Genomic DNA, 225,660 nt, shown 5'->3' on the forward strand with positions numbered 1-225,660 from the left:
CGGTTGGGGGAGCTGCTGCGCCGGGCGCAGGAGAGCGGTGCCGTCCGCGCCGACATCGCTGCGGAGGACCTGCCCGCGTTGCTGGCGGGGCACCTCGCCATTCGGCGCCAGACTTCGCGGGGCGCGGTGGCCCGTATTCTCGTGGACGGTCTTCGCCCCTAAACTCCTCCACCATGACCCGAATTCGGCTCGGCTGGGAAACGAGATCCGATCAGATCGCGGTACTGGTGGACTTCCTGATCGTCGGTCTCGGCCTGGTGCTCCTGGGTTCGCTGAGCGGCTGGACCGGCTGGATCACGGTGCCGATGATCATCGTTGGAGTGGTGTTCCTGCTGGGTATGGGGCTGCGGATGCTCGGCTGGGATTCGCTGCGGTGGCCACGCGATCTGGTGGTGAGCGGCGACTACGTCGGTTACGAGACCAAGACTTTCGACAGTGCGATGGGTAAGGCGTTCCGGATCTCCTGGGACAAATTGGGCGCTTTGGCCTATCACTCCGATTCGGACGCCCCTGAACGTTATGGGGCGGCCCTGGTGTTCTTCCCGAAATCGAAGGATTTTCCGGACCACGTGACGAGCCCCGTTCTGGTTCGCCTGCACCGGAATTCGGCGGTGAAGTTCCGCCTCCCCCGCGCCGCGGGTGTCGCGGAAGCGATCAGCGCGGAGGCTCCGCAGGACTGGCAGCGGATCCCGTCGGGTCACTGGGACGCGCTCGTGGCCGCGCCCGGGGTCTCACCGCAGGTGATCCCCGAGCCGGACCCCCGCCCGCCGGTGGTGGTGAACGTCAACCGCCGGGCCGTCGGGCAAGTTCTCGTCGGCGGCGTGATAGCCGGATGCGTGGGGGCGGCCATGATCGCGGCGGCCTTCACGTCGAAGCAGGTCGAGGTGGGCATGCAGGTCTTCCTGACCCTGTTCGGCGCGCCGTTCATCCTGCTGGCTGTGGTGTCGGTGCTGGGGTTGCCCATGGTCGGCCGGAAGCGGAACTTCGTGATCGACGCGGACAGCTTCACCTGGGACGACCCGAGCGGCGAGGGGTTCACCTACAGCTGGCACGACATCACCTCCGTGGCGGCGCACACCAGCATCAGCAGGAAAGCACCGGGCAGCTGGGCGGCTCGTCGGCGCATTGACGAGGTACTGGTGCACACCCGGGAACGGAACGAGACCGTGTCCCTGGGGACCCAACCCGCCACCGTCGCCCGGGTGGCCCAGGCGGTCCAGCAGTTCGCGCCCCAGCTCTGGGCCGGGGCGCGCACGGGTACCGCGGGTCCGTTCCAGCTCAGGTAGCCCGGCGAAACCTCACTCGCCCTCGCCGTCGGACTCCTCTTCGCCGTGCTCCTCCTCGTAGGACTCGGCGGCTTCGTTCGACCGGTCGGCCTGCTCGTTCTCCTGGCGGCGGGCTTCGGTGCCCACCGCGACGGCGTCGCCGTAGCTCGGCTTGGCGGGATGGCCTTCCTCGGTCCATTTGTCGAGGTCGAGGAAGCTCTTGTCGAGCGGGCTCGCCTCACCCTCGGTGGCTTCGCGGATCTCCTGCGCGGTCCGCTTCGCCTCGGTGGCTTCCTTCAGGTCCTTGCCGGCCTGCGTGAGACTGTTGGCAGCCGATTCGGCCTTGGTGGCTGCGTTGAGGCTCTTGTCAACGATCTTGTCTGCGGTCTTGCCGACCTTGGCCAGTGCGTTGGCCGCACCCTCGATGGCGGCCCTGGACTTGTTCGCGTTCTTGGCCAGCGCCTCCAGCTTGGCCACGATCTTCGCGATCCGGGTGCTGATCTTCTCGGCGAGGATTCCGCCCTCGACCACGGAATCCGCGATGAAGGCCGCGACGGTGCCACCGAACGTGAGCAGTGCCGACGCGGCTGCGGCGAGCCCCTTCACGACCAGATCGCCGATGAACTCGGAGATCATGTCGCGGATCAAGCCGCGTTCGGTGCCCACGATCGCCGCTGCCACCTGCATCGCCGTGGACGCACTCTGCGCGTGCCCGGCCGCGCCGCGCAGAGAGTCGGCATAACCCTGCGCAGTCTTCTGGTAGGCAGCCGGACCACCTTCGCCCTTGTAGGACTGAGCGGTCTTGGCGGCCGACTGTTCGTAGGTGTCGGCCGTCTCGTTGAGCGACTTGGAGATGTTCTGCCAGGTCTGCGCCTTCGCCGTGACGGCTTCCGGATTGCCCGCGAGCTTGTCCAGCCCCTCCTTGAGGAAGCTGATGTGTTCGATGAGCCAGCCGATTCCCGCGCTCGCTAACGCATCCATCGGGTTCATGGCCGCGCCGAGCAGATCCAGCCCGTCGGTTGCCACGTCCATCGCGGCGTTGGCCCAGTCGCCGTCGGAGAAGTCCTTGACCGTCGTTGCGACGTCGTTGAACAGGCCCGATCCGGCGGTCTGCGCGGGTGCGTTGTCGATGGCGCTCGCGCCGTCCTTGCCGAAGCCCGTCGTGAAGCCGGAGGGTGACTCGGAGGTCGCGACCAGCGGGTTCTCGCCGCTCTCGGTGGTCGTCTCGGTGGAGGTCATGCCTGGAGGTCCTTACCGATCGCGGTGAGCTTCGCCTTCGAGTTCTCTTCGTGGGTGGACAGGGCCTCGTGCGTGGTCTTGACCTTGTCGGCCACGTCGTGGCCCGCGTCGCCGAGGGCCTTGACGAAGCTGGTCGCGCTGGAGATCCAGTACTCCACCCCCAGCGCCACCACCTGCCCGACGATGCCGAACGCGTTCATGTCGCCGAGGCCCTGCGCCGCGCCGGTGGCGTCGATCGCCTGGTGCACCTTTTCCGCGACCTCGCGCACCTCCGGCTCGTGCGCCGCGAGCGCGTTCAGGTCCGCTTCGTATCCGCCTGCCATCACCAGCCCCTTTGCATGAACGAACCGAAGTCGTCGCCGTCGTCGTCCGGCCGGGGGCGCTGCGGTCGCGGCGGCTTCGGCGGCGCGGGCGGAGGCGGGGGCGCCGCCTGTTCCTCATTGAGGACGAGCCGGCGGTCCGGCTGCGGCGGTTGTTCCTCCGGCACTTCGGGCGCGGGGAACTGCTCTTCCAGGAAATGCATCGCGTCGCTGTCGGTGCCGATCACCGGCGCCATGATCGCGGTTATCTGCCGCGCCGCCTGCGCCTGTGCGCGTTGCGCGGTGGCGACGACGGTGGCCGCCAGCTGCTCCAGCGGCAGTTCGCGTGCTTTCGCCCCGAAGGCGAGTTTCTGCAGCGCACCACTGGCGTTGACGGTCACGGTCGCCGCGCCGTCCGAACTGGACAAAGTGGCCGACAATTCCTGCAGCCGAGCCTTGGCCACTTCGGCTTTGTGCTTGATGTCCGCTATACCGGCGTCCCCGGGCGAATTCATGCTCACTCTGATGGAGCTAAGCCGATCCCGGTTCCGCGAACAAGCGGAAACGTGGAATGTCTGTTTTGCTATTCTTTCAGCCCCAGTGCCAGGTATTTCACGTCCAGGTACTCCTCGATGCCCTCGTCGCCGCCCTCGCGGCCGAACCCGGACTGCTTCACCCCGCCGAAGGGTGCCGCCGCGTTCGACACCATGCCGGTGTTGATGCCGACCATCCCGGTCGACACCCGCTCGCCGACGCGGATGGCGCGGTCGAGGTCCCGGGTGAACAAGTACGCCACCAGGCCGAACTCCGTGTCGTCGGCGAGGCGCAGCGCCTCGTCCTCGGTATCGAACGTGGTCACGGGCGCGACCGGGCCGAACACCTCCTCGTGCAGGATCCGCGCGTCCGGCGGGACGTCGGTGAGCACGGTCGGCGCGTAGAAGAAGCCCTCGCCGTCCACCGGCTTTCCGCCGGTCGTGGCCCGCGCGCCGCGGGAAAGTGCGTCGTCGACCAGCTCCACCACCTTGTCGCGCTGGTCCGCGCTGATGAGCGGGCCGACCTTGACGCCGTCCTCCGTGCCGTGCCCGACCTTCAGCGCCGACATCTCGTCGGTCAACCGCCGCACGAACTCCTCGGCGATGGAGGAGTGCACGTGGAACCGGTTGGCGGCCACACACGACTCGCCGTTGTTGCGCATCTTCGCGGTGATGGCACCGGAGACGGCGTCGTCGAGCGAGGCGTCCTCGAACACCAGGAACGGCGCGTTGCCGCCCAGTTCCATCGACATCCGCTGCAGGTTCGGCGCACACTGCTCGACCAGCTTGCGGCCGACCTCGGTGGAGCCGGTGAACGACATCTTGCGGATGCGCGGGTCCTCCAGCGCCGGGCTGACGACCCGGCTGGCGGAGGTCGTCGGCAGCACGCTCAGCACGCCGTCGGGCAGCCCGGCCTCCTGTAGCAGGGCCGCGAGGTTGAGCATGGACAGCGGGGTGAGCTGCGCGGGCTTGACGATCATCGTGCAGCCGGCGGCGATGGCCGGGCCGAGCTTGCGGGTGCCCATGGCGAGTGGGAAGTTCCACGGCGTGATCAGCACGCACGGGCCGACGGGCCGTTTCGTGACGATCATGCGCCCGGTGCCGGCGGGGTTGCGGCCGTAGCGGCCTTCGACGCGCACGGCTTCCTCGGAGAACCAGCGGAAGAACTCGGCCGCGTACGTGACTTCGGCCTTGGACTCCTCGACGCTCTTGCCCATTTCGAGGGTCATGAGGCGGGCGATGTCGTCGGCGCGGTCGGTCATGAGCTGCCATGCGCGGCGCAGGATCTCGCCGCGTTCGCGCGGCGGGGTCGCGCCCCACTCCTCCTGCGCGGCAACGGCCGCCTCGATGGCCTCGCGGGCGTCGGCGTCCTGAGCGTCGGCGACCTCGCAGAGCTGCTGCTCGTTGCCGGGGTCCTGCACGGCGAACCGGCTGCCGTCCGCGGCGTCCCGCCAGCGGCCGGCCAGGAAGATCTGCTTGGGTACGCGGTCGATCAGCTCGCTGCTCATGCGGGCGGACTACCCGCGCCCTGGTCGGCGTAAGCGTGCCGTACGCGAAGAGCCCGGACCCCCGACCGGCCCGGGCTCCACTGCGAGGCGCAATCGATTACCCGATGTCCCGCCGCCTGAAACCCGCCAACCCCGCAACGAGCGCGATGAGGGCGATTCCGCTCAACCACACCAACGGCGTCACCGTCAGCGTCGCGGTCGGGAGTTTCGGCACGTGCGTGAACGGCGAGACGTCCAGCACCGCCTGCGGCAGCCGTAACGCCGGCCCGTACAGCGCGATCGCCAGCGAAAGCGACGCGACCGACCAGCCCGCCGTCGCGGCCTTGGGCACGATTCCGAACAACAGCACCGAAATCCCGGCGACCACCCAGACCGCGGGCAGCTGGGCGACCGTCGCGCCGAGCACGCGCGGCACCTGACCGCCGACGTCTCCCACGCGCAACCCGTGCAGCAGCCCGGCGGCCACGCCGGCGACGACAAGCAGCAGCGCGCTGCCCAGCAGCGAGAACACCAGGTGGCTCGCCGCCCACCGCAGTCGCCGGACGGGCGTGGCCAGCAGCGGTTCGAGCCGGAAACCCGTTTCCTCGCTTCGCATCCGCAGGTTCGCCTGCACCGCGAAGACCGCCGCGACCATCCCGAAGATGCCCGCGATCGCACCGAGGTAGGAGTCGACGAGCGCGGACGTGCCGCCCATCCGCTCGAACACCTGCCGTATCTGCGGGCTGTCCCCGACGAGACCGCCGATCCCGCTCGCGAGCGAACCGAGCACCGCGCCCATGACCGCGAATCCGACGAGCCAGCCCGTCAGCGTTCCGCGGTGCAGCCGCCACGCGAGCGCCAACGGTGACCGCAGACCGGGCGCGGCGGTGGCCGGGCCGGGCCGCGACGGGAAGATGCTCAACCCGACATCGCGCCGCGGCAGCAGCCCGTACGCCAGCCCGCACAGCACGACAGTCGCGGCGAGCGGCAGCAGCACGACTGCCCAGCGCTCCCCGGCGAACGCCCGCAACTGCGGAGCCCAGCCGAGCGGCGACAGCCACGACAGCCAGCTGACGTCCTTCGCGGAGTCGCCGACGCCGCGCACCAGGAACGCGAGCCCGAGCACCGCCGAGGCCAGCCCGTTCGCGGTGCGCGAGTACTCGACGAGCTGCGCGGTCACCGCCGCCACCGCGCTGAACACCCAGCCCGTCGAGGCGATGCCGAGTCCAAACGCGACAGACCCGGCCGCCGGCATTCCTGTCGCGACAAGCGTTATCACGGCGACCAATCCGGTGGTCAGTGCGGCCGCTCCGGCCACGAGCAGCGCCGCGGTGAGCGCGGCGAACCGCCCCAGTACGGCGGACGACAGCAGTTCCTGCCGCCCGGTGTCCTCCTCCTGGCGGGTGTGCCGGGTGACCGTGAAGACGCAGGCCAGGGCGGTGAACAGGGAGAGGAACGCGAGGATCCGCCACGCGGTGAAGCCGCCCGCCGTGGACAGGTCGAACGCGGGCCCGTAGAGCAGCGTGACCGAGGGGTTGGCCGCGGCGCCCGTCGTGAGGGAGCTGCGGCTGGCGGCGTCGGGGTAGAACTGCTCGTACGTCGCGGCGATCGCGGCCGGGAGCACCCCGAGGACCAGCACCCAGACCGGCACGACGACCCGGTCGCGCCGCAGGGCGAGGCGCACCAGCTGACCGGTGCCGGCGAGTGGGTTCATTTCGCCGCCGCCTCGGTCTGGTAGTGCCGCAGGAACAGCTCCTCGAGCGTCGGCGGCTGGCTGGTGAGGCTGCGCACGCCCACGTCGGTCAGCCGGCGCAGCACCTTGTCCAGCGAGGGCGTCTCGACGTCGAACCGCACCCGGCTGCCCTCGATCCGCAGGTCGTGCACGTCGGGCAGTGAGGACAGGCCGTCGGGGTGGCCGGCGAGCTCCGCGGTGATCGAGGTCCGGGTGAGGTGGCGCAGGTCGCCCAGCGTGCCCGACTCGACCGTGCGGCCGTCGCGGATGATGCTGACGCGGTCGCACAGGGCCTCGACCTCGGCGAGGATGTGGCTCGACAGCAGCACCGTGCGGCCCTGCTCGCGTTCCTCCTGGATGACCTCCTGGAAGGTGGCCTCCATGAGCGGGTCGAGGCCGGAGGTCGGTTCGTCGAGCACGAGCAGGTCCACGCGGGACGCGAGGGCGGCGACGATGGCGACCTTCTGCCGGTTGCCCTTCGAATAGGTGCGGCCCTTCTTCTTCGGGTCGAGGTCGAAGCGCTCGACCAGGTCCGCGCGGCGGCGTTCGTCGAGCCCGCCGCGCAGGCGGCCGAGCAGGTCGATCACCTCGCCGCCGGACAGGTTGGGCCAGAGGTTGACGTCCCCGGGCACGTAGGCGAGGCGGCGGTGGAGTGTCGCCGCGTCGCGCCAGGGGTCGCCGCCGAGCAGGCGGACGTGCCCGGCGTCGGCCCGCAGGAGGCCGAGCAGGATGCGGACGGTGGTCGACTTGCCCGAGCCGTTCGGGCCCAGGAAGCCGTGCACCTCACCGGTGGCGACCTCCAGGTCGAGGCCGTCGAGGGCCCGCGTCGCGCCGAACGACTTCCGCAGGCCCGAGATGGAGATGGCGTTGTCCATGGCGGCGAAGCTACGCTGAATTCACAAACTTGTGAAGTTAGGAAAACGTCAAGATCAAGTGAAAACTGGAGGGGATGAGAGAGGATGATCCGATGCCGACCGACCCCGCCGTGTCGCTGGACGACGCCGTGGTCCGGTTCGTCGAGAACTTCGCGCTCGCGCTGACGGAGGCCGGTATGCCGCGCATGCCGTCGCGGGTGTTCGCGGCGGTGCTTGCCAGTCCGGAGGGCAGCCTGACCTCGCAAGATCTGACGGAGATCCTGCGGATCAGCCCGGCGGCCGTGTCGGGGGCGGTGCGGTACCTGGGGCAGGTGGGCCTGGTGCGGCGGGAGCGCCGCCCGGGCGAGCGGCGCGACCGGTTCATGGTGCGCAGCGAGTACTGGTACGAGGTGATCACCAAGCAGGACAACCGGTACCAGGCGATGCTGGGCGACCTCGCCGAGGGCGTCGAGGCGTTGGGGGCGGACACCCCGGCGGGCCGGCGGGTGCGCGACACGCACGACTTCTTCGCCTTTTTGGCCGAGGAGATGCCGAGGATCGTGGAGCGGTGGCGAGCGGTTCGAGAGGCGGAGTGATCGGTGGTGGTTCGCCGCGGTCATGCAGGCTGCGGAAGCTCCTCCACATGACGAGCGGCCGTGGCTTTCCCCGTGACGGTGTCGCCTGGGTGGGAGGCGCTTGACCTGGGCGGTGCGACTGCGCCAGCCGGGCGTGTGGCGCTCGCTGGGCGGGACCGATGGGTCGTCGCAGCTCGTCGCACCGCTGCTCGGCCCCTGACGAGCACCGCACGCCAACCGGTCAAGCGCCGCCGATCTAGCCGCTCCTGCGCGTCCGACCAGCTTCACCCCCCGTTGCGCAGGAGGGGCTTGACCAGGCTCCGGGCGAGTGCGTCGAGGCGGCCGGGGAGCGGGAGTTCGCCTTCGTAGTGGTTCAGGAACGCCTGCTGGAAGCACGCGCCGAGCAGGAGGGCGGTCATCGCGACGGGGTCGGAGAACGGGGGCAGCCTGCCGAGCTTCTGCTCGCCCCGCAGGTACCGGACGAGCTCGGTGTGCGGCGTGCGTGGTCCGGCGCCGCGCTCGTGCACGGTTTTCCGGTGTGCGGCCAGCAGTTCGCGCGTCGAGAACACGGACGCGGCGATCGGGAAGCTCTCGGTGTAGAAGTCGAGCGCCGCCCGTGCGACGCGGGTCAGGTTCGCGTGCACCGTGCCCTTGCCCGGTTCCAGTTCGGCGAGCACCGTGCCGAGTCCGGGCAGCTGTTCGTTCAGCACCCCGAGGAAGATCTCCGCCTTGTCGGCGAAGTGCTTGTACAGCGCGGCTTCCGAGTACCCCGCCGCCCGGGCGATCTCCTTGGTCGTCGCCCGCGCGTACCCCCGCTCCCGCATGATGCGGCTCGCCGCCGCGAGGATCTCGTCCCGCGTGCCCAAGTCTCAGCCCCTTCTCGGTACCTGCTTGACGGGTTAGTGAGTGCTCACCAACTATAGCTGGTGAGCACTCACTAACCGAGGAGGTCAGGCATGAGACTCACGGTTTTCGGCGCGACCGGCGGAACAGGGCGCGAGATCATCCGGCAGGGGTTGGCGCGGGGGCACCACGTCGTCGCGGTGGTACGGCCGCGGGGCGGCGCTCCCGCGAGTGACGCGGCACAAGGTGATCGGGCGACGCAGGGAGGCAGTCCGGTGCAGGATGGCCGTGCGGTCCCGGAAGGTGGCGCGGCGCGGGACGGCAGTGCGGCCCCGGAAGGTGACGCGGCGCGGGACGGCAGTGCGGCCCCGGAAGGTGGCGCGGCGCGGGACGGCAGTGCGGCATCGGAAGGTGGCACAGCGCGGGATGACCGTGCGGTACTGGAAGGCAGCGCGGCGCAGGATGGCCGTGCGGTATCGGACGGTGGCACAGCGCAGGACGACCGCGTGACGTGGGAAAACCCTGCGGCACAGCACACCGGCCCGGCCGCGGGCGCTCAACTCACCGACCTCACCCAGCACCACGCACCCATCCACCCCCGACTGGACCTCCCCGCCCCCGAGCGGCTCGACGTGGTCACTGCGGACGTGTTCGACCCGGCAGCCATCGCCGACGCGATACGGGGGAGCGACGTCGTCCTCACCGCACTCGGGCCACGCGACCGCGGCCCGAGCCGGGTCTGTCGTGACGGCGCCGCTTCCATCATCGCCGCTATGAACGAGGCAGGCGTCCGGAGGTTGCTGGCCGTCAGCAACAGTGGCATGCACACGGAGGGAGATGGGCTGTTCACCCGCCTGGTCGTCAAGCCGATCCTCATCCGGGTGTTGCGTGAGGGTTTCGCCGACATGCTGGAAATGGAACGGCGCATCACCGCGAGCTCACTCGACTGGACCATCGTCCGCCCGCCGCGGCTGACCCGTGGGCCGCACACCGGACGGATCGCACACAGCGTCGGGCGGAACGTCCGCGGCAGGTTCACGATCTCCCGCGCCGACCTCGCCGACTACCTCCTGCGCCTGGCCGAGAACGGCCAGCACAACAGGCAAGCGGTCTCCGTCGCGAAGGGCTAACCCTCCAGAAGCGCCTTCAGCGTCCGGAGATCCTTCGTCACGGCCTCGGCGTCGGCGGCGTACTGCTCGTCGTCCATGTCCGGCAGGCGGAACAGCGTGAACTGCACCTCGGTCCCGTCACCGTTGCGGACGACGCGCATCGGCACGTGCACGTCCTGCCCCGGCAGGTGAACCGTGTGGTCGAGCACTCCGAACTCGTTCCGCGGCGCGGACGTGACCGGCGCGCTGCTGTCCATTCCGGAGGCCCATTTCGCAGAACTTCCCGGCTCCGTCAGAAAACCGTAGACCTCGTCGTAGGGGCGTTCGATGCGGACGCTCAGCACTCGTGAAGGCAGTGTCGTCATGTCGCGAAGTCTGCCCGCTCACCCGTCGCGTGGCTTGAACGAATCGGACACGGGGACCACGGCGAGTAGGCGCCTGCTACGCCGAACGGGTGAAAGTAGCCGCATCCGACCAGGCCCTTCCAAAAAAATTCTGCCGGTGTGTATCTGCGCCGCCCCCTGCTGCGTCATAGGAGCGTCGGTTGAGTTGGCCCCCTGTTGGAGGATGCAGTGAGCACCCACCATCCCTGCGAAGAGGAGATCGCGGCGATCCGCGAATCCCTTGCCGCGCTTGGGGAACCGTGGCAGGTCGGGGAAACCCGGCTGAGCAGGCTGGGGGCCGAGTCGCGTGCGGTGCGGCTGGGGGTGCCGGCCCCGAGCGTGGCCGAGGTCGAAGCCAGGGCGGAACTGCCGGGGCAGATGACCGAAGCCGCACTCGGGGCCGCCGGCCAGCAGTGCACGGCGCCGCACGCGCCGTCGGGGGAGCTGCCGCGGGCGTTCGACCTGCGGCGGACGTGCGGCGGCGACTACACCACGCCCGTCAAGGACCAGGGGGAACGCGGCACGTGCACCGCGTTCGGGGTGGTGGCCGTGCTCGAGGGGACGGCGGCCTACACCCGGCGGGCGGCGGGGCTGAACCTCGACCTGTCCGAGGCGCACCTGTTCTTCGGGCAGGGCACCCCGCGGCAGATCAACGGCCAGGACGGGGCCTGGCCGGACGACCTGCTGGGTGACTGCGTCTCCACCGGGGTCACGTTCGAGGACTACTGGCCCTACAGCGACACCGGTGGGGGCCGGCTGAACCCGGACTGGCCGCACCGCGTCGTGCACGCGGAGAAGATGGTCGACCTGACCCGTGACCCGGCAGGGATCAAGCACCACATCTACGGGTACGGGCCGGTCACCGCATGCATGGTGGTCTACGAGGACTTCTTCCACTACACGGGCGGCGTCTACCGGCACACCACCGAGGAGACCCGCGGCGGGCACTGCGTCGCCCTGATCGGCTGGGACGACGAGCAGGGTTGCTGGATCGGGAAGAACTCGTGGGGCACCGGCTGGGGCGAGGGGGGCTTCTTCCGGATCGCCTACGGGGAGGCGTTCGTCGAGGACTATCCGGAAGCCCGCCCCACCACGCTCGGCTGCACTGGCACGACCCTGCGCGCGTGGCTGCCCGCGCAACGCGCGCTCCGGCTGTTCGCGTCCGCTGAGGACGGACGCGGATGGGCGCTTCTGGAGAACCTGGGGTGGACCCGGCTCTCTGGGGGGACGAGTGGCGCGCACCAGCTGGCGCTGCTCGCGGACGCGCGGGCGGGCGGTTATCCCGTCAGTCCGTACGTCGAGAACTACGAGTTACGAATGGTCCAAACCACCTTCTGATCGTGCGAGCAGGGGAGCGATGCGATGACCACGAGTGAGACCGAGAACCCGGCGACCGGCTCCGGGGAGGAGCCCGAGCCGCAACCGGTGACCAAGCCCAACGGCGCCTGGGACCCGAACACCCCGCCCACCGGGGCCTGGGATCCGAACACTCCGCCGCCCACGGGTGCGTGGGATCCCAACACGCCGCCGCCCACCGGGGCGTGGGATCCGAACACTCCGCCTCCGACGGGCGCTTGGGATCCCAATACTCCGCCTCCGACGGGTGCATGGGACCCCAACACCCCGCCGCCCACCGGGGCATGGGATCCCAATACCCCGCCGCCGACCGGCGCCTGGGATCCGAACACTCCGCCGCCGACCGGCGCGTGGGATCCGAACACCCCGCCGCCCGCGCCGCAGCCCGGCAACGGGCAGTCGCTGCCGCAGAACGGCGGCACGTGGGTGCGCGACCGCGTCATCACGCACCTGATGTCCTCCAGCGGACGGCCGGGTGTGTGGGCGTTCGTCGCGGGGCTGGGCTGGAAGCGCCTCGCCTCGGTGGAGTCGGGCCGCAGCCCGCTCACCGGGCTGGCGGTGCTGGCCAAGGCCAACGGGCTGACGGTGTCCTTCCGCGAGAACGCGCAGGGGCAGATCGACCAGCTGCTGGTCTGACGAGCTGGTGGTGACCGGCAGCCGAGGGGGCCGCCGGACGCCACCGTCGAGCGGACCGCCGAAGGAGGTTCGGGGGAGGCTTCGGGTGCGGTCCGCGGTGGCCGTCGAAGGACGGTCGCTGGGTGCGATGGCCGAGGGGGAAGGCCATCGGGTGTAGGGGGGAGCCGGTCGGCGTCGCAGGGCGTCGGCCGGCGCTACGCCATTCGAGTGACATTTGTATCTGATGGCCGAAGCACTTCTCTCTATCGGCGAAGGCGGGATACTGCGTGCGTCGAAGCAACCGACGAGAGCGGGGGCGAACGGGGTGACGGGAGTCCACACCGCCGAGGCCGGCCCGCCGTGGGAAGGCCTGCGGGGACCCGAGCTGTTCGAGGCCTGCCTGCGAGCGGCACGAGAAGGAGACAAGCGGGGTCTCGACCGGCTGGTCGCCGAGCTGACACCACTCGTGTGGAACGTCGCGCGCGGCGCCGGGCTGGACAAGCACACCGCGGAGGACGTGGTGCAGACGGTCTGGCTGGCGCTGCTGAGCCACCTCGAACAGCTGCGCGAGCCCAAGGCGCTCGCGGGCTGGCTGGTGACCACCGCCCGGCACGAGGCGCAGCGGGCCAACGGCCGCAAGCAGCCGCCGGTGCCGTTGACCGACGAAATGGCCGAAGCCGTTCCCAGCACGCTGCCCGCCCCGGAGGCCGAGGCGCTGCGCACGGAACGGGACCGCCGGATCTGGCTGGCGTTCGGCAAGCTTCCGCAGCGGTGCCAGGAACTGCTGCGGCTCACGGTGCTCGCCGGCCGTGCCGAGTACCGGGTTGTCGCCGAGGCACTGCACATGCCGCGGGGCAGTATCGGGCCCAACCGAGGCCGCTGTCTGAAGACGATGCGCGAACTGCTGGACATCGAAGGGGGCAGCGCATGAACGAGATCACCGTGCCGGAGGGCGCGCATCCCGGCGACGAAGCACTGCTCGCCGACCTGGGGCGCGTGCTCCAGGCGTACGACCCACCGCCCGCCGGACTGGTGGAGCGGGTCCAGTTCGCACTGGAGCTGGAGAACCTCGACGTCGAGGTCGCGCGGTGGGAGCGGGCGGGCAGGCTGACGGGCGTCCGCAGCAGCGTCGACCAGGGGACCATCACGTTCACGGTCAGCGACCTGACGGTGATGATCAACCTGACGAAGACAGGGCGTTGTCACCGCATCGACGGCTGGCTGGTTCCCGCCGGGCGGCACGGGGTCGAGGTGCGGGTGGCCGAGCACGGGTCGTCGTCCACGGAATCGGACGAAGGCGGCCGGTTCGTACTGGACGAGGTGCCGCGCGGGACCACGCAGATCGTCATCTCCGTGGGCGGCACGGCGGGCAGGCGCACGGTCGTGACCCCCGCGGTGGTGCTCTGACCCTCACCGGCTGTATCCCGCTGCACACGCGTGTGCTCAGATAGCTGATGTGGCCGGACCTCCTGAACTGCACCGCGTTCTCGCGCGAGTCAGGGACCTGCACTCCCGTGCGGCCGACGCGTCCGGCAACCTCCACAACGCCGTCGCCCTGCGCCTGCTCAACCGGGCGCTGAAACTCCTCGACGCCGCGGGCTCACTCGACGAGCCGGAGCACGTCGAGCTGCGCGTCCGCCTGCTCATCAGCCTCTCCGTCGCCGAAGCCGAGATCGGGTCCACCGAGACCGGGCTGGCGCACCTGGACGACGCGGCCACGTTGCCGGTGGGTGACCTGCTCCGCGCGGTGATCGACGCGCAGCGCGCGCTCGTGCTGTGCCGGGTCGGCCGGTTCGCCGAGGCGCTGGAGCTGTTCGACGCGATGATCCCGGTGCTGGACCGCGACCCGGAGGCGAACGCGCTGCCGCTGGCGCGGAACCTGATGAACCGCGCGCTGGTCCACATGAGCCTGAACCAGCCCGCCGCCGCGCTTTCCGACCTGCGGCGCTGCATCGATCTCGCCACCCACCACGGATTCGACCGCATCGAAGCCAAGGCGCGGCACAACCTCGGCGACCAGTCGCAGCTCGTCGGCGACATCCCGGAGGCGCTGCGGCACTACGAGCAGGCGGCGCGCCTCTACGAGTCGGTGAGCCCCGGCTGGCTGCCGCGCCTGCGGCTGGACCAGGGCCGCGCGCTGCTGACCGCCGGTCTCGCCGAGGAGGCCGCGCGGCACCTGGACGAGGCGCTGCCGGAGCTGCGCCGCAGCCGGGCGATCCAGGACGTCGCCGAGGCGGAGGTGGCCCGCGCCGCCGCCGCGATACTGGAGCGCGACTTCTCGTTGGCCCGCAAGGTGGCCACCGAGGCGCGGCGCCGGTTCCTGCGCCGTGGCAACGAAAGGTGGGCCGAGGTCGCGGCGCTGGCGAGGCTGCGCGCGAACGCGACCGAGGCGCTGGAGGAGACCGGACGGCCGAACCGGGGGTTGGCGCGCGAGCTGGGGGAGCACGCGACGCGGCTGGCGGAGCTGGGGCTGCGGGACGAGGCGGCCGTGGCGCGGCTGCTCGCGGTGCGCGTGCACCTGCGCCGCGGGGCGGTCGACGTGGCGGAGGAACTGCTCGGGCAGGTGCCGAAACCCCGGCGCACCACACCGGTCGACCACGTCATGTTGCTGCGCCTGTGCCGCGCCGAACTCGCCGTGGCACGCGGCAATTCGCGGTCGGCGCTGGCGCAGGCGCGGGCCGGGTTCGCCGAGCTGAGCCAGGTGCGCGACCGGATGGGCGGGCTGGACCTGGTGTGCGGCACGGCCGTGCACGGGCAGGAGCTGGGGCGCGTCGCGGTGGGGCTGGTACTCGGTGGTGCGCGCGGCAACGCGGGCGCGCGGCGCGTGTTCGCCTGGCAGGAGCGGACGCGGGCGCAGGTGTACCGCTACGAGCCGCTGCCGGAGATCGCGGATCCCGTACTGGCGCGGCTGATCACGGAGATGCGGCACGTGCAGCGCATCGCGCAGCAGAACCGGCTGGAGGGCAAGCCGGCCGGGGCGCTGGAGCAGCGGTACGTGCGGTTGCAGCGGGAGGCGAGCAGGCTCGGCTGGTACACGAGCCCGTGGGGCAGGCCCCGGCCGGTCGCCACGCCCGAGGAGGTCGCCGAGGCGCTCGGCGAGCGCGCGCTGGTGAGCGTGATCGCGCACGAAGACCGGTTGTCCGCGGTCGTGGTGCGCGACGGACGGTTCCGGCTCGTCGAGCTGGGGCCGCTCGCGGAGACCGTCGAGATCACCAAGCAGTTGCACGCGGACCTCAACGTGCTCGCGCCCGACCATCTGCCCGCGCCGCTGGTGGAGGCCGTGACGCGGTCAGCGGAGAAGCGGGCCGGCATGCTCGACCGGCTACTGGTGGCGCCGCTGGCGGACGCGATCGGCGACCGGGAGCTGGTGATCGTGCCGCTCGGGCCGTTGTACGCGTTGCCGTGGGCGGCGTTGCCGTCGTTGCGGGGGAGGCCGTTGTCGATCGCCCCGTCGGCGACGGCGTGGCACAACGCGGTGGAGCGTGTCGAATCGGAGCCGGTGGTGCTGGTCGGTGGGCCGGGGGTGCCGGGCGCGATCGGTGAGGTGCGGGAGCTGCGGGCGGTGTACCCGAAGGCCCGGCTGGTCGACGGTCCGAGCGCGACGAGCGACGCGGTGCTGGCGGCGCTGGACGGTTCGGGTTTGGCGCACCTGGTGGCGCACGGGGCGCACGAGCCGGGGAACGCGTTGTTCTCGCGGCTCGACCTCGTCGACGGTCCGCTGTTCGCCCACGAGACGACGCGGTTGAAGCGCCCGCCGGAGCGCGTGGTGCTGGCGGCGTGTGAGTTGGCGATGAGCCACATCCGGCCGGGCGAGGAGGCGCTGGGCTTCGCGGGCGCCCTGCTGGCGGGCGGTTCACGGACGGTCGTGGGCGCGATCGCGAGGGTCGGCGACCACGCGGCGGCGGAGGCGATGACCGAGCTGCACCGCCGCCTCGCGGACGGCACGTCTCCGGCGCTGGCACTGGCGGAAGCCACGGCGGCCGACCCCTTGCGGCGGCCGTTCCTGTGTCTGGGGGCGGGTTGACGACGGAGTGGCTCGACGACATCCGCAAGTCGTACGACACGGTGGCAGCGCCTTACGCCGACCAGGTGGGGAAGCTCTTCGCCGCGGCGCCGCACCAGCACGCCGCGATGGCGGCGTTCGCGGACCTCGTCCGGACGGCAGGCGCCGGGCCGGTGGCGGACATCGGCTGCGGGCCTGGCCACGTGACCGCTCACCTGCGGGAACTGGGGCTCGACGCGTTCGGGCTCGACCTGTCCCCGGCGATGATCGACCTGGCGCGGCGGGATCACCCTGGCTCGCGGTTCCTGGTCGGCTCGATGACGGCCCTCCCCCTCGCCGACGATGCGGTCGCCGGCCTGCTCGCGTGGTGGTCGCTGATCCATCTGCCCGACGACGTGGTTCCGGCGGTGCTGGCGGGTTTCCGGCGGGTGCTGCGCGCAGGGGGCCCGCTGTTGCTGGGGTTCCACGTCGGCGACGAAGCCGTGCCGAAGACCAAGGGCTACGGCGGCCACCCGATGCACGTCCACGTCCACCGGCGGCGACCGGAGCGCATGGGTTCCTGGCTGCGCGAGGCCGGATTCACCGTGGAGGTTCAGACGATCGTCCGCCCCGAGGACGAGGTTCCGTCGGCGATCCTCTTCGCTCGCTGAGTCAGCCCAGGAAGTCCGCCAGCGGTACGGGAGTCAGACCGTCCACTTGGGACTGTCGGGTGAACGCCGCGAAGTCCTCCACGAAGGTCTTGCGGAAGTGCATCAGCACGATGTCCCCGGCCCGCAGGTGCTTGCCCTCCTGGAAGTCGACCCGGCCGTCGTTCAGCGATGCCGTCCACAGCACGCTCACGCGCATCCCGCAGTTCGCCGCGGCTTTCAGGGTGTTGCCGTCCCACGAGCCGAACGGCGGGCGGAAGAACACGGGCCGCACGCCGAGCGAACGCTGCAGGTCGTCGGCGTCGTCGCAGATCTCCTTCTGCTGGAACGCCAGGGACTTCCCGCGCAGGTCCGCGTGGTCCACCGTGTGGTCGCCCAGCGTCGCGCCCGCCGCGAGGATCTGCCGGAAGTAGTCCTCGTGCCCGCGCACGTAGATCTCGTTCAGGAACAGCACCGGGTGCACCCCGGACTCGCGCAGCAGCCGCGGCGCGTCCGGTTGCTGCACGGCGCCGTCGTCGATCGTGAGGAACACGTACGGCTTGTCGACCGCGATCCGGCTCACCTGCGGCACCTTGCCGCCGGTCACGGGCGCCGCGTGCTGTTGCACCTCGCCGAACGGGTAAGGCGTGCCCGGCGGCAGCGGCGCGGGGCTGTACGTCGGCACCGACGCCTCGATTCGGGCGGCACACCCGCTCACCAGCAAAACGACCGCGAGCACGACAGCTCGCCACGACACCGTCCGGTCCCCCTTCATGACAGAAAGGTCGCGCGAGGGGACGTTGACGTTGCACGTACTGGGACGTGATCTCAGTCGCGTTCGGCGGCGCGGACCAGCCGGGCGGACAGGAACGAGATCGCTCCGCGCAGCGCCTGCCGCGCCACCGGACCGGTCCCGGGCACCTTCTCGGTGAACGACCCCCGCCAGCGCAGCTCGGTGCCACCTCCCGGCCGCGGCGTGAAGGTGACCTCGGCGCGGTAGTCGTCCACCGGTGCCGAGCGGGCGAAGGTGTAGACGTGGCGCCGGTTCTCCTCGTACTCCAGGGTCTCCTCGTACATGAACACGGGGAACAGCCCGACGCGGCGCACCGCGCCCACGTCGCCGGGACGTTCGGCCCACCGCTCCCAGCCGGACTGGACGATGAGCGGTTTCGCCCACTCCGACCAGCGGGCGCCGTCGGTTTCCAGCCGGAAGAGCCGCTCGGGCGAGGCGTTGCTGGTGCGGAGGACCTCGAAGGAGAACGTGCGTGCCATGCCGGACATCATCGAACAGGTGATCGTGGGGCGCTACCCGTCAGTACGGTGTTCGATGGCCGGATGGGCATGAACTTCGACGACATCAGGAAGAAGGCCCAGGACGCACTGGGCCAGAACGCCGGGAAGATCGAGGAGGGCATCGACAAGGCGAGCGGTTTCGCCAAGTCGAAGCTCGGGCAGCACGCCGACAAGATCGACAACATGGCGGGGAAGGCGAAGGACCTGCTGCACCGCTCCCAGGGCGGGCCGGGTTCGCCGGACCAGGACTGACACGCTCCGCGACGGTGCGCTGGATCTGACGCGCCGCTCACGGTGCCGCGGCCCAGGGCCGGGGGTGGCAGTGGCGTCGCGTGAGCGCCGTGGATACGGCCGGGAGCCGCCGAGGGGCCTGGCCGTGCCGCCGGGCGTTCTCGGTGGATGGGCCTGTCGGGCGTGGAGGTGGCGGCTGGTGAACCGCCGTGTGCTTCGGCTACGCGGTCGGGGATCGCCGTGGATGGGGCTGTCGGGAGTGGCCGCATAGCCCGGCTTCGCCGGGTCCCGCCCGCTTGGGCGGGGTGCCGGGGGCGGTCGGCTGGTCTGGCTAGGGGCGTGGAGGTGGTGGCTGGCAAGTCGCCGTGCGGTTTGGCCGTGCCGTCGGGCGTTCGCGGTGGATGGGGCTGTCGGGAGTGGCCGGATAGCCCGGCTTCGCCGGGTCCCGCCCGCTTGGGCGGGGTGCCGAGACTGAGTGCGGGGTGGCGTGACCGTGTAGACGTGGCGGCTGGCGAGCCGCCGCGTTCGGGGATCGCCGTGGAGGTGGCTGTCGGGAGTGGCCGCGGGAAGCCCGGCGTCGCCGCACCCCCGCGCTTGAGCGGGGGTGTCGGCAGATCTGGCCGTGCTGCCGGGCGTAAAGGCGGCCCGGGAGAGGCGCCGCCTCAGAGCACTTCGCCGATGGCGACGTCCTCCGTGATGGCCGTGATCCGGCCGCCGCGGTCGCCCACCGCGCGCAGGCCCGCGCGGGCGTCCGGCGCGGTCAGGTCCAGCCGGATGCCGCTGGCCGTCTGGGCACGCCAGTGCGCAAGCGCTTGCGCGCCCTCGTGGCCGGACTTGATCGTCGCCGCCAGGCCGCCCGTCGAGGCGAGTGAACCGCGCATCGCGCCGAGCCTGCCGAGCGCCTCGTCGAGCACGGGCAGCAGCGCGTCCCGGTTGCCCTCGGTCATCGCCCGCACCAGTTCCGGCCGCGTGCCCGCGACGCGCGTGCCGTCCGTGAACGACCCCGCGGCCAGTGCCAGCGCGACCGGCCCGCCTTGCGCCCCGATCGTGGCGAGCACCTCCGCGAACAGGTGCGGCAGGTGGGAGATCCGCGCGACCGCCTCGTCGTGGGCCGCCGCGGTGAGCGGGACGACGTGCGCCCCCACGTCCAGCGCGAGCCGCGCCACTTCCGCCCACGCCCCGAGGTCCGTGTCGTCCTCGACACACGTCACCCACGCCGCTCCGCGGAACAGCGCCTCGTTCCCCGCCGCCCAGCCGGACTCGGCCGTGCCCGCCATCGGGTGGCCGCCGACGAACCGCGCGTCAGGCACGGCGGACCGCGCCGCCGCGAGCACTGGGGACTTCACACTCGTGACGTCGGTGACCAGGCAGTTCGGCGCGCAGCTGCCGACCTGGCGCAGCACGTCGCGCACCGCGGGCAGCGGCACCGCGAGCACCACGAGCGCGTCCTGTTCCGCAGCCCGCCGCAGCGCCGCCTCGACGTCTGTGGAAACGTCGAAACCGGCGGCGTCGACCGGGGAGGCACTGGCGCCCCAGGCCTCACGTCCCGCCGCGGAGGCCGCGCGCAGCAGCGAGCCGCCGATCAACCCGAGCCCGATCACGCATACGTCTCGCACGGAGCGTCATCCTGCCAGTGATCGCCGCCCAGACGCACGCAACGCGTCGAGCGCGTACGCCGCGTACATTGCCACGCCCGAGGGAAGCGCGCTCTCCTCGTGCAGCACGCGGTTCGAGTGGTTCGAGGCCGCCTCCTCGGGATCGACGCCGGGCGGGCACGTGCCGAGGAACGCGAAGGCGCCCGGAACCCGTTGCAGCACGTACGAGAAGTCCTCGCCGCCCATCATCGGCGCCGGCATCGGGACGGCGTTGTCGGCGCCCAGCACCTCGCGGCCCAGCGCGAGCACCCGCTCCGCCTCCACCGGGTCGTTCGCCGTGACCGGGTAGCCGGGTTCGAGGTCCACCTGGACCCGGCAGCTGTACGCCGATCCGACCGCTTCGCAGACCTTCGGCAGCTCCGCACGCACCAGCGCCCGGCTGTGCTCCGACAGCGTCCGGAAGGTGCCTTCGAGCTCGGCGACCTCGGGGATGATGTTGCTGGTCGTGCCACTGGAAATCCGCGTCACGGACAGCACCGCCGGGTCGAACACGCTGACTCGCCGGGTGATCATCGTCTGCAGCGCGCCGACCATCGCGGCCGCGGCGGGCACCGGGTCGATCGCGTGGTGCGGCGACGAGCCGTGCCCGCCCTTGCCGATCACGCGGACCAGGAAGTTGTCCGTCGACGCCATCATCGGTCCCGGCCGGGTCTGCAGCTGCCCGGCGGCGATGTTGGCCGACACGTGCACCCCGAACGCCCGCTCGACGCGCTCGCCCGCCGCGTCGAGCACGCCCTCGTGGATCATGTGCCGCGCCCCGTGGAAGCCCTCCTCGCCGGGCTGGAACATGAACACGACGGACCCGGTGAGCTCGTCGGCGTGCGCGGCGAGGAGCCGGGCCGCGGAGGCGAGCATGGCGACGTGCGTGTCGTGCCCGCACGCGTGCATCACGCCGTCCTCCGCCGACGCGAACTCCAGGCCGGTGTCCTCCTGCAGCGGCAGCGCGTCCATGTCGCCGCGCAGCAGCACCGACGGGCCCGGCCGGGCGCCGCGCAGGACCGCGGTGACGGAGGTGGTCGACTTGCCGAGCGTCACCTCCAGCGGCAGGTCTTCGAGCGCGCGCCGGACCGCGGCCTGCGTGCGCGGCAGGTCGAGGCCGCGTTCGGGGTGCCGGTGGAGGTCGCGGCGCAGCTCGACGGTGGTCGCCTGCAACGCTTGTGCCTCGGCCAGCAGACCGGCGAACCGGGCGTCGGGCAACGAAGGCAGGTCGGTGGGTCCGCTCATGTGTCGATACTGACCCATGTCCCTCCGCCCCAGGTATACGGTGTGCGCATGTCGGTGAAGGAGCCGGTCGCGGGGTTCGCCGTGGCTGTCGTCCGTGAGGACGGCAAGTGGCGGTGCAGCGCGTTGGATTCCGAGGCGCTGACGAATCTGGACGCGGCGATCACGGCACTGGGGAAGCTGCGCTCGACGGGCGCGGTGTTCGGCCTGCTGGCGGTCGACGACGAGTTCTTCGTGATCGTCCGGCCCAGTCCGCGTGGTCCGTCGCTGCTGCTGTCGGACGCCGCGGCCGCGCTGGACTACGACATCGCCGCGGACGTGCTGGACGTGCTGCGCGTCGACCCGCCGGACGAGGACGACGACTCGATCTGGCCCGAGGGCGACCTGGAGATCCTGGCGGACGTGGGGTTGCCGGGGCCGGAGCTCGAGGTCATCACGGGCGAGGTCGACCTGTACCCGGACGAGCAGCTGCAGATGATCGCCCAGCGCTGCGGGTTCGCCGACGAGTTCGCACAACTGCTCGACGAGATCTGATGGACGCCGCCTTGGTCCGCGTCGCGATCGAGGCCGCGCGCGAGGCCGGGCCGGACGTCCCGATCGGCGCGGCGGTCTTCGGCCCGGACGGGGCGTTGCTCGCGTCCGCGCACAACGCGCGCGAGGAGCGCGGCGACCCGACGGCGCACGCGGAGGTCCTGGCGCTGCGCGAAGCGGCGCGCGTGCACGGTGACGGCTGGAGGCTGGAGGGCTGCACGCTCGCGGTGACGGTCGAGCCGTGCACGATGTGCGCGGGCGCGCTGGTCCTCGCGCGGGTGGCGCGCGTGGTGTTCGGGGCGTGGGAGCCGCGCACGGGCGCGGTCGGGTCGCTGTGGGACGTGGTGCGCGACCGGCGGCTCAACCACCGGCCCGAGGTGGTGGGCGGCGTGCTGGAGGACGAGTGCGCTGAGTTGCTGGATTCCTTCTTCGCGGGTCACCGGGACGTGTGACGCCGGCTGGTCGCGGGTAACCGTCGGTCAGGTCGGAAGGAGGAGCGGATGAGCGTTCTGGAGCGTGCGAAGAGCAGGTCCCGCCAGCTGGTCGGGGCCGCGAAGCAGGAGTTCGGCCGCCGGACGGGCAACCAGCGTCTCGCGGCCTCCGGTCGGCGCGATCGTGTGGTGGGCAGTGTCCGCGAGACCACGAACGAGGTCCGCGACTGGGCGACGACCGCGGCGCGCGACGCCCGCCGCCGGTTCGGCAACCGCCCTCGGTGAAGCGCGCGGAGGGCGTGCAGTACCCTAGTCGGCGGTAGCGTGTCCGAGCGGCCGAAGGAGCACGACTCGAAATCGTGTGACGGTTAACCCCGTCCGTGGGTTCAAATCCCACCGCTACCGCTGGAGACAGACGAGACGCCGGGTCCATCGGGCCCGGCGTTTTGTCGTTTCGTCTCAGTTGGCGCCGGCTTGGCTGGGCGGAGCCACGGGGATGAGGTGCTCAATGGGCTACCTCTTCGTCGGTGGTCGTCGTCATGCGATTTCCTTCCACTGTGCGCTCTTCGGCCTGCGATGCTCTGTGTTGTGCTCTCGGTCCGGATGAATGACTCGGCTGTCGCCTTGCTCGGTGAGCGACCGCTTCCCGCGCTCGCTCCCGGCTTGCGTGAGATGGCGGTTCGGGGCATCGAACGTCGGGACGCAGTCCTGACGTGGGCCGGATCGCCATTCGCCGCGGTCAGGTCGGCGCCTTCCTCCGACCTGACCGGCTGGGAGTGCGACGAGACCTCGTTTCACCTGGAACGCTTCGTGCCGGTCGACAAGACGACCGACGAAGGTGTGCCGCACATTCCCGAGGAGGGACAGCGGATCCTGCTCAGCCAGGGACTCGCACTCGCATTGGCTCTGCGGGAGCAGGTCTACGCACTGACCCCAGTCGTGCCGGTCCGGTGCATCGTCGCTGCGAACGAGACCAACGGGACCTTCCGGTTCCACCAGATCCGCCCCGGGGAGGGCTGGAACGTGCCCGATCTCGACTTGTACCAGTCGGACAAGGTGCTCGTTGTCGACATTGAGCCGCCCGGCACAGCGGCGCGGCCGTAGAAGCGCAGTCGTCGTGTCGGTGCGCGTTTGACCTGAAAGACATTCGGGTAGTCCCGCCGGACCGTTCGTTGAACAGACAGCGAGAGGTGGGGCGATGGGGGCGTGTGGGGAGCGGGCGCATCCCGCGGTCGGGGGCGCCGGCCTCAGGGCGTGGGCCCGGTCGTTGCTCATCTCCGAGTGGGCCCCCGAAAGCGTGCTCGACGTGCTCGTCGTCCTCGAAGAGCTGGTCGCCCACGTCTGCGCGACCAGTGGCGCCACCAGCGTCCGGCTGACCTACCGCAGCGGGAACTGCCTGCGGATCGAGGTCGTCGCCGGGCAACCACCCGTGCCGCTCTCCCCGGACGTCGGCGGCCTCCTGGTCCGGAACATCGCGCGGGCCTGCGGCACCACCGGAACCACCTACTGGGCCGACGTCTCGCTCACTCCCCGCCGGGTGCCGGCCGCGTTGCCGGGCGGTCGGGCGCTGGCCAGCGGCGGCTTCGAACTGGCACGGCCCTCGGTCAACTAGCGTGCCGAACCGTTACCTGTTGTTACAGCTCAGTCTTCCCCTGTCTCACTAGTTCGAGGGAGGATGCCTCGACCGATCGAGAGTTGAGGGGAACTGAGGGTGATCTCTCGCAGAACGGGTTTCGTGGCCTTCATGGCAGCCGCCGGGCTCATCGCCGCCACTCCGGCCGCGCTCGCCGCGCCCAGCACGGACGTGCTCATCGGCGAGGTCTACGGCGGCGGTGGCAACTCCGGCGCCACGCTGACCAGCGACTTCATCGAACTGACCAACGCGGGCGGAGCGGCGGTGAGCCTCGCCGGGTGGAGCGTGCAGTACCTGCCCGCGAGCCCGAGCGCGTCCAGCAAGTGGCAGGTCACCCCGCTGACCGGCAGCGTCGCCCCGGGTGCGCGTTACCTCGTTGGTGAGTCCACCGGATCGGGTGGCACCGTCGCGCTGCCGACGCCTGACGCGTCGGGCTCCATCGCGATGGCCGCGGGAGCCGGCACCGTCGCGCTCGTGCACGGCACCACCGCCCTCACCTGCCTCACCGCGGCCGACTGCGCGGCAGACGCCTCGATCCACGACCTCGTCGGCTACGGCAGCGCGACCGTCCGGGAGACCAGCCCCGCGCCGGCCGCGAGCAACACCACCTCGGTCTCCCGCACGGGCGCCGACACGGACAACAACTCGACGGACTTCACCGCGGGCACGCCCACCCCGACCAACGGCAAGGGCGAGACCGCGGGCGGCAGCACGCCCGCCATGCCCGCGAAGATCCACGACATCCAGGGCACCACGCGGATCTCGCCGTTGAAGGGCCAGAAGGTCTCGGACGTGACCGGCGTCGTCACGGCGATTCGCTCGTTCGGCTCCTCGCGCGGCTTCTGGTTCACCGATCCGCAGCCCGACAGCGACCCGCGCACGAGCGAGGGCCTGTTCGTCTTCACCGGCTCGACCACCCCTGCGGTCGCGGTCGGCGACGCCGTCACCGTGAGCGGCACGGTGAGCGAGTACTACCCGGACAGCCCCACCGACTCGATCTACCAGTCCACCACCGAGCTGACTGGTCCACAGTGGACGATCCAGTCGAGCGGAAACCCGTTGCCCGCCCCGACGGTGCTCACCCCCACCACGGTGCCGGACGCGCTCGCCCCGCAGGTCGGCGGCAACATCGAGAGCCTGCCGCTGGAGCCCGCGAAGTACTCGCTGGACTTCTGGGAAGCGCACGAGGGCGAGGTCGTCAGCGTCAGCGACGCGCGTGTCGTCGGCCCGAGCAACTCCTACAACGAGCTGTACGTGACGACGAAGCCCCGCGAGAACCCGACGCGCCGCGGCGGCACTGTCTACACGGGATACGACGACCCGAACACCGGCGTGCTCAAGGTCGAGTCACTGCTTCCGTTCGCCGAGCGCCCGTTCCCGGTCGTCAACGTCGGCGACTCGCTCACCGGCGTCACCTCCGGCCCGGTCGAGTACGACTCCTACGGTGGCTACACGCTGGAGGCCACCGCGCTCGGCCAGGAGCGCAGCGGCGGCATCAAGCATGAGGTCACGCGCAAGCAGCTGCCCGACGAGCTGGCCGTGGCGACCTACAACGTCGAGAATCTGTCCGCTGTGGACACCCAGGACAAGTTCGACCAGCTGGCGCACGGCATCGTCGACAACCTGCGCTCTCCGGACGTCGTGACCCTGGAGGAAATCCAGGACAACAACGGCGCGGCGACCACCTCCGACACCGTGGTGGCAGCCGACCAGACGCTCAAGCGGTTCACCGACGCGATCGCCGCCGCCGGCGGCCCGCGTTACCAGTGGCGCGAGATCGACCCACAGGACGACACCGACGGCGGCGAGCCGGGCGGGAACATCCGCGTCGGCTTCCTGTTCAACCCGAGGCGTGTGTCCTTTGTGGATCATCCGGGCGGTGACGCGACCACCGCGGTGTCCGTGGTGAAGCAGCGCGGCCAGGTGCACCTGTCGGTGTCGCCCGGACGCGTCGACCCGACCAACCCGGCGTGGGAGGACAGCCGCAAGCCGCTGGCCGGCGAGTTCGTCTTCCAGGGCCGCACGGTGTTCGTGATCGCCAACCACTTCAACTCGAAGGGCGGCGACCAGCCGACGCATGGCCGCTACCAGCCGCCGACGCGCAGTTCGGAGGTGCAGCGCGGGCAGCAGGCGCAGGTGTTGCGCGGGTTCGTCGACCAGCTGCTGGCCGCGGACCGGCACGCGAACGTGATCGTCGCGGGCGACCTGAACGACTACCAGTTCTCCCCGGCGCTGCAGACGCTCACGGCGGGCGGCAAGCTGACCGATTTGATCGACACGCTCCCGCAGAGCGAGCGGTACAGCTACGTCTACGAGGGCAACTCGCAGGTGCTCGACCACATCCTCACCGCGCAGACCCCGTGGTGGGGTGTGGACTACGACGTGGTGCACATCAACGCGGAGTTCGCCACGCAGGCGTCCGACCACGACCCGCAGATCCTGCGGTACCGGCCGCTGTTCTGAACCGCTAGACCGCGTGCAAGCAGGTGGCCCGGTGCTGGGCAGCCCGGGCTGCCTGCAGCATCGCCTCGGCGAGGTCCGCCGGATCGACCTTGCCGAGCAACGCGGTGTTGATCGCGACCTCGACGACCTCGCCGGTCCTGGTCACCCCCACCTCGACCAGGCCCCAGTCGTCCTGCGCCACGGTGATCCGCTGCTCGCGCTGCCTGCGGCGGGCGAGTGGCTTCGGTTCACGCTCCATCGCGTCCCCCTTTCGCCGCCTACGACGGTGGGAAACCGCCGGTGGTTCCGGGAACCCCGCCGGTTTTCCACCCGTCGGACGATCATGAGCTGGACGAGGGCACGCGCCGAGCACCTGTCCCGCCGCCGGATCGCGCCCGCGGTCCCGGCCGCCGTCGGGGACGAAACGGGCTGGGTGCGGGCGTACGTCCTGCAGCCGGTCGAACCCGAGGACGAGAGCCTCGAACCGGAACGCTGGCTGCGCCCGGCGACCTGAGCCGGGTCAGCGCCGCGCCCGCCAGCCCAGTGACAGCACGGAATCCACCAGCTCCTGGTAGATCGGCTTCAGGTCGTTGAGGTATCGCTCCAGCCACGCGCCACGCGCGTTCGTCGCCGGCGTCGGGCCCTCCGCCAGCTCCAGCCACGGCAGACGCGACACGTTGTCCTCGGCCATCCGCCACCAGTGGTGCGCCACCTGCACCGTGCGCTGCTCGCGCTGCACGGCGTCGGCCACCGCCTGCTCGGCGGCCGCGATCTCCGAGTCCAGCTCCTGCGCGCGCCGCAGCTCCCAGGCCCGCAGCTCCTCGGCCGCCTTTCCGGCGAGCCCGACGATCTCCTTGTAGCGCAACGCGGCCGATGCCATCAGAACTCCGGGCGGTCGAACGGGATCATCACTTCGGGCGAGACGTGCGTGCTGCGGTCGAAGAACAGCGCCCGGCCCGGCCGCGGCGACCAGTGCACGACCTGCCCGGCGGCGAACTGGCTCAGCTCGCTGCCCTGCACGTCGAGCGCGGCCCACGCGCCGATGTCGTCGGTGCTGCCGAAGCCGAGGGTGTCCTTGAGCCGGGCTGTGCTGCGCCACCACCCGAGCGTGTGGACGTCGCGCGTCGGGCCCTGCTTGAGCACCGTGCGGAAGTGGTCGAGCCCGCTCTTGAGCTCGCCCGGCTTCTTCGCCTCCAGCACGGGCAGCGCCGCGTCCACGCCGTAGAGCAGCAGGATCCGCGGGTGGCCCGTCGGCCCCTCGACCAGCTGCTGCAGGCACGCGCCGAGCTCGTCCTCCTGCGGCTGGCTCACCAGGTGACCTTCGCCCTTGAGCCACTGCACCAGGTGTTCGACGGCCGGCATGCACCGGTCGACGAGGCACGACACGAGGAACTCGACCTCGTTCGGCCGGTACTGCCTGCCGAGCGACTTCGCGGCGGAGTCCAGAATGGACAGCGCCTCGGCCGCCGCTGTGCCGAGCACCGCGAGGTTGCGGCCCGGCGCGCCGAACAGATCCACCGCGCACGCCTTCTCCTCGACCTCGATCGCCTGGCCGAGCAACGCCTGCGGGCGGCCGCCGGGGGACAGCGCGGCGAACGCGGGCACGTGCTCCAGTATCGGCGAGTGCGCGCCGTCGAACAGCCGCGGGCGCTCGTGCTCGTTGGAGTACAACTCCCACAGCCTGCGTTGCAGCGACGAGAAGACGTCACGGCTGCTGGCGTCGGGCACGTGCGCGAGCTGGTTCCCGTGCGCCACCCCGGAATCGTGGTTGACCACCGCGTGCCACTTCGGCGCCGCCACCGCCGCGTTGTTCGTCTCAGCCAGCACCCGCCGGGCCTTGGGCATCGCGATCCGCAGCGTGCACTGCTCGAACACGGCGGGCTTGCCCCAGAACGCGTCGATCCCGGCGATGTCCTGGCTGGCGAGTATCAGGTGGATGCCCTGGGCACGGCCGCGGCGGGCGATGTCCTCCAGCAGCGCGGTGGCCTGGTTGGTCACCGTGTCACGACCGGCGAACAGGTACTGGAACTCGTCGATCACGGCGACGATGCGTGGCCAGTGCCCGTCCGGGTCCTGGCGGCGCAGCTCGGCGAGGTCGGTGACCTCGTGCTCCTTCGCCGCGGCCGAGCGGCGCCGCAGCTCGTCGGCGAGGAACCGCAGCAGCGCGAGCCCGAACTCACGGTCGGTGTTGACGTTGACGCCGATGAGCCGCGCGTGTGGCAGCCAGCTCGCGTCCCGGCGGCCGGGCGCCAGCCCCGCGAACGACACGCCTTCCTTGAAGTCCAGCAGGTACAGCGCCAGCTCACTGGGTGGGTACCGCGCGGCGAGGCTGCCGATGAGCGCGTAGAGGAAGTTCGTCTTGCCCGAACCGCTCGGGCCGCCGATGAGCGCGTGCGGGGTGGCGTCGCCGATCACGACCTCCACCGGGTCGCCCTCGTAGAACCCGACGGGCGCGCGCAGCTCGCGCGCGGAACTCTCCCGGCCCAGCTCGGCGGGCAGCAGGTCGGGGAACGAACGCGGGCCGCCCTGCTTGGCGATGAGGGCGTCGGCGAGCCTGCTCGCGGCGGCGCTGACCTCGACGGCCGGGATCGGCGGATCGAGGTCCACGACGATGTCCTGGCCGGTCATGCTGGTGACCGCGTGCTGCTCGTCGACGAGGCGGATGTTCTCCACCCCGCCGCCGAACATGGTCGGCAGGTCGACGCCGATCAGCGAGATGCCGGCGGCGAGCGCGCCGCCCGCGATGCGCCGCAGCTCGCGCAGCTGCTCGCGCGACCAGTCCTCGCCGTTGCCGAAGAACACCGCGATGCGCCACGGTTCCGTGCGCTGACCGAGGGCCTCGCGCATGCTGCGCACGGAGTGGTGCCCGGCCTGCATGGTCTGCGCGTGGGTGCGGCGGATGTAACCGGCGAGCTCGTCGAGCAGGTCGTCCAGCCGCGCCGGGTCGTACACCGTGACCGCGCTGGTGCGGCTGAGCGGGTACAGGTTCGGCAGGACGGCCGTGAGCTGCCCGATGTCCCACAGGTGCACGCGGACCGCGCCGGGTTCCATGCTGCTCAGCACCCGCAGCAGCAGGTTCTCGACCAGCGCCTCGGCGGCGGCGCGGGTCTTCGGCGCGGTGGTGATCGACAGGTGCGACTCGTCCAGCAGCGGCACGGCCACCGGGAACGGGCCGCTGGAGTCCACTGTGGACGAGCCGATGCGCCACAGCGGCGGCACGGACAGCTTTCCGGTGCCGACGCGGCCGAGCCAGTCGCTCGGCGGGGCGCTCGCCGCGCCCGGCGCGGACTCCGCGACGAGCTGCCGCAGCTTGCCCGGCACCGTCGAAGCTTCGGCGTAGAAGGCGGTGTGCACCGCGTTCAGCCTGTCCTGGACGCTCGACAGCGCGGGGTGGCGCAGGTCCTCAGGGTCGGCGTGCGCGATGCCCGCGCGGAGGATCCGCTGCTCCAGCCGCAGGCGCTCCAGCTCGGCCTCGGCCGTCTCGCGGGCCGCCTGTGCGGCGCCGAGCACCAGGCCGAGCTGCTGGCGCATCGCGCCCAGCGCGGTCAGCACGCGACCGCGCTGCTCACTGCTCTTGGCGAACTTCATTACAGGCGCGCCTGGTAGCCGCTCACCAGGTCGTCGGCGGCCGCCAGCCGTCCGGCGTCCTGGCGCAGCCGTTCCTCGGCGAGGGCGAGCTGGGGCGGCAGCCAGGGCTCCGCCTGCTCGAAGGCCGTGACGATCGTTTCGCGTGCCTCATCCAGCAGCTCCACCGCACGGTTGGTGTGTTCCGTTGCCTCCGCCAGTTTGGCACGGAAAGCGGCCAGCTGCGCATGGAGCTCGGCGAGCGAGTACATCTACAGCCGGGCGGAATAGGACTCGGCGGACGAAACGGCGGCCTGGATCGTGTTCTGCTGGCCCGTGATGCCCTGGACAGCTTCGGCGAGCAGGCCGTGCGCCTGGGTGACCTCCGGCTGGGTGCTGCCCGCCGTCACCTGGCCGAGGATCTGCTGGGCCTCCTCGAGCGCCTGGGCGGCCTGTTGCAGGGCGGCGACGCTGGCGTTGCACTTCTCGTTCGCCATCGCGATCCCAGCGCGGATCTCTTCCACTCCGGCCATCGGCGCGGGTTCTCCTCGGATGTGTCGTGCCACGGTGGTCGTCGTTGGTGACGACCCCCATAAAACTATCGGTATGCCAGCGAGGGGAACGCACTAGGCCGATCGTGTGACAAAGGCCCCGGGCGGTGTGACACACCCGGGGCCTTCGAAGAGAGCGGAGGATACGGGATTCGAACCCGTGAGGGCTGTTACACCCAACACGATTTCCAATCGTGCGCCTTAGGCCGCTCGGCCAATCCTCCGTGGAAGAGCGTACACGGGCCTCACGCGCGGTCGAGACGGGGGAAGGTCACCTCGCGCAGGAGCAGCAGCACAGCGGCCGCCAGCGGGATGGCCACCAGCGCGCCCACGACGCCGAGCAGCACCCCGCCGAGCAGCACCGCGACCACGGTGACGAGCGCGGGCACGCGCACCACCCGGCCGATGATCTTGGGCACCAGCACGTAGTCCTCGACGACCCGGTAGGCGACGGCGAAGCCCACGGTCGCGAGGCAGGCGGGGACGGACACGGTGAGAGCCATCAGGGCCAGCACCGCGCTGCCGACGGTCGAGCCGGCGACCGGAATGAGGTCGAGGACGCCGAACAGCAGCGCGAGCAGCACCGGGTAGGGCACGCCGAACGCCAGCAGCCAGACGAAGGCGGTGACGGACGCGATGAGCGAGACGGCGAGGTTGCCCAGCACGTACCAGCCGACCTTGGCGAGGATCTCGTCGCCGATGAGGATGGCGCGGGGCCGCCTGCTGTGCGGCACGAAGCGGTAGGCCGTGGTGCGCAGGCGCGGGAAGTTCGCGAGGAAGTACGCGGTGAGCACGAAGACGATGACGGTGTCGGCGAGCGTGCCGAGCAAGGCTTTCCCGCCGCCGATGAGGCCGGTGAGCAGCTCGGGGTTGCGCAGGGCGGCTTCGGCGCGTTGCCGCAGCTGGAAGCGTTCGCCGAGGCCGCCGGTGTGGGCGCCGAGCTGCTGGAGGAGCTGCGGCGCCTTGTCGGCGAACGTCGTCGCCTGCTCGACGAGCGGCGGGATGAGCGCGGCGAGCAACCCGGCGACGACGGCGAGCGCGAGGACGAGGACGCTCGCCACGGCGAGGGGGCGCGGGAGGCGCTTCCCGGCGAGCCACCCGACGACGGGCTCCAACCCGACGGCGAGGAACAGCGAGACGCCGATCAGCACGAGGGTCCCGCTGGTGACGTACAGGAGCCACACGCAGCCGGCGGTCACGGCCATCCCGGCGGCTAGCGCGATCCCGACGAAGAACGGCGACCGCCGGTCGAAGGGAGCCCCCAAGGGCCCGAGCGGCTTGGCCGGTTCACTGAGCTGCGCGGCCTCCGAGTCCGCATCCGCCACGGGATCACGGAGGTACCTGAAGGCGGCCATGCGGTTCGGTTGCCCGCAGGAGGGGCCGGAAAACCCGAAAGGGGTTCACACGGCTGGGTGCTGTTACGGAGGGCTGAGGTCGTAGCCAAAGGCCTTCGCGGTGGCGATCAGGTCTGGGTCGGCGAAGTGGGCCCACAACTCGGGCGTCATCCACTCCCGCCACTCACCCACCTTCCCGCGGCGAACCATCCTTCCGTTTTCGGCTGCGCGTCCCTCCTCGCGCAGCACTTCCTCTTCGTGCTTCCGCATGTGCTCGAAGGAGCTGAGTTCGGCAGCCTCGGTCAGCGCCGACTCGTCCACGTCGATGTCGAATGCGCGCAGGGCTTGGTCCATTGTTCCGACTGGGTCGCGCTTGAGGTCCTCGAACCGGGTGACCGCGGTGCGCCCGAACTCTGCAGCCTGCTCGAGCCAACCCCGGTAGGTGTAGTGCCAGACGTCGACAGGGCGTCCAGCGAGGAAATCGGAGGAAGCAAGCCAGTCGGCGAATGTCTGGCGTTCTGACGCCGGGAGTTGAGGGTAGAGGTGCTGGTAGTACGAGTAGACGTTGTCTCGCGGGTCGCGCACAAGTGCCCACGCGCCGTACAACGACCGCGAATTGAAGTACTGCGGCGGCAACGGAGTTTTGACGAAACGTGGCCAGATCAGTCGGGGTGGTGGACGGTGCAGCCCATCGGATGCGGGGTCCGTGTCCAACCGCTGCAGGTAATCAGCGTAGCGGGAAACGGGTTCGTTCGATCCGTCGGTAGACAGGCGCTCGGTTACAGCGTAAGCGTAATTCAGCCGCAACAGGCGCAACACATTGGCCAGAATCGTCTTGCCGGATCCTGGATAACCGACGACCACCACGTCCTGATGGCCGATCCTGGGCAGGTTCTCCTCGAGCACGGTGCCGAACAGGCGCACGAGATGCTGGTGCAGGCCATCATCAACTGAGACCTTCATGCAATTTCCTTCCGTGCTTAGATGCTGAGCAAGGCGTCCAGTTGACGAACGACTGAGTGTCCGGAAAGGAGGTCCTTGTTCGAGTCGAACTCATGCCAGAGACCTGGTGCTGCCACCGCTTCGATCGACGCGGCGCCAGTGGCCACGATTTCGGCGAGGAGCGCTGTCGTGTCCGTGCGACGCTCGTGAGCGGCCGCTGAATCAAGCGTTCCGGCAAGTACGCGCCATCCTTCAGGATCGAGCTTGAGCAATCCCATGTACTGCCCGTGGATCTCGGTCGCGGACTTGGCACTTCCTCCGATCTCCGCAAGCGTCCGGTCGGCATTCAACCGGAATGTTTCCGCGTCGCTCAGCGGATCCTCGAACCGCGAAGACCACTGCTCCAGCCAGTTCGGGTCGTACGCCACCACGATGGAACCCTGCCCGGCCAAAACTGCTCGCACGGCGTCCGGCGCGTAGACGATGTCCCCGTACGACACCACCACCGGCTCCGTCCGCAGCCATTCCTCCGCGCACGCCAACGAGTCCACCATGGACGAGTCCGCCCACCGTGCATTGTGGAACAGCCGGAACGGCAGGCCCGCGAAGCGCTCCGCCTGCCAGCCCGTCACCACGCCGATCTCGGTCACGCCCGCCGCGGTCAGTGCGGCGACCTGGCGGTCAAGCAGAGTCCTCCCGTCGATCTCCAGCAGGCACTTCGGCCGGTCCGACGTGAGGTCGCCCATGCGCGAACCACGCCCCGCGGCCAGGATGACGGCTTTCATCGCTACTCCTGAACAGCTCGGTGAACAGGGCCAGGTCCGCCGGGTCGAACGGGTCCGTGCGTTCCGGATGCCACATCGTTCCCACCACCGGCGCCACGCGGTGCCGGATCGCCTCGACGACGCCCTCGTGACGGGCGGTCACCGTGAACTCGCGTGGGGCTTCGACCGCGCCCCAGTTGTGGTAGCTGTTCACGACACGCCCGTCGGCCAGCCGGTGCTGCACGCCGACGTGCCCTTCGACCTTTTGCAACACCCCGCCGAAGGCCGACAGGATCAGCTGCATCCCCCGGCAGACGCCCAGAACCGGCAGCCGCCGCGCGAGTGCGGCGGCCAGCAGCGACAGCTCCAGCTCGTCCCGCTCCGGCACCTCGCCCAGGTCGTTGCCCCCGGTCAGCAGCAGGCCCGCGCACCCGGCGGCTCGCATGACCTGCCGCGCGAGCGCCGCTTCCAACGGCAACGGCACCGGGATCAGGCCGGCCGCGGCCAGGAACCGGGCCCACCGCACATCGAGCGCGAGCCGGATTTCGCCGGTCACGGGGTCCACGACGATTCGCTGTGTCACCGCGACAGGGATCATGGGCGGCCTTCGAGCAGCCGCGCGGTCCAGCCCACCGTCAGGTACGGCACGTCGAGCACCTCCTGGCCGAGACTCAGCGCGATCCGCTCGATCTCCGAAACGAGGTCGTCGAACAGCGGCCCGGCCTGCCGCTGCAGCGTTGCGTGCGAACGCCACGCCGCGAGCCAGTCCGTTGCCGCCACCTCGTGCAGGATCGGCTCCTCGATCACGGTCACCTCGCCGAAAAGCCCGCTCTTCTCGATGACCGGCCCCTGGTCCTCGCGGCGGAGCCCGTACGAGTAGCCCGGCACCCGCGACCGGATGAGCGACTCGATCTCGAACTGCAGCGGGTCGTCGAGCTGCCGGTGGTTCCACAGACACGCCAGGTGGCCTCGGTCGACCAGCAGCCGGGCGGACTCCCGCAAGGCGGCCGGACGGTCGGTGGTGTTGAACGACGAACCGAACGTGACGAGGTCGTAGGTGAATCCGGGCAGCCCGGACTCCTCCCCGGTGCCGGCGGACCAGCCCACCTGGTCGTGCTCGGCGGTGCGGCTGCGCCCGACCTCGGCCATCGCCGCGTTCGGCTCGACGGCGTCCACCCGGCACCCGCGTGCGAGCAGGTCGAGCGTGAGGTGGCCGGTACCCGCGCCGATGTCGGCCGCCCGGGGGTGGGCGGTGGCGGCCAGGCCCACGATCCGGTCGATCGCTCGCGGCGCGTACGGCGGCCGGAGCGAGTACGTGGCAGCCAGCGTCGTGTAGTCCCAGGTCGTCATAACACTCCTCGTGCTTGGCAGAACTCGTGTATCCGGGTGGCGGCCCGGTCCGGGGAGGTCGTCCCGTGGTTCGGGATGCGCAGGTGCGGGGCCAGCGGGAACTCCGCCGCCAGGTCGACGCCCACGATGTGGCCGTCCGCGGCGCGGTAGATCGCCTTCGGGTCGCGGCGGTGCAGCTCTTCAAGTGGCACGTCGAGCAGAACCTCGACGTAGCAAGGCAAATGACGCCGGTTCCAGTCGTGGACCCGGTGCTGTAACGAGATCGTCGCGCACACCACCACGTGTCCCTGCTCCGACAACAACCTGCACAGGCGTGCGTACGTGCAGGCCAGTTGCCGTCGCTGGGCCATGCCGAAGTCGGGCGCCGCGTCCAGTGCGCTGCGCAGCTCGTCGCCGTCGAGGTACACCGGGGCGTGGCCGTCCGCGCGCAGCCGCTCCACGAAAGCGCTTGCCACCGCGGACTTTCCCGCCCCGGACAGGCCCGTTATCCAGATCACCGCGCCCCTGGTCACGACCGGCCCGCTCCCGCCGCCCTGATCACCCGGTTCCCGGCGTCCAGCTCCAGCACCCCGGCCCGCCGACACTGCTCGAACCGCTCCTGGCCGACCCCGATCGCGGCGGGCACCCCAAGCTCCAGCGCCCGGATCGCCATGTGCGAGTTCGCCCCGCCGAACGCGGTCAGCAAACCCTTGACCCGCTTGGTGAAGATCCAGTCGTACCCCGGGTCCGCGGCGGCGATCACGGCGATCGCGTCCGTCGGGTCCTCCCCGGCGGCCACATCGGCGATCGGGGCGATGACGCGCGAGTGCGTGATGAAGTTCGCCGCACCCGAAGCGGCCACGAAACCGGTCAGCTGTTCGGGAGCGGCGAGCAAGGCGGGTGCGCACAACGCCTCTGTCAGCTCGTGCCGTTCCCGTCCCGTGCGGACGATTTCCGTCAGCCGTCGCCGATTCTCACCGTCGGTGCCGTGCAGTTCCAGCAGCGCCGGGAAAGTCGCGTACGACAGGTCGTCGGCGCTGAAACCGAGGTGCTCGCCCCCGCGGCGCACCTCCCACAGGATTTCGCTGAGAAAACGGGAGAACTGCAGCTTCCCGTACTCCCGCGCGGCGACCGCGTGCTGCACGAACGTGAGCAGGTTCTCCGGATTTCCCGGCAGGGAATGGGAAACGAGCAGTTCAGAGATCGCCCGCAACTGTTCGTTCGTGGGCTCGAACGGCGCGGTCGGCGGTGGCGCCGTCCTCGCCGCGGACCAGTCGAAGTAGACGTCCGGCGCCTCGTCGTACCGGGGCGACAGGATGTCGTAGCTGCCCGGCCGCAGGTGCCCGTACCGCTCCAGGAACTCGTGCCTGCTCAGCGAGGCGAAGTCGGTCAGCAGCTGCGCGCTGACCGTGTTCGCGCTGCCGAGGAGCGCGTCGGCGTCGTCCGAGGACAGGACGTCGAGGTCCACCAGGCTGCGCACGATGCTGGTGGCCACGAACGCGGCCCGCGCCAGGCCCGAGAACGGCAGGGTGCCGCGCCGTCGGCACGCGGCGGCGAGGTGACCGAGGTGCGCGGGTGAGTAGTCCGCCGGCCGCACGATCGGCGTCGCGGCGAGCAACCGGACCGCACGCAGGTCGGCCGCGAACGGGCCGTCGTCGGCCATGACGCCGGTGGTCAGCTCCCGCAGGCTCTTCTCCAGCAACGCCGAGTCGTTGGGCGTCAGGACATCGGCATCGACGAGCTTGCGCAGCTGGTCCTGCAGCGTGAAGTGGTAGCAGGTGAGGGCGATGGAGAACTCGACCTTGTCGTGCAGGTGCGGGTTCGCGCGCAGGGTGTCGACGTAATGCTCCACCAGCCGGCGCGCGAGGACGTCGTCCAGCGACGCGGGCACGAGCGAGGTGAAGCTCGCCCGCGTGTCGATGTACGGGAGGCCGCCGAGGTCGACGAGCAGCGGCACGTCGGTCAGGTCCCGGTAGCCGTACCGGGCGCGGGACTCTGCCCATACGCTGTCCGTGATCAGCGCCCGGTACAGCGAGGTCGCGAGCGGGCGCGGGCGCACGCCGATCATCTCGGCCGGGTTCCAGTCGGGCATGATCCCCAGCACGGTGCGGGCGCCGAGCGCGGGCGGGCGCACCTGGTTGAGCAGCTGCACCTGGTACTGGCACGCGCGGACGAGCTGCCCGTGCCGTTCGCCCTGCGGAATGGGCCGCGCACCGGCGAGCGGGCGCACCTGGAACAGCACCAGAGCGCCGGAAGCGGTGGCGGCGAATTCGAACTCGAACGGGTCCGGGCCGACGAGGTTCTCGAGTTCGGTGACGAGGCCGGGGATGCCGGAAAGGCAGTCGGCCGGGGCCTTTTCGGAATTGCCGTCGAGGTAGTACCAGGTGCTGACTTCGGTGCCGCCGGAAGTCACCTCCGTGGTGTCGGCACCACCGGTCCAGTTCACCACCCGATAAGGCGCGCCGCAGCTCGGTTCGTAGGACGAGACGACCCCGCTCGCGACGGCTTCCGCGAATTGCGGTTGGACCAGGACCTGGTTTCCGGGATTCCCGTCGTCGAACGAGTCGATGACCCGGATGATGGCCCGGACCAGTTCTTCACGACCGAGCACGTTGGGGCACGAAAGGTAGCGCCCCGCGTTGGAGGAACCGGTCCTGTCCTCGGACAACGCGCTGCTGCGGACGATCAGCGTGGCGTCGGACCAGGGCCGGGAGGCGATTTCCGCCAGAACCGCCTCGGGATTTACGCGCCATTCGTCGACGCTGAAGAATTCGAGCGGAAGCACGGTGGCCGACCGCACCAGTTCCGACATCCTGGTGAGGGTCTCGGCCTTCGTTCCGTACTCGAACCGCACTGCGGTGTTGCGGTAACCACGCATAGTCGGCTCACTTCCGGATTGCTGGCGCGTGAACGGGCAATGAGCGAGCAACGCCCAGACCACCAACATATGCTTAAAACGATCGTGATAACTGGGGTCGACTTCTGCTGTCGAAGCCGTTCCGCGCCCTTCAGCGAACCAGCGACAGGACTGTTCCGCTCGATGCCGCGGTGAGGGAATTGTCGAAGCAGTCGCGGGCGCGTTCGATCGCGGCGAGGCCGTCGGCGGGATCGGCGAGGTGCGACAGGAGAAGCGTTTCCGCGCCCGCCCGGTCGGCCATCAGCCCGGCCTGGCGCGCGCTCAGGTGCCCGGCGGTGTCGTGGACCGGATCGAGATGGGTCGCTTCGCAGACGAAGACCGTCGCGTCGGAGGCCGCGGCGATCACCGCATCGGTGACTCCGGTGTCCGACGAGAAGGCGACGGTGGCTTCCGGGAGCTGGAACCGCAACGCCGCCGAGGGCACGGAATGCCTTGCTGGATAAGAGAAGAGCGTGACTCCGGGCACGACGGCGAGCCCGGTCGTGCCGTCCATCGGCAGGGCGATCTGCTCGAAAGTCCGCCCCACGGCACCGCAGTAGAGCCGGTCGAGCTGGTCGAACAGGTCGAGCGCGTGCGCCGGCGCGAACAGCAGTGGCCGCCGCCGCGGCTGGTGACGCGCCGATGCGAGGGCGACCACGTCGAGACTGTGGCCGGCGTGCGCGTGCGTGATGACGACCGCCCGCACGTCCGGCAGCTGCCCCGACCGGTCCAGCGCGTCGACGACTCCCGGTCCACAGTCGACCAGCACGAGACCACCGGGCGTGTGCAGGAGGTAACCGGAACTGCGGTCCGCCACGGAATGCAGCACGGACAACCGCGGCGCCCGGCGGCGAACGCAGTCCGGCGCGGCGAGCAAAGCGGCGAGCGCGTCGAGATCGTCCACTGTGGCCGCTGGCCCCGCGGTCAGCAACGCGTCCGCCGGGCGGTAACCGCCGGTGTAGGCGACGGCCGTGGCGCAGGCCCTGGTGGCCGCCACGACGTCGTACTCGGTGTCACCGACATATGTCACGGGCCCGGTCTCGGCCAGTTCCCGCAACGCGGCGGCCTTGTCGGTGACGCCCGGGTGGACGAAGTCGATCAACCCATGCCAGCCGAGGTGGTTCAGATCCTGTTCCAGACAGCCGACGGCACTCACGACCGCCACCGCCCACCCGGCGTTGCGGGCCTGCCGCAGCAGCTGGACCGCGCCCGGCGCCGGGACCGGTCGCGACCGGCCCATCTCCGTGTGCCACAGCTCGACCGTCTCTTCGATCAGCGTCGGCGGCACGGCCAGTTCGGCGAAGAAGTCGGTCAGCGGTAGGCGGAACGTGTCCCGGAAGCTGCTCGTGTCCCAGTCTTCGCGCCCGTGCCTGCGCAACACCGCTGCCGTCGCCTGGGTGGCGCGCCGGATGTCGGCGACGAGCGTGCCGCACCAGTCGAAGGCCAGGACGGGCTTCACCCGAGCGTCTCCACCGCTATCTCGGCGAGCACGCCGTAGTGGTCGCTCACCGGTGGGTCCGTCAGCACGACCTCCGTGCGGAGGATCTTCGCGCTCACGTCGGGGTGCTGGTGCCGCGAGCCCACCAGCACGTAGTCGAGACGGCGGGCGTGCGGCTGCTGGCCGACCGCTTCGTCGACGACCGGTGCCGCGAGCGGGTTTTCGCTGGTCCAGGTGTAGCCGGGGCCGCCGTCGCCCGCCACTTCCCACGCGTCGTGGTAGTGCACGCTCGTGCCTTCGAGCGCCGTCCGGCCGACGAGGAAGCGCATGCAGTCGGCGTCCGGTGTCGCGTCGAAGTCGCCCGCGATGATGGTCGGGGTGGCGCGGCGCTGTTTGGCGTCGAACTCGGCGATGGCCTTCACCTGCGCCAACCGGTTCGCCTCGGCGTCCAGGCGCCACGTCGGTTTGACCGCCATGAAGACGAAGTCCTGCCCGATCGGCAGGCGGATGGTGGCGGCGATGGCGCATTCGGCGCCCAGCGCCTGCGGCAGGGGAATCGCCTCGACCTCGGTCGGCGCCCAGCGGGAGGCCAGCGCCGTTCCCGCGCGTGCGGCTGCGGGAACGGGGCCGAGGACGTCGAGCTGGTGGACGCCGTGCAGGCCCGTGCCGTCGAGCAGTTCGGCGAGCTGGTCCCGCCCGTCTTCGCGCGTGACCTCCTGCAGGGACACCAGGTCGGGCCGCAGGTCCCGGATCGCCTTGCGCAGCAACGGTTGCCGCGCCGGCTCGCCTTCGACGTTCCAGATGTTGAGGGTCAGGACTCGAAGCGTGAGGCGGTCGTCCACGGCGCCAACTCCTCGCAGGTCTGTCGTGTCACCGGCCTGTCGAGATTACCAGTTGGTGCAATAGGAGTTCCACTCAGTGAATCAGGCAGCTTCCAGCGGCTCGGCCTGCAGGACGTGCCGCCCGGCGTCGGTGAGCCGGACCGGCACCCGCTGCCCGAGCGCGCCCGGCCGCGCCGGGCGGATCAGCCCCGCGTGCGAGAGTAGCCGCGCCGTCACCTGGTCGCAGCACGCGAGACCGTCGATGAACAGGTCGGGCTCGCAACTGCAGGTCATTTCCGCGCGACCACTCGCCACCGCCCTGAGCATGGACAGAGCCCGCTGCGGTAGGTCCGGGAGTGTCGTACTCATCCGCGACCACCTTCCACTCACTCTCAGTGGCCAGAACGGGCAATGGTCGGGTCACTGACGCTCGACTGTGTTTCGTTTGCCGGTACGCCGTGTTCGTTCAGTGAAATACTAGCAGGCTGATCGCTGTTCCGGCACAGCTTCGACGGTATTCGCCGGGCCGAACAGGGAACAGATCTCGGTGATGACCTGGCGGTGCACCGCCAATGCGAGGTGCCCGGCGCCGGGCACCAGGACGTTGCGCGCGGGCAGGTCCGGGTGCTCGATGAGGCCGTTGCGGGTCGGCAGCACCACCTGGTCGCTGTCCCCGGCGAACGCGAGGAACCGCGTGGTGCAGCCGGGAGCGGGTTCGGCCAGCTCCCGGATCAGGTCGCTGCCCGGGCGCAGCTGCCTGACCAGCGGCAACGGCGAAGGCAGCCGCGCCGCCTTGGTACCGCCGTGCGGGGTTCCGATCGTCACGACAGTGCCGGTCCGCTTGTGTCCGCCCAGGCGCTGGACGTAGTAACGGGCGATGAGGCCGCCGAGGCTGTGCCCGACGAGGTCGACCTGGTCCTCGCCGCTGATCTCGCACAGCTGCTCGATCTGGCCCGCGAGCCGGTCGGCCGCCGTCCGCACGTTGCCCACGAGAGGGCTGTACGCGAACGAAACGACCGGCCCGGCTCCGCAGGCGTCCAGGGCGGCTTTGAGTCCGGTGAAGATGGAGGTGTTGTCCGCGAGACCGGGGAGCACGACCAGCGGTCGGCGGGCCTGTGGTGGCAGTGCCCAGCGGTGTCCGATTCCGGAGGGGTAACGCACCAGGTGGTTGACCACGCTGACCAGCTCCACAGCCATGTTCCGCAACATCCTTACCTCACGTCGACTCAGCTGAACAGTCCGAGCTTGGGCATGACCTCGGTGGCGGCGGCCAGCAGCGACCGCACGGTGCCGAGGTACGTCTTGGCCTCGGCGGGGATCACGTGGCTGTCGCGGCTGGTCGGCGCCTGCAGCTCACGTGCCCGCTGCCGCAGCGCCTCGACCTGCGAGAACTGGTGCCCGAACTGGGCGGTCACCGCGGTGCCGACGACGTGGTCCGGCGCCGACGCGGCCGCCCGCAGCCCCTGGTGTGCCAGCATGGCCGAGCCGATGAGCTGCGCGGCCTGGGCGAGCAGGACGAACGCCGAGTCCGGCGAGGCGTCGGTCAGGTGCTCGGCGGAGGCGATGTGCTTGCCCGCGAGCTGCAGGAACGGCTGGCTGTTCGCCGCGGGGCCGCTGGCCATCTCGAGCTGCCCGTTGCGCAGCAGCTGGGTGATGACCTCCTTGCCGTCCAGCTCCACGCCGGCGATCTGGGGCACGACGCGCGGCCGGATCGGGGTGACCTCGACCACCGGGTGGCCGGGGCGCTGGCGGGGGATCTGCAGCGTGTCGAGCTCGGGCTCGACGGTCGCGACGGCGACGTGCACGGGGCGCTTGAGGCGTTCCTCGGTGCGCTTCACCGCGGTGGTGAGGGCGCGCTCGTCCAGCCTGCGCCCGGGCGGGGTGGCGAGCAGCAGTTCGACGCTCTCGGGGGCGGGGCCGGGGATGCCGGCGAAGCGGTCGGCCCACACACCGCCGAGCACGATCCGCACGACGCCCGGCACGCAGCCGAACTCCTCGCCGATGACCTGCGGCACGCCGTAGGTGAGGCGCATGAGCTCGGTCAGCGGGCCGACGAGGGGGCCGCTGTCGCCGGCCGCGCGCATCAGGCGGATGGTGCCCTCGCGGCGGCTGGTGAGGATGCCGGCCTTCTCGAGGAGCTTGTTCTCCTTGTCGACGCTGGCCAGCGAGCTGCCCGCGTGCTCGGCGAGCTCGGTCAGGCTGAAGGAGCGGTCGGGGTTGAGCAGCGTCGCGGCGAGAATGCCGGCCTGGACGCGGGACCGGAAGACGGGCAGCAGGGCAGGAGTGCCCTGCGCGCGGCGGGCGGGCCCCGGCGTGGCGGGGGCGTTCTCCGTGACGACGGCGTGGCCGAGCCGGCTGCGCCGCCGAGCCGCCGCGGCCGCGATGTCGAGGCGTTCCTGCGGGACCTGCAGGACCACGGACAGCCACTGACGCGTGCCGAGCCGGGGGATCTGGTGCCCGCGCTCCCACCGGGCGACGAGGTCGCGGGTGATGGTGGGCCGGCCGGAGATGGTCGCGAGCTCCCTGGCCAGCGAGTACTGGCTGAGCTGACGCTGGCGCCGTGCGGCCCGGATGACGTGCGAGATCGGTTGGTTGAAGTCGACTTCCATGATCGCTCGTACTCCTTGTCGCGTCCTGTTCGCCCTGGAAGACCTCGACGCTAACTCCGCAGGTAGGCCCCGGTCTGTCCGCTTTGCGCACAGCTTTGGCGCATTCGCGCACGGGCGACGTGGAGCGGGGGCGGATGAAACACGACCCCTGGCTGGTCCAGCGGGGTGAGCGCAAGCCTGGAGCGCAGGCTCAGGATCTGTGGGAGAAAACAGTGGACGACCACGAAAACAGTTTCTCCGAACTATTCATCGACGAGCAGGATTCGATTCGTTCGGCCCTGTCACTGATAGATCGGCTCGGTATCGACCGGGCGTTCGTTGCCGACCGGCGGCGGATGCTGAAGGGTTGTGTGGCGAGGGAACACGTGCACCGCGCGTTGCTCGACGGGTGCGCTCTCTACGAATCGGTGACGTCGCTGGTGCAGCCAGTCGTCACGACGGCTCGGGCGACGGACGGGCGGGCCGAGGTGCTCGATCTCATGCGCGCGCTCAGGATCCGCGAGCTGCCGATCGTCGACGGGCACGGCAGGCTGGTCGGGATCCACGTCGAGGACCAGATCATCGGCCCGGTGAAGCGGGACAACTGGGCGGTCATCATGGCCGGCGGCAAGGGAACGAGGCTGGGGTCGCTGACCAGGGACACGCCGAAACCGATGCTGCCCATCGCGGGCAGGCCCATCCTCGAGCGACTGGTCCTGCACCTCGTCGGTTCGGGCATCACGAAGATCTTCCTCTCCGTGAACTACTTGGCCGAGAAGATCGAGAAGCACTTCGGTGACGGCGGGCGGTTCGGGTGCTCGATCGAATACCTGCGGGAGGAAACCGATCGGCCGCTGGGCACCGGCGGCTCACTGAGGTTGCTCAACGACCTCGGCTACCGGCCGCAAGCTCCGCTGCTGGTCATGAACGGCGATCTGGTCACGGCCTTTTCGGTGAGCCACCTGCTGCAGTTCCACCAGGCGCACAAGAACGTGGTGACGATCGCGGCAAGCGAATACCAGCACCAGGTTCCGTTCGGAGTCCTGCACACGGACGACGGGCGACTGTCCCGGATCGTCGAGAAGCCCACCCATTCCTGTCTGGTGAACGCGGGGATCTACGCCATCGACCCGGAACTGCTAACCGAAATACCCGCGAACGTGCTGTACCCGATCACCGAACTGTTCTCCGCCTGCCTGCGACGAGGCAAGCGGATCGGTGTGTGGCAGCTCGACGACGGGTGGCAGGACATCGGTCGTCCCGACGAGCTCGCCAAGGCCCGGGGCGAGCACTGACCGTGCGGCTCTCCAATCGCGAAAGGTGACCAGTGTGAACCAACTCCGGGGAAAGCGGGTCCTGGTGACCGGCGCCGACGGATTCATCGGCAGCCACCTTGTGGAGCGGCTGGCGAGAACGGGCGCGGACGTACGTGCGTTCTGCGTCTACAACTCCAACGGTTCCTACGGGTGGTTGGACGAGCTGGACGAAGCTCTCACTGAGAGTGTCGAGTTCCGGCTCGGGGACGTGCGGGACTACCGGTCGGTGCGGGATGCGGTGGAGGGTGTGGACGTCGTCTTCCACCTCGCGGCGCTCATCGCGATTCCGTACAGTTACCAGGCGCCGCGGTCCTTCGTCGACACCAACGTGAACGGCACGCTCAACATCCTGGAGGCCGCTCGCGAGGAAGGCCGCGTGCGGGTGATCAACACCTCGACCAGCGAGGTGTACGGAACTCCGGAAACCGTGCCGATCACCGAGCACCACCCGATCCGCGGGCAGTCCCCGTACGCGGCTTCGAAGATCGGGGCGGACCAACTGTGCGAGTCCTACGTCCGCTCCTTCGGCGTCAACGCAGTGACACTGCGGCCGTTCAACACGTTCGGCCCCAGGCAGTCGGCGCGAGCGATCATCCCCACCCTGCTCGGACAGTTGCTGGCAGGCAGCACCACGGTGCAGGTGGGCAACGCCGACCCGAAGCGGGACTTCACCTACGTAGAGGACACCGTCGAGGGATTCCTTCGGATGGCACTGGCCGACGTACCGGCGGGAACCGTGCTCCAGCTGGGGACCGGGCACTCCATCTCGATTGCGGACCTGTTCCGGGAGTGCTGCGAGGTACTCGGCGTGCGGGCAGAGCTGGTTTCGGACCCGGCTCGCGTGCGGCCACGCGCCGGCGAGGTCGAAATCCTGCTGTCCGATCCGCGGCAGGCGAAGGAGAAGCTCGGCTGGCAGGCCGAGTGGTCGCTGGGCGACGGGTTGAAGAGCACCGCTGACTGGCTGCGGAACCGTGTCGACCCGGCCCGCGCGATGCGCTACCAGCGTTGAGGGGGATAAAGGTGATTCCCCTGGTCGAACCGGTACTCGGTGAGCGTGAGCGGCGATACGTCATGGAGGCTTTCGACACCGGGTACGTGTCCTCGGTCGGTCCCTTCGTGGACCGCTTCGAGCGTGAGTTCGCCGACGCCGTCAGCGTGCCCCACGCGGTGGCCTGCAGCAGCGGCACCGCGGCCCTGCACGTCGCGATGCGGTTGGCGGGCGCGGGCCCCGGCTCCGTGGTCGCTGCTCCCACGTTCACCTTCATCGCCTCGGTGAACGCGATCCAGTACACGGGTGCGGACATCTGGCTGGTGGACAGTGAGCCGGGCACGTGGAACATGGACACACAGCTGATCCGGGATGAGGTCGTGCGGCGAGCCCGGCTGGGGCGCAGGATCCCGGACATCGTCGAGGTGGTGCACGTCCTCGGTCACCCCGCCGACATCGAGCCCGTACTGGAACTCAAGGAGCGGTTCGGGATCGCGGTGGTCGAAGACGCCGCGGAGGCGCTGGGAGCGACTTGGCGCACCGGTCCGTTGGGTGGCAGGCAGGTCGGCAGTGTCGGTGATTTCGGTTGCTTCTCCTTCAACGGCAACAAGACGATCACGACCGGTGGCGGCGGCATGATCGTCGGCGCCGATGCGCAGGCCGCCCGCCGGGCCAAGAGCCTGACCACGCAGGCCCGTGAGCCCGGAGTGGAGTACTGGCACGAAGAGGTGGGGTACAACTACCGCCTCACGAACCTCGCCGCTGCGCTCGGTACTGCGCAGCTGGAAGAGCTGCCCGGCATCCTGCGAGCGAAGCACGACATCGCCGGACGGTATGACGAATGGCTCGGCGGCACTGCTGTCTCGTGTTCGCCGCACGCACCGTGGGCCGACCCCAGTTACTGGATGTACTCCGTCCTGCTTCCCGCCGGCGGGCCGGCACCCCGGCAGGCCACCGAGGCACTGCTGGCCGAAGGCGTGCAGACCCGGCCGCTCTGGCCGCCGGTGCACGCGCAGAAACCGTACGTCGGCTGTCTACGGATCGGCGGGGACGTTGCCGAGTCGGTGTACGCGCGCGGCCTTTCCCTGCCGAGCTCGTCAAACCTGACGAGTGCGGACCAGAAGCACGTGGTCCGCGCGCTGACCGGGATGGCCGAGTCCTGGGCGGGCTGAACAACCACTTCTACCACGGAGGTTCCGGACTGATGCGTGTTCTGAATTCCGGTACTCCGCGATAGTGCTTTGGCTCTGAATTGACCAATGTTGTTGGAAGTTGGGCTCCTGAGTCAGGAGAGGAGTTCAGAGTCTCGCGTGTCTGGAGTTCAAAGACCTAGTCAGGTCAGAACCAGGGTTTGGCGGTGTTCTGGATCGGTACGGGGATCAGTATCAATGTGTGATTGAACTGTCGCCAGTACGACATTATTCCCAATCTACTCGGCCGACAAAAAAGACCGTTTAAGGTACACGGCCGGAGGGCTGGAGTAGCCCAAGGAACTCCCATGCAGAGCTTGCCCGCGACTCATCCCAGAGGGCGTCGACTGGGCCATCCACCCTGAGGCAGCAATTTTATCTCGGGTGATAAAGTGCACAATTTACCTGCAGCGCCACCACGACGAGGCCACCGACGATTTGAGGTACGGCAGGATCCCTGCGAATAACTTGAACCGTTGCCGGCATCGCATCAATACAACCGGCAGCAAGCAGTGACTGGCCGAAACAGCGAAACGCAAGTGCTACTACCTTCTATGCCGACGCCCGTTCAGTAGCCTGGTTTCACTTCATTTACGGTTCGTGGAGCTTCGTTCATTGCTTATTTTAGCAGTAATTCGTGCAGTGATCCGCGCCCGAAACTAATTTCGCTGGTTTGAGCACATGTAAAAATAGCTATCCGGAAGATCGAAAAATTTTTTACAGGACAGAGGCTTCAAGTTTACTGTCTTGAGGATATGCACTATGCGATCAGCGGCGTATCCGTCGCCGTAAGGAGTGTCGGAAAGTCCCGGTAGGTCATCTCGAGAGATCCGCAGCGCAGCGTCGATTGCCGCGGCTATCTCGGCCTCATCCTCGCCGCAGTCAATGACTGATTTGGCGCGAGGCCTGCCGTCTTGACGACTGCCGATGTTGACTGTTGGCGTACCGACGGCGGGTGCCTCGTAAATGCCGCTTGAAGAGTTGCCGACCACAGCTGAGGAAATCTTCAATAAGCTGAGGTAACCGGCCTGGCCGAGCGATGAAACAAGACGGGTCGAAGCTTCTCTTCTGCGGACGTATTCCTCAATATCCTTGGTGATCGACAACGAATGCTGGTCGATGTTGGTGCCGGTGAAAATTATAGTGACGTCTGGGAATCGATCGAGCGCGGCCAATAGACCTCTGAGTCCTCGGCCACTGCCTTGAGGGTCCGCCGTGGCGGGATGGTAAGTGACCGTTATCACCGGGGTTTTCAGGGTGACGCCCACTAACTTTGACGTATCATGCTGGCTGAGAAAGGCCATAGTCCGGATGTTATCCAACCCCGGTGCACCCACGTTGAAGACTCGTTCCGGATCCTCGCCAAGTTGGATCACGCGAGACCGGAACTCTTCGGTTGACGTGAAGTGCAGGGCCGCGAGTTTTGTGATCGCGTGGCGGACGGAATCGTCAGTTGCTCCATAGGTCAATTCCCCGCCGGAGATGTGCGCGATGGGCAGCAGGCGAAGCGCAGCTGTGATTGCGACACCGAGAGCCTCGTACCGGTCGCCGAGCACCAGCAGGAGATCGGGATCAATTCGATTGAGCGCCTCTGCGTACCCGGCGATCCCGAGAGCCAGCGACTTCGCGACGCCGACAGGCGTGTCGCTCGCTAGCACATTCTCTACTTGTTCATCGACTCTAAAACCGTCAAGGCTGATTCGCTCAGTTGTCATGCCCTGTTGCCCGACCAGGTGTCCCCCAGTGACCAGCAGTCGCAGTTCCAGCGCGACATCCTTCTGCACAGCCCGTAAGACTGGCAGCAAGGGACCGTAGTCCGCCCGGCCGCCGGTGAATACACAAATCCGTCGCATAACTTGTCCTCCCGGATGGGCGCTCACTATGTGTACAGTCTAGAAAAGATCAAGAAATAGCAGTGTCGTTTCCGGTGGGGGCTAGTTCAACTCGGTTGTCGGCATGTAAAAGGGGACAACCGAGGGACGGACCGATGTCTGCAGGCGCGCGTTGTGGGGAGTCCAGGCTCTGTCGTCGAACCTACCGCTTGGCTATAAACTGAAGTTGTGGTTTCATCAGTCGATACGCAGTCTGGGCAGCGGCACTGAGCGTCAGCGAAGGACTTGTTGCCGCTGAGACGACGGAGGCGAGCAGTGACGACGAGACGTTTCGGGCTGGAAAGATTTGCGAACCGGCTACCGTCCGTGAGTGAATTTGTCACTCTGGGTGAGGGCAACACTCCGGTCGTACCTTTGCCCCGGCTTGCCCGGGGCATTGGTTTAGGCGACTTGTCCGCCAAATTGGAAACTGCAAATCCCACCGGTTCATACAAGGATCGCGCTGCCGCGATGTCGATCTCGCTTGCATTGAGCAGGGGATGCCCTGGCTGGATTGCGACCTCTTCCGGAAACGCTGGAGCCGCCTTTGCTGCCTACGCCGCACGGGCTGGCCTGCCGGGGATGTTGTGTGTGGTGGCGGGAGCGCCGCCGGAGAAGTTGGCGGCTTTGCTGCCATATGGAACAAGCGTCATGGCCGTCGAAGGCATTGGTACCAGGGGATCCCGAAAAGCGCTAGACAGACTTCTACGTCAAGTTAGTGAATTTGCGAATGAACGCGGCTTGTTCCTTGGGGTTACGGCAAATGCTCTCAATCCCGACGGTATGCGTGGCGTGGACACTATCGGTTATGAACTAGCGGAGCAACTTCCAGACGCCACTCACGTCTACCTTCCAGTGGGCGGTGGCGGCCTCTTGGTTTCCGTTGCGCGAGGCCTGTCGGAGTATGCGATGGAACCCGTGATTGTCGCCTCCCAGCCGGCGGGTTGTGCGCCCGTGGCGCGGTACCTTTCTGGAGAGATAGCGGTGCCGCGTGTCGATCGTTGCAGTACGGTCGTATCGGGGCTTCAGCTTCCCAGTCCGCCTGACGGATGCGAGGCGGCGAAAGCTGTCGAGGAGAGTGGTGGTTGGGGTACGACTGTCACCGACGAGGAGGTAGTTGCGGCGCAGGAGCTCCTGGTGGTAACGGAAGGACTCTTCGTCGAACCTGCATCCGCTACTGTTGTTGCCGCGCTTATTCGCGATGTCCGGAACCGGCGAGTCAATGAGCGAGACCATCCAGTTCTACTCCTGACTGGGGCGGGTTGGAAAGATCTCTCTCGGTTTGCAGCACGAACCCGTGAGCTTCCACGAGAAAACGCAAGCCATATCTACCGTCATCTATGCGCCTGGTTTGAAAAACCTAAATATTGTGATGATAAAATTCTTTAAGCAGGCCCCGTCTGGTTTTCTTTACTCGCTGACGAACAGTGCCCTGTCTGCGTATGGAAATATGGTTGTAAATCGATTGTTGCGGCGGGGATTGGCTCAGGGTGCCGGTAGTGAGTTCCTTTGTGGGAAATGACGTAGAGGACGTTGCAGCATCGGCGTGCTGGAAAGATGAGAGCAGTTTTGTGCTTATTGCCGTCGGCTCCTTTGTGGTTGCCGGTACGACCGGTGTGTTCACCCTGGATGCTGGTGTCGGAGGCATGAGTCACCGGGGCAGTCCTGGCGTAAGCAGCCAGATGGGCGGAGGAGGCGATGGCCGTTACGGCGAGCGGCTGGGGGATTCCAGGCCTCGTTCTCGACCGCGAAGCGTCGCCCGTTGCTATCGCGAGCAGGGTGTTGTCGCATGGTCGACCTCCAGCAGTCCGCACCACAGTCTGGAGCGTACGCCCTCACGCGCCGAACGCCGTATTGTCAAGGTTCGCGTGCTGCGGCGGTGGGGACCGGTTCGGATCACGTCTTCTCTGCACCTGATGCCGTCCACGGTGCACCGAGTGTTGGCTAGCTACGGTGTGGCGCGTCTGGCCCATCTCGACCGGGCCACCAAACAGCCGGTATGCCCGCTAGGAATTTGCCTGCTCGGCGAGCTGGGGCACGTGGATATCAAGAAACTAGGCAATACCCCTGATGGCGGTAGCCAGTGGGTGCTTGATCGCGCTCAAGGTCGGCACAACGCCCGGGCTACCACGCCCGAACGCGGTAACATCGGACACCGATCAGCTACGGCTACCTACACAACGCGGCGGTGGACGATCATCCCCGGCTGCCTCACATCGAAACCCTGCCCAATGAAAAGAAGGAAACGGCGGTCGCGTTCTGGCAGCGTGCCCCACTCTTCTTTGCTGCCCACGGATTCACCGTCCCGCGGGTGCTCACCGACAACGGGCCACGCTCCAAATCGCGGCTTTGGCGAGATGCCCTCGCCGCGGCCGCGATCACCCACAAACGCACCCGGCCCTACCGGCCGCAGACCAACGGGAAGTGGAGCGGTCCAACCGAGCCCTACTCGACGAATGGACCTGCACCCGCCCTACCGGTCCGAAACCGAACGACGCGAAGCGCTACCGCCATGGCTACACGCCTAACATCACCACCGCGGCCACACCGCACTCGGCGGCCACACCCCCGCGAGCCGCGTTCCTAACCTCTCAGGCCAGTACACCTGATATGTAGTGGGTCTTTGTCGAGGGCAGGGTGAGACGCCGCCGGGGAACGACCCCGGCGGCGTTTCGTGCTTCGTGGTTGCGTGTGGTGGTGGGCGTGTCGTTGGCGACGCGTGGTCAGACTGATATGCGCGGGTTGGTTACCGTAGGACGGGCTTTCGGCAGGAGCTGCGCCGCGTGTCTAGGGGCGAGCGTGGCACAGTTGTCGATATGGGCGGCTGGCCGCTCATAGATGTTTCGCGAGTCGCTTCACGCGCTGCCACTACCGTGTCTGCGGCGACGAAGCTGCTTTGTGGGTGTTAGTCCATGACGGCCAGGGACCAGCACCAGCCGGCCAGCTCACGGGCGATGCCGACGTTGGCGATGGCCGGGCGTTTGCGGCGCGGGTTGAACGTGACCCAACGCTCGTGCAGGCGACGGTTTCTGGTGTCGGCGCGGTGCTGGGCAGCGGCCGGGGTCAGTTCCCAGCGAGCACGCAGACCGTTGCCGATCGTGTAGCGGGCGCGGTGGTGCCAGGCGGCCTCACCGAGCAGGCGGCGCAGGTGAGTGTTGCCGGTGTTGGTGATCGAGCCCTGCACTCGCGTCGTCCCAGAGGAGTATTCAGACGGTACGAGGCCGGCAAACGAGCCGATGCTGGCACCGGTGAACCGGTGCCAGTCGCCGATCTCGACCGCGAGCGCGAACCCGGTCAGCAGCGACACCCCGTGCAGACAACACAACCGGCGCACCACAGCAGTGAACTCGCTGTCGGTGGCCATCTCGGTGATGGCCTTGTCCAGACGATCCCGGCGAGCAGTGATCGCCAGGACCGCTTCGTAATCGGACTCGAACGCGGCCGGTGTGGCCGGCGAGTCGAAGTGTTGCCGGCGCAGCCAAGCATCGTGCGCTCCGGTCCAGGTACGGCCACCGGAGTAGACGATTCCGTGGCGCAGCAACAGTTTCGAGAGCCGGTGCCGAACCCGCATCAGATCGGCCCGGGCGTCCTCCCGAGCACGAACCAGATCCCGCGCGGCCTCCTGGCCGATGGACGGGACCGACACCGGTGTGACCTCTCCCAGCCGCAGCAGCCGCGCGGCGTCCCTCGCGTCGGTCTTGACCCGATCAGCGGACGGGCGCTGCGACTTCGAGGGCGCGGCAACCAGACACCGGATCCTCGCCGCCGTCAGCTCGCGGTACAACCCGAACCCCGTCGGACCAGCCTCATACGCCACCGCAACCGGACCTTCCTGCTCGATCCAGGACCGGATGTGATCGTGCGACGGCGTCAACCGCGCCCGCCGCAGCTCGCCTGTCACACCGTCGATCGCCGCGGCGGCGACCGATCGGGCATGGACATCGAGCCCCACACTTGTACGCTCAACAAGCACCGGGGCCTCCCACATATGTCGGATAGGCCGAGCAGGCGGCCCCTGCCCGGCAACCCACGAATCTGCGTGAGCGAGGCCCCGGCCCGCAACCACCTCACCGAACCGGTCGCCCCACACCGTCTAAGGGCTGTCACGTAACGGATCTTCTGGTTGGGGGGACTGTCCCGCGAGCGGTGTTTCTGGCCCGACACCAACGTAAGACGAGATTTGTCAAGTGGGGATCGGGGGCTCACCGGCTCCTCGGCTCTACGTAGCTGGCAATGGGGTTGTTGGCCCGACAGCGTGCAATCGAGTTCGGGGAGGAGATGATGGGCCTGCTCAGGGTGTCGGTCGAGGTTGGTCCTCCACGCCAGGTGGAGCTTGGCCCGTCCCTGGAATCCGGCGCGGCCTGGGTCAGACGGCGGCGGAAAGATCGGTGCGTCCGCAGGCGATGTGTTCGTTCCAAGGACTCGTTGGGTGATGATGACATGCAGCCAGCGCAGTAGCGCGGCAGCGAGCGCGGCGTGCACCTGGCCGGTGGTGAGCGGATTTTCCTGCCGGGTGGTGAGATGATGAAAGCGAGCGGTAAGTACCGGGTTGTTCGCTGGGGCGCCCCAGACCGCCCGCCATGCGGCAGCCCGGGGTGGCCACGACGGGCGATGCGGGCCTGGCCTTCCGTGGTGCCGCTGTTGTTCTCGCGGGGACATAGCCCGGCATGCTTGACCACCGCGCGTGGGCTGTCGAACCGGGCAGATCCCCGGTTTCGGCCAGGATCGCGGCCGCGCCGACGGTCGACAGCCCGGGGATGGAGCTGACCAGGTCGGTGAGTCGACTTGGTCGAGGACCTCGACCATGCGAGTCTCCACTGGGACAGTCGGCGCTTCGTCGCATGCCAGTCGGCGAGCACGACGCAGGCTCGTTCCAGCGCACCGGCGCGCTGTGCGATGACCCCGGCCCGATCGGTCAGCGCGATGAACACCGCGCTGACGATGCGCCGCCAGACCTGGCGCCCACCCCAGCGCGCCACTTCGCGGTTGACCGCCTGCAGAAACCGCGCAAGCCCCATCCTGGCCAGACGTTCCGGCCGGCCGTTGCAGCGCTCAAGCACCACCGTCAGCGCGGGGCACCAGCTGTTCGATTCGAACGGTTTGCCCGCGCAGCCCAGCACCGCCGACCAGGCGCATTCCAGCAGGTCGCGCAGTTGCTGCACGTTCGCGGTGGCCTCGGCGACCAGCCGTTCCCGCCGAGCGCCCAGGTGCCGCAGTCGCGCCCAGTTTTCCTCTGCCCGTTCCGGCACGTAGCAGCGCAGGTCACCGACCAGCCGGGCGATCAGCACGGCATCCTTGTCGTCGGTCTTGTCCCGGGTGTAGTCCTCGCTCTCGCGTGCCCGGCCGACCAGCAGCGGCTGCACACACCACCGGCATCCTCCACCCCGCCGCGAGTTGATCAAGAACGCGCCACCGGTGCCCGGTCGGCTCGCATCCCACCGTGACATCGACAAACCCGTGCCCGCGAGCCACGTTACGGGCCCATTCCAACACCGAACCCAGCCGCCATGCCTTCGCCCGGACCCGTTTCCGGGCCAGCACCCGCGAATCGTGATCGGTCACGACGATCGCTTGCTTCTCATCGGCCAGATCGATCCCCACGATCGCGTTCCAGGGCGGCGGCACCAGCGCCCGCAACCGGGCCAATCGCTCGTTTCGGCGCTTGTCACCGCGCGACAGACCACTATCGTGGGGCATGACGTCCTCCTCGATGTCCTGGGACTGCAAGCCCGCACACGACATCAGGAGGACGTCCTCGTGATCAACTCGCATCGGCATAGTTCCCTTACTACGCCGGGCTGAGGTCCGGCGGGATGGGCACTGTGAGTGATTCCCAATGATGTTGTCAAGCGGTAAGCGGCGCGGGTTGGGCGTGGTATTGCGTGTTGTTACGCAGCATGGCCCAGAGCACGTTGAGTCGTCGGCGCGCGAGCGCGATGACGGCTTGGGTGTGCCGTTTCCCTTCGGCTCTCTTGCGGTCGTAGTAGGCTTTCGACGCGGCGCACCAGCGGATGCTGGCCAGTGCCGAGAGGTAGAAGGCGCGCAGCAGACGCCGGTCGTAGCGTCGTGGTCGGCGCAGGTTGCCGCTGATGCGTCCAGAATCGTGGGGTGCGGGCGCGAGCCCGGCGACGCCCGCGAGACGGTTGGCGGTGCCGAACGGGGTCATGTCGCCGCCGGTTGAGGCAAGGAACTCGGCACCGAGCAATGGGCCGAATCCGGGCAGGCTCAAGATGATCTCGGCGTGTCGGTGCTGGCGGAACCGACTCTCGATCAGGGTGTCGATCTCGGCGATTTCCTCGTTGAGAGCGATCACCGCCTTCGCCAGCCTGATGACCATATCAGCAGCGAGCCGTTGGCCGGGCAACGTCGTGTGTTGTGCTGCCGCAGCCTCGATCGCGGTTGCCGCGACGGCCGCAGCGTTGCGGACTTTCCTGTTGCGTAGCCACGTTTCCAGTCGGGAGTGCCCGATCCGCCGCAGCGCTTCGGGCGTTTGATAGCCGGTCAGCAAAGTGAGCGCGGCTTTGCTGGCGCTGTAATCGAAAGCTCGCTCAAGAGCGGGGAAGTATTCGAGCAGTTGCGTTCGCAGCCGGTTGATCGTTCGGGTGCGGTCGCAGATCAGGTCGGTGCGGCGAGCGGTCAGGATCCGCAGGTCGACACTGATGTCATCGCCTGGCCTCAACGGTTGCAAGTCGCGGCGCATGCGGGCCTGGTCGGCGATGATCGCGGCGTCCTTGGCATCGGTCTTGCCGTCTCCGCGGTAACTGGCTGCCGCGTGGTAGACGGTGCGGCCGGGAATGTAGAGCAGGCGCTGATCGTGGTTGACCAGCAGTGCCAGCAGCAGCGCTGCGCCTCCGCTGTTGAGATCGATCGCCCAGGTTGTGGCGTCGTCGCCGGCGAGTTCGGCGACGTTGGCGATGAGTTCCAGCAGCGCCGTCTCGTCGTTGGCGACTCGCCGGGACAGCCGTCGTTTCCCGTCGGCGTCCAGCACGACGCAATGGTGATGTGATTTGCCTGCGTCGATTCCGGCCCACAGTTCGGGCACGGTCACCTCCAGCTCGAATGATGTCGCGGTCACGGCCCAACAGACGACCTCGCCGTCGCGTCCTTACACAGCGATCCACGTCGCGCATCCCAATGAGCGGTCGAGTCGTCGCGGGGTGCCGGGCGGCCAATCACTCAAGGCCATCGGCGGCGGTGACATCAAAGCCATACCCGGCACCCTGGGTGCCGGAGAGCATATGGGCTGCTCCGGGACACCTACCGATCACGGTAAGGATGACATCTGACCCTATGGATCCCGGTAAGAGTGGGAAGAAGCCGGCGCGGCAACGGTCGCCGGAGCAGGCCGCTGCGGCGGGGATGGTGGCCGAGGCGAAGGCCCGTGGCCTGGAGCTGACCGGACCCCGACGGGCTGTTGAAGCTGTTCACCAAGAAGGTGCTGGAAACGGCCCTGAACGAGGAGATGACCGAGCACCTCGGGCATGAGAAGAATCGTGCCGAGGCGGGCCGGGACTCGTCGAATGTGCGGAATGGTCAGCGGTCGAAGACTGTGGTGACAGACGCGGTGGGCGAGGTCGAGATCGAGGTTCCGCGAGATCGGGAATCGACGTTCGAGCCGCAGATCGTGAAGAAACGCCAGCGCAGGCTGACCGATGTGGGCGAGGTCGTGTTGTCGCTGTACGCCAAGGGAATGACGACCGGAGAGATTTCCGCGCATTTCAGTGAGATCCACGGGACGTCAGTGTCGAAGGAAACGATATCGCGGATCACCGACACCGTGGTGGCGGAGATGCAGGAATGGGTCGGCTGTGCACTCGACTCGGTGTACGCCGCCGTGTTCATCGACGCGATCGCCGTCAAGGTGCGTGACGGGCAGGTCGCCAACCGGCCCGTCTACGCGGCCATCGGAGTCACCGTGGACGGTCGCAAAGACGTGCTGGGGATGTGGATGAGGGGTACCGGTGGCGAGGGCGCGAAGTTCTGGATGAGCGTCCTGGTCGACCTGAAGAACCGCGGCGTCACGGACGTGTTCTTCCTTGTCTGCGACGGCCTGTATCGTACACCTTATCCGCAATACGTTCCGGCTCGTCGCGCGGCAGCACCGGGACTCTCTCAAGCGTGATGTGAAACCGATTTACACCGCACCCAGCCCCGATGCAGCCCTCGTGGCACTCGATGAACTCGAGGAGAAGTGGGGACGCAAATATCCGGCAATGATCAGGCTATGGCGGAACGCATGGGAAGTGTTATTCCTTTCCTTGACTACGACGTCGAGATCCGCGGAATGATCTGCTCCACCAATGCCATCGAGTCGTTGAATGCTCGCTACCGGCGAGCCGTGCGAGCACGCGAGCACTTCCCCCACCGAACAAGCAGTGTTGAAATGCCTGCATCTTGTGACCGCAGCCTGACCCCGCCGGGACAGGCCGCACCCGATGGACGATGCGCTGGAAGCCCGTGATCAACGCGTTCGCTATCACCTTCGGTGATCGCTGGCCCACCGCCGAAACCTACTGATCAACAACGCCGGAAACACCGTTCGTGCTACAGACCCGGTTGGGGCCGCTGGCGTTTCGGTTACCCAGTGAGTGCGATGTAGTGGAGATGAGCGATTCCGGACACTGTGTCGCTGAGTGTGCTGGCGGCGCGGCGGGTAGTCGCGGAGGATCTTCTAGCACTTCATGCGGGCCAGGGTGTTCGACCCGTGCGCGGACGGTGCGGTGGATCGAGTTGAGTTCTTCCTTCCAGCCGGGAAGATCGCTGCCGTCGCAGGGTTTGCGGAACGGCATGATCGCCTCGGCGTTGCCTTGGTAGCCACCGTCGGTCATGACCGGCTGATCGCCGAGTTGGTCTGTGACACCGGACGTCCGGTAGACGGTGCAGTCGTTGCGGTTGCCGGGTTGAGGGTCGCCGGTGGCGATGACCAGGCGAGTGTCGGCATCGATGGCGATCTGCACGTTTGTGGAGTACCGGTAGTTCTTGCTGGGGGCAGCCAGGCGGTGATCCCGGGTTGGCACGAGGGTGCCGTCGACGATCGCGACCGAGTCGATCCGGCGTTTACGTACCGGCGCCAGCGCGAGCAGCGGCCCGATCGTGTCGATCACCCGATGGGCCGCAGCATGTGAGACAGTGAACAACGGGCCGATCTGACCCATGGTCAGATTGGTTCGCCATAGGTCGCCACCAGCAGCACCCGGTCTGCCAGCGGCAACGCCCACGGCGGACCTGGCCGCCCGTCTGCGATCGCCCTTCCGCCCCGCTGGGCCACCAGCCGCACCAGCTTGCGGAACTGACCTGGTTCCAGCCCGGTGAACGGGGCGATCCACTCCGATCTCGACGCTGTGATCACCTACACCACACCGCGACGATCAACTACCCGCTGAGTAGACCGCCACCGGGATTACGTGACATCCCTTAGCGCGCGCAGGTCGTACGGTCGAGCTCAGCACTTGCGACGTACATAGTGAGCCCGACGAAGGCTGTTGGTGCTGTCCCCTTCTGCCCTGTCATCGTACCGAGGCGATCCGGCCCTTGACACAGTGACTCCTAACTAACTAACTTGGTTGAAACTTGCGATTCAGTCAGTGAGACAACTGTAGTCCTGGCTCGCGTCGCCAGATGCGACGGATCCCTGCTGGGCTCTCTTCGAGGTTACGTAGCCCGAGGACGGCTTCGAAAGGTCCGCGTCGGCCCGGTTCCATGGCTGTCCGTACCCCGATTGCGGAGGTGACTTCGTGCCTTGCTACAAGATCAACAAAAGAGTGGAACGCGGGTGGCGCGACTACTTACATCCCTTGAAGGTTCTGCTTATCGGCACACTCGTTGCCGCTTCGGCCGCGGCTTGCGGTAGCGGAGGAGGCAGTGGCACAGGATCTGAATCGGCGACCAAGTTGACCGTGGGGTTCACCCAGGAACCAGCGGATTGGAATTTCCTCCGCAACTCCTCGACAGCTGTGCGCTCTCTGCTCTTCTACAACGTTCTTGAGCCGTTAATAGAACAGAATGAAGACGGCAGCTTCAAGCCGCTTTTGGCTGAGTCGTATCAAGTCGATACGTCGGGTACCCAGTACACGTTCAAGACCCGAGATGCGCACTTTCATACCGGCGCACCGGTAACAGCTGCCGATGTTGTCTATTCTCTCAACGCAGCGAAAAGCTCCACATTGTCAACCATATCCGGCCCCCTATCTGTGGTTCGGCAGGTGGAAGAGCTTGATCCGCGAACTGTTCGGGTTACTCTGACTAAGCCCAGTCAGGCCTTTTTGACGAGCATATCCAAAGATGTGGCAATCATCCCCCAGGGCTCGGCAGAATCTCTGAGCAAGAATCCAGTTGGTACAGGGCCGTTTGTGTTTTCGGATTGGCAGCACGGTGTGCGAGTCAGTCTTACTTCGAACGAAAATTATTGGGGAGCAAAGCCGAAAATTCGTGAAGTAACATGGCGATTCTTCACGGATAAAAATGCTGCCCTCAACGCACTTCTTGCGCATGATGTCGACGTCATGCCCGCCGTACAAAGTAAGCAGCAGGTGCGAAAGGCAGAGGCTACCCCCGGTTTAGCAAGTGATCCCGTGAGCGGTTCCGAGATCGGCTACATCAGCCTTAATGCCAAAGACTCAAAGCTGCAAAATCCCGCCGTTCGACAAGCGATTGCCTACGCAGTTGATCGTAACACTTTTGTTCAGGGCATAGACGGTATCGCCACGCCAACATGTGCGATGGTTAACCCGCCCAACCAGCCTTGGAACACAAACCACTGCCCATATCCTTACGACCCTGCACGAGCACGGCAACTCCTCGCCTCGGTAGGAATTCAAAACTTAACGCTACAGTTTCCCTACATTGGGTCGAGTTACTCCACGTGGATGCAAATAGTATCGCAGCAACTAAAAGACGTCGGCGTGACTCTCGAGCCAATAAATCTTGATCTAGCCACTTACGTTGACCGCGTCCTCACCAAGACGGACTACGAGGCAACGGTGATCAGCGGCCCTCAGCAGATTGATAGTTGGAAATGCCCGGGGTTCTTCACCGGCGCCTGCTTGAAGCAGTTCGACGACCTGCTGGCCCGGGCTGATACCGCTAAGGATCGAACCCAGTGGGCAGACCTCCGTCGGCAAGCGGTTGAGTTGCACGCCGACCAAGCTTACCTGATACCCCTAGCGACAATCGGACAAAGCGTCCTTCACACCGATCAGGTAACCGGAATCAAGCGGTTCTCGGTTGCGAGCGAGTTCGATCTTCGTGCCATCCGATGGGTGGACGGTAAATAGGGGCCGCGGCAATGTTGCCGCAGGCTGTCGAGGCCAGTAGGAGCCAAGATGTATCGTCTCGTAGCCCGATCGACTGTGATGCTTATGGCATCCGCGTTAGCGGGCTCCATGGTAATCTTCTTGCTACTTCGAGTGCTCGGTGGCGACATTGCCGCGGTGATTCTTGGGAAAAGTGCGACGCCGGAATCGCTAGCTTCTCTGCGTGCACAGATGAAACTCGACCGTCCGTGGTTTATACAATATACAGACTGGCTATTTGGGATAATCAAAGGACAGCTAGGCCAATCTTTCGCTGCTCAATATGATATCGCCGATGAAATCGGTTCACGTCTCGGTGTAACTTTGAGTCTGGTCCTCATCTCGATTTTCGTATCGAGCATCCTGGCCCTGGTTATTGGGAGCTACTCGGCAACCAACGTCGGCAAACTTCGTAGCGGAGTGATCGACGTTCTGACCCAATTTGGAATTGCTGTTCCCGTCTTCTGGGGTGGACTCCTTCTAATCACCTTTCTATCGGTGCGGGCAGGTTGGTTCCCTGCTGGCGGATACACCCCGTGGATTCAGAACCCGGGAGAGAGCGTGAAGACGCTCGCACTGCCGGTGACAGCCCTCACTATTCCGATGACCGCGGTCTTCGCCAGATACGTGAGATCCGCGATGCTAGACATTCTAACCCAGGATTTCATGCGCACTGCGCGCGCAAAAGGACGGACACTGCGTGGTGCGATCCTAGTCCATGGTGTGCGAAACGCTTCCATTTCTCTATTGACAGTGGGAACACTGCAGCTCGGATCGCTACTTGCGGGCACCGTTGTTATAGAGAATGTCTTCGCGCTCCCGGGGCTTGGTAGTCTACTGATGAGCGCCATCGAAGGACGCGAAGTAATCGTTGTGCAGTCCACGGTCTTTGTCATTATGTTATTGATTCTCGGGATGAACTTTCTAATGGATATCTGTTACGGACTTTTGGACCCGAGGATACGGGACGCGGAGAGGAGTAGCCAGTGAACTGGAACGGGCGTGTATCGCTGTCATTCATGGTCGGCGCAGTACTGATGACTCTCTTCATTGGCACCGGCGTGGTCTCGTTATTTTGGCTTCCCTATGACGTGGACCGGATTGACATTGCGCACAAGTTCGCATCTCCTGGCACTGCAGCTCATCTTCTGGGAACGGACGCGTTGGGTAGAGACGTTCTCGCCCAGTTGATGTCGGGCGCGAAGGTTTCACTGTTGGTAAGCGTTGTATCTACCGTGGTTGCAGTGGTCCCCGGTGTCGTATTAGGCCTTGTCATAGCCGGGATTGAGGGACGTATACAGAGTGTGCTGATCCGTGTAACCGACGTGGGCCTCGCACTTCCGGGTATCCTGGTTGCACTGGTTCTTGCGACGGCGATAGGAGCTGGAAAAACCGCAGCGATCATCGCTATCGTATTTTCGTTTATTCCTATTGTCGTACGAGTTACTATCGGGCCGGCGAAACAGGTGCTTGCTCTCGAGTATATCGAAGCCGCCTACTCGTATGGGAGATCGCGTTTGTTCGTTCTGTTCAGACATGTCCTACCAAATGTGGCGTCTGTAATCATCGTACTGGCCTCGGTGATGTTCGCATCGGCGATCCTGGTGGAGGCTGCGCTGTCATATCTAGGCGTGGGGTCGCAGCGGCCGGAGGTGTCCTGGGGGCTTATGCTCAACGAATCTCAGGCTACCGTTGACACTGCTCCTTATCTGGTTGTCTTTCCTGGCCTGGCGATTGTCATAGCGGTTCTTGGGTTCAACTTGATGGGCGACGGATTGCGATCAGCCTTTGATCCGCACCAGACAAAGGCTGTGATCGCGTGATATTGCAAATAAGGGACCTCTCAATTTCTATTCGCGGCCAGGAAATAGTGACGATAGATTGTCTCGATCTCGCTGCCGGCCAACGACTTGGGGTTGTTGGCGAATCCGGATCAGGTAAGACGATGGCGGCTATGAGCATCGCCGGCCTGGCACCAGGGGTGGTTGACGTCAAAGGTTCTATCCGGCTCAATGGCCAGGAAACGATCGACATGACTGATCGGCAACTGGCGGCCTCAAGGCGAGGGTTGGTCGGAGTTATATTTCAGGACCCGCAACGAGCGCTCAACCCGATGATGCGCGTGGGTCGACAGGTTGCGGAAGCGATTCGATTGCACAGGCGACAGTCGCGGGCACATATACGTGCGAGAGTTCTAGAACTCCTGGAGCAGGTTCAATTACCAGATCCCCAGAAGCTCATGCGTCGCTACCCTCACCAATTGTCAGGCGGTCAACGACAAAGGGTAATGATTGCTATTGCAATCGCTTGTCGGCCCAAGCTACTCATCGCGGACGAGCCAACTACGGCCTTGGACGCCACGGTGCAAAAAGAAATTCTGGAACTAATCAACGACCTCAGCGTGCAACATAATATGGGCTTGTTGTTTGTGAGCCACGATCTGGGTGTCGTGCGAGCTGTGAGTGAATACATGGCGGTTCTGTATGGCGGGCGATTGATGGAGATGGGGCCGATTGGCCACGTGCTCGAGCGCTCCCGGCATCGGTATACGGAAGCGCTCATCGCCTCAAATCCGGGTCGTGTTTGCGTGGGAACGAGTGAGATTGGGCTCGGGCGACGGTTCATTCCGATTGAAGGGAACGTGCCGTCGCCAGGTGCCTTTCCGCAAGGTTGCAGATTTCGCGGGCGCTGTAGGCACGAGCTGCCGGCGTGTGTGGAAGAGCCGCGGTTAACCCTGCTCGAAGACGGTCATGCGTTCAGGTGTTGGAATCCGACCATCATGCGGGAGGCGGAGTCACATGGGTCTGCTTGTTGAAGCCCGAGGGTTACGATTTAGCTACGCTGGAATCCGATCGAAACGCCGCTCGGAAAAATGGGAACTCGACAGTCTTGATTTCGAGATTGAAAGAGGCAGCACAATCGGAGTGGTTGGAGAGTCGGGTTCGGGAAAGTCTACCCTTATCCGTGTACTCTGCGGGCTTCTTCCATCCTATTCCGGCAGTTGCCTGTATGCCGGCCGGGAGCTTCGGGACTGGGTTCGAGAAGTGCCGCGTGATTTCAGAAGCCAGAATCAGATGATTTTTCAAAGCCCGGCGAGTTCGTTCGATCCGAGAATGCGTATAGGGGCATCGCTTGCGGAGCCCGTGAAGGCTATCGAGAGGCGATCACCTTCGATCGATGAGTTGGTGAGGCAGCTCCGAGACGTCGGCCTTAACGATGAGATTTTGAGTAGGTATCCGCATCAACTGTCGGGCGGACAGTTGCAGCGGGTCGCGATTGCGCGTGCTTTGCTTGTTAATCCAAACGTGCTGTATGCAGACGAACCGACTAGCGCTCTCGATGTGTCTGTCCAAGCGCAGGTGTTGAATTTACTGATGGACATTAGGGCTGAGTTGGGACTCACCCTTGTTATGGTTTCACACGACCTCGCGGTGGTCAGCCGGATGTGTGAGTACCTTTTAATTATGTGTAAGGGTGAAATAGTCGAATCCGGGTTTACTGAGGATATTGTAGCTGATCCCGGCTCGCCATACACCAAGACTCTGATCGAAGCAGCTAACGCAGTGAGCCTCGATAGTGCGCTAGCGAACGGTAAAAAGCAAATACCCAACGAGATTGTGGCACAGTCGGCCTGACTTCTGTCAGCGTATTGTGTGTCCTTGTGGTAGCGCTGCAATGCTGGTTGCGCCAAGCGGTTGGTCACAAGGACGGCTGGTCCAAAACTGGCGGAGGTTGTTGGCGGCCTGGGCTCCTGATGTAGGAAGGCACCTGGCTGAGCTTGTTTCGAGGTAGAAAAACCTGGTCAGGCGTGTGAACCGGCGTCTGGCCGTGCTACGGCACGCCGAGAATGTCAGTGGCAACGTGGCGGCGACGTGCCGATACTATGGTATCGGCTCAGCCGCAACATCTTTTACCGGTGAACGCGACTACGAGGAACACGACCTAGGTGTTCTGTCCCGGGAGGTTAGGTAGGCGGCTGGCGGGTGGGTGGCCTGCGAGTGCGGTGTGGCCGCGGTGGTGATTGTAGGTGTGTAGCCATCGTGGCAGTGCTTCGCGGCGTTCGGCTCCAGATTGGTAGGGCCGGGCGTAGGCCCATTTCGTCGAGAAGCGTGCGGTTGAATCGCTCCACCTTTCCGTTGGTCTGAGGTCGGTAGGGGCGGGTGCGTTTGTGGGTGATCCCGGCATCGGCGAGGGTGTCGCGCCAGAGTCTGGACTTGTAGCACGAACCGTTGTCGGTCAGTACCCGCTGGGTCGTGATGCCGTGGGCAGTAAAGAAGCTCTGGGCTCGTCGCCAGAACGCGACCGCCGTCTCTTTCCTCTCGTCCGGGCAGGATCTCGGTGTAGGCCAACCGGGAATGGTCGTCCACGGCGTTGTGCAGGTAGCTGTATCCGACATGGCTGTTGCCGCCTGCGTCGAGGGTTTTGCCGGGTGTGCGGGTGCGATGCCGCTGCCCTGCTTGCCGACCGGTGACGCGGTGCCCGCCTCCGTCGGGGATGTTGCCCAGCTTCTTGATGTCCACGTGGACCAGTTCACCGGGAGTGGCATGTTCGTAGCGGCGGACCGGCCGGCCGGTGACTCGGTCGAGATGGGCCAGGCGGGGTAGGCCGTAGCGGGCCAGCACTCGATGCACGGTGGAGGGCACTAGGTGCAGGAAAAATGCGATCCGGGCCGGTCCCCACCGCCGCTGCACGCGGACCTTGATGATCCGGCGTTCAGTGCGAGTGGGTGTGCGCCGGAGACTGTGGTGCGGGCGTGAGGACCGGTCGACCATGTCGGCCGCACCGTCCTGGCGATAGCGATCGGCCCAGCGCTTGGCCGTGGTCACCGAGACCTGGAAACGCTCGGCGGCCCGGCGCAGCGACCATCCCTCGTCCACCACACAACGGGCCAGGCGCAGTCTGCCAGTCGGACTCAGCGGGGCGTTACGGTGTGACACGAGGACCTCCGAGGTGTGGTGCAGATTGTGGTGATCCACACCAAACCCGAAGGTCCTCCCTCATTCCAAGATCATTCGATCACGTGCCCCGCCGTTCGCAACCTCCCGGACAGAACACCTGTTGCGGGTCGTGACTTTGATGTCGGCGGAGGGAGCCTGAGGCGAGGGGACGGGTCTTTCGGGGGCAGGATGAGAAGTGCGACCCCCTCGTCCGTCGAGCAGAAAGACCCGTCCATGCGCCACCCTGATGCTCCACTGTCTGTCGAAGGCCGACGTCGGCTCGTGCAGCGTTGTCAGAGCCGCCCGATCGCCCACGTCGCCGCCGAGATGGGCATCTCGCGGCAGTGCGCCAGCAAGTGGATCAACCGCTGGCGGCGACACGGCGAAGCAGGTCTGAGCGACCGCTCTAGGCAGTGTCTGACAAAGTCTTGGTCCAGGTGGTCACGGCGTGGAGGACGATCGCGGCGCGGTAGACGATGGACAGCTTGTCGTAGCGGGTAGCCAGGCCGCGCCGTTGTTTGAGCAGGCTGAACCGGCGTTCGACGACGTTGCGGCCGCGGTAGTCGGTCGAGTCGAATGCCGGTGGGCGACCACCGCGGGAACCGCGGCGTTTGCGGTGCCCGCGGTGATCGGCAGGTTCGGGAATCACCGCGACGATGCCGCGGGCGCGCAGATGCTGGCGGATCGACCGCGAGGAGTAGGCCTTGTCACCACGGACGCGGTCGGGTCTCGTGCGAGCCCGACCGCGCCCATTCCGGCGGATGCGCAGGTGGCGCATCAGTTGCAGGGACATTGGTGCATCCCCGGCCTGGCCCGGACCCACCAGAACCACCAGCGGCCTGCCGTTGCCGTCCACGAGGTGATGCACTTTGGTGCTCCAGCCTCCGCGGGACCGGCCGATCGCGTGATCAGGCGGCTCGCTGTGCAGATCCGTGTAATTCGATCCAGCCCCCTGTGAGGCGGGTGATGGTCCCGCTGGCGCCGCCGACGACAACACCAAGCCCGTCTCAGCCACTACAAACGCCGCGGCTACCCACTTACCTAACTGCGGTTGCAGTACTAGCCCGGTAGGTTCGGCGAAGGTGAATGTTGGTTTACTGGCCGACAGGTGGCCCTGAAGGCAAGCGGCAGAACTCCTGGTGCCCTCGGATGGGACAGGTATGGGAGCGAAGGGTGCCAGCTCTCGGCAAATGTAATCGGCAGTATCGGCGCGGCATCGGTAGATTCCGGACGAACTCCGGGGGCAGGACCACGTCGCGCCGGGCGATGATCACTCTGTGGGCGTCAATCGCGAAGGTGTGAATGCCCTGGCCGTATGAGGGGAGGTGTCAAAAAGAAATAGATAACGTAGCTGTGCGAGACCGGCGAGAGGATCAACTACTGCGGATCGTTACAGGTGCACTGAGGGGAAGGTCACCCGCAGAGCGGCCTGCAAGTATAGTGAAGGTTCCAGTTTCCGTCTCCCATGAGTGCGACTGTTCCGACCAATGTTGGAAGCTACGCGGCGAAATGTGAATTTCGGCGGTTACCCCGTGCCCAGGATCTGCTTGAACTCCACAGAATCCAGCAAGCCATATAATCGGTCGGTCGATCACGGAAAGCTTCCGCTGGAGATAAACCTGCACTACCTCTCGTCCGGGCCGGAGGCCGACATTTGCCAATCGCACCTGGACTGTTATCGGACTGGTGAGGGAAGCTGTATCTGGTACTTTCAAAGCGTGCAGCTGCCATTCGGTGTATCCTAATCCGTGGCCAAAGTAATAGGCAGGTTTCACCTTTGTGCGTGCCCATGCTCGGTAACCGATGTGTAGGCCCTCCGCGTAGACGAGTTGGTTGTCCTGCGGTTGTGTAACTAGGACCGGTACATCACTTTCCGAAGTGGCCCAGGTGGTCGGCAACCTGCCACCTGGCTCGCGTGCGCCGAACAGGATGTCAGCGAGCGCCTTGCCGCCTTCTTGGCCGGGAAACCAGCACAGCAGAAGCGCGTCGACCGCCTTATGCCAGGGAATTTCTACCGGTGCACCAGTATTTAATACCACTACAGTGCGTTTGTTGACGGCCGCGATTTTGTTTATGAGTTCGTTCTGTCTACGAGGTAACGTCATGGTCGCACGATCTGCGCCTTCGCTTTCATCATAGTTCGTAGTGCCGACGATGAGGATCGCCACATCCGCATCTCGCGCCACGTCTACTGCGGCAGCCAGTGCTTCTTCATGCGTTTGAGCACGACCGAGTAGTAAGCTGAGGGTGACGCCTGTTGGTACGCCTATCGCACCAGATTTTATCTGATGCGATAGGCGTATAGCGATTTCTTGGTCTTGATGCAATTCAACCTCACCTGTTCCTGGCGCCGCCGGCACAGCGGTTCCGGGTTGTCCGCTCTCATGGTTGTCGATCACTTCATCCACGAGAATCTGCTCATCGGCGGCAAGTCGATAGGTCCCTGGCGAGCGGATAGCTCCGTTTCCGCCAACGCCGATCCTGTAAATTCCCGGTTCCAAAACCCGCAAACAAGTTTCTATTTCGATGAGGTCCACATCGACCAGGCCATCGTCCAGCCATATAAGCTGAGTCGCTTGCCGATTTTCGATTCTTATTACCTGCCCGTCCTTGTCGAGGTAGCGAACCCGCACACCCGGTCGTCGTGTCTCTGGGTTCCGCAACATTTCCAATGGCATGAGGGGCAACTCCGAGCCGAAGTCCACCCCGGCGGCGTAGGCCACCTTTGTCTCTGGAAGGAGGCGTTCGCGTATATCCTCAAGCGGTGAGACGGTCTTTTCTGGAATAACAGCTGCGCTACCTCCACCCTGGATTTGGGCAACGAGCGCGTTGGGGCCGATCACTGCAATCCGTTTGAGCCGGTTGGGATTCAGAGGCAAGAGGCCGTTCTCGTTCCGAACCAGCACCGCGGAACTGGCAGCCGCCTGCTGTAGCAACGTTTGTTTCAGCTCGTTCTGCTGGACCAGACCGTCGTCAGGTTCGCGGTCAGTCGTGAATGCCTTCACGCGGTCCGCCAGGCGCAGAAGCCGAGCCACTTTGTCGTTGATAATCGCCTCGGGCACGTCACCCGCCAGAACCGCGTCGACGAGTCGATCGCTCCATGCTGTGGCCGGCCCTGGCATTGCAAGGTCATTGCCGCCATTTCCGGCTGCGACGGTTGAGCGGACGGCGAGCCAGTCCGAGATCACCACGCCATCGAAACCCCACTCTTCTTTCAGAGGGTCGCGTAGGAGTGAGTGCTCGGTCATTGTAACGCCGTTCACTCGGTTGTAGGCTGACATGAGCAACCACGCGCCGACGGTCACTGCCTGTTCAAAGGGTGCCAGGTAGACCTCCCGAAGAGTGCGCTCGTCCACCCGCACGTCCGCAGTGAAGCGTTCTGCTTCGGAATCGTTGGCGACAAAGTGTTTTGGCGTTGCGCCGACACCTTGTGCTTGCAGTGCACGGATGTAGGCCGCGCCGATCCGAGCGGTAAGTAATGGGTCCTCTGAGAAGCACTCGAAGTGCCTGCCGCCTAGGGGGCTACGGTGGAGATTCAGGTTTGGCCCCAACAACACATGTATTCCTTTGCGCCGGGCCTCGTGGGCCAACAACGTGCCCAGCCGCATGGTCAGTGCTTCGTCCCAAGTGGCAGCAAGCGCCGTAGGTGATGGCAGACAGGTCGAGGGTGAACATTCATCCCAAGTGGTTCCGCGGACACCGCTAGGTCCATCCGAGAAGGTAATACTGCCGAGACCGATGCTGGCCTGTGGACAGGTTGTCCAGTAGCTTGCTCCGCTGATCAATTGCACCTTCTGGGTTAGGTTGAGTTTATTAAGCAACGGGTTGGCCTGCTCTGTCCTGGCGGATGCCATGTGTGCCCTCCTCGTGAGGTCGTCGCGTACCAGTGGTTTCGTCTAGTAAAATAGCCGATTTGTGTGGTGCAATCAAGGCTTGTGGTGCGCTGACCGGAGAGTGCCTGTCGGCGACCGACTTGGCTGGATCGTGTGGAATTCGCCCCTTTCCTGCCTCATCCTGGGGACAACTATTCTTCGAAAGTCTCACTCTCTGATTCGACGGCGAGGTGGTCGTTGCCCATGCGTTGGTCAGTCGTGTCAGGGTCACGGGTTGTGGGGTGGTTTCGGTGAAAGTTCTGATCCTGACTCATGGAACCCGTGGTGATGTCCAGCCTTATGTCGCCTTGAGCCGCGCGCTGGATAAGGCTGGCCACAGGGCCGTGCTTGCCGCGCCGCGTTCCCTTGTTCCTTTTGGGGTCGACCATGGCGTGGAGATGTTACCGATCGACGATGGCCCAAATGAAATGGTAGATGACCCGGTTGTGCAGGAGGCGTATAGACTCAACTACCGGGGACTCCGGGGTAAGAAGCTTGCCGCGCAACTCCTCCGGAAGCATCGTCCACTCATGGCGAAAGTTTTACGGGACATAGTATCCGTTTCGGATGTAAATGCCGATCTATTGGTGCACCATGTCGTCCTGCCTGGCAATGAGATCGCTGAAAAGTTGGGTATTCCGTCCGTTGCGGTCTGTCTGCAGCCGATGTGGGTTCCCACGTCGGAGTTTCCTGATCCGCTGTGCCCATTCCCCGTGCCTTCGCTGTTCAACAAGCTTTCCTATATTTCCACTCGCTTGTGGTATCGTGCTGCACTAGGAAGTTCGGCCGGATGGCGTCGACAAGTATTGCAGTTGCCGTCTAGGCGGGGACGGCAAAATTTTCTCCGGAGGCCGGATGGTGGATCGGCGGCCGTATTGCAAGCATTCAGCCGGTATATCGCATCGCCTGCGGCTTATCCAGCTTCAGTTCATACCACGGGGTTCTGGTTTTTGCCCAGCGGTTCCGATTGGTCTCCTCCCGTAGAGTTAAATAGTTTTATCGAGTTGGACACTCGGCCGGTCGTGTATATCGGTTTCGGGAGTATGTTAGGCGATAACGCGACCGCTGCCCAACGCGCCGTGGTGAAAGCTACGCGACTGGCAGGCGTCCGCGCTGTGGTGGGAACGGGATGGGGGGGAATTTCAGCGGGTACTCATTCTGAAGACGTATTCTACATCTCCGACACTCCGCATGATTGGCTGTTCGCTCGGGTGGACGCTGTTGTCCACCACGGGGGTAGCGGAACTACGGGTGCGGCATTGTTGGCTGGACGACCACAGGTCGTTTGCCCATTTGTTCTTGATCAGCCCTTCCATGGTCGGCGGATGCACGATTTAGGCGTTGCGCCGCCTCCGCTGCCACAGCGGGCCTTTACCCCCGAGGCGCTTGCGGATGCGGTATGTGCTGCGGTGACTGATGGCAACATGGCGAGGCGTGCTCGGGAGATCGGGGTCGCGGTCCGTGACGAGGGCGGTGTTACTGAAGCCGTTGAAGTGTTGGAGTCGCTGCAGTGATTGTGCCTGAATGCGTATCCAACCCCGGATTGCAACCCGGGGTTGGATACGCATCAGCGTTGTGGCAGACGGTGTCTTGGTCTCAGATGGGATCCGTGTCGTTCCCTCTACTGGTGGCCAAACCTGAAGAATACACGGTTTCACCGGCTTGTATTCGGGCTTGTCGGCGGAGGAACATGATTACTTCGTCTGTGGGTGCGTAAAACTCTTCAACAAGATCCCCGTTGTAGTCAAAGATTTGCCCTATTTTATCTCCGTGTTTGACGAAGGATCCCGCTTCTGTTGAGGCTACGAAGAAACCGCTATGGGTAGCCTTGGTTGCCTGATCCAAATCGCCTTGCCCGCTTATCACATATTGTGGCGTTGTCGAATTTGAGTAGCGGTAAGAACTTGGAAGCATTTCTAGATCAGCCATAACCGATAGTACGCCAGTCACGTAGGCGTCGAGGTGATCTCTCTTGATCGCTCCTCCGCCGCCACATTCGGCATAAATGGCAGGTATGCCCGATGAAGCCGCAATCGTGATGCTTCGACCTTCAGGGGTCTTGTCGTGCTTCCACACCAGCGGCGTGCCGAAAGCAATAGCAGCACGGTGGCAAGCCTTCGCTGCGTCAGGAGTGTCGATGTAGCCGCAAAACAATGGCATGCAGTACCGCAATCCGGCGGAGTGCAGATCAATTAGGAGATCAGCTCCCTTGATTACCTTCTCGGTGATTGCGGTTGCAATAGCGGCTGTCGGCCCGGAGCTTCCGTGGCCTGGAAAACTGCGTGCCAGGTCTCCTCCGTCCAATGGATTTCTGCGGCTGCAGGCGGACCAGGCAATTGCATTCGCCGGCGCGACGGCTTTTACTACGCCCACAAAATCTATGTCGGCAAGACGTGTCAACAATTGCCGGACAGCTAGGACCCCCTCCTCCTCGTCCCCGTGAACGCCGCCGAGTATCGCGAGTGTTGGTCCCGCTTGAGTGGCACCTCGGAGGATGGACATGACTGCCCCGCCGGGCAGTGGAACGTGTTCATGCTGGTCATGCGTTGACAACAAGCTCCACCTCTTTACAACTACCTGCTGTAACGATGGTTCGACCGGGCTTACCCGTCGAATGGTGGCTGGTCAACTAGGAGAACATGCGCCCTAGGATAGTAGTCGCCGTAGAACCACCCTAAAACGGATACCTCTCCGGCTTACTGGTCGCGTGCTCCGGCGTGCCTGAACCCCCCCACTACACCCCTAGGACACACCCACCGGGTTCGTGGCGATGCCCGACGCGACCTCGATCAACGTCTTCGCCGCTCGCTTGGCGTCCTGCAGTGAGAAGCGGGATGACGGGCCGCTGATGCTGATCGCCACCGGGAGGTGGGTGCCCAGCAGCGGGGCGGCGACACAGCGGCCGTCGTCCTCGTTTTCGCGGTCGTCGAGGGCGTAGCCCTGCTTGCGGACCTTCGCCAGCTCGTCGAAGTAGCTGTCGATGGCCGTGATCGTGTTGCCCGTGCGCTTCACCAGGCCCGTCTGGTCCAGCAGGTCCCGCACGCGCTCCTCCGGCAGCTGCGCCGCGATCGCCTTGCCCAGCGCCGTGCAGTGGATCGGGTCGCGGTCGCCCCTCGACGCGGCCAGGCGCACGCCCCGCCGGCTCTCCACGATGTCGATGTAGATCACGTGATCACCGTCGAGCAGGCCCAGGTTCGCGGTCTCCCCGAACTCGTCGCGCAGGCGCTCCAGCGACGGCCGCGCCCGCTCGCGCAGGATCTCCAGGTGCCGTGACTGCATGCCGACGAACCCCAGCCCCAGCCGGAAGAGCCCGCCCTCCTCGTCGCGCTCCACGTAGCGGTGGTTCTCCAGCGTCCACAGGTAGCGGAACGCCGACGACTTCGGCAGCCCAGTGGTCTGGGCCACCTCGTTGAGGGTGATCCCGTCGACCGATTCCTGCAGCAGGTTCAAGATCAGGCAAACACGCTCGACAGCGCGAACCGAATAGTCGCGCTCCTCCTCGGAACCCTCGGTGTCCTGAGGAGTCATGTCATCGGGATCTTGCTTCCTGCGGCGGCTCACGGTCTACCTCATTTCGAGAGTTAACGTTTGCGTTTCAGATGCTACCGCCCCTGGAACCGGCATGTCAGGGGGCCAGAACGCATTCCGTCAATGCCCAGTGACACTTTTGCGCCGAGTGTCATCCTCTGGCGTTCGGCGGTGCGGGGTACGGCCCCTTGACGCCTCCTGCCCGTCACCGTAGCTTGAAGCTATCTGGCAGATCTGCTGTTTCATTAGGTGAAACCCGACTGGGCTCGGGCACCGACGCGCGTCTGAAGGGATCGTCGATGGACAACGCAGGGCCGCAGCTGCTCACCCAGTCCGAAGAGCTGAGGCGCCGAGCGCTCGTGCGGACACCGGGCGGAGTGCACTCCAACGTCCGGCTCAGCGGCTCACAGGAATTCATCAAGTGCGCGCAGGGTGCTTGGCTCTACGGCGTCGACGGCCGGGACTACGTCGACTACCTGCTCGGCCAGGGCCCCAACTTCCTCGGCCACGCCCCGAAACACATCATCGACGCCGTCTTCGAGGCGTGCCGCGACGGTGTGGTCTTCGGCGGGCAGCACGAGCTGGAGGTGCGGGCGTCGGAGCTCGTGTGCCAGGCCGTCGGCTGGGCGGACATGATCCGCTTCAGCATGACGGGCACCGAGGCGGTGCAGGCCGCGCTGCGGCTCGCGCGCGCCGCCACCGGCCGCACCAAGCTGATCCGGTTCGAGGGGCACTACCACGGCTGGCTGGACAACGTGCTGCTCGGCCAGCGCGACGGCCAGTGGGGCATCGCCAGCGCCGGTCAGCTGGAGAGCCACCTGGCCGACTCGATCATCCTGCCGTGGAACGACCTGCGCAGCGTCGAAGAGGCGCTGGACCGGCACGGGCACGAGGTCGCCGCCGTGATCATGGAGCCGGTCATGATCAACGCCGGGGTGATCGAACCCCTGCCCGGCTACCTGCAGGGCGTGCGCGAACTCGCCACGCGGCACGGCGCCGTGCTCATCTTCGACGAGGTGATCGCCGGCTTCCGGCTGGGCCTCGACGGTGGCGCCGGGCGCTACGGCGTGACCCCGGACCTGGCCACCTACGGCAAGGCGATCGCGGGCGGCTTCCCCGTCGCGGCGCTGGTCGGCAACGCCGACCTGATGAACCGCTTCGGCACGGGCGAGGTGAACCACTCGGGCACGTTCAACAGCTCGGTGATGGCGACCGCGGCCGTCACCGCCACCCTCACCAGCCTCCTCGAAAACCCGCCGTACGAGCGGATCGCCGCGCACGGCACCGCGCTCATGGCCGGGTTGCGCGACATCGGCACCGAGCGCGGGCTGCCACTGCGCGTTTCCGGTCTGCCGCAGGCGTTCCACGTCTCCTTCGGTGACGCGGAGGTGACGGACTACCGAACGCTGCAACAACTCGACCTGGCTCGTTACGAATCGCTCTCGCGCGTGCTCGTCGACAACGGGATCTGGGTCACCGGTCGCGGCGTCTGGTACGTCTCGGCGGCGCACGGCCAGCGCGAGCTGGAAGCGGTGCTGTCCCGGTTCGACAAGGCCGTCAGCGAATGGGTGGCGCAGTGACGAGTGAGGTCCGCGTGCAGCGAGACGGCAACACCGCGAGCTTCTCCCCGTACGTCTGCGCCGGCGACTTCGTGTTCGTGTCGGGGCAGGCTTCCGTCGAGGACGGCGTGATCGTGCCCGGCACGTTCGCGGAGGAGATGCACCGGTCGATCGAGAACGTCCGCCGGATCCTCGGCGAGACCGGGCTGCGACTGTCCGATGTGGTCAAGGTGGGGGCCTATGTGGACGATCCCGCCGACGTGCCGGAGTTCAACCGCCTGTACCGCGAGTACTTCGGGCAACCTCTGCCGGCGCGCACCACGCTGACCGGCTGCCTCGGCGGGCTCATCAAGTTCGAGATCGACGTCGTGGCCTACGCGGGGGAGTGACCGGTGCGCTTCGCGACACTCGGTCTGTTCCACGAGGCCAACACCTTCTCGCCGTACAAGGCGGACCGGAGGCTGTTCGACAACGGTGGCGTGTTCCGCGGGCAGGAGATCGTCGACGAGTACGCCGGCTCGTCGACGCCCGCGGGCGGCTACCTCGACGAGTGCCGCCGGCTGGGCGTGGAACTCGTGCCGCTGTTGCACGCCTTCGTGACGCCGGTCGGCGCGATCACGCAGGAGGCGTTCGAGTCGCTGGTCGGCGAGATGCTGGAAGGGCTGTGGGAGCAGGGGCCCTGGGACGGGGTGCTGCTCAACATCCACGGCGCCGCGGTGGCGGAGCACCTGCCGGACGCCGACGGCGAGATCGCTGCGCGTGTGCGGCAGATCATCGGACCGGGCGTGCCGATCGGCGCGGTGCTGGACATGCACGCCAACGTCTCGCCGGAGCTGGTCGACGCGCTCACGATCACCCTGGCGTACCAGACCAACCCGCACGTGGACGCCCGCGAGCGGGCGATCGACTGCACGCGGCTCGTGCTGGCCGCCGCGGACGGCAAGATCCGGCCCGCCCAAGCGCTGGTCCAGCTGCCGCTGGTGGTGAACATCGCGCGCCAGGACACGAACGAACCGCCGATGGCCGACCTCGTCGACAAGGCGCGGGCGCTGGCGGAGGAACCGGGCCTGCTGTCGGTGAGCCTGCTGGAGGGCTTCCCGTACGCGGACGTGCCGCACATGGGCATGTCCTGCCTCGCGATCGCGGACGGCGACGCCGATCACGCCCAGGCCGCGGCGCAGGAGCTGGCCGACGAGGTGTGGCGGCGGCGCGCGGACCTGCAGGCCCGCGGAACGACCGTCGAGGACGCGCTGGACCTGGCCGTGCGTGGCCCGGGCCCGGTGGTGCTGCTCGACGTCGGCGACAACATCGGTGGGGGTGCGCCGGGCGACTCGACGGCGATCCTGCAGGCAGCGGTCGCGCGAGGGGTGCGCTCGCTGGTGCAGACGCTGTGGGATCCCGAGGCCGTGCGCCGCTGCGTGGAAGCCGGGGTCGGCACCCGGGTCCGGCTCGAAGTGGGCGCGAAGAACCCGCATTCGGCGGGGCGGCCGGTGCCGGTCACCGGGCACGTGAAAACGCTTTCCGATGGCCGGTTCGAGGAGCCGAAGCCGACGCACGGCGGCTACCGGTTCTTCGACATGGGCCCGACGGCGGTGCTCGAAACCGACGCCGGGCACACACTCGTGCTCACCACCAAGGCGATCCTCAGCTCCAGCCTTCAGCAGCTCCTCAGCGTCGGCGTCGATCCGTCCGCCTACCAGGTGGTCGTGGCCAAGGGGGTCAACTCCCCGAGGGCCGCGTACGCGCCGATCGCGAAGCGGATGGTCGTCGTCGACACCGATGGCGTCACCGCCATGGGGCTGGAGCGGTTCCGCTACGAGCACCGCCGGAAGCCGTTGTACCCGTTCGAACCAGAAGGACGTTGAGATGAAGTTGCTGAGGGTCGGGGCGCCGGGCGAGGAGCGGCCGGTGTTGCTCGAAGACGGCCGGTACTACGACCTGAGACCGCTGACGCCGGACGTCGACGGGCGGTTCCTGGCGCAGGACGGGCCGCGCCGGGCGCGCATCGCCCTCGACTCGGGGGAGCTGCCGGAGACCGACGTGCTCGGGCTGCGCATCGGGGCGCCCATCGCGCGCCCCGGCGCCGTCCTGTGCATCGGGCAGAACTACGCGGCCCACGCGGCGGAGTCCGGCGCCGAGCCGCCCGCCGAGCCGATCCTGTTCCACAAGTCGCCGAACACCGTCGTCGGCCCGTACGACGAGGTGCTGATCCCGCGCGGTTCCGTGAAAACCGACTGGGAGGCCGAGCTCGGCGTCGTCATCGGCAAGCGTGCGCGGTACCTGGAAAGCCTCGACGAGGCCCGCGCGTGCGTGGCCGGATACGTGACGTCCAACGACGTGTCCGAGCGCGCCTTCCAGCTCGGCCGCCCCGGCGGGCAGTGGAGCAAGGGCAAGTCGTGCGAGACGTTCAACCCCGTCGGGCCCTGGTTCGTGCCCGCGCACGAGCTCCCCGACCCGCAGGTGCTGGAGCTGCGGTCGTGGGTGAACGGTGACCCGCGGCAGGACTCGAAGACCTCGGACATGATCTTCGGCGTCGCCGAGATCATCTGGCACCTCTCGCAGTTCCTCGTGCTCGAACCGGGCGACCTCGTCAACACCGGCACGCCCGAGGGCGTCGCGCTGTCCGGGCGGTTCGACTACCTCCGCGCGGGCGACGTGATGGAGATCGAGGTCGCCGGGCTCGGCAGGCAACGCACCGTGTGCGGTCTGGCCTGATGGCACTGCCGGACGGCGTCGTCGACGCGCTGCAGGAGATCGTGGGCTTCGACGGCATACGGCTCGCCCCAGGCGACCTGGCCGCCTACGGCCGGGATGCCACCCCGTTGTTCGAGGCCCAGCCGGACATCGTCGTGTTCCCCAGGACCACCGAGCAGGTCTCCGCCGTGCTGCGGCTCGCCACCGAGCACCGGGTACCGGTCGTGCCGCGCGGCGCCGGCTCGAACCTGTGCGCGGCAACGGTTCCGCTCAGCGGGGGCATCGTGCTGGCGCTGACCAGGATGACGCGGATCCTGGAGATCAGCGGCGACGAGCTGCTGGCCCGCGTGCAGCCGGGGGTGACCACGGCGCGGCTGGCCGACGCGGTGGCCGCGCAGGGCCTGCTGTACGTCGCGGATCCCGGCAGCCGCACGACCTCCACGGTCGGCGGCAACGTCGCGACGTGCGCCGGCGGCCTGCGGGGGCTGAAGTACGGCGTGACGCGCAACTACGTCCTGGGCCTCGAAGCGGTCCTGCCGACGGGGGAGGTCATCCGGACCGGTGGGCGGTTGTGGAAGGACGTGGCAGGTTACGACCTGACGCGCCTGCTCACCGGTTCGGAGGGCACGCTCGCGGTGATCACCGAGGTCACCGTGGCGCTGCTGCCGAAACCAGCCGAGACGGGCACGGGAGTGGCGTACTTCGAGAGCCTCTCGGACGCCTGCCGTGCGGTCGCGTCGATCATCTCCGCCGGGATCGTGCCGGCGATGCTGGAGTTCCTGGACCAGAAGTGCATCAGCGCGGTCGAGGAGTACGCGCGGCTCGGGTTGCGCCGCGACGCGGGCGCGCTGCTGCTGTTCGGCGACGACGGGCCGATCGAGGTGGTGGCGGGAAACCTGGTGCGGCTGCGAAAGATCTGCACCGAGGAGGGCGCGCTGGAGGTCACGCTCGCCGACGACGTCGCCCGCTCCGACGCGCTGCTCGCGGCCCGGCGCTGCTCACTGCCCGCGTTGTCCCGCCTGGCCTCGCTGACGATCCTCGAAGACGTCACCGTGCCGCGGCCGCGGCTGGCCGAGATGGTCGATCACATCGACGAGATCGCCACGCGCTTCAACCTGCGCATCGCCACCTTCGGGCACGCGGGGGACGGGAACCTGCACCCGACGTGCGTGCTCGACCCCGAGGACGAAGAGGCCGTGGAGCGCGCGCACAAGGCTTTCGCGGAGATCTTCGCGACGGCGATCCGCCTCGACGGGACGATCACCGGTGAGCACGGCGTCGGCGCGGCGAAGCTGCCGTTCCTCGCCGACCGGCTGGGCACCGACCAGGTGCGGCTGCTCGGCCGCATCAAGGCCGCGTTCGACCCCGCCGGCATCCTGAACCCCGGAAAGGTCGGCTCGTGATCTTCGACGACGATCTGCTGGAACGCTGCATCTCCTGCGGGTTCTGCCTGCCCGCGTGCCCGACGTACGCGCTGACCGGTGAGGAGACATCCTCGCCGCGCGGGCGCATCACGCTGATGCGGGCGCTCGAAACGGGCCGGCTCGAACCGGACGACGAGACACTGGTGGAGCAGTCCTCGTTCTGCCTCGGCTGCCGCGCGTGCGAGCCGGTGTGCCCGGCGGGCGTGCAGTACGGGAACCTGCTCGAACAGTGGCGGGACCACCAGTGGCAGGGCCGCAACCGCCCGGTGGTCGCGCGCCTGCTGATGACGGTGGTCGCGCGGCGGTGGTTGTTGCGGTTGCAGGGAATCGTGCGCAGGCACGCGCGGACCCGGGACAGCGGCAGGCCGTTCTCGCTGATGCTCGGCTGCGTCGAACGTGGGTTGTACCCCAAGGTGAGCCGCGCCGTGCGGCGGCTCGCGCCGGGCATCCAGGTGCCGTCGGCGCAGGGTTGTTGCGGAGCGCTGCACGCGCACAACGGCGAGTCGGCGCAGGGCGCGGAAATGGCGCGGCAGCTGGGAAAGCAACTGTCCGGCACGATCGTCACGACCGCCGGTGGTTGTGCCGCGCACTTGTCGGCCCACCTCGGGCGCGACAGGGTCAAGGAGCTCAGCGAGTGGCTCGTCGAGCTGAACGCCTGGCCGGACGGTGAAGTCCGCGTCGACGGACGGCGGGCGCGCGTGGCGCTGCAGGACTCGTGCCATCTGCGCAACGGCATGGGCGTGACGCGCCAGCCGCGCGAGCTGATCAAGGCCGTGGCGGACTACGTCGAGCTACCCAGCGCGGGCGGCTGTTGCGGCGCCGCGGGCACGTACGCGCTGCTGCGGAGCGCCGACAGCCGGAAGGTGCTGGCGCCCAAGCTGGCGGAGATCGAGGCGGCGGGCGTGGACTACGTGGTCGCGGTGAACCCCGGCTGCCTGCGCCAGCTGCAACAGGGCCTGCGCGGGTCGCGGGTCAAGGCGCTGCATTTAGCCGAGCTGCTCGCCCAGGCGGGGAATCCGGGCGCCTGAACTGAACCCCTGGCTCGGAAAAAGGCCACTCGACAGGGTGGAGGAATGGCGCAACCGATCAGGGTGGCAGTTTCCGGCGTCGGCGGCGGGGTCGGCCAGAGCATTCTCAAAGCGTTGCAGGGCACCGAATACGACGTACTGGCGCTCGACGGTCACCCCCTGGCAACGGGTCTGTACACCACGAACCGGGCGCGCCTGGTGCCCCGGCCGACCGATCCGGAATTCCTCGACACCGTGCTCGGAATCTGCCGTTCGGAGAACTGCAGGCTGTTCTTTCCCGGGCTGGACACGGAACTGCGGCCGCTCGCGGACAACACCGAGCGGTTCGCCGAGCACGGCATCACCGTGGTGGTCAGTTCGCCCGAGGTCGTGGACATCGGGGACAACAAGTTCCGCACGTTTTCCGTGCTGCGCGAGCACGGGGTCGCGGTGCCGGAAACGGTCGACATGGCGGCCCCGGGAGCGCGCTTCCCGGCGTTTCCGTTCGTGCTGAAACGGCGTGAGGGTGGCTCCCGCTCGAAAGACGTGTACGTGGTCCGCAACGAGCGCGATCTCACCGAACTGACCGTCGATCCCGCGGCGTTCGTGGCGCAGGAGTACATCGAGGGCGACGAGTTCACCTGCGGTTCGGTGAGTTTCGACGGTGACTGCAAGGGCGTCATCGTGATGCGCCGGACCCTGCGCGACGGCGACACCTACAAGGCGTTCGCGGTGCGCGACGAGCGCGTCGAGGACGAGGTGCGCAAGGTCATCGGCGCGATCAAGCCGTTCGGCGCGTGCAACGTGCAACTGCGGGTGCGGGACGGGGTGCCGTACGTGTTCGAGATCAACGCCCGGTGTTCCGGCACCACCGCCGCCCGCGCCCTGTGCGGGTTCAACGAGCCGCTCATGATCGCCGACTACCTCTGCCACGGGCGCGAACCCGAGTTCCGCGTGCGCGAGCAGACCGTGCTGCGGTACTGGAAGGAGCTCGTCGTGCCCAACGAGCTGGTCGACGAGCTCGCCCGGCACGGCAGCCTCTACCGGTCGGCGCCCGAGCAGCTGTAGCCATGCTGCTCGCGGTGTTCAGCGACGTGCACGGCAACCTGCCGGCGCTGGAGCTGATGCTGGCCGACGCCGGGACCGTCGACGGGTACGTGTGCCTGGGCGACACCGTGAACTACGGGCCGTGGAGCAACGAGTGCGTCGACCTCGTCGAGTCGTTGCCCAACCTCGTGTCGTTGCGCGGAAACCACGAGGACTACTTCCTGGCCGGCGAATACGGGGGCGGCAGCACGCTGGCGCGGCAGTTCTTCCGGCACTGTTTCGGCTCGTTCGACAGGATGGCTTCGCTGCGCGGGCTCGAAGCGGAGTACCGGACGAACGGTATTCGGTTTTCCCACACCATCGGTGATCGTTACGTCTTCGCCGACACCCCGGTCGAGCTCGACTGCAACTCTGTCATCGGCCACACCCACCGGCAGTTCCTGGTTTGCCGTTCGCCTTTCTACTTGTGCAATTGCGGGAGCGTCGGGCAGAATAGAGCGTTCCTCGACGTCATCGAATACGTGAAGATCGAAACCGAAACCGGCGAAGTCGACCTGCGCGGGCTCACCTACGATCCCGGCCCCCTCATCAGTGAGCTGAGGGCCCGCCACTACCCCGACGACTGCGTCGCCTACTACGAGAGCAAGCCGCGGCGGGGGTGAGGCTTTCACCTGTCCTGCCGGCGGTTCCTTCTCTACTTTCAGTAGCTGAAACGGGTTGTTTCTTCGCCGGATCGGCGTAGTATATGGGCCTTCTTCCTCTTGTGAAACCACCCGCCCTCTGCTTTCGCAGCCGACCATCCCCCGACGGTGCGCCACGGAAGGTGCAGGGATCCATGTCCTTACCGCTGCACGGACACCGACTGTTCCGCTCCCACGACCTCGACCACGTCCGGGAGGAGATGAGCCGCGTCCTGTGCCCCCACGACGTCTTCACGCTCGGGCGCGACGCGCGCATCGACGCGGAGATGAACTCCCTGGCACTCGACGACGTGGTGCTCAACTACGTGCACTACGGTGCCCCCGTCGCCGTCGACCCCGGCTGCACCGGCGACTTCATCGCGCTGCAGGTGCCGCTCACCGGGTTCGCCGACGTCCGCTGCGGTTGCGAGTCCCTGGCGTCCACACCGGACATGATGCTCGTCAGCAGGCACAACGAACCGCTGCAGATGCGGCTGTCGGAGAACGCCCGGCTGCTGCTGACCAAGGTGTCGTGGCCCTTCCTGCTGGGCACGCTCAGCGACCTGCTGGGCGGCTACGTGCCATGGCCGCTGCGGTTCGAACTGGGACTGGATGTCCGGGGCGAGCGGCAACGCCGGTGGTTCGAGTTCCTGACCGTGTACCTGCGGCGCGCGAGCAGGCCGGACCTCGGGCTGCGCACGCGGCTGTGGGGGCCGTACTTCCAGGAACGCCTCGCCGTCGGCCTGCTGCGCGTGCAACCCAACAGCTACAGCGCGATCCTCGACGCCCGGCCGCTGCCCGCGCCGTCGCGCACCCTGCACCGCGCGATCGACATCCTGGAGACCACGCCCGAGCGGGCGCACACCGGGTGCTCGCTCGCGCGCGAGGTCGACATCAGCACGCGCGCGCTCGACGAAGCCTTCCGCAGCAGGCTGGCCACCTCGATCCCCGAGTACCTCTACCACGTCCGGATGCGCCGCGCGTACCTGTCGCTGCGCTGGTCGGAGCCCGGCGACGTGACGGTGGCCGGTGTCGCCGAGCGCTGGGGGTTCTCCGAGCCGGGCTTCAGCAAGTGGTACTACCGCGAGTTCGGCGAGACGCCGCAGGAAACGCTCTACCACTGACGATTGCACCGTTGACGGCGAGTGGGCCACTGTCTATGTTCGTTAATGAAACAGCCGTTCCGCGTGGAGAGACTAACTGACATGACAGAAGAGGAGCGCGACGCGGCGAGAGTGCTCGGGCCCCATCTCGTCCGCGTCGCCAGGGGAACGACGCCCCGGCTGCGCGTGGCCGCGGTGGCCACGCCGCGGATGGTCGTCGGCACCGTCGCCTACGGCTGCGAGGTGGCCATCGATCTCCAAGCACCACAAGAGGACTACTTCGTCGTGACCGTCCTTTCCGGACGGTTGGTGTGCCGCCACGGCGACCGCTGGCTGGAGCTGCGCCGGGGCGAGGTGCTCGCCGCGTCGCCGGTGCAGCTGCGCGCGCTGCGCTGCTCGCCCGGCTGCCTGTTCCGGATCATCCGGATCCGGCCGGACCTCCTGCTCGCCCGGCTGGCGCCGCTGCTGGCGTTCCCACCGGAGGGGCTGGTCTCGTTCCGTCCACTGGTGCGCACGCTCCGGTCGGCCTCGGACCCGCTCGTCCGCAGCGCGCAGCGCCTGCTCATGGGGCGCCCGGACGACCGGCTGACCCGTTACGTCGAAGAGGTGCTGGTCGATTGGCTCGTCCGCGCCCAGCCGCACCAGTTCTCCTCCCGCTTCCGGCGGGAGGCGCGGGACGTCGCCGAGCTGGTCGCCTTCGTCAGGGTGCTCATGGACTCCGACCCGTTCGGCGGCCGGTCGATGAGCCACTACGCGCAGCTCGCGGGCGTGTCGCTGGCCGAGCTGACCGCCGCCTTCCAGGAGGAGGGCTGCCTGCCGCACGAGTACCTGCGCGCGGTGCGGCTCGACTGCGTCCAGCGGCTGCTGGCGCGGGCCGGGCAACCGTCGGTGCGGGCGGCCGCCGAGCAGTGCGGCTTCCGCGACAACGCGTTGTTCAACAAGTGGTACTACCAGCGGTTCGGGGAGTGGCCGTGGCAGACGGCCCGCCGCGGCAGGGCGAGGTGACGGTGCTCGACGTTCCCGAGGTCACGGTTTCCGCTCGGCACAAGGGTTTTCCGTTCGCCGCGCTCGGCCGTCTCGCCACCGACGTGTCCGGCACGCTCGACGACTTCCTCACGCCGATCCTGGTGTTGAAGAACGCGCCGCTCCGGCACAACCTCGCGACGATGGCCCGGTTCTGCGCCGAGCACGCCCTGTCGCTCGCGCCGCACGTGAAGACCACGATGTCACCGGAGATCGCGTCGGCCCAGCTCGAACACGGCGTGTGGGCGCTGACACTCGCGACGCCGAGCCAGGTCCGGACGTTCCGGGAACTGGGCGCGCAACGCGTCGTGCTCGCCAACGAGCTGGTCGACCCGCAGGCGATCGCGTGGCTCGGCGCCGAGCTGACCGAGAACGCGGACTTCACCTGCTACTGCTACGTCGATTCGTTCGACGGTATCGACGTACTGGAAAAGGAACTGCCACCCGGCGGCCGGCCACTGCCGGTGTTGCTGGAGCTGGGCGTCGAAGGCGGCCGCGCGGGGGTGCGCGACCTCGGCCTGCTGCCGTCACTCGCCGAACGAGTGCGGAGTTCGGCCGTGCTGGAACTGGCCGGCGTCGGTGGTTTCGAGGGGATCATCGCGGGCGGCCTGAACGCCGGTCTGCTGGCCGACGTGCGGGAGTACCTGCGGCGGCTGCGCGACGTGGCCGACGAACTACTGGCCGGCTTCGAGGGCGAGTTCGTCGTCACCGTGGGCGGCAGCGCGTTTCCGGAGCTGGTGGCCGAGGAGCTGGGCCCGCGCTGGCAGCGGAACCGTCCGGTACGGGTGGTGCTGCGCAGCGGATGTTACGTGACCCACGATTCCTTGGCGTACCAGGACTTCCGGCGGTTGATGAGCACCGAGTACCGCGCCCTGCCGCTACGGCCGAGCCTGGAGCTGTGGGGCCGCGTGCTGTCCTGCCCGGAGCCGGGGCTGGCGATCCTCGACTTCGGCAAGCGCGACACCGGGGTGGATGCGGGATTTCCCGTGCCACTGCACCGGATCCGGCGCGACGGGAGCGAGGTCGAGCCGGCGCCGCCGGGCGAGCTGACCGCGTTGAACGACCAGCACGCCTACTTCCGCGGCGAGCTGACGGTGGGGGACCGGGTCGGCTTCGGGATCTCGCACCCGTGCACGACGTTCGACAAGTGGCGGCTGTTCCCCGCCGTCGACGACGCGTACCACGTGTGCGGAATGGTACAGACCTTGTTCTGAGGTTGCCGAAACTATCGCTCGCCGTGGTCGGATTCGGGCCACCACTGGTCGAGGATGTCCATGCGGGAGTCGAGCAGTGCCGGGTCGCGCAGGTCGACGATGTGCACCCCGTTCCAGCGGCGGAAACCGATGCGCTCCAGCATCGCACCCGCGCGGACGCTCGCCAGCTCCGCCGCCACCCGGTCGCCAGGGCACGGGAAGTCCAGTGGTGACACGCGGCTCGCGGCGAGCCGGGCGGTCGGGGCGAGGATGCGCAGCGCGCCGGCGATCAGCGCCGGGCCGAGTGCGTGCCCCCGCCACGCCTCCACCAGCTCGACCCGCCGGAGGATGACCATCCGCGGCGCGCCGGGCGTCATCGTCTTGTCCAGCTCGGGGTGTAGCTTGCCCTCGTCCGGGTCGATCACGGTCTCGGCGATGAACTCCAGCGCCCACTCGCCGAGCACCACGGAGTCGAGCAGGTTGCGTTCCTTGGTGAGGTCGGCGATCACCAGCGAGATGTCGCCGACGTGACGCAGCTCGTCCGGGCACACGTCGAGCGGTGAGATGTCGGCCGAAGCGTGCCACTGCTCCGGCAGCTCGTCCTCGTCGTCGGTCTGCCACCAGAACCGGCGGTGGGACAACGTGAGCTCGATCGAGAGCGGGTTCGCGGGAAGATCAGGGACCATCGTCGTTCACCGAACCCCTGCCGGAGCCGTCAGTGTGTTCACCTGGTCGCCGATTCCGGTCACCCGGAACGTCTTAATCTCATTCCGGCCGCCAGTCAACGGGCACGCTGCGTCAGCCATCACCGTCACAATACCGACCGAACGTGAAAGAAAGCTACCGCCGATGGATTGATGTTGCGCCGAGCAGCCGTTTTGAAAATGATCTCGGCTTCCCGGCAGCGAACGGCGGTTCGCCCTGGTAACCGCGGACAGGGGCAAATCCACCCCAATGGGTGACGACGGCTTTTTCACTGGGGCCGTGCCCTCCGGTCGGCTATGTAAGTTCCTTTCGATCTGATTGTCACGACCAACCCCCGATAACGGAGCAGGCGCGTGGCGTGCCGGGCCGTGCCCAGGGACACACCGTATTCCTGGGCCAGCCGCCGCTCGGACGGCAGCGGCGTGTTCGGCTCCAATTCCCCCGCCTCGATTCGCGCGGCGAGGTGCTCGGCCATCATTTCGTAGACGTATCCCGGGGTGTCGCCCGGGTCGAAGTCAGGTACGACCACGCCTGCGACGGTAGAAGGGCCTTGAACAGGCGAAATAGCGCGGGTGAGCCGTTCTGCGGTAGGGCGCTGCATTACGCGCACCACCCTGGCTGTGGAGTGGTGCCGGTTTTCGGGAAGGGGGTCACTCTAGCGGGTTACAAAATCGGCCCCGGGCTCGCCGCGCAGAATCTCCACGCGGTCGGCAGCGGGCCAGCTGTTGACCCAGCTCGACCCGCGCACGTGCTTCGCCGCCTTCTTCAGCGGCGCCAGCATCCGCGAAACCTCTTGGTACGACTGGGCTCTTTCACCAGCGCACACGATCGTCGCGAGGGAGACGGTGACGGGCCTGCCGTCCGCGGACCACGCGACATCCAGGAGCGCGTCGGCGACGGGCGTTATCTCGTCGAGGTCGCAGGCGACGAGGAAGTCGTCACCACCGACGTGGCTCACCACGACACCCGGCAGTTTCGTGTGCAGATCGGACAGTGCGCGTCCGATGGCGCGGATCAGCTCGTCGCCCGCCGCGAAACCGGCGGTGTCGTTGACGCGCTTGAAGGAGTCGATGTCGAGCCACCCGACGACGGTGGGGTGGCTCGCCGCGAGCCGCCGGTCCACCTCGCGGGCCACGGCGTCGCTGCCCGGCAGCCGGGTCAGGGGGTTGAGCGCGGCGGCCTCTTCGATCTTCACCTCGGCGACGCCGCGCACCAGTTCGTGCACCAGCACCACGCCGACGCACCGGCCTTCGGCGTCCACCACGATCACGTCGTCACCGCTGCGGTCGAGCTCGGCGTCGGTGACGAGGTCCAGCAGTTCGAGCGCGCCCGCGCCGGAGCGGATGGTGCGTGGCGGGTCCGCGAGCCGCGCGGCGGGGCGGTTCGCGTGCAGCGCGTGCCCGAACGGGCCGGTCAGGTCGAGCAGGAAGCGGGACCGGTCGACCGACCAGGCCGGCCTGCCTTCGGCGTCCACGCCCACGATCCCCGTCGGCGCGTCCTGGTCGAGCAGCACCTTGCGGACCTGGTCGCACGTCGCGTCGGCGGGCAGGGTCGCGGGGGCGCGGAGGAAGTCGTCGACGCGCGGGTTCGTGGCCGTGCGCGCGGCGGGTGCCGGGGGCACCGAGGCGAGACCCGCGGCCGGGACGGTGCCTTCGCGGGCGGGCGCGAACAGGTTGCCCTGCACCAGCCGGATGCCGAGCCGCCGGACGGTCTCCAGCTGCGCCTCGGTCTCGACCCCCGTCGCGACCAGCCGGACGTCGGCGCGCGCGGCGAAGTGGCACAGCGCTTCGACGAGCGCGACCGTGGGCTGGTCGTCCGGCAGCCGGTGCAGGGTGGTGCGGTCGAGCTTCATCAGGTGCGGGCGGGCCTCGGCGAGGAGGTTGAGCGGCAGGTCGCCGTGGCCGAGGTTGTCGAAGGCGATGCGGAAGCCCAGCTCGGTGAACCGGCGGACGCCGGCGAGCAGCGCCTTGGCGGGGACGCCGTGGAAGGGGGAGCCGACCTCCAGCACGATCTCCCGCGTGCGGCGGCCGGTGGTGCCGAGCGCTTCGAGCAACGGATCGAGCACCAGCTGCGGGGCCGCGGCGGAGGCGGCCGTGAGGTTGACGTGCAGCGGCAGGAGGGTCTCGTGGCTCGGCTCCGCCAGCAACGCGCGCGCAGCCAGCGCGGCGTCCACCGCGACGAGGCGTCCCCGGCGCAGCGCGTGCCGGAGCAGGTCCTGCACCTTTCCCTTCGCGGGCCGGGCGAGGGCCTCCACTCCGATGACGCCCCCGGTGTGCAGGTTGTACACCGGCTGGAAGGCGAAGCTGACCTGCTCGACGGCGACTTCCACGATTGCGATCCTCGCTCTTCCCGCTGTGGCTGACTTGATGGTTGCACGGCGAAGCGGCCCTGCCTGCCTCTGTGCGCCCCATCACGCGCCGGGTGAACTGGCCCCTACCTTCCGCCGGGACGGGCGGCGACGCTGGAGGGGTTGTGCTTGCCCCGCGGGAGGAGAACCGATGCCGTCCTTCATGGAGCCGTTCCGCATCAAGGCCGTGGAACCGATCCCGTTCCCCACCGCGGACGAGCGCCGGGAGGCGCTGGCCGCCGCCGGGTACAACCTGTTCCGCGTGCCCGCCCGGCGGATCACGATCGACCTGCTGACCGACTCCGGCACGGCGGCGATGTCGGCGGCGCAGTGGTCGGCGCTGCTGTCGGGTGACGAGTCCTACGCGGGGGCGCGCTCGTTCGAACGGTTTGAAGGCGTGGTGCGCGATCTCACCGGGTTCTCCGAGGTGCTGCCGGTGCACCAGGGACGGGCTGCGGAACGGATCCTGCTCGGAAACGTACTCAGGCTCGGTGACATCTCCGTGAGCAACACCCATTTCGACAGCACCAGGGCGAGCGTCGAGGCGGCCGGGGCGGAGGCCGTCGACCTGCCGGTGCCCGCTTACGAAGGCGTGGCGAACCCGTTCGGCGGCGACCTCGACCTCGACGCGCTCGCCGAGCTGCTCACCGGCCGGTCGGGCGGCCGCATCCGGTGCGTGGTGCTGACGGTGACGAACAACGCGAACGGCGGGCAGCCGGTGTCGCTGCTCAACATCGCCGGCGCGCGCAAGCTGTGCGACGAGCACGGGATCCCGCTGTTCCTCGACGCCTCGCGGTTCGCCGAGAACGCGTACCTCATCACCGAGCGCGAAGCGGGTTACGCGGACTCCGCGCCTCGGGAGATCGCGCAGACGATGTTCTCCCTCGCGGACGGGTGCTGGGCCAGCCTGAAGAAGGACGGCATGGCGAACATCGGCGGCCTGATCGCCTTGCGTGACAAGGAACTGGCGGCCCACTGCGCCGAACAGGTCATCGCGGTCGAGGGCTTCCCTACTTACGGTGGTCTAGCGGGGCGCGATCTGGACGCGCTGGCCCAGGGACTGCTCGAAGTCACCGACCCGGACTACCTGCGCTACCGGGCCGAGACCGCCCGCTGGTTCGGGGAGCAGCTGCGGCTGGCCGGGCTGCCCGTGCTGCAACCCACGGGTTGCCACGCGGTCTACGTCGACGCCGGCCTGCTCCTCGACCACATCCCGCCGCAGCAGCTGCCCGCCACGGCGTTCGCGAACGAGCTGTACCTGGCCGGGGCAGTGCGTGTGTGCGAGCTGGGCACCCTCGTGTTCGGCAGGCGTTCGCCCGACGGCGGACCGGACATCCCCGCGCCGCGTGAGCTGGTCCGCTTCGCCCTGCCGAGGCGCGTCTACACCGCGAGCCACCTGGAGTACGTCGTCGACACGGCGGAGGAGGTCCGGTCGAAGGCGGCCGAGTTGCACGGCTACCGCATCGTGACGCAGGGCGGGGCGCTGCGGCAGTTCACCGCGGGTCTCCAGCCGGTTTAAATCGCAGCTGCCCGGATTCGTCCGCGCGCGGCGTGCAACTTGCAGTCAGCAAACTCCACCCGTTTGGCCGGTACTTCTTTCACCGCAAAGGGCCGACAGTATGACCCTGGAGGTGTGTGGGAGTCGACCTCGCCAAGACCCAGATCGACAAGACTGCCCGGGACAATGACAGAGCTACCTCTTGAGAAATACAAAGTTTTCGAATCCACCGACGTGGACGAGACCCGTGACCAGGTGGAGAAGATCTTCTGTCCGCACCGGATGGACGTCGTCGGACCGAATCCGGAGCTGAACGCCCGTATGCACTGCCGTCGTATGCGCAATATAGCGGTGACGTACGTGTCCTACGGCTGGGACGTGCGCGTGAATCCCGGGCACCTGGAAAACTTTTTCGCCATTCTCGCGCCGACTGCGGGAAGGGGTACGTTCCAGTCGGGTTTCGAACAGGTACAGGCATCGCCCGAGCGCATCGCGGTCGCGTCACCGACGGAGCCACTGCACATGCGGCTGTCCAACGACTGCGGCCAGCTGGTCATCCGGGTCGAGCGGGCCGCGGTGGAGGCGCGGCTGTCCGAGATGATCGACGGCGCCCTGCGCGAGCCCATCCGCTTCCAGCTCGGCATGGACGTCACCGCGGGTTACGCGCGCAGCTGGTTCGACCAGCTCAGCTGCGGTGTCAAGGACCTCGGCAGGCCCGAGTCCCTGCTCGCGCACCCGCTCGCGATCGAGCAGTTCGAGCAGAACGTCATCACCGGGCTGCTGCTCGCCCAGCCGCACAACTACACCGCGATGCTCAACGGCGACGACCGCCCGGTGCCTTCGCGGCTGCTCGGCATCGCGGTGGACCTCATGGAGGGGCACCCGGAATGGGCGCACACGCCGTCGAGCCTGGCCCGGCAGGCCGGGGTCAGCGTGCGCGCGCTGCAGAAGGCGTTTCGCGAACAGCTCGACAGCTCGCCCAGCGAGTACCTGCGGGGCGTACGCCTGCAGCGGGTGCACGACGAGCTGTGCGCGGCGCAGGCCGACGTCACCACGGTCGGCGAGATCGCGAGCAAGTGGGGAATGGCCCACCACGGCCGGTTCGCCGCCGTCTACCGGGAGAGATTCGGGGAGTCGCCCAAGCAGACGCTCAGTCGGCAGCATGCGCGAAGGGGATGAGAGTGTTCGTGGAACGGATCGCCTGTCGTGACCACCTTGGCTAACGTCAAGCCCATGTTGACCCGCGAGACCGCGGGATCCCGGCTCAGGGCCGGCGACGGCCTTCCGATCGGACGACTGATCCGGTCGGTGCGCCGCGAACGTGGGCTCACCCAGTACGACCTCGCCGACGCTCTCGCTTCCGCGTCCGGGAACAGCAGCCTCGGCCGGGACGAGGTTTCCCGTTGGGAGCGCGGGAAGAGAGTGCCCGGTCCCTACTGGCAGAGCTGGCTCAGCCGCGTCCTCGGCATCGCCCCGGAACGGCTGCGCTCGTCGGCCCGGCTGGCCAGGGAACTGAGGTGGCGGCAAGTGGAACACGCCCCCTGATTTTCGTCCGGCTCCCGGGCGCACCCTCCCCAGCGGGGAAGGGAATTGGCTGTTTTTCCGGGAGTGGGAGTAAATGGGTAAGGCACTGGTGACCCTGGTCAATCCGAATCTGGTCCATCCGCCGATCACGCCGTACGCGCTCGACATTCTGACGACGTCGCTGGAAATGGACGGGTTCGATGTCGAGGTGGTGGACCTGACGTTCCACCGGGACGCGTGGCGCGACGTGTTGCGGGAGTACTTCGTCGGCCGCGAACCGCTGCTGGTCGGCGTGACCGTGCGCAACACCGACACGATCTACGCGCAGCAGCAGCGGGTGTTCCTTTCCGACCACAAGGCCATCATCGACGAGATCAAGGCCCTGACCAGCGCACCTGTCGTGGCGGGTGGGGTCGGGTTTTCCTCGATGCCGTTCGCGTTGACGGACTTCTTCGACATCCCGTTCGGGGTCAAGGGGCCGGGGGAGAACACCATCGTCCGACTGGCCGACGCGCTGCTGACGGGGCAGTCGCCGGAATCGGTGCCCGGGCTGTTACTCAACCGCGGCGGCGGCCGGGTGGACCGGGTTCCCCAGGTGGTCGCGCAGCGCGGAAAACCCGTTTTCACGCCCTTGAACACCGTGACGAAATACACGCGGCGTTCCGGTGAGGCGTACAAGGTGGACAACCTTCAATATTACCGTGGCGGTGGTCTGGGCAACATTCTCACGAAGAACGGGTGCGCCTATTCGTGCGCGCATTGCGTGGAACCGGACGCGAAGGGTACGCACTTCACCCGCCGTTCCGTCGAGGCGGTCGTGGACGAGATGGAGCTGTTGTGCGGGCAGGGCGTGTACGACCTGCACACCACCGACAGCGAGTTCAACCTCGCGATCGCCCACAGCAAAGCGGTGCTGCGCGAGGTGATCCGCCGCCGCGAGGACCCGGCGTCGTCGCTGCGGAACCTGCGGTTGTGGATCTACGCGCAGCCGACGCCGTTCGACGAGGAGTTGCTGGAACTGCTCGTGCAGGCGGGCTGCGCGGGTATCAACCTGGCGCCGGACCACGTCAGCGAGGACCTGCTCGACGACTGGAAGGTCACCGGCCGCGGCAGGCGCTACTACTCCTTCGACGACGTGCGCCGGATTGTCGAACTGACGAAGCGCCACGACCTGCCGGTGATGGTGGAGGTCCTGCTCGGCATGCCGGGCGAGACACTCGAAACGATCACCGAGGCGGTGCGCGAGACGCTGGCGCTCGACGTCACGGTCGCCGGGTACAGCCTCGGCATCCGGGCCTTCCCCTACTCGCCGCTGGGCATCCAGCTGGCCCAGCAGTGCGACGGCAGGCAGACCCTGCCGGGGCTCCAGTCGGACACCGCGACGGAGCCGATCGTGCTCAAGCCCCGAGCACAGTGCGAGAACATCGTGGAGTACGAGCGACAGTTCGTTTTCGACGCACACGGACGGTTCCGGCCGGTTTACTACCTGTCACCGCTGCTGCCCGAGGATCCCGCCACGCTGGCGTCGCCGAACGGCCGCTGGGAGCGGACCGTGCAGCTGCTGTGGGACCTGGTGCCGGAGTCGGAGTACCACCGCGTCATGCTGCCGACGCTCCCGGGCCTGACCGAGGACGACAACAACTACGCCGACAACCCGTTCCTGCTGAAGCTGATCCAGCTCGGCTACACCGGCGCGTTCTGGTCCCACTGGCCCCGCAGGCACGAGATCATGCAGGGCGCCGCCTGAGATCTCGATTTCACTACGACTGTTCGCGGGTCCGCGATCGTTCAGTAGAGTCAGCCACAGGCCGCTTCGGCGGCACGCCACCTTCACCAGTGGCTCCGGCCCCGCCGGTGGTCCCCTCAGCGTCGAGGAGGCCGCCGGCGGGGCCGGTCCATGTTCGTCCTAAGTGGACGATGTGTGCTGATCGTTCCCGTGGGTACCCCGGAGACATGAGAACCTTGCGCGAACTTCCTTGGACCCGTGGGGAGTACGAGCGTGCGCTGCAGGAGCAGGCCGGACCGCCGCCCGCTCGCGTCTCGACGCGCCTCATCCTCGACGTCGCGGTCGTCGTGGCCTGCATCGCGCTCGCGATCGTGCTCGGGGTGTTCGAGCTCTGGTGGGCCTCGGTGCTGCTGTCCGTGGTCGCGGTCGGCTGCCTGCTCGACTTCGTCCTGATCGCCGGTCCGAAACACCGCCGTTGGCGTGTGCTCACGACCGATCTGGGTACCCACGTGCCATGACGCGTGCGCGTGCGTTTCCCGACCGGCGGGCCGCGGGCCTGCACCTGGGTGAGCAGCTGCGCCGGCACGAGTGGCACGACCCGCTGGTACTGGGGCTCGCACGCGGCGGGGTGGTCGTGGCGCACGCGGTCGCCGAAGCGCTGGACGCGCCGCTGGACGTGGCCGTCGCGCGGAAAATCGGCGCGCCGGGGCAACCCGAGTTCGGCGTCGGCGCGGTCACCGCGCGGGGCGACGCCACCTACGACGCCCGTACCCTGCGGGCCCTGCGCCTGCGCCCGGCCGACCTGCGGGAGAGCTGCGAGGCGGAGCAGGCCGAGGCCCGCCGTCGCGAACAGGTCTACCTGCACGGACGCGAGCCGCGGCCGCGGGCGGGCCGGGACGTCGTCCTCGTCGACGACGGGCTCGCGACCGGGGTCACCGCGCGCGCCGCGGCCCACGCCATCCGTGAGGAACGGCCGCGCTCGCTGGTCTTCGCCGCCCCGGTTTGTGTTCCCGAGGCGGCCACCGGCCTCAAGGCCGACGTGGACGAGGTCATGTGCCTGCTGGCGCCGGACGACCTGCGGGCGATCGGCGAGTGGTACCAGGACTTCGCCCAGACCAGTGACGACGAGGTCGTCGAACTCCTCGGAAGCGAGCCGGAGTGACCGTGCCCCTCACGATCGACGTCGGAGGCGCCACCCTCCACGGCGACCTGACGCTGCCCGCCGACGCCATCGGTGTCGTCGTCTTCGCCCGGACCTCCGAGCACGGCGCCGAGGCCGACGCGATCGCCAGGACCTTGCAGGACTTCCGCTTCGGCACGCTGCTGTTCGACCTGCTCGCCGACGGCGAGGAGCAGCCGGCGAACGAGGTCGACCTGCTCACCCGCCGCCTGCTGCACGTGCTCGACGACCTCACCCGGCGCGAGTCGACGGCGAACCTGCCGGTAGGGCTGATGGGTGCGGCCGACGGGGCAGCCGCGATCTTCGCCTCGGCCGCGGCGTGGCCCGAGGAGGTGCGGGCCGTCGTCGCGCGCAGCGGTCGCCCGGACCTCGCCGGGGAGGTCCTGCCCCGCGTGACCGCGCCGACGCTGATGATCGTCGGCGGCAAGGACCCCGACGGCCAGCGGGTCAACGAGGAAGCGGCGCAACGGCTCGCCGGACCGGCGGAGGTGCGCCTGGTGCCGGGCGCGACCCGGGAGTTCGAGGAGCCCGGCACGCTCGAATCCGCCGCCGAGCTGGCCGGCGACTGGTTCACCACGCACCTGCGCTGACGCTCACCGCAGGCCGAGGAAGTCCGCCATCTGGTCGGTGGTGTGGGCGAATAACGCGTCGGCCGGGTCGGCGCTGCCCACGTACTGCCCGAACAGCTCGAAGTTCAGCGCCCCGAACAGCTGTGTCCACGCGATGAGCAGCCGGCTCACGTCGGCGGGGGCGATGTCCTTGCCGAGGAGCTCCGCGAGCCGTCGCGCCTGGTCCGCGAGCTCGTCCGGCAGCGCGGGGCCGGGGAACGCGGGTTCGAGCGGAGCGGTCACCGCCACCTCCGCGAGCGCCAGCGCGACCCGCGCGGCGGGGGCGACGGTGTCCTGCGGGGCCTGGTAGCCAGGGATGGGGGAGCCGTAGATCAGCGTGTACTCGTGCGGGTGCTGCCGCGCCCAGGCCCGGGTCGCCTGCCAGATCAGCCGCCAGCGGGTGCGTGGCCGTTCCGCCGGGTCGTCGGCCTTCTCCGCGGCCTCGCCGATCGCGTTGTACGCGTCGACGATCAGCGCGGTGAGCAGGGAGTCCCGGCTGGGGAAGTACCGGTAGAGCGCGGACGAGACCATGCCGAGCTCCCTGGCGACCGCGCGGAGCGACAGGCCCTGCGCACCCACTTCGGCCAGCTGACGGCGGGCCTCGTCCTTGATCTCCTGCGTCAGCTCGGCCCGGGCGCGGTCGCGGGCGGTCCTGATGGCGGCCATGGGCTCAGTGTGCCAGGGATGAGAGCGCCGGACAAATTCGAGAGCACTGCTCTTGACTTCGCTCTGGCTGTGGTGTTCACTGATCTCAATCGAGAGCACCGCTCTCGCAAGCCGAAGGAGATCCCGATGACCCGCTACCTCGAACCCGGCAAGGGCACGGCCGTCATGAACAAGTCGGTGCGCTGGCTGACCGAGCGCGGAGTGAGCCTCATGGGCAGCAGGGTCCTGTCCGTCCGCGGCCGCAAGAGCGGGGAGCTGCGGTCGATCCCGGTGAACCTGCTGACGCTCGATGGGGAGCGTTACCTGGTGGCGGCCCGCGGCGAGACGCAGTGGGTGCGCAACCTGCGTGTGGCGGGCGAAGGACAGCTGCGGGTCGGACGCCGCGTGGAGCACTTCAAGCCCGTGGAGGTGCCGGACGAGCAGAAGCCGGCGGTGCTGCGCGCCTACCTGAAGCGCTGGAAGTGGGAGATCGGCGCGTTCTTCGAGGGCGTGGACGCGAACGCCCCGGACGAGAAGCTGCGCGAGATCGCGCCGGGCTACCCGGTCTTCCGGATTCCGGCGTGAGCGCTGCCGGCGGACGTCCGCCGGCAGCGCCCCACCTCAGTGCTCGTGCCCGCCGTGCCCCGAACCCGCCGGGTGCACGTGGAACTTCGCCACCTCGGGCGGGTGCACCACGAATGGCCGCATCATGCCCTCGTCCTCGTGATCCAAAATGTGACAGTGGTACATGAACTCGCCGGTCGCGCCTTCGAAACGGCCGGCGACGGTGATCCACTCACCGGCCTGGACCTGGAAGGTGTCCTTCCAGCCCTCCTCGTACTTCTCGATCGGCCTGCCATCCGGTGGCGCCTCCAGCGGCGCCGTCGTACCGCCGGTCGCGAGGTCGAAGCCGGCGACGTTCCCGCCCGTCAGCGGGAACTGCCGCCGGGTCAGGAGCTGCAGCTGCACCATGTGGATGTGCATCGGGTGGGTGGGCCCGCCGAAGTGCAGGAAGTTCCACACCGCCCAGCGGCCGTGGTCGATGAAGAACGTCGTGGTGTCGTCGAACAGGTCCGCGACCCGCTGGAACGTCCGCGTCTCGCCCGTCGCCGGGTCCTTGACCTGCAGGACGCCTTCCGCGGGCAGCGTGGGCGGCACCTCGGCCGCGGTGAGCTCCCGTAGTTCCCACAGCTGCGGGTGCGCCTCACCCGCGGTGCCCGGTGGCACGAGCGCGACGAACACGTGGTCGTGGTCCTCCGGCACCGTCGTGCCGTGCACCAGCCGCACGTAGGAGCTGGACAGCCGCTCCGGCAGGCGGAACGGGTCGTGCCGCACCGAGTCCTCCACCCGGAACTCCATGAGGTCGGGCTCGGTTCCCTGGGCGAGCGTGTTGGTCAGCCGCAGGTGCTGCCCCGGGAAACGGCTGAAGTCGACCAGGATGTCCGCCCGCTCCGCCGGCGCGAGCGTGAGCCCGCCGGCGGGCAGCGCCGCCGGTGCGGGCAGCAGACCACCGTCGGTGCCGATGATCCGCACCGCGTCGTTCTGCACCGCGCCCGTCTCGTCCACCAGGTTGAGCTGGTAGAAGCGCGAGTTCGCCGCGTTGACCACCCGGAACCGGTACCAGCGGGTGTCGACCTCCAGGTGCGGCCAGATCACGCCGTTGACGAGGTTGAACGGGCCGGTGAACGGGATCGGTGCCCCGCTGGGCGCCACCGCGATCTTGAACAGCAGCTGCCCGGTGAGCGCTCCCGTCACCGGATCCGTGTCGAGGTTGCGGTCACACAGCACGAGCGGCACCTCGTGCCTGCCGTGCGGCAGGTTGAGGGCATCCTCCTCCGCGTCGCGGATCAGGTACATGCCCGCGAGCCCGGCGTGCACGTTCCACCGGGTCACGGCCATCGCGTGGTCGTGGTACCACATCGTGGTCGACTGCTGGCCGTTCGGATACTCGGCGAGCTGCGCGTTACCCCGCAGCACGGCGTTGTGCGCCCAGCCGTCGTTGCCGCCGTTGGTCATGGCGCCGTGCAGGTGCACGACTTCCCAAGCCGGCAGGTTCGCGACGCCGTCGATGACCGAGAAGCCGGGCAGGAGCTGCCCGTTCGCGTCGCGGTAGCCGCCGGGCACGTTGCCCGGCGCCTGCGCGATCGGCCCCTGGACGGCGACCAGCGGCATCTGGCCGTCGGTGTCGTTGGTCCAGGCCACGCGCAGCCGCTTGCCGCTGCGCACCTCGATGGTCGGCCCGGGAAACTCCCCCTCGTAGGCCCAGACCTCGGTCTCCGGCAGCTGCGAGTGCAGCCGGACCCGGGTGCGGACCGCCTTGATGGTGATCTCCTCCTGCCGCCACCACAGGTGCGGTCCGATGACCGACGGGATGCGCAGCGGGTCGAGGAACTTGGTGAGGCCGAAATCCGGTGCGGTGACCGGAACCGGCTGGACGATGACCTCCGTCATCGGTTTCCTCCCTGACTTTTTCGCAGGGGAGGGCCTGCATGCAACGACGCTCCCCCGCCCCCAGTGCGGCCGCCGGAAAGCGGCCGTCTTCAGGCAGAGGCGGCCGGAAGGTGCGCAGATACGTCGGTGGCGAAGTCGACGAGGACGAGCGCCTGGTCGTCGTGCCGCTTCGCGCGTGGCCAGCGTTCGCCGAGCGGGTCGCCGTACTCGGCTCGGCGCACGGCGTCGCACACCGCCGATGGCCCCTGCTCGCGAGCCAGCCGCAGGGCCTCCGGCCAGCCGAACAGCTGGTAGTCGTCGATGCCGACGGACACGCCGTCGGTCGCGAGCAGCACCGCGTCGAGCGATGAGCGGGGCCAGCTGCGGGTCAGGGCGTGTGACGCCGCGGCCGGATCCGCCTCGGCGACCCAGAAACCTTCGGGCCGGTTGCGCAGCGCGCGGACCTCGGCGGCCGTGCCGAGTCGTCCCGCCACCCGCAACAACGCCAGCCGGTCGTCGGCGAGCCGGTCCATCGTCTGTCCAAACGCGACTATCGGGCTGTCCGCCAGCACCAGCCCGTCGACCCGTTCGTCGTCCCAGCGCAGCAACGCGACCGTGCTCGACGGGGACGCTCCCGGGTGCAACCCGTGCATGCCCGCGACGGCCGCGATCGCGTCGGAAAGCAGGAGCCGCAGGTCGTCGGCGGGGCGCTCACGCAGCACCCGGCCCAGTTCCTCCGCGAGCAGCCCGGCGTACCAGCCGCCAGGAGGCAGGTCGGGGCTGGGCGAGGTGGCGCCGTCGAGCAGCACGACGGCGTTGTCCAGCACCACGACGTGGTCCTCGGTGGGGCGGGGCCTGCCGTCGAGACCCACCCCGGCCTGTTCCGCGACCTTGATCTCGGGCACGGCGAACAACCCTACGCGTGTCAACCGGGGTTGACATCCGGCTGGCGTCAACGTAGGTTGACAGACATGAGTGAGGCAACCGACCTGGCCGCCAGGGCGGGCGACCGCGACCCCCGGGTGGGCCTGCGGGCCGTCGCCGCCCTGCGGCGGCTGCTGGAGCAACTCGAAGCCGTGCAGGTGCGCAGCGCGCGCGGGCAGGGCTGGTCCTGGCAGGAGATCGCCGCCGAGCTGGGCGTGAGCCGGCAGGCGGTGCACAAGAAGCACGGAGGGGACTGATGTTCGAAAGATTCACCAAGGACGCCCGGGAGGTCGTCATCGAGGCGCAGCGCGACGCCGCGGAGACCGGTGCGCAGGAGGTCACGCCGCTGCACCTGCTGACCGCGATGCTGCGGACACAGGAGAGCTCGGCGACGCGGCTGCTCGCCAGGATCGGCGTGCCGCCCGCCGACGTGGCCGCCGAAGCGGGCCGCGTGCAACGGCGTGGCGGCATCAGCGAGGCCGACGCCGAGGCGCTCGGCGAGTTCGGTATCGACGTGGACCGGATCGTCGCGCGCATCGAGGAGGCACACGGGCCGGATGCCCTTTCGGGCAAAGGAAAAAGCCGTCCGGGCAAGCACATCCGGTTCGCCGACGCGTCGAAGAAGACGCTCGAACTGTGCCTGAAGGAAGTGGTGCGGATGGGCGGGAAGAGCCTCGGCGCCGAGCACATCCTGCTCGCGCTGGCCGTGCAGCGCGGCCCGGCCGCCGACGTGCTCGCCCGCTTCGACGTCGACGCCGCCAGGTTGCGGGCCGCGCTTCCCTGACTGTTCCGCTGCCCTTCATCCCGCGGCCAGTCCTGATCACGACACTGGGGCCGAATCCGGACTCCAGGAGGAAAACCGCATGGACCAGGCCCCCAGACCCGGCGGTGTCGGCCGCCGCCGGCTGTTGCAGGCAGCACTCGGCGCGCCCGTCGCCGTCGCGGCGTCGTCGCTGGTCGCAGGCACGCCGAGTGCCCAGGCGACGCCGGCCGCCGACGCGACCAGCCGGCGCTTCACGTTCGCCGTCATGCCCGACACGCAGTACCTCTTCGACGGCGACGGCACCGACCCCGACCCGGTGCGCGAGTCACTGTGGTACCTGCTCGGGCAGCGCCAGGAGGACGACATCGTCTTCATGGCGCACCTCGGCGACGTCACCGAGCACGGCACGGCGGCCGAGATGGCCGCCGCGGACAAGGTGTTCGCCGCCGTCGACGGGAAGCTGCCGTGGAGCGTCCTTGGCGGCAACCACGACGTCTCCGGTGACGACCAGCGCGGGGACACGCCGTTCCTGCGCACGTTCGGCCCGCGCCGGTTCGCCCGCTCGCAGACGTTCCGCGGTTCCTCTGTGGACGGTTACAACACCTACCACGTGTTCCGCGCGGGAGGCCGGACGTGGCTGGTGCTCGCGCTCGACTGGCGCATCTCCGACCAGGGCCTCGCCTGGGCACGCCAGGTCCTCGACCGCAACCCCGGCGTTCCGACGATCCTCACCACGCACGACTTCGTGGCACCGGACGGCACCGGCGGCGCGGAGCTGTCCGACAACGGCAAGCGCATGTGGGAGGGGCTGGTCCGGCACTACGACCAGATCTTCCTCGCCCTCAACGGTCACTACTGGCCCGCCGGGCGCGTCACACTCACCAACGACGCGGGCAACCCGGTGCACGCGCACATCACCAACTACCAGGACCGCTACTACGGCGGGGCGGGCATGATCCGCTACTACTCGTTCGACCTGGCCCGCAACGCGATCGACGTCGAGACGTTCTCGCCGTGGCTGCTGGCGAAGCGGAATCCGTCCACTTTGGAGGCCGAGACGGCGGAGCTGAGCGGCGACGTCGACCGGTTCACCGTCGAGCCGGACTTCGACGCGCGGTTCCCCGGCAAGCCGCTGCCCGCGCTCCCGCCGCAGGCAGTGCTGGTGCCGGGCACGGTGGCGTACTGGCGGTTCGAGGGCAGGGACGGCGAGCCCGCCACCGCCGCGCGCGACCTCAGCGGCCGCGGCAACGACCTCACCGTCCAGCGCATCGGCGCCGGCGGCTCCGACGTGCTCAAGTACTCCGCCGAGTACCACGAAGCCCAGCCCGCACACGGCAGCGTCCGCTTCGACGGCGCGCAGAACCGGGGCGCGGTGCTGCACACGGCCCCATCGGCACCGCTGAGCACGGCGAAGTTCGAGAACGGCTACACCATCGAGACGTTCCTCAAGCTGCCCGAGCCCTTCGTCGGCGACCACGCGTGGATGGGCGTCCTCAGCTGGGAGGGGCGCGCGGGCGACGCGGGCAAGGACGGCGGCTACTCGCCGGACGACGCGCCGTGCAGCCTCAACGTCACCAGCGAGCGCTTCCTGCAGTTCGTCGTCTACCCGGTCAACCAGAACGACGACCCGACGTGCTGGAGCCACGCCCTGCCCACCGGGCGGTGGACGCACGTCGCGATCGTCAACGACGGCCACCACACCACTGTGTACGTCGACGGGTCGAAGATCGCCCGCAACGCGTCACTCGACTCGCGGGGCATCAGCACGGTGGGCAAGCCGTTCGCGCTGGGCGGCACCCAGGGCGGTGGGAAGTACGGCCAGGGCTTCTACGGCTGGCTCGGTGACACGCGGATCGTCTCGCGGGCGTTGCGGCCGGATCAGTTCCTCACCGCCCGGTAGCGCCACGCCACCAGCGGCAGGAAGGCCTGCGTGAGCGGGCCGATCGAGAAGGCGTACAGCACGGTCCCGAGGCCGACGCTGCCGCCGAGCAGCCAGCCGACGGCCACCACGGTCACCTCGATCAGGGTGCGCGCCAGGCGCACCGAAAGCCCGGTCCGCGCGGACAGGCCCGTCATCAGGCCGTCCCGTGGGCCGGGCCCGAGCCGCGTGCCGACGTACGCGGCCGTGGCCAGCCCGTTGAGCACCACACCGCCGACCAGCAACGGGATCCGCCAGCCGAGTGCCTCCTGCTGCGGCAGCACGGCGCGGACCAGGTCCACCACCACCGAGATCACGACGACGTTGAGCACCGTGCCGATTCCCGGCCGCTGGCGCAGGGGGATCCAGAGCAGGAGCACGAACACCGACGCCACCGCGACCGCCGTGCCGAACGTCCACCCGGTGTGCCGGGTCAGCCCGTCGGCCAGCACGTCCCACGGGTCGAGGCCGAGGCCCGCCCTCGTCATCATCGCCATGCTCGCGCCGTAGAGCACGAGCCCCGCCAGCAGCTGGGGAAACCGGCGGACGGGACTGACGGTCAGGCGGACGGGGTCCAGTTCCAAAGCAGCCACGGTCCGAGGATGCCCGGCGATTGGACTGGATATCCAGAGCCAATGTGGAAGTATTGGTCCGGTGGACACTTATGGTCGCATCACCGGCCCGCGATTGGCCACCCTGCTCGGGTCGTGGCGGCACGGTTCGCGGCAGGGTGCCCTGGCCCTCGCGGGTGCCATCGAGCTGCAGGTGCTCGACGGGCACCTGCCCGTCGGCACCCAGCTGCCCGCGGAACGCGAGCTGGCGCAGGCGCTCGGCGTCAGCCGGACGCTGATCGGTGCGGCGCTCGACCGGTTGCGTGAAGGTGGGCTCGTCGCGAGCCGCCGGGGCGCTGGCTCGTGGATCACCTTGCCGGGCAAGGCGGGTGAGTCCGGGCCGATCTTTCCGGGGGAGAGCGAGAACATCGACCTGGTCTGCGCTGCCCCGGCGGCCATTCCGGGCTTCGTGCAGGCGGTCGACGTGGCCCGGCGGGGGCTGGCCGAGCAGCTCGGGCACCCGGGGTACAGCGAGCGGGGCCTGCAGGTGCTGCGGGAGCGGCTGGCGCAGCGCTACACCGAGCGCGGACTGCCCACCAGCCCCGCGCAGATCATGATCACCAACGGTGCGCACCACGCGTTCGGCCTGGCGCTGCGGATGCTGAGCGACCCGGGGGACCGCGTGCTCGTCGACCAGCCGACCTATCCCAACGCGCTGGAAGCGATCCGGGGCGCGCACGCGATCCCGGTGCCCGTCGCGCTGGACACGGAGGGCTGGGACTTCGACGGCATCGAGGCGGCGCTGCGGCAGGCCGGGCCCCGGCTCGCGTACTTGATCGTGGATTTCCACAACCCGACCGGCCTGCGCATGGACGACGACGGCCGCGCGCGGTTGGCGGCTCTGTTGACTCGGGCGCGGACGCCGGTCGTGATCGACGAAACGCTCGTGGAGCTGGACTTCGGTTCGGAGCCCGCACCGAAGCCGTTCGCGGCGGGGGACTGGTCGATCCTCGTTGGTAGCGCGTCGAAAGCGTATTGGGGCGGGTTGCGGCTCGGCTGGATTCGGGCGTCGGAGGAGCTGTTGAGCAGGCTGTCGTCGGCGCGGTTCGGGCTGGACCTGGGTTCGCCGGTGTTCGAGCAGCTGGTGCTGGCGGAGCTGTTGACCGACCCGGAGCCGTTGCGCCGGCGGCGGGAGGACATCCGGCGCCAACGGGACGCGCTGGCCGACGCGGTGCGCCGGCACTGTCCGGAGTGGACGTTCCGGACGCCGGAGGGCGGGTTCTGGCTGTGGTGCAAGCTTCCGGAGCCGATGAGCACCCGCCTGGCCGTCGCCGCGGCGGCCCACGGGGTGCAGCTGGCGCCGGGTTCGAGGTTCGGCGCGAACGGCGGCCTGGAACGCTGGATCCGCCTGCCGTTCTCCCGCCTACCGGACGTCCTGGACGAAGCAATGCGCCGAATCGCCTTGGCGGCGGAGTCAGCCCGCGGCGGCGAGGCGTTCGCCCCGGTGACGTGACAACGGCCGGTCGTGCTGGGCCGGGTCACTTCGGCGGCGGATGCCTTCGCCTCCATCACATGACGACAGCCGGTGCCCGGACGAGTCCTCTCCAGGGATAGGAGGTCGATCGTCCGGGCACCGGCTGTCGGTGTGCCGCCTGGACCCGCCGGCACCGCCCCTCGACGTGCCGGCGGATCCCGCGGCTAGGCGCGCATCGGGTTGTTGTCCGTGCTCGGCGCGGTGAGCACGGACGCCCGAGGCGTGCCCGGAGTTGGTCCCGTGGTCACAGGGGCAGCGTGACTCCGGGACCGGAACCCGACGCGGCCGGGCGCGATCGGCCGCTCGGGAAGCAGAGTGGTGTGCATGAAAAAGCCCCTCGGTAAAAGGAATCCGCGCGAAGTTGATCTTGTTTTGGGCGCGGGTCGCCTGCGGAACCGAGGGTGTGGTCAGTCCGGAGAGGTAGTGGGCAGCGCCGCGTCGCGGCTGTTGCCGACGACGTCCTGCGGCCGCTGCACGCCGAGCGCCGACAGCGCGTCGGCGTTGGTGCGGGTCCCGAGGATCGCGTGGGGGTGCTTGGTGTTGCTGCCGCCGTCGTGCGCCGGGGCAATGGTGCAGACCTGACCGGCCGGGCTGTCCGGCACCGGGGCGGGCAGGTCGTTGCGGGCCTGGAAGGCGGGCTCGCCGGCCGCCGTCCGGCCGCGTGACGTGGTGGCCTGCTTGTCGGTGTGCTTGACGCTCGGACGGTGCTGCTCGACCACGACGAGCACGGGCTCAGCAGACGGCGCGGGCTGCGAAGCCTGGGGGACCTGCGCGGTCTGCGTCTCGACGGGAACGGTCTCGATCCGGGTCTCCACGGTGGTGGCGGTGGTGGTTTCCGGCTGCGTCCCGGTCACGGTGAGCACACTGGTGACAGGCTGCACCACGGCGCCCGTCGTGGTGACCAGGGTGCCGACCGTGTCCTGCACCGTGAGGACGACGGTGTCGACAGTGGTCTGCACGGTGGTGGTGAGCGCCTCGACGGTGCTGGTGAGCGTGTTCAACGTCGCGCCGAGCAACCCCCCGAGCAACCCACCCTGGGCCGCGGGGTGCGCGTGCTGCGTGGCCTGGGTTTCGCTGAGGGAGCTGGCCTGCTGCGTGGCCTGGGTTTCATCGAGGACACTGGCCTGCTGCGGGTCTTCCTGCTGCGGGGCCTGGGCGGAATCTTCTTGCTGCGTCGCTTGGGTTCCGCTGGAAGAATCGGCGTGCGGTGAGGCTCCCCCTTGCGGATCCTGCGCGCGGCCCTCCTGCTGTGCGGCTTGGACTTCGCTGCCAGGCCCGGCCTGCTGCTGGTTCTGCGCGGAGTCCTCCTGCTGCGGGGCCAGCGTCTCGTTGTTCAGACCGCCCTGCTGCGGGGCTTGGGTGCGCTGCGGGTTCCGAGCGCGGCCGACCGGCGTCTCCTGGGACGCCGCCGCGCCAACCGAGCCGTCCTGCTGCTTCGGTGGCGCGCTCGCCTGCGGGCGCCCATCGAGGCTCTCCTGCTGCGGTGCCTGCGCGAAGGAGCCTTCGCCCTGCGGACCCTGGCCGTGAACCGACTCCGCCTGCCCACCGTCGGTACAGCCGAGCAGCGCCAGCGTGCGGCCGAGGAGACCTTGCCGCTCGGCGGGGTGCACGTGGTGGTGCTGCGCGTGCTCGTCACCGTGCGGTACCTCGTCAGCCGATGCGGTGAACCCGCTCAGGAGTCCGGCCAGCAGCCACCCGGCGAAGGCGAACCCCGAGGCGAGCAGGACTTTGGCCCACAGCGGTACGGCGCGGGGCGTGCTCACCGCGTCCCTCACCGCCATCACCACCATCCGGGCCCCGGCCTCGTGGGCGCTGTCGAGTCGATCTTGTCGGAGCGTTGTTACGCCTGGTCATCCGCTACGCGGAACCGGCACATTTCTAGCACCGCTGGCGAGTGTTTCACCTCGAAAGCTTCCGATCCACCCCAGACGGCCGAAAAGAGCCACCGGCTTGCGTGCATCTAACCAGATCGTGATCACTCTGGGTATCGCATCCTGCGGTTCGGGACGTCTGCGGTTCCTGAGGGGGACTACCCGACCGGGTGCTGACCTGCGACTTCGGGAGCCGCCTCGCGGTCCGTGCCATCGAAACTGCATGGAGTGGCCGAAGAGTGAGACGGAGCAACCGGATGTCGCGTCGTTGGTGGCTCGTGCCCGCAGTGGCGACCAGACGGCGTGGCAATTGCTGGTGCGCAATTTTTCGGCGCCATTACTGAAAATCGTCCGATCGGCGGGCATCACTGGTCCGGATGCCGCAGACATCTGTCAGCAGACCTGGTTGAAGCTCGCACAGGCACCGGAGCTGAGAGACCCGGCACGGCTGTTGTCCTGGCTGGCGACCACCGCGCGCCGCGACACGTGGCGGTGGGTGAGGTCGCGGTCCCACGAGGTACCCGCGACGCTGCCGGACCCACCGGAGCGAGCCCCGACCCCCGAGGGGGCCGCTCTCCTCGCCGAGCGGGACCGCGTGCTGTGGCAGACGGTCGAGCGCCTGCCGGAACGGCGCCGCGAGCTGATGCACCTGCTCGCCGCACACCCGCCGCCGTCACACCCGGAGATCGCCGCGGAGCTCGGCATAGCCCTCGGCAGCGTCGGCCCGCTACGCCGCAGAACCCTCAACCAACTGCGGCGCATGCTGGAGGTCCAGGGCTACGACCACGCCTAGCGAGGCCGGTGGTCGCACAGGTCGCGGGGGCGTGACGTCCGAGTCATCGCACGACCGCACGGCCCGGCCGTAGCGCAGCCCGCCTCGCCGCAGTGGGCGGCCTTCGGGTCGCCGCGCAGCCTCCGCCGACGTTGCCGCATTCGCCTTTTCTGGTCACCGGGGAGCCCGCCTTGCTGTAGCTGACGCCATCGGAGCCTGCCGTGCGGCAGCGGGCGCGTTGGGCGGACCGCGCAGCCTGCCTCTCCGGACCACGCCCAAGGGTGGTCGCTACCACGGCTCACCTCACCCCACAGCCCCACGGCGCTCGTCACCGAGCCACCCTCACCGCAGCGTGTGCAGCCGCTTGATGCCCTCGTCCAGTACCTCGTCCCGCTTGCAGAACGCGAACCTCAGCAGGTGCTTCCACTCGTCCGGGTGGTCGGTGAACCCACTGACGGGTACCGCGGCCACACCGATCCGTTCCGGCAGCTGCCAGGCCAGCTCCGTGGCGTCCTCGAACCCCAGCGGCCGCACATCCGCGCACACGAAGTACGTCCCGAAGCTCGGGTGCACCCCGAACCCCGCCTCCGCCAGCCCCGTGGACAGCCGGTCGCGCTTGCCCTCCAGCGACTTCCGCAGCTCGTCGACCCACGACAGCTCGTGGTCGAGCGCGTGCGCGACGGCCGGCTGCAGCGGCCCGCCGGACACGAACGTGATGAACTGCTTCGCCGCCTTCACCGCGCTGACCAGGTCCGGCGTCGCGCAGACCCACCCGATCTTCCAGCCCGTGCAGTTGAACGTCTTGCCCGCGCTCGAGATCGACACCGTCCGCTCGCGCATGCCCGGGAAGGTGGCCAGCGGCCGGTGCTCGGCCGCGTCGAAGACCAGGTGCTCGTACACCTCGTCGGTGATCGCGACGAGGTCGTTCTTCACACACAGCTCCGCGATCGCCGACAGCTCCGCGTCACTGAACACGGTGCCCGTCGGGTTGTGCGGGGAGTTGACCAGGATCGCGCGCGTCGCAGGCGTGACCGCGGCGCGCAAAGCGTGCACGTCGAGCAGGAACCGGCCGTCCTCGCCCTCCACGAGCGACACGACCTTTCGCGTGGCGCCCGCCATCGCGACGGCCGCCGGGTACGAGTCGTAGTACGGCTCCACCACGATCACCTCGTCGCCGGGCTCGGTCAGCGCGAGTACGGCGGCGGTGATGGCCTCGGTGGCGCCCGCAGTGACGAGGATCTCGGTGTCCGGGTCGTAGCTCAGCCCGTACCGCTCGCGGTGCCGGGCGATCGCCGCGCGCAGCTCGGGCCGGCCGGGGCCGGGCGGGTACTGGTTCGCCCCGCCGTACAAGGCGTTCTTCGCCGCGTCGAGCATGCCGGCGGGCCCATCGGTGTCCGGAAAACCCTGGCCCAGGTTGATCGAATCCGTGCGCACGGCGAGCGCGGTCATCTCGGCGAAGATGGTCGAGGTGAACGGCCGCAGGCGGGGGACGAGAGCTGGTACGCGCATAATTCCCGATCCTCACGGACAATGGGGGTGTGGAGCAAACGACGCCCGCCGACCCGCCCGGAGGTCTGGCCAACGAGGAGGCCAAACGGCGTGGGCTGCGCAAGATGAAGCTGGTCGCCTCGGCCTTCCTGCTCGGGGCGACTGTCGTGTTCGCGCTGACCAGCTGGGCGCAGGCCGCGGGCTGGCCGGGCTGGGTCGGCTACGTCCGGGCCGCGGCCGAGGCAGGGATGGTCGGCGCGCTCGCGGACTGGTTCGCCGTGACGGCACTGTTCCGGCACCCGTTGCGGCTGCCGATCCCGCACACCGCGATCATCCCGAACAAGAAGGACCAGCTCGGGACGAGCCTCGGCGACTTCGTGGGCAGCAACTTCCTGTCCGAGCCGGTGGTGCGCGACAAGCTGCGGCGGGCGGAGATCGCGCGGCGGCTCGGGGAGTGGCTCGCGCAGCGGGAGAACGCCGAGCGCGTGACCTCCGAACTGGCGACCGTGGTGCGGGGCCTGGTCACGGTGTTGCGCGACGAGGACGTGCAGGCGGTGATGGAGCAGGCTGTCGTGCGCCGGGTGGTCGACCGGCCGTGGGGGCCGCCGCTGGGCAAGCTGCTGGAGCAGGTCTTCGCCGACGGGGCGCACTACAAGCTTGTCGACCTGATGTGCGACCGCGCGTACGAGTGGGTGCGGGACAACCACGCCACCGTGCTGCGCGTGGTGTCGGACCGGGCGCCGAGCTGGTCGCCGAAGTTCGTGGACTCGATGCTGGCGGACAAGGTGTACGGCGAGGTGCTGTCGTTCGCGTGGGCGGTGAAGACCGACGTGAACCACCCGATGCGGCTGGCGCTGGACAAGTTCCTCGGCGAGTTCGCGCAGGACCTGCAGAAGGACCCGGACACGATGGCACGGGCCGAGCAGGTCAAGCAGCAGATCCTCGACCACCCCGACGTGCAGAAGCTGATCGGTTCCGCGTGGACGACGGCGAAGGGCATGCTGCTCACCGCGGCGGAAGACCCGTCGAGCGAGCTGCGCCGCCGCGTCCGCGACGGTCTGTGCTCCCTAGGCGAACGCCTCTGCACCGACGACGGCCTCCGGTCCAAAGTGGACGGCTGGGCCGAGGGTGCGGCGGCGTACCTTGTCACGCACTACTCGCGCGAGATCACCACGATCATCACCGACACTGTCGAGCGCTGGGACGCCGAGGAGACGTCGCGGAAGATCGAGCTCCAGGTCGGCCGCGACCTGCAGTTCATCCGCATCAACGGCACGGTGGTCGGCGCACTGGCGGGACTGGTGATCTACACGGTCGCCGAGCTGGTCTTCTAGCTCGTGCGGGACCACGGCCTCCGCGAGCAAGCCAAGCTGCCCTGAACACCTCTAGGTGTGATGTCCGGAGACGTTGTCCCGAGATGAAGTAGCCGGTGACGGCCTGTCGTGCAGACAGGTGAAGGCCTCTGGTTGTGAAGTGGAGCTGTCGAGGAACCGCTTCACCGACCGGGGGCCTTCGTGTCCCACCCTAACGCCACCCTGACCCCGCGCACTCGACTCCGGTTGGCGCGCCTGATCGTCGAACGAGGCTGGACCTACGCCCAAGCAGCGAAAATGTTCATGGTCGCGCCCAGGACCGCCGCAGTCCTGACCCGGTGCCGGATCAACCGGCTCACCCACCTCGACCGCGTCACCGGTGAACCCTTACGCCGCTACGAACACCCCCACCCGGGCTCGCTGATCCACGTCGATGTCACCAAGTTCGGCAACATCCCCGACGGCGGCGGACACCGGTTCGTCGGCCGCCAGCAAGGAGACCACAACAAACGCACCACCCCCGGCCTGGCCCGAAGCGCCGACCGCAATCTCCGCACCGGCACCGCCTTCCTGCACACCGTCATCGACGAGCGCTCCCGCGTCGCCTACGCCGAGATCCACGCCGACGAGACCGCAGTCACGGCGACCGCGGTGCCCCGGCGTGCGATCACCTGGTTCACTGCCCGGGGAGTGTCTGTCGAACGAGTCTTGTCCGACAACGGGTCGGCCTACCGGTCCCACGCCTGACGCGACACTTGCACCGAGTTGGGCATCACCCCGAAACGCACCCGTCCTTACCGCCCTCAAACCAACGGCAAGATCGAACGCTTCCACCGCACCCTCGCCGAGGGCTGGGCCTACGCCCGCCTCTACCCGTCCGAAACCCACCGCCGAGAAGCACTACCCGGCTGGCTCCACTTCTACAATCACCACCGACCCCACTCCGCCATCGGAGGCAGGCCACCCACCACCAGGCTGACCAACCTCCCCGGACATCACATCTAGAGCAGGACCCACCCCCCGTCGACACACAGCGTCTGGCCGGTCATGAAACCGCTGTCCGGGCTCAGCAGGAAACTGACCGCGCCGGCGACGTCCTCCGCGAGGCCGCGGCGTTGCAGGATCTGGTTCGCCAGCACACGCTCGCGCACCGCGGCCTGATCCGGGAACGACTCCAACTCCTCCTCGGTCTGGATCGCACCGGGCATCACCGAGTTCACGCGGATGCCACGGGAGCCCAGCTCCCGCGCGAGCGCGCGGGTGAACCCGAGGAGTCCGGCCTTGGTGGTCGTGTAGTGCAGCGACTGCGGCGCCCCGAGTTTGGCCTGCACGCTGCTGACGGTGACGATCGCGCCGCCGTCCGCCCCCCGCGCACCGCCGAAGGCCCGGCGGCAGCATAGGAACGCGCCCTTGAGGTTCACGTCGCTCACCTTGTCCCAGGTGCTCTCGGTGATCTCGTCCCACGGTTGCCGCCCGGTGGCCGCGGCGTTGAGCACGAGCGCACCCACCGGCCCAAGCTGCTGCTCGCAGTCGGCGAACATTTCGTCGACCGCCTCGGCGTCGGTGACATCAGCCGCGAAGACCGCCGCGTCGCCGCCCCACCCCCGGATCTCCTCCGCGACCTCCTTGGCCCGGTTGAGCATGTCGCCGTCGGGATAGCTGTTGATCGCGACCGCCATCCCGTTGCGGGCCAGGCGGCGGGCCACCGCCGCGCCGATGCCACGGGACGCACCCGTCACCAGTGCTACACGCATGGGACACCTCCGGAGAAGCGATGGGGCAGTAGACCTCGAACGGGAACGTCGACGGCGTGGAGCAGACCTCCGCCGACGGCGTCGCCAGAGTTCGCCGTCGTGATGTAGAGCGTCGACAGATCCCGGCCGCCGAACGCGCAGCTGGTCGGGCAGGGCACCGGAACCTCGACGATCGCCGTCGTCTCCCCGGTCTCCCTGTCCAGCCGCCAGACCTGTCCCGCGCCCCAGAGCGCGAGCCACAGGTCGCCGTTCCCGTCCACCGTGAGTCCGTCCGGCAACCCCGTCTCCTCGGGAATCCGCCGCAACAGGCGCGGCATGTCCAGCTCGCCCGAGTCCAGGTGGAACTGCCAGGCCGTGACGGTGCCCGCCGTGCTGTCGACGTGGTAGAGCTCGTCGCCATCAGGGGACCAGTCGATGCCGTTGGACATCGACAGTTTCTCCAGGTGGGTGGTGACACCACGGCCGTCGAGCCGGTAGAGCGCACCACGTCGGCTGCCGTCGCGGACGGCGGAACCCGCCCACGCCCGGCCTCGGGGATCGATACCGCCGTCGTTCATCGAGACCGGTGCGGCCACGATCTCGGCGAACTGCTCGACATGACCGGATCCGGGATCGAGCCAGCCGAATCCCGTGCTGGTCACCGCGAGCAGGTCCTCCTCCGGGCCGAGCTCGACGGCCGTGATCCGCGCGGACAGCGGGACGCACTGGTGCCTGCCTTCGAGGTCCAGCGTGTGTAGTTGCCGGCCGGGGACGTCGAGCCAGCGCAGCCCGGTGTCCGCGGTCCAGAGCGGCGATTCGCCCAGTTCCGCCACCGCGGTTGAAACGGGAGCGGCTTCGAGGACGACTTCGCAGGAAGACGGTCCGGCCAAATGTCACCACCGTGGTCGGGTTTTGTCAGTGAAATAGTCGTTTCACGTTAGCAGAGCGAACCGACAATCCACAGGGGTCAGCTGCTGGGCCGCTCGGGTGAACGTCTCATCCGTGCTCCACCTGCGGTTATCCCTAGTTGTCCACAGATCCGGAGTTATCCACAGGGTCTTCTGTGGGTAACTCGTTCGAGGGTTACCGGCGTTCGCGCCTTATTGCGATTGCTGCCCCTCTCCGTCGCTTCCATACTCGCGACACTGGTCGTCGAAAGGAGAAGTGGATGAGTGCGGTACCCACGTTCGGTCTGGTGGCCCTGGACTGCCCCGATCCCCAGCGGCTCGCCGACTTCTACGCGGCCCTGCTCGACTGGTCCGACCTGCGGGCCGAGGAGGACGGGCACTGGGTGGAGCTGTCCGGCCCCAGTGGGGTGACGCTGGCGTTCCAGCGGGTCGGGAACTACCGGGCGCCGGAGTGGCCGGGTCAGGATGTTCCACAGCAGTTGCACCTCGATTTCAACGTGACGGACATGGATGCGTCCCAGGAGCGGGCGCTCCGCCTGGGCGCGAAGCTGCTCGACGACAGTCGCGACGCCTTCCACGTTCTCGCTGATCCCGTGGGGCACCCGTTCTGTCTCGTCGCAGCTTGATGACTATGAACTGAGTGTATAGACGAGGACTATACATCGTGTGTATAGTCCTGTCACATGTCGATCGGACACACACTTCTCGGCCTGCTCGAAACGGGGCCACGACACGGGTACGAACTCAAGCGTGCCTACGACGAGCGCTTCGGGCTGGAGCGCCCGCTGCACTACGGGCAGGTGTACGCCACGCTCGCGCGGTTGCTGCGCAACGGGCTGGTGACCGAGTCCGGGGTGGAAGCGGGCGCGGGCCCGGAGCGCAAGAGCTACGCCATCACCGACGCCGGGGTCACGGACGTCGAGAAGTGGCTGAACACGCCCGAGAAACCCGAGCTGTACCTGCAGAACACGCTGTACACGAAGGTCGTACTGGCGCTGCTGTCCGGCCGCAGCGCGGACGACGTGCTGGACGCGCAGCGGTCCGCCCATCTGAAGACCATGCGGGAGCTGACCACCCGCAAGACCAACGGCGACCTCGCGGACGCCCTCATCTGCGACCACGCGCTGTTCCACCTGGAAGCCGACCTGCGGTGGCTAGAGCTCACGGCCGCCCGCCTGCACGACCTGGCGGAAGAGGTGCGCCGATGACAGCCCTGCTCACCGCCACCGGCCTGCGCAAGTCCTTCGGCCCCACGGAAGCGCTCGTCGGTGCGAGCTTCGCCATCGACGGAGGTGAGGTCGTCGCCGTGATGGGGCCGTCCGGCTCCGGGAAGTCCACCCTCCTGCACTGCCTCGCCGGCATCGTGCGGCCCGACCAGGGACAGGTGCGTTACCAGGGCAGGGACCTCGCGGAGCTGTCCGACGCCGAGCGCACCGCACTGCGCCGGGACGAGTTCGGCTTCGTGTTCCAGTTCGGCCAGCTCGTGCCCGAGCTGAGCTGCCTGGAGAACGTCGCCCTGCCGTTGCGTCTCGCCGGGACGCGCCGACGGCAGGCCGAAGCCGCGGCGAGGGAGTTCCTGGCGCGGGTCGACGTGGCGGAGCTCGGCCCGAAGCGCCCCGGCGAGGTGTCGGGCGGCCAAGGTCAGCGCGTCGCCATCGCCCGCGCGCTCGTGACCCGACCGAAGGTGATCTTCGCGGACGAGCCGACCGGCGCGCTGGACTCGCTCAACGGCGAGCGCATCATGCGGCTACTCGTCGCCGCGGCCAAGGAGACCGACGCGGCCGTCGTCCTCGTCACCCACGAACCACGCGTCGCGGCGTACTCGGACCGGGAAGTGGTCGTGCGAGACGGCAAGACACGAGAACCGGTGGTGGCCGCATGAGAACTGCTGACAGGTCGGAATCATTCAGCGCCACGCTGGCCGATGACGCTGCCGCGGCTTGCCGCGTCCTTGAAGGTAGGGCCGCATGAGCCGTGGCGCGCACCGGTTGACGGATCTGGCCCTCGGGGTCCGGCTGGCCGTCGGGGGCGGCCGGACCCTGCGGACCTCGCTGCTCCGGCTCGCGCTGACCACGATCGGCGTCGGCCTGGCCACGGCGGTCCTGTTGCTGGTCGCCACAGCGGCGTCCGCTTTGGACAGTCGTGGTGACCGCATCGCGGCCCGGGAACCGGACACGACTGCGCGTCAGGGCACTCCCGTCTTCGTACTGGAGCACCATCCCGCCTGGGACCTCCCGGTGGAGTACCTGGAGCCGGCGGGTCCCGGCGCTCCGGTGCCGCCGGGCCTGCGATCGATCCCCGCTCCAGGGCAGCTCGTCGTCTCCCCCGCGCTCGCGGAGAAGATGCGATCGGACCCGAGCGTGCGGGAGATGTTCTCCCAGCAGGTCGTGGGGGTCATCGAGCCCGCGGGGCTCGCCGGGCCGAACGAGCTGCGCGCCTACGCCGGTGGCACCGGGCTCCGGAAGGCCGAGTACGTGCGGACCGTCTACGCCTTCGGGCAGCCTTCCAGTCTGGATTCGGTCCCGCCACAGCTGATGCTGCTCGGGGGGATCGGCTTCCTCGTGCTGCTCGTGCCGATGCTGGTGTTCGTCGCCACTTCGAGCCGGATCGCCGGCCCGGAGCGGGAGCGACGGCTGTCCGCGCTGCGGTTGGCGGGCGCCGGAGCGGCCCAGGTGCGGCGGATCGCCGCCGCGGAGGCGCTGGTCGGGGCGGGCAGCGGGGCGTTGCTCGGGTTGGTGTTGTTCCTCGCGGTCCGGTCGCTCGCCGCGAGCGCCCAGCTGGCCGGGGTGACCGTATTCCCTGCCGACTTCACGCCGAAGTGGTCGCTCGTCTTGCTCGTCTTCGCGGTGATCCCGTTGATCAGTGTGGCTTCCGCCTGGCTCGGGCTACGCGGCCTGATCGTCGAGCCACTGGCCGTGTTCCGCCGGGGCAAGCCGGCCCGGCGACGCCTGTGGTGGCGGGCGTTGCTCGTCGGATCGGGTACAGCCGCGCTCTTCGCGACCGTGCTTCCGCCCGGTGGCCGGTCGGCAGGCGACCTGCTGCCCTTCATCCTGCTGGGCACCACCCTGCTGCTGCTCGGCGTGCCCACGCTGCTGCCGTGGCTCATCGAATCCGCGGTCAACCGGTTGCGCGGAGGCTTTCCGGCCTGGCAGCTCGCGGTACGCAGGCTTCAGCTCGACAGCGGAACTCCGAGCCGGGTGGTCGCCGGAGTCGTCGTCGTGCTGGCCGCGGTCGTGACGTTGCAGACCCTGCTCGGGTCCGTGCAGGTGGGCGCGAACCAGGACCGGCGCAGCTACTACGACACCGACGTCGCGCAGATCTCGGTCGAAGCCAGTGCGGAAGACGACGTCATCGCCCTCGTCGACGGCGTGCCAGGAGTGCGTTGGGTGGAGCCGGAGCGGTGGGTGGCGATGCGGAGTCCGGACGACGGGTATGTGAGCGTCGTCGTCGCGCCGTGTCCCCTGCTGAAGTACCGCTTCCACGTCTCCGGCTGCGCCGAGGGAGATGCCTTCGTGGCGAGCGGTCTCATGCCGGGCGAGGTGCTCGACTCCAGTGGCGGTCAGGCGTTCACGGTGCCGGCCAACGTCGGACACAGCCCCGGGGGCACGCGTGAGGCAGCCGACCTCCTCCTCACGCCCACGGCCGCCGGGCAGTTGCGGGCGGACTACCACGACGTCGAGGCGCTGTTGGACCCCGCTGTTCCGGACGCCTTCGACCAGGTGCGCTCGGCGGTGAGCACGTTGGAATGGCGGGCTTCGGTTTCCGGTGCGGCCGCCGAGGACACGAGTGCCGCCACGTTGCAGACGATGCGGGTGCTGTTGTACGCCGGTGCGGTGCTGACGATGCTGCTCGCGGGCATCAGCATGCTCGTGCTGATCGTCGGGCAGGTCAGCGAACGGCGACGGCCATTCGCGGCGATGACCGCGGCGGGCGTGCCGAGGGGAGTGCTCGGCCGCTCCCTGCTGTGGCAGAACGCGGTTCCCGTGGTCTTCGGCGTCGTGGTCGCTGCTGGGACGGGCATCGGCGCGGCGGCGCTGATCATGCGAGCCCTCGATCCAAAGTCGGAGCTGCTGCTCGACGGCGGTTTCATCGGGCTGGTCTCGGGCGCGGCGGTGGTACTGGTGCTCGCGGCGACGGCGGCGGCGCTGCCCGGGCTCCGGTCGGTCACGAAGCTGGAGGCGCTGCGGATGGAGTGATGCGTAGGCTGAAGGCGTGATTTGTCCGAAATGCCAGAACGCCATGCGGACCGTCGACAAGAACGGCGTGCACATCGAGCAGTGCGAAGGCTGCCGTGGGATCTTCCTGGACCACGGTGAGCTGGAGCGGATCGCCGGTGCGGAAAGCGCTTACTACGGCTCGCCGCCGCCCTACCAGGGATCCGGGTACGTCGGGCACGGGGACTCGCCGCGTCCGTACCACGGTGGGCACGGCGAGTCCCCCGGCCCCTATCGAGGCGAGCATGGCGGTGGGTACGGGGACTCGCCGAAGCCGTACCGCGGCGACCGCGGCGGTTACGGCGATTCGCCCCGGCCATACCGAGGCGCCCGCGGCGGCAACGGCGACTCGCCACGCCCGTACCGCGGCCACCGGCGGCGCAGCTTCCTCGAGAACCTGTTCGACTAGATGCTCGATCCGCGCATCTGCCCCGCCTGCGGGGACCGCGCGCAGGTGCCGCTCGTCGAGGGTGCGACGCGGAGGTGCGCGCGGTGCGGGCACCGGTGGCCGTTCCGGCGGTTGCCGCTCTTCGCGCTGACCGGACCCAGTGGCGCGGGGAAGTCGACGGTCGGTCCGGCGCTCGTCGAGCGGCTCGGTGGTCGGGCGGTCGTACTGGAGCAGGACGTGCTGTGGACCGCCGGGCTGCGTGACGACGTCGACGGGCACCCCGAGTTCCGGGCGACGTGGCTCCGGCTCGCGGCGATGATCGCCCAGAGCGGGCGCCCCGTCGTGCTGTGCGGCACCGTGGTACCGCCGGAGTTCGAGCCGTTGCCCGAGCGGGCGCTGTTCTCGCACATCCACTACATGGCGCTCGTCGCCGAGCCGGAGGTGCTTGCTCGCCGCTTGCGGGCCCGTCCGGCGTGGCGCGAGTGGGGCGAGCCCCGGATCGCCGAGACACTCGAGTTCAACGAGTGGCTCCGCAAGAACGCCGACACCTTCACACCGAGCGTCGAGGTCTTCGACACCACGCACGCTTCGGTCGAAGAATCGGTACACCACGCGACCACCTGGTTCATGCGCCTGTCTACTGTGGACTCCGGCGAGTCCGCTACCCGATCGGAGTAGTCGCACGGCGCACACGTGGCAACAACCCACGCGACCCCCGCCGATCGTGACCCGGATCTCGCCCGATGGTTGCAAGCAGGGTGCTTGCAGGAGCTAGCAGTAGGGCGTACCGTGGGAGGTGTCGCGAGGAGATGAGCCGAATGGCAGACGAGGGAGACCTCGACGGCTCGCAGGCGGGGCCGATGGAGAAGGTTGGCCACATCGCTTCCGACATCGGTGAGTACATCCGGCAGCAACGCAACACCGCGAAGATCTCGTTGCGGCAGCTGTCGAAGCTCGCCGGGGTGTCCAACCCGTACCTGAGCCAGATCGAGCGGGGCGTCCGCAAGCCGAGCGCGGAGATCCTGCAGCAGATCGCCAAGGGGCTGCGGATCTCGGCCGAGGCGCTGTACGTGCAGGCGGGCATCCTCGACCTGCCGACCGGGGGACCGGTGCCCGACGCGATCCGCGCCGACGCCGGCCTCACCGAGCGGCAGAAGCAGGTCCTGCTCGACGTGTACGAGTCGTTCCGCCGCGAGAACAACAACCCCACGAACTCCCATTCGCCGGACGTTCCGATCAAGGAGAGTGAGCACCATGGCGAACACCCGGACCGATGAAGTGCGCAACATCGTGAACAGCGCCGTCGAGCAGCTCCGGACCCCGCTCCTGGCCGCGCTCGGCGCCGGCAACCTCGCCGGCCAGGCCGTCGCCGACGCCGTCGGCAAGGCCAAGGAGCGCGTCGCCGAGAGCGGCGAGGTCGCGCGCAAGAACATCGAAGAACTGCCCACCGAGGTCACCACGCTGCGCGAGAAGCTGGACCCGACCGAGCTGCGCAAGCTGGTCGACGACTACACCGAGGCCGCGCTCCGGCTGTACAACAAGCTGGCCGAGACCGGCGAGCAGGCGTGGGACAAGTTCCTCACCGAGCCGCGCGTGAAGGCCGTCCTCGACCAGGTCGAGGGCGTGAGCGCCGAGGCCCGCGGCAAGGTCGAGGACGTGCTGGGCCTGGCCGCCAAGAAGACACGCGAGGGCGGCGCGAAGGTCGCCGTCGAGAGCCACGACGTCGCGGCGAAGATCGAGGACGCCGAGGAGACCGTCGCGCCGAAGCCGGCCGCCAAGTCCACCCCGGCCCGCAAGCCGGCGGGCACCACCCAGCGGACCACCACCACCGCGGCGGCCAAGAAGCCCGCGGGCGGCACCACGCCGAAGAACACCAAGTAACGAGCAGCATCGACGAACGGTCCGGCCCGCACGGCGTGTGCGGACCGGACCGTTCGTGGCATTCTGGTCACAAGGGACACGTCACGCGGGAAACGAAGGGACGTAGGCTGGAGCCGTGCCGCCCATCGCGCAATGGATCATGTTGGTCATCGGTTGGGCCGGGACCCTCGTCGGGCTCGGTGCCTTCTTCCACGCACTCCTGCAGCGCGCGGATGCGTTCACCGCGGCGGACCGCAAGACCAAACCGATCTGGCTGGCCATCACCGGCGCCGGCACCATCGCCATGGGACTGTTCGGCTTCGGCGGCGCGGGCACGCTGTTCTGGCTCGCCGGCATCGTCGCCGTCCTGGTCTACCTCGTCGACGTACGGCCCAAGCTGATCGAGGTCCAGCGCGGCGGCAAGAACTGGTAGCCCACCAGCCCCGCGGTCACCGGTTGGACAGGCGTCCTAGTCTCGTGGCATGAGGAACTGGACCATCTCGGGCACCCTGACCGTCCACCCCGCGGACCAGCGCACCGACCTGCTCGCCGAGCCGGTCGCGAAGGCCCTCACCACGCTGGACGGCGAGCAGGTCGGGGTCGTCGAGATCGACCCGGAACTGGCGGACACCGCCGCGTTCTGCGAGGCGTACTCCGCGCCCCTCACGGCTTCGGCCAACTGCGTCATCGTCGCGGGCAAGCGGGCCGGTGAGGTCCGGTACGCCGCCGCGCTCGTGCTCGCCACCACCCGCGCCGACGTCAACGGCGTGATCAAGCGCCGGCTGGACGCCCGCAAGGCGTCGTTCGCGCCCATGGACGAGGCCGTCGAACTCACCGGTATGGCTTACGGCGGCATCACGCCCGTCGGCCTGCCCGCGGACTGGCCGATCCTCATCGACAAGGCCGTCGCCGACTCGCCAGAGCTGATCATCGGCAGCGGCGTCCGCAACGGGAAACTGCTGGTCACCGGCGAGTTGCTCGCGTCGCTGCCCAACGCCGAAGTCATCGAGGGCCTCGCCAAGCCCGTCGCGTGACCGTCGTCGTCACCGCTCCCGCGGACCTCGATCCCGTCGCCATCGAGCGGATCGCCGAGGGGGCACCCGTCCGGCTCGACGAGGACCTGCTGGACGCCGTCGCCGCGCAACGCCTGATCGTCCTCACCGCGCTGACCAGCAGCGAACGGCCCGTGTACGGCGTCAACACCGGCATGGGCAGGCTCGCGGGCACCACGCTCACGGCCGCCCAGCAGGCCGAACACCAGGCGCGGCTGCTGGTCGGGCGGGCTGTGGGCGGCCCGCCTTGGCTGCCCGCCGAAGACGTGCGGGCCCTGTTCGCCGTCCGGTTGCGCGGGCTGCTCACTCCCGAGACGGGCGCGAGCGCGGACGCGGTCCGGTTCCTCGCCGACCGCCTCAACGACGGGTTCGTCCCCGCCGTACCGGCCACCGGCAGCGGCGCCGCGGGCGAGATCATCCCGCTGTCCCACGCCTTCCAGACTTTCCTCGGCCTCGGCACCATGCTCGACGGCAGCACCGCCGCCGACGCCCTCGCCGCGCGCGGCGCCGAGCCGTACCGGCCGGGCCCCAAGGAAGGCGCGACCTTCATCCAGGGCACCCCGATCGCCACCGCGCACGGGATCCTGCGCTCCCGAGATACACGCCAGGCCCTCGAACTGCAGACCCTGGCCGCGGCACTGACGATCGACGCCCTCGGCGCGCCGCGCGGCCTCTACCGGCCTGATCTCGCCGGACCGGACACCGTCCTCGCCTCGGTCCTGCAACGCGTCGCGGAACTCACCGCGGGCGGCACTGAGCGCGGTCTCGTGCAGGCGCCCGTGTCGGTCCGGGTGGGTCCGCAAGCGCTTGCGCACGCCCATCGAGTGGCCGACGAACTCAACGACGCTGCCGAGCGCCGTCTCGCGACCCCGACCGACTCGCCCGCCTTCCTCGACGACGAGTTCATCTCGACCGGCGGTTTCCACGCCGTCGACCTGGGGCTGCGCCTGGACGCCGTGACCGCCGCGCTGGTGCACCTCGGCGAAATCGGCGTGCAGCGCACCCACCGCCTCCTCGATGAGCGTTTCAGCGGCCTTCCCGCGCAGCTCACCCCGGAACCCGGGCCGCACGCCGGGCTGGCGCCGCTGCACAAGCGGGCCGTCGGCGAGCTGCACGCGCTCCGGCGGCTCGCGGCGCCCGCCGCACTGGGGGCGCTCGACACGTCCTCGGGGCAGGAAGACGTCCAGGTCTTCGCATTGCAGGCGGGCGAGCAGCTGCGGGCCGCGCTCGGGCACCTGCTGGTGATCACCGCGAGCGAGCTGATCACCGCGCACCAGGCGCACGTCCTGCGTGGTGGACCGGGCGCTCCCGCTCTGCGGGACGTGCACCGGCGGCTCGGCGAGTTGGTCCCGCCGCTCGGCGAGGACCGGTCGCTCGGGCCCGAGCTCACAGCACTTGTGGCTGCCTTGCGCTCTGGATCGTCAGTCCTTTCGGCACCGCCCAGCGCGTGATCAGCGTGAACGCCCCCTCGCACAGCAGCGCGAGCACGACGACCGCGACGCCGCCGGCCAGGATCTCGCCGTAGCCGGCGCGGCCCTGGGCGAACCCGTCCACGATGTAGCGCCCGAGCCCGCCGCCGTCGTTGACGATCGCGCCGATCGCGACCGTCGCGACGAGCTGCAGGAACGCGACGCGCGCCCCGGCGAGGATCACCGGCAACGACAACGGCAGCTCGATCCGCAGCATGATCTGGCCCTCGGTGTAGCCGGTGCCGCGGGCCGCGTCCACCGCGTCGGCGTCGACCGAGACCACGCCGGCATAGGTGTTGGTGAACAGCGGCGGCAGCGCGAGCGCGACCAGCGCGATGAGCAGCGGCCAGAAGTCGGTGTTCAGGTCCCATCGGCTGGCCAGGAACCAGAACAGGATGATCAGCCCGAAGCTCGGGATCGCCCTGCCGATGTTGACCACGCTGCTCGCCAGTAACGCGCCGCGGCGGGAGTGCGCGAGCCACAGCGCGGGCGGAATGGTCAGCGCGGCCGCGATGACCAGCGACAACGCGGAGAAACTCAGGTGCTCGACGGTCCGGTACGGGATGCCCGCCGGGTCGGTCCAACTCCACCTGTTCGGCTGACCGAGCCAGTCCCATGCCTCCGAAAGGATGTTGCTCATGCACGCCCCTTCCGGGTCCAGGGGGCCAGTGCCCGTTCCGACAGCCAGAGCAGGAGGTCGACCACCACGGCCAGCACGATGGACAACCCGATGCCGACGATGATCGCCGTCGGGTTGGGCGTGGTGGTCTGGATGCCCTGCCGGATGAAGAACCCGAGGCCGCCCATGCCCAGCATCGAGGTGACGGTGACGAGCCCGATCGTGGTGACCGCCGCGACCCGCAGCCCGGCGATCACGACCGGCAGCGCCAGCGGCAGCTCGACGCGGACCAGCAGCTTCGCCCGCGTGAAGCCCATCCCGACCGCCGCCTCCCGCACGTCGGCGGGCACCTGTTCGATGCCCGTGACGATGTTGCGCAGCAGGATCAGCAGCGTGTAGGTGGCGAGCGGGATCACCGCGGTGGTGAACGACAGCCCGAAGAACGGCACGAGCAGCGCGAACGCGCCGAGGCTGGGGACGACGTACAGCGCGCCCGCGGTCGACAGCGCGACCGGGTAGAACCAGCGCCAGCGCAGCGAGAGCACGGCCAGGCCGATCGACACCACCAGCCCGATCGCCAGCGCCGTGGCGGTCAGGGACAGGTGCTCGCCCAGCCGCTGGAGGATGTTGTCGGCGTTGCGTTCCACCCAGCGCCACTCGAACAGCGGCCGGTCGGAGTCGGCCAGCACGATCACGTTCACCCGGCGAGCATAGGTCGTAAGGGGAGGTGATTTCCCACGATGTGGTTTCTGTCGGTGGTCGCGGTTAGGGTTCCTCTGACCGTGCCGAACTGGAGGGTGAAACGGGATGCGCTGGACAAGGGGTCTCAAGGCCGGGGTGGTGCTCGCCGCCGCGGTGCTCGGGCTGGCCGCCTGCGGAGGGGGAAGTGACCAGTCGGCCGCGCCGAGCAAGGGCGGGAGCCCGATCGTCGTGGCGTCGTTCAACTTCACCGACAGCCAGATCCTCGCCGAGCTGTACTCGCAGGCGCTGGAGGCCAAGGGCTACCCGGTGACGCGGAAGTTCAACATCGGCTCGCGCGAGCTCGTGTACCCGTCGCTGAAGTCCGGGGAACTGCAGTTCATCCCCGAGTACCAGGGCGCGGCCATCAGCAGCGGCTTCAACGAGCAGGCGCCGACCGACGCGGACTCCGAGCACACCAAGCTCGCGCAGCTGTTCGCGCCGTCGGGCGTCGAGCTGCTGAACTACGCGCCGGCGGAGAACAAGAACACGTACATCGTGAAGTCGGACCTGGCCAAGCAGCAGGGCCTGACCAAGATCAGCGACCTCAAGAAGCTGGACAAGGTCGTGCTCGGCGGCCCGCCGGAGTGCGGCACCCGCGCGAACTGCTTCGTGGGCTTCCGTGACACGTACAAGCTGAACGTCACGTTCCAGAGCATCCAGGAGGCGGGTCCGCGGCTGGAGCAGCTGAAGTCGGGCGCCGTCACGGTGATCCCGGTCGACTCGGTGAGCCCGCCGACCGCCGACCCGGACTACACGGTCCTGCAGGACGACCTGAACATCGTGGCGACGGAGAACATCGTGCCCGCGGTGAACAAGAAGGTCCTCGACGAGCGGGGCGCGGACTTCGCGGCGGTGGTCAACGCGGTGAGCGCGAAGCTGACCACCCCGGAGCTGCGTGACCTGAACAAGCAGGTCGACGCGGACGGTGACACGGTGGCGGACGTCGCGAAGGACTGGCTGAGCAAGCAGGGCCTCGCCTGATCACTAGAGTCGCGGTCGAGAACCACGACGGAATCGGGGAGTGAGCATGGCTCAGGTCACGGCCACCGCGGAACGCACGATCGACGCGCCGGTGGAGAAGGTGCGCGAACTCGTCGCCGACTACGCCGGCACCCGGCCCAGGATCCTGACCGAGCAGTACCGGGACTACGAGGTCATCGAGGGCGGCAAGGGCGCGGGCACGAAGGCGAAGTGGAAGCTGCAGGCCACGTCCAAGCGGGTGCGTGACGTCGCGGTGACCGTGACCGAGCCGGAGCCGGGCAAGCTCGTCGAGACCGACGGCAACTCGAGCATGGTCACCACGTGGACCGTGCGGGAGGCAGGCGCGGGCCGCAGCCTCGTGCGCATCGAGACCACGTGGCAGGGCGCGGGCGGCATCGGAGGCTTCTTCGAGAAGACCTTCGCGCCGGCCGGTCTGAAGCGTATCTACGACGGCGTGCTCGGGAAGCTGGCCGAAGTCGCCTGAGGGACGGCTGGTGGAGGACATCGTCGCGCTGACTCCGCGCGACGAGTCGGGCCACCAGTTCGTGCTGTACAGCGACTCGACCTCCGGTGAGCCCGGCTGCCCGCACGAGGCCCGGCGCCGCCGGGTGACCGAGGTCATCCGGCGGCTCCGGCCTCGCCCGGAGTTCCTCGCGTTCCCCGGGGACGCCGTGATGGACGGCGCGGACGCGGGGCAGTGGCGGCACTGGCTCGACGTCGAGATGCGGTGGGCCCGTGACGCCGGGCTGCCGTTGTACCAGGCCACCAGCAACCACCACTGCTACTCGGCCGAGTGCGAACCGGTCTTCCGGCGCCACAACCCGCAGATCCCGCCGAACGGTCCGGAAGACCAGCGCGGGCTCGCGTACTACGTCCGGCGCGGCAACCTGCTGTACGTCTGCCTGCACCAGCCCGAGCGCAGCGACGAGTACGAGTCCGCGTTCCGCTTCGACGACACCGCCTGGCTGGAGCGGGTCCTGGCCGAGCACGCCGACGCGGAGTACAAGTTCGTCGCCGGGCACTACCCGGTCTTCCCGGTCAACGGCTACTCCGAGGCGCCCCAGTGGTGCTTCAAGCCGGACGAGCGGGAGCGGTTCTGGGACGCGCTGGTGCGCCGGGGCGTCGACGCCTACTTGTGCAGCCACGTCATCGCCTTCGACGTGCAGGTGCGGAAAGGGATTCCCCAGGTCACGTCGGCCGGTGCGGGCACCAGCCCGCACATGCCCGAGGGTGTCGAGTACCTGCACGTGACGCAGTTGGCCGTCGATCGTGCGGGGTCGCGCTACCAGGTGCTCGACGTCCACGGGAACGTCCGGGAGCGGCTCGAATGGCCGTTTCCGGCGGGAGGCGCGAAGGACTGGCCGGTGGTGGACGCCGTCCGGCCGCCGCGGGGCTTCGACGGGATCCTGCTTCTGCAGATCCGGACCGGCGGCGGCTGGTTGTCCTCGCCGGGGCGCGAGTTCTGGGCAGGTCCCAGCGCCGGAAGGCTCGCTGTCGAGGTGGACCTGCCCGGGTGCGGGACGCAGCGCTGGACCGGGCCCGTGCTCGACCGGGCAGCGGTGCAGGTGGCGTTGCACCCCGCCATGGGGCCGGGCGGAGTGCTGTGGCGGTGGACCGACGAGGACTCGTGGTCGTCGATGGAATCGGCCTCCGCCCGTGGGCTGTCGGGGTTCCGCTGGCCCGCGGAGATCGAGCGGCACGGCGAGGTCGAGGCGCGGTCCCGCTTTCGGGCGTTGTGAGGTCGCCCCTTCGGGTGTTGCACGCGCCTGGCGCGTGGGTAGCCCGAGGCGAAGAGCGACGTTGGGAGTGGGATTGAACACGGCAACCGAGGTCCGGCTGGCGGCGCGCCCGCAGGGGTGGCCCACGCTGGACGAATTCTCCATTGTGGACACCGACGTACCGCGGCCGGGGCCGGGGCAGCTCCTCGTCCGCAACCTTCTGATCAGCGTCGACCCGTACATGCGCGGCCGGATGAGCGCGGCGAAGTCGTACGTGGAGCCGTACGAGGTCGGCAAGGTCATGCAGGGTGGTGCACTCGGCGAGGTCGTGGAGTCCACTGTGGACTCCGTTCGGCCGGGCGACGTCGTGCTGCACGGTCTGGGTTGGCGGACGCACGCCGTGGTCGACGCGAAGCAGGTGAGCAAGGTCGACCCGGACGCCGCGCCGCTCTCCGCGTACCTCGGCGTGCTCGGGATGACGGGGTTGACGGCGTACGCCGGACTGCTCGACGTCGCCCAGTTCAAGGAGGGCGACGCGGTCTTCGTGTCCGGCGCGGCGGGTGCGGTCGGTTCCGTCGTCGGGCAGCTGGCGAAGCTCAAGGGCGCCAAGCGGGTGATCGGCAGCGCCGGTTCCGACGAGAAGGTCCGGCACCTGACCGAGGACCTGGGCTTCGACACGGCCTTCAACTACAAGCAGGCGCCCGTGACGGAGCAGCTCATGAAGGCTGCGCCCGAGGGTGTCGACGTGTACTTCGACAACGTCGGCGGCGACCACCTCGAAGCAGCTGTCGAGGCGGCCAACGTGCACGCCCGCTTCGCGATCTGCGGGATGATCTCGACCTACAACGCGGCCGAGCCCCCGCCCGGGCCGCGGAACCTGTTCAAGATCGTCGGAAAGCGGCTGACCATCCGTGGTTTCCTCGTCGGCGACCACGCGCACCTGCGTGAGCGTTTCCTGGCCGAGGTGGCGCCGCTGGTGAAGGACGGCCGACTCAAGCACGAGGAGACGGTCGTCGACGGCATCCGCAACGCGCCGCAAGCTTTCCTGGACCTGTTGGCCGGAGCGAACACGGGCAAGATGCTGGTGCGCCTGTGATCGCTCCGGCCAGTCAGCTCAGCCGCGCGGCAGGACCAGCGGGAGCACCGTCGTCAGGGTCCGCCAGTCGGAGCTGACCACGCTCGCGTGCTTGCCCGCCAGCTGCGTGACGCGGTCGGTCGCCTGCTGCACCGTCGGGTTCGTGTCGTCGATCGCGGGCGACACGTTCTGCGCGTCGGTCATGATGAGGAAGTAGTGGTTGGTGTCGTACCACGACGTATCGATACCGCCGTCGACGTAGGCGCTCGCGTCGCCGTCGAAGAACACGAACCACGGCCGGATCGACGTGTCCGAGTACTGGGTGCGCGGGTCGCCGGACTTGGCGCCCAGGACGCTGGCGAACGCGGTCGCGTTGCCGAGGGTGCCCGCCGCCTTGAGGTTCTTCAGGTAGGTGGCGTACTCGACGTCGGTGTGCAGGGTGTCCGTCGGGTTGGACTGCTCGACCGTGCCGGGGATGACCTCCAGGATCATCTTCCCCTTCAACGCGTTCCTGGTGGGCCAGGCGTTCGCGCGAGCCGCATCGTCCAAAGTGGAGTACGAACCGATCAGGTCGGCGGGCTTGAACAGCGCGCTGCCCGCGTTGGCCTTGACGTACGCGTCGAACTCGTCGGGCCCCATCCCGTCGCGGTCGTCGAACCCGAGCTTCAGTTCGACCTTGACGACGACCGGGCCGGCGTCGGGGTGCGCCGCCAGCCAGGTGCGGATGTCCGCGAGGCACGTGCCGAACGACTGGTTCTGGCTGCCGCCGTACAGGTTCGACGGCGCGACGCAGTTGTTGTCGTTCCCGATCGGGTTCGAGTGGCTGACCTGCCAGGTCTTGGTGAGAATGTTGTCCCACACGTCCAGCTCGATCAGCGAGCTGCCCGAGTCGAGCCCCTGTGCCAGGTAGTTGTAGGCGGCCTTGTCGTACGTGTTGTGCACCCCCACTGTCGTCGCCTGCGACAGCTTGAGCGTGCCGGTGTCGGCGGCGCTCGCCTGCGGGGCGGCGATCACCGTCGCGGCCAGCAGGACTCCCAGTGCTCGGACGAACCTCATCAGGTCTCCTTCCCGTCGGGAAAACCCTGGCCGACCAGCGTTACCAGAAAATGATTCACATCTGACGGGAAGGTACTGCGCCGGGGAACGTACGCGGCAGAGCCGTTCGTAGGGGGACGCTTCGGCGCCCGGTCGAGCCAAGACTGGTCGGCATGACGACGACGATCCCGCAGACGCGGGTCCGGCCCGTGGAGCGCATCGCCTACGGCGTGGCTGCCGTGCTGTTCCTCAGTGGTCTGGTCCACCTTGCGGTGCTGCTCGTGTCCGGTACGACGTGGGAAGGGCCGGTGTCCTACCGGAAGGCCACGACGTTCGGGCTGTCGTTCGGGCTCACGCTGGCCACCCTCGCGTGGGCGACGTCCTTCCTGCGCATGCCCTCGCGGGCCCGGGCGGTCCTGCTGGGTGCGTTCACCGCGGTGAGCGTCGTCGAGGTCGCGCTCGTGACGCTGCAGGTGTGGCGCGGTGTGCCGTCGCACTTCAACTTCGAGACCGGGTTCGACACGCTCGTCTCGATGACGCTCGCCCTCGGTGGGGCGGTGATCATCGTGACGGTGCTCGGCTTTACGGTCGCCGCGCTGCGTACGACGAGCGGGCTGGCGCCGAGCATGCTGCTGGCGCTGCGGTGCGGTCTGGTCGTGCTGGTCGGCGCGCTGGTCGTGGGCGCGCTCATGATCGCCGACGGCGTCACCCTCTCCCGCGGCGGCGATCCGCAGCTGGCGTACACCACCGCGGGCGCGCTGAAACCCGTGCACGCCGTGGCGATGCACGGGATCCTCGTCCTCCCGGCGCTCGCGTGGCTGCTCCGCTTCACGCCGTGGCCCGAGCGGCGGCGCACCCGAGTCGTCCAGGCGGCGGCGGTGGCGTACGCGCTCGCCGTCGCGGGGACCTGGGTGCTGTTCGGTTGAACATGTTTTGAAGCGGCGGAGCCGCTTGTGTGCGCCGTCAGCTCGCACCGCCGCGGGTTCTGAGGTGGGTCCTGGCGAGGACAGCTCCGAAGTGGTGACCTGGCGGCCATGATGAGGAGATCCCGGAGCCAGGGGCCGCCTCAGGTTCCGCTACCGGCACCGCTACGCAAACCACCTCTGGAGAATTGGGCTAGAACACCACCGTGCGGTTGCCGTGTACCAGGACGCGGTCCTCCAGGTGCCAGCGCAGCCCTCGGGCCAGCGTCACCTTCTCGATGTCCCTGCCCTTGCGCACCAGGTCCGGCACCGCGTCGCCGTGGTCGACTCGGATCACGTCCTGCTCGATGATCGGGCCCGCGTCCAGGTCGGCGGTCACGTAGTGGCACGTCGCGCCGATCAGCTTCACCCCGCGCCGGTGGGCCTGGTGGTACGGGCGGGCGCCCACGAACGACGGCAGGAAGCTGTGGTGGATGTTGATCGCCCGCCCCGCCCACGCCTCGCACAGCTCCGGCGGCAGGATCTGCATGAACCGCGCCAGCACGATCGCGTGCGGGTCGTGCTCCTCGACCAGCTTCCGCACCTCCGCGAACGCCGACGCCTTGTCGCCGGTCGGGAACGGCACGTGGTGGAACGGGATCCCGTGCGCCCGCGTGATCCCCGCCAGCGTCTCGTGGTTCCCGATCACCGCGGACACCTCGACGTCCAGCTCACCCGACGCGACCCGGCCCAGCAGGTCGTACAGGCAGTGCCCGTCCTTCGACACCAGGATCACCACGCGCCGCCGGACGTCGGTGTCTTCCACGCGCCAGTTGGACTCCGCCGACAGCGACGCCGCGACCTCCGCGAAGCGCGCCCGCAGCTCGTCGACCCCGAACGGCAGCGAGTCCGCCCGCACCTCCTGCCGCGTGAAGAACCAGCCCGTGTCCGGATCCGTGTGATACGCCGCCCCCACGATCCACCCACCCGCGTCCGCGAGGAAGGAGGAGATGCGGGCCACGATCCCCGTGCGGTCGGGGCAGCCGAAAGTGATCACATAACGTCGTTCGGACACCCCGCCATCATCCCCCGCGCAGCTCAGGGCGCCGCCAGGGGCTCCAACAGCTCGGTACTCCCGGTGATGACGGCCGCGTTCGGCCGGCCCCACACCTGCCGGTAGATCGCGTCCGCCGGGCCCGCGACCGTGACGTCACCGGCGGCCCGATCGAAGCTGATCTCCGGGGGCATTCCCGACGACAAGCGCACCGACCAGTCGCGATCCACATCCGTCGCGTGCAGCGCGACGATCCCCGAGAAGGCAGAAGAACTCCAGTCCCGCTGCGCGGGCACCATTCCCACGATCAGCTCGTCGATGCCGTCGACGGCGAGCTCCGGATCGAACACCACCGGCGGCTCGTCCACCAGCGCGTGCTCCGCGTCCAGCCGGTGGATGGCCGCCTCGTGCGCCTGCCGCCGCGCCCACGAGCCCGCCACCTGCGGATACGCCTTGAACGGCAGCCACGCGGGCGCCTTCGGATCGGCCAGGCCCGCGAGCATCCTCGACAGCTGCTCGTCCCACCACGGCAGCAGCTCGGCCCAGTCGGCAGGCGGCCGCTCCGGCGTCACGTCCTGCCCGCTCGGATCCGCCAGCGCCGCGTTGACCCACGAGTGCACGCGACCGATGTGCGAGACCAGCCTGCTAACGGTCCACTTCGGACAGGTGGGCACGACGGCGTCCGGCCCGGCCCGCACCGCCGCCGAGCGCAGGGCTTCGCTCTGGTTCCGGATCGTCGTCAGGTAGTCGTCGTGCCGCACACCGCGAGCGTATCCGCCGGAGGACCTCCAGCACAGCCACCATGAGCAGGCCCAATGCGAACGACAGCAGCAGCCCCTTGCCCGGCTCGTCCGCGAAACTCGCCCCGCCGACACACCCGATCGCGACGCTGTAGACCGCCCAGATCCCGCTGCCGAGCAGGTCGAGGGACGCGAACCGGAGCCACGGCACGCCCATGCTGCCGGTCGCCAGCCCGCTCGCCACGCGACCGCCGGGCAGGTAACGCGCGGCGACGATCAACAGCGCGTTGTGCCTGTCGACCTGCGTGCGCGCCCACTCGTAGCGCGCCGCGCCGCGCTCGCCCCGCTGCAGGCGGGCCAGCATCCGCGGCCCGGCGCGCCGGCCGATCCAGTGCGACAGGCAGTCCCCGGCCAGCGCACCACCGGCGGCCACCGCGGCCAGCAGCGCGAGCCGCGGCAGGTCCGGCCCCAGCAGCACCGCGACCGTCACCACCGTCGTCTCGCTCGGCATGAACGGCAGGAGCGCGTCCAGCGCCGCGACGGCGAACACGATCAGCCACAGCCAAGGCGAGGACAGGGTGCCCCGCAGCAGCTCGCCGGCGCCGTTCAGCAGCTCAAACATGGGCGGCCCGCCGGACGGCCGCCTCGGCACGTGCGGCCAGCTCCCGCCGGTCGCCGTCCGGCTCGAACGCCGGGTGCGCCTCCACCCGCACCTGCACGTCGCTTGCCCGCACCACCCGCCGCAACGACGCCAGCAGCGTGTCCTCGCCGACGAAGGCGGCCACGGTGCTCGGCTCGGCGCCCTGCCGGTACTCGAAGGTCACCGGGCGGATGGGCGCGGCCGCGTCGATCGCCGCCTGGAAGGCCGCGCGGCGAAACGTCCCGCTCCCGCAGCGGCCGCACCACGTCGTTCCCTCGGGGAACACCACGACCGAATGCCCGGAGCGCAACGTGTCCGCGAGCCCGGCGACGACCTCGGGCAACCCCCGCAGCTCGTCGCGGTCGATGAACCGGCTGCCGCACCGCCGCGCGAGCGAGCTGACCACCGGCCAGCGGCCGACCTCGCGCTTCGCCAGGAACGCCGTCGGCTCGACGGCCAGTGCGGCCACGACGTCCAGCCACGAGACGTGGTTCGCGACGATCAGCGTGCCGCGGCCGGGTACGCCCAGCCGGTCGGTGTCGCTGGCCAAGTCGACCCCCAGGTCCGTCAGCAGTCGCCGGGCCCTCGAACGGAGGTCCCCGCCCCGCGTCAGCGCGGAAGCCACGTCCCGCCACCGCCGCACAGCTCGCATTGTGGTCACCTCAGGTCGCGACGAGATGACGCAGCGCGGTGTACAGGGTGAACAGACGGCCCACGCGTTCACCTGACGTCTCCGAAGAAGTAACGCCGGTACCGGTCGCCGACCTGGTCGAACGACAGCAGCGTGAAGAAGTCGGCGACCGCGAACTCCGGGTCGTGCGCGGGCGGCCCGCACACCCACGCGCCCAGGCGGAGGTAACCGCGCAGGAGCGGGGGCACGTGGGCGTAGCTGGGGCGTTCGGCGTTGCGGGGCAACGGAACCCACGGCCTTCGCGGGTCGACGCGCAGCTCCGCCGGGGCGAGGTGCCGCGCCCGCGTGAGCTCCCACGTGTTCGCGGCCGCGGTGCCCCCGTCGGCCAGCGACACCGAGGCGCAGCCGGCGAGGTGCCGGTATCCCGCCGCGGAGACGTAGCGGCCCATGGTCGTCCACATCAGGTTGATCACCGCACCCGTGCGGTGTGCCGGATGTACGCACGACCGGCCGATCTCGACCAGTTCGGGGCGCAGCGGCGCCAGCGCGTCGAGGTGGAATTCCCCTTGGGAATAAAGGCGTTCGCTGCGTCCGGGCAGCAGGAGCCGGTAGGTGCCGACCACCTCGCCGTCGTGCAGCACGGCCAGGTGCTCGCAGATCTCGTCGAACTCGTCGCGGTCCGCGGTCGCGCCGAACTCGGTGGAGAACACCTGCTGCCGCAGGTCCTGGCAGGCGGCCACGAGCGCCGGATCCGTGGTCACGAGCGCTTCGTACCGGGTGTCGATGAGCGTCGTCATGCGCAGATCGTGGCGCCGCCCGACGACCGCCTACCAGGGGTTTCGGGCTATATCGGGGGAATCTCCGGGTTCGCCCGTACCGGTTGCCCTGCGGGAAGGGTGGGGTTGTCCCCCTTCACAGCGGCGCGACGGTGTGCCACGGGACGGTCAGCTCGCCCAGCCGCCAGCGTTTCGGCCCGTCGAGCACCGGCCAGCCACGGGTCACGAGCATACGCACGGTTTCGAGCCAGCGGAAGCGCGCGCCGAACGCCTGGTGCGGTGCGGCCGCCGCCCAGCAACTGTCCAAAAGCGACAGCAACTCGTGTACCGGTTCGCCGGGAACGTTGCGGTGGATCAACGCCTTCGGCAGTCGTTCGGCCACTGTGGACGGACGGTCGAGCGTGCCGAGCTTGACCGACAGCGTGAGGCTCAGCGGGCCGTCCTCGGACAGCGTCACCCACGAGCACAGCCTGCCGATCTCGTCGCACGTGCCCTCGACGAGCAGCCCGCCGGGCGCCAGCCGGCTCTGGATCACCTTCCACGCGCCGGGCACCTCGTCCTCGGCGTACTGACGCAGGACGTTGAACGCCCGCACGACCACCGGTGCGGTGCCGGCCAGCTCGAACCCGCCCTGCCGGAAGTCCAGCCACGGCGGTTCGGCGGACGGCAGGGCGGCGGCGACGCGCTCGGGATCGAGTTCGAGGCCCAGCACCCGCACGCGCGGATGAACGGCCCGCAGCCGGTGCGCCAGCTCGACCGTCGTGACGCCGTACGCCCCGTACCCGAGGTCGACCACCAGCGGGTTCGCCGCGTGGCGCAGCAGGGCGGACACGCGTGGCGAAGCGGTGAGCCAGCGGTCGACCCGGCGCAGCCGGTTGGGGTTGGTGGTGCCTCGGGTGGGGTTGCCTAGGAGTTTGCCTGGAGCCACTGCGCCGAGAGCTCGACTTCACGCTTCAGCAGCTTGGTGATCTGATCCGCGACGAAGCCCTCCAGCTTGCCCCCGACCAGCGGGATGCGGATCTTCACCTCCCCGATCGCGTGCAGCAGGGTCCGGCCGCCCTCGGCGCTGAGCACGGTGCGGACGTTGATCTCGCCGGGCACGCCGCTCACCGTGCCCCTGGCCGTCCCGGTGTAACCGCCACCCGACCGGGTCCAGTTCTCCTGCCGGTCCACGGTCAGGTCCCCGCTGTGCAGGTTCCGCACGATCGAGGGCAGCTTGTCCGCGCCCACGCCCTGCCGCAGCGTGAAGCGCACGCCATCGGCCGTGGCGGTGTGGTCGAGCAGGGCCGCGTTCTGCCCGCCGACCTCGGCCAGCCGGGCCCGCAGCGCGGGCTCGCTGGTCTGCGCGGCGAACACCTCGTCGACGCCTTGCGAGAACTCGGCGCGGTGCTCGATACGGGATGCCATGACCCGAGACAGTACCGTTTGGTCCCGTGACCCGAGTCGAAACCCGCACCGTCCTGGCCGAGCACACGACGCTGCGCCTCGGCGGCCCCGCCCGCGAGCTCGTCGTCGCCGAGACCGCGGAAGACCTGGTCGCCGCGGTGCGCGCCGCCGGCGACCGCGTGCTGCTGCTGGGCGGCGGCTCGAACCTCGTGATCGGCGACGACGGGTTCGACGGCACGGTCGTGAAGATCGCGACGCGGGGCTGGCGGCTCGACGGCGCCGAGGTCGAGGTGGCCGCCGGGCAGAACTGGGACGAGTTCGTCGCGGGGGTGGTGGAGGCCGGGTTCGGCGGGCTGGAGTGCCTGTCCGGCATCCCCGGTTCGGTCGGGGCGACGCCCATCCAGAACGTCGGCGCGTACGGCTGCGAGGTGGCCGACCTGCTCACGTCCGTCGAGTGCTACGACCGCCGCACCGGCGAGGTGCGCACGATGACCGCGGCCGACCTCGGCTTCGCCTACCGCACGAGCGTGCTCAAGGGCACCGACACCGGGATCGTGCTCAGCGTGCGGTTCGCCCTGCGCGAGGACGGCCTGTCCGCGCCGATCCGCTACGCCGAGCTGGCCCGCAAGCTCGGTGTCGAGCTGGGCGTGCGGGTTCCCGCGGCGCAGGCACGTGCGGCCGTGCTGGAGCTGCGCCGCGGCAAGGGCATGGTGCTGGACCCGGTGGACCAGGACACGTGGAGCGCGGGCTCGTTCTTCACCAACCCGATCGTCGCCGAGGACGTGCTGGCGGACGTCGAGATGCCGCGCTACCCGGCCGAGGGCGGCGTGAAGCTGTCCGCGGCTTGGCTGATCGAGCACGCGGGCTTCGGCAAGGGCTACCCCGGCCCCGGCGGCCGCGTGTCGCTGTCGTCGAAGCACACGCTCGCGCTGACCAACCGCGGCGGTGCCACCACCGCCGACCTGCTTGCGCTGGCCCGCGAGGTGCGGGACGGGGTCCGGGCGAAGTTCGGCGTGACCCTCCACCCGGAGCCCCTGCTGATCAACTGCTCACTCTGAGCGGTACGAGCGCGTCCCGTCGAGCTGCGCCCGCGGCTTGAGCACGATCGAGTCGAGGTTCACGTGCGACGGCCGGGTCGCGGCGAACGCGATCACCTCCGCCACGTCCTGCGCGGTCAGCGGGGTGAGCCCGCGGTAGACGGCGGCCGCGCGGTCGGTGTCGCCGTCGAACCGGTTGGCCGAGAAGTCCGTCTCGACCATGCCCGGGATGATCTCCGTGAACCGCACCGGCTCGCCCAGGTGCTCCGAGCGCAGCGTCCGGTGCAGGGCGGACTGCGCGTGCTTCGCCGACGTGTAGCCGGAACCGCCGTCGTACACCTCGTGCCCGGCGATCGACGTGACAGTGATCACGTGCCCGTCACCGGAGCCGACGAGCTTCGGCAGCAGCGCCTTCGTCATCCGCAGCGTGCCGAGGACGTTGGCCTCCCACATCCAGCGCCAGTGGTCCTCGTCCGCGTCGACCACGCGCTCCAGGCCACGGGCACCGCCCGCGTTGTTGACCAGGACGTGGCACTCCGGGACGGCCTCGACGAAAGCGGCGACCGACGCGGGGTCGGTGACGTCCAGCTGGTGCGCGGTCCCGGACACGTCCGCGGCCACCTTCTCCAGGCGGTCGAGGCGGCGGGCACCGAGCACGACGGAGAAACCGGCCTCGGCCAGCGCGCGGGCGGTGGCCTCGCCGATCCCCGCGCTGGCCCCGGTGACGACTGCGGTTCGTTCGCTCATGCCGCCCATACTTCCAGTCCGCCCGCCGGCCCGATTGCCCGTTCGGGAAGATGACGGGGGTCCTCCGGTGTTGCGTTGAGGGGCGGGCCCTCCGCTTCGTTGCGGACAGGACACAACGGGAGTGAACCAGGGTGACGATCTCGCTGCGCGCAGCTCGGCGGAACACGATCTGGCCGCGCAGGGTCGCGGTGCTGTCCGTGCACACCTCACCGCTGGAGCAACCGGGGACCGGGGACGCGGGCGGCATGAACGTCTACATCGCGCAGACCGCCGCCGAGATGGCGAAGCGCGGCATCTCCGTCGAGGTCTTCACGCGGGCCACGTCGTCCGATCAGCCGCCGGTCGCGGAGCTGGCGCCGGGGGTGCTCGTGCGACACGTTCCGGCGGGCCCGTTCGAACCGCTGGGCCGCGACGAGCTGCCCGCGCAGCTGTGCGCGTTCACGTCGGGTGTACTGCGCGCGGAGGCGTTCCACGAGCCCGGCTACTACGACGTGATCCACTCGCACTACTGGCTGTCCGGCCAGGTCGGCTGGCTCGCCCGCGACCGGTGGGGCGTGCCGCTCGTGCACACCGCACACACGCTGGCCAAGGTCAAGAACGCCGCGCTCGCGGAGGGGGACAAGCCGGAGCCGCGGACGCGGGTGTTCGGCGAGGAGCAGGTGGTCGCCGAGGCGGACTGTCTGGTGGCGAACACGCCCGTCGAGGCGCGGCAGCTGGTGAGCCTCTACGCCGCCGACCCGCGCGCGGTGCACACCGTCGCGCCGGGGGTGGACCTGGGCCGCTTCACGCCCGGTTCCCAGGCCGCGGCACGCGAGCGGTTCGGCCTGCCTCGGGACGCGGTCGTGCTGGCGTTCGCCGGGCGGATCCAACCCCTGAAGGCGCCCGACGTGCTGTTGCGCGCCGCCGCGCGCCTGCTCGAACGCCGCCCGGGGCTGCGGGACAGGCTCGTGGTGCTGGTGGTCGGCGGACCGTCCGGAACCGGGCTGGCACAGCCGCAGGCGCTCAAGGAACTGGCGGCGACGCTGGGCATCCAGGAGCAGACACGGTTCCTGCCGCCGCAGCCTGGCGAGCGGCTCGCCGAGGTTTACCGCGCCGCCGACGTGGTAGCAGTGCCCAGCTACAACGAGTCGTTCGGGCTGGTCGCGCTGGAGGCGCAGGCCTGCGGGACGCCCGTGGTCGCCGCCGAGGTGGGCGGGCTGCCGGTCGCCGTGGCGCACGGGGTGTCGGGGCTGCTGGTGCCCTCGCACTCGGCGCCGGACTGGGCGGCCGCGCTGGCGAGTGTCGCGCTGCGGCCGGACCGGCGTGCCGAGCTGGCGGCCAACGCCGTGGAGCACGCGCGGCGGTTCTCGTGGCAGCGCACCACGGCAGCGCTGCTGGACACCTACGCCGCGGCGGCCCACTCGTTCCGAAACGCACTACGGCCGGAGGTTGCGGTTTGAGCATCGACCAGGTGATCCAGTCCACCTTGGACAAGGCGGAGCTGAAGTACGACCGGAAGGCGGAGGGCCGGTACTTCGTCACGCTGCCGGGCACGAAGAAGCTGCAGACGAACTGCTGGCTGATCGTGCGGGAGCACGCCTTCGCGGTCGAGGCGTTCGTGTGCCGCCGCCCGGACGAGGCCCACGAGGAGGTGTACCGCTTCCTGTTGCGCCGCAACGCGAAGCTTTACGGCGTCCACTACACGGTGGACGCACTGGGCGACATCTACCTGGTGGGCAAGCTCAACAAGGACACGCTCACCGAGGACGAGCTGGACAAACTCCTTGGGCAGGTCCTGGAAGCCGCGGACGGCGACTTCAACACGATCCTGGAGATCGGCTTCGCCACGAGCATCAAACGCGAATGGGACTGGCGAGTGAGCCGAGGCGAGTCCCTGGCCAACCTACAAGCCTTCAAGCACCTGGTAGAACCAGCACAACCCCACCAACCGGGCACTCTCACCGACTGACCGGAACCAAACAACCCCAACGCAACCACGCGGGATGGGGGTCCAGGGGGCTTGCCCCCTGGCGGGGGTCTGGGGGTTCGACCCCCAGGAAGGATGAGTGATCGCCGAAGAAGGCGAGCGCGCAGCGCGAGCATGCTTCGGGGAGGCGGGACGGCTCGAGGGAGGGGGAGTCGCGAACTCGAGCCGCCCCGCTGACGCTCCCGCCGCTGTGGACCCGGTGGCGAGGGGGAGTGCCAACGGGGCCGGCGGGGCCGCAGCTCGGCAGGGGGGAGACGAGCTGCGGTCGTACCCCGGTCCGCTGGGGAGTGCGTGGAATCCAGCGGAGCGGGACGTAAGTCAACTTGTCAGATGTCGACGGGTAATCACAAGACTACTGGATACTCCATTCGAGTGAAATTTATAACGTCTGTTAACACAGCGCAGTGAGTGTCACTTTCCGCGCCGGTCCTGACGGCCCCCTCCTGCGGGCGAGTGATCGCGTTACCGGGTAGTAACGCACTGTGCGTAGACCCGCCACCACCCTGCCCGGAGCCGCTCGCCGTGGCGCATTAGATTCGGGGCATGGCCGAACTTGGGACGTTGGTGCTGCTCCGGCACGGGCAGAGCACGTGGAACGCGGAGAACCTGTTCACCGGCTGGGTCGACGTGCCCCTGTCGGAGGCGGGGCAGGCGGAGGCCCGCAAGGGCGGGGAGTTGCTGGCCGAGGCGGGGCTGCTGCCGGACGTGGTGCACACGTCGCTGCTGCGCCGGGCGATCTCGACCGCGAACATCGCGCTCGACGTCGCCGACCGGCACTGGATCGAGGTGCGGCGCGACTGGCGGCTCAACGAGCGGCACTACGGCGCGCTGCAGGGCAAGAACAAGAAGCAGGTCCGCGACGAGTTCGGCGAGGACCAGTTCATGCTGTGGCGCCGCTCGTACGACGTGCCGCCGCCGCCCATCGAGCGGGGCAGCGAGTTCAGCCAGGACGCCGACGCGCGCTACGCCGGCCTCGGTGACCAGGCGCCGCTGACGGAGTGCCTGAAGGACGTCGTGGCGCGGCTGCTGCCGTACTGGGAATCGGCGATCGTGCCGGACCTGCGCGCCGGGAAGACCGTGCTGGTCGCCGCGCACGGCAACTCGCTGCGGGCGCTGGTCAAGCACCTCGACGGCATCTCGGACGAGGCCATCGCGGGGCTCAACATTCCGACCGGCATCCCGCTGCGCTACGACCTCACGGCCGACCTGAAGCCCGTCACCCCGGGCGGCACGTACCTCGACCCGGCCGCGGCGGAGGAAGCCGCCGCCGCGGTGGCGAACCAGGGCCGCTGACGCATCCGGGGGTGGGAGCGGGGCTCGACCGGCTCCGCTCTCACGCCCGCGGGGCTGGGGCGGCGCGGGCCGGTGACTTGACCCCGCCTGCTTCGGCCCGCGCGGCTGGGGTTCGGCGCGAGGCCGTCGCTCGCCCCGCCTGCTTCGGTCCGCCGGGCGAGGCTCGACGAGGGCTGAGCCTCCGAGCCGGGGGCGCCAGCCGCCAGATGTGGCTCGGTGCCGCTCGTCGCCCCGGGCATCGGCGCCGCCATCTCCGCCGCGCCCGCCACTCCGGGCTACACCAGCCCCAGCTCCCGGGCCCGCACGCCGGCCTGGAACCGTGACTCCGCGCCGAGCGCGTTCATCAGCTCCGCCACCCGGCGCCGGTACGTGCGCAGGCCCAGGCCGAGCGTCCGGGCCGCTGACTCGTCCTTGCAGCCCGACGCCAGCATGTCCAGTATCCGCGGCGCCAGTGCCCGCACCTCGGCGAACTGCATCTCGAACACCGCCAGCTCGGTCGCCGTGCGCCAGGCCGCGTCGAACAGTGACGTCACGCTCCGCACGACCTCCGGGCGCGTCACCACGCTGTAGCTGCGCTCCCCGCTTGCCCGGTCACCGGCCAGTATCGCCGCCCGGTCGTCGAAGATGATCGTCTCGTTGATCTCCGCCGGGGTGATCCGCACCTGCACGCCCAGCTGCGCCCGCTCCCGCACGTGCTGCGTCTGCACCGGGTCGAGGAGCACGCCGGGCCGGTAGAGCTTGCGGATCGAACCGGCCCCGACCGGCGCGTGCTTCGCGTGCCGGGTCACGGCCCACGTGTGCAGGTCGTCCGCCGCGCAGGCGAGCGACCCGGCCGACTCGAACAGGTGCGCCGCGCGTGCCAACAGCTCGGCCTCGCCCCGTACCACCGCCACGTCCATGCCTCCAGTTTGGCAGCAAACTGCCAACTGGCGGCGTGGCTCGCGACCGCTGCGCAAGCTGGCCTCATGACGACAGAAACGATCACCGCCGCCGCGGCGGGCACCTGGACCCTCGGCGACCGCACCGTCAACCGGATCGGCTTCGGCGCGATGCGCCTGGCGTCCGACCGCGAGCAGTCCATCGCCGTGCTGCGCCGTGCCGTCGAGCTCGGCGTGAACCACATCGACACCGCCGCGTTCTACTTCTCCCCGTTGCTCTCGGCCAACGAGCTGATCAACTCCGCGCTGTACCCGTACCCCGAGGACCTGGTGCTCACCACCAAAGTCGGCCCCGGCCGGGACCCGTCCGGCGAGTTCCACTTCGCGCGCCCCGAGCAGCTGCGCGGCCAGGTCGAGGAGAACCTGCGCCAGCTCGGCCGCGACCACCTCGACGTCGTGAACCTGCGCCTCGGCGACAACCTCGACCGCGGCACCGGCTCCCTCGCCGACCACTTCGGCGCGCTCGCGGAACTGCGCGAGGCGGGCCTGATCCGGCACCTCGGCATCTCGAACGTCAGCGCGGAACACCTGGCGGAGGCGCAGGCGATCGCGCCCGTGGTGTGCGTGCAGAACATGTACGGCCTCTCCGCCCGGCGCGAGGACGACGAGCTGCTGCGGCTGTGCGGCGAGCAGGGCATCGCGTTCGTGCCGTTCTTCGCGATCACCCACGGGCAGGAGGACCCCGCGGTCGAGGCCGTCGCCGCCGCGCACGGCGCGACGCCCGCCCAGGTCCGGCTCGCCTGGACCCTCCACCAGGGGCCACAGGTGCTCGCCATCCCCGGCACGGGCAACCCGGAGCACCTCGAAGAGAACATCGGGGCGGGCGCGCTGCGTCTGTCCGAAGAGGAACTGCGCCAGCTGGACCCGATCCGGTGAATCACGGTGGAGCGGCGGTCCCGTGAACACGGCCTGAACCAGCGGCCAACAGTTTCCGTGAAGGTGTCACAGGCGTCACGACAAGGCCGTCAAGACTAGGTCAAATGGTCAGCTTCGTGCTTACGATTCAGCCGTGAGCGTGACTGCCGCACTCGCCCTGGCCGTCGGCTGCCTGTTGGTCGGCGGAATCGCTGGTTCCCTGGTCAGCCGGGCGCGGCGGCGCCGGGACGACCGCCGCCCCACCGGCCCCACCGTGGCCGAGCTGCTGCTCCGCCTCGTGCGGTCGTCCCACAACGGCGTGCTCGTCCTCAACCGCTTCGGCGACATGGTCCTGCACAACGACCGGTCCGAGGTGCTCGGGCTCGTCCGCGACAACCGCGCCGATCCCCGCGCCCGCAAGGCGGCGGAGCAGGTCATCGAGACCGACGAGCCCCTCGAGGTCGACCTTTCGCCGCTCGAAGCGCGGGGCCGCCAGCCGGAGGCCGTCGTCGGGCACGTCCGCCCGCTCGGCGACGGCTTCACCGTCGTCGAGGCGGTGGACCACTCCGAAGCCGCCCGCCTGGAAATGGTGCGCCGCGACTTCGTGGCCAACGTCAGCCACGAGCTGAAAACGCCGGTCGGCGCGATCGCGCTGCTCGCCGAGGCCGTGCTGGACGCGGCGGAGGACACCGAGGAGGTGCGCCGCTTCGGCGGCAAGATCCTGCACGAGTCCACGCGGCTGGGCAGGCTCGTCACCGAGCTGATCGCGTTGTCGCGCCTGCAGGGCGCCGAGCGGCTGCCCGACCTGAACGTGGTCGAGGTGGACGCCGTCGTGCGCGAGGCGCTCGGCCGCACCTCGATGTCCGCCGAGTCGGCCGACATCGATGTCACCGCCGACGCCCCGAGCGGTCTGCTCATCGAAGGCGACCGGACACTGCTGGTCACGGCCCTGTCCAACCTGCTGGAGAACGCCGTCGCGTACTCCCCGCCCGGTAGCCCCGTCTCGGTCAGCAGGCGGCAGGTGGACGGCATGGTCGAGATCGCGGTCACCGACCGCGGCATCGGCATCGCCGAGGAGGACCAGCAGCGTGTCTTCGAGCGCTTCTACCGCGCCGACAAGGCCCGCTCGCGCGCGACGGGCGGCACGGGGCTCGGGCTCGCGATCGTCAAGCACGTCGCCGCCAACCACGGTGGCGAGGTCAAGCTGTGGAGCATGCCGGGGACGGGTTCGACGTTCACCCTCCGGCTGCCCGCGTACCAGGGCGCGTCGTCGAACGGCGGCGCGGCCGACAAGAACCCCGAGCGCCTACCCCGGCTCGTGGGAACCAGCCAGGAACAGGGAGGAAAGCAGTGACGAGGGTGCTCATCGTCGAGGACGAGGAGTCGTTCGCCGACCCGTTGGCCTTCCTGCTGCGCAAGGAAGGCTTCACCGCCGCGGTGGCCACCACCGGCCAGCAGGCCCTGGAGGAGTTCGACCGCAACGGTGCCGACATCGTGCTGCTGGACCTCATGCTGCCCGGCATGAGCGGCACCGACGTCTGCAAGCAGCTGCGGCAGCGCTCCGCGGTGCCGGTGATCATGGTGACCGCACGCGACAGCGAGATCGACAAGGTGGTCGGCCTGGAGCTGGGCGCCGACGACTACGTGACGAAGCCGTACTCGGCGCGCGAGCTGATCGCCCGCGTGCGCGCCGTGCTGCGCCGCGGCGGCGAGAACGGCGCCGAGGGCGAGCTGGCGCCGCCGGTGCTGGCCGCGGGCCCGGTGCGGATGGACGTCGAGCGGCACGTGGTGACCGTCGACGGCGGCGAGGTCTCGCTGCCGCTCAAGGAGTTCGACCTGCTGGAGTACCTGCTGCGCAACGTCGGCCGGGTGCTCACGCGCGGGCAGCTGATCGACCGGGTGTGGGGCGCGGACTACGTGGGCGACACGAAGACCCTGGACGTGCACGTCAAGCGGCTGCGGTCGAAGATCGAGCCCGACCCGGGCTCGCCGCGCCACCTCGTGACGGTGCGCGGTCTTGGTTACAAGTTCGAGACTTAAGCCTTCTTCCGGGTACGGTAGGGCTTTGTGCGCCTAGGGGTACTCGACGTGGGGTCCAACACCGTGCATCTGCTGGTGGTGGACGCCCATCGTGGTGCCCACCCGACGCCCATGCACTCGGAGAAGATCGTCCTGCGGCTCGCCGAGCAGATCACCAAGCACGGTGAGCTGAGCAAGGCGGGCGCGCAGGGCCTGGTCGACGCCGTCGCGACGGCGAAGAAGTCGGCCGCCGAGCTGGGCTGCGAGGAGGTCATGGCGTTCGCGACGTCGGCCGTGCGCGAGGCGACCAACTCGGCGAAGGTGCTGCGCAAGGTCCGCGACGAGACGGGCATCGAGCTGAGAGCGCTTTCCGGGCCCGACGAGGCGCGGGTGACGTTCCTCGCGGTGCGCCGCTGGTTCGGCTGGTCGGCCGGGCAGCTGCTGGTGCTCGACATCGGCGGCGGCTCGCTCGAAGTGGCGATGGGCATGGACGAGGAGCCGGTGCTCGCGGAGTCGCTGCCGCTGGGCGCGGGCCGCACGACGCGGACCCGGTTCTCGCACGACCCGCCCAGCCGCTCGGAGCTCGTCGAGACCTCGGCGTGGCTCGACGAGCAGCTCGCGCCGCTCGCCCGCAAGGTCGCCGACCTCGGCGAACCGGACCGCGTGGTGGCCACGTCGAAGACCTTCCGCTCGCTGGCCAGGCTGGCCGGAGCGGCTCCCTCCGCCGCGGGCCCGCGGGTACGCCGTACCCTGTCCGACACCGCACTGCGGCAGCTCATCGCCTTCATCTCCCGGATGACGGCGGCCGACCTCGCCGAGCTGGAAGGCGTCAGCGCGAGCCGGGCCCACCAGCTGGTGGGCGGCGCGCTCGTGGCGCAGGCCGCGATGCGGGCGCTGTCGGTGCACGAGCTGGAGATCTGCCCGTGGGCTCTGCGAGAGGGGCTGATCCTGCGGCGACTGGACCGTTCGAACGGTACGGACGACACTGCACCGGACGCGTGGCGCAGTTCGTCGCGCGAACGGACCGGTGACAGCACCCCGGTGGACGGGAGTGCGCGTTGAGGGCACGGTGGAAAGGTGGAAGGGATGCGTGAGGCGGTGCTGCACGTGTGCCGTGCCCGGAGCCGGGCTCGCAGGCTACCCGAGGACGAACGTGCGGTGGGGGTGAAACGCTGATGAGTCGGGAAAGCGGTCAGGACCGCTCGCAGAAGACGGTCGCCGAGCTGCTCGCCCAGCACGGCGGGAACGTCGAGGGCAGGCGGCGGCACCGGCGTGCCGCCGAGGAGGACGACGAGCAGCAGCCGAACGGTGCCCCGAACGGCACCGAGGCGCCTCGACGGGCCCGCGGGGTCACCGACACCGGTCCGCACGCGATCATCGACCGGGTGCGCGGGGACAACCCGCCGCCGCCGAACGGCCGCCGCAACGGTGGTCGCCGGGCGCTGCCCGACGACGAGGCGCCGCCCGCGCCTCCGGTGCCGCCCGCCGCGCCGCGGCAGGACCCGGTCGCGCCGCCGCGGCCCAACGGCGTCCCGCCTTCAGGTGCGTTCCCCAGGCCCAACGGGGCGGTACCGCCGCCCAACGGCGCCGTGCCCCCGCCCGTGTCGGGCGCGTTCCCCAAGCCTCCGATCCCGCCCAAGGCGCCGGAGTCCGGTGGGTTCCCGCAGTCCGACTCTGGCGCGTTCCCGCAGCCGCCCGCCGCTCCGCCGGAGTCCGGCGCGTTCCCGCGGCCGCCGCAGGAGTCCGGCGCGTTCTCCCGGCCCGGCCCGGACTCGGGTGGTTTCCCCCGCCCGAACCTGGCGCCCCCGCCGGAGTCGGGCGCGTTCCCGCGGCCCGACGTCCAGGGCCGCCGCCCGCGCCTGCCGCAGCGCCCGCCCCAGGAGTCCGGCGCGCTGCCGCTGCCGGAGGACGGCCCTCGCGGTCCCGAGGAGACCCGTCAGGTGCAGCCGCTGCGCCGTCCGCCCACGGGCGGGCTGGCGGCGCGGCTCGACGGCGACGCCCCGGAGGACACGCCGGACCCCGGTCCTCCGCAGGGCGCGATGCCGAGTGGTGCGTTCCCCGCGCCGCCGCGCCGTATCCGCCGCGCGCCGGGCAGGCCGCCTGCCGAGCCCGAGCCGCACACGGAGCAGTTCCAGGCCGTCAACGGCAAGCAGCCCCCGGAGGCCGCGGTCCCGCCGGACGCGCCGCCAGCCGGGCTGTCGCGCTGGCGCAGGCAGCGGGACCACGCGGGCGCGGAGGACACCGAGGTCGGCGTGATGCCGGCCGTGCGCGACCAGCCCCCGCAACACCCGTCCGGGTTCGCGCGGCCGCCGCAGGCGCCCGAGGAGCCCCTCGAAGCCACCGGCTTCCACGACCCGTTCGCCGAGGACGACGACGACGTCGACGAGTTCGGTGAGTTCGGCGAGGCCGAGCCCGAGCGGCTCGGCGGCTACGACTACGAGCCCGAGGAGCGGGCCGAGGACGAGGACTACGCGGAGGAGGACGAGCCCGAGCGCGCGGCCTCGCCCGCGAAGCAGTGGCTGTCGATGGCCGCGCAGCTCGCGCTGGGCGTGCTCGGCGGTGCCGCCGTGTGGCTCGGCTTCAACTGGCTGTGGGGTCAGATCCCCGCCGCCGCGCTGGTCGTCGCGCTCGTGGTGATCATCGGTCTGGTGTGGATCGTGCGGAAGATCCGCCGCGCGGACGACATCCAGACGATGGTGCTCGCGGTGCTGGTCGGGCTGGTGGTCACGGTCTCACCCGCGGCCCTGCTGCTGCTGTCGCGTTGATCCCGGTCGGGCTGTCGACCGCGTCGGTGTGGCCGTTGCGTGCCGGCACGGCCTTCGAGCTGGCCGCGGACCTCGGCTACGACGGGGTCGAGGTGATGGTCTGGGTCGATCCGTTGAGCCAGCACGTCCCCGAGCTGCGCCGGTGGTCGCGGCGCACGGGGATGCCGGTGCTGTCGGTGCACTCGCCGTCGCTGCTGATCACGCAGCGGGTGTGGTCGCCGGATCCGGAGGTCCGGCTGCGCCGCAGCGTCGAGGCCGCCCTGGACCTGGAGGCGCGGACCGTCGTCGTGCACCCGCCGTTCCGGTGGCAGCGCCGCTACGGCGACGCGTTCGGCGACCTGGTGGCCGAGCTGGAGGACGAGAGCGGCATCGAGATCGCGGTCGAGAACATGTTCAAGGTGCGGCCACCAGGTGGCCGCAAGGACGCGCGGATGTCGGCGTTCCGGCCGTCGATCGACCCCACCGACGTCGGCTACCGGCACTACACGCTGGATCTGTCGCACGCGGCCGCCGCTCAAATGGACGCGCTCGCGCTGGCCGACCGCATGGGAACGGGGCTCACCCACGTGCATCTCGCCGACGGCACGGGCGTACCGAAGGACGAGCACCTCGTGCCCGGTCGTGGCGGCCAGCCCTGCGCGGAACTGCTCGAAAAGCTCAGCAGCGAGCACTACGACGGGCAGATCGTGCTCGAAGTGAACACCCGGCGGGCGCCCAGCTCCGCGCATCGGATGAAGGACCTGGCCGAGGCCCTGTTGTTCGCCCGCTTCCACCTCGGCGACTGAACACGCGACAAGATCAACTTCACTCGGTTCGCGCCGTCCGGAGCATGGGCTTCCGATATGTGACCCCGTAAAGTTTCGTCCGTGAACCCGTTGCGCTCGCTGATCCTCGCCGCCGCCGGAAGCGACACGGTCCGCCGTGTGGTGACCGGGGCGCCCGCCACGAGAGGTGTCGTCGACCGCTTCATCGCGGGGGAGACCGTCACCGACGCCCTCGCCGTCGTCACCCGCCTGGCCGAGGACGGCCTCTACGTCACGCTCGACCACCTGGGGGAGCACACCGAGGACGTGCAGCAGGCGGAAGAGGCGGTCCAGGCGTGCCTCGGCCTGCTGGACCGGCTGCACAGCGAGGGCCTGTCGGTGCGCGCGGAGGTCAGCCTCAAGCTGTCCGCGATCGGGCTCGGGCTCGACGAGAAGCTCGCGCTCGACAACGCGTACCGCGTCTGCGCCGCCGCCGAGCAGTGCGCGACGACGGTGACGCTGGACATGGAGGAGTACGACAGCGTCGACGCGACCCTCCGCGTGCACGCGGAGCTGCGGCGCACGTGGCCGTGGGTCGGCGCGGTGCTGCAGTCGTACCTGAAACGCACGGAGGCCGACGCGGTCGCGCTCGCGCAGCCCGACTCGCGGGTGCGGCTGTGCAAGGGGGCCTACGCGGCCGGCGCGGGGGTAGCCCATCCGGGTGGACACGAGGTCGACCTGAGCTACGTCCGTGCGGCGAACACCCTGCTGGCCGGGGATGGTTACCCCATGTTCGCCACGCACGACCCACGGTTGATCCCGCTGCTGCGGGAGCGCGTCCACTGGTACGGCCGCAAGCAGGGCACGTACGAGTACCAGATGCTCTACGGCGTCCGGCCCGACGAGCAGCGGCGCCTCGCGGCCGAGGGGGAGACCGTGCGCGTGTACGTGCCGTTCGGGCGCAATTCGTACGGATACCTCATGCGGCGGCTGGCCGAACGGCCCGCGAACCTGGCCTTCTTCCTGCGCTCACTGGCCAGCCGTTCGTGAGCACCCTGGAGGCCCAGGACCCCGCGTCCTTCGAGGTGGCGTGCGCGGTGAGGTCCCTGGGAGACGGCACTCTGACCGCCGACCTTCGCCCTGAGTGGTCGATCGGTAACCACCCGCACGGGGGATTTCTGATGTCCCTGCTCGCGAAGGCCGCGGTCGCGGTGCTCGCCGAGCGCGGTGAGCCCGCCGCCGAGCCGCTCGTGGTGAGCGCCGAGTTCCTGCGCCCGCCCGCGATCGGCCCCGTGCTGCTCCGGACCGACCTGCGCAAGGTCGGCCGCCGCGCCACGGTGGTCGCGGTGCGGCTGGAGCAGCGCGGACGCAGCTGCGTCGAGGCGAGCGTCACGGCCGGGCGGCTGCCGATCCGCCGTCCTGAGTGGAGCGACCTGGCGCCGATGCCCGCCGAACCGCCGCCGCGGGCGATCCCGCTGGGCGGCGACACCGCCGAAGGCGTCTTCCACCTGGCGAAGGGCTGCGACGTGCGGCTCGACCCGGCCACCGCCGGCTACCTCACGGGCCGCACCGGCGAGCCGCCGCGGCTGAGGCTGTGGGTGCGGCCGCGGCACGTCGTGCCGGACCCGTACTTCGCGCTGCTCGCCGGCGATGTGAATCCGCCCGTGGTGTTCAACCTCGGCCGCTTCGGCTGGGCGCCGACAGTGCAGCTGACGGCGATGCTGCGGGCCCGGCCCGCGAACGGCTGGCTGCGGGTGCAGGTCGAGTGCCGCTCGGTGCACGAGGCGTGGTTCGACTCGGACGCGACGGTGATCGACTCGGCCGGACGGCTCGTCTGCCAGGCCCGGCAGCTGGCGCTGGCGCCCTCGCCTTAATCTCCAAGCATGACGACCATCGCTGTGCTGGGTGCGGGAAAGATCGGTGAGGCGCTGCTGGCCGGGCTGCTCAAGGGCGGCCGCAGCGCGGACGAGCTGCTGTTCACCGAGCGGCATCCGGAGCGCGCGGCCGAGCTGACCGGGCAGTACGGCATCGCGGGCGTCGAGGTCGACGAGGCGGCCAAGCGGGCGGACGTGCTGTTCGTCGCCGTCAAGCCGCAGGACATCGAGCCGGTGCTGACGGAGCTGGCGCCCGTCGTGGGCCCGTCGTCGCTCGTCGTGTCGCTGTGCGCGGGCCTGCCGACGGCGCTGTACGAGCGCCGCCTGCCCGAGGGCGTCCCGGTCGTGCGGGTCATGCCGAACACGCCGATGGTGGTCGGCGAGGCGATGAGCGCGATCTCGCCGGGTACGCACGCCACTCCGGAGCACCTGGCGCTGGTCAAGGAGCTGCTGTCGTCGGTCGGCCAGGTCATCGAGGTGCCCGAGAAGCAGCAGGACGCGGTCACCGCGTTGTCCGGTTCCGGCCCGGCGTACTTCTTCTACCTGGTCGAGGCCATGATCGACGCCGGGATCCTGCTCGGCCTGCCGCGGGCGGTCGCGGAGAAGCTGATCGTGCAGTCGGCCGTCGGCGCGGCGAAGATGCTGGCGCAGAGCAGCGAGCACCCGGTGATCCTCCGCGAGGCGGTCACATCCCCCGCAGGCACCACGATCAACGCGATCCGCGAGCTGGAGAAGCACGGCGTCCGTGCGGCGCTGCTGGACGCGATCGAGGCCGCGCGGGACCGTTCGATCGAACTCGGCAAGTGACGCTGCGTCGAAGGCGATGTGACGCACCGCTGCGCCGTTCGGCGTCGCAACCGGGCAATTCCGGCCGGTCCGGGTCGACAATGCGCAGGTGACCGAGCCCGTACGGACCAATTCGCGCAAGAGACGTCGCATTGGTCCCACCAGTCCCGCTACCCTCAGGGATTAAGCACGTGCGTGTCGAACCGCCGGTGGGGAAGCCGAGCGGCACGATGCGTGTCGAAGGGCACGGTGACGTATGCCGTCGAACAAGAAGGACGTGCCCGCTGTCGGGCAGGTCCAGTTCCTGACGGTCGCCGAGGTGGCCTCGCTGATGCGGGTCTCCAAGATGACCGTCTACCGCCTCGTGCATTCGGGCGAGCTGCCGGCCGTAAGGGTCGGCAAATCGTTCCGGGTGCCGGAGAAGGCGGTGCACGAATACCTGGAAGGCGCCTATTTCGACGTCGGCTAGGTAGGGGGTGTGCGCTTGCCCGGAGAGCCCGAGGGTAATCTGGGAGACCGCTCGCGCCTGTGCGCTCCAACCGATGGACGCTGCGCCGGGCAGCGTCGGATCGACGGGAAACGTGAAGGAGCACCTGTGGGCTCGGTCATCAAGAAGCGCCGCAAGCGCATGTCCAAGAAGAAGCACCGCAAGCTGCTGCGCCGTACGCGGATGCAGCGTCGCAAGCAGGGCAAGTGAGGTCCTGAGCGACCGCTTCTTCGCGACCCGTCCGGGCCACCCGGGCGGGTCGCTGCCGTTTGAGTGAAGTCGCTGACCTGCGTGAATACCAGGTGAGAGCCCCTGACTTCGGCCCGACGACGGAGTAACATCGCACCGCCGCCGAAACTCGAGCCCTGTCGTCAGGGGGTTGAATGCCGTCCAGAGTAGTGCTCGTCACCGGGGTCGGAGGTGAGCTCGGTGGGCGCCTGCTGGCGCGGCTGGGCACCAACCCGGAGTTCGAACGCGTGCTCGGTGTGGACACCACGCCGCCGCCGCAGCAGGTCCAGCGCAGGCTCGGCCGCGCCGAGTTCGTGCGCGCCGACATCCGCAACCCGCTGATCGCGAAGATCCTCGCGGACGCGCACGTCGACACGGTCGTGCACGCGGCCACCATGTGCCACCCGGCCGCACCCGTCCGCCGGGGCGCGCTGAAGGAAGTCAACGTCATCGGCACCATGCGGCTGCTCGCCGCGTGCCAGCGTTCGGCGTCGGTGCGCAAGCTCGTCGTCAAGTCCACTGCCGCGGTCTACGGGGCCGGCGCGCGCTCGCCCGCGGTGTGCACGGAGGACTCGGAGCTGATCCCGGCGTCGAGCACGGGTTACGCCAAGGATGCCATCGAGATGGAGGGCTACGTCCGTGGCGTGGCCCGGCGCCGTCCCGACCTCACGGTCACCACGCTGCGGTTCGCGCACGTCGTCGGGCCGGAGGTGGACACCGTGCTGGCCCGGTACTTCGCGCTGCCGGTGGTGCCGACCGTGCTCGGCTACGACGCCCGCCTGCAGCTGCTGCACCCCGCGGACGCGCTCGCCGTGCTGGAGCGGGCGACGCTGGGGGACCGGCCGGGCGTGTTCAACGTCGCCGCGGACGGGGTACTCACCCTCGCACAGGCCGTCCGGAGGGCGGGCCGGGTCGAGCTGCCGGTGCCGCGATCGCTGATTCCCTCGGTCGCGAAGGTCCTGCGCGGTGCGCGGGTGGTCGACTTCTCCGCCGACCAGGTGCGGCTGCTGAACTACGGCCGGGTCGTGGACACCACGCGGCTGAAGGAGGTCTTCGGCTTCCGTCCGCGCTGGACCACGGCCGCGGCGTTCGACGACTACGTGCGCGGCCGCGGGCTGCGCCCCGTCGTGGACGGTGCCCGGCTGGCCGCGGTGGCGGGCCGGATGCTCACCGCCGCCGCGACGGGTCAGGCCAGATGACGACGAATCCAGGAGCGGACGAGTGACCACCAGCGCGGAAGCCAAGGTCATCCCCCTGCGCCGGCCGCACGAGCAGCCGTCGCGTCCCGTCCAGGCCGTGTCCGCGGCGCCGGAACCCGAGGTGGATCCGGTCACGCGGGCGCTGGCCTTCCTGCGCAACCGCCTGACCGGTGACTACGAGGTCGACGAGTTCGGCTTCGACCGGGAGCTGACCGACAATGTGCTGCTGCCGCCGCTGCGGCTGCTGTACGAGAAGTGGTTCCGCGTCACCACCGTGGGCATCGACAACGTGCCGAAGGAGGGCGGGGCGCTCATCGTGTGCAACCACTCGGGCGCGCTGCCGTTCGACGCGGTGATGACGGCGGTCGCGGTGCACGACGAGCACCCGGCGCACCGGTACCTGCGGATGCTCGGCGCGGACCTCGTGTTTCGCACCCCGTTGCTCGGCGCGCTGGCGCGCAAGTCCGGCCAGACGCTCGCGTGCCACCCGGACGCCGAGCGGCTGCTGTGCTCGGGCGAGCTGGTCGGCGTGTGGCCGGAGGGCTTCAAGGGCATCGGGAAACCGTTTTCGGCGCGGTACAAACTGCAGCGCTTCGGCCGCGGCGGCTTCGTGTCGGCGGCGCTGCGGACGGGCGTGCCGATCGTGCCTTGCGCGATCGTGGGGGCCGAGGAGATCTACCCGAAGATCGGAGACCTCAAGCCGCTCGCCCGGCTGCTGGGGCTGCCGTACTTCCCGGTGACGCCGTTCTTCCCGCTGCTGGGCCCGCTGGGCGCCATCCCGCTGCCGACGAAGTGGACGATCGAGTTCGGCGAGCCGCTGCGAACGGACCACATCCCGCCGGAGGACCACGACGACCCGATGCTGGTCTTCAACCTGACGGACCAGGTGCGCGAGTCGATCCAGCAGACCCTGTACCGCCGCCTGGCCGACCGGCGGAGCGTCTTTCAGGGTTGAGGGTCAGCGCCGCCGGTACGCCATCCCCGCCGCGACTGCGCCTGCCACCGCGCCGGCGCCCAGTACCGACGGGACGCCGATCTTCGCCGCCTTGCGGCCGGTGCGGAAGTCGCGGATCTCCCAGCCTCGGGCGCGGGCGATCTCGCGCAGGCCCGTGTCCGGGTTGACCGCCACCGCCGTGCCCACCACGGACAGCATGGGCACGTCGTTCGACGAGTCCGAGTACGCCGTGCAGCGGCGCAGGTTCAGGCCCTCCCTCGCGGCCAGCGCGCGCACCGCGTGCGCCTTCGCGCGGCCGTGCAGCAGGTCACCGACCAACCGCCCGGTGTAGACGCCGTCCACGTGCTCCGCGACCGTGCCCAGCGCGCCCGTCAGCCCGAGCCGCCGCGAGATGATCGCCGCCAGTTCCACCGGGGTCGCCGTGACCAGCCACACCCGCTGCCCCGCGTCGAGGTGCATCTGGGCGAGCGCGCGCGTGCCGGACCAGATCTTGTCCGCCATCAGCTCGTCGTAGATCTCCTCGCCGACCGCGGTCATCTCCTCGACCGTCTTGCCCGCGACGAACGACAGCGCCTGCTCACGGCTGACCTTGACGGTGTCCTGCGTCTCCCGCCCGCCCACGCGGAACTTCACCTGCCGCCACGCGAAGCCCGCGAGGTCGGACGCCGTGAAGTACTTGCGGGCCGCGAGCCCCCGCGCGAAGTGGAAGATCGACGCGCCCATCATCATCGTGTTGTCCACGTCGAAGAACGCGGCCGCGGTCAGGTCCGGCTGCGCCGGGGCCGGCGGCAGCTCGACGCCGTCGAGCTGCGCGTTCTCCATGGCGACGGCGGCGTCGGCGGACGCTTCGCCTGCCAGCGTGGCGAGTCGTTCGAGTTCCGGGCCCTTGCCCCTGCCGCGCCACACGCAGACCGCCTCCTGAGTCGGGTGTCCGGAACCCAAGGGTAGCGATTCCCCCTCAGCCGATCCCCACCCCGGGAAGGCCGGGGAGCAGGGGCGGAAGCGTGATCCACGGCAGCTGCGGCGTGGTCGTCGGCGTCAGCCGCGGACTGGTCGGCGCGAGCACCGGCGGCTGGACCGCGGACGGCGCCGGCACGGCCGTCGTCGGCCGCAGCGGGGCGGTCGGTCCGGTGGACGACGGCGTCGGTACCGGCGTGGACGTGGACGTTTGCTGCGCGGGTGGTGGTTCGCTGCTCGGCGCGGCCGGCAGCGGGACAGGCGGCTGCTGCCCGGTGATCGCGTCGACGGGCGGTCCGCACGAACCCGAGTCGGGCACCGCGCCGAGGTCGTCGGTCTCGCCGGTGGTGATCTGGAAGCAGCTCAGCCGGGCCATCAGGGTCTGCGCCCGCGCCTCGATCCGGTCGAGGAGTTCCGCCGAAGAGGTGAATTCCGGCCGGGCGGCCGCGGGTGCGTCCACTGCGGCGGCCGCGAGCTTCGCCCGCTGGTCGAGCGACCAGGTGCGCAGCTGGTCGAGCTGCTGGCCACTGCCCTGCGTCGCGAGCTGGGTCAGCTGCGCGGTGCCGGCCTTGGCCTCGTTCGCGAAGTCGGTGAGGGTGGCCTGGTACGCGCCGGGGTCCGACCCGGCCAGCGCCTCCAGCTCGTCGAGCCGGTTCGACGCGAACTCCAGGTGCTTCTGCGCCTTCGCGGAGTCGCCGAACGCCAGGCTCAGCTCGGCCGACTCACCCGCCCGCTTGATGCCGTAGAGGGTGTCGCCGGGCAGCGCGTTCCTCGACAGCAGCAGCCCGACCCCGCCCAGCGCGATGGCGAGCGCGACGGCGGCCGCCAGCACCTCGGCGAGGATGCGGCGCCTGCGGCTCGGCCGGGCCCGCTCCTGCTCGGCCAGCCGTTCGAGGATGCCGTCCTTGATCCGCGCGCGCGTCTCGGCGTCCGGGTTCGCGGTGTCGCCGAGGTGCCGCAGCCCGGAGATGACCTCCAGGTCGCGTCCTGACCACCCGGGCACGTCCACGTCGTGGTGAACGACCGATGCCCTGGATCGTTACGGTTTCACCGCCAGGTCGGGGGCAACGACTGGGCGAGCTTGCGGACCGCCCGGTGCTGCAGCGCCTTGATGGCACCCTCGTTGCGCTTCATGATCTGCGCGGTCTCGGTGAGCGACAGGCCCTGGATGAACCTCAGCACGATGCATTCGCGCTGGTCGTCCCCGAGGTCGGCGATGCACTTGAGCAGCGCCTCGCGGGTCGCCGCGGCGAGCGCCTGCTGCTCCGGCCCGCTGCCCTCGGCGGTGCTCTGGCCGACGAACGGGGCGGCCCCGGTCTCGGAGACCTCGTCGGTGACCACTTCGAGCTTGAACCGGCTGGACTTCACGTGGTCGAACACGATGTTGCGGGCGATCGTGATGAACCACGCGCCGACATCGCGGCCCTGGTAGCTGACGGACGTGATCCGGCGCAGCGCGCGCAGGAACGTCTCGCTCGTGATGTCCTCGGCCAGCTCGCGGTCCCCGAGGCGGAAGTACACGTACCGGTACACCACGTCGACATAGCGGTCGTACAGCGTGCCGAAGGCGGTGCTGTCACCCTTCTGCGCCGAGTGGACGAGGTCCCAGGAGTCCGGCTGCTCGTCCGGCAGGTCCACGGGACGCGCGAGCGTGCCGACGTGCAGCCCCATGGGGCGTGCAGCAAGCCAGTTCGTCACGGCGACTCCTCTGTCCCGAACCCGAGTGATGACCACCACTACGGGCGCAGAAGCAGCATACGTGTTGTTACCCAGAAGTAGGTAGTGGTGTGCGTCCCGGAAGTGCGACGATCCGCGAACCCGCCCATGACGAGCGGCGAGAGGAGACACTGGGGACATGGCCAACATCGCCGATCTGCCCGCCACGGCCGCCGCCCGCGTGCCCGGGGAGCCCGCGCTCGCCGACACCACCTCCGGTACGAGTTTCACCTGGTCGGAGCTGGACGCCGCGATCAACGGACAGGCGCGCGCGTTGCGCGGGCACGGCGTGGGCGCGGGCGACCGGGTGCTGCTGCGGCTGCCGACGTCCGCCGACTTCGCCGTCTCGCTGTTCGCCGTGGCCCGCGCCGGGGCGATCGCGGTGCCCGTCTCCCCGCTGGCGCCCGAGCCCGAGGTCAGGAACGTCGTCGAGCACAGCGGCGCCCGCTTCACGATCAGCCGGGAGCCGGGCGACGTGCCGCCGCAGGCCGGGCCGGGGGAGCCGGTCGAGGCGGTCGGCGACGGCGAGGACATCGCCGTGCTGTCGTACACGTCGGGCACCACCGGCCCGTCCCGCGGCGTGATGCTGTCGCACCGGGCGCTGCTGGCGAACCTCGAACAGATCGGCGCGGTCCCCGGCACGCCGCGCGCCGGCGACCGGGTGTTCCTCGCGATCCCGCTGTTCCACGTGTACGGCCTCGGTCCCGGCCTGCTGCACTCGGTGGCGGTCGGCGCCCGCGTGGTGCTCGCCGAGCGGTTCGACGTCGTCAAGGCGCTGGCGGTGTGCGCCGAGCACCAGGTGACCGTCATCGGCGGCGTGCCCGCGATGTACGCCGAGTTCGCGGAACGGGACACCGAGGAGCTGCGCGCGGGCCTGGCCTCGGTGCGCCTGCTCACCTCTGGCGCCGCGCCGCTGCACCCGAAGGTCCTCGCGGCCATCCGCGACAAGACGGGCCTGTCGGTCTTCGAGGGCTACGGCCTCACCGAGACCGCGCCCGTGCTGACCTCGACGCTGGTCACCGGCTACGCCAAGCCGGGGTCCGTCGGTCGTCCGCTGCCGGGCGTGGAGCTGCGGCTGGTGGAGTCCGACGGGCTCGCCGAGCCCGTGCCGCTGGACCCGGACGACCTCGACGACGCCTTCGTCGAAGAGGACGCGGGCGCGGGCCTGGTGTCCGTGCGCGGCGCGAACCTGTTCTCCGGCTACTGGCCGGATGGCGCGCACGGTCCCGACAGTGAGGGCTGGTACCGCACCGGCGACGTGGGCTACCTCGACGTCGACGGCGACCTGCACCTGGTGGACCGCGCCAACGACCTGATCATCGTCAACGGATTCAACGTGTTCCCGCACGAGGTCGAGGAGGCCATCGCGGCGCTGCCCGGAGTGGCCGAGGTCGCCGTGGTGGGCGCGATCGACGAGCGCAGCGGGGAGTCCGTGCGGGCCGTCGTGGTGCCGGCCGCCGGGGCCGCGCTGTCCGAGCAGCAGGTCGTGGACCACTGTGCCGAGCGGCTCGCGGGGTACAAGGTGCCGCGCACGGTCGAGTTCGCGGAGTCCCTGCCGCATTCGCCGATCGGCAAGCTCCGGCGGGTACGTTTGCGGGCATGACTCAGGTGACCGTGATGAGCCGCGAGGGCTGCCACGCGTGTGAGCAGGCCGAGCGGGACGTCGAGCGGATCTGCGGCGAGCTGGGCGTGGCGTGGGGCACGGCGGACGTGGACTCCGACCCGGAGTGGCGCGCGGAGTACGGCGACCGCGTGCCGGTGATCCTGATCGACGACGTGGAGCACGGGTACTGGAAGGTCGAGGAGGACCGCCTCCGTAAGGCTCTCGTAACCGCCGCCGAACGCTGATCCCACGGTTCTCGCGCGAACAATGGTGGGGTGACCACCGACCTGCGTGAAGCCCCGCCCGTCGCGGCGCCTCGGCTGACCCCCGCCGTCGCCGGGCTCACCGGCGTGCTTTCGCTGGCGGCGGCGGTCGGTGCCGGGCACCTCGTGGCGGCGTTCGTCGGCTCGAACGCCTCGCCGTTCCTGGCGGTCGGCAACGCGGCGATCGACCTCACGCCGACGTGGCTGAAGAACTTCGCGGTCGACGCCTTCGGCACCGGTGACAAGCCCGTGCTGCTGGCCGGGATGGCCGTGGTGCTGCTGCTCGTCGCCGTCGGCGCCGGGCTGCTTTCGCGGACGCGGGCGCTGCCGGGGCAGGTCGTCGTCGTGGTGTTCGGCGCTGTGGGCGTCGCCGCCGTCTACACCCGGCCGGACGTGGGGCAGCTCGCGCTCGCCGCCCCGCTCGCGAGCCTCGTCGCCGGGGTGCTGGTGTTCCGCTGGCTGCACGGTGCGGCGCTGTCCCGCGGGATGTCGGGGAGCCGCAGGGAGTTCTTGGTCACAGCGGTCGCGGCCGGGGTCGCGGGCGCGGTGGGGCAGTGGCTGGGCTCGCGCAAGGACGCCGAAGGCTCCCGCGCGGCGGTCGGTCCGCTGACCGCGGCGGAGCCCGCGCCGCCCGTGCCCGCCGGGGCGGATTTCGCGAAGCTGGGCACGCCGTCGTTCATCACGTCGAACTCGGACTTCTACCGCATCGACACGGCACTCGTGCTGCCGCAGGTGCCTGCCGAGGACTGGACGCTGCGGATCCACGGCATGGTCGACCGCGAGCTGACGTTCAGCTACGCCGACATCCGGAACCGGCCGCTCGTCGAGCGGATCGTCACACTGTGCTGCGTGTCCAACCCGGTCGGCGGACCGTACATCTCGACCGCGCGTTTCCTCGGCGTCGACCTGGCCGAGCTGCTGCGCGAAGCCGGGGTGCGCGACGGTGCCGAGCAGCTGTTCTCGACCAGCTCGGACGGCTTCACCGCGGGCACGCCGGTGTCGACGATCCTCGAACCGGGGCGCGGCGCGATGCTCGCCATCGGGATGAACGGCGAGCCCTTGCCGATCGCGCACGGCTTTCCCGCGCGGCTCGTCGTGCCGGGCCTCTACGGCTACGTCTCCGCGACGAAGTGGGTCACCGACCTCGAACTCACGACGTGGGACGCGAAGCAGGCGTACTGGCTGCAACGCGGCTGGTCGGAGCAGGGGCCGATCAAGACCGAGTCGCGCATCGACGCCACGCGCAGCGCCGCGGGCAAGGTCCGCGTCGCCGGGATCGCGTGGGCCCAGCACACCGGTATCGACAAGGTCGAGGTGCGGCTGGACGGCGGGGCCTGGCAGCAGGCCGTGCTCTCCACCGAAGTGACCACCGACGCGTGGCGCATGTGGTGGGCGGAACTCGACGCCACGCCAGGCAGCCACACCGCGACCGTGCGGGCCACCGACCGCTCCGGCTACACGCAGACCGACCGGATCGCCGACGTCGTGCCGGACGGCGCGACGGGGTGGCACACGCTCACTTTCACCGCCCAGTGATCGCCGGTGTGTCGCCGGTCATGCCCGCGACCAGCGACTTTGTGCCTGCGTTCACAAGTGGACTACCGTAGGGCCAGACCCCCGCGCAGCCCCGGCATCGAACCGGACTTCGCTTCCCGGGTCAAGAGGAAGTTTCTTCCCAGCGGTAGCGAAGCGGATTCGACGGTGTCTGACGAGGAGGCCAGCGTGGTGGCACGGCGTGGCCGGCGGAACGGCGCCGAGGTCCCCTTCGACGCCGACAACGCCCCCACGGCGGAGATGCCCGCCGTCACCGACGCCGACCCGGTGGTCCGCGCGAAGTCCATCCCCGAAGCGGCCGTCGCGCGCCTCGCCGTCTACCTGCGGGTGCTGTCGGCGATGGCCGAGCAGGGCTCCACCACCGTCGCGAGCGAGGAGCTGGCCGCCGCCGCCGGGGTGAACTCCGCGAAGCTCCGCAAGGACCTGTCGTACCTCGGCTCGTACGGCACGCGTGGCGTGGGTTACGACGTGCAGGTGCTGGTGGGGCAGATCGAGCGCACGCTGGGCCTGACGCGGCAGCACAAGGTGGCCGTGGTGGGAATCGGGAACCTCGGTCACGCGTTGGCAAACTACGGCGGGTTTCCCGGCAGGGGTTTCCCGGTCGAAGCGCTGTTCGACGTAGACGCCGACCTGATGGGGGTGCCCGTGGGCGGTATCCCGGTGTCGCACCTCGACGACATCCCGAAGGTGTGCGCCGAGCGCGGCATCTCGATCGGGGTGATCGCGACGCCGCCGACCGCCGCCCAGTCCGTCTGCGACCGCTTGGTCGCCGGCGGCGTTCAGTGCATCCTGAACTTCGCGCCCGTGGTGCTGCAGGTACCCGAGCACATCGAGGTGCGGAAGGTGGATCTCGCGGTGGAGCTGCAGATCCTGTCCTTCCACGTCGCACGGCGCGCGGATGAGACGAAGGGTTCCCATCCGGTGGGCAACGGAATGGTGGTGCGGTAAGTGTCTGTTCTGGCCGTGGGGCTGTCGTATCGCACTGCCGACCTGCGGACGCTCGAGCGGGTCGCGGTCGGTGCCGGCGAGCTGGACAAGCTGCTGCACCAGCTGCAGCAGTCGGAGCACGTCGACGAGGCGATGCTCGTCTCCACGTGCAACCGCATCGAGGTCTACGCGGTCGTCGAGACGTTCCACGGCGGCCTGGCCGACGTGTCGGAGGTGCTCGCGCGCCACGCCGGCTGCGCCACCGCCGACCTGTACGACAACCTGTACGTGCACTACGCGGGTGCCGCGGTCGAGCACATCTTCTCGGTGGCCTCGGGGCTGGACTCGATGGTCGTCGGCGAGACCCAGATCCTCGGCCAGGTCCGCAACTCCTACGCCACCGCGCGCGAGGCCGGCACGGTCGGCCGCACGCTGCACGAGCTGATCCAGACCACGTTGCGCGTCGGCAAGCGCGTGCACAGCGAGACCGGCCTGGACGCCCTCGGCGCCTCCGTCGTGTCGGAGGCGCTGGGCGAGGCGCCGGACCTGTCGGGCAAGCACGCGGTGATCGTCGGCGCGGGCTCGATGGGCGCGCTGTCCGCGAGCCAGCTGCGCAAGGCGGGCATCGGCTCGATCACCGTGGTCAACCGCACGCTGGAGAACGCCCAGCGGCTCGCGGCGAACGTCAGCGAGCTGGGCGTGCCCGCCGTCGCCGCGCCGATGCCCGAGCTGGCCGACCGGCTCGCCGGCGCGGACCTCGCCGTCAGCTGCACCGGCGCGCAGGACGTCGTGCTGACGGCGGAACACATCCTCCCGCGCGAGGGCCGTGAGCTCGTGATCTGCGACCTCGGCCTGCCACGCGACGTCGACCCGGCCGTGGCGGCGGTGCCGGACGTGCGCGTGGTGGACCTGGAGACCGTGCGCCGCCGGATGGACGACACCGGCGGCCGGTCGTCGGCGCGGCAGATCGCCCGCGCCACCGGAATCGTGCTCGACGAGGTGCGTGAGTACCTCGCGGGCCAGCGCAGCGCCGCGGTCACCCCGACCGTCACCGCGCTGCGCAAGCGCGCCGCCGAAGTCGTCGACGCGGAACTGCTGCGCCTCGACCACCGCCTGCCCGACCTGGAGCCGGGGGTGCGCGACGAGTTCGCGCGCACCGTGCGCCGGGTCGTGGACAAGCTGCTGCACGCCCCCACGGTGCGGGTCAAGCAGCTCGCGGCGGCCGACGCGAAGGGCACCGATTACGCGAACGCCCTGCGGGAACTCTTCGAGCTCGACCCCGCCTCGCCCGCCGTGGTCGCGAGCCCCTCTCCCCAACCCAACACAGACGGTGAAACCCAGTGACACGAACCATCAGGATCGGGACCCGGGGCAGCGCGCTCGCCCTGACCCAGACCGGCACGATCGCGGACGCCCTGCGCGCGGCCGGGGAGAACGTCGAGATCGTGAAGGTCTCCACGCCCGGCGACCGCGACCAGCGCACTTCGGTCTCCGAGATCGGCGTCGGGGTGTTCACCTCCGCGCTGCGCGAAGCCCTGCTGAACAAGCAGGTCGACGTGGCCGTGCACTCGTACAAGGACCTGCCGACGGCGCCGGAGCCCGGCATCGTGCTGGCCGCCGTGCCGCGCCGGGAAGACCCGCGCGACGCGCTGATCGCCCGCGACGGGCTGACCCTGGGCGAGCTGCCGCCCGGCTCGAAGGTGGGCACGGGCGCGGCGCGCCGGGTCTCGCAACTGCGTGCGCTCGGGCTCGGTTTGGAAATCGTGCCGATCCGGGGCAACATAGACACCCGGCTGCGGAAGGTCGCCGACGGCGAGCTGGACGCGGTCGTGCTGGCCAGGGCCGGTCTCGCGCGCCTCGGCAGGGCGGGTGAGATCACCGAGACCCTGGACCCGATCCAGATGCTGCCCGCGCCCGCTCAGGGGGCGCTGGCGGTGGAGTGCCGCGTCGACGACGTGGACATCGAGCACCTGCTTCGGTCCACTGTGGACGACGAAGCGACGCGGGCCGCGGTGACGGCCGAGCGCGCCATGCTGGCCGCGCTCGAGGCCGGGTGCAGCGCGCCCGTGGGTGCATTGGCCGAGGTGGTGGAGGACCTGGACGCGGACGGCTCGGTGGTCGAGCGCGTGTCGCTGCGCGGGGTCGCCGCCGCCGGACTCGACGGCGAGTCCGTGGAAATGGTCCGCGCGTCGGCCGTCGCGGACAAGAGCGAAGCGGAGCGACTCGGCCGGGACCTGGCCGCGGAGCTGCTCGACCTGGGCGCCGGTGCGCTGTCCGGCCCGGGCCGCAACTCACGTTGACAGAGCTATTTTCGGTACTGGAGAAAGAAAGCTGATGACCCCCGCGCGGAACACCGCTGGGCGCGTCGCGTTCGTGGGCTCGGGCCCAGGCGACGCCGGATTGTTGACCGTTCGAGCCCAGGAACTGCTGGCCAAGGCCGAGGTCGTGGTGATCGACCCCGACGTGCCCGCCGGTGTGCTCGCCGCCGCCAGTGCGGACGCCGAGGTGCGTCCCGCCGTCGGCGACCCGGGTGAGGTGGCGAAGGACCTGGCCGGGGAGGCGAAGGCGGGCCGGCTCGTGCTGCGGCTCGTCAGCGGCGACCCGCTGACCCTGCCCGCCGTCGTCGCCGAGGTGCAGGCGGTGGGCAAGACCAGCGCCGTGTTCGAGATCGTGCCCGGGGTTTCGCCCGGGGTCGCGGTGCCCGCGTACGCCGGGATCGCGCTGGGCGGTACGTACGCCGAGGTGGACGTCCGTGGTGACGTCGACTGGGCGGGACTGGCCCGCACGCCGGGCCCGGTCGTGCTGCACGCGACGTCGGCGCACCTGGCCGAGGCGGCGGGCGCGCTGGTCGAGCACGGTCTCGCGGCGCAGACGCCCGTCGCGGTGACGTCGAACGGCACGATCAACACGCAGCGCACGCTGGACAGCACGCTGGCCACGCTGGCGCAGGACGCGGGCGAGCTGGTGGGCCCGCTGGTCGTCACGATCGGTGAGGCCGCCGGGCAGCGGTCGAAGCTGTCGTGGTGGGAGTCGCGGGCGCTGTACGGCTGGAAGGTGCTGGTGCCGCGGACGAAGGAGCAGGCCGGCGAGATGGCCGAGCGCCTGCGCCAGCACGGTGCGACGTCGCACGAGGTGCCGACGATTTCGGTGGAGCCGCCGCGCAGCCCGGCGCAGATGGAGCGTTCGGTGAAGGGCCTGGTCGACGGCCGGTACCAGTGGATCGTCTTCACCTCGGCGAATGCGGTGCGTGCGGTGTGGGAGAAGTTCGAGGAGTTCGGGCTGGATGCCAGGGCCTTCTCGGGCGTGAAGATCGCGTGTGTCGGCGAGGCGACGGCGGAGCGCGTCCGTGCGTTCGGCATCAACCCGGAGTTGATTCCGAAGGGCGAGCAGTCGAGCGAGGGGCTGCTGGCGGAGTTCCCGCCGTACGACGACATCCTGGATCCGGTCAACCGCGTGCTGTTGCCGAGGGCCGACATCGCCACGGAGACGCTCTCGGCGGGCCTGGTGGAGCGCGGCTGGGAGGTCGACGACGTGACGGCGTACCGGACCGTGCGCGCCGCCCCGCCGCCCGCGGAGACCCGCGAGATGATCAAGACGGGCGGTTTCGACGCGGTGTGCTTCACGTCGTCGTCGACGGTCCGGAACCTGGTCGGCATCGCGGGCAAGCCGCACACCAGGACGCTGGTCGCGTGCATCGGCCCGAAGACCGCGGAGACCGCGGTGGAGTTCGGCCTGCGCGTGGACGTCCAGCCGGAGAAGGCGGACGTCCCCAGCCTGGTCGACGCACTGGCCGCCCACGCGGCGAAGCTCCGCGCCGAGGGCGCCCTGCCGCCGCCCCGAAAGGCCAAGCGGACGCGACGGAGTTGAGCGGAGGAAATTAACTTGTGTAAATGGTTAGCGGGCGTCGCCCTGTCGGCGCCCGCTAACCATTTGCGGTATTGTTCAAATATCACTGAATCTGAGTGAGGCTAGCCGCTTCCCGCTGGAACGAATAGTGAGAAAAGGCGGCGAATCAGAAGACTTTCGTGAGAGTAGCCAGCGTGGTGTGATGTTGTAGTCTTTCTGGTGCTCCGCCTTCCCTGTCACTACAGATCCTATTGAAGCGGTGCCATTTCAGCTTTCCGATTAAGTAATCGCTCTTATGTAGCGATCATAGAGTTCGGCGTCGCCTGGCTAGGTCGCGAGCCAACCTATCGCGGGTGTTGTCAGTATTTGAGAATATCCACTCGCATCGCGTATGGATGATGCTCTTTTTTGGTCGGTCAAGTTATTCGTGGTGCACCTACTATCTACATTCCTCTCTGGCGAAACGAAGCCTCAGGCGACCTCAACGGGCCTCGCCTACTGTTGCACTAGGGAAGCGTGTCAAACCAGGAAAGTGGACCTTGATGAGTAATCCTAGCAAGTCGTCAAAACGTGTCGCGGTGATCACTGCGCCGAATCTTGGCTGGGTGAACGCCGGCATGGTGACCGTGGATCTCGCCTTCGAGGCCATGAGGAAGCGAATGGGTGGGGGTGTTCAGGCCGACTGGTATAGCCTGCATCCAGCTGAAGTTCGATCATTCAGAAGGGATGTCCGACCCGAAGACCTTCCATTTTGCTCCTCTTCGGTAATAGACCGCCTGCAAGAAATCTATGAGCATGACGCGGTGATTTTTTGGGGTGACTTCCTGCATGCGCGGCACTATCTGGAGCAGGATGCCATTATCAACCTGAAGCTTCATGGGCACCTCAATGATCTTGGTGCAATGCGTTCCTTATTGCACCAGACAATGTTGTTCAGGGATGCGTCTGACGATGTTCTGTCGAAGACGCTGCTCTATGGCGGCACGCTTCTGCATAATTCGCAGAGTGATTATGCGGATGAGGGCTACTGCTCGGCATTCAGTCGCCTTATTACTCAGGCGAACGCGGTGTGGGTTCGTGATCCGCTCTCGGCAGCGAAGGTGAAGCATTGGCGGCAGAATAGTGCTATCGACCACTTTGGCACGGACGCGGCTATGCTGCTTCAACCTGGGGACCTCGATCTACTTCCGACGACCGGATGGGCTGACGAAATCCCGAAGGAAGAAGTTGCTGGGGTCTTCCTCGGCAACCGGACGCGGGTACCACGATGGTTTTACCGGTTTGCCCAAGGCCTCGCCAACCAGACCGGTACGCAACTGGAGTGGTTGCCATGGTATGACAGCCCGAGGTTCCGTACTAGGCACATGAACACTCGGCCAGAGAAGGAGCGCACGCTCGGGGATGTGTTCGCCGCTTTGTCCAGGTACAAGTTCATAGTTACCGACACGTACCACCTCTGTGTCAATTCCTGGCGCGCCGGAACGCCCGCAATTTGTATCGGATCCCCACAGCCTGCAAATGACTCTCTGGAAGGTTTACTTACGCTGAATGATTTGAAGAAATACGTTTTCTATAGCGCTTATGATGCTGCTGACTTTTTCGTTTCCACTTCCGAAAGTTCCCACAGAGCGCGGGCTGGCCATTTTGACCGTCTGCTCCAGTTGTTGGAGGGCGGTTTCGAGCCGGTAGTACATAGGATGCAATTGCACGCCAAGCGCTCTGCAGGAAGCTTCGAAAAAACTCTCAGGGGCTTGCTATGATTTCTTAATCATCGGCTACTTCTCTTCTTAATCATCGGCTACTTCTCGTAACAAAGCAGTTCAAAAATTGCTAACGGGGTATCGCCGTGGCTGCCAAGCAATTGAATAGTTAGCTCGGATGTTTCGACGGGAGGATTAAAGATATGGACATTCCGAGTTTGGTGATTGTTGCACTGTTCGACGATGACTCGACTACCAGCGCGTACAATGTAGTCGCTAACGCAGAAGGGCATCGCGGCCTCGTGGTGCCGGGTTATAACTGATTCCATAGCGTGGTCGAAGTCAGTGTCAAAAGCGAGTACGAGTTTCCCAATCTTTTTCGTCGCGGACCATAGTAGCAAGAGTTCTGGTTCGCTGTCTTGCGGGTCTGCAACCCATGCGTTTGGGCTTGCGGTAGGACGTGCGAATCCGTTACGGACGTTTTCACGCCCGAATGGGTGAATGGGTGGCTCGATACTGATGGCCAAATTTTGTCCATGTGGTCGACGTTCGGGTGACCAAAATTCTATTCGCGGTCGGCCGATCACGTCGTCTCGTTCTTGTGTATCCCTGTGTCTAACTGAGACTAGGCCGGTCAACCGTTGTTCGCTCGTACGGACTGCTACGTATTTATTGCGCATAAAACAGAAAAAGACATATCGCTCTTCGGTGAGATTAGCGTTGATATCAATTTTGAGATGCTGTCCATCGCCGACGTTTAGTTCGAACTGCTGGACGTCGAGGACCATGTCCGGCGTGTAGTCGTCCGGTGTCCTGCCAGTGCGGGCTTCAAAATGGAGTGTGGTTGGTGCGGCGACATCGACGATAAACGTCACTTGGGGTAGTCGGCCGGGGGGAAGGGGAATCAGTTGTGCCCGCGAGGTGCTCAACGGTACGCTGGGACCATCGGGTGGAAGTTCCGTTAGCACAAACTCACTTGAGGTGTGCACCTCGGCTTCTTGAACTAAATTTTCTGGATCTTCCAGCGGCACCCCAGGGATATGCTGCCCCGTGCGGAGCAGTTGTCGGCGTAATTCGCGCATCCGTCCGCTTTCTAGCAGGGCGATGGGGTCGAGTTCGTCTCGAGCGCAAAGCGCGGCTGCCATGCCCACGGCTTGTCCCATATGGGCGCATGTGGCCATTACGCGAGTGGAACCGAATGCGACATGGGTGGCGCTGATCAGGCGGCCACCGAGGAACAGATTTGGTACGCTCCTGCTGAGTAGACAGCGATAAGGGATCTGATATATCCCTCGCGGCCACAGCAAATTTGCGGCGGGATATTCGCTAAAGATGCCATCGGCCGGGTGAAGATCGATTGCCCAGCCTCCGAAAGCTACGGCGTCGCCATGTCGGGCTTGTTCGATTATATCTTTCTGGTGGAGCATGTAGTGACCTTCGAAGCGACGACTTTCACGCTTCCCGGCGATGGTTCCGATCCATTCAAGCGTGAGATTCTCTGCATCTGGGTACTTGCCTGAATTCTTCAAGTGATCCCAAATGCCGTATACAATTTTCCAGAGTTCCCACTTAATCTGTTCGGCGTCGTTAATGGTATCAAGTCGGCCGCCGTGATCTAGCCACCAAAGCATGGCGCCGTACTCGTCGGTCTTAAAGTTTCGATATTGACTGGTCTCTGCTATGTCGAGACGTGCAAAGTTTGGGGGCGTGAATTTAACCGGATGTCCTGCATTCTTGCTGTAGAAGAATAATGAGTTGGGTAGCAGTTCCCCGTACTCTTCTGAAGGTGCGAAGCCTTCGTCAAACTCTTGGTTGGATTCCGCGCCGACACGAAATGAGGCCCCGGCAAGATAGCCCAGCGCGCCGTCGCCCGATGCATCGCAGAATAGTGGGGCGGAGAGTTTGTAGATTGTTTGGTTCTGGCTATTAAATCCGAGAACGAACGAAATCCGGTCCCCCTCTTTTTCGGAATTGATCAGCGAGGTGTTGAGCAAAAGCTTGATGTTAGGTTCTGCTGATACCTTGTCAAGCAGTACGGCGTCGAAGAGTACGACATTTCCGTCTGGGTTTCGGTAGGTGTTCTCAACGAGGATCTCATCGATCACTCCGCCTTCCCGTGCCCACCGGTTGTTCACATTCATGTGGGCGTTCGCGCTCTGCACCCACAACCTGACTTCGCTGGATGCGTTGCCGCCGAGCACTGGCCGATCTTGCGCAAGGATCACCCGAGCCCCTGCCCGAGCGGCCGTGATGGCGCAGCACGTCCCCGCCATGCCGCCGCCGACGACCACGAGGTCAGCGTCCAAGTCCTCAACCCGGAATTCACGTCGGTCGGTACTCGGTACGATGAGGTTCTGATGCACCTAAGATCACTTTCCTGTCCATGGTAGTGCGACCAAGGAGTTGCAGGGTCGCGCATGAGAAAGAGCTTCAGAAGGAAAGTGTTCGTAGTCGGTCTTACCGTGCCAGGCTTGTCCACACAAGTCTCAGGCCTGACCTTCATCGATGCCCACCGCAACTCGACGGCGTCTGACCAACCCCAACCACTGGGAGTACCGTCGTTGGCGTGTTTCCCGAGCATCGTCCCCGGAGGTTGCGGACCACTCCCGCCATGCGGCGGCTCGTGAGTGAGACCACGCTCCGTCCCCGCCAGCTGATCCTGCCCATGTTCGTCGCGGAGGGGCTTGAGCAGCCGCGGCCCATCGCGAGCATGCCTGGGGTTGTCCAGCACACCCGGGAGAGCCTGCGCAAGGCCGCCGTCGACGCGGTGCGCGCCGGGGTCGGCGGGCTCATGCTGTTCGGCATTCCGGAGCGCCGCGACGCCACCGGGTCCGCCGGCTGCGACGAGAACGGCATCCTCAACGTCGCCCTGCGCGACCTGCGCAGCGAGCTCGGCGACGACACCGTGCTGATGGCCGACACGTGCCTCGACGAGTTCACCGACCACGGTCACTGCGGTGTCCTCGACGCCGACGGCGGGGTCGACAACGACGCCACCCTCAAGCTGTACGCCGAGATGGGCGTGGCACAGGCCGAAGCCGGGGCGCACCTGCTCGGGCCCAGCGGCATGATGGACGGCCAGGTCGGCGTGATCCGCGAGGCGCTCGACGACGCCGGCTACCAGGACACCGGCATCCTCGCCTACTCCGCCAAGTACGCGAGCGCCTTCTACGGCCCCTTCCGCGAGGCCGTCGATTCGCAGCTCAAGGGCGACCGCAAGACCTACCAGCAGGACCCGGGCAACGCGCGCGAGGCACTGCGCGAGATCGAGCTGGACGTCGCCGAGGGCGCGGACGCCATCATGATCAAGCCCGCGCTGTCGTACCTCGACGTGCTGCGCGCTGCCGCCGAGGTCTCGCCCGTGCCGGTGGCCGCGTACAACATCTCCGGCGAGTACGCGATGGTCGAGGCGGCCGCCGCGAACGGCTGGCTCGACCGCGAGCGCACCATCCTCGAGGTGCTCACGTCGATCCGCCGCGCCGGCGCCGACATGATCCTCACCTACTGGGCCACCGAAGCCGCCGCCTGGCTCGACTAGGGAGTGGCCGCTGGCTGGTTCGGCTGGGCCACCGAAGTCGCCGCCTGGCTCGGCCGGGAGTGGCCGCCGCCTGGCTTGGCTGAAGAGTGGCCGTCAGTCGCTCAACTGCGGAGCGGTCGCCGCCTGGCTGAGCTGGGGATCGCCCGCGATTTGGCTGGATTGGGGAGCGGCCGCCGTCTGGCTCGGCCAGGGATTGGCTGCCGCCTGGCCCGGCCGGGAGCGGCCGCGGTCTGGCCCGGCTGGGCTGCCGAAGGTCGCCACCTCGCTCGGCTGGAGACTGGCCCTCGGCTGGGGAGCCCACCGCGAGCACCCGCCCCAGCCTCCGCTGCCCGGCGTCGCCCCACGGCTATCCTTCCCGGGTGACCGAATCGGACGATGAACGCCGCGCGAAGGGGTTGCCGCCCGCGCCCGCACTGCCCGGTGAGGAGCCCGAGCGCTACGACCCACCCAAGCCGGTGCAGGTCTCGTTCTGGCTGTGGGTCGCTTCGGGCGTCGTCTTCATCATCGGGTACGCGATCATCTTCTTCGCCCGCGGCACCTTCATCGACCAGCTGATCAGGAACAACACCAACACCACCGCGACCCCCGACGACATCCGGCGCGGCACCACCGTGCTGCTGGCCGTCCTGCTGGTCGGCGCGATCTCGTTCGCGCTGCTGTACGTGCTGTTCGCCTACAAGGCCCGCCAGGGCACGCGCTCGGCCCGCACGGTGCTCACCGTCCTGATGGTCGTCACCCTCCTCTTCCAGCTCGTCGGCCAGTTCGCGAGCCTCGTCACGCTGATCGCCACGCTCCTCGGCCTGGTCGCGCTGCTGCTGATGTACCTGCCGAGCGCCAACCCGTACTTCCCGAAGGTCGGCCGCAAAGCATCGTGAGCGAGCCGCGGTTTCTCGAGTACGGCGCGAAGTGGACGGCGCTGCTCTACGGCCCGCTGTTCGCCCTCGCCGGGTACCTCGCCGAGCTGGCGACGGGCGCCACGCACGCCGTCGCGTGGGTGCTCGTCGGGCTCGGGCTGGCCGCGATCACCGCGCCCTGGGTGCACGCGCGCCGCAGGTTCCTCACCGTCCGCGTCACCGACACCGAGCTGTGGCAGGGCCGGGAGTCGCTTCCGCTGACCGACATCGCCGAGACCCGGGACGTCGGCACCCCCGCCGGTGCCCGCGTACTCGGCGGCGGCTGGAGCACGCCCCGCAAGTACGACGAGCTGCCGCTGCGGCTGACCGACGGCACGGTGGTCCTCGCCTGGGCGAAGGACACCGAAGCACTGCGTGCCGCGCTGGAGCGGTCGTGAGACTCTGGCTCCCGTGAACACTCAGCCCAAGCTGCACCAGCCGCGACGCGCGCTGGTCGCCGCCGTCGAGGTGGTACTCGCGGCCGTCGCGATCTGGGGCGCGTTCCCGCTTTGGCACCACGCCGTGCGCACGCTCACCACGAACCTCGACGACGGCGTGGTCCTCACCTCGACGCGCCTGCTCGGCGACTGGGTGGCCGCGTCGATCGGGCTGGGTCTCGTCGCCGCGCTCCTGCTGGTCGACGCCGTCCGCGAGGTGCTGCTCGCCGTCCGCGCGAAGCACCGGCCGAGGAACGAAGAGCAGGAGCCCGAGGGTGCCTTCCAGGGGCACCTCGACGAGGTGTGAGACTGGCAGTCGTGACGCACGATCAGTCGAAGGCATGGTTCGCACGCGCGACGGGCGTGACACCGGGTGGCGTGAACTCTCCGGTGCGCGCGTTCAACTCGGTCGGGGGCACGCCCCGCTTCATGGTCCGCGGCGAAGGCCCGTACCTGTGGGACGTCGACGGCAACCGCTACGTCGACCTGGTGTCCTCGTGGGGTCCGATGATCCTCGGGCACGCCCACCCCGCGGTCGTCGAGGCGGCGCGCAAGGCCGCGACGAACGGTCTGTCGTTCGGCACGCCGACCACGGGTGAGGTCGAGCTCGCGGAGGAGATCATCGCCCGCGTCGACCCCGTGCACCAGGTGCGGCTGGTCAACTCCGGCACCGAGGCGACGATGAGCGCCATCCGCCTCGCCCGCGGCTTCACCGGCCGCTCGAAGATCGTCAAGTTCGCCGGCTGCTACCACGGGCATGTGGACGCGCTGCTCGCGCAGGCCGGTTCCGGCGTCGCCACGCTGGGTCTGCCCACCTCGCCCGGTGTCACGGGTGCGCAGGCCGCGGACACGATCGTCCTGCCCTACAACGACCTCGACGCCGTGCGACAGTCCTTTGCGGACAATCCCGGCGAGATCGCGGCGATCATCACCGAGGCCGCGGCCGGCAACATGGGCGCGGTCGCGCCCGTCGACGGCTTCAACGCCGGGCTGCTGGAGCTGGCGCACGAGAACGGCGCGCTGCTGATCATGGACGAGGTCATGACCGGTTTCCGCGTCTCGCGCTCGGGCTGGTTCGGCCTGGAAGCGGTGCCCGGTGACCTGTACACGTTCGGCAAGGTCATGTCGGGCGGCCTGCCGGCGGCGGCGTTCGGCGGCCGCTCGGAGGTCATGGCCAAGCTCGCGCCGGGCGGCCCGGTCTACCAGGCCGGCACGCTGTCCGGGAACCCCGTCGCGGTCGCCGCCGGGCTGGCGACGCTACGCGCGGCCGACGACGACGTGTACCGCGCGCTGGACGCGAACTCGCAGCGCCTGGGCGCCCTGTTCACCGAGGCGCTCACCAAGGCGGGCGTCGCGCACCACGTCGCGTACGCGGGCAACCTGGTGACTGTGTTCTTCAGCGAGGAGCCGGTGCGCAATTACCACGAAGCGACCGGCACCGAGACCTGGCGCTTTCCGCCGTTCTTCCACGCGCTGCTCGAACGGGGCGTGTACGCGCCGCCGAGCCCGTACGAGGCGTGGTTCGTGAACGCGGCGATGGACGACGCCGCGTTCGAGACCATCGAAGCCGCGCTGCCCGCAGCGGCCGCCGCGGCGGCGGAGGCGAGCCGGTGACGACGATCGTCCACCTGCTCCGGCACGGCGAAGTGCACAACCCGGACCAGATCCTCTACGGCCGCCTGCCCGGTTTCCGGCTCTCCGAACGAGGGCAGCGGCAGGCCCTCACGGTGGCCGAGGCGCTCGCGGGCCACGACATCACGCACGTCGTCGCGTCGCCGTTGCAGCGCGCGCAGGAGACCGCGGCCCCGATCGCGGGAGCGCACAGGCTCGACGTGCAGACGGACGCGCGGCTCATTGAAGCCGGCAACCAGTTCGAGGGAAAGCGGGTGGCCGTCGGTGACGGTGCGCTGCGGGACCCCCGGCACTGGCCGATCCTGCGCAACCCGTTCGTGCCTTCGTGGGGTGAGCCGTACCTGGAGATCGCGCGCCGGATGCTCGGCGCCGTGTACCGGGCGCGCGCGGCGGCCGAGGGGCACGAGGCATTGTGCGTCTCACACCAGCTGCCGATCTGGACGCTCCGCCGGTTCCTCGAAGCGAAGCCGCTGTGGCACGATCCGCGCCGCCGCCAGTGCTCGCTCGCGTCGCTGACCAGCCTGGTCTTCGATGGCGAGGAGCTGGTCGACATCGCGTACAGCGAGCCGGCGGGTACCACCGACCCGAAGGTCACCGGGGCATGAGAAAGCTCATCGTGGGGTTGCTCACGGTCTTCCTCGTGGCCGGTTGCTCGACGGGCAAGGACGCGGTCTCGCAGGGCGACACGTTCCAGTTCGTCGCGCCGGGCGGCAAGACCGACATCGTCTACGACGCGAGCGACCGCAAGACAGTCCCGAACCTGTCCGGCGACGACTTGATGAACGACGGCAAGCAGCTCTCGCTCGCCGACTTCAAGGGCAAGGTCGTCGTGCTCAACATCTGGGGCCAGTGGTGCGCGCCGTGCCGCACCGAGTCACCCGAGATGGAGAAGCTCTACCAGGCCACGCAGGCCCAGGGCGTGCAGGTGCTGGGCTTCGACGTGCGGGACTACGACCGCTCCGCGCCGCAGGACTTCATGCGCAACCGGGGCCTCACGTACCCGTCGATCTACGACCCGGCGGGTCGCGGGCTGCTGAAGCTGTCCGGTTACCCGGTGAACGTCGTGCCGTCGACCATCGTGATCGACAAGCAACAGCGCGTTGCGGCGGTCTACCTGCGCACCCTGCTCGCCGGCGACATCCAGCCCCTGGTTCAGCAGCTCGCAGCCGAGTAGGCCAGCCCCGCGAAGCTCACACCGAACTCACTGCTTAGTCTCAGCAGAGTGAACGCGACCGAGTTGGCGACCTCCGGGCCGCTCGTTCTCGCCGCCGGACTCGCTCTCGTCGCCGGCGCGGTCTCGTTCGCGTCGCCGTGTGTCGTGCCGCTCGTGCCCGGTTACCTCGCCTACCTCGCCGCGCTGGTCGGTGCGGACGCGCCCGCCGTCACCCCTGGCGAGGAGCGCAAGAAGGGCCGGTACTCCGTCGTCGGCGCGGCCGCCCTGTTCGTGCTCGGGTTCACCGTCGTCTTCGTCGCCGGGCTCGGCACCCTGGTCTGGCTCGCCGACGCGGTGCTGGGCAACCAGGACCTGCTGCAGCGCATCGGCGGCGTCGTCACGATCGCGATGGGCCTGGTGTTCCTCGGCCTGATCCCCGCGCTGCAGAAGGACATCCGCTCGCACCGCGTACCGCGCGGCGGCCTGCTCGGCGCCCCGCTGCTGGGTGCGGTGTTCGGCCTCGGCTGGACGCCGTGCATCGGCCCGACGCTGTCCGGCGTGCTGGCCATCGCGACCGCCACCGGCGGCGAAGGCGCCCGCGGCTTCCTGCTGGTGCTGGTCTACTGCCTCGGCCTCGGGCTGCCGTTCCTGCTGATCGCGCTGGGCGCCCGCTGGGCCGTCCGCGCCACTGACTGGCTGCGCCGCAACGGCCGCCGCGTCCAGCTGTTCGGCGGCGGGCTGCTGCTGGTCGTCGGGGTCCTGCTGGTCACGGGCCTGTGGGGAGACCTGGTGAGCTGGCTGCGCGACGCGTTCGTCACGGACACGGTGCTGCCGCTGTGACCGCCACCGAAGCCCGGCCGACGCCGCAGTACCGCCCCACGCCCGGCAGGCGCGTGCTGAGCTTCCTCCGCAACACCTGGCGCGGGCTCACCGCGATGCGCACCGCGCTGATCCTGCTGTTCCTGCTCGCGCTGGGCGCCATGCCGGGCGCGTTGCTGCCGCAGCGCGCGCTGAACCCGACCAAGACCAGCCAGTACATCACCGACCACGGCTGGTGGGGCACGCTGCTGGACCGGCTCCAGTTCTTCGACGTCTACTCCAGCGTCTGGTTCTCCGCGATCTACCTGCTGCTGATGGTGTCGCTGGTCGGCTGCCTCACCCCGCGCAGCTGGGAGTACGTCAGGTCGATGCGGGCCAAGCCCGTGCTGACGCCGCGGAACCTCGCGCGCATGCCGCACTTCCGCGAGGCGACGCTCGAACGGAGCGCCGACGACGTGCTGGCCGGGGCGCGCAAGCGCCTGCGGGGCTGGCGGACCGCCGAGCGCGAGGAGGCCGACGGCGCCCGCACGATCAGCGCGGAACGCGGTTACCTGCGTGAGACCGGCAACCTGATCTTCCACTTCGCCATGCTCGGGCTGATCATCTCGTTCGCGCTGGGCAAGATGTACAGCTACGACGGTCAGGTGATCGTCCAGGCCACCGGTGGCGCGGACGCGCAGTTCTGCAACTCCGGCATCTACGCCTACGACTCGTTCAACCCGGGCCTGCGCGTCGACGGCACCGACCTCGACCCGTTCTGTGTGAAGGTGAACGACTTCACAGCGCAGTACACGGCCACGGGCGAGCCGGTCCACTACTCGTCGAACATCGATTACCAGTCCGGGAACGACCTCACCACGGGTATCTGGCGACCGTACTTCCTCGAAGTCAACTCGCCGCTGCGCACCGCGGGTGACCGCGTCTACCTGCTCAACCACGGTTACTCCCCGCAGTTCACCGTCACCTTTCCGGATGGCGAGGTGCGCAAGCAGGCCGTTCAGTGGGTGCCCGAGGACACCAAGACGTACCTGTCGCAGGGTGCCGTCAAGTTCGACCCCCCGGACGTTCCCGACGCGGCCGAGCGGCGCACGAAGCAGCTTGCGATTACCGGTGTCTTCGCGCCGACCTCGTTCGTGCACGGCGGTGTGCTCACCTCCACCGCGCCGGTCCTGAACAACCCGATGGTGGCTGTCGACGTGCTGCGCGGCGACCTCGGCCTCGACTCCGGGCAGAGCCAGTCGATCTTCAGCGTGGACCAGTCCATGGTCGACGACGGCAGGCTCAAGCGGGTCGCCCGCCAGAACCTCGCCGTCGGCCAGTCGATCACCCTCGACGACGGCACGAAGATCAGCTTCGACGGCGTCCAGCAGTGGGTCGCGCTGCAGGTCTCGCACGACCCGACGCAGGACTACGTGCTGGTCTTCGCGGTCGCGATGCTGGTCGGCCTGGGTGCGTCGCTGCTGGTCAAGCGGCGGCGCGTGTGGCTGCGGGTACGCCCTGCGGACGGGGACGAAAACGGTACCGTTGTTCAGGTGGGCGGACTCGCTCGCACCGACCAGGCGGGCTATGGCGAGGAGTTCACCCGGCTAGCGGATGAGCTGCTCACTGGCGGAAAGAGGAAGTAGACGTGCCTGTCAACGAGACGTTGTCCCAGTACAGCGACTGGTCGTACACCACCGCGACCGCCATCTACGTCCTGGCGCTGGTGTTCTTCCTCATCGAGCAGTCCTTCGGCGCCAACGGCCGCCGCGCCGCGGAGCGCACCAAGGCCCGCCAGCTGGTGGGCGCGGGCGCGCCGGTCGAGGCCACCGCGGACGTGCCGGAGCCGCCCGTGCGGCGCGGCCGGGTCGAGCGCATCGGCCGGATGGGTGCGGCGCTGACGGTGCTCGGCGTGCTGCTGCACTTCGCCGCCCTGCTGCTGCGCGGCCTCGCGACGCACCGCGTGCCCTGGGGCAACATGTACGAGTACATCATGGCGGTGACGTTCATCGCCGTGGTCACGTGGCTGTGGGCGATCCGCAAGTTCCCGGTGCGTCACCTGTCCGGGTTCATGCTGCTGCCGATCGTGATCCTGATGTTCATCGGCGGCACCGTGCTGTACACGGTCGCGGCGCCGGTGGTGCCCGCGCTGCAGTCGTACTGGCTCGTGATCCACGTGTCCGCCGCGGCGACGTCGTCGGGCATCTTCCTGGTGCCGGGCGTGGCGAGCATCCTGTACATGATCCGCAACGCGTACGACCGGAACCCGAAGCGCTTCGCCCGGTTCGGCTCGCGGCTGCCCGAGGCCGACGTGCTCGACCGCGTCGCGTACCGGACCACGGTGTTCGCGTTCCCGCTGTTCACGTTCGGCGTGCTGTGCGGCGCGATCTGGGCCGAGTCGGCCTGGGGCCGGTTCTGGGGCTGGGACCCCAAGGAGACCACGGCGTTCGTCGCCTGGGTGGTCTACGCGGCATACCTGCACTCGCGGGCCACGGCCGGCTGGCGCGGCACCCGCGCCGCGGTGATCAACACCCTCGGCTTCGCGGTCACCGTGTTCAACCTGTTCTTCGTCAACCTGGTCACGACGGGCTTGCACTCCTACGCCGGAGTCGGCTGATGACGGATCCTCGCGAGTTCTCCGAGGAGCGCACGGACTCCACGTCCCACCCGGGACGGCCGCAGCAGCTGCCGCCGTTCCCGCCCGGGTACGACCCGAACCTGCCGCCGTTGCAGCCGGGCTCGCCGTACCCACCGCTGCCGCAGCCGTCGCGGGCCCGGCCGGAGATGCCCAGGAACGTCGTGCGGCCGCCGAAGCGTGCGCCCCGGTCGGGTTGGCGTAAGGCCGTCTACGTGGGCAGCGGGAAGCTGATCAACCCGGGGGAGAGCCCGGCGGAGCGGCGGCAGCGCGAGCTGGTCGCGCGGGTGAACCAGCCGCTGCGGGGCTGCTTCAAGATCGCGATGATGAGCCTCAAGGGCGGGGTGGGCAAGACCACGATCACCACCACGCTGGGCGCCACGTTCGGGTCCCTGCGCGGGGACAGGGTGATCGCGGTGGACGCGAATCCCGACCGCGGCACGCTGTCGCAGAAGATCCCGATCGAGACCACGGCGACGGTGCGGCACCTGCTGCGGGACGCCGACAAGATCACCCGGTACAGCGACGTGCGGGCGTACACGTCCCAGGGCGCGTCCCGGCTGGAGATCCTCGCCAGCGAGCAGGACCCGGCGGTGTCGGAGGCGTTCTCGGAGACCGACTACCTGCGGGTGGTCAGCCTGCTGGAGCACTACTACAACATCGTGCTCACCGACTGCGGCACCGGCCTGATGCATTCGGCGATGAAGGGCGTGCTGGACCTCGCGGACGCGCTGGTGGTGGTGTCGTCGGGCTCGGTGGACGGCGCGACGAGCGCCTCGGCGACGATCGACTGGCTGGAGGCGCACGGCTACGGGGACCTGGTGAAACGGTCCATCGTGGTGATCAACTCGGTGCGCCCGAAGGCCGGTTCGGTTGACCTCGACAAGCTCGCGGCCCACTTCGAGGCCCGGGCGCGCGCGGTGTGCCAGATCCCGTTCGACCCGCACCTGGAGGAGGGCGCGGAGATCGAGCTGGAACGCCTGCAGCCGGGGACGCGCCTGGCGCTGCTGGAACTGGCCGCCGCGATGGCGGACGCGTTCCCGCTGAAGAACTGAGGGCTTTATCCCTCGTCGTCGGGACGGCGCTGCTGCTGCTCGCCGAGCTTGCGCAGGAAGTCGGGGTCGTCGTCGGGGGCGAGCGGGGCCCGGCGGGACGAGACGCCGACCCGCTCCGGTCCGAAGGCCCGCCAGAACAGGACGGCGATGGTGAGCGCCCCGATCACTGCGAGCAGGTAGATCATGCCCGCTCCCTTCCGAGTCCTGGTGCGGCGTACTCCAGCACCGAGGGTAACTCGTCCCCAGGTTTGGCGGGCGTGGGGCGCCAGTGGGCCCGCGGCTTCCGGCTCGTTCGCCGGGCCGCGGGTCTGGTGAACGAGCTCAGGCGCGCGTGGGCTCGCTGGCGTCCGTGGTGAGCTCGGCGAGCAGCGCGTTGACCTCGGACTCGCGGAACCGCCGGTGCCCGCCGGGGGTGCGGATGGAGCCGATCCGGCCCGCGGTCGCCCAGCGCGTCACCGTCTTCGGGTCCACTCGGAACAATGCGGCGACCTCGCCGGGAGTGAGCAACCGTCCACCAACGCTCGCGGTCATTTTCCGCCTCCTTAACGCCCCTACTGCTATACCGAAAGCGTTCCGACGCTTCGGAAACCAACACGGCAATCGTTGCACTTCACCCGGCAGGTACTCGAACGGTTGTCGAAGAGTAAAGAGGTAGTAAGGGACAAATCGCCCACGTTGGACAGGGCTATGGTGACCTGTGTGGACGCACTGGACCGCAAGATCATCGCCGCGCTCCGCCTCAACGGGAGGGCCACGTACGCGGAGTTGGGCAGAACGGTCGGGCTGTCCGCGTCGTCGGTCCACGAGCGCGTGGGCAAGCTCGAAGCGGCCGGCGTGATCACCGGGTACCACGCGGTCGTGGACCCGAGCACCGTCGGTCTCGGGGTCACCGCACTGGTCGGTATCCAGCCCACCGACACGGCCGAGAACGACGAGCTCGCGGACGCGCTGGGCGGCCTGCCGGAGGTGGAGAGCTGCTACGCGGTGGCCGGCGACGAGGCGTTCGTGGTCAAGGTGCGGGTCGCGACGGTCGACGAGCTGGAGCAGACGCTGGGGCGGCTCCGGCGGATCACGGGGGTCGCGCGCACGCGCACCACGGTCGTCTTGTCGACCCGCTTCGAGGGGCGACCCAACAACACCGAGTTGGACGACGCGTAGCCTTGTCAGGCGTGAGCGAACGACAGACTCTGGGCCGTGACCTGACGCTTTACCTGCTGGCGCGCTTCGGGCTGATCGCCGTCGTCGCCGTCGTGCTGGTCCTGGTCAAGGTGCCGCTGCTGGTCGCGCTCGCGGTCGGGATCGTCGTGGGGCTGCCGGTCGGGCTGCTCGCGTTCCGCGGGCTCAACGCGCGCGTCACCGCCGGGCTCGCCGCCCGCAACGAGCGCCGGGCGAAGGAGCGCGCCAAGCTGCGTGCCGAGCTGCGCGAGGCGGAGTGAACCGCGCCTGGGTGCGCGAGGCGGTCCGGCTCATCGAGGCCGACGCGAACCGCAGCGCGGACACGCACCTGCACGTTTTTCCGCTGCCGCCCTCGTGGGGCATCGACCTGTATTTGAAGGACGAGTCGGTCCACCCGACGGGCTCGCTGAAGCACCGGCTGGCGCGTTCGTTGTTGCTGTACGGGCTGGTGAACGGCCAGATCGGCCCGGACACGCCGTTGATCGAGGCGTCGAGTGGCTCGACCGCGGTGTCGGAGGCGTACTTCGCGCGGATGCTGGGGCTGGAGTTCGTCGCGGTGGTGCCGCGCAAGACCAGCCCGGAGAAGGTGCAGCTGATCGAGTTCTACGGCGGCCGGTGTCATTTCGTCGACCGGCCGCCGGAGGTGTACAGCGAGGCGGAGCGGCTGGCCGCGGAGTGCGGCGGGCACTACCTGGACCAGTTCACGTACGCCGAGCGGGCGACGGACTGGCGGGGGAACAACAACATCGCGGAGTCGGTGTTCGCGCAGATGCGCCTGGAGCGTCATCCCGTGCCGTCGTGGATCGTGGTGGGTGCGGGCACGGGTGGCACGAGCGCGACCTTCGGCAGGTATGTGCGGTATCGCAGGCACACCACGAAGGTGTGCGTGGTGGACCCGGAGAACTCGTCGTTCTACGGCGCCTGGGAGACGGGCGCGATGGACTACGCGACGGGAATGCCGTCGCGGATCGAGGGCATCGGCCGCCCGCGCGTGGAGCCGTCGTTCGTGCCGCAGGTGATCGACGAGATGATCCAGGTCCCGGACGCCGCGTCCGTGGCGGCTGTGCGGTTGCTGCGGGAGCGGACGGGCCACTGGGCAGGCGGCTCGACGGGCACGAACCTGTACGGGGCGTTCCAGCTGATCGCCCGCATGCTCGCCGCCGGCCAGACGGGGTCCGTAGTGACCTTGCTCTGCGACGGCGGCGAGCGCTACGCGCACACGTACTACAACGACGAGTGGGTCACCGAGCAGGGCCTGGACATCGAGAAGTATGGCAATGCGCTGCAGGACTTCTTGATGAGTGGATCATTGAATCCGTTTGAGTGAATTTTTCTTCTTGAAAAGAAGACTTCTGGTGCGACTGCTAATACTACTCGATTGAGTAGCGATGGATTCTTTAGTGATGGCTAATTTAGCCGCCTGTTGTTCTGTTGTCAGCCTGCGAAGATGGATCTGTTCACTCCAATTGTCAAGGATGTCGATCTCGGAGGCGTGACATACGGTGACTATGGAAGTAACGATCGAGCTACTATCGAAAGCCTGCAAAGAATTGCAGTCTGCGCGTTTCTGTCCGGAATTGTACATTCCATCCTTATTCTGAGATGCAAGGATAGAACCGCTCTATGATTGCCATGCGAGGCGAAATAGGATACCGAAGAAGAATGGCATTCCTGGTGGAGCCTGGAGTTCCTCGTGTTGTTGTTGCCACAATGCTCGGACGCCTTCCCATGGGGATGACAAGTCTAACCTTGATATTACTTGTTAGAAGTGGTGGTGACAGCTATGTCGACGCCGGTTTAGTTACTGCCGCTTTCACTGTAGGAATTGCATTACTACAGCCTCTAGCTGCTATTGCGGTTGATCGTTACGGGGCATCGCCGGTGCTTTGTGTGCTCGGCGTCGCCCTTCCTGTTACGATGATACTGCTGTTGTTGAGTGTGAACCTGCATGCCCCGCTAGTACTTACTCTACTCGCAGCCGTAGTAGCGGCGGGGACGCTACCTCCGTTAGGACCGTGCATGCGGGCACTCTGGCGTCAAGTGGTGAAAGGTCCGGCGCTTGACCGTGCCTACGCCTTCGAAGCGACAGCTCAACAAGGGCCGGTAATTGCGGGTCCATTCCTAGTTACCGCTTTGGTCTATTGTACCTCGGCGGGAGTAGCTCTTATCATCGCTGCATTCGCTGGAACTATGGGTGCTATATTGTTCGCGAAGGCACCCATTGTGGCGGCCGTCGCTCGAACTCGATCTCGAGCGGCAGATATCGTCGTGACAGAGCATGTTCGACTACTTGCTCAGCCCGGACTGCAGACAATATTGACCACTAGTGCACTGATGGCAATGAGCGCAGGGGCAATTACCCTATCGGTGCCCGCGTTCGCGGAGGGGCATGGGAGTGCGGCCAGTGCTGGTCTTATTTTAGGTTCATTCGCTGCGGGTTCGATTTTTGGCGGTATGGCCCTGACGTTCGTTAGGTTGAGGGCCGATACGCCTTTTGCGTACACCGCTGCTTTGGCTGTGTCAGCCGGAACGGCAGTCCTTCTAGTGGTCGTCAACACTATTCCATGGATGATGGTTGTTGCTTGGGCCGTAGGGCTTCCTACGGCGCCGTCAGCGGCCATCTCGTTCGCGCTGCTCAATCGCCATTCCCCGGCCCATCGAATCACGACAGCGTTCGGCTTCTTCAACTCGGCCATCACGGGCGGCACAGCTGCCGGTAGTGCTTTGTGCGGTGCGCTGCTGCAGAGTTTTGGATCTGCATGGGGGTTCATGTTCGCTGTCGGCCTTGGAGGGCTATCCGCACTAGTCTGTATATTGCGTTACCGCTCACTGCAACCGAGAAAGATATGTTGAAACTGCACTGACCGTATCACTTTCGTGGCTTGTGGAGCCTGCAGTTTAGGCCAGGCCTGTAAACCGTAAAAGTGGCTGACCAGATCAGCTCAATCCCAACGCAACCCCGCTGAGCACCGACCACCCCAGCATCACCAGTCCGGTGTCGCGGAGCACCGGAATCAACCCCCGCCCCGTCCCGCCGGTCACGATGGCCTTCACGGGGCCCCACAGCAGCACCGCCGTGACCAGGCCGATCAACACCAACGGGTGCCACACCCCGAGCAGCACCGTCACCACGTACGGCACCGTGACCAGCGCCAGGTACAACCGACGAGTGCCGCCGTCACCCAGGCGGACGGCCAGCGTGTTCTTGCCGACCTCACGGTCCGTGGGAATGTCACGCAGGTTGTTCGCCGTCAGCACGGCCATCGAGAAGCAGCCCACGGCCACCGCGGCGCCGAGCGCCGCCCAGCTCACCCGGCCGGCCTGCACGTACACCGTGCCGAGCACCGCTGCCAGGCCGAAGAACACGAACACCGCGATCTCGCCGAGCCCGGCGTACCCGTACGGCTTCTTCCCGCCCGTGTAGAACCACGCGCCGAGGATGCACGCCGCCCCCAGGATCAACAGCCACCAGTGCCCCGAAAAAACCACGAGCACCAGGCCCAGCACCCCCGCCAGCCCGAGGCAGCCGAGAGCCGCTCCCAGCACCAGGCGTGGCGCCGCGACACCCGAACCGACCAGTCGCAGCGGGCCGACGCGGTTCTCGTCCGTGCCCCGGATGCCGTCCGAATAGTCGTTGGCGAAGTTCACGCCGATGATCAGCGACAGCGCGACCAGCAGCGCCAGCAGCGACTGCCACCACGAGAAAGCACCCAGCTGGATTGTCGCGCCGACTCCCGCCACCACCGGGGCCACCGCGTTCGGCAGGGTCCGCGGGCGCGCGCCCTCGACCCATTGTGCAACTGTCGCCATGTCACCCATTGTGGTGGACGGCTGTTACTCCCCGTCAGTCGGGACGGCCCAGGTGAGCGTGCCGCTGCCCGGCTCGTCCGTCACCTGGGAGGCGGCCGCGACCGGGGCGGCGGCGATCGCGAGCGTCACGAAGGCGAGGGCCGCGAGAGCGAAGCGTTTCATCCGCTGAGTGAAAAACGGTAACCCGGCCGTGTCAACCGAGTGTGGCGAAAACGTGCGACACCACGGCCGCGCGGTCGACCTTCCCCGGCCCCCGCAACGGCAGCGCGTCCACGAACGCGAACCGCTTCGGCACCGCCGGTGCTCCCACTTCGGCGCGAACCGCCGCCCGCAGATCCGCCTCGGCCACCGGCTCCTCGGCCACCACCGCCGCCGCCACGACCTGCCCCCACTCGGCGTCCGGCAGGCCCACGACACAGGCTTCCCGCACCCCGGCGACGGCGCCGAGTGCCCGTTCGACCGCGGCCGCGGGCACCTTGACGCCGCCGGTGTTGATCACGTCGTCGAGCCGCCCCAGCACTTCGAGCCTGCCGTCCACGAGCCTGCCGCGGTCGCCGGTCCGGAACCAGCCGTCGACCAGGGCCTCCGCCGTCAGATCGGGTCGCAGGCGGTAACCGTGCGTGAGCACGGGACCTGCGATGAGCACCCGGTCGTCCGTTCCGATCCGCACCTCGACGCCGTCGAGCGGAACGCCGTCGTACACGCACCCGCTGGCGGTCTCGCTCATCCCGTACGCGGGCACGATGCGCACTCCCGCGTCCAGAGCCCGCTCGCGCAGCGCGGCCGATGTCGCCGCCGCGCCGATGATGATCGCGTCGAAGGCCCGCGCCGCATCCAGACCCCGCCCGCCTCCGTCGAGGATGCGCGTGAGTTGCGTCGGGACCAGCGCGGTGTACCGCGGCCCGTCCTCGGCCAGCACGGCCGCTGCGGCGGACGCGAACAGCTCGCCGTCGAAGTGACCCGGCGGCAGTGCCGCGCAGGTCGTGCCCGCCAGCAGCGACCGGACGATCACCTGCAGGCCACCGATGTACTGCGCGGGTGTGGCGAGCAGCCAGTGCCCCGGCCCGCCGAGCCGCTGATGGGTCGCGAGAGCCGAGGCGCGCAACGCGTCCGCCGAAAGCAGCACACCCTTCGGCTCGCCCGTTGAACCCGACGTCGCGATGATCACCGCCGTCCCGGGCTCGACGGGCTGCTCCGGCGCCATCGCGTCCCGCAGGCCTGTCGACCCGGGCGCCAGCGGGAGCACCGCCGTCCCACCGTCGAGCGCGTCGGCCACAGCCTTCCGCAGCTCGTCGACCGATCCGTCAACCAGAACCTCGCGCACGGGTACCTCAGTAGTAGTAAGGGAAGTTCGACCAGTCGGGTGAGCGTTTCTCCAGGAACGAGTCACGCCCCTCGACCGCCTCGTCCTGCATGTACGCCAGCCGGGTGGTCTCGCCCGCGAACAACTGCTGGCCCACGAGCCCGTCGTCGATGAGGTTGAACGCGTACTTGAGCATGCGCTGCGCCGTCGGGGACTTGCCGTTGACCTCCCACGCCCACTGCAACGCGTCGGCTTCGAGCGAGGCGTGCGGCACGACGGCGTTGACCGCGCCCATGGCGTGCATCTGCTCGGCGGTGTACTCGCGGCCGAGGAAGAAGATCTCGCGCGCGAACTTCTGCCCGACCTGCCGCGCCAGGTACGCCGAGCCGTACCCGCCGTCGAACGACCCGACGTCGGCGTCCGTCTGCTTGAAGCGGGCGTGCTCGGCCGAGGCGAGCGTGAGGTCGCACACCACGTGCAGCGAGTGACCGCCACCCGCGGCCCAGCCCGGCACCACGCAGATCACGACCTTCGGCATGAACCTGATCAGGCGCTGGACCTCGAGGATGTGCAGTCGGCCGGCGCGCGCGGGGTCCACCGTGTCGGAGGTCTCCCCGCTCGCGTACTGATAGCCGGACCTTCCGCGAATACGCTGGTCTCCGCCGGAGCAGAACGCCCAGCCGCCGTCCTTCGGCGACGGGCCGTTGCCGGTGAGCAGCACGCAGCCGACGTCGGAGCTCATCCGGGCGTGATCGAGCGCGCGGTAGAGCTCGTCCACCGTGTGCGGCCGGAAGGCGTTGCGGACCTCGGGACGGTCGAACGCGATGCGCACGACGCGCTTGCCGGAGCGTGCTTCGGCGGAGCGGTGGTAAGTGATGTCGGTGAAGCCGAAACCCTCGACCTCGGTCCACGCGGAGGGGTCGAACAGCTCGGAAACCTGGGCGTCATGCACGTTTGGGAGAATAGGACGTGTGGCCATGATGACGGACGACACACCGGGAGGCGCCTGGTGAACCCGTCGACGGCGCAGGCCAGGGTGCTGGTGGACGAACTCGTTCGCAACACCGTTTCCCACGTCGTGCTGTGCCCCGGCTCGCGCAACGCGCCGCTGTCGCTCGCGCTCCACGACGCGGCGGTGGCCGGGCGCCTGCAGCTGCACGTCCGGGTCGACGAGCGCGGCGCGGCCTTCCTCGCGCTGGGCATGGCGGCACGCACGGGACGTCCGGTCGCGGTGGTCTGCACCTCGGGCACGGCGGCCGCGAACTTCCACCCGGCGGTGCTGGAGGCCGACCGCGCCGGCGTGCCGTTGATCGTGCTGACCGCCGACCGGCCGCCGGAGCTGCGTGCGGCGGGGGCGAACCAGGTCATCGAGCAGCAGCACCTCTACGGCAACGCGGTCCGGTACTTCGACGAGCTCGCCGTCGCCGAGCGCCGGGCGGGGCAGAACGCGTACTGGCGCAGCCAGATTTGCCGCGCCTGGAACGCCGCGTACGGCGAGTGGCGCTGCGGGCCCGTGCACCTCAACATCCCGTTCCGCGAGCCGCTCGTGCCCGACGGGTCCGACGACTGGTACGAGTCGCTGGACGGCCGTCCCCGCGGTGGACGCTGGACCGAGCTGCCGGACTTCGGCGCGCTGCCGTCGTCCGTGGTCCCGTCCGCGCGCTGCGGGCTGGTGATCGCGTCCGACAGCGGGGTCCACGCCGCGAGCGAGTGGGCGGAGCGACACGGCTGGCCGGTGGTGTCCGAGACCGGGGGCCTCGGACTGGCCGGGGCGACGGGCATCGCGAGTGGCGTGTGGCTGCTGGGGGCGGAGCAGTTCATCGCCCGGCACAAGCCCGAGCAGGTGCTGTGCATCGGGCGGCCGACGGTGTTCCGGCAGGTGCAGGCGTTGCTGTCGGACGCGGACGTCGAGGTGTTGCTGGTGCGCCCGGACTCGGACTGGCCGGCGCCCGCGCACAACGTCCGGCAGGTCGGCCAGTGGTTCGACGAGCCGACGAAGCCCGCCGACCCGGACTGGCTGGCCTCCTGGCAGCGGGCGGACGAGGCGGCGTCCGCGGCGGTGAGCACCGCGCTGCGGCAGGAGGAGTGGCCGAGTGGGTTGCGGATCGCGACCGAGCTGATCGACGCGCTGCCGCCCGAAGCACTCCTGGTCGTGGGCTCCTCGAACCCGACGCGGGACGTCGCGCTGGCCGGGCGGATGCGGCCCGACGTGCTGGTCCACCGCAACCGCGGCGTGGCGGGCATCGACGGCACGGTGTCCACCGCGATCGGCGCGGCGAGCGCGCACCGCGGGCAGTCCTACGCGCTGCTGGGCGACCTGACGTTCCTCCACGACGTCAACGCGCTGCTCGCCGACGACCGGCCCGACCTCACCATCGTGGTGCTCAACGACGACGGCGGCGGCATCTTTTCGCTGCTGGAGCAGGGTGCGCCCGAGCACCGCGACTCGTTCGAGCGGGTCTTCGGCACACCGCACGGGGCGAACCTCGGCGCGTTGTGCGCGGGCTTCAACGTGCCGCACCAGCTGGTGTCGAGCCTGGCGGAGTTCCGCTCGGCGCTGCGGCCCGCGCCGGGGTTGCGCGTGGTCGAGGTCCGCGTCGACCGGACCCGGCACCGGGACCTGCACGCGCGCGTGCGGGCGGCGGTCGCGGACGCGCTGGCGTAGTGCCGGCGTAGTGCACCGTTGGGCATCTCGTACTCGTGCGAACGGGCCGTTCGCTCGGGTGCGAGCTGCCCGTCGAGGCAGAGTTCGCCCCTCGTGCGCTGGGGGAGTGTGCGGCAGATTTCCTGACAGGACTTGGGTTTTGCGTCGGCCATACCAGATGTCTTGGTCAACGGGAAACGGAAGATCGTCCCAGTCGGTAAGACCCTCCTAAAGGCCGTAGGCGGTTGCCCGGTTTCTCGCTAGCTTTCCGGCATGCGTCAGCGAACTCGAGCGGGCCTGGGGGCTGTGGCCACTGGCATCGCGACCATCCTGTTCACCGCCACTGCTTCCGCCGCGCCAGCGGCCGGAGCATCCGGCGTGGGTGACCCGTACTACCCGTACGCCGGCAACGGTGGGTACGACGTCTCCCACTACGACATCCGGCTCACCTACCAGCCGTCCACCGACCAGCTGTCCGGCACCACGACGATCCTCGCCAGGACAACGCAGGAGCTGTCGAGCTTCGACCTCGACTTCGGCCTGCACGTCAACTCCGTCCTGGTCAACAACGTCCCGGCGACGTTCCACGCCGACCCGAGCGAGAACGGCGAGCTGGTCGTGACGCCGGGGAAGGCGCTGGCGAAGAACCAGACGATCACGGTCGTCGTGAACTACGCCGACACCCCGTCGAAGGTGGTCATCGACGGCTACACGGCGTGGAAGAAGACGCCCGACGGGGCGCTGGCGGTCGACGAACCGCAGAACTCGCAGTGGTGGTTCCCGGCCAACGACCACCCGACCGACAAGGCGACCTACGACGTGTCGGTCGAGGTGCCGGACAACGCCGTCGCGCTGTCGAACGGCACGCTCGTCCGGACCACGAAGCAGCGGGCGGGCTGGACGCGCTGGAACTGGCGCAGCACCCAGCCGCAGGCGACGTACCTCACCACGCTGGAGGTGGGCGCGTTCGAGGTCAACCAGTCGACCACGCCGGACGGGAAGCCATTCGTCACCGCCTACGACCCGGCGGCCGGTGCTTCGCTGGACGCGGCGAAGGCGAGCGTCGAGCGGACGCCCGAGATCGACGGCTTCCTCGCGACCCAGTTCGGGCCCTTCCCGTTCGAGGCCGAGGGCGGGGTGGTGTCGACGGGCCTGAACTTCGCGCTGGAGGCGCAGACGCGCCCGGTGTACGGCGCGACGTTCTTCCGGTCGGGCAGCAACACCTCGGTGGTCGCGCACGAGAACGCGCACCAGTGGTTCGGCGACGCGGTGTCGCTGGGACGCTGGAGCGACATCTGGCTCAACGAGGGTTTCGCGTCGTACGCGGAGTACCTGTGGTCGGAGCACGAGGGCGAGGGCACGCCGGCGGAGCTGGCGCAGTACGCGTACGACTCCTACCCGGCTGACGACCCGTTCTGGCAGGTGCTGCCGGGCGACCCGGGAGCGGCGAACCAGTTCGACGACGCCGTGTACGACCGCGGCGCGATGACGCTGCAGGCCCTGCGCACAGCGGTGGGCGATGACGCGTTCTTCACGATCCTGAAGACCTGGGTGGCGCAGCACAAGGGTGGCGACGCACGGATCCAGGACTTCATCGCGCTGGCCGAGCGGGTCTCCGGAAAGCCGCTGCAGGACCTGTTCACGACATGGCTGTTCACGAAGGGCAAGCCGGCAGTGGGCCCGAACGGAGCTGCGGCCGCCTTCCGCACCGCTGGAGTTCCAGTGGCGCCGAAGTCGTACCCGAAGATCCAGCAGACGCACCGGCTGCTGGCAGCCGCACACCAGTACTGAGGCGCCGCACCGCCCGCCGGGTGGCGGGCGGTGCCGCCCCGGCCCGTGCACCGCCCCGGTTCGGCCGATCCAGCTCCGCCCGGCCAGGAGGCGGTGCAACTGCTGCGCCCCGGCCCCGCGGCGCCACGCCGCTCACCGCGCCCGATTCCTCCTGTCACCCCATGTCGATGGGCCAGTCACCCTGCGCCCGGTCTGTGACCGCTCACCATGGGGCTGTTCAGCGTCGCTACATTGGAAGGCGTGACGAGAGCAGAGCGACGGCAGCGCAACGCCCGTCGCGTCGTGCTCGGGGTCGCGGCCTTGATCACCGCCCTGTGTGTGGGGTTGGTGTTCGCGGCCATCCGCAACGACGAGGCGATCACGAGCCACCTCGGCGCGGCCAACGCCGAGGTCGACTCGGTCTCGTGGGACCGCACGATCATCCGGTTCGAAACCCCGGACGGCATCCTGCACATCCCGGCCAACGGCGTGCTCTACCCGGGCGGCCTGGTGGCGGGCGACCTGGTGCGCATCGAGTACGACACGGCCAACCCGGAACTGGCCCGGGTCGCCGGCCGCACCGCGACACTCACACTGCTCCCACTGGGCATGACGGCCCTCATCACCTGGGCCGTCGCGGTCGGACTGCTGTGGTGGATCCGCTACCGCGGTCGCCGCGGTGCTGCGCAGGTCGCCTCGCCCGAGCCCGCCCTCAGCGGGAAGCCCTAGTTTCCCTGGTACTGCTGCGGAACCTGCGGCCCCGGCACCGGCGCCGCCTGTGCGGCGGCCTGCGCCTGCACCTCCTGGGCCTGTGCCTTCGTCAGGGCGTTCGTCGCGCCGCAGAAGGTGCACACCGTGAAGTACTTCGAGCGGATCGGGAACAGCGGGATGAAGAACAGCGTGACCTTCGTGACCGCGCGCCGCAGGGCGTGGGACGTCGGGTTGGTGCAGCGGGCGCACACGTAGGTCGCCGTCGCCAGGTCCTGCACCTTGGACCGCCAGCCGTAAATGATCATCAGGTCACTCCAACTCGGTAGGGAACGACCTTACCGACGCACGAACCTGCCGCGAAGATCCATTCGGCGCAGCTTTTTCGGCTCCCTGCCGTCAGAGCGACACGCGCCCAGGAGCCGGTCAACCCACGCTCGCCGTTTCCTGCCACCAGGACAGGACCTCCTCCGCGACGCTCGGGGCCGCCACCAGCAGACCGTCCGCGGGCAGCGCCGTTCCTTCGCCCCGGCGGTCCAGCACCGCCGCGCCCGCCTCGATCGCCAGCGCCACCGAGCCCGCCACATCCCACTCGTGGTAGCTGTGCAGCACCGCCGCGGCCGCGTGGCCCAGTGCGACCTGCGCGATCGACAGCGCGGCCGAACCCAGCACCCGCACCCCCGCGTGCGCGGCCGCCGCCCTTTCGATGAACTCGCCCATGCCCGGCCACGGTCCCCGCCGCGCCAGCTCCGTGCACACGATCGCGCCCTCGGTGAGCTCGCGGTCCACCAGGCGCACCGGCTTGCCGTTCGCCCTCGTGCCCCGGCCCCGCGCCGCCGCGTAGATCTGCGCTCGGTACGGGTCCGCGACCACTCCGACCACCGGCCCGAAGGCGTCGACCAGCGCCAGGCTGTACGCGCACCACGGCACCCCGGCCACGTAGTTCGCCGTCCCGTCGACCGGGTCGACCACCCAGCGGTACGGCGCGTCGTGGGCACCGTGGTCGGCGCCGAACTCCTCGCCGACCACGGGGATGCCCGGGAACTCGGCGGTCAGCACCCGGCGGGTGTGCCGCTCCAGGATCCGGTCGGTGTCGGTGACCCAGTCGAACGGCGACTCCTTGGTGTCCGGATGGGCACCCCGGCCTGCGGTCGCGGTGATGACGTCGGTGGCCTCGTTGGCCAGCCGTCCGGCGACCTCGAGCGCCCGTGACAGCAGGCCCGGTTCGACCGGCTGGGACGGGCGGGCGGATAGAAGGGTCACGCCGGTCTAGTGTGGCCGCACCGAGTGTCCGGGACGCTACGTGGAGATGAAGTGTCTACTCCGGAAAGCGCAGCTTCCCGAAGTTCCGGCAGCGTTTGCGTACCGGTCACGCCGCCTTCTCCGGACGAACCGGGCTTCGTGAGACCTTGACGAGGTGCGAGTCGCCATCGTCACCGAAAGCTTCCTCCCGCAGGTGAACGGCGTCACCAACTCCGTGCTGCGGGTCGTGGAGCACCTGCGTGGCCGGGGGGACGACGTGCTCGTGGTCGCGCCGGGCCTGACCGGCCCCGCCGAGTACCGCGGCGCCCCCGTGGTCCGCATCCCGGCCGTCGACCTGCCCGTGGTCAACTCCCTGCCGATCGGCCTGCCGACCCGCACCGTGCTGACCGCGCTGACCGGGTTCCGCCCCGACGTCGTGCACCTCGCGTCGCCGTTCGTCGTCGGTGCGCGCGGGCTCGCCGCGGCCCGGCGGCTGCGCGTACCGACCGTCGCCGTCTACCAGACCGACATCGCGGGCTTCGCCACCGCGTACGGCCTCGGCCTCGGGGCCCGCGCGGCCTGGCGCTGGGTCCGGAGGCTGCACGCGAAGGCCGACCGGACCCTCGCGCCCTCCAGCGACTCGGTCGCCGACCTCCGCGAGCACGGCATCCCGCGCGTCCACCGCTGGGGCCGCGGGGTGGACATCGAGCGGTTCTCCCCGGACCACGCCGATCCGGAGCTGCGCGCGCGGCTCGCCCCGAACGGTGAGCTGCTCGTCGGGTTCGTCGGCAGGCTCGCGCCGGAGAAGGAGGTCGACCGCCTCGTCTCCCTCGCCGGCGTCCCCGGGGTGCGCGTCGTCGTGGTCGGTGACGGGCCCGAGCTCGAACCGCTGCGGGAGCGGATTCCCGGCGCGGCCTTCCTCGGCGCCCTCTACGGCGACGAGCTGGCCACCGCGTACGCGAGCCTCGACGTCTTCGTGCACACCGGCCCGTACGAAACCTTCTGCCAGGCGGTGCAGGAGGCGATGGCCTCGGGACTGCCCGTCCTCGCCCCCGCCGCGGGTGGCCCGAAGGACCTCGTGCTGCCGGGCCGAACCGGATACCTGCTGCCCGCCGACCGGGCGGGCTTCGCGCGGGAACTGGTCGAGCGCGTCGACGACCTGCGCGACCCCGCGCTGCGGGCACGGCTGGGGCAGAAGGCCCGCAAGGTCGTGCTCGGCCGCACCTGGCCCGCCGTCTGCGGCGAGCTCGTGGAGCACTACGAGGCCGTCACCGGTCGCGTCGCCCGCGCGGCGTGACCGATGCACATCGTCCAGCTCGCGAACTTCTACGGGCCGCGTTCCGGCGGGCTGCGCACCGCGCTGCACCACCTCGGCGCGGGGTACGTCCTGAGCGGGCACCGGGTGACGCTGGTCGTGCCGGGCACCCGGTACGCCGAAGAGGTCCTGCCCACCGGCGTGCGCCGGTTCTCCCTGCCCGCGCCGAAGATCCCCGGCACCGGCGGTTACCGGGCGGTCGACCCGTACCGCGTGCAGGCGCTGTTGCGCAGCCTCCGCCCGGACCGCCTGGAGGTGTCGGACCGGCTGACGCTGCGGGGCATGGGCGCGTGGGCCCGGCGGCACGGCGTGCCGAGCGTCGTCATCTCGCACGAGCGGCTGGACCGGCTGCTGGAGCAGTTCCTGCTGCCCGGCCCGGTCGCCCGCAGGATCGCCGACGCGGCCAACGGCCGCATGGCGCGCAGCTACGACCGGGTGGTCTGTACCACGGCGTTCGCGCGGGAGGAGTTCGACCGGATCGGCGCGCCGAACGTGCAGCGGGTGCCGCTCGGGGTCGACCTCGCGGCCTTCGCGCCCGGCAGGCGGGACGACGGCTGGCGGACCTCCCTGGCCGCCGGCGCGGACGCACTGTTGGTCCACTGTGGACGGCTGTCTCCGGAGAAGCACGTCGAGCGCAGTGTGGACACCATCGCGGAGTTGACCGAGTCGGGTGACCGGGTGCGGTTGGTCATCGCGGGCGACGGCCCGCGCCGCCGGGCCTTGGAGCGCCGCGCGCGCGGGCTGCCGGTGACCTTCCTGGGGTTCCTGTCCGACCGCACCGACGTGGCCCGCCTGCTGGCGAGCGCCGACGTGTCGCTCGCGCCCGGCCCGCACGAGACCTTCGGGCTGGCCGCGTTGGAGGCGCTCGCGTCCGGCACGCCCGTGGTGGTCTCGGCCTCGTCGGCGTTGCGGGAAATAGTCCGGCCCGGCTGCGGGGCCGCCGTGGCCGATCTGCCAGGCGCTTTCGCGACCGCCGTGACCGGATTGCTGGAAAGCCCGGAGGAAGCGCGCCGGGCCGCCGCCAGGGCGCGAGCCGAAGAATTCTCGTGGCCCGACTCGGTGCGCGGAATGCTGTCGGTCCTGCGGCACTGACCACCCGGTTGTAGCAGTTCAAACGCTTTCGCTAGCATCTCCGTTCGGTTCGGCAACGGAGCCGGAGCAGGCGTTTCATTTCGGCAAGAACATAGGTGGACAAAATGATCATCTAGAGTTCAAACCACCCGATAGTGTGGTTTCTATTTCGAGAAGACGAGAAATAACGCCGCTCCGTAGTCGAGCGCGATTCGAGCGACCTGGTCGAACCACGTCGCTGGTTCGTCGTGCGCGGACTGTCCGTGCCCGCGCTGACCAAGACCGAGGCAACGAAACATGACTGACTACCTGACCGTCACCGCGCCGGGGGCGACCTACACCCCGCTGCTCATCCCGATCACGGGCGACCGGCTGATCCACCCCGCCGACGTGCCCAACGACCTCGCGCGCATCGTGCTGCGCTGGGGACGGCACTGGGTGCCGCAGACACTGGCCGCCCGGGACCACTTCGCCGCGCTCGGGGTCGCGGGCGGCGAGCCGACGCGGTACTCCGACGAGCTCGTCACCGGCTGGCTCTTCCTCCCCGCCGAGCCGGACTCGCTCGCCGCTCAGGTCCGCTCCGGCGAGCTCGACGTCGCCACCGCGCTTTCGGTCGAAGCGGAGGTCTGGCCGGCCGTAGGTTGATCGTCCGGACTAACCGGTTCGAGTGGAACGTCCCAGCGGTCCCGTCGCCCTCTCTCAGGGCGCGGAACCGGCTGGTGTTACACCCTGCCCCCCTATCGAGTGCACCGCCCAATTTGGACTCTGTTGATCCGATTCCCGTTGGGTATCTTCGGTTCGAGGCCTCAAAGATCAACCGGCAACAGGCGGGCTTCTGACAGTACGGCAAGCCGCCTTTCACTGTTGAAAGGGAGACAGACCGAAGATGTCTCTGAGCAAAAAGGTGGCGGGAGCCGGGGTGCTTGTCGCACCCCTGTTCCTGTTCATGAGCGGCACCGCGAGTGCCGCCCCGTGGCACGACTGGAGCGGCAGCTCCTACGGTGCCTCCGGCGCCTACGCCGGAGCGGGGGGTGCCGCCGTGTTCGACACGAACTCGGGGGCCGACGAAGACGGCGCTTTCTACACGGGCCAGGGTTCCTGGGCCGGGGTGGGAGGCGCGGGCGTCTTCGACGTCGCTTCCGCGAGCGGGAGCGACGACGAGGACGGCTGGGGCGGCCACGACTGGTCGAACCACCGCGACAACGGCGGTCGCCACCGGGTGACCGACCACAAGTGCGGTGGTGGTTGTGACGCCTCGGACGACAACGAGGTCCACCACGTGACGGTGGTGCACCACGAAGCCGACGACAACGACTGCGGTTGCCACGACGCCGACGAGCACCCCGTCGTCGTGCACCACGAGCCGGCCGTACACCACGAGACGGTCGTGCACCACGAGGACAACGACTGCGGTTGCCAGGACGCGGACCACGTCGTCGTCCACGACAACGACGCCGACGACGATGACGACGTGGTCGTCGTGCACGAGGTCGACGAACCGCAAACCGTGGCGGTGCACCACGAGTCCGCCACCTCGGCAGGTCCTGGCGGTGCCAGCTCTCACGGCACCGCCGCCCTGGCGACGGACAACCACACCCGTTACGCGCAGTGGAGCCACGCTGCCGGGCCCGAGGGCGCGAGCAACTGGGCCCAGCTGAGCGGTGCGGACGAGGACAGTGCTGTGTACCACGTGTCCAGCTCGGCGGCCGGTAGCAACGGCGCGGCGAGCTACGACAGCGGCAGTGGGTCGTATTCGTCCTACGACGACTGACCCACCCGTGGTCTGATCGCGAGGACCATCCGTTGTGGAACGGGCTCTGCGCCGGCTTCTCGCCGGCGCAGAGCTCTTTCCGGGGCCTGACCGGGGCTTGCCCGGCACAAGGGTGAATTTCCTCCACTACGGGCGATCGAACTGTACTGTGGACAGTGGCGGCAACAAGCTCGACACGCCGTCCGGGACGAAATCCCCAGAACGTATCGGGAACTCCCAAGGTATCCGGTGGACATAGCACGCGGGCTGAACCCCAGCTCGGCGGAGAAAGCGCATACACCCCAACGGGCGACTAAAGGTCCGGTCAGAGGGCTGCGGCGTTACACGATGGTGGCGCCCGCTGGAGCGCGCCGCCGATGGTGGGTACTTTTGCTGCACGGGCAGGGAAAATGATCTCGTAAGAACAAGCCCGGTGTCCCTGAATCCGAAACTTCTTGAGGAGTTCCTTGTGTTGAAGAAGATGGGCTTCGTGGCCGCGGGAGCGGCCGCTGGCATGATGCTGCTGGGCGGCGTTGCTTCGGCGAGCGAATCCCACCACCACGACCGGGACGGTGACGAGAACCAGGTCGGCCTGGTGAACGTCAACAACGTGGACGCCCTGCACAACGTGAACGGCAGCCTCGGCGTGTGCAAGGACAACATCAACGTCCTCGGTGTCCAGGTGCCGATCCAGGACGCCCTGAAGGGCATCGGTGTGCCGATCCTGTCGGAGGGCGACAACTCCGCGTCGGGTGAGGACCCGTTCAACTGCGCCTCCGGTGGCGTGGAAGACGGCGGCACGAGCCAGCACAACTGAGTTCCAGGCCGCTTCACGAGGTGACGGTCCGCCCGAACCGGAACCTCAGCGGCTGGTGATGCGAGGTGGGTTCCGGGTGCACGACCCCGATCGTGCGCCCGGCCCACCTCGCGCCGGCTGGCCGCAGCCTTTTTTCCGAAGTAGTTCCATCACATCATTTCTCGAGGAGTTGTTTCAGTGCTTAAGAAGATTGGCTTTGCCGCCGCTACCTTCGCGGCCGGCGTGACCGTGCTCGGTGGTACCGCTTCCGCTACCGAGCTGGGCAGCCACCACTACCAGGGCGGCGACGAGAACCAGTCCGCGCTGGCGAACCTGAACAACCTGGACGCCCTGCACAACGTCAACCTGGTCGGCGGCGTCTGCAAGGACAACGTGAACGTGCTGGGTGTGCAGGTTCCGGTCCAGGACGTGGCCAAGGGCCTCAACGTGCCGATCCTGTCGGAGGGCAACAGCGCCGCTGCCGGCGAGGACCCGCAGAACTGCGCCTCGGGCTCCATCGGGGATGGCGGCACGTCGCAGGACAACTGATCCGATCTCCCGGCAGCCGGACGAAGGTTCCCCGTTCGCGCGGGCCGGTGGGTGGAGGGATGCGGGGTCCGGGCCGAAAAGGCTCGGGCCCCGCATCGTTTTGTGCGTCAGCCGAGCTGCGGCTTCCCGCCTTCGAACCGCAGCGGCAGTGAGTACATGCCGCGGCCGTTGTGGTGGTCGGCGGCCAGCCAGCCGTGGAAGAAGATGGTGTTGGCGACGACGTCCGCGCCGCCGGGGCCGTTCACCTGGTTGTTCAGCCCCGCCATCGTCAGCAGCGGCTGTTCCGCCTTGGTGTACGGGCCTTTCAGCGCCGACGACGTGGCGTATCCCGTGTGGTAGCTGGAACTCGCGAACGTGTCGGCGGAGTAGAACAGCACGTACGACGAGCCGCTCTTGACGAGTGAAGGCGCTTCCACGTCGTCGCGTTCCTCGGGGCGGTCGGCGTGGATCAGCGGGATGCGGCTGCCGACGAGCGTGCCGCCGTCGTTCGTGACCTCCTGCAGCCAGATCGTCGTCGGCATCGCATTGCTCTTGTAGAGCAGGTAGTGCTTGCCATCGCCGTCTACAAAGGACTGCGGGTCGATGTCGCCGTTGTCCTCCGGGGGACAGACGAGCGGCGCGGTGTCCACGGGGTTGAACGGTCCGGCCGGGGAGTTCGCGGTCGCGGTACCGACGCACATCCGGTTGTCCGACGGCAGCTGGGCGGAGAAGTACATGCGGTACTGGCCGTAGCCGGTCCGCCCGACGTCCGGCGCCCAGAACGTGGTGTCCGGCTTGGCCCAGGACGGCGTGCGAGCCAGCGCGTCACCCTGCACCTTCCAGGGGCCGTGGGCGTTCGCGGCGAGCGCGTAGGGGATCTTCCCGTCCCTGGTGTGGGTCGCGTACGCGTAGTACCCCTGCGTCGTCTGGAGCACGGCCGGATCGGGGAAGTCCTGGTCGATCAACAGGGTCGGGGTGGCGGGGTTCACGCGGGCGGCACCGGTGGTGAGCAGGGCAGCCACCGCCGCCGCGGACAGCATCCGCAGCCGGCTCTTCTTCATGACCTCACTCGTAGACGACGTACGACGGTGCGGGGCGCAGCGCCAGCACCTCTTCGGGCTTCATCAGCGCTGCGTGGCGCGTGTCCTCGTCGTAGAAGAGCTTGAACCCGACCTGGATGTGGTCCGGCTTCCCCTTCATCACCAGGTTCCAGGTGGCGATCTTGGCTTCGCGGCTGCCGATCCCGTCGACGACCTTGATCGGCACGACGCCCTGGTGCGGCTTCAGGTCGCCCTCGTCGCGCACGACGGAGGTGGCGACCTGGTGGTAGACCATCATCTTCGGCGGCAGGTTGTGCTGTGCGACGAGGTTCGAGACGTACGTGGCGACCTCGTCCAGCGTTCCACCGCTGACGTGGCCGAACTTCTGGCCGGGCTTGACCCCGGGGTCGACCGCCCACTCCGGGTCGAGCGCCAGGCCGACGTCGGGCTCGGTCAGCCAGCGCTCGAACGCCCGCACCTCGGTCGGGAAGTCCGCGTGCCCCGGCTGGATGTTCAGCAGCAGCAGGCCCTTGAGGCGCCGCGCCTCGTCCAGGTAGGACTGGACGGTGGCGTCGCTCTCCCGGCTGCGGTAGAGCCCGTCCGCGCCCGGCGTGGAGATCACGCGCGTCGCGATCAGCTCGACGACCGGCTGGGCGGGCTCCTTGGTCTTGTACTCGGCGATCTGGCGGGTCAGCTGGTCACCGGCCGCGACCAGGTTGCCGGTCATCCGGCCGAGCGCGGGCGCGTTGGGCCCGCCGCAGAAGCCGATCCGCAGTGGTCCGGCGGGCTCCTGCGAGGTGACGGCCAGCGGCGAGGGGGACGCCAGTGACACCGAGGGCGGCGGCGGGGGCGGGACCGGCGCGGGCTTCCCGACCGGACCCGGGGCGGGCTGCGGGTGGCCCGCTGTGGTGATCATCGGGCCGGCGCAGGCGCTGAGCAGCCCCGCGGCGGACATCAGAAGGAAGGCCCGGCGGCCGGCCTGTGCGCTCACCCGGTTGTCGTCCACGGATCGTGTACCTCCCGCTACCGTCTGTTGCCCGCAACAGACAGATATCCCATTGGTGAAAACTTCACACCTGCTGATCGGGACTTCGCTCGATGGAAGTAGCGGAGGGACGCCCGGGACTTCCCGCCGCGGCACGCCCAACTAGGTTCTAGCCATGCCCCGAGCGAACCTCGACAAGGACCCGCACGAGGTCGCGGCCATGTTCGACGGCGTGGCGCGCGGCTACGATCGCGCGAACTCCGTCATGACCTTCGGCTTCGACCGGCGCTGGCGCACCACCACCGCGCGCGTCCTCGACGCCCGGCCGGGGGAGAAGGTGCTCGACCTCGCCGCGGGCACTGGCGTCTCCACCGCCGAGTACGCGCGGGGAGGAGCGTGGTGCCTGGCCGCGGACTTCTCGCTCGGGATGCTGCGCAGCGGCAGGCACCGCGGGGTGCCGATGGTCGCGGCGGACGCGCTGCACCTGCCCTTCGCCGACGACAGCTTCGACGCGGTGACGGTCAGCCTCGGCATCCGCAACTTCGTCGACACCCGTGCGGCGCTGCTTGAGATCGCCCGCGTGGTCCGGCCCGGCGGGCGCCTGGTGGTCTGCGAGGTCTCGACGCCGCCGTTCGCGCCGATCCGGTTCGTGTACCGCAAGTTCCTCCTGCGGCTGATGACCCTGTTCGGTCGGTTCAGCTCCACCAACCCCGAGGCGTACTCCTACCTCGCGGAGTCGATGCTGGCGTGGCCGGACCAGCGCTCGTTCGCGGAGACGATCGCGTCGGCGGGCTGGGAGAGCGTCGAGTGGCTGAACCTCACGTTCGGCGTCGTCGCCATCCATCGCGCGATCAAGCCCCCTCTAGACTCGAAAGCATGACTGATGCGCAGGTAATCGTTGTCGGGGCCGGACCCGCGGGGTCGACCGTGGCCACGTACCTGGCGCGCGCCGGGGTGGACGTGCTGCTGCTGGAGAAGACGACGTTCCCCCGCGAGAAGGTCTGTGGCGACGGCATCACGCCGCGCGGCGTGAAGCAGCTGATCGACCTGGGCATCGACACCAGCGAGGACGCGGGCTGGATGCACAGCCGCGGCCTGCGCATCCTCACCGGCGACCTCACCCTGCAGCTCGACTGGCCGGACCTGACGAGCTACCCGCCGTACGGCGTCTCGCGCACCCGCCACGACTTCGACGACCTGCTGGCGAAGACAGCGGTCAAGGCCGGCGCCCGCCTCCAGGAGCGCACCACGGTCACGGGCGCGATCACCGACGAGCGCACGGGCCGGGTCGTCGGGGTCGAGGCGAAGACCGGCCCGGAGAAGACGCCGGTCAGCTACCGCGCGCCGCTCGTGCTGGCCTGCGACGGCGTCAACGCGAAACTCGCCCGTTCCGTCGGCATCGACACCGACGAGTGCCGCCCGATGGGTGTCGCCGTGCGGCGGTACTACAAGAGCCCGCGGCACGACGACCCGTTCATCGAGGGGCACCTGGAGCTGTGGGACCGCAGCGACCCGCGGAACCCGAAGCTGCTGCCCGGCTACGGCTGGGCGTTCCCGCTCGGTGACGGCACGGTGAACATCGGCCTCGGGATGCTGTCCACCTCGAAGGCGTTCCGCAACACCGACTACCGCGCGCTGCTGCGGTCCTGGCTCGACTCGACGCCGGAGGAGTGGGGCTACCGCGAGGAGAACGCGGTCGGGCGCATCGGCGGCGCCGGGCTGCCGATGGGCTTCAACCGCACCCCGCACTACCGCGACGGGCTCGTGCTGCTCGGCGACGCCGGGGGCATGGTCAGCCCGTTCAACGGCGAGGGCATCTCGTCGGCGATGGAGTCGGCGCAGCTGGCCGCCGAGTTCGTCGTGCAGGCGCTGGCGCGCCCCGAAGGGCCGTCCCGCGAACGGGCGTTGCACGGTTACCCGCAGGCACTGAAGGAGCTCATGGGCGGCTACTACCGCCTCGGCAACTTGTTCGCCAAGGCCATCGGGCACCCGAAGGTCATGCGTGCCGCGACCAAGTACGGGCTCCGTGTCAACCCCCTGATCCCGCTCATCTACAAGGGCCTTTCCGGGTGCTACGACGCCAAGGGCGGCGACGCGGTGGACCGGATGATCTCCCTCGCGGCGAGGCTTACGCCAAGCGCGTGAAGCAGCTCACGTGGGTTACGTCACATTGACTCTGCGTGAGAACGGACAGCGCAGTCGATCTTGAACCTTTCGTCCCAGGTCGCGCCCGTGAAGGCCGGCCGCGGCCGCTCTCCGGGTTAGGGCGCCCTTAAACCCAGGACCCCGCGACAACCGTGTGAGCCGCGTCCTACACTGCCCGCATGCTTTGTGAACCCGTTCACAACTTCGTCGGAAAGCTTGTGAACAAATTCACAATCGCCGCGACGCTGCGGAAGGAGTGGGACACGTGGTGCTAGCGCAGAGCGCGCCCGCCAGTCCGGCGATGTACGTGCCGTTGGTCCTGTTGTTCGTGCTGGCAGCGGGTTTCGCCGTGCTCTCCGTACTGCTCGGGCCCCTGGTCGGGCCGAGCCGCTACAACAGGGCGAAGCTGCAGGCCTACGAGTGCGGGATCGAGCCGTCACCGCAGCCGCTGGTCGGCGGCGGCCGGATGCCGGTCGCCTACTACATCACCGCGATGCTGTTCATCCTGTTCGACATCGAGATGGTCTTCCTCTACCCGTTCGCGGTGTCCGCGGACGCGCTCGGCCTCTTCGGCCTGGTGGAGATCGTGCTGTTCATCGCCACGGTCGGCTTCGCCTACGCCTACGTGTGGCGGCGCGGCGGGCTGGATTGGAACTGAAGATGGGTCTCGAAGAGAAGCTCCCCAACGGAATCCTGCTGGCCAGCCTCGAAGGCCTGGTCAACTGGGCGCGCAAGAACTCGCTGTGGCCGGCCACTTTCGGCCTCGCCTGCTGCGCGATCGAGATGATGACCACCGGCGGGTCCCGCTACGACATCGCGCGCTTCGGCATGGAGCGGTTCAGCGCGACGCCGCGGCAGGCCGACCTGATGATCGTCGCGGGCCGCGTCACGCAGAAGATGGCGCCGGTGCTGCGGCAGATCTACGACCAGATGGCCGAGCCGCGCTGGGTCCTCGCGATGGGCGTGTGCGCCTCGTCCGGCGGGATGTTCAACAACTACGCCGTCGTGCAGGGCGTGGACCACATCGTGCCGGTCGACATGTACCTGCCCGGCTGCCCGCCGCGGCCGGAGATGCTGCTCGACGCGATCCTCAAGCTGCACGCCAAGATCCAGGACGAGCCCATGGGCCCGCGCCGCGCCGCGCTCAAGGCGGGCCAGCGCACCGAGCTGGTCCCGTCGTCGATCAAGTACGCGAAGAAGTGATCCCCCGTGCCTGAAGAGAACCCCCAGCCGGGCGACGAGCAGTCGAGCGCCGAACGCGAGGTCGGCCTGCGGCCCGAAGGTGCCCGCCCCGCGGAGCCGGTGGTCGCCGGGCGCGAGCGCCGCGGCATGTTCGGCGTCACCGACAGCGGCGACACCTCCGGCTACGGCGGCTTGCGGCTGCCCGCCTACACCCCGGCGCCGGCGGAACGGCCGTACGGCGGCTGGTTCGACGAGTTCGCCGACCAGTTCTTCGCCGCGCTGAGCGAGAACGGCGTGCCCGCCGAAGCCGTCCAGCAGGTCACCGTCGACCGCGGCGAGATCACGCTGTACATCGACCGGCGCCACCTGCTGGAGGCGTGCCGGATCCTGCGCGACGACGCGGGGCTGCGGTTCGAGCTGTGCAGCTCGGTGTCCGGTGTGGACTACGGGCCGGACGTGCCGCAGCGGCTGCACTCGGTGTACCACCTGACGTCCATGACCTACCGGCGCCGGATCCGGCTGGAGGTCACGGTGGACGTGAACGATCCGCACCTGCCGTCCGTGGTCGAGGTGTACCCGACCGCCGACTGGCAGGAGCGGGAGGCCTACGACATGTTCGGCATCGTCTACGACGGACACCCGTCGCTGACCCGCATCCTGATGCCCGACGACTGGGACGGGCACCCGCAGCGCAAGGACTACCCGCTCGGCGGAATTCCCGTGGAGTACAAGGGCGCGGAGATCCCGCCGCCGGACCAGCGGAGGTCGTACTCATGACTACCGACCGGCTTTCGGACGTCACGTCCGGCACCGACACCACGGCCCCGGGCGCCGACAGCACCGACGAGGTGGACTACGCGTCTTCCCGCGACACCACGGAAGGCCGCATCTACCACGTCAGCGGCGGCGACTGGGACGACGTGCTCTCCGACGCCGAGCACGACGAGCGCATGGTCATCAACATGGGCCCGCAGCACCCGTCGACGCACGGCGTGCTCCGGCTCGTGCTGGAGCTGGAGGGCGAGACCGTCACCCAGCTGCGCTCGGTCATCGGCTACCTGCACACGGGGATCGAGAAGAACACCGAGTACCGCACGTGGACCCAGGGCGTCACGTTCGTGACCCGCATGGACTACCTGTCCCCGCTGTTCAACGAGCTCGGGTACTGCCTCGCGGTGGAGAAGCTGCTGGGTGTCGAAGCGCCGAAGCGAGCGCAGCTGATCCGCGTGCTGCTGTGCGAGATCAACCGCATCGGCTCGCACCTGGTGTACATCGCGACCGGCGGCATGGAGCTCGGCGCCACCACGGCGATGACGCTGGGCTTCCGCGAGCGCGAAGAGGTCCTGCACCTGCTGGAGTACCTGACCGGGCTGCGGATGAACCACGCGTTCATCCGGCCGGGCGGCGTCGCGCAGGACCTGCCGACCGACGCGCACGCGAAGATCAGCGAGTTCGTCAAGGTGATGGACCAGCGGCTTCCCTTGTACGACAAGCTGTTCACCGGTCAGCCGATCTGGCGCAACCGGCTCAAGGGCGTCGGCTACCTGCCGGTGGACGCGTGCCTCGCGCTGGGCGTCACCGGCCCGGTGCTGCGGTCCGCGGGCCTGCCGTGGGACCTGCGCAAGGTCGAGCCGTACTCCTCCTACGACGAGTTCGAGTTCGACGTGCCGACCGCCACCGAGGCCGACTGCTGGGCGCGGTACCTGTGTCGCGTCGAGGAGATGCACCAGTCGCTGCGGATCATCAAGCAGGCGCTCGAACGGCTCAAGGAGCCGGGCCCGGTGATGGTGGAGGACAAGAAGATCGCGTGGCCGGCGCAGCTGTCGATCTCCAGCGACGGCATGGGCAACTCGCTGGAGCACGTCCGCAAGATCATGGGCCAGTCGATGGAGTCGCTGATCCACCACTTCAAGCTGGTCACTGAGGGCTTCAAGGTGCCGCCGGGCCAGGTGTACTCGCCCGTCGAGTCGCCGCGCGGCGAGCTGGGCTTCCACGTGGTGTCCGACGGCGGCACGCGGCCGTGGCGGGTGCACGTGCGGGAACCGAGCTTCGTGAACCTGCAGTCGATGCCCGCGATGTCCGAAGGCGGCCTCGTGGCGGACGTGATCGCCGCCGTCGCCTCGATCGACCCCGTGATGGGGGGAGTGGACCGATGATCTTTGACGCCGACACCGTCGCGAAGGCGCAGGAGCTGATCGGGCGGTATCCGCAGTCCCGCTCGGCGCTGCTGCCGATGCTGCACCTGGTCCAGTCGGTGCAGGGCCACGTGAGCCAGGAAGGCATCGCCTTCTGCGCGGAGCAGCTCGGGCTCACCGAGGCCGAGGTGAGCGCGGTCGCGACCTTCTACACGATGTACAAGCGGCGGCCGTGCGGCGAACACCTCGTGAGCGTCTGCACCAACACGTTGTGCGCGGCGCTCGGCGGGGACGCGATCTACAAGCAGCTGGGCGAGCACCTCGGCGTGGGGCACGAAGAGGTCGCCGGCGAGCCGGGCGCGCCCGGCTCGATCATGCTGGAGCACGCGGAGTGCCTGGCCGCGTGCGACCTCGCGCCGGTGCTGCAGGTCAACTACGAGTACTACGACAACCAGACGCCGGAGTCGGCGCTGGAGCTCGTGAAAGCGTTGCAGCGCGGGGAAAGGCCCGCGCCGACGCGTGGTGCGCCGTTGACGGACTTCAAGGGGGCGGAGCTTCAGCTCGCAGGCTTCTTCCCGGAGGACGAGGAGACGTACCGGTCCGAAGTGGACGGTCCGTCGCAGGCAGTGGAGACTCTGCGCGGGGCTCGGCTGGCCGCTGATCGCGGCTGGACCGCGCCGGTGATGGAGGACGTTCCCCTGCCGGAGGTGGAGGCGAAATGACAGACCCACTGACGCCGGTACTGACGAAGCGGTGGCTGTCGCCGAACTCGTGGCGGCTGGAGACCTACGAGCGGCTGGAGGGCTACACCGCGATCCGGAAAGCGCTTGCGGGCACGCCGGAACAGCTCGTGCAGCTGATCAAGGACGCCGGGCTGCGCGGCCGCGGTGGCGCGGGTTTCCCGGCGGGCGTGAAGTGGTCGTTCATGCCGCCGAACTTCGACAAGCCGCACTACCTGGTGATCAACGCCGACGAGGGCGAACCCGGCACGTGCAAGGACATCCCGCTGATGATGGCGGACCCGCACTCGCTGATCGAGGGCTGCATCATCGCCTCGTATGCGATGCGGTCCAACCACTGCTTCATCTACGTCCGCGGCGAGGCGCTGCACTGCATCCGCCGGCTGAACGCGGCGGTGCGCGAGGCCGAGGCGGCCGGTTACCTGGGCGAGAACATCCTCGGCTCCGGCTTCGACCTCAAGATCACCGTGCACGCGGGCGCGGGCGCGTACATCTGCGGTGAGGAGACGGCGCTGCTCGACTCGCTCGAAGGCCGCCGTGGCCAGCCGAGGCTCAAGCCGCCGTTCCCCGCCGCCGCCGGGCTGTACGCGGCGCCGACGACGGTGAACAACGTCGAGACGATCGCGAGCGCGCCGTACATCGTCAACGCCGGGGCCGACTGGTTCCGCAAGATGGGCCGGGAGAAGTCGCCGGGCCCGAAGATCTACTCGATCTCCGGCCACGTCGAGAAGCCCGGCCAGTACGAGGCGCCGCTGGGCACCACACTGCGGCAGCTGCTGGAGCTGTGCGGGGGCATGAAGGACGGCATCCCGCTGAAGTTCTGGACGCCGGGCGGGTCCTCGACGCCGATGTTCACCGCCGAGCACCTCGACATCCCGCTGGACTTCGAGGGCGCGGCGGAGGCCGGGTCGATGCTCGGCACCACGGCGGTCCAGGTCTTCAACGAGACGGTGTCCGTGCCGTGGGCCGTGATGAAGTGGACGCAGTTCTACGAGCACGAGTCCTGCGGCAAGTGCACGCCGTGCCGCGAGGGCACGTACTGGCTGGCGCAGATCCTGGAGCGGATGGTCGACGGGCGGGGCACCGAGTCCGACATCGATACGCTGCTCGACGTCTGCGACAACATCCTCGGCCGCTCGTTCTGCGCGCTCGGCGACGGTGCGGTCAGCCCGATCACCAGCGGCATCAAGTACTTCCGGGACGAGTTCCTCGCACTGTGCGAGAGCAACAAGCGTGAGCTGGTGGGAGCGCAGTCATGACGATGGCGCCAGAAGAACCGAAGACCGAGACGCCGGTGCCGGAGGGCCACGTCAAGCTGACGATCGACGGCGAGGAGGTCATCGCGCCGAAGGGCGAGCTGCTGATCCGCACCGCCGAGCGGCTCGGCACGGTGATCCCGCGGTTCTGCGACCACCCGCTGCTCGACCCGGCGGGCGCGTGCCGCCAGTGCCTGGTCGAGGTGGAGATGGGCGGCAGGCCGATGCCGAAGCCGCAGGCCTCCTGCACGATGACGGTCGCCGACGGGATGGTCGTCAAGACGCAGCTGACCTCGCCGGTCGCCGACAAGGCGCAGCAGGGCGTGATGGAGCTGCTGCTGATCAACCACCCGCTCGACTGCCCGGTGTGCGACAAGGGCGGCGAGTGCCCGCTGCAGAACCAGGCGATGGCGCACGGCCGCACGGACTCCCGGTTCGTCGACAAGAAGCGGACGTTCCCGAAGCCGCTGCCGATCTCGACGCAGGTGCTGCTCGACCGCGAGCGGTGCGTGCTGTGCCAGCGCTGCACGCGGTTCTCCGCGCAGATCGCCGGTGACCCGTTCATCGACCTGTTGGAGCGCGGGGCGCACCAGCAGATCGGGACGGCGGAGACGGCCGATGTGCTCGACATGGCCTCGAAGACGTCTTCGGGGAAGCCGTTCCAGTCGTACTTCTCCGGCAACACCATCCAGATCTGCCCGGTGGGTGCGCTGACCTCGGCGCAGTACCGGTTCCGGTCGCGGCCGTTCGACCTGGTGTCGTCGCCGAGCGTGTGCGAGCACTGCTCGTCCGGCTGCGCGGAGCGGACGGACTTCCGGCGCGGCAAGGTGATGCGCAAGCTCGCCGGCAACGACCCGGACGTCAACGAGGAGTGGATCTGCGACCGGGGCCGGTTCGCCTTCCGGTACGCGCAGACCGCCGACCGCATCCGCCGTCCGCTGGTGCGGGAGAACGGTGAGCTGCGGGAGGCGTCGTGGACCGAGGCGCTGCGCGTCGCGGCTTCCGGTCTCGCGGCGGCGCGGGACTCACGGGGCGTGGGCGTGCTGACCGGCGGTCGGCTGACGCTGGAGGACGCGTACGCGTACTCGAAGTTCGCACGGGTTGCCTTGCGCACCAACGACATCGACTTCCGGGCGCGGGCGCATTCGGCGGAGGAGCTGTCGTTCCTCGCGTCGCACGTGGTCGGCACCACGCCTTCGGACGGGGTGACGTTCGCGGCGATCGAGAAGGCGCCGACGGTGCTGTGCGTGGCGTTCGAGCCCGAGGACGAGGCGCCGATCGTGTTCCTGCGGCTGCGCAAGGCGGCCCGCAAGCGCGGTGCCAAGATCGTCCACTTGGGACAGTGGACCACGTCCTCGGTCCGCAAGACGTTCGGTGAGCTGCTCGCCTGCCTGCCCGGCAGCGAGCCGGCGGCGCTGAACGCACTGGCCGAGCACGCGCCCGACCTCGACGCGGCGCTCGCGCGGGAGGGCGCGGTCATCCTCGTCGGCGAGCGGGCGGCCGAGGTGCCGGGCCTGTTCTCGGCGGTTCACGCGCTGTCCACGCGGACCGGCGCACGGGTGGCGTGGATCCCGCGCCGCGCCGGGGACCGCGGGGCGCTGGAGGCCGGTGCCGTGCCGAACCTGCTGCCGGGTGGCCGTCCGGTGACGGACGCCGCCGCGCGGGCCGAGATCTCGGCGGCGTGGGGCGTCGAAGTGCCGTCGGAGCCGGGCCGCGACACCACGGGCATCCTCGCGGCGCTCGCGGACGGGGTGCTCGGCGGCGTGCTGGTCGGCGGGGTCGACCCGGGCGACCTGCCGGACCCGGACCTCGCGCGCCGGGCGCTGGCGCGGGCCGAGTTCGTCGTGAGCCTGGAGCTGCGGCCGAGCGAGGTCACCGAGCGCGCCGACGTGGTGCTGCCGATCGCGCCCGACGTGGAGAAGGCGGGCAGCTACGTCAACTGGGAAGGGCGGCGCCGCGCGTTCGACATCACGATCGAGAACTCCGGCGCGCTGCCGGATGCCCGCGTGCTCGACACGCTGGCCGTCGAGATGGACGCGGACCTGTTCACCCAGACGCCCGCGGCCGCGTACGGCGACTTCTCCCGCTTGCCCGCCTTCACCGCGCGCGTGGACTTCACGCCGGTCGAGGTGGGCGCGGCCGAGGTACCGGGCAGGGGGCAGGCGCGGTTGTCGACGTGGCGGCAGCTGATCGACAACGGCTCGCTGCAGGTCGACGAGCCGCACCTAGCCGGAACGGCCCGCCCGCCCGTCGCGCGGGTGGCGGCGTCGGTGGCCGAGGAACTGGGCGAAACGGTGACGGTGTCCACCTCCCGCGGATCGGTCACGTTGCCGGTCGAGGTGGCGGACCTGCCCGACGGCGTGGTCTGGCTGCCCGCGAACTCGGACGGCTCACGCGTGCGGACGGCGCTCGGCGCCGGGCACGGAGCCGTCGTTTCCCTCGAACCGGGAGGCGAGCGATGAGGTCGTTGCTGGTGCGGGAACGGCTCGGGCTGTCGGGCGCCGGGCGCGCAGCTGTGGTTTCCCTCGAACCGGGAGGCGAGCGATGACGCCGCTACTCGCGCAGGAACAGCTGACCAGGGCGGAGCTGCTGGCCGACGACCCGTGGTGGCTGATCCTGATCAAGGCCGTGGTGATCCTGCTGATCGGGCCGATCATGACGATCTTCCTGATCGTGTGGGAGCGCAAGGCGGTCGGCCGGATGCAGAACCGGCCGGGGCCGAACCGCGTCGGCCCCGGCGGGTACCTCCAGTCGCTGGCGGACGCGGTGAAGCTGCCGTTCAAGGAGCAGGTCATCCCGGACACCGCCGACCGGAAGGTGTACTTCCTGGCGCCGGTGATCGCGGTGGTGCCGTCGCTCATCGCGTTGTCGGCGATCCCGTTCGGGCCCCAGGTGTCGATCTTCGGCCAGCAGACGGTGCTGCAGCTGGTGGACCTGCCGGTCGGCGTGCTCGTGATCCTGGCCTGCTCGTCGGTCGGGGTGTACGGGATCGTGCTGGCGGGCTGGTCGTCCGGCTCGCCGTACCCGCTGCTGGGCGGGCTGCGGTCGGCGGCGCAGGTGATCTCGTACGAGATCGCGATGGGTCTGTCCATTGTGGCCGTCGTGCTGTACGCGCAGTCCATGTCGACCGGCGACATCGTCCAGTCGCAGGCGGGCGGGTGGTACTTCTACCTGCTGCTGCCGAGCTTCGTGATCTACCTGATCTCGATGGTGGGCGAGACCAACCGGGCGCCGTTCGACCTGCCGGAGGCGGAGTCGGAGCTGGTCGGCGGGTTCCACACCGAGTACTCGTCGATGAAGTTCGCGATGTTCTTCCTCGCCGAGTACGTGAACATGGTGATCGTCTCGGCGTTCTGCACCACGCTGTTCCTCGGCGGCTGGATGTTCCCGTTCGTGGGCCTCGACTCGCCGTTGAACAAGGGCTGGCTGCCGATCATCTGGTTCGGCGTCAAGCTGTTCGCGTTGCTGTTCGGGTTCATCTGGCTGCGTGGCACGCTGCCGCGGTTCCGGTACGACCAGTTCATGAAGCTGGGCTGGAAGGTGCTGGTGCCGGCCAACCTGGTGTGGATCGTCGTGGTGAGCGCGATCCGGGCGATCCGCAACAACGGTGGCCTGACCACGTCGCAGATCGTGATCGGCGTGATCGTCGTGGCGGTGGTCGCGATCGCGGTCGCGCTGCTGCTGCCGGACCGGCGCCCGCCGGACGACGATCGCGTGCCCATCACCGGTGGTGGTTATCCGCTGCCGCCGCTGGACCTGCAAGTGCCGCAGGTGCCGGACCGGACGAAGAAGAGGCGCCGGCCGGCCGTCGAGGCCGGGGAGCCGGCGCAGGTGGGGAGTTCCGATGGGACTGTTTGATCCGATCAAGGGTTTCGGCGTCACCTTCGGGATGATGTTCAAGAAGGTGGCCACCGAGGAGTACCCGGAGGCCGGTGCGCCCGCCGCGCCGCGCTACCACGGGCGGCACCAGCTCAACCGGCACCCGGACGGGCTGGAGAAGTGCGTCGGCTGCGAGCTGTGCGCGTGGGCCTGCCCGGCGGACGCGATCTTCGTCGAGGGCGGTGACAACACCGAGGACGCCAGGTACTCGCCGGGCGAGCGGTACGGCAAGGACTACCAGATCAACTACCTGCGGTGCATCGGCTGCGGCCTGTGCATCGAGGCCTGCCCGACGCGCTCCCTGACGATGATCAACTTCTACGAGCTCGCCGACGACGACCGCCAGCGCCTGATCTACACGAAGGAGGACCTGCTGGCCCCGCTGCTGCCGGGCATGGAGCAACCCCCGCACCCGATGCGCCTGGGCGACGACGAGCAGGACTACTACGTCAACGGCCCGGAACTCGCCCGCGGCCGCGGCGTCCCGTCCGGCGAAACGGTGGAAACGGCCCGCGAGGAGGTCATCTCATGACCGGTTCGGTGCTGGTTCTGCAACGGCCTGTCGGCGGTGGTCATGTTGTGGCCGCTACTGGATTCGTGCCGCGGGCTGTTCGTGGTGGCGGTGTCGCGGTTGCTGGCGGATTCGCGCCGCGGGCTGTTCGTGGTGGCCGTGTGGCGGTTGCTGGTGGACTCGGGCCGCGGGCTGTTCCTGGTGGCCGTGTGGCGGTTGCTGGTGGACTCGGGCCGCGGGCTGTCGGCGGTGGGCTTCTTGGGACGGCCGAAGGTTTCCCGCGAGCCACGGTGCCGGGCAATCCCCCTGCCGTCGACGGCGGCCGCGTCGCTGATCGGCTCACGGTCGGCGGCGGCGTGTCGGCCCAGGCCGGGCCGAGCGTTGTCCTGGCCGATGTTCCCGGCGGCTCGGGTCGCGTCGCGGTTCGTCATCTCGTGCCGGAGGTGCCCGGATGCTGAACTCACTGGTCCTCGCGCAGGCCGTCGACCAGAGCACGTCGGTCGGCGAGGCCGTCGCGTTCTGGATCCTCGGGCCGATCGCGCTGCTCGGGGCGCTCGGGCTGATCTTCGCCCGCAGCGCCGTGCACTCGGCGCTGTTCCTGGCGATGACGATGTTCTCGCTCGGCGTGCTGTACATGGTGCAGCAGGCGCCGTTCCTGGGCTTCACGCAGATCATCGTCTACACCGGCGCGATCATGATGCTGTTCCTGTTCGTGCTGATGCTCGTCGGCCGGGAGAGTTCCGACTCGGTGGTCGAAGTCCTGCGCGGGCAACGCCTGTGGGCTGGGATCCTCGGCATCGGCATCGCCGGGCTGATCGTCACCGGGCTGATCAACGCGCTGAGGAACGTCAGCCCCGCACCGGCGCCGAACGGCACCGCGGGCGGCCTCGGCCGGCTGGTCTTCACCGACTTCCTGTTCCCGTTCGAGCTCACCTCGGCGCTGCTGATCACCGCGGCGCTCGGCGCGATGGTGCTGGCGTTCAACGAGAAGCGCGGCCGTCGCACGCAGAAGGAGCTCGTCGAGGCCCGGTTCCGCGGCGAGTACGAGCGCATCTCGCCGAAGCCCGGTCCCGGTGTCTTCGCAACCTCGCACTCGGTCACCACCCCGGCCCTGCTGCCGGACGGCACGGTGGCGCAGGACTCGCTGTCCTCGATCATCGAGTCCACGCCGACCGCGCAACTCGAAGCCGAGCGCAAGGTGGTCGAGGGCAAGGAGCCGCACCCGGACGCGCACGCCCTCACTGGCGCCGAGCACGCACTGCCCGGCCCGGAAGCCGGCGCCGAGCACGCGCTCACCGGTTCGGAGGAGAAGAAATGACTCCCACCTACTACCTGCTGCTGTCCGCGCTGCTGTTCTCCATCGGAGCGGTCGGCGTGCTGGTGCGGCGGAACGCGATCGTCGTGTTCATGTGCATCGAGCTGATGCTCAACGCCGTGAACCTGTCGCTGGTGACGTTCTCCCGCATCAACGGCAGCCTCGACGGTCAGGTGATGGCGTTCTTCGTGATGGTCGTCGCCGCCGCGGAGGTCGTGGTGGGGCTGGCGATCATCATGGCCATCTTCCGAACCCGCCGCTCGGCCTCGGTCGACGACACCAACCTCCTGAAGTACTAGGCACTAGGAGAGCTGCGAAGTGATCGCATCATCGTGGCTGCTGGTCGCTTTTCCGGCGCTGGGGGCCCTGATCCTCCTCGGCCTCGGACGGCGAACCGACAGCTGGGGCCACCTGCTGGGCTGCGCCACCGTCATCGCGTCCTTCGTCTACGGGCTGGTGCTGTTCTTCGGCAGTGACGGCAAGCCCGCCGACACGACGGTCTACTCGTGGTTCCCGGTGGGCAACCTGTCAGTGGACTTCGGCTTCCGGATCGACGCGTTGTCCCTGGTCTTCGTGCTGCTGATCACCGGAGTGGGCGCGCTGATCCACGTCTACTCCATCGGTTACATGGCCGACGACCCCAACCGCCGCAAGTTCTTCGGGTACCTGAACCTGTTCGTCGCCTCGATGCTGGTTCTGGTGCTCGGCAACAACTTCATCACCCTGTACCTCGGCTGGGAGGGCGTCGGCCTGGCGTCCTACCTGCTGATCGGGTGGTACACCGACCGGCCTTCGGCGGCGACCGCCGCGAAGAAGGCGTTCCTGATGAACCGCGTCGGCGACGTCGGACTGGCCGTGGCGATCTTCCTGATGTACAAGTACCTCGGGACGGTCAGCTACGCGGGCGTGTTCGACCGCATCGGCGACGCACCGGCAGGCGTGATCACCGCGATCGCCATCCTGCTGCTGCTCGGCGCGTGCGGTAAGTCCGGCCAGTTCCCGCTCCAGGCGTGGCTCCCCGACGCGATGGAAGGCCCCACCCCGGTGTCGGCCCTCATCCATGCCGCGACGATGGTGACCGCCGGCGTGTACCTCGTCGCGCGGTCGAACCCGATCTTCAACGAGACCGAGAGCGGACGGCTCATCGTCACCCTCGTCGGCGCGGTCACGCTCCTGATCGGGTGCATCGTCGGCTGCGCCTACGACGACATCAAGAAGGTGCTCGCCTACTCGACCGTGAGCCAGATCGGCTACATGATGCTCGCCGTCGGGCTCGGACCGTTCGGGTACGCGCTGGGCATCATGCACCTGCTGACGCACGGCTTCTTCAAGGCCGGGCTGTTCCTCGGTGCCGGTTCGATCATGCACGGCATGAACGACGAGGTCGACATGCGTAAGTTCGGCGGCCTGTACAAGCGGATGCCGATCACGTTCGTCACGTTCGGGCTCGGTTACCTCGCAATCATCGGATTCCCCTTCCTGTCGGGCTACTTCTCCAAGGACGCGATCATCGAGGCGGCGTTCGGCCAGGAGGGCTGGCGCGGCTGGGTGTTCGGCCTGGCCGCCATGCTCGGTGCCGCGCTCACCGCGTTCTACATGACGCGCCTGGTGCTGCTGACCTTCTTCGGCAAGGAACGCTGGAAGGAGATCAAGAGCAGCGACGGCCGGGACTTCCACCCGCACGAGTCGCCCGCCGTGATGACCGTGCCGATGATCATCCTGGCGATCGGCTCGGTCGGCGCCGGCGCGTTCCTCTCGCTCGGCTCCCGGCTGTCCGACTGGCTGCAGCCGTCACTGGGTGAGCTCGGCGAGGCCGAGCACGCGGCGATTCCGCACTCGTGGATTCCGTGGCTGACGATCCTCCTTTCCGCACTGGGCGTGCTCGTGGCGTGGCTGGTGGTCGGCAGGCGGGACACGCCGGTCGAGCGGCCGCAGAACGTGTCCCCGGTGGTTCGCGCCGCGCGCAAGGACCTCTACGGCAACGCCCTGAACGAGGCCCTCGTCGCGACCCCGGGCATGTGGCTCACCCGGTTCTCGGTGTACCTGGACAGCCGCGGCGTCGACGGCGCGGTCAACGGACTGGCCGCCGCGCTGGGTGGCGGGTCCGGGCGGCTACGGCGGCTGCAGACCGGGTTCGTCCGCTCGTACGCCCTGTCCATGCTGGCCGGTTCGTTCGTACTGGTCGCGGCTCTGCTGTTGGTGAGGTTCTCATGACCTGGGTACTGGCCCTCATCCTCCTGCCGCTGGTCGGCGCACTGGTCCTGAGCGGCCTGCGCCGGAACGACCGGCTGGCCGTCACGGTGGCGCTGGTCTTCTCGATCGTCGAGTTCCTGCTGATGATCCCGATGTGGGTGACCTACCACCCCAGCGGCGACCGCCTGCAGCAGACGACGTCGATGGACTGGATCCCGTCCTTCGGCATCCACATCGCCTTCGGCGTCGACGGCATCGCGCTCATCATGATCGCGGTGATCACGTTCCTGGTGCCGATCGTGATCGGTGCGCTGGGCACGGCCGACAAGCTGCCGGAAGGGCGCAGCGCCGGCGGGTACCTCGCGCTGATCCTGGTGCAGCAGGCGCTGACGATCGCGGTGTTCGCCGCCACCGACGTGTTCCTGTTCTACGTGCTGTTCGAGATCATGCTGATCCCGATGTACTTCCTCATCGGCGGCTACGGCGGCGCGAACCGGCAGTACGCGGCGGTCAAGTTCTTCCTGTACTCCTTCCTCGGCGGTCTGATCATGCTGGCGTCGGCGATCGGCGCCTACTCGATCGCCGCCGACAAGCTGGGGCACGGTACGTTCGACTGGGCCACCCTGGTGACGGTCGTCCGGGACGCACCGACGAGCACCCAGATCTGGTTGTTCCTCGGCTTCTTCCTGGCGTTCGCGATCAAGGCGCCTCTCGTGCCGTTCCACACCTGGCTGCCCGACGCGGCGGGCGAGGCGCCCATCGGCGTCGCGGTGCTGATCGTCGGCGTGCTGGACAAGGTCGGCACGTTCGGCCTGCTGCGCTACAACCTGCCGATGTTCCCCGAGGCCAGCAAGGCGCTCGCGCCGCTGGTGCTGATCCTCGCCGTGATCGGCGTGCTCTACGGCTCGATCCTCGCCGCCGGGCAGCAGGACATGAAGCGCTTCGTGGCCTACGTGTCGATCGCGCACTTCGGGTTCATCGCACTGGGCATCTTCGCGTTCGCCCAGCAGGCCACCGTCGGGTCGGTGACCTACATGCTCAACCACAGCCTCGCGACGGGCATGCTCATCGTGGTGCTGGGCCTGGTGATCGCCCGTGGTGGCTCCACCCGGATCTCGGACTACGGCGGGATGTACAAGGTGACTCCTCTGCTGGGCGGGATGGTGCTCATCGCGGGTCTGTCCACTTTGTCCTTGCCGGGGACCAACTCCTTCGTCAGTGAGTTCCTGGTGTTGCTGGGCTCGTTCGAGACCCAGCCGGTGTACGCGATCCTCGCGTCGGTCGGCATGGTGCTGGCCGCGGCCTACGTGCTGTGGCTGTACCAGCGCCTGATGACCGGCCCGGTGCGGGGCAACGCCCTGATCGGCGCGGGTGGTGGTCCGGGTACCGCCGTCGCTCCCGAGCTGGGCGCCAGGAAGGCCATCCGGGACCTCGGCGCCAAGGAGTTCGCCGTCCTGGTGCCGCTGGTAGTGCTGATCATCGGCTTGGGCTTCTATCCGAAACCCGTGCTCGACACGGTGGGACCGTCGGTGCAGGCCACGCTTTCGGCCGTGCAAGGAGGGCACTGAAAGTGATTCAGGTGCTGGCCCAGCAAGGGCAGATAGCGACGCCGCAGATCGAGTACGCGGCGATCCTGCCGGTGCTGATCGTGCTCGCGGCGGGATGCGTCAGCGTGCTGTTCGAGGCGTTCCTGCCTCGGCACATGCGCTGGCCGGGACAGGTCGTGCTGTGCCTGACGGCGCTCGTCGCCGCAGGCGTCTCACTCGCCGTCTACGTCAGCGGCTCCCCGAAGGCAGGGCTGACCACGTTGGCCGGGGCGATCTCGGTGGACAAGCCCGCCTTGTTCCTGTGGGGCACCCTGCTCGCGCTGGCTCTCGGCGCGGTGCTGCTGATCGCGGACCGGTCGGTGGAGCCCGGCGGCGCGTTCGTCGCCCAGGCGTCGATCCGGCCCGGGACCTTCCAGGACCGTGCGCAGGTCGGCTCCACGGGTATGCAGACCGAGGTCTTCCCGCTGACGCTGTTCGCGCTTGGCGGCATGATGACGTTCTGTGCCGCGAATGACCTGCTGACGATGTTCATCGCGCTCGAGGTGCTGAGCCTGCCGCTGTATTTGATGTGCGGTCTCGCTCGGCGTCGGCGCCTCCTTTCCCAGGAATCGGCGGTCAAGTACTTCCTGCTCGGTGCCTTCTCGTCGGCGTTCTTCCTGTACGGCCTGGCGCTGCTGTACGGCTACGCGAACTCGGTGAAGCTCGCCGACATCGCCAACGCCGCGGCCGGTTCGGACCGGTCGGACACCCTGCTGTTCGCGGGGATGGGGCTGCTCGTGGTGGGTCTCCTGTTCAAGGGCTCGGTGGGGCCGTTCCACACCTGGACGCCGGACGTCTACCAGGGCGCGCCGACCCCGGTCACCGCCTTCATGGCCGCCTGCACCAAGGTCGCCGCGTTCGGCGGGATCCTGCGGGTGCTGACGGTCGGCTTCCAGTCGACGAGCTGGGAATGGCGTGGCGTGCTGTGGGCGGTCGCGATCGTGTCGATGGTGATCGGCGCGATCCTCGGCCTGACCCAGACGGACGTGAAGCGCATGATCGCCTACTCGTCCATCGCGCATGCCGGATTCCTGCTGGTCGGCACGCTCGCGATGACCGATGAGGGGCTGTCGGGCACGCTGTTCTACCTGCTGGCCTACGGCTTCACGACGCTGGCCGCGTTCGGTGTGGTCTCGCTGGTGCGGGACTCCTCGGGCGAGGCGACGCACCTTTCGGCGTGGGCGGGCTTGGCGAAGCGCTCACCGGTGCTCGCGGGCGTGTTCACCTTCCTCCTGCTCGCGCTGGCGGGGATTCCGTTGACGAGCGGTTTCGTGGGGAAGTTCGTGGTGTTCTCGGCCGCGCTGCGGGACGGGATGGCGCCGCTGGTGGTGATCGCCCTGGTGTTCAGCGCTGTCGCGGCGTTCTTCTACCTGCGCGTGGTGGTGCTGATGTACTTCTCGCAACCCGCGCCCGAGGGGCCGACCGTCAGCGTGCCGGGGGCGTTCACCACCGCCGCGATCACGCTCGGCGTCGTGGTCACGCTGCTGCTCGGCCTGGTGCCGTCGTTCGCGCTCGGCTGGGCGGGGGCCGGCACGTTCGCCTTCTGACGCCTCCGGCGAAGCACGGGGTGCTGTGGGCCTTTCCGGCCCCGGCACCCCGTTTTCGTTGCTGCGCAGGATATACACGACGTCGCGGAAGGAACAGGTGTGCCGGTGCACGGCCTGGTTCTCCCGCTCTCCGCAGCTACAGCGCTGGCCGAGGAGGCCGAGGTGGCGCAGCTTCATGACATGTCGGCGGCCGAGGCCGTGGAGGCGGGCTTCGTCCAGCTCGGCGCGGATGGCGCGGTTGTGCGCTCGGCGGCCGGTGGCGATGGGTTCGGTCATCGGGGTTCCTTTCGGGGTGGATGGTTCGAGCATGCCGGGGATGGGGGCGGGATGGGGAACAGAATCGGATTCTGTGGATGGGGGAGGGGGTTGTGGAAGAAGCCGGGGTGGGGCTGTGGACAAGTCTGGGGATTTTGTGGATGAGGTGCGGGTTTTGTGGGGGAGGGCTGTGGATTACTTGGGGACGCGGGGTGGGTGGGATGGCTGGTGGCGGGTAAAGGGGCGGGGGTTGGCGTGTGGTCAACAGGAGTGCGGGTCGGGGGTTTGGCGGGGACGGGGTGGGAGGGAGCGGGCTGTCCTGGCGGGCTGGACCGGAGGTGGACGGGGTGGGGTGGTTGGTGCTGAGGGGGTTACGAGGGGCGGCTTGAGGGAGCGGAAGTAGCGACGGGGCGGTGGCGGGGGTGAGGCGTTGCGGGGCGGAGGTAGTAGATCGCGCGTGGGTGGTGTGGGGAGTGAGAGGCGCCCCGGGGTGATGTGCCGCCGGAGGCGGGAGGTTGTGCGGGGGTGGGGGTGGGAGGCGTCGCGGGGTGGGGTGTCAGCGCATGGGGGAGTGTGCGGGAACGGCAGTGCGGAAATCCCACAGGTGCCGGGAGCCGGTGGGGCGGAAACCGCAAACCCCGCTGGCGTCAGGAAAGTGAACCCACCGCGTGGCGGGCTGTGGACATGCCACGGCTGTTGCTGATCAGTTGCGCGGCGATCTCGTCCACGCAGGCGGTGTAGTCGCGGTCTCTCGGTTCCTCCGCCAGCGATTCCAGCAGCCACACGCGCCACGCGCCCACGAGACGGGCGAACGTGTCCGTGCCCTCGCCGGTGAAAGTGTAGTGGCCGTCGGCCTCCGTGAGGTGGCCTGTGGTGGTCAGGTGAGCCGCCGTGGGGTGGAAGATTCCTGCTGGGACGTTGAAATCCGCACTCAGATCCTGGAGGGTCGTCGAACCGCTTTCGGTGCTGTGGCGGTAGATCTGCACCAAGAGCCATGCTTGCGCGTAGCTCAGCTGCACGCCCGAACGCGCCAGGATTCCCGGTCCCGGATCGGATTTTTGGCCTCGCCATAGGCTTGCGACGACTCGTTCAAGTTCCTGGCGAGAATTCCCCGAACCTGGCTCCGAAAAGCCGCTGCTGCGCGCCGCCACGGCTTTTGTGGCGTCGCGGAGTGGGACTTCCTTCAAGAACAGCGCCACGACGAACGACAACAAACCCACCGGGGCCGCCACCAGGAACATCGTCTGAATCGCGTCTACATAGGACGGCACGCTGGGCACCGCGGGCAGTTGGTTGCTGAAGATCGTGCCGAACACCGCCACCCCGAACGAGCTCCCGAGCGTGCGAAGGAACGAAACCCCCGACGTCGCCACGCCGAGATCCTCGTAGTCACTCGTGTTCTGCACCACGATCGTCGGCACCTGCATGCAGCAACCCAGCCCCAGGCCGAGCACCACCATGTACCCAGAAGTCACCCAGAAACCCGTCCCCGCGTCCAAACGCGACAACAGGTACAACCCCAGCGCCATCACCAGCGAACCCGCCAGCGGGAACACCTTGTACCGCCCCGTCCGGCTGATCACCACGCCACTCGCCAGCGACGTCAACAGCAGACCGACCACCAGCGGCAGCATCCGCAGCCCCGACTCCGTCGCGCTCGCGCCCTGCACCCGCTGCAGGTACGTCGGCAGATAGGTGATCCCGCCCAGCATCGCGAAGCCCACCACGAAGCTCAGCACGCTCGCGACCGTGAACACCCGGCTCCGGAACAACCGCATCGGCAGCATCGGCTCCGCCGCGCGCCGCTCCACCACCACGAACAGCACCAGCAGCACCACCGACGCCACAGCCATGCCGAGGATCGTCGGCGAAGTCCACGCGTACTCGGTGCCGCCCCAGCTCGTCACCAGTGTCAGACCCGTCGAGGCCAGCGCGATCAGCAGGATCCCCAGGTAGTCGATCCGCGGCCGCCCCTCGGCGCGCACCGACGGCAACGCCACCGCCGCCACCAGCACCACCACGACCCCGAGCGGGATGTTCACGTAGAACGCCCAGCGCCAGCTCAGGTGATCCACGAACAGCCCGCCCAGCAACGGACCCGCCACCGTGGCGACGCCGAACATCGCTCCGATCACGCCCTGGTACTTCCCGCGCTCGCGCAACGGCACCACGTCCGCGATCACGGCCGACGACGTGACCATCAGCCCGCCACCGCCGAGGCCCTGCACCGCCCGGAACACGATCAGCCACAGCATCGAGTGGGCCCAGCCCGAGAAGAACGAGCCCACCAGGAACAGCACCACGCTCACGAGGAACGCCTTCTTGCGGCCGAACAGGTCGCCGAACTTCCCGATCAGCACCGTCATGATCGTCTCGGCGAGCAGGTACGCCGTGACGACCCACGACAGGTGGTTCGCGCCGCCGAGATCGGCCACGATCGTCGGCAGTGCCGTCGAGACGATGGTCTGGTCGAGAGCCGCCAGCAGCATCCCGAGCATGATCGCCGCGACGATGGTGTTCTGCCTCTTCCTGCTGGTCACGAGCCGAAGGCTAACTTCGGAACGACACCCCGACCGCCCAGCTCACCCGATGGTGGGGCAGGGTGTTGTCGCGTTCGTCACCACTGCCCTGCCCGAGGAGCCCTCCGTGCCGTGAAGTCTTGCCATTACGCTGGTGAAGACCGTGATGAAGTGCGAAAGGGCAGGGCAACGTGTCGGTTCAGGGTGGCACCATCGAAGACCTGCGCGCGAGCGTGGGCCTGCGGATCGCCGATGAGCAACTGCTGCGCACGCTCGCCGGCGGGCTCGCCGACGTCGAGAACCTCCTGCGCGAGACCGCCCGCAGCGAGGTCAAGGCCGTGCACGACGCCGCATCGCACCTGGTGGAGGCCGGGGGCAAGCGCTTCCGCCCCATGTTCACCCTGCTCGCGGCCGAGTTCGGCGAGGGCAACCACGACGGCGTCGTGACCGCGGCCGCCGCCGTCGAGCTGGTGCACCTGGCCACGCTGTACCACGACGACGTCATGGACGAGGCCACCATGCGCCGCGGTGCACAGAGCGTCAACGCGCGCTGGGACAACACCGTCGCGATCCTCACCGGGGACTTCCTGTTCGCGCACGCCTCCCGGCTGGTGTCGTACCTGGGCACCGACGCCGCGCGGATCATCGCCGAGACGTTCGGCGAGCTGGTCACCGGGCAGATGCGCGAGACCGTGGGGCCCGCCGACGGCGAGGACCCCGTCGAGCACTACCTGAGCGTCATCGCGCAGAAGACCGGCTCGCTCATCGCCACGTCCGGCCGGTTCGGCGGGATGATCTCCGGCGCGAAGCCCGAGTACGTCTCGGCGCTGACGCGGTTCGGCGACATCATCGGCACCGCGTTCCAGATCTCCGACGACATCATCGACATCGCGTCCCCATCGGACGAATCGGGCAAGACGCCCGGCACCGACCTCCGTGAGGGCGTGCGCACCCTGCCGATGCTGTACGCGCTGGCCGATCCGGCGAGCGACCCGCGCCTGCTCGAACTGCTGGCCGGTCCGATCGCCGAGGACGAGCTGGTCGACGAGGCCCTGCGGCTGCTGCGTGTCTCGAGTGGACTCGACCGGGCCATGGCCACCCTGTCCGACTACGCTCGGCGAGCGAGGGTGGAGTTGTCCGCGTTGCCCGCTTGCCCGGCTCGCGACGCGTGCGAGTCCGTCGCCGACTACCTGGTCGCGCGGACGCGCTGATCCGGCTCCGCCGCGTCATGACTGCGGCGCTCCGGTGTCATTGAAAGTGGTACCGGAGCGGTTGGGAAAGAAAGGACAGCTCGATGTCCCTCTTCGGGCAGGTCTGGCTGTGGAGCGCGGCGGCCTTCGTGCTCGGCGTGCTGTTGACCTGGTTGTTCCTGGTCCGGCCTGCGCACGGGCGGAACCGGCTGCTCGAACGGCAGCTGCTCGCGGCCCAGACCGCGGCCGCTCCGGAGCGCCAGCCGGCCCGCGCCCGCGACGCCGAGCCGGACAGCGCCACCCGCACGTTCGACCGCGAGCCGGTGCTGCCGACCCGGACCTTCGAGCCGGAACCGGAGCCCGAGCCCGCGCCGGAGCCCGCGTGGCACGAGCGCGACAGCTTCGGTGGCCGGGTGCCCGCGCCGGACGAGTCGGACGCGGAGAAGACGTCCATCTTCACGTCGTATCAGCAGTCGGAGCGCGGCTCGCTCTTCGAGGGGGAGGCGCAGCCGAGCCTGTCCGACCGCTTGGAGGGTGAGGTCGAACCGGAGCGGGGGTCGCTCTTCGAGGCCGAGTCCTACGACAGCGGGTCCGGATCGCTGTTCGCCGACGGCGAGCGCGGCGAGCCGTACCAGGACGCGTCCCACGGCGCGGTGTACGGCGACGTCGAGCACGAGTACGAGCACGGCGCGACCTACGGGGACGCCGAGCACCAGAGCGCGTACAGCAGCGACATCGAGCACGAGAACGCGTACGAGAGCGAGCACGGGGGAGTCGTGTACGGCGAAACCGAGCACGAGGACGAGGGCCACGCCGCGTACGGGAGCGAGTCCGAGCACGGATCCCTGTTCGAGTCCGAGCCGCAGCAGTACGAGCCGGAGCAGAGCTACGGATCCCACGCCGCCGTCGAGGAGCCGCCCGCCTACGCGTTCGGCGCCGACACCGCGACACCGGACGACGACGAGACGCCCGCCGAGGCCACCGCTGTCCTGCCCCGGCGCCAGCCCCGCTCGACCCCGCCCAGCAGTTTCGAGCCGCCGCGGCCGTCGATGCGGTCCGTGGAGCGCCGCGAGCCCGTGGCGGACGAGGGCGGCCGCAGCGGTTCGCTGTTCGAGCCCGTCGTGCGGCCCAACACCGGCGGCGCGCACTCCGCGCCCGAGCCGGAACCCGCCGCGCCGCCGCCCGCGCGCACGCACGTCGGCGACAGCGCCGTCCCGCCGGGGCCGTTCGGCCCGGGCTCGGCGATGCCGCGGCCCGGCGGCGGCCGTCCGTCGGACGAGTTCACCGTCAAGGCGAGTGTGACGGCCCTGCGCTACTGCACGGAGGACTCGCCGCAGTTCGGCCGCATGGTGGCCGAGGTGTGGTTCCGCTCCGTCGCCGACGCCGAGCGCGTGGGGTTCCGGCCGCTGCACTGAGCGGCGGCCGGAACGACCTCAGGCGACGACCGTCCAGGTGTCCTTGCCGGTGAGCAGGGATTGCAGGTTGGGCGCCTTCGCTTCGCGGGCCTGCGCGACCTGGGCGCGGGCCTGGTCGTCGTAGGTGGGGCGTTCGATGTCGCGGAAGATGCCCACCGGGGTGTGGTTGAGGTTCTGGTCGCCGAGGCGGGACAGGGCGAACGCGTAGGCCGTGCTCTCGATCGACGGGTCGTGGACGACGAGGTTGTCCTCGCCGATCTCGGAGACCTTGCCGATCTCGAAGCCGCCCCAGCCGGTGGTGGTGACGCCGTACTCGCCTTCGGGGCCGAAGCGGATCGGCTCGCCCGCGCGTAGCGGGATGAGCCGGCGGGAGGCCTCGTCGGTGTCCTTGAGCACGTCGAACGCGCCGTCGTTGAAGATCGGGCAGTTCTGGTAGATCTCCACGAGCGCGGAACCGCGGTGGCGCGCCGCGGCGGTGAGGACTTCGGTGAGGCCCTTCTTGTCCGAGTCCAGCGCGCGCCCGACGAACGTGGCCTCCGCGCCGAGCGCGAGCGACACCGGGTTGAACGGCGTGTCCACCGACCCCATCGGCGTGGACTTGGTGACCATGCCCTGGCCCGAGGTCGGGGAGTACTGGCCCTTGGTGAGCCCGTAGATCCGGTTGTTGAACAGCAGGATCTTCAGGTTCACGTTGCGGCGCAGCGCGTGGATCAGGTGGTTGCCGCCGATGGACAGCGCGTCGCCGTCACCGGTGACCACCCACACCGACAGGTCCGGGCGGGTGGTGGCCAGGCCGGTGGCGATCGCCGGCGCGCGGCCGTGGATCGAGTGCATCCCGTAGGTGTTGAGGTAGTACGGGAACCGCGACGAGCAGCCGATGCCCGAGACGAACACGATGTTCTCGCGCTTGAGCCCGAGTGTGGGCAGGAACGACTGCACCGTGTTGAGCACGACGTAGTCGCCGCACCCGGGGCACCAGCGCACCTCCTGGTCGGACTTGTAGTCCTTGGCCTTCTGCGGCTCGTCGGTGTGCGGAACCAAGTCCAGCCCACCCACGGCAGGAAGACCCAGGTCGGTCGCGGTCATGCGGGCACAACCCCTTCGATGATGTTGGTGAAGACGTGCTGGAGCTCTTCGGCCTTGAACGGCAGGCCGGCGACCTTGGTGTAGGACTCGACGTCGACCAGGTACTTCGCGCGCAGCAGCAACGCGAGCTGGCCGAGGTTCATCTCCGGCACCACGACCCGGTCGTAGCTCCCCAGGATGGCGCCGAGGTTGGACGGGAACGGGTTGAGGTGGCGCAGGTGCGCCTGCGCGATCGGCAAACCGGCCTTGCGCACGCGGCGACACGCCGCGCCGATCGGGCCGAACGTCGAACCCCAGCCCAGCGCGAGCACCCGGGCCTTGCCGCCCGAGGGGTCATCGACCACCAGGTCCGGCACGGCGACGCCGTCGACCTTGCGCTGGCGAAGACGGACCATGTGGTCGTGGTTGTCCGGGTCGTAGGAGATGTTGCCCTTGCCGTCGGCCTTCTCCAGCCCGCCGATGCGGTGCTGCAAACCCGGGGTGCCGGGCACCGCCCACTCGCGGGCCAGCGTCTCGGGATCGCGCACATAGGGCCAGAACTCACCGGAACCGTCGCTGGCGTTCGGCTCGGTGGCGAACCGCACGCGCAGGTCAGGCAGCGTCGAGACGTCCGGGATCAGCCAAGGCTCGGAACCGTTGGCGTTCGCGCCGTCGGACAAGATCATCACCGGCGTCCGGTACTTCAGTGCGATCGAGACCGCCTCCAGCGCCGCGTCGAAGCAGTCCGCGGGCGAGCGCGGGGCCACGATCGGCACCGGGCACTCGCCGTTGCGGCCGAACATCGCCTGCAACAGGTCGGCCTGCTCGGTCTTGGTGGGCAGACCCGTCGACGGGCCGCCGCGCTGCACGTCGATGACCACCAGCGGCAGCTCCAGCATCACCCCGAGCCCGATCGCCTCCGACTTGAGCGCGACACCGGGACCCGAGGTGGACGTGACACCCAACGCGCCACCGTAGGACGCGCCCAGCGCCGCACCGATACCGGCGATCTCGTCCTCGGCCTGGAACGTGAGAATGCCGAAGTTCTTGTGCTTCGACAGCTCGTGCAGGATGTCCGACGCCGGGGTGATCGGATACGTGCCCAACAGCACCTGCAACCCCGACTGCTGCCCGGCCGCGACAATGCCGTACGCGAGCGCGGTGTTGCCGGTGATCTGCCGGTACGTGCCCGTCGCGAGCTTCGCGGGCGCCACCTCGAAGGTGGTCACGAACGACTCGGTGGTCTCGCCGTAGTTCCAGCCCGCACGGAACGCGAGGATGTTCGCCTCCGCGATGTCCGGCTTCTTCGCGAACTTCTCCCGCAGGAACGCCTCGGTGCCCTCGGTCGGCCGGTGATACATCCACGACAGCAGGCCGAGCGCGAACATGTTCTTACACCGCTCGGCGTCCTTCTTGCCCAGCCCCGTGTCCGCCAGCGCGCCCTGGGTCAGGGTGGACATCGCGACCTCGTGCACCTGGAAGGCCGACAACGAGTCGTCCTCCAGCGGGTTCGCGTCGTAACCGACCTTCGTCAGGTTGCGCTTGGTGAACTCGTCAGTGTTGACGATCAACGTGCCCGACGGCGGCAGGTCCGCCAGGTTCGCCTTGAGCGCCGCGGGGTTCATCGCCACCAGCACGTCCGGCCGGTCGCCGGGGGTGAGGATGTCGTAGTCGGCGAAGTGCACCTGGAACGACGAGACACCGGGGATCGTGCCCTGGGGAGCGCGGATCTCCGCGGGGTAGTTCGGCAGCGTCGCCAGGTCGTTGCCGAACGCCGCCGCCTCCGAGGTGAACCTGTCGCCGGTCAACTGCATGCCGTCGCCGGAGTCACCGGCGAAACGGATGACGACCCGGTCGAGCTTCGAGACTTCGGTGGTCCGGGTGGCCGACAACGCGCCGTTGCCCTGGGCACTCGTGCTCATAGGTCAGGGAATCCCTCTCTCCCGGCTGCCGTCGTCGGTGACCGGTGCCGGACGCACTTCTGGCCGATACCTCTACCTTACTTTGCCTATTGGCGACCGTCCGCAGATGTGACTCGCCGCACTGTTACTCGGCGGTAGTAATCACTTTCCGCTCTTGATCGACTCGCGGACGACGGCTAGTCGCCTCGCGAATTCGGGGGATCCGAGCGACGCGATCTGCGGCCCCAGCTCGATCTCCACGGCGTCGGCGTGCTCGGCAACGGTCGAGGTCAGACGCATGGAGCGCTTCGTCGCGACCACCACTTCGCGTGGCGCGGCGGCCGCCGGCGCGGCCAGTTCGAGTGCCGCGGCCAGTAACTCTTCGTGAGTACCATCGACTGTCCAACTGCTGAGACCGGCGGATTCCGCCTCCGCCGCGTCCAGGGACTGCCCGAACAACGTCATCGCCCTGGCCCGCTGGACGCCGACCGCGCGCTGCAACATCCAGGTGAACCCGCCGCCCGGATGGAGGCCGAGTTCGAGGAAGCGCGGGATGAACTTCGCACGCGGCCCCGCGATCCGGACGTCGGCGGCGAGCGCGAGGTTCAGCCCGGCTCCGACGGCGGCGCCACCCACCGCGGCGATCGTCGGCAGGGAGCAGCGGGCGACGGCGAGGAAGCCCGCGTACACCGCGCGCAGGCCCTCTTCCTTCGCCTCGCCGAGCGCCGTCAGGTCCGCGCCCGCGCAGAACGCCGGTGGCGTGCCCGTGACGACCACCGCGTGCACGTTCTCGTCCCGCTCCGCGTCCTCGACCGCCCGCGCGAGGTCGGCCGAGAGCGCCAGCGTCAGTGAGTTGCGCCGGTCGGGGGCGTCGACGGTCAGCACCGCGACCTTGCCCACCCGTTCGGCGAGGATCCGTTCGGTCATGCCCCCATCATGGCGTGGGCGGGCGCTCCAGCAGTCTCGACAGCACCACCGTCGACACCGTGCGGTCGATGATCTCCAGGCCACGCAGGCGTTCCAGCGCCGTCTCCAGCTGGTGGATGTCGGCCGCCCGCAGGTGCACGATCGCGTCGGCCGCGCCGGTGACCGTGTACGCGGCGACCACCTCGGGCAGTGGCTCCAGGCGCGCGCGGATGCGGGCGGGCGGCACGTTGCCGCGACAGTGCACCTCGACGAACGCCTCCGTCCCCCAGCCGAGTGCCTCGGGATCGACCACCGCGGTGAAACCCCGCAGGACGCCGGTCTCGAGCAGGCGGTCCACGCGGCGTTTGACCGCCGGGGCGGACAGGCCGACGACCTTGCCGATCTCCGCGTAGCTCGACCGCGCGTTGCTCACCAGGCACGAAACGATTCGCTGATCCAACGGGTTCACACGCAATGTTTAGCAGGTACAGGCGCAAAAGGGACCCATTGATCACCATCTGAGGTGGTCATACGGTTAAGACATGACACCTCGGGTGCCGCTGACCCGCCGCTACCTCATGTGCCCGCCGCGGTTCTTCGCCGTCGACTACGCGATCAACCCGTGGATGGACCCGTCGCAGCCGGTGGACGTGGCGCGGGCGATGGCGCAGTGGACCGAGTTGCGCGACACCTACCGCCGGCTCGGGCACACGGTCGAGGAGATCGAGCCGCAGCCCGGCCTGCCCGACATGGTCTTCGCGGCCAACTCCGGCACGGTGATCGACGGGCGGGTGCTCGGTGCGCGGTTCCGGGCTCGGCAGCGGGTGCCCGAGGCCGACCACTACCGGCGCTGGTTCCTCGAACACGGCTACCGCGACGTGACGATGCCGTCGCGGATCAACGAGGCCGAGGGCGACTTCGCGTGGACGGGCCGGATGATCCTGGCGGGCACCGGTTTCCGCACCGATCCCGAGGCGCACGCGGAGGCGCAGGAGATCCTCGGCGTGCCCGTGCTGTCACTGCGGCTGGTCGACCCGCGGTACTACCACCTCGACACGGCGTTGTTCGTGCTCAGCGAGGCCACCGACTCGGCGCCCGCGCAGATCGCGTACTACCCGGAGGCGTTCTCCGCGGGTTCCCGGCGCGTGCTGGCGCGGTTGTTCCCCGACGCCGTGCTCGCCGACGCCGCCGACGCGGCGTGCTTCGGGCTCAACGGCGTGTCCGACGGGCGCAACGTCGTGCTGCCGCTGGAGGCCACGTCGTTGGGCCGCCGGCTCGCGGCGCGCGGGTACGAGCCGGTGCACGTGGACATCTCGGAGCTGCGCAAGGCCGGCGGCGGGCCGAAGTGCTGCACGCTGGAGATCCGCAAGTGAGCGCTCATCCAGGCTGATCGGCCGGCCGGGCGTCGTACGCGGCGCGGGCCGTGTGCACGCGATCGGCGTTGGCCTTGGACCAGTCCGCGATGGCGGTGGTGAGTGCGCCCGCTTCGCGGCCGAGGTCGGTGAGGGCGTACTCCACCCGTGGCGGGATGGTCGGGAAAACAGTGCGGCTGACCAGGCCGTCGCGTTCGAGGTTACGCAGCGCCTGGGTCAGGGATTTCTGGGTCACGCCTTCGACGTGCCGGCGTAGCTCGGTGAACCGCAGCGGCCGGTCCTTCGTGCCGAGCACGCCCAAGACGTAGAGCGCCCACTTGTTCGCCAGCACGCCCACGACCGTGCGCGACGGACAGTCCTTCGAGTAGACGATCTCCGAGTCGGTATCCATCAGGTACCTATATATCCGAATGGTGCCTACTCCACAAACGATACGAGCACGTGCAGCCTGGAGGTCACATTCCTTCGAGCTGCAAATGGAGACACGTTGATCCTGGTGACCGGAGCGACGGGCAAGATCGGTGCCGAGGCGGTCCGGCTCCTGACCGGAAAGGACCTTCCCGTCAGGGCCCTGGTGCGTGACGCGTCGCGCACCCCGCGCGACGGGAGCTGGAGCGGTGTCGAAATCGCGGTGGGCGATTTCGACCGGCCGAGGACGCTGGACGCGGCGATGGCGGGTGTCGACACCCTGCTGCTCATCAGCCCTTCGGTTCCCGCGCAGGAGATCGCTGTCATCGACAGCGCCGCTCGCCACGATGTGCAGCACGTCGTCAAGATCACGAACCACAAGGCGACCGAGGACTCTCCCGTCGGCAGGCGTCGCGACCACGCGCGCATCGAGGCGCACCTCCGGGCGAGCGGGATGGCCGCCACGTTGCTCGCGCCGAACCTCCTCATGCAGAACCTGTTCTTCCTGGCTCCGCAGATCAGGCAGACGCACGGGTTCGAGATGTCGGCCGGGAACGGCCGCTTCGGCATGGTCGACTCACGCGACGTGTCAGCGGCCGCGGCGGCTGTGGCGGCCGCTCCCGCCGGCCACGAGGGGCGCACCTACCTGCTGACCGGCCCGGAGCTCGTCACCTACGCCGACGTGGCCGCCGAGCTGACCCGCGCACTGGGGCAGGAGGTCGAGTACCGCCGGGTCACGCCGGGCCAGCATCGCGAGCGGATGGTCCGGGCCGGGCTCCCCGAGCCGGTCGCTGCCTCCAACGCCCAGGTCTTCGGGCTGATCGCCGAGGGTGATGCCGCGTGGCTGTCCGACGACGTCGCCACCCTCACGGGGCGCGCCCCCCGGACTCTGCGCACCTTCGTCAGCGACCACGTCCGCTGTTTCGGCGCTACGGCGTGATCTTGTAGATGTGGTAGGTCGACTCGGCGGGGAAGTCGTCGGTCAGCTTGCCGCCCTGGATCGGGACTTCCCGGTTCTCGTAGAGCACCTCCGCGTGGGTCGCGGGCAGGTCCGGCGGCAGGGTCAGCGTGTGCGTGCCCGGCGCGGTGCCGCGGCCGACCATCGCGAACACGTAGTACGAGCCCTCGTGCTCCTTGAGCATCGTGTCCATTCCGGGCGCGAACGAGTAGTCCAGCGACTGCGTGTTCAGCACCGGCGCGAGGTCGCGGATGCGGCGGTTCACCTCCGTCACCGCGGGCCGGATCGTGGCGCCGCACGAGTCGCGCAGCACGTGCTGCGTCTGGCAGGAACCGCCGAAGTTGTGGTTGAAGTAGATGATCCCGCGGGCGCCGTGGATGAGGGAGTTCACGACCGCGCCCGCCAGCTGGTCCGGGGCGATCGTGGTCGAGTACTTCGCGAACGGGGCGCCGTCCTCGACGAAGGCGTAGATCGGCTGCCGCTTGCCGTCCATGCCGTCCAGCTCACGCATCCGGTCGATGGTGGCGCCGTAGGACGCCGAGAGGTGGCACAGGTTCGCGGGCGTCTTCGTCAGCTCGCAGATGCCGTCGTCGGTGTACCAGTAGGTGTCCATTGAGGACACATCGGTGTAGTCGAGGAACTTGGCGGCGGCGGCGTCCTTGATGAAGAACTCCATGCCGTACCCGAAGTTCGCGTACCGCGCGCGGCCGTCGTGCTGCGGCAGCCGGTCCCGCAGCGTCTGCAGCACCGTGTAACCGCACAACGCCTCCTCGGGCTCGCAGATCGGGCCTTCACCGGGGTACTTGCCGGTCCAGGGCGCGTTCCCCTCGTGGCCCCATAGGTCGACCTCGTCGGTGAGCAGCCAGCCCACGGTCTCGTCGCCGTAGCCGGGCAGCTGCGTGCTCGGGAACGCGTACATGCCGTTCTGGCGCACCAGCGCGAGGTCACTGGACTGCGTCAGCTCGAAGTACGTGTTGATCCCCGCGGCCTTGTCCAGCTCCGCGTCCCGCTGCGACGTGACGGCCTCGTACCAGACGCCGACGGGGAAGAAGTTGGGATCCGTCCAGGCCGCCATCTTCGGGAACTGCCGGTAGTACTCCGGACCGCCCTCCCACGCCACGCGCGGCAGGTCGTGCACGCTGAGGGCGGCCGGCCGCGGGGGGACTTCGCGGTACGCCAGCAGGCCGCCGACGACGGCGACCGCGATCGCCAGCGTGAGTGCCGACCAGACGTTCCGCCGCCTCATCCGGTTTCCGCCACGCGCACCAGCTCCGCGGCCCGGGACCGCCAGGAGTACCCGAGCACCGACTCCCGGAGCCGCTGCGACGGCAGGGGCGCGCCGTGCGCCAGGCTTTCGCGGATGGCGGCCACGAACGCCGCCGGGTCGTTCGCCACGCGGACGCGGTCGCGGTAGGCCGC

220 protein-coding genes, 2 tRNA genes and 6 pseudogenes (2 of these 228 only partly in view) are annotated in these 225,660 nt (G+C 68.9%); 143 read left to right on the plus strand and 85 right to left on the minus strand.

Annotated features, from left to right (window positions below; genetic code table 11):
- Positions 1 to 162, plus strand: the 3' portion of a protein-coding gene (locus FHX82_RS02555; protein WP_145935337.1) for a TetR/AcrR family transcriptional regulator. 381 nt of this gene lie to the left of the window's left edge; only the last 162 of its 543 coding nucleotides appear in the window; the start codon falls outside the window, past its left edge; the stop codon is at positions 160 to 162.
- Positions 163 to 173: 11 nt separating this feature from the next.
- The gene (locus FHX82_RS02560; protein ID WP_145935338.1) at positions 174 to 1,286 is read left to right on the plus strand and encodes a hypothetical protein; all 1,113 of its coding nucleotides are present in this window, start codon (positions 174 to 176) and stop codon (positions 1,284 to 1,286) included.
- Between the two features lie 12 nt (positions 1,287 to 1,298).
- Here FHX82_RS02560 and FHX82_RS02565 read toward each other — a convergent pair whose 3' ends face one another.
- The 6 genes from FHX82_RS02565 to FHX82_RS02590 form a co-directional block, all read right to left on the minus strand.
- Entirely contained in the window at positions 1,299 to 2,504 is a 1,206-nt protein-coding gene (locus FHX82_RS02565; RefSeq protein ID WP_145935339.1) for a hypothetical protein, read from the minus strand.
- The gene (locus tag FHX82_RS02570; protein ID WP_145935340.1) at positions 2,501 to 2,827 is read right to left on the minus strand and encodes a hypothetical protein; all 327 of its coding nucleotides are present in this window, start codon (positions 2,825 to 2,827) and stop codon (positions 2,501 to 2,503) included. Before FHX82_RS02570 ends, FHX82_RS02565 begins: the two co-directional genes overlap by 4 nt.
- Positions 2,827 to 3,318: a YbaB/EbfC family nucleoid-associated protein gene (locus FHX82_RS02575; RefSeq protein WP_145935341.1), complete on the minus strand. Its 492-nt coding sequence runs from the start codon at positions 3,316 to 3,318 to the stop codon at positions 2,827 to 2,829. Before FHX82_RS02575 ends, FHX82_RS02570 begins: the two co-directional genes overlap by 1 nt.
- Positions 3,319 to 3,386: 68 nt before the next feature.
- Positions 3,387 to 4,844 (minus strand): NAD-dependent succinate-semialdehyde dehydrogenase, encoded by a 1,458-nt coding sequence (locus FHX82_RS02580; protein ID WP_145935342.1) that lies wholly within the window; start codon positions 4,842 to 4,844, stop codon positions 3,387 to 3,389.
- Positions 4,845 to 4,941: 97 nt separating this feature from the next.
- Positions 4,942 to 6,537, minus strand: a complete 1,596-nt coding sequence (locus tag FHX82_RS02585) for an ABC transporter permease (RefSeq protein WP_145935343.1) — start codon at positions 6,535 to 6,537, stop codon at positions 4,942 to 4,944.
- On the minus strand, positions 6,534 to 7,430 hold the full coding sequence (locus tag FHX82_RS02590) for an ABC transporter ATP-binding protein (RefSeq protein ID WP_145935344.1): 897 nt from the start codon (positions 7,428 to 7,430) through the stop codon (positions 6,534 to 6,536). Before FHX82_RS02590 ends, FHX82_RS02585 begins: the two co-directional genes overlap by 4 nt.
- A 92-nt stretch (positions 7,431 to 7,522) precedes the next feature.
- Here FHX82_RS02590 and FHX82_RS02595 point away from each other — a divergent pair, with 92 nt between their 5' ends.
- Positions 7,523 to 8,005: a GbsR/MarR family transcriptional regulator gene (locus FHX82_RS02595; RefSeq protein WP_221215313.1), complete on the plus strand. Its 483-nt coding sequence runs from the start codon at positions 7,523 to 7,525 to the stop codon at positions 8,003 to 8,005.
- Between the two features lie 263 nt (positions 8,006 to 8,268).
- On the opposite strand, the gene FHX82_RS02600 is transcribed toward FHX82_RS02595, so the two are convergent.
- Positions 8,269 to 8,850 (minus strand): TetR/AcrR family transcriptional regulator, encoded by a 582-nt coding sequence (locus tag FHX82_RS02600; protein ID WP_145935345.1) that lies wholly within the window; start codon positions 8,848 to 8,850, stop codon positions 8,269 to 8,271.
- 483 nt (positions 8,851 to 9,333) lie between these two features.
- Here FHX82_RS02600 and FHX82_RS02605 point away from each other — a divergent pair, with 483 nt between their 5' ends.
- Positions 9,334 to 9,957 (plus strand): NAD(P)-dependent oxidoreductase, encoded by a 624-nt coding sequence (locus FHX82_RS02605; RefSeq protein ID WP_145935384.1) that lies wholly within the window; start codon positions 9,334 to 9,336, stop codon positions 9,955 to 9,957.
- On the opposite strand, the gene FHX82_RS02610 is transcribed toward FHX82_RS02605, so the two are convergent.
- Positions 9,954 to 10,301: an SRPBCC family protein gene (locus tag FHX82_RS02610; protein WP_145935346.1), complete on the minus strand. Its 348-nt coding sequence runs from the start codon at positions 10,299 to 10,301 to the stop codon at positions 9,954 to 9,956. The genes FHX82_RS02605 and FHX82_RS02610 overlap by 4 nt on opposite strands.
- A 207-nt stretch (positions 10,302 to 10,508) precedes the next feature.
- Between FHX82_RS02610 and FHX82_RS02615 the strand changes: the two genes are divergently transcribed.
- The 6 genes from FHX82_RS02615 (at position 10,509) to FHX82_RS02640 (ending at position 16,943) form a co-directional block, all read left to right on the plus strand.
- The gene (locus tag FHX82_RS02615; protein WP_145935347.1) at positions 10,509 to 11,657 is read left to right on the plus strand and encodes a C1 family peptidase; all 1,149 of its coding nucleotides are present in this window, start codon (positions 10,509 to 10,511) and stop codon (positions 11,655 to 11,657) included.
- A gap of 24 nt (positions 11,658 to 11,681) precedes the next feature.
- Positions 11,682 to 12,311, plus strand: a complete 630-nt coding sequence (locus FHX82_RS02620; protein WP_145935348.1) for a hypothetical protein — start codon at positions 11,682 to 11,684, stop codon at positions 12,309 to 12,311.
- 304 nt (positions 12,312 to 12,615) lie between these two features.
- On the plus strand, positions 12,616 to 13,221 hold the full coding sequence (locus tag FHX82_RS02625; RefSeq protein WP_183176574.1) for an RNA polymerase sigma factor: 606 nt from the start codon (positions 12,616 to 12,618) through the stop codon (positions 13,219 to 13,221).
- The gene (locus FHX82_RS02630; protein WP_145935350.1) at positions 13,218 to 13,697 is read left to right on the plus strand and encodes a carboxypeptidase regulatory-like domain-containing protein; all 480 of its coding nucleotides are present in this window, start codon (positions 13,218 to 13,220) and stop codon (positions 13,695 to 13,697) included. Before FHX82_RS02625 ends, FHX82_RS02630 begins: the two co-directional genes overlap by 4 nt.
- 49 nt (positions 13,698 to 13,746) lie before the next feature.
- Positions 13,747 to 16,314 carry a CHAT domain-containing protein gene (locus tag FHX82_RS02635; protein ID WP_229880820.1) on the plus strand — a complete coding sequence of 856 codons (2,568 nt, stop codon included), beginning with the start codon at positions 13,747 to 13,749 and terminating at the stop codon, positions 16,312 to 16,314.
- Positions 16,311 to 16,943, plus strand: coding sequence for a class I SAM-dependent DNA methyltransferase (locus FHX82_RS02640; protein WP_145935351.1), 633 nt, complete (start codon positions 16,311 to 16,313; stop codon positions 16,941 to 16,943). The genes FHX82_RS02635 and FHX82_RS02640 overlap by 4 nt, the downstream gene beginning before the upstream one ends.
- A gap of 1 nt (position 16,944) precedes the next feature.
- On the opposite strand, the gene FHX82_RS02645 is transcribed toward FHX82_RS02640, so the two are convergent.
- Both FHX82_RS02645 and FHX82_RS02650 read right to left on the minus strand, forming a co-directional pair.
- Positions 16,945 to 17,694, minus strand: coding sequence for a polysaccharide deacetylase family protein (locus FHX82_RS02645; RefSeq protein ID WP_145935352.1), 750 nt, complete (start codon positions 17,692 to 17,694; stop codon positions 16,945 to 16,947).
- 53 nt (positions 17,695 to 17,747) lie between these two features.
- Complete coding sequence (locus tag FHX82_RS02650; protein ID WP_145935353.1) at positions 17,748 to 18,191, minus strand: SRPBCC family protein; 444 nt, start codon at positions 18,189 to 18,191, stop codon at positions 17,748 to 17,750.
- Positions 18,192 to 18,254: 63 nt separating this feature from the next.
- Between FHX82_RS02650 and FHX82_RS02655 the strand changes: the two genes are divergently transcribed.
- Positions 18,255 to 18,464: an antitoxin gene (locus tag FHX82_RS02655; RefSeq protein ID WP_145935354.1), complete on the plus strand. Its 210-nt coding sequence runs from the start codon at positions 18,255 to 18,257 to the stop codon at positions 18,462 to 18,464.
- A gap of 641 nt (positions 18,465 to 19,105) precedes the next feature.
- Here the strand turns inward: FHX82_RS02655 and FHX82_RS02660 are convergent.
- Entirely contained in the window at positions 19,106 to 20,059 is a 954-nt protein-coding gene (locus FHX82_RS02660; protein ID WP_308431587.1) for a prephenate dehydrogenase, read from the minus strand.
- A gap of 6 nt (positions 20,060 to 20,065) precedes the next feature.
- The gene (locus FHX82_RS02665; protein WP_145935355.1) at positions 20,066 to 21,322 is read right to left on the minus strand and encodes a M20 metallopeptidase family protein; all 1,257 of its coding nucleotides are present in this window, start codon (positions 21,320 to 21,322) and stop codon (positions 20,066 to 20,068) included.
- Positions 21,323 to 21,370: 48 nt separating this feature from the next.
- Here FHX82_RS02665 and FHX82_RS02670 point away from each other — a divergent pair, with 48 nt between their 5' ends.
- From FHX82_RS02670 to FHX82_RS02700, 7 genes are all read left to right on the plus strand, one after another.
- Complete coding sequence (locus tag FHX82_RS02670) at positions 21,371 to 21,853, plus strand: tRNA adenosine deaminase-associated protein (RefSeq protein WP_145935356.1); 483 nt, start codon at positions 21,371 to 21,373, stop codon at positions 21,851 to 21,853.
- Positions 21,853 to 22,302 carry a nucleoside deaminase gene (locus FHX82_RS02675; protein ID WP_145935357.1) on the plus strand — a complete coding sequence of 150 codons (450 nt, stop codon included), beginning with the start codon at positions 21,853 to 21,855 and terminating at the stop codon, positions 22,300 to 22,302. The genes FHX82_RS02670 and FHX82_RS02675 overlap by 1 nt, the downstream gene beginning before the upstream one ends.
- Before the next feature lie 48 nt (positions 22,303 to 22,350).
- Positions 22,351 to 22,566 carry a CsbD family protein gene (locus FHX82_RS02680; protein WP_145935358.1) on the plus strand — a complete coding sequence of 72 codons (216 nt, stop codon included), beginning with the start codon at positions 22,351 to 22,353 and terminating at the stop codon, positions 22,564 to 22,566.
- 33 nt (positions 22,567 to 22,599) lie between these two features.
- Positions 22,600 to 22,686, plus strand: a tRNA-Ser gene (locus tag FHX82_RS02685).
- A gap of 183 nt (positions 22,687 to 22,869) precedes the next feature.
- Positions 22,870 to 23,385 carry a PM0498 family protein gene (locus FHX82_RS02690; protein WP_145935359.1) on the plus strand — a complete coding sequence of 172 codons (516 nt, stop codon included), beginning with the start codon at positions 22,870 to 22,872 and terminating at the stop codon, positions 23,383 to 23,385.
- A 94-nt stretch (positions 23,386 to 23,479) separates the two neighbouring features.
- Positions 23,480 to 23,893 carry a hypothetical protein gene (locus FHX82_RS02695; RefSeq protein WP_145935360.1) on the plus strand — a complete coding sequence of 138 codons (414 nt, stop codon included), beginning with the start codon at positions 23,480 to 23,482 and terminating at the stop codon, positions 23,891 to 23,893.
- A 132-nt stretch (positions 23,894 to 24,025) separates the two neighbouring features.
- Positions 24,026 to 26,377, plus strand: coding sequence for a DUF8508 domain-containing protein (locus FHX82_RS02700; protein WP_145935387.1), 2,352 nt, complete (start codon positions 24,026 to 24,028; stop codon positions 26,375 to 26,377).
- Positions 26,378 to 26,381: 4 nt separating this feature from the next.
- Here FHX82_RS02700 and FHX82_RS02705 read toward each other — a convergent pair whose 3' ends face one another.
- A complete protein-coding gene (locus tag FHX82_RS02705; protein WP_145935361.1) occupies positions 26,382 to 26,615 on the minus strand; it encodes a YbaB/EbfC family nucleoid-associated protein in 234 nt (77 codons plus the stop codon).
- An 84-nt stretch (positions 26,616 to 26,699) separates the two neighbouring features.
- Between FHX82_RS02705 and FHX82_RS02710 the strand changes: the two genes are divergently transcribed.
- Positions 26,700 to 26,870 carry a hypothetical protein gene (locus FHX82_RS02710; protein ID WP_183176436.1) on the plus strand — a complete coding sequence of 57 codons (171 nt, stop codon included), beginning with the start codon at positions 26,700 to 26,702 and terminating at the stop codon, positions 26,868 to 26,870.
- Between the two features lie 6 nt (positions 26,871 to 26,876).
- On the opposite strand, the gene FHX82_RS02715 is transcribed toward FHX82_RS02710, so the two are convergent.
- The 17 genes from FHX82_RS02715 to FHX82_RS02795 all read right to left on the minus strand — a co-directional run bounded on the left by FHX82_RS02715 (position 26,877) and on the right by FHX82_RS02795 (position 42,604).
- Positions 26,877 to 27,236 carry a hypothetical protein gene (locus tag FHX82_RS02715; protein ID WP_145935362.1) on the minus strand — a complete coding sequence of 120 codons (360 nt, stop codon included), beginning with the start codon at positions 27,234 to 27,236 and terminating at the stop codon, positions 26,877 to 26,879.
- Complete coding sequence (locus tag FHX82_RS02720; RefSeq protein ID WP_145935363.1) at positions 27,236 to 29,944, minus strand: FtsK/SpoIIIE domain-containing protein; 2,709 nt, start codon at positions 29,942 to 29,944, stop codon at positions 27,236 to 27,238. Before FHX82_RS02720 ends, FHX82_RS02715 begins: the two co-directional genes overlap by 1 nt.
- Complete coding sequence (locus tag FHX82_RS02725; RefSeq protein WP_229880822.1) at positions 29,944 to 30,108, minus strand: hypothetical protein; 165 nt, start codon at positions 30,106 to 30,108, stop codon at positions 29,944 to 29,946. The genes FHX82_RS02720 and FHX82_RS02725 overlap by 1 nt, the downstream gene beginning before the upstream one ends.
- 84 nt (positions 30,109 to 30,192) lie before the next feature.
- Entirely contained in the window at positions 30,193 to 30,453 is a 261-nt protein-coding gene (locus FHX82_RS02730; protein ID WP_091509056.1) for a hypothetical protein, read from the minus strand.
- A 155-nt stretch (positions 30,454 to 30,608) separates the two neighbouring features.
- Positions 30,609 to 30,695 (minus strand) — tRNA-Ser (locus FHX82_RS02735).
- 21 nt (positions 30,696 to 30,716) lie between these two features.
- On the minus strand, positions 30,717 to 31,826 hold the full coding sequence (locus tag FHX82_RS02740; protein ID WP_145935365.1) for an AI-2E family transporter: 1,110 nt from the start codon (positions 31,824 to 31,826) through the stop codon (positions 30,717 to 30,719).
- A 63-nt stretch (positions 31,827 to 31,889) separates the two neighbouring features.
- Positions 31,890 to 32,768 carry a sulfotransferase domain-containing protein gene (locus tag FHX82_RS02745; protein WP_145935366.1) on the minus strand — a complete coding sequence of 293 codons (879 nt, stop codon included), beginning with the start codon at positions 32,766 to 32,768 and terminating at the stop codon, positions 31,890 to 31,892.
- A 17-nt stretch (positions 32,769 to 32,785) separates the two neighbouring features.
- Positions 32,786 to 33,493, minus strand: a complete 708-nt coding sequence (locus tag FHX82_RS02750) for a phosphocholine cytidylyltransferase family protein (protein WP_221215315.1) — start codon at positions 33,491 to 33,493, stop codon at positions 32,786 to 32,788.
- Positions 33,429 to 34,094, minus strand: coding sequence for a gamma-glutamyl-gamma-aminobutyrate hydrolase family protein (locus FHX82_RS02755; RefSeq protein WP_183176437.1), 666 nt, complete (start codon positions 34,092 to 34,094; stop codon positions 33,429 to 33,431). Before FHX82_RS02755 ends, FHX82_RS02750 begins: the two co-directional genes overlap by 65 nt.
- Before the next feature lie 11 nt (positions 34,095 to 34,105).
- Positions 34,106 to 34,861 (minus strand): class I SAM-dependent methyltransferase, encoded by a 756-nt coding sequence (locus tag FHX82_RS02760; RefSeq protein ID WP_145935369.1) that lies wholly within the window; start codon positions 34,859 to 34,861, stop codon positions 34,106 to 34,108.
- Positions 34,858 to 35,373, minus strand: a complete 516-nt coding sequence (locus tag FHX82_RS02765; protein WP_145935370.1) for an adenylyl-sulfate kinase — start codon at positions 35,371 to 35,373, stop codon at positions 34,858 to 34,860. Before FHX82_RS02765 ends, FHX82_RS02760 begins: the two co-directional genes overlap by 4 nt.
- Positions 35,370 to 37,787: a PEP-utilizing enzyme gene (locus FHX82_RS02770; protein ID WP_145935371.1), complete on the minus strand. Its 2,418-nt coding sequence runs from the start codon at positions 37,785 to 37,787 to the stop codon at positions 35,370 to 35,372. The genes FHX82_RS02765 and FHX82_RS02770 overlap by 4 nt, the downstream gene beginning before the upstream one ends.
- A 61-nt stretch (positions 37,788 to 37,848) precedes the next feature.
- Positions 37,849 to 39,195 carry an MBL fold metallo-hydrolase gene (locus tag FHX82_RS02775; protein WP_145935372.1) on the minus strand — a complete coding sequence of 449 codons (1,347 nt, stop codon included), beginning with the start codon at positions 39,193 to 39,195 and terminating at the stop codon, positions 37,849 to 37,851.
- Positions 39,192 to 40,016 (minus strand): endonuclease/exonuclease/phosphatase family protein, encoded by an 825-nt coding sequence (locus FHX82_RS02780; RefSeq protein ID WP_145935373.1) that lies wholly within the window; start codon positions 40,014 to 40,016, stop codon positions 39,192 to 39,194. The genes FHX82_RS02775 and FHX82_RS02780 overlap by 4 nt, the downstream gene beginning before the upstream one ends.
- An 81-nt stretch (positions 40,017 to 40,097) precedes the next feature.
- Complete coding sequence (locus tag FHX82_RS02785; protein WP_183176439.1) at positions 40,098 to 40,364, minus strand: hypothetical protein; 267 nt, start codon at positions 40,362 to 40,364, stop codon at positions 40,098 to 40,100.
- Positions 40,365 to 40,472: 108 nt separating this feature from the next.
- Positions 40,473 to 41,192, minus strand: coding sequence for an esterase/lipase family protein (locus FHX82_RS02790; protein ID WP_229880827.1), 720 nt, complete (start codon positions 41,190 to 41,192; stop codon positions 40,473 to 40,475).
- A 29-nt stretch (positions 41,193 to 41,221) separates the two neighbouring features.
- Positions 41,222 to 42,604, minus strand: coding sequence for a helix-turn-helix domain-containing protein (locus tag FHX82_RS02795; RefSeq protein ID WP_145935375.1), 1,383 nt, complete (start codon positions 42,602 to 42,604; stop codon positions 41,222 to 41,224).
- 212 nt (positions 42,605 to 42,816) lie between these two features.
- On the opposite strand from FHX82_RS02795, the gene FHX82_RS02800 reads away from it, so the two are divergent.
- The 3 genes from FHX82_RS02800 to FHX82_RS02810 are packed head-to-tail and all read left to right on the plus strand — an operon-like array spanning position 42,817 to position 46,059.
- The gene (locus FHX82_RS02800; protein WP_183176440.1) at positions 42,817 to 43,878 is read left to right on the plus strand and encodes a nucleotidyltransferase family protein; all 1,062 of its coding nucleotides are present in this window, start codon (positions 42,817 to 42,819) and stop codon (positions 43,876 to 43,878) included.
- A 34-nt stretch (positions 43,879 to 43,912) separates the two neighbouring features.
- A complete protein-coding gene (locus tag FHX82_RS02805) occupies positions 43,913 to 44,908 on the plus strand; it encodes an SDR family NAD(P)-dependent oxidoreductase (protein ID WP_229880828.1) in 996 nt (331 codons plus the stop codon).
- Positions 44,909 to 44,919: 11 nt separating this feature from the next.
- Positions 44,920 to 46,059, plus strand: a complete 1,140-nt coding sequence (locus FHX82_RS02810) for a DegT/DnrJ/EryC1/StrS family aminotransferase (protein WP_145935377.1) — start codon at positions 44,920 to 44,922, stop codon at positions 46,057 to 46,059.
- Between the two features lie 677 nt (positions 46,060 to 46,736).
- Here FHX82_RS02810 and neuC read toward each other — a convergent pair.
- A complete protein-coding gene (gene neuC / locus FHX82_RS02815; RefSeq protein ID WP_145935390.1) occupies positions 46,737 to 47,930 on the minus strand; it encodes a UDP-N-acetylglucosamine 2-epimerase in 1,194 nt (397 codons plus the stop codon).
- 345 nt (positions 47,931 to 48,275) lie between these two features.
- Here neuC and FHX82_RS02820 point away from each other — a divergent pair, with 345 nt between their 5' ends.
- Positions 48,276 to 49,337 carry a pyridoxal-phosphate dependent enzyme gene (locus FHX82_RS02820; protein ID WP_186382243.1) on the plus strand — a complete coding sequence of 354 codons (1,062 nt, stop codon included), beginning with the start codon at positions 48,276 to 48,278 and terminating at the stop codon, positions 49,335 to 49,337.
- 799 nt (positions 49,338 to 50,136) lie between these two features.
- A pseudogene (locus FHX82_RS37950) lies at positions 50,137 to 50,557 on the plus strand (integrase core domain-containing protein).
- Positions 50,558 to 50,853: 296 nt separating this feature from the next.
- Here the strand turns inward: FHX82_RS37950 and FHX82_RS02830 are convergent.
- The 3 genes from FHX82_RS02830 to FHX82_RS02840 all read right to left on the minus strand — a co-directional run bounded on the left by FHX82_RS02830 (position 50,854) and on the right by FHX82_RS02840 (position 54,996).
- A complete protein-coding gene (locus tag FHX82_RS02830) occupies positions 50,854 to 51,900 on the minus strand; it encodes an IS110 family RNA-guided transposase (protein ID WP_222425965.1) in 1,047 nt (348 codons plus the stop codon).
- A gap of 250 nt (positions 51,901 to 52,150) precedes the next feature.
- Entirely contained in the window at positions 52,151 to 53,395 is a 1,245-nt protein-coding gene (locus tag FHX82_RS02835) for an IS110 family transposase (RefSeq protein ID WP_145935380.1), read from the minus strand.
- A 398-nt stretch (positions 53,396 to 53,793) separates the two neighbouring features.
- Positions 53,794 to 54,996: an IS110 family RNA-guided transposase gene (locus tag FHX82_RS02840; RefSeq protein ID WP_183176575.1), complete on the minus strand. Its 1,203-nt coding sequence runs from the start codon at positions 54,994 to 54,996 to the stop codon at positions 53,794 to 53,796.
- A gap of 414 nt (positions 54,997 to 55,410) precedes the next feature.
- On the opposite strand from FHX82_RS02840, the pseudogene FHX82_RS02845 reads away from it, so the two are divergent.
- Positions 55,411 to 56,409: pseudogene (locus tag FHX82_RS02845) on the plus strand (IS256 family transposase).
- A gap of 116 nt (positions 56,410 to 56,525) precedes the next feature.
- On the opposite strand, the pseudogene FHX82_RS02850 reads toward FHX82_RS02845, so the two are convergent.
- Positions 56,526 to 57,297 (minus strand): annotated as a pseudogene (locus FHX82_RS02850) (transposase).
- 385 nt (positions 57,298 to 57,682) lie between these two features.
- On the opposite strand from FHX82_RS02850, the gene FHX82_RS02855 reads away from it, so the two are divergent.
- Genes FHX82_RS02855 through FHX82_RS02875 form a run of 5 tightly spaced genes read left to right on the plus strand, consistent with a single transcriptional unit; the run spans position 57,683 to position 62,874 of the window.
- Positions 57,683 to 59,221 carry an ABC transporter substrate-binding protein gene (locus FHX82_RS02855; RefSeq protein WP_145933043.1) on the plus strand — a complete coding sequence of 513 codons (1,539 nt, stop codon included), beginning with the start codon at positions 57,683 to 57,685 and terminating at the stop codon, positions 59,219 to 59,221.
- A gap of 48 nt (positions 59,222 to 59,269) precedes the next feature.
- On the plus strand, positions 59,270 to 60,229 hold the full coding sequence (locus FHX82_RS02860; protein WP_145933044.1) for an ABC transporter permease: 960 nt from the start codon (positions 59,270 to 59,272) through the stop codon (positions 60,227 to 60,229).
- On the plus strand, positions 60,226 to 61,062 hold the full coding sequence (locus FHX82_RS02865; RefSeq protein ID WP_145933045.1) for an ABC transporter permease: 837 nt from the start codon (positions 60,226 to 60,228) through the stop codon (positions 61,060 to 61,062). Before FHX82_RS02860 ends, FHX82_RS02865 begins: the two co-directional genes overlap by 4 nt.
- Positions 61,063 to 61,109: 47 nt before the next feature.
- A complete protein-coding gene (locus tag FHX82_RS02870; RefSeq protein ID WP_261377090.1) occupies positions 61,110 to 62,054 on the plus strand; it encodes an ABC transporter ATP-binding protein in 945 nt (314 codons plus the stop codon).
- Positions 62,038 to 62,874 (plus strand): ABC transporter ATP-binding protein, encoded by an 837-nt coding sequence (locus FHX82_RS02875; protein WP_183176444.1) that lies wholly within the window; start codon positions 62,038 to 62,040, stop codon positions 62,872 to 62,874. The genes FHX82_RS02870 and FHX82_RS02875 overlap by 17 nt, the downstream gene beginning before the upstream one ends.
- 307 nt (positions 62,875 to 63,181) lie before the next feature.
- Here FHX82_RS02875 and FHX82_RS02880 read toward each other — a convergent pair.
- Positions 63,182 to 64,176: pseudogene (locus FHX82_RS02880) on the minus strand (IS481 family transposase).
- Between the two features lie 234 nt (positions 64,177 to 64,410).
- Between FHX82_RS02880 and FHX82_RS02885 the strand changes: the two are divergent.
- Positions 64,411 to 64,599, plus strand: a pseudogene (locus FHX82_RS02885) (helix-turn-helix domain-containing protein); the annotation flags it as partial.
- Here the strand turns inward: FHX82_RS02885 and FHX82_RS02890 are convergent.
- Together FHX82_RS02890 and FHX82_RS02895 are read right to left on the minus strand one after the other, a co-directional pair.
- Entirely contained in the window at positions 64,583 to 65,191 is a 609-nt protein-coding gene (locus FHX82_RS02890; RefSeq protein WP_183176445.1) for an IS5 family transposase, read from the minus strand. The pseudogene FHX82_RS02885 and the gene FHX82_RS02890 overlap by 17 nt on opposite strands.
- 358 nt (positions 65,192 to 65,549) lie before the next feature.
- Entirely contained in the window at positions 65,550 to 68,030 is a 2,481-nt protein-coding gene (locus FHX82_RS02895) for a beta-glucosidase family protein (RefSeq protein ID WP_145933048.1), read from the minus strand.
- A 269-nt stretch (positions 68,031 to 68,299) separates the two neighbouring features.
- Here FHX82_RS02895 and FHX82_RS02900 point away from each other — a divergent pair, with 269 nt between their 5' ends.
- Complete coding sequence (locus tag FHX82_RS02900; protein WP_145933049.1) at positions 68,300 to 69,562, plus strand: glycosyltransferase; 1,263 nt, start codon at positions 68,300 to 68,302, stop codon at positions 69,560 to 69,562.
- Positions 69,563 to 69,644: 82 nt separating this feature from the next.
- Here the strand turns inward: FHX82_RS02900 and FHX82_RS02905 are convergent, their stop codons facing one another.
- The gene (locus FHX82_RS02905; protein ID WP_145933050.1) at positions 69,645 to 70,550 is read right to left on the minus strand and encodes a succinylglutamate desuccinylase/aspartoacylase family protein; all 906 of its coding nucleotides are present in this window, start codon (positions 70,548 to 70,550) and stop codon (positions 69,645 to 69,647) included.
- A 240-nt stretch (positions 70,551 to 70,790) separates the two neighbouring features.
- On the minus strand, positions 70,791 to 71,576 hold the full coding sequence (locus FHX82_RS02910; RefSeq protein ID WP_145933051.1) for an IclR family transcriptional regulator: 786 nt from the start codon (positions 71,574 to 71,576) through the stop codon (positions 70,791 to 70,793).
- 299 nt (positions 71,577 to 71,875) lie between these two features.
- Between FHX82_RS02910 and FHX82_RS02915 the strand changes: the two genes are divergently transcribed.
- The 11 genes from FHX82_RS02915 to FHX82_RS02965 all read left to right on the plus strand — a co-directional run bounded on the left by FHX82_RS02915 (position 71,876) and on the right by FHX82_RS02965 (position 83,327).
- On the plus strand, positions 71,876 to 73,156 hold the full coding sequence (locus FHX82_RS02915) for an aspartate aminotransferase family protein (RefSeq protein ID WP_145933052.1): 1,281 nt from the start codon (positions 71,876 to 71,878) through the stop codon (positions 73,154 to 73,156).
- Complete coding sequence (locus tag FHX82_RS02920) at positions 73,153 to 73,524, plus strand: RidA family protein (RefSeq protein WP_229881215.1); 372 nt, start codon at positions 73,153 to 73,155, stop codon at positions 73,522 to 73,524. The genes FHX82_RS02915 and FHX82_RS02920 overlap by 4 nt, the downstream gene beginning before the upstream one ends.
- 3 nt (positions 73,525 to 73,527) lie before the next feature.
- A complete protein-coding gene (locus FHX82_RS02925) occupies positions 73,528 to 75,000 on the plus strand; it encodes a M81 family metallopeptidase (RefSeq protein ID WP_145933054.1) in 1,473 nt (490 codons plus the stop codon).
- Between the two features lies 1 nt (position 75,001).
- Positions 75,002 to 75,850: a fumarylacetoacetate hydrolase family protein gene (locus tag FHX82_RS02930; RefSeq protein WP_145933055.1), complete on the plus strand. Its 849-nt coding sequence runs from the start codon at positions 75,002 to 75,004 to the stop codon at positions 75,848 to 75,850.
- On the plus strand, positions 75,850 to 77,232 hold the full coding sequence (locus FHX82_RS02935) for an FAD-binding oxidoreductase (RefSeq protein WP_145933056.1): 1,383 nt from the start codon (positions 75,850 to 75,852) through the stop codon (positions 77,230 to 77,232). Before FHX82_RS02930 ends, FHX82_RS02935 begins: the two co-directional genes overlap by 1 nt.
- Positions 77,229 to 78,281 (plus strand): (Fe-S)-binding protein, encoded by a 1,053-nt coding sequence (locus tag FHX82_RS02940; protein WP_145933057.1) that lies wholly within the window; start codon positions 77,229 to 77,231, stop codon positions 78,279 to 78,281. The genes FHX82_RS02935 and FHX82_RS02940 overlap by 4 nt, the downstream gene beginning before the upstream one ends.
- A gap of 45 nt (positions 78,282 to 78,326) precedes the next feature.
- A complete protein-coding gene (locus FHX82_RS02945) occupies positions 78,327 to 79,328 on the plus strand; it encodes an ATP-grasp domain-containing protein (protein ID WP_145933058.1) in 1,002 nt (333 codons plus the stop codon).
- A gap of 2 nt (positions 79,329 to 79,330) precedes the next feature.
- The gene (locus FHX82_RS02950; RefSeq protein WP_145933059.1) at positions 79,331 to 79,969 is read left to right on the plus strand and encodes a metallophosphoesterase family protein; all 639 of its coding nucleotides are present in this window, start codon (positions 79,331 to 79,333) and stop codon (positions 79,967 to 79,969) included.
- A gap of 173 nt (positions 79,970 to 80,142) precedes the next feature.
- The gene (locus FHX82_RS02955; RefSeq protein WP_183176446.1) at positions 80,143 to 81,111 is read left to right on the plus strand and encodes an AraC family transcriptional regulator; all 969 of its coding nucleotides are present in this window, start codon (positions 80,143 to 80,145) and stop codon (positions 81,109 to 81,111) included.
- Between the two features lie 81 nt (positions 81,112 to 81,192).
- The gene (locus FHX82_RS02960; protein ID WP_183176447.1) at positions 81,193 to 82,095 is read left to right on the plus strand and encodes an AraC family transcriptional regulator; all 903 of its coding nucleotides are present in this window, start codon (positions 81,193 to 81,195) and stop codon (positions 82,093 to 82,095) included.
- On the plus strand, positions 82,062 to 83,327 hold the full coding sequence (locus FHX82_RS02965) for an alanine racemase (RefSeq protein ID WP_145933062.1): 1,266 nt from the start codon (positions 82,062 to 82,064) through the stop codon (positions 83,325 to 83,327). The genes FHX82_RS02960 and FHX82_RS02965 overlap by 34 nt, the downstream gene beginning before the upstream one ends.
- Positions 83,328 to 83,338: 11 nt before the next feature.
- Here FHX82_RS02965 and FHX82_RS02970 read toward each other — a convergent pair whose 3' ends face one another.
- The 3 genes from FHX82_RS02970 to FHX82_RS02980 form a co-directional block, all read right to left on the minus strand.
- Positions 83,339 to 83,992 carry a hypothetical protein gene (locus FHX82_RS02970; RefSeq protein WP_145933063.1) on the minus strand — a complete coding sequence of 218 codons (654 nt, stop codon included), beginning with the start codon at positions 83,990 to 83,992 and terminating at the stop codon, positions 83,339 to 83,341.
- Between the two features lie 287 nt (positions 83,993 to 84,279).
- Entirely contained in the window at positions 84,280 to 84,540 is a 261-nt protein-coding gene (locus FHX82_RS36745) for a GntR family transcriptional regulator (RefSeq protein WP_229881214.1), read from the minus strand.
- A 126-nt stretch (positions 84,541 to 84,666) separates the two neighbouring features.
- Positions 84,667 to 86,340, minus strand: coding sequence for a GGDEF domain-containing protein (locus FHX82_RS02980; protein WP_145933064.1), 1,674 nt, complete (start codon positions 86,338 to 86,340; stop codon positions 84,667 to 84,669).
- Between the two features lie 169 nt (positions 86,341 to 86,509).
- On the opposite strand from FHX82_RS02980, the gene FHX82_RS02985 reads away from it, so the two are divergent.
- The 7 genes from FHX82_RS02985 to FHX82_RS03015 all read left to right on the plus strand — a co-directional run bounded on the left by FHX82_RS02985 (position 86,510) and on the right by FHX82_RS03015 (position 92,876).
- Complete coding sequence (locus FHX82_RS02985; RefSeq protein WP_145933065.1) at positions 86,510 to 87,877, plus strand: tryptophanase; 1,368 nt, start codon at positions 86,510 to 86,512, stop codon at positions 87,875 to 87,877.
- 213 nt (positions 87,878 to 88,090) lie between these two features.
- Positions 88,091 to 89,035, plus strand: a complete 945-nt coding sequence (locus tag FHX82_RS02990) for an AraC family transcriptional regulator (RefSeq protein ID WP_229881212.1) — start codon at positions 88,091 to 88,093, stop codon at positions 89,033 to 89,035.
- A gap of 54 nt (positions 89,036 to 89,089) precedes the next feature.
- Complete coding sequence (locus tag FHX82_RS02995) at positions 89,090 to 89,401, plus strand: helix-turn-helix domain-containing protein (RefSeq protein ID WP_145933067.1); 312 nt, start codon at positions 89,090 to 89,092, stop codon at positions 89,399 to 89,401.
- Positions 89,402 to 89,474: 73 nt separating this feature from the next.
- On the plus strand, positions 89,475 to 91,127 hold the full coding sequence (gene tsrT, locus FHX82_RS03000) for a tryptophan 2-C-methyltransferase (protein ID WP_145933068.1): 1,653 nt from the start codon (positions 89,475 to 89,477) through the stop codon (positions 91,125 to 91,127).
- A gap of 206 nt (positions 91,128 to 91,333) precedes the next feature.
- Positions 91,334 to 91,624 carry a hypothetical protein gene (locus FHX82_RS03005; RefSeq protein ID WP_145933069.1) on the plus strand — a complete coding sequence of 97 codons (291 nt, stop codon included), beginning with the start codon at positions 91,334 to 91,336 and terminating at the stop codon, positions 91,622 to 91,624.
- Positions 91,621 to 92,268 (plus strand): phosphoribosyltransferase, encoded by a 648-nt coding sequence (locus FHX82_RS03010; protein WP_145933070.1) that lies wholly within the window; start codon positions 91,621 to 91,623, stop codon positions 92,266 to 92,268. Before FHX82_RS03005 ends, FHX82_RS03010 begins: the two co-directional genes overlap by 4 nt.
- Positions 92,265 to 92,876, plus strand: a complete 612-nt coding sequence (locus FHX82_RS03015) for a dienelactone hydrolase family protein (RefSeq protein ID WP_145933071.1) — start codon at positions 92,265 to 92,267, stop codon at positions 92,874 to 92,876. The genes FHX82_RS03010 and FHX82_RS03015 overlap by 4 nt, the downstream gene beginning before the upstream one ends.
- Before the next feature lie 3 nt (positions 92,877 to 92,879).
- Here FHX82_RS03015 and FHX82_RS03020 read toward each other — a convergent pair whose 3' ends face one another.
- A complete protein-coding gene (locus FHX82_RS03020) occupies positions 92,880 to 93,560 on the minus strand; it encodes a TetR/AcrR family transcriptional regulator (RefSeq protein ID WP_145933072.1) in 681 nt (226 codons plus the stop codon).
- 126 nt (positions 93,561 to 93,686) lie between these two features.
- Between FHX82_RS03020 and FHX82_RS03025 the strand changes: the two genes are divergently transcribed.
- Complete coding sequence (locus tag FHX82_RS03025) at positions 93,687 to 94,124, plus strand: nitroreductase family deazaflavin-dependent oxidoreductase (protein ID WP_145933073.1); 438 nt, start codon at positions 93,687 to 93,689, stop codon at positions 94,122 to 94,124.
- A gap of 36 nt (positions 94,125 to 94,160) precedes the next feature.
- Here FHX82_RS03025 and FHX82_RS03030 read toward each other — a convergent pair whose 3' ends face one another.
- Positions 94,161 to 95,990: a multicopper oxidase family protein gene (locus FHX82_RS03030; RefSeq protein ID WP_145933074.1), complete on the minus strand. Its 1,830-nt coding sequence runs from the start codon at positions 95,988 to 95,990 to the stop codon at positions 94,161 to 94,163.
- A gap of 89 nt (positions 95,991 to 96,079) precedes the next feature.
- Positions 96,080 to 96,874, minus strand: coding sequence for a hypothetical protein (locus FHX82_RS03035; RefSeq protein ID WP_145933075.1), 795 nt, complete (start codon positions 96,872 to 96,874; stop codon positions 96,080 to 96,082).
- 66 nt (positions 96,875 to 96,940) lie between these two features.
- On the opposite strand from FHX82_RS03035, the gene FHX82_RS03040 reads away from it, so the two are divergent.
- The 3 genes from FHX82_RS03040 (at position 96,941) to FHX82_RS03050 (ending at position 99,556) form a co-directional block, all read left to right on the plus strand.
- Positions 96,941 to 97,150 (plus strand): helix-turn-helix domain-containing protein, encoded by a 210-nt coding sequence (locus tag FHX82_RS03040; protein WP_145933076.1) that lies wholly within the window; start codon positions 96,941 to 96,943, stop codon positions 97,148 to 97,150.
- A complete protein-coding gene (locus FHX82_RS03045; protein WP_145933077.1) occupies positions 97,150 to 97,677 on the plus strand; it encodes a Clp protease N-terminal domain-containing protein in 528 nt (175 codons plus the stop codon). The genes FHX82_RS03040 and FHX82_RS03045 overlap by 1 nt, the downstream gene beginning before the upstream one ends.
- A gap of 79 nt (positions 97,678 to 97,756) precedes the next feature.
- On the plus strand, positions 97,757 to 99,556 hold the full coding sequence (locus FHX82_RS03050) for a LamG-like jellyroll fold domain-containing protein (protein ID WP_145933078.1): 1,800 nt from the start codon (positions 97,757 to 97,759) through the stop codon (positions 99,554 to 99,556).
- Here FHX82_RS03050 and yczE read toward each other — a convergent pair.
- Positions 99,535 to 100,167, minus strand: a complete 633-nt coding sequence (gene yczE, locus FHX82_RS03055) for a membrane protein YczE (protein ID WP_145933079.1) — start codon at positions 100,165 to 100,167, stop codon at positions 99,535 to 99,537. The two genes, FHX82_RS03050 and yczE, sit on opposite strands and share 22 nt — an antisense overlap.
- A gap of 61 nt (positions 100,168 to 100,228) precedes the next feature.
- Here yczE and yczR point away from each other — a divergent pair, with 61 nt between their 5' ends.
- Positions 100,229 to 101,638 carry a MocR-like transcription factor YczR gene (yczR, locus tag FHX82_RS03060; RefSeq protein ID WP_444541926.1) on the plus strand — a complete coding sequence of 470 codons (1,410 nt, stop codon included), beginning with the start codon at positions 100,229 to 100,231 and terminating at the stop codon, positions 101,636 to 101,638.
- Positions 101,639 to 102,066: 428 nt separating this feature from the next.
- Here yczR and FHX82_RS03065 read toward each other — a convergent pair whose 3' ends face one another.
- Complete coding sequence (locus FHX82_RS03065) at positions 102,067 to 103,440, minus strand: hypothetical protein (protein ID WP_145933080.1); 1,374 nt, start codon at positions 103,438 to 103,440, stop codon at positions 102,067 to 102,069.
- A 313-nt stretch (positions 103,441 to 103,753) separates the two neighbouring features.
- Here FHX82_RS03065 and FHX82_RS03070 point away from each other — a divergent pair, with 313 nt between their 5' ends.
- Positions 103,754 to 104,323, plus strand: a complete 570-nt coding sequence (locus FHX82_RS03070; protein ID WP_145933081.1) for an RNA polymerase sigma factor — start codon at positions 103,754 to 103,756, stop codon at positions 104,321 to 104,323.
- A gap of 321 nt (positions 104,324 to 104,644) precedes the next feature.
- Here FHX82_RS03070 and FHX82_RS03075 read toward each other — a convergent pair whose 3' ends face one another.
- Positions 104,645 to 105,811: a pyridoxal phosphate-dependent aminotransferase gene (locus tag FHX82_RS03075; RefSeq protein WP_145933082.1), complete on the minus strand. Its 1,167-nt coding sequence runs from the start codon at positions 105,809 to 105,811 to the stop codon at positions 104,645 to 104,647.
- A 29-nt stretch (positions 105,812 to 105,840) separates the two neighbouring features.
- Between FHX82_RS03075 and FHX82_RS03080 the strand changes: the two genes are divergently transcribed.
- Both FHX82_RS03080 and FHX82_RS03085 read left to right on the plus strand, forming a co-directional pair.
- Complete coding sequence (locus FHX82_RS03080; protein ID WP_145933083.1) at positions 105,841 to 107,124, plus strand: DUF445 domain-containing protein; 1,284 nt, start codon at positions 105,841 to 105,843, stop codon at positions 107,122 to 107,124.
- A gap of 180 nt (positions 107,125 to 107,304) precedes the next feature.
- A pseudogene (locus FHX82_RS03085) lies at positions 107,305 to 108,108 on the plus strand (IS481 family transposase).
- Here FHX82_RS03085 and FHX82_RS03090 read toward each other — a convergent pair.
- Both FHX82_RS03090 and FHX82_RS03095 read right to left on the minus strand, forming a co-directional pair.
- On the minus strand, positions 108,105 to 108,857 hold the full coding sequence (locus tag FHX82_RS03090; RefSeq protein WP_145933084.1) for an SDR family NAD(P)-dependent oxidoreductase: 753 nt from the start codon (positions 108,855 to 108,857) through the stop codon (positions 108,105 to 108,107). The pseudogene FHX82_RS03085 and the gene FHX82_RS03090 sit on opposite strands and share 4 nt — an antisense overlap.
- Positions 108,848 to 109,669 carry an SMP-30/gluconolactonase/LRE family protein gene (locus FHX82_RS03095; RefSeq protein ID WP_186382235.1) on the minus strand — a complete coding sequence of 274 codons (822 nt, stop codon included), beginning with the start codon at positions 109,667 to 109,669 and terminating at the stop codon, positions 108,848 to 108,850. The genes FHX82_RS03090 and FHX82_RS03095 overlap by 10 nt, the downstream gene beginning before the upstream one ends.
- 335 nt (positions 109,670 to 110,004) lie before the next feature.
- Here FHX82_RS03095 and FHX82_RS03100 point away from each other — a divergent pair, with 335 nt between their 5' ends.
- From FHX82_RS03100 to FHX82_RS03150, 11 genes are all read left to right on the plus strand, one after another.
- Positions 110,005 to 110,370 carry a VOC family protein gene (locus FHX82_RS03100; RefSeq protein WP_145933086.1) on the plus strand — a complete coding sequence of 122 codons (366 nt, stop codon included), beginning with the start codon at positions 110,005 to 110,007 and terminating at the stop codon, positions 110,368 to 110,370.
- Between the two features lie 57 nt (positions 110,371 to 110,427).
- On the plus strand, positions 110,428 to 110,952 hold the full coding sequence (locus FHX82_RS03105; RefSeq protein ID WP_145933087.1) for a PadR family transcriptional regulator: 525 nt from the start codon (positions 110,428 to 110,430) through the stop codon (positions 110,950 to 110,952).
- Positions 110,949 to 111,626: an ABC transporter ATP-binding protein gene (locus tag FHX82_RS03110; protein WP_145933088.1), complete on the plus strand. Its 678-nt coding sequence runs from the start codon at positions 110,949 to 110,951 to the stop codon at positions 111,624 to 111,626. The genes FHX82_RS03105 and FHX82_RS03110 overlap by 4 nt, the downstream gene beginning before the upstream one ends.
- A gap of 85 nt (positions 111,627 to 111,711) precedes the next feature.
- Positions 111,712 to 113,940, plus strand: coding sequence for an FtsX-like permease family protein (locus tag FHX82_RS03115; protein ID WP_145933089.1), 2,229 nt, complete (start codon positions 111,712 to 111,714; stop codon positions 113,938 to 113,940).
- A gap of 43 nt (positions 113,941 to 113,983) precedes the next feature.
- Entirely contained in the window at positions 113,984 to 114,367 is a 384-nt protein-coding gene (locus FHX82_RS03120; protein ID WP_221215518.1) for a TFIIB-type zinc ribbon-containing protein, read from the plus strand.
- Positions 114,368 to 115,024: an ATP-binding protein gene (locus tag FHX82_RS03125; protein ID WP_145933091.1), complete on the plus strand. Its 657-nt coding sequence runs from the start codon at positions 114,368 to 114,370 to the stop codon at positions 115,022 to 115,024.
- Positions 115,025 to 115,206: 182 nt separating this feature from the next.
- Positions 115,207 to 115,623, plus strand: coding sequence for a helix-turn-helix domain-containing protein (locus FHX82_RS03130; RefSeq protein WP_229881222.1), 417 nt, complete (start codon positions 115,207 to 115,209; stop codon positions 115,621 to 115,623).
- On the plus strand, positions 115,601 to 116,227 hold the full coding sequence (locus tag FHX82_RS03135; protein WP_145933092.1) for a hypothetical protein: 627 nt from the start codon (positions 115,601 to 115,603) through the stop codon (positions 116,225 to 116,227). Before FHX82_RS03130 ends, FHX82_RS03135 begins: the two co-directional genes overlap by 23 nt.
- A gap of 115 nt (positions 116,228 to 116,342) precedes the next feature.
- A complete protein-coding gene (locus FHX82_RS03140; protein ID WP_145933093.1) occupies positions 116,343 to 116,639 on the plus strand; it encodes a DUF2516 family protein in 297 nt (98 codons plus the stop codon).
- A gap of 49 nt (positions 116,640 to 116,688) precedes the next feature.
- On the plus strand, positions 116,689 to 117,240 hold the full coding sequence (locus tag FHX82_RS03145) for a YbaK/EbsC family protein (protein ID WP_145933094.1): 552 nt from the start codon (positions 116,689 to 116,691) through the stop codon (positions 117,238 to 117,240).
- Entirely contained in the window at positions 117,237 to 118,709 is a 1,473-nt protein-coding gene (locus FHX82_RS03150) for an aromatic amino acid lyase (RefSeq protein ID WP_373308654.1), read from the plus strand. Before FHX82_RS03145 ends, FHX82_RS03150 begins: the two co-directional genes overlap by 4 nt.
- Here FHX82_RS03150 and FHX82_RS03155 read toward each other — a convergent pair.
- Both FHX82_RS03155 and FHX82_RS03160 read right to left on the minus strand, forming a co-directional pair.
- Positions 118,645 to 119,367: an ABC transporter permease gene (locus FHX82_RS03155; protein WP_145933095.1), complete on the minus strand. Its 723-nt coding sequence runs from the start codon at positions 119,365 to 119,367 to the stop codon at positions 118,645 to 118,647. The genes FHX82_RS03150 and FHX82_RS03155 overlap by 65 nt on opposite strands.
- Positions 119,364 to 120,047 carry an ABC transporter permease gene (locus FHX82_RS03160; protein ID WP_145933096.1) on the minus strand — a complete coding sequence of 228 codons (684 nt, stop codon included), beginning with the start codon at positions 120,045 to 120,047 and terminating at the stop codon, positions 119,364 to 119,366. Before FHX82_RS03160 ends, FHX82_RS03155 begins: the two co-directional genes overlap by 4 nt.
- A gap of 106 nt (positions 120,048 to 120,153) precedes the next feature.
- On the opposite strand from FHX82_RS03160, the gene FHX82_RS03165 reads away from it, so the two are divergent.
- From FHX82_RS03165 to FHX82_RS03180, 4 genes are all read left to right on the plus strand, one after another.
- A complete protein-coding gene (locus FHX82_RS03165) occupies positions 120,154 to 121,068 on the plus strand; it encodes an ABC transporter substrate-binding protein (protein ID WP_145933097.1) in 915 nt (304 codons plus the stop codon).
- 46 nt (positions 121,069 to 121,114) lie between these two features.
- A complete protein-coding gene (locus tag FHX82_RS03170; RefSeq protein ID WP_145933098.1) occupies positions 121,115 to 121,552 on the plus strand; it encodes an SRPBCC family protein in 438 nt (145 codons plus the stop codon).
- 10 nt (positions 121,553 to 121,562) lie between these two features.
- Complete coding sequence (locus FHX82_RS03175) at positions 121,563 to 122,807, plus strand: metallophosphoesterase family protein (RefSeq protein WP_183176449.1); 1,245 nt, start codon at positions 121,563 to 121,565, stop codon at positions 122,805 to 122,807.
- Positions 122,808 to 122,880: 73 nt separating this feature from the next.
- The gene (locus FHX82_RS03180; RefSeq protein WP_145933100.1) at positions 122,881 to 123,882 is read left to right on the plus strand and encodes an NADP-dependent oxidoreductase; all 1,002 of its coding nucleotides are present in this window, start codon (positions 122,881 to 122,883) and stop codon (positions 123,880 to 123,882) included.
- Positions 123,883 to 123,900: 18 nt separating this feature from the next.
- On the opposite strand, the gene FHX82_RS03185 is transcribed toward FHX82_RS03180, so the two are convergent.
- On the minus strand, positions 123,901 to 124,917 hold the full coding sequence (locus FHX82_RS03185; protein WP_145933101.1) for a phosphatidylinositol-specific phospholipase C domain-containing protein: 1,017 nt from the start codon (positions 124,915 to 124,917) through the stop codon (positions 123,901 to 123,903).
- A gap of 152 nt (positions 124,918 to 125,069) precedes the next feature.
- Here FHX82_RS03185 and FHX82_RS03190 point away from each other — a divergent pair, with 152 nt between their 5' ends.
- On the plus strand, positions 125,070 to 125,822 hold the full coding sequence (locus FHX82_RS03190) for a hypothetical protein (RefSeq protein WP_145933102.1): 753 nt from the start codon (positions 125,070 to 125,072) through the stop codon (positions 125,820 to 125,822).
- A 190-nt stretch (positions 125,823 to 126,012) separates the two neighbouring features.
- Here FHX82_RS03190 and purU read toward each other — a convergent pair whose 3' ends face one another.
- From purU to FHX82_RS03225, 7 genes are all read right to left on the minus strand, one after another.
- Positions 126,013 to 126,873: a formyltetrahydrofolate deformylase gene (purU, locus tag FHX82_RS03195; protein ID WP_145933103.1), complete on the minus strand. Its 861-nt coding sequence runs from the start codon at positions 126,871 to 126,873 to the stop codon at positions 126,013 to 126,015.
- Between the two features lie 23 nt (positions 126,874 to 126,896).
- On the minus strand, positions 126,897 to 127,613 hold the full coding sequence (locus FHX82_RS03200; protein WP_311733246.1) for a maleylpyruvate isomerase family mycothiol-dependent enzyme: 717 nt from the start codon (positions 127,611 to 127,613) through the stop codon (positions 126,897 to 126,899).
- The gene (locus FHX82_RS03205; RefSeq protein WP_145933172.1) at positions 127,498 to 128,214 is read right to left on the minus strand and encodes a DedA family protein; all 717 of its coding nucleotides are present in this window, start codon (positions 128,212 to 128,214) and stop codon (positions 127,498 to 127,500) included. Before FHX82_RS03205 ends, FHX82_RS03200 begins: the two co-directional genes overlap by 116 nt.
- Complete coding sequence (locus FHX82_RS03210) at positions 128,207 to 128,884, minus strand: lysophospholipid acyltransferase family protein (protein ID WP_183176450.1); 678 nt, start codon at positions 128,882 to 128,884, stop codon at positions 128,207 to 128,209. Before FHX82_RS03210 ends, FHX82_RS03205 begins: the two co-directional genes overlap by 8 nt.
- A 68-nt stretch (positions 128,885 to 128,952) precedes the next feature.
- The gene (locus FHX82_RS03215; RefSeq protein ID WP_145933104.1) at positions 128,953 to 129,660 is read right to left on the minus strand and encodes a GNAT family N-acetyltransferase; all 708 of its coding nucleotides are present in this window, start codon (positions 129,658 to 129,660) and stop codon (positions 128,953 to 128,955) included.
- Positions 129,661 to 129,775: 115 nt separating this feature from the next.
- Complete coding sequence (locus FHX82_RS03220) at positions 129,776 to 130,567, minus strand: class I SAM-dependent methyltransferase (protein WP_145933105.1); 792 nt, start codon at positions 130,565 to 130,567, stop codon at positions 129,776 to 129,778.
- A complete protein-coding gene (locus tag FHX82_RS03225; protein ID WP_145933106.1) occupies positions 130,546 to 131,046 on the minus strand; it encodes a DUF2505 domain-containing protein in 501 nt (166 codons plus the stop codon). The genes FHX82_RS03220 and FHX82_RS03225 overlap by 22 nt, the downstream gene beginning before the upstream one ends.
- Before the next feature lie 26 nt (positions 131,047 to 131,072).
- Between FHX82_RS03225 and FHX82_RS03230 the strand changes: the two genes are divergently transcribed.
- On the plus strand, positions 131,073 to 132,083 hold the full coding sequence (locus FHX82_RS03230) for a UDP-N-acetylmuramate dehydrogenase (RefSeq protein WP_145933107.1): 1,011 nt from the start codon (positions 131,073 to 131,075) through the stop codon (positions 132,081 to 132,083).
- On the opposite strand, the gene FHX82_RS03235 is transcribed toward FHX82_RS03230, so the two are convergent.
- Positions 132,075 to 132,809 carry an SDR family oxidoreductase gene (locus tag FHX82_RS03235; RefSeq protein ID WP_145933108.1) on the minus strand — a complete coding sequence of 245 codons (735 nt, stop codon included), beginning with the start codon at positions 132,807 to 132,809 and terminating at the stop codon, positions 132,075 to 132,077. The two genes, FHX82_RS03230 and FHX82_RS03235, sit on opposite strands and share 9 nt — an antisense overlap.
- Positions 132,810 to 132,940: 131 nt before the next feature.
- Between FHX82_RS03235 and mshA the strand changes: the two genes are divergently transcribed.
- The 3 genes from mshA to FHX82_RS03250 all read left to right on the plus strand — a co-directional run bounded on the left by mshA (position 132,941) and on the right by FHX82_RS03250 (position 136,068).
- Positions 132,941 to 134,248, plus strand: a complete 1,308-nt coding sequence (gene mshA / locus FHX82_RS03240) for a D-inositol-3-phosphate glycosyltransferase (RefSeq protein WP_183176451.1) — start codon at positions 132,941 to 132,943, stop codon at positions 134,246 to 134,248.
- Positions 134,245 to 134,757, plus strand: a complete 513-nt coding sequence (locus FHX82_RS03245) for a type III secretion system chaperone family protein (protein WP_145933109.1) — start codon at positions 134,245 to 134,247, stop codon at positions 134,755 to 134,757. Before mshA ends, FHX82_RS03245 begins: the two co-directional genes overlap by 4 nt.
- A 561-nt stretch (positions 134,758 to 135,318) precedes the next feature.
- Positions 135,319 to 136,068, plus strand: coding sequence for a phosphoglyceromutase (locus FHX82_RS03250; protein ID WP_145933110.1), 750 nt, complete (start codon positions 135,319 to 135,321; stop codon positions 136,066 to 136,068).
- 275 nt (positions 136,069 to 136,343) lie between these two features.
- Here FHX82_RS03250 and FHX82_RS03255 read toward each other — a convergent pair whose 3' ends face one another.
- Positions 136,344 to 136,967, minus strand: a complete 624-nt coding sequence (locus FHX82_RS03255) for a helix-turn-helix domain-containing protein (protein ID WP_145933111.1) — start codon at positions 136,965 to 136,967, stop codon at positions 136,344 to 136,346.
- Between the two features lie 66 nt (positions 136,968 to 137,033).
- Between FHX82_RS03255 and FHX82_RS03260 the strand changes: the two genes are divergently transcribed.
- The 13 genes from FHX82_RS03260 to FHX82_RS03320 all read left to right on the plus strand — a co-directional run bounded on the left by FHX82_RS03260 (position 137,034) and on the right by FHX82_RS03320 (position 148,917).
- Complete coding sequence (locus tag FHX82_RS03260; RefSeq protein WP_145933112.1) at positions 137,034 to 137,882, plus strand: oxidoreductase; 849 nt, start codon at positions 137,034 to 137,036, stop codon at positions 137,880 to 137,882.
- Between the two features lie 139 nt (positions 137,883 to 138,021).
- On the plus strand, positions 138,022 to 139,215 hold the full coding sequence (locus tag FHX82_RS03265; protein ID WP_373308656.1) for a sensor histidine kinase: 1,194 nt from the start codon (positions 138,022 to 138,024) through the stop codon (positions 139,213 to 139,215).
- A complete protein-coding gene (locus FHX82_RS03270; protein ID WP_145933114.1) occupies positions 139,212 to 139,901 on the plus strand; it encodes a response regulator in 690 nt (229 codons plus the stop codon). Before FHX82_RS03265 ends, FHX82_RS03270 begins: the two co-directional genes overlap by 4 nt.
- Before the next feature lie 27 nt (positions 139,902 to 139,928).
- Positions 139,929 to 140,942 (plus strand): Ppx/GppA phosphatase family protein, encoded by a 1,014-nt coding sequence (locus FHX82_RS03275; protein ID WP_145933115.1) that lies wholly within the window; start codon positions 139,929 to 139,931, stop codon positions 140,940 to 140,942.
- 113 nt (positions 140,943 to 141,055) lie between these two features.
- Entirely contained in the window at positions 141,056 to 142,645 is a 1,590-nt protein-coding gene (locus FHX82_RS03280) for an Rv0497 family membrane protein (RefSeq protein WP_183176452.1), read from the plus strand.
- Complete coding sequence (locus tag FHX82_RS03285; RefSeq protein ID WP_260171882.1) at positions 142,642 to 143,430, plus strand: sugar phosphate isomerase/epimerase family protein; 789 nt, start codon at positions 142,642 to 142,644, stop codon at positions 143,428 to 143,430. The genes FHX82_RS03280 and FHX82_RS03285 overlap by 4 nt, the downstream gene beginning before the upstream one ends.
- 81 nt (positions 143,431 to 143,511) lie before the next feature.
- On the plus strand, positions 143,512 to 144,438 hold the full coding sequence (locus FHX82_RS03290) for a proline dehydrogenase family protein (RefSeq protein ID WP_145933116.1): 927 nt from the start codon (positions 143,512 to 143,514) through the stop codon (positions 144,436 to 144,438).
- On the plus strand, positions 144,435 to 145,262 hold the full coding sequence (locus FHX82_RS03295; RefSeq protein ID WP_183176453.1) for a thioesterase family protein: 828 nt from the start codon (positions 144,435 to 144,437) through the stop codon (positions 145,260 to 145,262). Before FHX82_RS03290 ends, FHX82_RS03295 begins: the two co-directional genes overlap by 4 nt.
- A gap of 9 nt (positions 145,263 to 145,271) precedes the next feature.
- The gene (gene proC, locus FHX82_RS03300; protein WP_145933117.1) at positions 145,272 to 146,069 is read left to right on the plus strand and encodes a pyrroline-5-carboxylate reductase; all 798 of its coding nucleotides are present in this window, start codon (positions 145,272 to 145,274) and stop codon (positions 146,067 to 146,069) included.
- A 235-nt stretch (positions 146,070 to 146,304) separates the two neighbouring features.
- On the plus strand, positions 146,305 to 146,517 hold the full coding sequence (locus FHX82_RS03305) for a helix-turn-helix domain-containing protein (RefSeq protein ID WP_144643477.1): 213 nt from the start codon (positions 146,305 to 146,307) through the stop codon (positions 146,515 to 146,517).
- Between the two features lie 126 nt (positions 146,518 to 146,643).
- Positions 146,644 to 146,745, plus strand: coding sequence for a 30S ribosomal protein bS22 (locus tag FHX82_RS03310; RefSeq protein ID WP_017986394.1), 102 nt, complete (start codon positions 146,644 to 146,646; stop codon positions 146,743 to 146,745).
- A 173-nt stretch (positions 146,746 to 146,918) separates the two neighbouring features.
- Positions 146,919 to 147,962, plus strand: coding sequence for an NAD-dependent epimerase/dehydratase family protein (locus FHX82_RS03315; RefSeq protein WP_145933118.1), 1,044 nt, complete (start codon positions 146,919 to 146,921; stop codon positions 147,960 to 147,962).
- A 22-nt stretch (positions 147,963 to 147,984) separates the two neighbouring features.
- Entirely contained in the window at positions 147,985 to 148,917 is a 933-nt protein-coding gene (locus FHX82_RS03320) for a lysophospholipid acyltransferase family protein (RefSeq protein WP_145933119.1), read from the plus strand.
- A gap of 3 nt (positions 148,918 to 148,920) precedes the next feature.
- On the opposite strand, the gene FHX82_RS03325 is transcribed toward FHX82_RS03320, so the two are convergent.
- Genes FHX82_RS03325 through FHX82_RS03335 form a run of 3 tightly spaced genes read right to left on the minus strand, consistent with a single transcriptional unit; the run spans position 148,921 to position 151,545 of the window.
- The gene (locus tag FHX82_RS03325; protein WP_145933120.1) at positions 148,921 to 149,823 is read right to left on the minus strand and encodes an HAD family hydrolase; all 903 of its coding nucleotides are present in this window, start codon (positions 149,821 to 149,823) and stop codon (positions 148,921 to 148,923) included.
- A 52-nt stretch (positions 149,824 to 149,875) separates the two neighbouring features.
- Positions 149,876 to 150,877, minus strand: a complete 1,002-nt coding sequence (locus tag FHX82_RS03330; protein WP_229881207.1) for a DUF5667 domain-containing protein — start codon at positions 150,875 to 150,877, stop codon at positions 149,876 to 149,878.
- Positions 150,878 to 150,921: 44 nt separating this feature from the next.
- Complete coding sequence (locus FHX82_RS03335; protein WP_145933178.1) at positions 150,922 to 151,545, minus strand: sigma-70 family RNA polymerase sigma factor; 624 nt, start codon at positions 151,543 to 151,545, stop codon at positions 150,922 to 150,924.
- A gap of 184 nt (positions 151,546 to 151,729) precedes the next feature.
- Between FHX82_RS03335 and FHX82_RS03340 the strand changes: the two genes are divergently transcribed.
- The 8 genes from FHX82_RS03340 (at position 151,730) to FHX82_RS03375 (ending at position 161,543) form a co-directional block, all read left to right on the plus strand.
- Positions 151,730 to 153,193, plus strand: coding sequence for an AMP-binding protein (locus FHX82_RS03340; protein WP_145933122.1), 1,464 nt, complete (start codon positions 151,730 to 151,732; stop codon positions 153,191 to 153,193).
- Entirely contained in the window at positions 153,190 to 153,438 is a 249-nt protein-coding gene (locus tag FHX82_RS03345) for a glutaredoxin family protein (RefSeq protein WP_145933123.1), read from the plus strand. Before FHX82_RS03340 ends, FHX82_RS03345 begins: the two co-directional genes overlap by 4 nt.
- A gap of 30 nt (positions 153,439 to 153,468) precedes the next feature.
- Positions 153,469 to 154,992 (plus strand): molybdopterin-dependent oxidoreductase, encoded by a 1,524-nt coding sequence (locus tag FHX82_RS03350; protein ID WP_145933124.1) that lies wholly within the window; start codon positions 153,469 to 153,471, stop codon positions 154,990 to 154,992.
- 186 nt (positions 154,993 to 155,178) lie between these two features.
- The gene (locus FHX82_RS03355; RefSeq protein ID WP_145933179.1) at positions 155,179 to 155,958 is read left to right on the plus strand and encodes a redox-sensing transcriptional repressor Rex; all 780 of its coding nucleotides are present in this window, start codon (positions 155,179 to 155,181) and stop codon (positions 155,956 to 155,958) included.
- Positions 155,959 to 157,281, plus strand: a complete 1,323-nt coding sequence (locus FHX82_RS03360) for a glutamyl-tRNA reductase (RefSeq protein WP_145933125.1) — start codon at positions 155,959 to 155,961, stop codon at positions 157,279 to 157,281.
- Positions 157,278 to 158,237, plus strand: coding sequence for a hydroxymethylbilane synthase (gene hemC / locus FHX82_RS03365; protein WP_183176454.1), 960 nt, complete (start codon positions 157,278 to 157,280; stop codon positions 158,235 to 158,237). The genes FHX82_RS03360 and hemC overlap by 4 nt, the downstream gene beginning before the upstream one ends.
- Positions 158,238 to 158,271: 34 nt before the next feature.
- Positions 158,272 to 159,804: a bifunctional uroporphyrinogen-III C-methyltransferase/uroporphyrinogen-III synthase gene (locus tag FHX82_RS03370; RefSeq protein WP_145933126.1), complete on the plus strand. Its 1,533-nt coding sequence runs from the start codon at positions 158,272 to 158,274 to the stop codon at positions 159,802 to 159,804.
- 557 nt (positions 159,805 to 160,361) lie between these two features.
- Positions 160,362 to 161,543, plus strand: coding sequence for a polysaccharide pyruvyl transferase family protein (locus FHX82_RS03375; RefSeq protein ID WP_221215318.1), 1,182 nt, complete (start codon positions 160,362 to 160,364; stop codon positions 161,541 to 161,543).
- A gap of 38 nt (positions 161,544 to 161,581) precedes the next feature.
- Here FHX82_RS03375 and FHX82_RS03380 read toward each other — a convergent pair whose 3' ends face one another.
- Positions 161,582 to 163,846, minus strand: a complete 2,265-nt coding sequence (locus tag FHX82_RS03380; RefSeq protein WP_221215319.1) for an FAD-dependent oxidoreductase — start codon at positions 163,844 to 163,846, stop codon at positions 161,582 to 161,584.
- Positions 163,847 to 164,049: 203 nt separating this feature from the next.
- Here FHX82_RS03380 and hemB point away from each other — a divergent pair, with 203 nt between their 5' ends.
- From hemB to FHX82_RS03435, 11 genes are all read left to right on the plus strand, one after another.
- Entirely contained in the window at positions 164,050 to 165,021 is a 972-nt protein-coding gene (gene hemB / locus FHX82_RS03385) for a porphobilinogen synthase (protein ID WP_145933128.1), read from the plus strand.
- A gap of 359 nt (positions 165,022 to 165,380) precedes the next feature.
- Positions 165,381 to 165,896, plus strand: a complete 516-nt coding sequence (locus FHX82_RS03390) for a hypothetical protein (RefSeq protein ID WP_183176455.1) — start codon at positions 165,381 to 165,383, stop codon at positions 165,894 to 165,896.
- On the plus strand, positions 165,893 to 166,312 hold the full coding sequence (gene mce1N, locus FHX82_RS03395; protein WP_145933129.1) for a transport-regulating membrane protein Mce1N: 420 nt from the start codon (positions 165,893 to 165,895) through the stop codon (positions 166,310 to 166,312). The genes FHX82_RS03390 and mce1N overlap by 4 nt, the downstream gene beginning before the upstream one ends.
- A 13-nt stretch (positions 166,313 to 166,325) precedes the next feature.
- Positions 166,326 to 166,658, plus strand: coding sequence for a hypothetical protein (locus tag FHX82_RS03400; protein WP_145933130.1), 333 nt, complete (start codon positions 166,326 to 166,328; stop codon positions 166,656 to 166,658).
- 11 nt (positions 166,659 to 166,669) lie between these two features.
- Positions 166,670 to 167,965, plus strand: coding sequence for a glutamate-1-semialdehyde 2,1-aminomutase (gene hemL / locus FHX82_RS03405; protein ID WP_373308652.1), 1,296 nt, complete (start codon positions 166,670 to 166,672; stop codon positions 167,963 to 167,965).
- A complete protein-coding gene (locus FHX82_RS03410; RefSeq protein ID WP_145933131.1) occupies positions 167,962 to 168,588 on the plus strand; it encodes a histidine phosphatase family protein in 627 nt (208 codons plus the stop codon). The genes hemL and FHX82_RS03410 overlap by 4 nt, the downstream gene beginning before the upstream one ends.
- Positions 168,585 to 169,157, plus strand: a complete 573-nt coding sequence (locus FHX82_RS03415; protein WP_145933132.1) for a TlpA disulfide reductase family protein — start codon at positions 168,585 to 168,587, stop codon at positions 169,155 to 169,157. The genes FHX82_RS03410 and FHX82_RS03415 overlap by 4 nt, the downstream gene beginning before the upstream one ends.
- Positions 169,158 to 169,205: 48 nt before the next feature.
- Positions 169,206 to 169,976, plus strand: coding sequence for a cytochrome c biogenesis CcdA family protein (locus FHX82_RS03420; RefSeq protein WP_145933133.1), 771 nt, complete (start codon positions 169,206 to 169,208; stop codon positions 169,974 to 169,976).
- On the plus strand, positions 169,973 to 171,580 hold the full coding sequence (gene resB / locus FHX82_RS03425; protein WP_145933134.1) for a cytochrome c biogenesis protein ResB: 1,608 nt from the start codon (positions 169,973 to 169,975) through the stop codon (positions 171,578 to 171,580). The genes FHX82_RS03420 and resB overlap by 4 nt, the downstream gene beginning before the upstream one ends.
- A 2-nt stretch (positions 171,581 to 171,582) precedes the next feature.
- Positions 171,583 to 172,551 carry a c-type cytochrome biogenesis protein CcsB gene (ccsB, locus tag FHX82_RS03430; protein ID WP_145933135.1) on the plus strand — a complete coding sequence of 323 codons (969 nt, stop codon included), beginning with the start codon at positions 171,583 to 171,585 and terminating at the stop codon, positions 172,549 to 172,551.
- Positions 172,551 to 173,624 carry a MinD/ParA family ATP-binding protein gene (locus FHX82_RS03435; RefSeq protein WP_145933136.1) on the plus strand — a complete coding sequence of 358 codons (1,074 nt, stop codon included), beginning with the start codon at positions 172,551 to 172,553 and terminating at the stop codon, positions 173,622 to 173,624. The genes ccsB and FHX82_RS03435 overlap by 1 nt, the downstream gene beginning before the upstream one ends.
- 5 nt (positions 173,625 to 173,629) lie before the next feature.
- Here FHX82_RS03435 and FHX82_RS03440 read toward each other — a convergent pair whose 3' ends face one another.
- Positions 173,630 to 173,809, minus strand: a complete 180-nt coding sequence (locus FHX82_RS03440) for a hypothetical protein (protein ID WP_145933137.1) — start codon at positions 173,807 to 173,809, stop codon at positions 173,630 to 173,632.
- A gap of 136 nt (positions 173,810 to 173,945) precedes the next feature.
- The gene (locus FHX82_RS03445; RefSeq protein WP_145933138.1) at positions 173,946 to 174,155 is read right to left on the minus strand and encodes a BldC family transcriptional regulator; all 210 of its coding nucleotides are present in this window, start codon (positions 174,153 to 174,155) and stop codon (positions 173,946 to 173,948) included.
- A gap of 168 nt (positions 174,156 to 174,323) precedes the next feature.
- Here FHX82_RS03445 and FHX82_RS03450 point away from each other — a divergent pair, with 168 nt between their 5' ends.
- The 4 genes from FHX82_RS03450 to FHX82_RS37955 all read left to right on the plus strand — a co-directional run bounded on the left by FHX82_RS03450 (position 174,324) and on the right by FHX82_RS37955 (position 177,653).
- Positions 174,324 to 174,782, plus strand: coding sequence for an Lrp/AsnC family transcriptional regulator (locus FHX82_RS03450; RefSeq protein WP_145933139.1), 459 nt, complete (start codon positions 174,324 to 174,326; stop codon positions 174,780 to 174,782).
- Positions 174,783 to 174,793: 11 nt separating this feature from the next.
- On the plus strand, positions 174,794 to 175,060 hold the full coding sequence (locus tag FHX82_RS03455) for a DUF4229 domain-containing protein (protein ID WP_145933140.1): 267 nt from the start codon (positions 174,794 to 174,796) through the stop codon (positions 175,058 to 175,060).
- Positions 175,057 to 176,127: an L-cysteine desulfhydrase Cds1 gene (cds1, locus tag FHX82_RS03460; RefSeq protein WP_145933141.1), complete on the plus strand. Its 1,071-nt coding sequence runs from the start codon at positions 175,057 to 175,059 to the stop codon at positions 176,125 to 176,127. Before FHX82_RS03455 ends, cds1 begins: the two co-directional genes overlap by 4 nt.
- A gap of 383 nt (positions 176,128 to 176,510) precedes the next feature.
- Positions 176,511 to 177,653 carry an MFS transporter gene (locus tag FHX82_RS37955; RefSeq protein ID WP_375791761.1) on the plus strand — a complete coding sequence of 381 codons (1,143 nt, stop codon included), beginning with the start codon at positions 176,511 to 176,513 and terminating at the stop codon, positions 177,651 to 177,653.
- 84 nt (positions 177,654 to 177,737) lie between these two features.
- Here the strand turns inward: FHX82_RS37955 and FHX82_RS03470 are convergent, their stop codons facing one another.
- Genes FHX82_RS03470 through FHX82_RS03485 form a run of 4 tightly spaced genes read right to left on the minus strand, consistent with a single transcriptional unit; the run spans position 177,738 to position 180,865 of the window.
- Positions 177,738 to 178,610, minus strand: coding sequence for a 1,4-dihydroxy-2-naphthoate polyprenyltransferase (locus FHX82_RS03470; protein WP_145933143.1), 873 nt, complete (start codon positions 178,608 to 178,610; stop codon positions 177,738 to 177,740).
- Between the two features lie 24 nt (positions 178,611 to 178,634).
- The gene (locus FHX82_RS03475) at positions 178,635 to 178,772 is read right to left on the minus strand and encodes a hypothetical protein (protein ID WP_183176457.1); all 138 of its coding nucleotides are present in this window, start codon (positions 178,770 to 178,772) and stop codon (positions 178,635 to 178,637) included.
- A gap of 31 nt (positions 178,773 to 178,803) precedes the next feature.
- Positions 178,804 to 179,934, minus strand: coding sequence for an o-succinylbenzoate--CoA ligase (gene menE, locus FHX82_RS03480; protein ID WP_145933144.1), 1,131 nt, complete (start codon positions 179,932 to 179,934; stop codon positions 178,804 to 178,806).
- A 7-nt stretch (positions 179,935 to 179,941) separates the two neighbouring features.
- Positions 179,942 to 180,865 (minus strand): 1,4-dihydroxy-2-naphthoyl-CoA synthase, encoded by a 924-nt coding sequence (locus tag FHX82_RS03485; protein WP_145933145.1) that lies wholly within the window; start codon positions 180,863 to 180,865, stop codon positions 179,942 to 179,944.
- Positions 180,866 to 180,922: 57 nt separating this feature from the next.
- Here FHX82_RS03485 and menD point away from each other — a divergent pair, with 57 nt between their 5' ends.
- The 3 genes from menD to FHX82_RS03500 all read left to right on the plus strand — a co-directional run bounded on the left by menD (position 180,923) and on the right by FHX82_RS03500 (position 185,056).
- Complete coding sequence (gene menD / locus FHX82_RS03490; RefSeq protein WP_183176458.1) at positions 180,923 to 182,578, plus strand: 2-succinyl-5-enolpyruvyl-6-hydroxy-3-cyclohexene-1-carboxylic-acid synthase; 1,656 nt, start codon at positions 180,923 to 180,925, stop codon at positions 182,576 to 182,578.
- A gap of 252 nt (positions 182,579 to 182,830) precedes the next feature.
- Complete coding sequence (locus tag FHX82_RS03495; protein ID WP_183176459.1) at positions 182,831 to 184,348, plus strand: M1 family metallopeptidase; 1,518 nt, start codon at positions 182,831 to 182,833, stop codon at positions 184,346 to 184,348.
- Positions 184,349 to 184,588: 240 nt separating this feature from the next.
- Positions 184,589 to 185,056: a DUF3592 domain-containing protein gene (locus FHX82_RS03500; protein WP_194710572.1), complete on the plus strand. Its 468-nt coding sequence runs from the start codon at positions 184,589 to 184,591 to the stop codon at positions 185,054 to 185,056.
- Here FHX82_RS03500 and FHX82_RS03505 read toward each other — a convergent pair.
- Entirely contained in the window at positions 185,053 to 185,343 is a 291-nt protein-coding gene (locus tag FHX82_RS03505) for a zinc-ribbon domain-containing protein (RefSeq protein WP_145933147.1), read from the minus strand. The genes FHX82_RS03500 and FHX82_RS03505 overlap by 4 nt on opposite strands.
- Before the next feature lie 118 nt (positions 185,344 to 185,461).
- Positions 185,462 to 186,298, minus strand: coding sequence for an inositol monophosphatase family protein (locus FHX82_RS03510; RefSeq protein ID WP_145933148.1), 837 nt, complete (start codon positions 186,296 to 186,298; stop codon positions 185,462 to 185,464).
- 154 nt (positions 186,299 to 186,452) lie between these two features.
- On the opposite strand from FHX82_RS03510, the gene FHX82_RS03515 reads away from it, so the two are divergent.
- From FHX82_RS03515 to FHX82_RS03540, 6 genes are all read left to right on the plus strand, one after another.
- Positions 186,453 to 187,574, plus strand: coding sequence for a glycosyltransferase family 4 protein (locus tag FHX82_RS03515; protein WP_183176460.1), 1,122 nt, complete (start codon positions 186,453 to 186,455; stop codon positions 187,572 to 187,574).
- 3 nt (positions 187,575 to 187,577) lie between these two features.
- On the plus strand, positions 187,578 to 188,684 hold the full coding sequence (locus FHX82_RS03520) for a glycosyltransferase (RefSeq protein WP_145933149.1): 1,107 nt from the start codon (positions 187,578 to 187,580) through the stop codon (positions 188,682 to 188,684).
- Between the two features lie 276 nt (positions 188,685 to 188,960).
- Positions 188,961 to 189,308 carry a hypothetical protein gene (locus tag FHX82_RS03525; protein WP_145933150.1) on the plus strand — a complete coding sequence of 116 codons (348 nt, stop codon included), beginning with the start codon at positions 188,961 to 188,963 and terminating at the stop codon, positions 189,306 to 189,308.
- A 241-nt stretch (positions 189,309 to 189,549) separates the two neighbouring features.
- On the plus strand, positions 189,550 to 190,434 hold the full coding sequence (locus FHX82_RS03530; RefSeq protein WP_145933151.1) for a hypothetical protein: 885 nt from the start codon (positions 189,550 to 189,552) through the stop codon (positions 190,432 to 190,434).
- Positions 190,435 to 190,882: 448 nt separating this feature from the next.
- Positions 190,883 to 191,230 (plus strand): hypothetical protein, encoded by a 348-nt coding sequence (locus FHX82_RS03535; protein ID WP_145933152.1) that lies wholly within the window; start codon positions 190,883 to 190,885, stop codon positions 191,228 to 191,230.
- Positions 191,231 to 191,407: 177 nt separating this feature from the next.
- Complete coding sequence (locus FHX82_RS03540) at positions 191,408 to 191,758, plus strand: hypothetical protein (RefSeq protein ID WP_145933153.1); 351 nt, start codon at positions 191,408 to 191,410, stop codon at positions 191,756 to 191,758.
- Between the two features lie 107 nt (positions 191,759 to 191,865).
- Here FHX82_RS03540 and FHX82_RS03545 read toward each other — a convergent pair whose 3' ends face one another.
- Both FHX82_RS03545 and FHX82_RS03550 read right to left on the minus strand, forming a co-directional pair.
- Positions 191,866 to 192,798: a glycoside hydrolase family 43 protein gene (locus tag FHX82_RS03545; protein ID WP_145933154.1), complete on the minus strand. Its 933-nt coding sequence runs from the start codon at positions 192,796 to 192,798 to the stop codon at positions 191,866 to 191,868.
- Between the two features lie 4 nt (positions 192,799 to 192,802).
- A complete protein-coding gene (locus FHX82_RS03550) occupies positions 192,803 to 193,783 on the minus strand; it encodes a hypothetical protein (protein ID WP_229881204.1) in 981 nt (326 codons plus the stop codon).
- 154 nt (positions 193,784 to 193,937) lie between these two features.
- Between FHX82_RS03550 and FHX82_RS03555 the strand changes: the two genes are divergently transcribed.
- From FHX82_RS03555 to nuoN, 16 genes are all read left to right on the plus strand, one after another.
- Positions 193,938 to 194,642 carry a demethylmenaquinone methyltransferase gene (locus FHX82_RS03555; RefSeq protein WP_145933155.1) on the plus strand — a complete coding sequence of 235 codons (705 nt, stop codon included), beginning with the start codon at positions 193,938 to 193,940 and terminating at the stop codon, positions 194,640 to 194,642.
- A complete protein-coding gene (locus FHX82_RS03560) occupies positions 194,639 to 195,907 on the plus strand; it encodes a geranylgeranyl reductase family protein (protein ID WP_145933156.1) in 1,269 nt (422 codons plus the stop codon). The genes FHX82_RS03555 and FHX82_RS03560 overlap by 4 nt, the downstream gene beginning before the upstream one ends.
- Before the next feature lie 301 nt (positions 195,908 to 196,208).
- On the plus strand, positions 196,209 to 196,565 hold the full coding sequence (locus FHX82_RS03565; RefSeq protein ID WP_145933188.1) for an NADH-quinone oxidoreductase subunit A: 357 nt from the start codon (positions 196,209 to 196,211) through the stop codon (positions 196,563 to 196,565).
- A 2-nt stretch (positions 196,566 to 196,567) separates the two neighbouring features.
- Complete coding sequence (locus FHX82_RS03570; RefSeq protein ID WP_145933157.1) at positions 196,568 to 197,110, plus strand: NuoB/complex I 20 kDa subunit family protein; 543 nt, start codon at positions 196,568 to 196,570, stop codon at positions 197,108 to 197,110.
- A 6-nt stretch (positions 197,111 to 197,116) separates the two neighbouring features.
- The gene (locus FHX82_RS03575) at positions 197,117 to 197,866 is read left to right on the plus strand and encodes an NADH-quinone oxidoreductase subunit C (protein ID WP_145933158.1); all 750 of its coding nucleotides are present in this window, start codon (positions 197,117 to 197,119) and stop codon (positions 197,864 to 197,866) included.
- Positions 197,863 to 199,245, plus strand: coding sequence for an NADH-quinone oxidoreductase subunit D (locus tag FHX82_RS03580; RefSeq protein ID WP_145933159.1), 1,383 nt, complete (start codon positions 197,863 to 197,865; stop codon positions 199,243 to 199,245). Before FHX82_RS03575 ends, FHX82_RS03580 begins: the two co-directional genes overlap by 4 nt.
- Positions 199,242 to 199,946 (plus strand): NADH-quinone oxidoreductase subunit NuoE, encoded by a 705-nt coding sequence (gene nuoE / locus FHX82_RS03585; protein ID WP_145933160.1) that lies wholly within the window; start codon positions 199,242 to 199,244, stop codon positions 199,944 to 199,946. The genes FHX82_RS03580 and nuoE overlap by 4 nt, the downstream gene beginning before the upstream one ends.
- Positions 199,943 to 201,223: an NADH-quinone oxidoreductase subunit NuoF gene (nuoF, locus tag FHX82_RS03590; protein WP_145933161.1), complete on the plus strand. Its 1,281-nt coding sequence runs from the start codon at positions 199,943 to 199,945 to the stop codon at positions 201,221 to 201,223. Before nuoE ends, nuoF begins: the two co-directional genes overlap by 4 nt.
- Complete coding sequence (locus FHX82_RS03595) at positions 201,220 to 203,682, plus strand: NADH-quinone oxidoreductase subunit G (protein WP_145933162.1); 2,463 nt, start codon at positions 201,220 to 201,222, stop codon at positions 203,680 to 203,682. The genes nuoF and FHX82_RS03595 overlap by 4 nt, the downstream gene beginning before the upstream one ends.
- 82 nt (positions 203,683 to 203,764) lie before the next feature.
- Positions 203,765 to 205,078 (plus strand): NADH-quinone oxidoreductase subunit NuoH, encoded by a 1,314-nt coding sequence (gene nuoH, locus FHX82_RS03600; RefSeq protein WP_145933163.1) that lies wholly within the window; start codon positions 203,765 to 203,767, stop codon positions 205,076 to 205,078.
- Entirely contained in the window at positions 205,065 to 205,631 is a 567-nt protein-coding gene (nuoI, locus tag FHX82_RS03605; RefSeq protein ID WP_091505146.1) for an NADH-quinone oxidoreductase subunit NuoI, read from the plus strand. The genes nuoH and nuoI overlap by 14 nt, the downstream gene beginning before the upstream one ends.
- Before the next feature lie 430 nt (positions 205,632 to 206,061).
- A complete protein-coding gene (locus tag FHX82_RS03610; protein WP_183176461.1) occupies positions 206,062 to 206,928 on the plus strand; it encodes an NADH-quinone oxidoreductase subunit J in 867 nt (288 codons plus the stop codon).
- Positions 206,925 to 207,224 carry an NADH-quinone oxidoreductase subunit NuoK gene (nuoK, locus tag FHX82_RS03615; RefSeq protein ID WP_091505144.1) on the plus strand — a complete coding sequence of 100 codons (300 nt, stop codon included), beginning with the start codon at positions 206,925 to 206,927 and terminating at the stop codon, positions 207,222 to 207,224. The genes FHX82_RS03610 and nuoK overlap by 4 nt, the downstream gene beginning before the upstream one ends.
- A 19-nt stretch (positions 207,225 to 207,243) precedes the next feature.
- The gene (nuoL, locus tag FHX82_RS03620) at positions 207,244 to 209,139 is read left to right on the plus strand and encodes an NADH-quinone oxidoreductase subunit L (protein ID WP_145933164.1); all 1,896 of its coding nucleotides are present in this window, start codon (positions 207,244 to 207,246) and stop codon (positions 209,137 to 209,139) included.
- Positions 209,136 to 210,686 carry an NADH-quinone oxidoreductase subunit M gene (locus tag FHX82_RS03625; RefSeq protein ID WP_145933165.1) on the plus strand — a complete coding sequence of 517 codons (1,551 nt, stop codon included), beginning with the start codon at positions 209,136 to 209,138 and terminating at the stop codon, positions 210,684 to 210,686. The genes nuoL and FHX82_RS03625 overlap by 4 nt, the downstream gene beginning before the upstream one ends.
- A 2-nt stretch (positions 210,687 to 210,688) precedes the next feature.
- Positions 210,689 to 212,251 (plus strand): NADH-quinone oxidoreductase subunit NuoN, encoded by a 1,563-nt coding sequence (gene nuoN / locus FHX82_RS03630; RefSeq protein WP_145933166.1) that lies wholly within the window; start codon positions 210,689 to 210,691, stop codon positions 212,249 to 212,251.
- Between the two features lie 902 nt (positions 212,252 to 213,153).
- Here the strand turns inward: nuoN and FHX82_RS03635 are convergent.
- A complete protein-coding gene (locus FHX82_RS03635) occupies positions 213,154 to 215,004 on the minus strand; it encodes an MDR family MFS transporter (protein ID WP_183176578.1) in 1,851 nt (616 codons plus the stop codon).
- A gap of 212 nt (positions 215,005 to 215,216) precedes the next feature.
- On the opposite strand from FHX82_RS03635, the gene FHX82_RS03640 reads away from it, so the two are divergent.
- Both FHX82_RS03640 and FHX82_RS03645 read left to right on the plus strand, forming a co-directional pair.
- Positions 215,217 to 216,236, plus strand: a complete 1,020-nt coding sequence (locus FHX82_RS03640; protein ID WP_145933299.1) for a polyprenyl synthetase family protein — start codon at positions 215,217 to 215,219, stop codon at positions 216,234 to 216,236.
- Positions 216,237 to 216,319: 83 nt separating this feature from the next.
- A complete protein-coding gene (locus tag FHX82_RS03645) occupies positions 216,320 to 217,630 on the plus strand; it encodes a sunset domain-containing protein (protein ID WP_145933298.1) in 1,311 nt (436 codons plus the stop codon).
- Positions 217,631 to 217,648: 18 nt separating this feature from the next.
- Here FHX82_RS03645 and FHX82_RS03650 read toward each other — a convergent pair whose 3' ends face one another.
- The 4 genes from FHX82_RS03650 to FHX82_RS03665 all read right to left on the minus strand — a co-directional run bounded on the left by FHX82_RS03650 (position 217,649) and on the right by FHX82_RS03665 (position 221,971).
- The gene (locus FHX82_RS03650; RefSeq protein WP_145933297.1) at positions 217,649 to 218,716 is read right to left on the minus strand and encodes a 2-oxoacid:ferredoxin oxidoreductase subunit beta; all 1,068 of its coding nucleotides are present in this window, start codon (positions 218,714 to 218,716) and stop codon (positions 217,649 to 217,651) included.
- Entirely contained in the window at positions 218,713 to 220,617 is a 1,905-nt protein-coding gene (locus tag FHX82_RS03655; protein WP_145933296.1) for a 2-oxoacid:acceptor oxidoreductase subunit alpha, read from the minus strand. The genes FHX82_RS03650 and FHX82_RS03655 overlap by 4 nt, the downstream gene beginning before the upstream one ends.
- A gap of 141 nt (positions 220,618 to 220,758) precedes the next feature.
- On the minus strand, positions 220,759 to 221,523 hold the full coding sequence (locus FHX82_RS03660) for an enoyl-CoA hydratase (protein WP_145933295.1): 765 nt from the start codon (positions 221,521 to 221,523) through the stop codon (positions 220,759 to 220,761).
- 7 nt (positions 221,524 to 221,530) lie between these two features.
- The gene (locus tag FHX82_RS03665; RefSeq protein ID WP_145933294.1) at positions 221,531 to 221,971 is read right to left on the minus strand and encodes an Lrp/AsnC family transcriptional regulator; all 441 of its coding nucleotides are present in this window, start codon (positions 221,969 to 221,971) and stop codon (positions 221,531 to 221,533) included.
- A 73-nt stretch (positions 221,972 to 222,044) separates the two neighbouring features.
- Here FHX82_RS03665 and ddaH point away from each other — a divergent pair, with 73 nt between their 5' ends.
- Positions 222,045 to 222,875: a dimethylargininase gene (ddaH, locus tag FHX82_RS03670; protein ID WP_229881202.1), complete on the plus strand. Its 831-nt coding sequence runs from the start codon at positions 222,045 to 222,047 to the stop codon at positions 222,873 to 222,875.
- 4 nt (positions 222,876 to 222,879) lie between these two features.
- Here ddaH and FHX82_RS03675 read toward each other — a convergent pair whose 3' ends face one another.
- Positions 222,880 to 223,266 carry a winged helix-turn-helix transcriptional regulator gene (locus FHX82_RS03675; RefSeq protein WP_145933293.1) on the minus strand — a complete coding sequence of 129 codons (387 nt, stop codon included), beginning with the start codon at positions 223,264 to 223,266 and terminating at the stop codon, positions 222,880 to 222,882.
- Positions 223,267 to 223,371: 105 nt separating this feature from the next.
- Between FHX82_RS03675 and FHX82_RS03680 the strand changes: the two genes are divergently transcribed.
- The gene (locus tag FHX82_RS03680; RefSeq protein WP_261377100.1) at positions 223,372 to 224,223 is read left to right on the plus strand and encodes an SDR family oxidoreductase; all 852 of its coding nucleotides are present in this window, start codon (positions 223,372 to 223,374) and stop codon (positions 224,221 to 224,223) included.
- Here the strand turns inward: FHX82_RS03680 and FHX82_RS03685 are convergent.
- Positions 224,213 to 225,487, minus strand: coding sequence for a hypothetical protein (locus FHX82_RS03685; RefSeq protein WP_145933291.1), 1,275 nt, complete (start codon positions 225,485 to 225,487; stop codon positions 224,213 to 224,215). The genes FHX82_RS03680 and FHX82_RS03685 overlap by 11 nt on opposite strands.
- Positions 225,484 to 225,660: the end of a glycosyltransferase gene (locus FHX82_RS03690; RefSeq protein ID WP_145933290.1), read on the minus strand. It continues 1,839 nt past the right edge of the window; 177 of the gene's 2,016 nt are visible here — the last part of the coding sequence; the start codon falls outside the window, past its right edge; the stop codon is at positions 225,484 to 225,486. Before FHX82_RS03690 ends, FHX82_RS03685 begins: the two co-directional genes overlap by 4 nt.

It is taken from the genome of Amycolatopsis bartoniae, from assembly GCF_014191255.1.
Lineage (GTDB): Bacteria > Actinomycetota > Actinomycetes > Mycobacteriales > Pseudonocardiaceae > Amycolatopsis_E > Amycolatopsis_E bartoniae.

Bases quoted from the DNA above. Each gene is read 5' to 3' on its own strand.
- FHX82_RS02560 (WP_145935338.1), top strand. From the start codon at position 174: ATGACCCGAATTCGGCTCGGCTGGGAAACGAGATCCGATCAGATCGCG.
- FHX82_RS02565 (WP_145935339.1), bottom strand. From the start codon at position 2,504: ATGACCTCCACCGAGACGACCACCGAGAGCGGCGAGAACCCGCTGGTC.
- FHX82_RS02570 (WP_145935340.1), bottom strand. From the start codon at position 2,827: ATGGCAGGCGGATACGAAGCGGACCTGAACGCGCTCGCGGCGCACGAG.
- FHX82_RS02575 (WP_145935341.1), bottom strand. From the start codon at position 3,318: ATGAATTCGCCCGGGGACGCCGGTATAGCGGACATCAAGCACAAAGCC.
- FHX82_RS02580 (WP_145935342.1), bottom strand. From the start codon at position 4,844: ATGAGCAGCGAGCTGATCGACCGCGTACCCAAGCAGATCTTCCTGGCC.
- FHX82_RS02585 (WP_145935343.1), bottom strand. From the start codon at position 6,537: ATGAACCCACTCGCCGGCACCGGTCAGCTGGTGCGCCTCGCCCTGCGG.
- FHX82_RS02590 (WP_145935344.1), bottom strand. From the start codon at position 7,430: ATGGACAACGCCATCTCCATCTCGGGCCTGCGGAAGTCGTTCGGCGCG.
- FHX82_RS02595 (WP_221215313.1), top strand. From the start codon at position 7,523: ATGCCGACCGACCCCGCCGTGTCGCTGGACGACGCCGTGGTCCGGTTC.
- FHX82_RS02610 (WP_145935346.1), bottom strand. From the start codon at position 10,301: ATGACGACACTGCCTTCACGAGTGCTGAGCGTCCGCATCGAACGCCCC.
- FHX82_RS02620 (WP_145935348.1), top strand. From the start codon at position 11,682: ATGACCACGAGTGAGACCGAGAACCCGGCGACCGGCTCCGGGGAGGAG.
- FHX82_RS02630 (WP_145935350.1), top strand. From the start codon at position 13,218: ATGAACGAGATCACCGTGCCGGAGGGCGCGCATCCCGGCGACGAAGCA.
- FHX82_RS02645 (WP_145935352.1), bottom strand. From the start codon at position 17,694: ATGAAGGGGGACCGGACGGTGTCGTGGCGAGCTGTCGTGCTCGCGGTC.
- FHX82_RS02650 (WP_145935353.1), bottom strand. From the start codon at position 18,191: ATGGCACGCACGTTCTCCTTCGAGGTCCTCCGCACCAGCAACGCCTCG.
- FHX82_RS02655 (WP_145935354.1), top strand. From the start codon at position 18,255: ATGGGCATGAACTTCGACGACATCAGGAAGAAGGCCCAGGACGCACTG.
- FHX82_RS02665 (WP_145935355.1), bottom strand. From the start codon at position 21,322: ATGAGCGGACCCACCGACCTGCCTTCGTTGCCCGACGCCCGGTTCGCC.
- FHX82_RS02670 (WP_145935356.1), top strand. From the start codon at position 21,371: ATGTCGGTGAAGGAGCCGGTCGCGGGGTTCGCCGTGGCTGTCGTCCGT.
- FHX82_RS02675 (WP_145935357.1), top strand. From the start codon at position 21,853: ATGGACGCCGCCTTGGTCCGCGTCGCGATCGAGGCCGCGCGCGAGGCC.
- FHX82_RS02680 (WP_145935358.1), top strand. From the start codon at position 22,351: ATGAGCGTTCTGGAGCGTGCGAAGAGCAGGTCCCGCCAGCTGGTCGGG.
- FHX82_RS02695 (WP_145935360.1), top strand. From the start codon at position 23,480: ATGGGGGCGTGTGGGGAGCGGGCGCATCCCGCGGTCGGGGGCGCCGGC.
- FHX82_RS02700 (WP_145935387.1), top strand. From the start codon at position 24,026: ATGGCAGCCGCCGGGCTCATCGCCGCCACTCCGGCCGCGCTCGCCGCG.
- FHX82_RS02705 (WP_145935361.1), bottom strand. From the start codon at position 26,615: ATGGAGCGTGAACCGAAGCCACTCGCCCGCCGCAGGCAGCGCGAGCAG.
- FHX82_RS02710 (WP_183176436.1), top strand. From the start codon at position 26,700: ATGAGCTGGACGAGGGCACGCGCCGAGCACCTGTCCCGCCGCCGGATC.
- FHX82_RS02715 (WP_145935362.1), bottom strand. From the start codon at position 27,236: ATGGCATCGGCCGCGTTGCGCTACAAGGAGATCGTCGGGCTCGCCGGA.
- FHX82_RS02720 (WP_145935363.1), bottom strand. From the start codon at position 29,944: ATGAAGTTCGCCAAGAGCAGTGAGCAGCGCGGTCGCGTGCTGACCGCG.
- FHX82_RS02730 (WP_091509056.1), bottom strand. From the start codon at position 30,453: ATGGCCGGAGTGGAAGAGATCCGCGCTGGGATCGCGATGGCGAACGAG.
- FHX82_RS02740 (WP_145935365.1), bottom strand. From the start codon at position 31,826: ATGGCCGCCTTCAGGTACCTCCGTGATCCCGTGGCGGATGCGGACTCG.
- FHX82_RS02745 (WP_145935366.1), bottom strand. From the start codon at position 32,768: ATGAAGGTCTCAGTTGATGATGGCCTGCACCAGCATCTCGTGCGCCTG.
- FHX82_RS02750 (WP_221215315.1), bottom strand. From the start codon at position 33,493: ATGGGCGACCTCACGTCGGACCGGCCGAAGTGCCTGCTGGAGATCGAC.
- FHX82_RS02760 (WP_145935369.1), bottom strand. From the start codon at position 34,861: ATGACGACCTGGGACTACACGACGCTGGCTGCCACGTACTCGCTCCGG.
- FHX82_RS02770 (WP_145935371.1), bottom strand. From the start codon at position 37,787: ATGTTGGTGGTCTGGGCGTTGCTCGCTCATTGCCCGTTCACGCGCCAG.
- FHX82_RS02785 (WP_183176439.1), bottom strand. From the start codon at position 40,364: ATGAGTACGACACTCCCGGACCTACCGCAGCGGGCTCTGTCCATGCTC.
- FHX82_RS02790 (WP_229880827.1), bottom strand. From the start codon at position 41,192: ATGGCTGTGGAGCTGGTCAGCGTGGTCAACCACCTGGTGCGTTACCCC.
- FHX82_RS02795 (WP_145935375.1), bottom strand. From the start codon at position 42,604: ATGGAAGTCGACTTCAACCAACCGATCTCGCACGTCATCCGGGCCGCA.
- neuC (WP_145935390.1), bottom strand. From the start codon at position 47,930: ATGCGACGGATTTGTGTATTCACCGGCGGCCGGGCGGACTACGGTCCC.
- FHX82_RS02835 (WP_145935380.1), bottom strand. From the start codon at position 53,395: ATGTCACGGTGGGATGCGAGCCGACCGGGCACCGGTGGCGCGTTCTTG.
- FHX82_RS02860 (WP_145933044.1), top strand. From the start codon at position 59,270: ATGTATCGTCTCGTAGCCCGATCGACTGTGATGCTTATGGCATCCGCG.
- FHX82_RS02875 (WP_183176444.1), top strand. From the start codon at position 62,038: ATGGGTCTGCTTGTTGAAGCCCGAGGGTTACGATTTAGCTACGCTGGA.
- FHX82_RS02895 (WP_145933048.1), bottom strand. From the start codon at position 68,030: ATGGCATCCGCCAGGACAGAGCAGGCCAACCCGTTGCTTAATAAACTC.
- FHX82_RS02905 (WP_145933050.1), bottom strand. From the start codon at position 70,550: ATGTCCATCCTCCGAGGTGCCACTCAAGCGGGACCAACACTCGCGATA.
- FHX82_RS02910 (WP_145933051.1), bottom strand. From the start codon at position 71,576: ATGACTCCTCAGGACACCGAGGGTTCCGAGGAGGAGCGCGACTATTCG.
- FHX82_RS02915 (WP_145933052.1), top strand. From the start codon at position 71,876: ATGGACAACGCAGGGCCGCAGCTGCTCACCCAGTCCGAAGAGCTGAGG.
- FHX82_RS02930 (WP_145933055.1), top strand. From the start codon at position 75,002: ATGAAGTTGCTGAGGGTCGGGGCGCCGGGCGAGGAGCGGCCGGTGTTG.
- FHX82_RS02935 (WP_145933056.1), top strand. From the start codon at position 75,850: ATGGCACTGCCGGACGGCGTCGTCGACGCGCTGCAGGAGATCGTGGGC.
- FHX82_RS02945 (WP_145933058.1), top strand. From the start codon at position 78,327: ATGGCGCAACCGATCAGGGTGGCAGTTTCCGGCGTCGGCGGCGGGGTC.
- FHX82_RS02950 (WP_145933059.1), top strand. From the start codon at position 79,331: ATGCTGCTCGCGGTGTTCAGCGACGTGCACGGCAACCTGCCGGCGCTG.
- FHX82_RS02955 (WP_183176446.1), top strand. From the start codon at position 80,143: ATGTCCTTACCGCTGCACGGACACCGACTGTTCCGCTCCCACGACCTC.
- FHX82_RS02960 (WP_183176447.1), top strand. From the start codon at position 81,193: ATGACAGAAGAGGAGCGCGACGCGGCGAGAGTGCTCGGGCCCCATCTC.
- FHX82_RS02970 (WP_145933063.1), bottom strand. From the start codon at position 83,992: ATGGTCCCTGATCTTCCCGCGAACCCGCTCTCGATCGAGCTCACGTTG.
- FHX82_RS02985 (WP_145933065.1), top strand. From the start codon at position 86,510: ATGCCGTCCTTCATGGAGCCGTTCCGCATCAAGGCCGTGGAACCGATC.
- FHX82_RS02995 (WP_145933067.1), top strand. From the start codon at position 89,090: ATGTTGACCCGCGAGACCGCGGGATCCCGGCTCAGGGCCGGCGACGGC.
- tsrT (WP_145933068.1), top strand. From the start codon at position 89,475: ATGGGTAAGGCACTGGTGACCCTGGTCAATCCGAATCTGGTCCATCCG.
- FHX82_RS03005 (WP_145933069.1), top strand. From the start codon at position 91,334: ATGAGAACCTTGCGCGAACTTCCTTGGACCCGTGGGGAGTACGAGCGT.
- FHX82_RS03010 (WP_145933070.1), top strand. From the start codon at position 91,621: ATGACGCGTGCGCGTGCGTTTCCCGACCGGCGGGCCGCGGGCCTGCAC.
- FHX82_RS03020 (WP_145933072.1), bottom strand. From the start codon at position 93,560: ATGGCCGCCATCAGGACCGCCCGCGACCGCGCCCGGGCCGAGCTGACG.
- FHX82_RS03025 (WP_145933073.1), top strand. From the start codon at position 93,687: ATGACCCGCTACCTCGAACCCGGCAAGGGCACGGCCGTCATGAACAAG.
- FHX82_RS03030 (WP_145933074.1), bottom strand. From the start codon at position 95,990: ATGACGGAGGTCATCGTCCAGCCGGTTCCGGTCACCGCACCGGATTTC.
- FHX82_RS03040 (WP_145933076.1), top strand. From the start codon at position 96,941: ATGAGTGAGGCAACCGACCTGGCCGCCAGGGCGGGCGACCGCGACCCC.
- FHX82_RS03045 (WP_145933077.1), top strand. From the start codon at position 97,150: ATGTTCGAAAGATTCACCAAGGACGCCCGGGAGGTCGTCATCGAGGCG.
- FHX82_RS03050 (WP_145933078.1), top strand. From the start codon at position 97,757: ATGGACCAGGCCCCCAGACCCGGCGGTGTCGGCCGCCGCCGGCTGTTG.
- FHX82_RS03065 (WP_145933080.1), bottom strand. From the start codon at position 103,440: ATGGCGGTGAGGGACGCGGTGAGCACGCCCCGCGCCGTACCGCTGTGG.
- FHX82_RS03070 (WP_145933081.1), top strand. From the start codon at position 103,754: ATGGAGTGGCCGAAGAGTGAGACGGAGCAACCGGATGTCGCGTCGTTG.
- FHX82_RS03075 (WP_145933082.1), bottom strand. From the start codon at position 105,811: ATGCGCGTACCAGCTCTCGTCCCCCGCCTGCGGCCGTTCACCTCGACC.
- FHX82_RS03090 (WP_145933084.1), bottom strand. From the start codon at position 108,857: ATGCGTGTAGCACTGGTGACGGGTGCGTCCCGTGGCATCGGCGCGGCG.
- FHX82_RS03100 (WP_145933086.1), top strand. From the start codon at position 110,005: ATGAGTGCGGTACCCACGTTCGGTCTGGTGGCCCTGGACTGCCCCGAT.
- FHX82_RS03105 (WP_145933087.1), top strand. From the start codon at position 110,428: ATGTCGATCGGACACACACTTCTCGGCCTGCTCGAAACGGGGCCACGA.
- FHX82_RS03110 (WP_145933088.1), top strand. From the start codon at position 110,949: ATGACAGCCCTGCTCACCGCCACCGGCCTGCGCAAGTCCTTCGGCCCC.
- FHX82_RS03115 (WP_145933089.1), top strand. From the start codon at position 111,712: ATGAGCCGTGGCGCGCACCGGTTGACGGATCTGGCCCTCGGGGTCCGG.
- FHX82_RS03120 (WP_221215518.1), top strand. From the start codon at position 113,984: ATGCGGACCGTCGACAAGAACGGCGTGCACATCGAGCAGTGCGAAGGC.
- FHX82_RS03125 (WP_145933091.1), top strand. From the start codon at position 114,368: ATGCTCGATCCGCGCATCTGCCCCGCCTGCGGGGACCGCGCGCAGGTG.
- FHX82_RS03130 (WP_229881222.1), top strand. From the start codon at position 115,207: ATGGAGAAGGTTGGCCACATCGCTTCCGACATCGGTGAGTACATCCGG.
- FHX82_RS03135 (WP_145933092.1), top strand. From the start codon at position 115,601: ATGGCGAACACCCGGACCGATGAAGTGCGCAACATCGTGAACAGCGCC.
- FHX82_RS03145 (WP_145933094.1), top strand. From the start codon at position 116,689: ATGAGGAACTGGACCATCTCGGGCACCCTGACCGTCCACCCCGCGGAC.
- FHX82_RS03155 (WP_145933095.1), bottom strand. From the start codon at position 119,367: ATGAGCAACATCCTTTCGGAGGCATGGGACTGGCTCGGTCAGCCGAAC.
- FHX82_RS03165 (WP_145933097.1), top strand. From the start codon at position 120,154: ATGCGCTGGACAAGGGGTCTCAAGGCCGGGGTGGTGCTCGCCGCCGCG.
- FHX82_RS03170 (WP_145933098.1), top strand. From the start codon at position 121,115: ATGGCTCAGGTCACGGCCACCGCGGAACGCACGATCGACGCGCCGGTG.
- FHX82_RS03185 (WP_145933101.1), bottom strand. From the start codon at position 124,917: ATGAGGTTCGTCCGAGCACTGGGAGTCCTGCTGGCCGCGACGGTGATC.
- FHX82_RS03190 (WP_145933102.1), top strand. From the start codon at position 125,070: ATGACGACGACGATCCCGCAGACGCGGGTCCGGCCCGTGGAGCGCATC.
- FHX82_RS03205 (WP_145933172.1), bottom strand. From the start codon at position 128,214: ATGTTTGAGCTGCTGAACGGCGCCGGCGAGCTGCTGCGGGGCACCCTG.
- FHX82_RS03210 (WP_183176450.1), bottom strand. From the start codon at position 128,884: ATGCGAGCTGTGCGGCGGTGGCGGGACGTGGCTTCCGCGCTGACGCGG.
- FHX82_RS03215 (WP_145933104.1), bottom strand. From the start codon at position 129,660: ATGACGACGCTCATCGACACCCGGTACGAAGCGCTCGTGACCACGGAT.
- FHX82_RS03225 (WP_145933106.1), bottom strand. From the start codon at position 131,046: ATGGCATCCCGTATCGAGCACCGCGCCGAGTTCTCGCAAGGCGTCGAC.
- FHX82_RS03235 (WP_145933108.1), bottom strand. From the start codon at position 132,809: ATGAGCGAACGAACCGCAGTCGTCACCGGGGCCAGCGCGGGGATCGGC.
- FHX82_RS03250 (WP_145933110.1), top strand. From the start codon at position 135,319: ATGGCCGAACTTGGGACGTTGGTGCTGCTCCGGCACGGGCAGAGCACG.
- FHX82_RS03255 (WP_145933111.1), bottom strand. From the start codon at position 136,967: ATGGACGTGGCGGTGGTACGGGGCGAGGCCGAGCTGTTGGCACGCGCG.
- FHX82_RS03260 (WP_145933112.1), top strand. From the start codon at position 137,034: ATGACGACAGAAACGATCACCGCCGCCGCGGCGGGCACCTGGACCCTC.
- FHX82_RS03280 (WP_183176452.1), top strand. From the start codon at position 141,056: ATGAGTCGGGAAAGCGGTCAGGACCGCTCGCAGAAGACGGTCGCCGAG.
- proC (WP_145933117.1), top strand. From the start codon at position 145,272: ATGACGACCATCGCTGTGCTGGGTGCGGGAAAGATCGGTGAGGCGCTG.
- FHX82_RS03305 (WP_144643477.1), top strand. From the start codon at position 146,305: ATGCCGTCGAACAAGAAGGACGTGCCCGCTGTCGGGCAGGTCCAGTTC.
- FHX82_RS03315 (WP_145933118.1), top strand. From the start codon at position 146,919: ATGCCGTCCAGAGTAGTGCTCGTCACCGGGGTCGGAGGTGAGCTCGGT.
- FHX82_RS03335 (WP_145933178.1), bottom strand. From the start codon at position 151,545: ATGGGGCTGCACGTCGGCACGCTCGCGCGTCCCGTGGACCTGCCGGAC.
- FHX82_RS03340 (WP_145933122.1), top strand. From the start codon at position 151,730: ATGGCCAACATCGCCGATCTGCCCGCCACGGCCGCCGCCCGCGTGCCC.
- FHX82_RS03345 (WP_145933123.1), top strand. From the start codon at position 153,190: ATGACTCAGGTGACCGTGATGAGCCGCGAGGGCTGCCACGCGTGTGAG.
- FHX82_RS03370 (WP_145933126.1), top strand. From the start codon at position 158,272: ATGACCCCCGCGCGGAACACCGCTGGGCGCGTCGCGTTCGTGGGCTCG.
- FHX82_RS03415 (WP_145933132.1), top strand. From the start codon at position 168,585: ATGAGAAAGCTCATCGTGGGGTTGCTCACGGTCTTCCTCGTGGCCGGT.
- FHX82_RS03435 (WP_145933136.1), top strand. From the start codon at position 172,551: ATGACGGATCCTCGCGAGTTCTCCGAGGAGCGCACGGACTCCACGTCC.
- FHX82_RS03440 (WP_145933137.1), bottom strand. From the start codon at position 173,809: ATGATCTACCTGCTCGCAGTGATCGGGGCGCTCACCATCGCCGTCCTG.
- FHX82_RS03445 (WP_145933138.1), bottom strand. From the start codon at position 174,155: ATGACCGCGAGCGTTGGTGGACGGTTGCTCACTCCCGGCGAGGTCGCC.
- FHX82_RS37955 (WP_375791761.1), top strand. From the start codon at position 176,511: ATGCTCGGACGCCTTCCCATGGGGATGACAAGTCTAACCTTGATATTA.
- FHX82_RS03470 (WP_145933143.1), bottom strand. From the start codon at position 178,610: ATGGCGACAGTTGCACAATGGGTCGAGGGCGCGCGCCCGCGGACCCTG.
- FHX82_RS03475 (WP_183176457.1), bottom strand. From the start codon at position 178,772: ATGAAACGCTTCGCTCTCGCGGCCCTCGCCTTCGTGACGCTCGCGATC.
- FHX82_RS03495 (WP_183176459.1), top strand. From the start codon at position 182,831: ATGCGTCAGCGAACTCGAGCGGGCCTGGGGGCTGTGGCCACTGGCATC.
- FHX82_RS03505 (WP_145933147.1), bottom strand. From the start codon at position 185,343: ATGATCATTTACGGCTGGCGGTCCAAGGTGCAGGACCTGGCGACGGCG.
- FHX82_RS03520 (WP_145933149.1), top strand. From the start codon at position 187,578: ATGCACATCGTCCAGCTCGCGAACTTCTACGGGCCGCGTTCCGGCGGG.
- FHX82_RS03525 (WP_145933150.1), top strand. From the start codon at position 188,961: ATGACTGACTACCTGACCGTCACCGCGCCGGGGGCGACCTACACCCCG.
- FHX82_RS03530 (WP_145933151.1), top strand. From the start codon at position 189,550: ATGTCTCTGAGCAAAAAGGTGGCGGGAGCCGGGGTGCTTGTCGCACCC.
- FHX82_RS03545 (WP_145933154.1), bottom strand. From the start codon at position 192,798: ATGAAGAAGAGCCGGCTGCGGATGCTGTCCGCGGCGGCGGTGGCTGCC.
- FHX82_RS03555 (WP_145933155.1), top strand. From the start codon at position 193,938: ATGCCCCGAGCGAACCTCGACAAGGACCCGCACGAGGTCGCGGCCATG.
- FHX82_RS03560 (WP_145933156.1), top strand. From the start codon at position 194,639: ATGACTGATGCGCAGGTAATCGTTGTCGGGGCCGGACCCGCGGGGTCG.
- FHX82_RS03565 (WP_145933188.1), top strand. From the start codon at position 196,209: ATGTACGTGCCGTTGGTCCTGTTGTTCGTGCTGGCAGCGGGTTTCGCC.
- FHX82_RS03570 (WP_145933157.1), top strand. From the start codon at position 196,568: ATGGGTCTCGAAGAGAAGCTCCCCAACGGAATCCTGCTGGCCAGCCTC.
- FHX82_RS03580 (WP_145933159.1), top strand. From the start codon at position 197,863: ATGACTACCGACCGGCTTTCGGACGTCACGTCCGGCACCGACACCACG.
- nuoE (WP_145933160.1), top strand. From the start codon at position 199,242: ATGATCTTTGACGCCGACACCGTCGCGAAGGCGCAGGAGCTGATCGGG.
- nuoF (WP_145933161.1), top strand. From the start codon at position 199,943: ATGACAGACCCACTGACGCCGGTACTGACGAAGCGGTGGCTGTCGCCG.
- FHX82_RS03595 (WP_145933162.1), top strand. From the start codon at position 201,220: ATGACGATGGCGCCAGAAGAACCGAAGACCGAGACGCCGGTGCCGGAG.
- nuoH (WP_145933163.1), top strand. From the start codon at position 203,765: ATGACGCCGCTACTCGCGCAGGAACAGCTGACCAGGGCGGAGCTGCTG.
- nuoI (WP_091505146.1), top strand. From the start codon at position 205,065: ATGGGACTGTTTGATCCGATCAAGGGTTTCGGCGTCACCTTCGGGATG.
- FHX82_RS03610 (WP_183176461.1), top strand. From the start codon at position 206,062: ATGCTGAACTCACTGGTCCTCGCGCAGGCCGTCGACCAGAGCACGTCG.
- nuoK (WP_091505144.1), top strand. From the start codon at position 206,925: ATGACTCCCACCTACTACCTGCTGCTGTCCGCGCTGCTGTTCTCCATC.
- FHX82_RS03625 (WP_145933165.1), top strand. From the start codon at position 209,136: ATGACCTGGGTACTGGCCCTCATCCTCCTGCCGCTGGTCGGCGCACTG.
- FHX82_RS03635 (WP_183176578.1), bottom strand. From the start codon at position 215,004: ATGCTCGGGATGCTGCTGGCGGCTCTCGACCAGACCATCGTCTCGACG.
- FHX82_RS03645 (WP_145933298.1), top strand. From the start codon at position 216,320: ATGTCCCTCTTCGGGCAGGTCTGGCTGTGGAGCGCGGCGGCCTTCGTG.
- FHX82_RS03650 (WP_145933297.1), bottom strand. From the start codon at position 218,716: ATGACCGCGACCGACCTGGGTCTTCCTGCCGTGGGTGGGCTGGACTTG.
- FHX82_RS03655 (WP_145933296.1), bottom strand. From the start codon at position 220,617: ATGAGCACGAGTGCCCAGGGCAACGGCGCGTTGTCGGCCACCCGGACC.
- FHX82_RS03660 (WP_145933295.1), bottom strand. From the start codon at position 221,523: ATGACCGAACGGATCCTCGCCGAACGGGTGGGCAAGGTCGCGGTGCTG.
- ddaH (WP_229881202.1), top strand. From the start codon at position 222,045: ATGACACCTCGGGTGCCGCTGACCCGCCGCTACCTCATGTGCCCGCCG.
- FHX82_RS03675 (WP_145933293.1), bottom strand. From the start codon at position 223,266: ATGGATACCGACTCGGAGATCGTCTACTCGAAGGACTGTCCGTCGCGC.
- FHX82_RS03685 (WP_145933291.1), bottom strand. From the start codon at position 225,487: ATGAGGCGGCGGAACGTCTGGTCGGCACTCACGCTGGCGATCGCGGTC.